The 230686-nt window shown below is 27.7% G+C and carries 231 protein-coding genes, 1 tRNA gene, 3 pseudogenes, 3 riboswitches and 4 other annotated features (2 of these 242 cut by a window edge); of the genes and pseudogenes, 189 read left to right on the top strand and 46 right to left on the bottom strand.

The window, feature by feature from the left end; all coding sequences use genetic code 11:
• The 8 genes from preA to JW646_RS01955 all read left to right on the top strand — a co-directional run.
• A protein-coding gene (preA, locus tag JW646_RS01990; RefSeq protein ID WP_187359262.1) for an NAD-dependent dihydropyrimidine dehydrogenase subunit PreA crosses the window boundary here: on the top strand, window positions 1-784 show its 3' portion. It extends 449 nt beyond the left edge of the window; the window shows 784 of its 1233 coding nt (coding positions 450-1233); its start codon lies off the left edge, out of view; it ends in the stop codon at window positions 782-784.
• A 437-nt stretch (window positions 785-1221) separates the two neighbouring features.
• A complete protein-coding gene (gene acrC, locus JW646_RS01985) occupies window positions 1222-2364 on the top strand; it encodes an acryloyl-CoA reductase (RefSeq protein ID WP_228416389.1) in 1143 nt (380 codons plus the stop codon).
• Between the two features lie 22 nt (window positions 2365-2386).
• Entirely contained in the window at window positions 2387-3190 is an 804-nt protein-coding gene (acrB, locus tag JW646_RS01980) for an acryloyl-CoA reductase electron transfer subunit gamma (protein WP_228416388.1), read from the top strand.
• 22 nt (window positions 3191-3212) lie between these two features.
• Window positions 3213-4319 carry an acryloyl-CoA reductase electron transfer subunit beta gene (gene acrA / locus JW646_RS01975; protein ID WP_228416387.1) on the top strand — a complete coding sequence of 369 codons (1107 nt, stop codon included), beginning with the start codon at window positions 3213-3215 and terminating at the stop codon, window positions 4317-4319.
• A 116-nt stretch (window positions 4320-4435) separates the two neighbouring features.
• A complete protein-coding gene (gene brnQ / locus JW646_RS01970) occupies window positions 4436-5791 on the top strand; it encodes a branched-chain amino acid transport system II carrier protein (protein WP_228416386.1) in 1356 nt (451 codons plus the stop codon).
• 23 nt (window positions 5792-5814) lie between these two features.
• Window positions 5815-6291 (top strand): beta-alanyl-CoA:ammonia lyase, encoded by a 477-nt coding sequence (locus JW646_RS01965; protein ID WP_074917958.1) that lies wholly within the window; start codon window positions 5815-5817, stop codon window positions 6289-6291.
• 45 nt (window positions 6292-6336) lie between these two features.
• On the top strand, window positions 6337-6714 hold the full coding sequence (locus JW646_RS01960) for an acyl-CoA hydrolase (RefSeq protein ID WP_228416385.1): 378 nt from the start codon (window positions 6337-6339) through the stop codon (window positions 6712-6714).
• 27 nt (window positions 6715-6741) lie between these two features.
• Window positions 6742-7923, top strand: coding sequence for a CaiB/BaiF CoA transferase family protein (locus JW646_RS01955; RefSeq protein ID WP_148557426.1), 1182 nt, complete (start codon window positions 6742-6744; stop codon window positions 7921-7923).
• A gap of 126 nt (window positions 7924-8049) precedes the next feature.
• Here the strand turns inward: JW646_RS01955 and JW646_RS01950 are convergent, their stop codons facing one another.
• The 3 genes from JW646_RS01950 to JW646_RS01940 all read right to left on the bottom strand — a co-directional run bounded on the left by JW646_RS01950 (window position 8050) and on the right by JW646_RS01940 (window position 11284).
• A complete protein-coding gene (locus tag JW646_RS01950) occupies window positions 8050-8910 on the bottom strand; it encodes a MerR family transcriptional regulator (RefSeq protein WP_228416384.1) in 861 nt (286 codons plus the stop codon).
• A gap of 313 nt (window positions 8911-9223) precedes the next feature.
• Complete coding sequence (locus JW646_RS01945; RefSeq protein WP_228416383.1) at window positions 9224-10051, bottom strand: sensor histidine kinase; 828 nt, start codon at window positions 10049-10051, stop codon at window positions 9224-9226.
• Between the two features lie 495 nt (window positions 10052-10546).
• Entirely contained in the window at window positions 10547-11284 is a 738-nt protein-coding gene (locus tag JW646_RS01940; RefSeq protein WP_228416382.1) for a LytR/AlgR family response regulator transcription factor, read from the bottom strand.
• Between the two features lie 541 nt (window positions 11285-11825).
• Between JW646_RS01940 and JW646_RS01935 the strand changes: the two genes are divergently transcribed.
• The 4 genes from JW646_RS01935 (at window position 11826) to JW646_RS01920 (ending at window position 15538) form a co-directional block, all read left to right on the top strand.
• Window positions 11826-12284 carry a hypothetical protein gene (locus JW646_RS01935; RefSeq protein WP_228416381.1) on the top strand — a complete coding sequence of 153 codons (459 nt, stop codon included), beginning with the start codon at window positions 11826-11828 and terminating at the stop codon, window positions 12282-12284.
• Between the two features lie 95 nt (window positions 12285-12379).
• Window positions 12380-12838: a hypothetical protein gene (locus JW646_RS01930; RefSeq protein ID WP_148557431.1), complete on the top strand. Its 459-nt coding sequence runs from the start codon at window positions 12380-12382 to the stop codon at window positions 12836-12838.
• A gap of 228 nt (window positions 12839-13066) precedes the next feature.
• A complete protein-coding gene (brnQ, locus tag JW646_RS01925; RefSeq protein ID WP_228416380.1) occupies window positions 13067-14380 on the top strand; it encodes a branched-chain amino acid transport system II carrier protein in 1314 nt (437 codons plus the stop codon).
• A gap of 303 nt (window positions 14381-14683) precedes the next feature.
• Window positions 14684-15538 carry a lysozyme inhibitor LprI family protein gene (locus JW646_RS01920; RefSeq protein ID WP_228416379.1) on the top strand — a complete coding sequence of 285 codons (855 nt, stop codon included), beginning with the start codon at window positions 14684-14686 and terminating at the stop codon, window positions 15536-15538.
• 150 nt (window positions 15539-15688) lie between these two features.
• Here JW646_RS01920 and JW646_RS01915 read toward each other — a convergent pair whose 3' ends face one another.
• Entirely contained in the window at window positions 15689-16933 is a 1245-nt protein-coding gene (locus JW646_RS01915) for a voltage-gated chloride channel family protein (RefSeq protein ID WP_148557434.1), read from the bottom strand.
• 155 nt (window positions 16934-17088) lie between these two features.
• Window positions 17089-17265: riboswitch (Lysine riboswitch) on the top strand.
• Window positions 17266-17540: 275 nt separating this feature from the next.
• Between JW646_RS01915 and JW646_RS01910 the strand changes: the two genes are divergently transcribed.
• The 4 genes from JW646_RS01910 (at window position 17541) to JW646_RS01895 (ending at window position 25782) form a co-directional block, all read left to right on the top strand.
• The gene (locus JW646_RS01910) at window positions 17541-18992 is read left to right on the top strand and encodes an amino acid permease (RefSeq protein ID WP_228416378.1); all 1452 of its coding nucleotides are present in this window, start codon (window positions 17541-17543) and stop codon (window positions 18990-18992) included.
• A gap of 196 nt (window positions 18993-19188) precedes the next feature.
• Window positions 19189-21030, top strand: a complete 1842-nt coding sequence (locus JW646_RS01905; RefSeq protein WP_228416377.1) for a GGDEF domain-containing protein — start codon at window positions 19189-19191, stop codon at window positions 21028-21030.
• Window positions 21031-21375: 345 nt separating this feature from the next.
• On the top strand, window positions 21376-22821 hold the full coding sequence (locus JW646_RS01900; protein WP_228416376.1) for a DUF5050 domain-containing protein: 1446 nt from the start codon (window positions 21376-21378) through the stop codon (window positions 22819-22821).
• A 735-nt stretch (window positions 22822-23556) separates the two neighbouring features.
• The gene (locus JW646_RS01895; protein ID WP_228416375.1) at window positions 23557-25782 is read left to right on the top strand and encodes an immunoglobulin-like domain-containing protein; all 2226 of its coding nucleotides are present in this window, start codon (window positions 23557-23559) and stop codon (window positions 25780-25782) included.
• Between the two features lie 524 nt (window positions 25783-26306).
• On the opposite strand, the gene JW646_RS01890 is transcribed toward JW646_RS01895, so the two are convergent.
• Both JW646_RS01890 and JW646_RS01885 read right to left on the bottom strand, forming a co-directional pair.
• Window positions 26307-27224 (bottom strand): hypothetical protein, encoded by a 918-nt coding sequence (locus JW646_RS01890; protein ID WP_228416374.1) that lies wholly within the window; start codon window positions 27222-27224, stop codon window positions 26307-26309.
• 368 nt (window positions 27225-27592) lie between these two features.
• Window positions 27593-28609 (bottom strand): ABC-three component system protein, encoded by a 1017-nt coding sequence (locus JW646_RS01885; RefSeq protein ID WP_228416373.1) that lies wholly within the window; start codon window positions 28607-28609, stop codon window positions 27593-27595.
• A 259-nt stretch (window positions 28610-28868) separates the two neighbouring features.
• Here JW646_RS01885 and JW646_RS01880 point away from each other — a divergent pair, with 259 nt between their 5' ends.
• From JW646_RS01880 to JW646_RS01775, 23 genes and pseudogenes are all read left to right on the top strand, one after another.
• Complete coding sequence (locus JW646_RS01880) at window positions 28869-29411, top strand: DUF2815 family protein (protein ID WP_228416372.1); 543 nt, start codon at window positions 28869-28871, stop codon at window positions 29409-29411.
• Between the two features lie 145 nt (window positions 29412-29556).
• Window positions 29557-31494, top strand: a complete 1938-nt coding sequence (locus tag JW646_RS01875; protein WP_228416371.1) for a DNA polymerase — start codon at window positions 29557-29559, stop codon at window positions 31492-31494.
• A gap of 315 nt (window positions 31495-31809) precedes the next feature.
• Window positions 31810-34194, top strand: coding sequence for a virulence-associated E family protein (locus JW646_RS01870; RefSeq protein WP_228416370.1), 2385 nt, complete (start codon window positions 31810-31812; stop codon window positions 34192-34194).
• A 313-nt stretch (window positions 34195-34507) separates the two neighbouring features.
• Window positions 34508-34771, top strand: coding sequence for a Mor transcription activator family protein (locus JW646_RS01865; protein WP_228416369.1), 264 nt, complete (start codon window positions 34508-34510; stop codon window positions 34769-34771).
• A 259-nt stretch (window positions 34772-35030) separates the two neighbouring features.
• Window positions 35031-35306: a hypothetical protein gene (locus JW646_RS01860; RefSeq protein WP_228416368.1), complete on the top strand. Its 276-nt coding sequence runs from the start codon at window positions 35031-35033 to the stop codon at window positions 35304-35306.
• A 91-nt stretch (window positions 35307-35397) separates the two neighbouring features.
• Window positions 35398-35484: pseudogene (locus JW646_RS20320) on the top strand (hypothetical protein); the annotation flags it as partial.
• Window positions 35485-36172: 688 nt separating this feature from the next.
• Window positions 36173-37024 (top strand): hypothetical protein, encoded by an 852-nt coding sequence (locus JW646_RS01855; protein WP_228416367.1) that lies wholly within the window; start codon window positions 36173-36175, stop codon window positions 37022-37024.
• A 23-nt stretch (window positions 37025-37047) separates the two neighbouring features.
• Window positions 37048-37650 carry a hypothetical protein gene (locus JW646_RS01850; RefSeq protein ID WP_228416366.1) on the top strand — a complete coding sequence of 201 codons (603 nt, stop codon included), beginning with the start codon at window positions 37048-37050 and terminating at the stop codon, window positions 37648-37650.
• Window positions 37651-38426: 776 nt separating this feature from the next.
• Window positions 38427-38975: a hypothetical protein gene (locus tag JW646_RS01845; protein ID WP_228416365.1), complete on the top strand. Its 549-nt coding sequence runs from the start codon at window positions 38427-38429 to the stop codon at window positions 38973-38975.
• Window positions 38976-39609: 634 nt separating this feature from the next.
• Complete coding sequence (locus JW646_RS01840) at window positions 39610-40455, top strand: hypothetical protein (protein WP_228417410.1); 846 nt, start codon at window positions 39610-39612, stop codon at window positions 40453-40455.
• 16 nt (window positions 40456-40471) lie between these two features.
• Window positions 40472-41794 carry a hypothetical protein gene (locus JW646_RS01835; protein ID WP_228416364.1) on the top strand — a complete coding sequence of 441 codons (1323 nt, stop codon included), beginning with the start codon at window positions 40472-40474 and terminating at the stop codon, window positions 41792-41794.
• 329 nt (window positions 41795-42123) lie between these two features.
• Window positions 42124-42288, top strand: a complete 165-nt coding sequence (locus JW646_RS01830) for a hypothetical protein (protein ID WP_228416363.1) — start codon at window positions 42124-42126, stop codon at window positions 42286-42288.
• Between the two features lie 206 nt (window positions 42289-42494).
• Window positions 42495-42914, top strand: coding sequence for a DUF6884 domain-containing protein (locus tag JW646_RS01825; protein WP_228416362.1), 420 nt, complete (start codon window positions 42495-42497; stop codon window positions 42912-42914).
• Entirely contained in the window at window positions 42907-43488 is a 582-nt protein-coding gene (locus JW646_RS01820; protein WP_228416361.1) for a hypothetical protein, read from the top strand. Before JW646_RS01825 ends, JW646_RS01820 begins: the two co-directional genes overlap by 8 nt.
• Before the next feature lie 153 nt (window positions 43489-43641).
• Window positions 43642-44148 (top strand): hypothetical protein, encoded by a 507-nt coding sequence (locus tag JW646_RS01815; RefSeq protein WP_228416360.1) that lies wholly within the window; start codon window positions 43642-43644, stop codon window positions 44146-44148.
• Window positions 44127-44477 (top strand): hypothetical protein, encoded by a 351-nt coding sequence (locus JW646_RS01810; RefSeq protein ID WP_228416359.1) that lies wholly within the window; start codon window positions 44127-44129, stop codon window positions 44475-44477. Before JW646_RS01815 ends, JW646_RS01810 begins: the two co-directional genes overlap by 22 nt.
• A 220-nt stretch (window positions 44478-44697) precedes the next feature.
• On the top strand, window positions 44698-45288 hold the full coding sequence (locus JW646_RS01805; protein ID WP_228416358.1) for a GGDEF domain-containing protein: 591 nt from the start codon (window positions 44698-44700) through the stop codon (window positions 45286-45288).
• 48 nt (window positions 45289-45336) lie between these two features.
• Window positions 45337-46326 (top strand): helix-turn-helix transcriptional regulator, encoded by a 990-nt coding sequence (locus tag JW646_RS01800; protein ID WP_228416357.1) that lies wholly within the window; start codon window positions 45337-45339, stop codon window positions 46324-46326.
• Window positions 46327-46407: 81 nt separating this feature from the next.
• Window positions 46408-46590: a hypothetical protein gene (locus JW646_RS01795; RefSeq protein ID WP_228416356.1), complete on the top strand. Its 183-nt coding sequence runs from the start codon at window positions 46408-46410 to the stop codon at window positions 46588-46590.
• A gap of 42 nt (window positions 46591-46632) precedes the next feature.
• Window positions 46633-47823: a hypothetical protein gene (locus JW646_RS01790; protein ID WP_228416355.1), complete on the top strand. Its 1191-nt coding sequence runs from the start codon at window positions 46633-46635 to the stop codon at window positions 47821-47823.
• Between the two features lie 9 nt (window positions 47824-47832).
• On the top strand, window positions 47833-48249 hold the full coding sequence (locus tag JW646_RS01785) for a hypothetical protein (RefSeq protein ID WP_228416354.1): 417 nt from the start codon (window positions 47833-47835) through the stop codon (window positions 48247-48249).
• Window positions 48250-48369: 120 nt separating this feature from the next.
• Window positions 48370-48771, top strand: a complete 402-nt coding sequence (locus JW646_RS01780; RefSeq protein ID WP_228416353.1) for a hypothetical protein — start codon at window positions 48370-48372, stop codon at window positions 48769-48771.
• A 484-nt stretch (window positions 48772-49255) separates the two neighbouring features.
• Window positions 49256-49795, top strand: coding sequence for a hypothetical protein (locus tag JW646_RS01775; protein WP_228416352.1), 540 nt, complete (start codon window positions 49256-49258; stop codon window positions 49793-49795).
• Between the two features lie 247 nt (window positions 49796-50042).
• Here JW646_RS01775 and JW646_RS01770 read toward each other — a convergent pair.
• Window positions 50043-51235 (bottom strand): annotated as a pseudogene (locus JW646_RS01770) (IS256 family transposase).
• Between the two features lie 807 nt (window positions 51236-52042).
• On the opposite strand from JW646_RS01770, the gene JW646_RS01765 reads away from it, so the two are divergent.
• On the top strand, window positions 52043-52456 hold the full coding sequence (locus tag JW646_RS01765; protein ID WP_228416351.1) for a hypothetical protein: 414 nt from the start codon (window positions 52043-52045) through the stop codon (window positions 52454-52456).
• Window positions 52457-52484: 28 nt separating this feature from the next.
• Here JW646_RS01765 and JW646_RS01760 read toward each other — a convergent pair whose 3' ends face one another.
• Window positions 52485-53279, bottom strand: a complete 795-nt coding sequence (locus tag JW646_RS01760) for a hypothetical protein (RefSeq protein WP_228416350.1) — start codon at window positions 53277-53279, stop codon at window positions 52485-52487.
• A gap of 432 nt (window positions 53280-53711) precedes the next feature.
• On the opposite strand from JW646_RS01760, the gene JW646_RS01755 reads away from it, so the two are divergent.
• The 4 genes from JW646_RS01755 (at window position 53712) to JW646_RS01740 (ending at window position 57606) form a co-directional block, all read left to right on the top strand.
• Window positions 53712-54320, top strand: coding sequence for a hypothetical protein (locus JW646_RS01755; protein ID WP_331478052.1), 609 nt, complete (start codon window positions 53712-53714; stop codon window positions 54318-54320).
• Window positions 54321-54349: 29 nt separating this feature from the next.
• Window positions 54350-54583 carry a restriction endonuclease subunit S domain-containing protein gene (locus JW646_RS01750; RefSeq protein WP_228416349.1) on the top strand — a complete coding sequence of 78 codons (234 nt, stop codon included), beginning with the start codon at window positions 54350-54352 and terminating at the stop codon, window positions 54581-54583.
• A 281-nt stretch (window positions 54584-54864) separates the two neighbouring features.
• Window positions 54865-56712: a hypothetical protein gene (locus JW646_RS01745; RefSeq protein WP_228416348.1), complete on the top strand. Its 1848-nt coding sequence runs from the start codon at window positions 54865-54867 to the stop codon at window positions 56710-56712.
• Between the two features lie 117 nt (window positions 56713-56829).
• Window positions 56830-57606, top strand: a complete 777-nt coding sequence (locus JW646_RS01740) for a sporulation protein (protein WP_228416347.1) — start codon at window positions 56830-56832, stop codon at window positions 57604-57606.
• 135 nt (window positions 57607-57741) lie between these two features.
• Here the strand turns inward: JW646_RS01740 and JW646_RS01735 are convergent, their stop codons facing one another.
• Window positions 57742-58158 (bottom strand): CBS domain-containing protein, encoded by a 417-nt coding sequence (locus JW646_RS01735; protein ID WP_148557456.1) that lies wholly within the window; start codon window positions 58156-58158, stop codon window positions 57742-57744.
• 60 nt (window positions 58159-58218) lie between these two features.
• Window positions 58219-58788, bottom strand: coding sequence for a DUF2238 domain-containing protein (locus tag JW646_RS01730; RefSeq protein ID WP_228416346.1), 570 nt, complete (start codon window positions 58786-58788; stop codon window positions 58219-58221).
• A gap of 289 nt (window positions 58789-59077) precedes the next feature.
• On the opposite strand from JW646_RS01730, the gene JW646_RS01725 reads away from it, so the two are divergent.
• The 20 genes from JW646_RS01725 (at window position 59078) to JW646_RS01635 (ending at window position 72804) form a co-directional block, all read left to right on the top strand.
• Complete coding sequence (locus tag JW646_RS01725; protein ID WP_228416345.1) at window positions 59078-59362, top strand: hypothetical protein; 285 nt, start codon at window positions 59078-59080, stop codon at window positions 59360-59362.
• 147 nt (window positions 59363-59509) lie between these two features.
• Window positions 59510-60061 carry a hypothetical protein gene (locus JW646_RS01720; protein WP_228416344.1) on the top strand — a complete coding sequence of 184 codons (552 nt, stop codon included), beginning with the start codon at window positions 59510-59512 and terminating at the stop codon, window positions 60059-60061.
• A gap of 421 nt (window positions 60062-60482) precedes the next feature.
• Complete coding sequence (locus JW646_RS20110) at window positions 60483-60617, top strand: hypothetical protein (RefSeq protein ID WP_255701525.1); 135 nt, start codon at window positions 60483-60485, stop codon at window positions 60615-60617.
• Between the two features lie 16 nt (window positions 60618-60633).
• Window positions 60634-60864 carry a hypothetical protein gene (locus tag JW646_RS01715; RefSeq protein WP_228416343.1) on the top strand — a complete coding sequence of 77 codons (231 nt, stop codon included), beginning with the start codon at window positions 60634-60636 and terminating at the stop codon, window positions 60862-60864.
• 72 nt (window positions 60865-60936) lie between these two features.
• Window positions 60937-61323, top strand: a complete 387-nt coding sequence (locus tag JW646_RS01710) for a hypothetical protein (protein ID WP_228416342.1) — start codon at window positions 60937-60939, stop codon at window positions 61321-61323.
• A 113-nt stretch (window positions 61324-61436) separates the two neighbouring features.
• Window positions 61437-61820, top strand: a complete 384-nt coding sequence (locus JW646_RS01705; RefSeq protein WP_228416341.1) for a hypothetical protein — start codon at window positions 61437-61439, stop codon at window positions 61818-61820.
• Window positions 61821-61850: 30 nt separating this feature from the next.
• A complete protein-coding gene (locus JW646_RS01700; RefSeq protein ID WP_228416340.1) occupies window positions 61851-63200 on the top strand; it encodes a B12-binding domain-containing radical SAM protein in 1350 nt (449 codons plus the stop codon).
• 156 nt (window positions 63201-63356) lie between these two features.
• Window positions 63357-66188 carry a leucine-rich repeat protein gene (locus tag JW646_RS01695; protein WP_228416339.1) on the top strand — a complete coding sequence of 944 codons (2832 nt, stop codon included), beginning with the start codon at window positions 63357-63359 and terminating at the stop codon, window positions 66186-66188.
• A 70-nt stretch (window positions 66189-66258) separates the two neighbouring features.
• Window positions 66259-66591: a hypothetical protein gene (locus JW646_RS01690; protein ID WP_228416338.1), complete on the top strand. Its 333-nt coding sequence runs from the start codon at window positions 66259-66261 to the stop codon at window positions 66589-66591.
• A 113-nt stretch (window positions 66592-66704) separates the two neighbouring features.
• Window positions 66705-67088, top strand: coding sequence for a hypothetical protein (locus JW646_RS01685; RefSeq protein ID WP_228416337.1), 384 nt, complete (start codon window positions 66705-66707; stop codon window positions 67086-67088).
• A 747-nt stretch (window positions 67089-67835) separates the two neighbouring features.
• The gene (locus tag JW646_RS01680; protein WP_148557469.1) at window positions 67836-68036 is read left to right on the top strand and encodes a helix-turn-helix transcriptional regulator; all 201 of its coding nucleotides are present in this window, start codon (window positions 67836-67838) and stop codon (window positions 68034-68036) included.
• Between the two features lie 4 nt (window positions 68037-68040).
• Window positions 68041-68367 (top strand): hypothetical protein, encoded by a 327-nt coding sequence (locus JW646_RS01675; RefSeq protein WP_228416336.1) that lies wholly within the window; start codon window positions 68041-68043, stop codon window positions 68365-68367.
• Window positions 68368-68440: 73 nt separating this feature from the next.
• The gene (locus JW646_RS01670) at window positions 68441-68998 is read left to right on the top strand and encodes a GNAT family N-acetyltransferase (protein WP_228416335.1); all 558 of its coding nucleotides are present in this window, start codon (window positions 68441-68443) and stop codon (window positions 68996-68998) included.
• A 180-nt stretch (window positions 68999-69178) separates the two neighbouring features.
• The gene (locus tag JW646_RS01665) at window positions 69179-69382 is read left to right on the top strand and encodes a helix-turn-helix transcriptional regulator (protein WP_074917870.1); all 204 of its coding nucleotides are present in this window, start codon (window positions 69179-69181) and stop codon (window positions 69380-69382) included.
• 111 nt (window positions 69383-69493) lie between these two features.
• Window positions 69494-70111, top strand: a complete 618-nt coding sequence (locus JW646_RS01660; RefSeq protein WP_228416334.1) for a lactate utilization protein — start codon at window positions 69494-69496, stop codon at window positions 70109-70111.
• A gap of 178 nt (window positions 70112-70289) precedes the next feature.
• Window positions 70290-70751, top strand: coding sequence for a hypothetical protein (locus tag JW646_RS01655; RefSeq protein WP_228416333.1), 462 nt, complete (start codon window positions 70290-70292; stop codon window positions 70749-70751).
• 138 nt (window positions 70752-70889) lie between these two features.
• Window positions 70890-70965: transfer RNA gene (locus JW646_RS01650), tRNA-Met, on the top strand.
• A 96-nt stretch (window positions 70966-71061) separates the two neighbouring features.
• Complete coding sequence (locus JW646_RS01645) at window positions 71062-71253, top strand: YwbE family protein (protein WP_074917862.1); 192 nt, start codon at window positions 71062-71064, stop codon at window positions 71251-71253.
• A 20-nt stretch (window positions 71254-71273) separates the two neighbouring features.
• Window positions 71274-71528, top strand: coding sequence for a hypothetical protein (locus JW646_RS01640; RefSeq protein WP_074917859.1), 255 nt, complete (start codon window positions 71274-71276; stop codon window positions 71526-71528).
• Window positions 71529-71847: 319 nt separating this feature from the next.
• A complete protein-coding gene (locus tag JW646_RS01635; protein ID WP_228416332.1) occupies window positions 71848-72804 on the top strand; it encodes a YbgA family protein in 957 nt (318 codons plus the stop codon).
• 345 nt (window positions 72805-73149) lie between these two features.
• Here the strand turns inward: JW646_RS01635 and JW646_RS01630 are convergent, their stop codons facing one another.
• Window positions 73150-73839, bottom strand: a complete 690-nt coding sequence (locus JW646_RS01630; protein ID WP_228416331.1) for a YjjG family noncanonical pyrimidine nucleotidase — start codon at window positions 73837-73839, stop codon at window positions 73150-73152.
• A 94-nt stretch (window positions 73840-73933) separates the two neighbouring features.
• Here JW646_RS01630 and JW646_RS01625 point away from each other — a divergent pair, with 94 nt between their 5' ends.
• From JW646_RS01625 to tsaA, 3 genes are all read left to right on the top strand, one after another.
• On the top strand, window positions 73934-74623 hold the full coding sequence (locus JW646_RS01625) for a Crp/Fnr family transcriptional regulator (RefSeq protein ID WP_228416330.1): 690 nt from the start codon (window positions 73934-73936) through the stop codon (window positions 74621-74623).
• Between the two features lie 149 nt (window positions 74624-74772).
• A complete protein-coding gene (locus JW646_RS01620) occupies window positions 74773-75591 on the top strand; it encodes a MerR family transcriptional regulator (protein ID WP_228416329.1) in 819 nt (272 codons plus the stop codon).
• 70 nt (window positions 75592-75661) lie between these two features.
• Window positions 75662-76126 carry a tRNA (N6-threonylcarbamoyladenosine(37)-N6)-methyltransferase TrmO gene (tsaA, locus tag JW646_RS01615; protein WP_148557477.1) on the top strand — a complete coding sequence of 155 codons (465 nt, stop codon included), beginning with the start codon at window positions 75662-75664 and terminating at the stop codon, window positions 76124-76126.
• 61 nt (window positions 76127-76187) lie between these two features.
• Here tsaA and JW646_RS20315 read toward each other — a convergent pair whose 3' ends face one another.
• On the bottom strand, window positions 76188-76451 hold the full coding sequence (locus JW646_RS20315; RefSeq protein ID WP_408647769.1) for a hypothetical protein: 264 nt from the start codon (window positions 76449-76451) through the stop codon (window positions 76188-76190).
• On the opposite strand from JW646_RS20315, the gene JW646_RS01610 reads away from it, so the two are divergent.
• Window positions 76414-76692: a hypothetical protein gene (locus tag JW646_RS01610; protein ID WP_187359268.1), complete on the top strand. Its 279-nt coding sequence runs from the start codon at window positions 76414-76416 to the stop codon at window positions 76690-76692. The genes JW646_RS20315 and JW646_RS01610 overlap by 38 nt on opposite strands.
• Window positions 76693-76746: 54 nt before the next feature.
• Window positions 76747-77367, top strand: coding sequence for a hypothetical protein (locus tag JW646_RS01605; protein ID WP_148557479.1), 621 nt, complete (start codon window positions 76747-76749; stop codon window positions 77365-77367).
• 171 nt (window positions 77368-77538) lie between these two features.
• On the opposite strand, the gene JW646_RS01600 is transcribed toward JW646_RS01605, so the two are convergent.
• Complete coding sequence (locus tag JW646_RS01600) at window positions 77539-77700, bottom strand: DUF1540 domain-containing protein (protein WP_148557480.1); 162 nt, start codon at window positions 77698-77700, stop codon at window positions 77539-77541.
• A gap of 621 nt (window positions 77701-78321) precedes the next feature.
• On the opposite strand from JW646_RS01600, the gene JW646_RS01595 reads away from it, so the two are divergent.
• Window positions 78322-78855 (top strand): flavin reductase family protein, encoded by a 534-nt coding sequence (locus tag JW646_RS01595; protein ID WP_228416328.1) that lies wholly within the window; start codon window positions 78322-78324, stop codon window positions 78853-78855.
• A gap of 229 nt (window positions 78856-79084) precedes the next feature.
• On the opposite strand, the gene JW646_RS01590 is transcribed toward JW646_RS01595, so the two are convergent.
• Complete coding sequence (locus JW646_RS01590; protein WP_148557482.1) at window positions 79085-79624, bottom strand: nitroreductase family protein; 540 nt, start codon at window positions 79622-79624, stop codon at window positions 79085-79087.
• Window positions 79625-79762: 138 nt separating this feature from the next.
• On the opposite strand from JW646_RS01590, the gene JW646_RS01585 reads away from it, so the two are divergent.
• Window positions 79763-80119, top strand: coding sequence for a winged helix-turn-helix transcriptional regulator (locus JW646_RS01585; RefSeq protein ID WP_228416327.1), 357 nt, complete (start codon window positions 79763-79765; stop codon window positions 80117-80119).
• Between the two features lie 103 nt (window positions 80120-80222).
• The gene (locus tag JW646_RS01580) at window positions 80223-82547 is read left to right on the top strand and encodes a putative bifunctional diguanylate cyclase/phosphodiesterase (protein WP_228416326.1); all 2325 of its coding nucleotides are present in this window, start codon (window positions 80223-80225) and stop codon (window positions 82545-82547) included.
• A gap of 80 nt (window positions 82548-82627) precedes the next feature.
• Here the strand turns inward: JW646_RS01580 and JW646_RS01575 are convergent, their stop codons facing one another.
• On the bottom strand, window positions 82628-83047 hold the full coding sequence (locus tag JW646_RS01575) for a YjdF family protein (protein WP_228416325.1): 420 nt from the start codon (window positions 83045-83047) through the stop codon (window positions 82628-82630).
• Window positions 83048-83417: 370 nt separating this feature from the next.
• On the opposite strand from JW646_RS01575, the gene JW646_RS01570 reads away from it, so the two are divergent.
• The 13 genes from JW646_RS01570 (at window position 83418) to JW646_RS01510 (ending at window position 95439) form a co-directional block, all read left to right on the top strand.
• Window positions 83418-83678 (top strand): hypothetical protein, encoded by a 261-nt coding sequence (locus JW646_RS01570; RefSeq protein ID WP_228416324.1) that lies wholly within the window; start codon window positions 83418-83420, stop codon window positions 83676-83678.
• 25 nt (window positions 83679-83703) lie between these two features.
• Window positions 83704-83964 carry a hypothetical protein gene (locus JW646_RS01565; protein WP_228416323.1) on the top strand — a complete coding sequence of 87 codons (261 nt, stop codon included), beginning with the start codon at window positions 83704-83706 and terminating at the stop codon, window positions 83962-83964.
• A gap of 263 nt (window positions 83965-84227) precedes the next feature.
• Window positions 84228-85370, top strand: a complete 1143-nt coding sequence (locus tag JW646_RS01560) for a 5-bromo-4-chloroindolyl phosphate hydrolysis family protein (protein ID WP_074917815.1) — start codon at window positions 84228-84230, stop codon at window positions 85368-85370.
• Between the two features lie 90 nt (window positions 85371-85460).
• A complete protein-coding gene (locus JW646_RS01555; RefSeq protein WP_148557492.1) occupies window positions 85461-86606 on the top strand; it encodes a toxic anion resistance protein in 1146 nt (381 codons plus the stop codon).
• A gap of 265 nt (window positions 86607-86871) precedes the next feature.
• Complete coding sequence (locus tag JW646_RS01550; protein WP_074917810.1) at window positions 86872-87279, top strand: helix-turn-helix domain-containing protein; 408 nt, start codon at window positions 86872-86874, stop codon at window positions 87277-87279.
• Between the two features lie 9 nt (window positions 87280-87288).
• The gene (locus JW646_RS01545; RefSeq protein WP_148557493.1) at window positions 87289-87609 is read left to right on the top strand and encodes a hypothetical protein; all 321 of its coding nucleotides are present in this window, start codon (window positions 87289-87291) and stop codon (window positions 87607-87609) included.
• A 310-nt stretch (window positions 87610-87919) separates the two neighbouring features.
• On the top strand, window positions 87920-88576 hold the full coding sequence (locus JW646_RS01540) for a TetR/AcrR family transcriptional regulator (RefSeq protein WP_148557494.1): 657 nt from the start codon (window positions 87920-87922) through the stop codon (window positions 88574-88576).
• A gap of 104 nt (window positions 88577-88680) precedes the next feature.
• Complete coding sequence (locus tag JW646_RS01535; protein WP_148557495.1) at window positions 88681-89952, top strand: MFS transporter; 1272 nt, start codon at window positions 88681-88683, stop codon at window positions 89950-89952.
• Window positions 89942-90286, top strand: a complete 345-nt coding sequence (locus tag JW646_RS01530; protein WP_228416322.1) for a hypothetical protein — start codon at window positions 89942-89944, stop codon at window positions 90284-90286. Before JW646_RS01535 ends, JW646_RS01530 begins: the two co-directional genes overlap by 11 nt.
• A 174-nt stretch (window positions 90287-90460) precedes the next feature.
• A complete protein-coding gene (locus JW646_RS01525) occupies window positions 90461-91624 on the top strand; it encodes a MerR family transcriptional regulator (protein ID WP_228416321.1) in 1164 nt (387 codons plus the stop codon).
• 174 nt (window positions 91625-91798) lie between these two features.
• Complete coding sequence (locus JW646_RS01520) at window positions 91799-93028, top strand: tetratricopeptide repeat protein (protein ID WP_228416320.1); 1230 nt, start codon at window positions 91799-91801, stop codon at window positions 93026-93028.
• Between the two features lie 373 nt (window positions 93029-93401).
• Window positions 93402-94640, top strand: a complete 1239-nt coding sequence (locus tag JW646_RS01515; protein ID WP_228416319.1) for a competence/damage-inducible protein A — start codon at window positions 93402-93404, stop codon at window positions 94638-94640.
• A gap of 16 nt (window positions 94641-94656) precedes the next feature.
• Window positions 94657-95439, top strand: a complete 783-nt coding sequence (locus JW646_RS01510) for an HAD family hydrolase (protein WP_228416318.1) — start codon at window positions 94657-94659, stop codon at window positions 95437-95439.
• An 11-nt stretch (window positions 95440-95450) separates the two neighbouring features.
• On the opposite strand, the gene JW646_RS01505 is transcribed toward JW646_RS01510, so the two are convergent.
• Window positions 95451-96041, bottom strand: coding sequence for a zinc dependent phospholipase C family protein (locus JW646_RS01505; protein WP_228416317.1), 591 nt, complete (start codon window positions 96039-96041; stop codon window positions 95451-95453).
• Between the two features lie 164 nt (window positions 96042-96205).
• Here JW646_RS01505 and JW646_RS01500 point away from each other — a divergent pair, with 164 nt between their 5' ends.
• On the top strand, window positions 96206-96772 hold the full coding sequence (locus tag JW646_RS01500; protein WP_228416316.1) for a DJ-1 family glyoxalase III: 567 nt from the start codon (window positions 96206-96208) through the stop codon (window positions 96770-96772).
• 11 nt (window positions 96773-96783) lie between these two features.
• Window positions 96784-97623 carry a pentapeptide repeat-containing protein gene (locus JW646_RS01495; RefSeq protein ID WP_228416315.1) on the top strand — a complete coding sequence of 280 codons (840 nt, stop codon included), beginning with the start codon at window positions 96784-96786 and terminating at the stop codon, window positions 97621-97623.
• An 89-nt stretch (window positions 97624-97712) separates the two neighbouring features.
• On the opposite strand, the gene JW646_RS01490 is transcribed toward JW646_RS01495, so the two are convergent.
• Complete coding sequence (locus tag JW646_RS01490; RefSeq protein ID WP_228416314.1) at window positions 97713-99095, bottom strand: sigma-54 interaction domain-containing protein; 1383 nt, start codon at window positions 99093-99095, stop codon at window positions 97713-97715.
• Between the two features lie 307 nt (window positions 99096-99402).
• Between JW646_RS01490 and JW646_RS01485 the strand changes: the two genes are divergently transcribed.
• Complete coding sequence (locus tag JW646_RS01485; RefSeq protein WP_206924937.1) at window positions 99403-100332, top strand: DMT family transporter; 930 nt, start codon at window positions 99403-99405, stop codon at window positions 100330-100332.
• Window positions 100333-100418: 86 nt separating this feature from the next.
• Here JW646_RS01485 and JW646_RS01480 read toward each other — a convergent pair whose 3' ends face one another.
• The 4 genes from JW646_RS01480 to JW646_RS01465 all read right to left on the bottom strand — a co-directional run bounded on the left by JW646_RS01480 (window position 100419) and on the right by JW646_RS01465 (window position 103607).
• Window positions 100419-100814: a YxeA family protein gene (locus JW646_RS01480; protein WP_228416313.1), complete on the bottom strand. Its 396-nt coding sequence runs from the start codon at window positions 100812-100814 to the stop codon at window positions 100419-100421.
• Between the two features lie 30 nt (window positions 100815-100844).
• Window positions 100845-101594: a hypothetical protein gene (locus tag JW646_RS01475; protein ID WP_148557508.1), complete on the bottom strand. Its 750-nt coding sequence runs from the start codon at window positions 101592-101594 to the stop codon at window positions 100845-100847.
• Window positions 101588-102391, bottom strand: coding sequence for an ABC transporter ATP-binding protein (locus JW646_RS01470; protein WP_148557509.1), 804 nt, complete (start codon window positions 102389-102391; stop codon window positions 101588-101590). The genes JW646_RS01475 and JW646_RS01470 overlap by 7 nt, the downstream gene beginning before the upstream one ends.
• Window positions 102392-102659: 268 nt before the next feature.
• On the bottom strand, window positions 102660-103607 hold the full coding sequence (locus JW646_RS01465; RefSeq protein WP_074917768.1) for a TIGR01212 family radical SAM protein: 948 nt from the start codon (window positions 103605-103607) through the stop codon (window positions 102660-102662).
• A 166-nt stretch (window positions 103608-103773) separates the two neighbouring features.
• Here JW646_RS01465 and JW646_RS01460 point away from each other — a divergent pair, with 166 nt between their 5' ends.
• From JW646_RS01460 to JW646_RS01450, 3 genes are all read left to right on the top strand, one after another.
• Complete coding sequence (locus JW646_RS01460) at window positions 103774-105288, top strand: VanW family protein (protein WP_228416312.1); 1515 nt, start codon at window positions 103774-103776, stop codon at window positions 105286-105288.
• A gap of 63 nt (window positions 105289-105351) precedes the next feature.
• A complete protein-coding gene (fsa, locus tag JW646_RS01455) occupies window positions 105352-106002 on the top strand; it encodes a fructose-6-phosphate aldolase (RefSeq protein ID WP_074917761.1) in 651 nt (216 codons plus the stop codon).
• A 130-nt stretch (window positions 106003-106132) separates the two neighbouring features.
• Window positions 106133-107293 (top strand): DUF116 domain-containing protein, encoded by a 1161-nt coding sequence (locus tag JW646_RS01450; protein ID WP_228416311.1) that lies wholly within the window; start codon window positions 106133-106135, stop codon window positions 107291-107293.
• Between the two features lie 16 nt (window positions 107294-107309).
• Here JW646_RS01450 and JW646_RS01445 read toward each other — a convergent pair whose 3' ends face one another.
• Window positions 107310-107486 carry a hypothetical protein gene (locus JW646_RS01445; RefSeq protein ID WP_228416310.1) on the bottom strand — a complete coding sequence of 59 codons (177 nt, stop codon included), beginning with the start codon at window positions 107484-107486 and terminating at the stop codon, window positions 107310-107312.
• 362 nt (window positions 107487-107848) lie between these two features.
• Between JW646_RS01445 and JW646_RS01440 the strand changes: the two genes are divergently transcribed.
• Entirely contained in the window at window positions 107849-108649 is an 801-nt protein-coding gene (locus JW646_RS01440; protein ID WP_228416309.1) for a CPBP family intramembrane glutamic endopeptidase, read from the top strand.
• Between the two features lie 18 nt (window positions 108650-108667).
• Here the strand turns inward: JW646_RS01440 and JW646_RS01435 are convergent, their stop codons facing one another.
• Together JW646_RS01435 and JW646_RS01430 are read right to left on the bottom strand one after the other, a co-directional pair.
• A complete protein-coding gene (locus JW646_RS01435) occupies window positions 108668-109012 on the bottom strand; it encodes a hypothetical protein (RefSeq protein WP_074917754.1) in 345 nt (114 codons plus the stop codon).
• Complete coding sequence (locus JW646_RS01430) at window positions 109002-110927, bottom strand: OPT family oligopeptide transporter (protein ID WP_228416308.1); 1926 nt, start codon at window positions 110925-110927, stop codon at window positions 109002-109004. Before JW646_RS01430 ends, JW646_RS01435 begins: the two co-directional genes overlap by 11 nt.
• A 370-nt stretch (window positions 110928-111297) precedes the next feature.
• On the opposite strand from JW646_RS01430, the gene JW646_RS01425 reads away from it, so the two are divergent.
• From JW646_RS01425 to JW646_RS01385, 9 genes are all read left to right on the top strand, one after another.
• Entirely contained in the window at window positions 111298-112998 is a 1701-nt protein-coding gene (locus JW646_RS01425) for an ABC transporter ATP-binding protein (protein WP_228416307.1), read from the top strand.
• 148 nt (window positions 112999-113146) lie between these two features.
• Window positions 113147-113572, top strand: a complete 426-nt coding sequence (locus tag JW646_RS01420) for a flavodoxin (protein ID WP_228416306.1) — start codon at window positions 113147-113149, stop codon at window positions 113570-113572.
• 185 nt (window positions 113573-113757) lie between these two features.
• Window positions 113758-115143 carry a rhodanese-like domain-containing protein gene (locus JW646_RS01415; RefSeq protein ID WP_228416305.1) on the top strand — a complete coding sequence of 462 codons (1386 nt, stop codon included), beginning with the start codon at window positions 113758-113760 and terminating at the stop codon, window positions 115141-115143.
• Window position 115144: 1 nt separating this feature from the next.
• On the top strand, window positions 115145-115564 hold the full coding sequence (locus tag JW646_RS01410) for a hypothetical protein (RefSeq protein ID WP_074917740.1): 420 nt from the start codon (window positions 115145-115147) through the stop codon (window positions 115562-115564).
• A gap of 442 nt (window positions 115565-116006) precedes the next feature.
• Window positions 116007-117380, top strand: coding sequence for a peptide MFS transporter (locus tag JW646_RS01405; protein WP_228416304.1), 1374 nt, complete (start codon window positions 116007-116009; stop codon window positions 117378-117380).
• 151 nt (window positions 117381-117531) lie between these two features.
• Window positions 117532-118494 carry a S8 family peptidase gene (locus tag JW646_RS01400; RefSeq protein WP_228416303.1) on the top strand — a complete coding sequence of 321 codons (963 nt, stop codon included), beginning with the start codon at window positions 117532-117534 and terminating at the stop codon, window positions 118492-118494.
• 161 nt (window positions 118495-118655) lie between these two features.
• Complete coding sequence (locus JW646_RS01395; RefSeq protein WP_074917735.1) at window positions 118656-119444, top strand: ABC transporter ATP-binding protein; 789 nt, start codon at window positions 118656-118658, stop codon at window positions 119442-119444.
• Complete coding sequence (locus JW646_RS01390) at window positions 119434-121470, top strand: ABC transporter permease subunit/CPBP intramembrane protease (protein WP_228416302.1); 2037 nt, start codon at window positions 119434-119436, stop codon at window positions 121468-121470. The genes JW646_RS01395 and JW646_RS01390 overlap by 11 nt, the downstream gene beginning before the upstream one ends.
• 118 nt (window positions 121471-121588) lie before the next feature.
• A complete protein-coding gene (locus tag JW646_RS01385; RefSeq protein WP_228416301.1) occupies window positions 121589-122080 on the top strand; it encodes a hypothetical protein in 492 nt (163 codons plus the stop codon).
• Window positions 122081-122264: 184 nt separating this feature from the next.
• On the opposite strand, the gene JW646_RS01380 is transcribed toward JW646_RS01385, so the two are convergent.
• Window positions 122265-124355, bottom strand: coding sequence for a glutamine synthetase III family protein (locus JW646_RS01380; protein WP_074917727.1), 2091 nt, complete (start codon window positions 124353-124355; stop codon window positions 122265-122267).
• Window positions 124356-124820: 465 nt separating this feature from the next.
• On the opposite strand from JW646_RS01380, the gene JW646_RS01375 reads away from it, so the two are divergent.
• Window positions 124821-125390 carry an ANTAR domain-containing response regulator gene (locus tag JW646_RS01375; protein WP_074917724.1) on the top strand — a complete coding sequence of 190 codons (570 nt, stop codon included), beginning with the start codon at window positions 124821-124823 and terminating at the stop codon, window positions 125388-125390.
• Between the two features lie 156 nt (window positions 125391-125546).
• On the top strand, window positions 125547-125738 hold the full coding sequence (locus JW646_RS01370; RefSeq protein ID WP_074917722.1) for a ferredoxin: 192 nt from the start codon (window positions 125547-125549) through the stop codon (window positions 125736-125738).
• 59 nt (window positions 125739-125797) lie between these two features.
• Here JW646_RS01370 and JW646_RS01365 read toward each other — a convergent pair whose 3' ends face one another.
• Complete coding sequence (locus JW646_RS01365) at window positions 125798-127162, bottom strand: MATE family efflux transporter (protein WP_228416300.1); 1365 nt, start codon at window positions 127160-127162, stop codon at window positions 125798-125800.
• Between the two features lie 140 nt (window positions 127163-127302).
• On the opposite strand from JW646_RS01365, the gene JW646_RS01360 reads away from it, so the two are divergent.
• Window positions 127303-128112: a MerR family transcriptional regulator gene (locus JW646_RS01360; protein ID WP_148557524.1), complete on the top strand. Its 810-nt coding sequence runs from the start codon at window positions 127303-127305 to the stop codon at window positions 128110-128112.
• 35 nt (window positions 128113-128147) lie between these two features.
• Here JW646_RS01360 and JW646_RS01355 read toward each other — a convergent pair whose 3' ends face one another.
• Complete coding sequence (locus JW646_RS01355) at window positions 128148-129533, bottom strand: CehA/McbA family metallohydrolase domain-containing protein (protein ID WP_228416299.1); 1386 nt, start codon at window positions 129531-129533, stop codon at window positions 128148-128150.
• A gap of 191 nt (window positions 129534-129724) precedes the next feature.
• Here JW646_RS01355 and JW646_RS01350 point away from each other — a divergent pair, with 191 nt between their 5' ends.
• Window positions 129725-130228: a hypothetical protein gene (locus JW646_RS01350; RefSeq protein WP_228416298.1), complete on the top strand. Its 504-nt coding sequence runs from the start codon at window positions 129725-129727 to the stop codon at window positions 130226-130228.
• 39 nt (window positions 130229-130267) lie between these two features.
• On the opposite strand, the gene pdaA is transcribed toward JW646_RS01350, so the two are convergent.
• Window positions 130268-131092: a delta-lactam-biosynthetic de-N-acetylase gene (gene pdaA, locus JW646_RS01345; RefSeq protein WP_083399314.1), complete on the bottom strand. Its 825-nt coding sequence runs from the start codon at window positions 131090-131092 to the stop codon at window positions 130268-130270.
• A 152-nt stretch (window positions 131093-131244) separates the two neighbouring features.
• Between pdaA and JW646_RS01340 the strand changes: the two genes are divergently transcribed.
• Window positions 131245-134310 (top strand): helicase C-terminal domain-containing protein, encoded by a 3066-nt coding sequence (locus JW646_RS01340; RefSeq protein WP_228416297.1) that lies wholly within the window; start codon window positions 131245-131247, stop codon window positions 134308-134310.
• 54 nt (window positions 134311-134364) lie between these two features.
• On the opposite strand, the gene JW646_RS01335 is transcribed toward JW646_RS01340, so the two are convergent.
• A complete protein-coding gene (locus JW646_RS01335; RefSeq protein ID WP_228416296.1) occupies window positions 134365-135066 on the bottom strand; it encodes a hypothetical protein in 702 nt (233 codons plus the stop codon).
• Between the two features lie 115 nt (window positions 135067-135181).
• Here JW646_RS01335 and JW646_RS01330 point away from each other — a divergent pair, with 115 nt between their 5' ends.
• Together JW646_RS01330 and JW646_RS01325 are read left to right on the top strand one after the other, a co-directional pair.
• Entirely contained in the window at window positions 135182-136132 is a 951-nt protein-coding gene (locus tag JW646_RS01330; RefSeq protein WP_228416295.1) for a calcium/sodium antiporter, read from the top strand.
• Between the two features lie 25 nt (window positions 136133-136157).
• Window positions 136158-137078, top strand: coding sequence for an AEC family transporter (locus tag JW646_RS01325; RefSeq protein WP_148557531.1), 921 nt, complete (start codon window positions 136158-136160; stop codon window positions 137076-137078).
• A gap of 45 nt (window positions 137079-137123) precedes the next feature.
• On the opposite strand, the gene JW646_RS01320 is transcribed toward JW646_RS01325, so the two are convergent.
• Complete coding sequence (locus JW646_RS01320; protein WP_228416294.1) at window positions 137124-138422, bottom strand: glycosyl hydrolase family 18 protein; 1299 nt, start codon at window positions 138420-138422, stop codon at window positions 137124-137126.
• 26 nt (window positions 138423-138448) lie between these two features.
• Complete coding sequence (locus JW646_RS01315; protein WP_228416293.1) at window positions 138449-139930, bottom strand: recombinase family protein; 1482 nt, start codon at window positions 139928-139930, stop codon at window positions 138449-138451.
• Between the two features lie 136 nt (window positions 139931-140066).
• Here JW646_RS01315 and JW646_RS01310 point away from each other — a divergent pair, with 136 nt between their 5' ends.
• Entirely contained in the window at window positions 140067-141539 is a 1473-nt protein-coding gene (locus JW646_RS01310; RefSeq protein WP_228416292.1) for a PIN-like domain-containing protein, read from the top strand.
• Between the two features lie 367 nt (window positions 141540-141906).
• Here JW646_RS01310 and JW646_RS01305 read toward each other — a convergent pair whose 3' ends face one another.
• The 3 genes from JW646_RS01305 to JW646_RS01295 all read right to left on the bottom strand — a co-directional run bounded on the left by JW646_RS01305 (window position 141907) and on the right by JW646_RS01295 (window position 144137).
• Window positions 141907-142059 (bottom strand): hypothetical protein, encoded by a 153-nt coding sequence (locus JW646_RS01305; protein ID WP_228108309.1) that lies wholly within the window; start codon window positions 142057-142059, stop codon window positions 141907-141909.
• Between the two features lie 653 nt (window positions 142060-142712).
• Entirely contained in the window at window positions 142713-143138 is a 426-nt protein-coding gene (locus JW646_RS01300; protein ID WP_228416291.1) for a hypothetical protein, read from the bottom strand.
• 21 nt (window positions 143139-143159) lie between these two features.
• Window positions 143160-144137, bottom strand: a complete 978-nt coding sequence (locus JW646_RS01295; protein WP_228416290.1) for a hypothetical protein — start codon at window positions 144135-144137, stop codon at window positions 143160-143162.
• Window positions 144138-144409: 272 nt separating this feature from the next.
• Here JW646_RS01295 and JW646_RS01290 point away from each other — a divergent pair, with 272 nt between their 5' ends.
• The gene (locus JW646_RS01290) at window positions 144410-144973 is read left to right on the top strand and encodes a hypothetical protein (RefSeq protein WP_228416289.1); all 564 of its coding nucleotides are present in this window, start codon (window positions 144410-144412) and stop codon (window positions 144971-144973) included.
• Window positions 144974-146658: 1685 nt separating this feature from the next.
• On the opposite strand, the gene JW646_RS01285 is transcribed toward JW646_RS01290, so the two are convergent.
• The 4 genes from JW646_RS01285 to JW646_RS01270 all read right to left on the bottom strand — a co-directional run bounded on the left by JW646_RS01285 (window position 146659) and on the right by JW646_RS01270 (window position 149617).
• Window positions 146659-147135 carry a hypothetical protein gene (locus tag JW646_RS01285; RefSeq protein WP_228416288.1) on the bottom strand — a complete coding sequence of 159 codons (477 nt, stop codon included), beginning with the start codon at window positions 147133-147135 and terminating at the stop codon, window positions 146659-146661.
• 311 nt (window positions 147136-147446) lie between these two features.
• Window positions 147447-148586: an Ig-like domain-containing protein gene (locus tag JW646_RS01280; RefSeq protein WP_228416287.1), complete on the bottom strand. Its 1140-nt coding sequence runs from the start codon at window positions 148584-148586 to the stop codon at window positions 147447-147449.
• A gap of 125 nt (window positions 148587-148711) precedes the next feature.
• Complete coding sequence (locus JW646_RS01275; RefSeq protein WP_228416286.1) at window positions 148712-149221, bottom strand: hypothetical protein; 510 nt, start codon at window positions 149219-149221, stop codon at window positions 148712-148714.
• Window positions 149222-149248: 27 nt separating this feature from the next.
• Window positions 149249-149617 (bottom strand): helix-turn-helix domain-containing protein, encoded by a 369-nt coding sequence (locus JW646_RS01270; RefSeq protein WP_228416285.1) that lies wholly within the window; start codon window positions 149615-149617, stop codon window positions 149249-149251.
• 173 nt (window positions 149618-149790) lie between these two features.
• Between JW646_RS01270 and JW646_RS01265 the strand changes: the two genes are divergently transcribed.
• The 28 genes and pseudogenes from JW646_RS01265 (at window position 149791) to JW646_RS01130 (ending at window position 164883) form a co-directional block, all read left to right on the top strand.
• Complete coding sequence (locus tag JW646_RS01265) at window positions 149791-149997, top strand: helix-turn-helix transcriptional regulator (RefSeq protein WP_228416284.1); 207 nt, start codon at window positions 149791-149793, stop codon at window positions 149995-149997.
• A 42-nt stretch (window positions 149998-150039) separates the two neighbouring features.
• Entirely contained in the window at window positions 150040-150831 is a 792-nt protein-coding gene (locus JW646_RS01260; protein ID WP_228416283.1) for an ORF6C domain-containing protein, read from the top strand.
• Between the two features lie 84 nt (window positions 150832-150915).
• Window positions 150916-151098 (top strand): hypothetical protein, encoded by a 183-nt coding sequence (locus tag JW646_RS01255; RefSeq protein ID WP_148557541.1) that lies wholly within the window; start codon window positions 150916-150918, stop codon window positions 151096-151098.
• Window positions 151099-151297: 199 nt separating this feature from the next.
• Entirely contained in the window at window positions 151298-151618 is a 321-nt protein-coding gene (locus JW646_RS01250) for a hypothetical protein (protein WP_148557542.1), read from the top strand.
• The gene (locus tag JW646_RS01245; protein ID WP_148557543.1) at window positions 151615-151920 is read left to right on the top strand and encodes a hypothetical protein; all 306 of its coding nucleotides are present in this window, start codon (window positions 151615-151617) and stop codon (window positions 151918-151920) included. Before JW646_RS01250 ends, JW646_RS01245 begins: the two co-directional genes overlap by 4 nt.
• Window positions 151921-151991: 71 nt before the next feature.
• Window positions 151992-152516, top strand: coding sequence for a siphovirus Gp157 family protein (locus JW646_RS01240; protein ID WP_228416282.1), 525 nt, complete (start codon window positions 151992-151994; stop codon window positions 152514-152516).
• A 13-nt stretch (window positions 152517-152529) separates the two neighbouring features.
• The gene (bet, locus tag JW646_RS01235) at window positions 152530-153402 is read left to right on the top strand and encodes a phage recombination protein Bet (protein ID WP_228416281.1); all 873 of its coding nucleotides are present in this window, start codon (window positions 152530-152532) and stop codon (window positions 153400-153402) included.
• Window positions 153403-153471: 69 nt separating this feature from the next.
• A complete protein-coding gene (locus JW646_RS01230) occupies window positions 153472-154323 on the top strand; it encodes a cyclic nucleotide-binding domain-containing protein (protein ID WP_148557546.1) in 852 nt (283 codons plus the stop codon).
• A 432-nt stretch (window positions 154324-154755) separates the two neighbouring features.
• Complete coding sequence (locus JW646_RS01225; RefSeq protein WP_228416280.1) at window positions 154756-155472, top strand: hypothetical protein; 717 nt, start codon at window positions 154756-154758, stop codon at window positions 155470-155472.
• 28 nt (window positions 155473-155500) lie between these two features.
• Complete coding sequence (locus JW646_RS01220; protein ID WP_148557548.1) at window positions 155501-155731, top strand: DUF1064 domain-containing protein; 231 nt, start codon at window positions 155501-155503, stop codon at window positions 155729-155731.
• A gap of 23 nt (window positions 155732-155754) precedes the next feature.
• Window positions 155755-156189, top strand: a complete 435-nt coding sequence (locus tag JW646_RS01215; RefSeq protein ID WP_228416279.1) for a single-stranded DNA-binding protein — start codon at window positions 155755-155757, stop codon at window positions 156187-156189.
• Window positions 156190-156260: 71 nt separating this feature from the next.
• Window positions 156261-156458, top strand: coding sequence for a hypothetical protein (locus JW646_RS01210; RefSeq protein ID WP_228416278.1), 198 nt, complete (start codon window positions 156261-156263; stop codon window positions 156456-156458).
• Window position 156459: 1 nt separating this feature from the next.
• Window positions 156460-156765 (top strand): nucleoside triphosphate pyrophosphohydrolase family protein, encoded by a 306-nt coding sequence (locus JW646_RS01205; RefSeq protein ID WP_228416277.1) that lies wholly within the window; start codon window positions 156460-156462, stop codon window positions 156763-156765.
• A gap of 43 nt (window positions 156766-156808) precedes the next feature.
• Window positions 156809-157021, top strand: a complete 213-nt coding sequence (locus tag JW646_RS01200) for a hypothetical protein (protein WP_228416276.1) — start codon at window positions 156809-156811, stop codon at window positions 157019-157021.
• Between the two features lie 26 nt (window positions 157022-157047).
• A complete protein-coding gene (locus tag JW646_RS01195) occupies window positions 157048-157440 on the top strand; it encodes a DUF1492 domain-containing protein (protein ID WP_148557553.1) in 393 nt (130 codons plus the stop codon).
• A gap of 224 nt (window positions 157441-157664) precedes the next feature.
• A complete protein-coding gene (locus JW646_RS01190; protein WP_148557554.1) occupies window positions 157665-158132 on the top strand; it encodes an SH3 domain-containing protein in 468 nt (155 codons plus the stop codon).
• A gap of 567 nt (window positions 158133-158699) precedes the next feature.
• Entirely contained in the window at window positions 158700-158924 is a 225-nt protein-coding gene (locus JW646_RS01185; protein WP_148557555.1) for a hypothetical protein, read from the top strand.
• Window positions 158925-159322: 398 nt separating this feature from the next.
• Complete coding sequence (locus JW646_RS01180) at window positions 159323-159811, top strand: hypothetical protein (protein WP_228416275.1); 489 nt, start codon at window positions 159323-159325, stop codon at window positions 159809-159811.
• An 83-nt stretch (window positions 159812-159894) separates the two neighbouring features.
• A pseudogene (locus JW646_RS01175) lies at window positions 159895-160391 on the top strand (terminase small subunit).
• On the top strand, window positions 160384-160992 hold the full coding sequence (locus JW646_RS01170; protein ID WP_228416274.1) for a phage terminase large subunit: 609 nt from the start codon (window positions 160384-160386) through the stop codon (window positions 160990-160992). Before JW646_RS01175 ends, JW646_RS01170 begins: the two are co-directional and overlap by 8 nt.
• Before the next feature lie 15 nt (window positions 160993-161007).
• Window positions 161008-161730 carry a terminase large subunit gene (locus JW646_RS01165; RefSeq protein WP_331478077.1) on the top strand — a complete coding sequence of 241 codons (723 nt, stop codon included), beginning with the start codon at window positions 161008-161010 and terminating at the stop codon, window positions 161728-161730.
• Window positions 161731-162198, top strand: coding sequence for a hypothetical protein (locus JW646_RS01160; protein WP_187359270.1), 468 nt, complete (start codon window positions 161731-161733; stop codon window positions 162196-162198).
• Window positions 162199-162411: 213 nt separating this feature from the next.
• Entirely contained in the window at window positions 162412-162579 is a 168-nt protein-coding gene (locus tag JW646_RS01155; protein WP_187359271.1) for a hypothetical protein, read from the top strand.
• A 131-nt stretch (window positions 162580-162710) separates the two neighbouring features.
• A complete protein-coding gene (locus JW646_RS01150; RefSeq protein WP_228416273.1) occupies window positions 162711-162857 on the top strand; it encodes a hypothetical protein in 147 nt (48 codons plus the stop codon).
• Between the two features lie 276 nt (window positions 162858-163133).
• A complete protein-coding gene (locus tag JW646_RS01145) occupies window positions 163134-163913 on the top strand; it encodes an SGNH/GDSL hydrolase family protein (protein WP_228416272.1) in 780 nt (259 codons plus the stop codon).
• Between the two features lie 116 nt (window positions 163914-164029).
• Complete coding sequence (locus tag JW646_RS01140) at window positions 164030-164251, top strand: hemolysin XhlA family protein (protein WP_228416271.1); 222 nt, start codon at window positions 164030-164032, stop codon at window positions 164249-164251.
• Between the two features lie 21 nt (window positions 164252-164272).
• Window positions 164273-164536 (top strand): phage holin family protein, encoded by a 264-nt coding sequence (locus tag JW646_RS01135; protein ID WP_228416270.1) that lies wholly within the window; start codon window positions 164273-164275, stop codon window positions 164534-164536.
• A gap of 2 nt (window positions 164537-164538) precedes the next feature.
• On the top strand, window positions 164539-164883 hold the full coding sequence (locus tag JW646_RS01130; protein ID WP_228416269.1) for a peptidoglycan recognition protein family protein: 345 nt from the start codon (window positions 164539-164541) through the stop codon (window positions 164881-164883).
• 521 nt (window positions 164884-165404) lie between these two features.
• Here JW646_RS01130 and JW646_RS01125 read toward each other — a convergent pair.
• Window positions 165405-165575, bottom strand: coding sequence for a hypothetical protein (locus JW646_RS01125; protein ID WP_228416268.1), 171 nt, complete (start codon window positions 165573-165575; stop codon window positions 165405-165407).
• Between the two features lie 515 nt (window positions 165576-166090).
• On the opposite strand from JW646_RS01125, the gene JW646_RS01120 reads away from it, so the two are divergent.
• Window positions 166091-166294: a hypothetical protein gene (locus JW646_RS01120; protein WP_228416267.1), complete on the top strand. Its 204-nt coding sequence runs from the start codon at window positions 166091-166093 to the stop codon at window positions 166292-166294.
• Window positions 166295-166560: 266 nt separating this feature from the next.
• On the top strand, window positions 166561-167424 hold the full coding sequence (locus JW646_RS01115; protein WP_228416266.1) for an AraC family transcriptional regulator: 864 nt from the start codon (window positions 166561-166563) through the stop codon (window positions 167422-167424).
• Between the two features lie 271 nt (window positions 167425-167695).
• Here JW646_RS01115 and JW646_RS01110 read toward each other — a convergent pair whose 3' ends face one another.
• Both JW646_RS01110 and JW646_RS01105 read right to left on the bottom strand, forming a co-directional pair.
• Window positions 167696-168181, bottom strand: a complete 486-nt coding sequence (locus JW646_RS01110) for a hypothetical protein (RefSeq protein ID WP_228416265.1) — start codon at window positions 168179-168181, stop codon at window positions 167696-167698.
• A gap of 308 nt (window positions 168182-168489) precedes the next feature.
• Entirely contained in the window at window positions 168490-169005 is a 516-nt protein-coding gene (locus JW646_RS01105) for a peroxiredoxin (protein WP_148557567.1), read from the bottom strand.
• 244 nt (window positions 169006-169249) lie between these two features.
• Here JW646_RS01105 and JW646_RS01100 point away from each other — a divergent pair, with 244 nt between their 5' ends.
• The 19 genes from JW646_RS01100 to JW646_RS01010 all read left to right on the top strand — a co-directional run bounded on the left by JW646_RS01100 (window position 169250) and on the right by JW646_RS01010 (window position 190098).
• On the top strand, window positions 169250-169597 hold the full coding sequence (locus JW646_RS01100; RefSeq protein ID WP_074917698.1) for a hypothetical protein: 348 nt from the start codon (window positions 169250-169252) through the stop codon (window positions 169595-169597).
• Window positions 169598-169701: 104 nt separating this feature from the next.
• Window positions 169702-170466 carry a protein phosphatase 2C domain-containing protein gene (locus JW646_RS01095; RefSeq protein WP_228416264.1) on the top strand — a complete coding sequence of 255 codons (765 nt, stop codon included), beginning with the start codon at window positions 169702-169704 and terminating at the stop codon, window positions 170464-170466.
• Window positions 170467-170611: 145 nt separating this feature from the next.
• Window positions 170612-172006 (top strand): hypothetical protein, encoded by a 1395-nt coding sequence (locus JW646_RS01090; protein ID WP_074917694.1) that lies wholly within the window; start codon window positions 170612-170614, stop codon window positions 172004-172006.
• A gap of 29 nt (window positions 172007-172035) precedes the next feature.
• Complete coding sequence (locus JW646_RS01085; protein ID WP_228416263.1) at window positions 172036-173568, top strand: VanW family protein; 1533 nt, start codon at window positions 172036-172038, stop codon at window positions 173566-173568.
• 115 nt (window positions 173569-173683) lie between these two features.
• Complete coding sequence (locus JW646_RS01080) at window positions 173684-175192, top strand: tetratricopeptide repeat protein (RefSeq protein ID WP_228416262.1); 1509 nt, start codon at window positions 173684-173686, stop codon at window positions 175190-175192.
• A 129-nt stretch (window positions 175193-175321) separates the two neighbouring features.
• Window positions 175322-176275, top strand: a complete 954-nt coding sequence (locus JW646_RS01075; RefSeq protein WP_228416261.1) for a WG repeat-containing protein — start codon at window positions 175322-175324, stop codon at window positions 176273-176275.
• A 163-nt stretch (window positions 176276-176438) separates the two neighbouring features.
• Window positions 176439-177305 carry a YitT family protein gene (locus JW646_RS01070; protein ID WP_074917689.1) on the top strand — a complete coding sequence of 289 codons (867 nt, stop codon included), beginning with the start codon at window positions 176439-176441 and terminating at the stop codon, window positions 177303-177305.
• Between the two features lie 197 nt (window positions 177306-177502).
• Complete coding sequence (locus tag JW646_RS01065) at window positions 177503-178306, top strand: MORN repeat-containing protein (protein ID WP_206923163.1); 804 nt, start codon at window positions 177503-177505, stop codon at window positions 178304-178306.
• A gap of 127 nt (window positions 178307-178433) precedes the next feature.
• Window positions 178434-179432 carry a CAP domain-containing protein gene (locus tag JW646_RS01060; protein WP_074917686.1) on the top strand — a complete coding sequence of 333 codons (999 nt, stop codon included), beginning with the start codon at window positions 178434-178436 and terminating at the stop codon, window positions 179430-179432.
• 24 nt (window positions 179433-179456) lie between these two features.
• On the top strand, window positions 179457-180152 hold the full coding sequence (locus tag JW646_RS01055) for a polysaccharide deacetylase family protein (RefSeq protein ID WP_228416260.1): 696 nt from the start codon (window positions 179457-179459) through the stop codon (window positions 180150-180152).
• A 55-nt stretch (window positions 180153-180207) separates the two neighbouring features.
• Window positions 180208-180531, top strand: coding sequence for a hypothetical protein (locus JW646_RS01050; RefSeq protein ID WP_148557571.1), 324 nt, complete (start codon window positions 180208-180210; stop codon window positions 180529-180531).
• A gap of 205 nt (window positions 180532-180736) precedes the next feature.
• Window positions 180737-181132 (top strand): hypothetical protein, encoded by a 396-nt coding sequence (locus tag JW646_RS01045; RefSeq protein ID WP_228416259.1) that lies wholly within the window; start codon window positions 180737-180739, stop codon window positions 181130-181132.
• 185 nt (window positions 181133-181317) lie between these two features.
• Window positions 181318-183024 (top strand): multicopper oxidase family protein, encoded by a 1707-nt coding sequence (locus JW646_RS01040; protein WP_228416258.1) that lies wholly within the window; start codon window positions 181318-181320, stop codon window positions 183022-183024.
• A gap of 31 nt (window positions 183025-183055) precedes the next feature.
• A complete protein-coding gene (locus JW646_RS01035; RefSeq protein WP_228416257.1) occupies window positions 183056-183661 on the top strand; it encodes a radical SAM protein in 606 nt (201 codons plus the stop codon).
• 400 nt (window positions 183662-184061) lie between these two features.
• Window positions 184062-185879, top strand: a complete 1818-nt coding sequence (dnaG, locus tag JW646_RS01030; protein WP_228416256.1) for a DNA primase — start codon at window positions 184062-184064, stop codon at window positions 185877-185879.
• 21 nt (window positions 185880-185900) lie between these two features.
• Window positions 185901-187061, top strand: a complete 1161-nt coding sequence (gene rpoD / locus JW646_RS01025; RefSeq protein WP_228416255.1) for an RNA polymerase sigma factor RpoD — start codon at window positions 185901-185903, stop codon at window positions 187059-187061.
• Window positions 187062-187298: 237 nt separating this feature from the next.
• On the top strand, window positions 187299-187985 hold the full coding sequence (locus tag JW646_RS01020) for a tRNA (adenine(22)-N(1))-methyltransferase (RefSeq protein WP_228416254.1): 687 nt from the start codon (window positions 187299-187301) through the stop codon (window positions 187983-187985).
• 15 nt (window positions 187986-188000) lie between these two features.
• Window positions 188001-189098 (top strand): Nif3-like dinuclear metal center hexameric protein, encoded by a 1098-nt coding sequence (locus JW646_RS01015; protein ID WP_228416253.1) that lies wholly within the window; start codon window positions 188001-188003, stop codon window positions 189096-189098.
• Window positions 189099-189166: 68 nt separating this feature from the next.
• Window positions 189167-189411 (top strand) — a binding site (T-box leader).
• A 135-nt stretch (window positions 189412-189546) separates the two neighbouring features.
• Window positions 189547-190098, top strand: coding sequence for a tryptophan transporter (locus JW646_RS01010; protein ID WP_074917662.1), 552 nt, complete (start codon window positions 189547-189549; stop codon window positions 190096-190098).
• A 79-nt stretch (window positions 190099-190177) separates the two neighbouring features.
• Here the strand turns inward: JW646_RS01010 and JW646_RS01005 are convergent, their stop codons facing one another.
• Window positions 190178-191251, bottom strand: a complete 1074-nt coding sequence (locus tag JW646_RS01005) for a 4Fe-4S dicluster domain-containing protein (RefSeq protein ID WP_228416252.1) — start codon at window positions 191249-191251, stop codon at window positions 190178-190180.
• Between the two features lie 187 nt (window positions 191252-191438).
• Here JW646_RS01005 and JW646_RS01000 point away from each other — a divergent pair, with 187 nt between their 5' ends.
• The 3 genes from JW646_RS01000 (at window position 191439) to vanT (ending at window position 194604) form a co-directional block, all read left to right on the top strand.
• The gene (locus JW646_RS01000) at window positions 191439-192431 is read left to right on the top strand and encodes a hypothetical protein (RefSeq protein ID WP_074917656.1); all 993 of its coding nucleotides are present in this window, start codon (window positions 191439-191441) and stop codon (window positions 192429-192431) included.
• A gap of 451 nt (window positions 192432-192882) precedes the next feature.
• Window positions 192883-193221: a hypothetical protein gene (locus tag JW646_RS00995; protein WP_074917653.1), complete on the top strand. Its 339-nt coding sequence runs from the start codon at window positions 192883-192885 to the stop codon at window positions 193219-193221.
• A 210-nt stretch (window positions 193222-193431) separates the two neighbouring features.
• A complete protein-coding gene (gene vanT, locus JW646_RS00990; protein WP_228416251.1) occupies window positions 193432-194604 on the top strand; it encodes a serine racemase VanT catalytic subunit in 1173 nt (390 codons plus the stop codon).
• Between the two features lie 60 nt (window positions 194605-194664).
• On the opposite strand, the gene JW646_RS00985 is transcribed toward vanT, so the two are convergent.
• Complete coding sequence (locus JW646_RS00985; RefSeq protein WP_074917647.1) at window positions 194665-195255, bottom strand: manganese efflux pump MntP; 591 nt, start codon at window positions 195253-195255, stop codon at window positions 194665-194667.
• Between the two features lie 195 nt (window positions 195256-195450).
• Here JW646_RS00985 and JW646_RS00980 point away from each other — a divergent pair, with 195 nt between their 5' ends.
• The 9 genes from JW646_RS00980 (at window position 195451) to JW646_RS00940 (ending at window position 205899) form a co-directional block, all read left to right on the top strand.
• Window positions 195451-196005, top strand: coding sequence for a ferritin family protein (locus JW646_RS00980; RefSeq protein WP_074917644.1), 555 nt, complete (start codon window positions 195451-195453; stop codon window positions 196003-196005).
• Window positions 196006-196150: 145 nt separating this feature from the next.
• Window positions 196151-196397: a binding site (T-box leader), on the top strand.
• A 74-nt stretch (window positions 196398-196471) separates the two neighbouring features.
• Window positions 196472-197809, top strand: coding sequence for an aspartate--tRNA(Asn) ligase (gene aspS, locus JW646_RS00975; RefSeq protein WP_331478048.1), 1338 nt, complete (start codon window positions 196472-196474; stop codon window positions 197807-197809).
• 25 nt (window positions 197810-197834) lie between these two features.
• On the top strand, window positions 197835-198110 hold the full coding sequence (gatC, locus tag JW646_RS00970; protein ID WP_074917641.1) for an Asp-tRNA(Asn)/Glu-tRNA(Gln) amidotransferase subunit GatC: 276 nt from the start codon (window positions 197835-197837) through the stop codon (window positions 198108-198110).
• 12 nt (window positions 198111-198122) lie between these two features.
• Entirely contained in the window at window positions 198123-199580 is a 1458-nt protein-coding gene (gene gatA / locus JW646_RS00965; RefSeq protein ID WP_228416250.1) for an Asp-tRNA(Asn)/Glu-tRNA(Gln) amidotransferase subunit GatA, read from the top strand.
• Between the two features lie 3 nt (window positions 199581-199583).
• A complete protein-coding gene (gene gatB, locus JW646_RS00960) occupies window positions 199584-201023 on the top strand; it encodes an Asp-tRNA(Asn)/Glu-tRNA(Gln) amidotransferase subunit GatB (RefSeq protein ID WP_228416249.1) in 1440 nt (479 codons plus the stop codon).
• 178 nt (window positions 201024-201201) lie between these two features.
• Window positions 201202-202737 carry a cardiolipin synthase gene (gene cls, locus JW646_RS00955; RefSeq protein ID WP_228416248.1) on the top strand — a complete coding sequence of 512 codons (1536 nt, stop codon included), beginning with the start codon at window positions 201202-201204 and terminating at the stop codon, window positions 202735-202737.
• 164 nt (window positions 202738-202901) lie between these two features.
• Window positions 202902-204137 carry a diaminopimelate decarboxylase family protein gene (locus JW646_RS00950; protein WP_074917631.1) on the top strand — a complete coding sequence of 412 codons (1236 nt, stop codon included), beginning with the start codon at window positions 202902-202904 and terminating at the stop codon, window positions 204135-204137.
• Window positions 204138-204249: 112 nt separating this feature from the next.
• Window positions 204250-205107, top strand: a complete 858-nt coding sequence (locus tag JW646_RS00945) for a mechanosensitive ion channel family protein (RefSeq protein ID WP_139216759.1) — start codon at window positions 204250-204252, stop codon at window positions 205105-205107.
• Window positions 205108-205308: 201 nt separating this feature from the next.
• Window positions 205309-205899, top strand: a complete 591-nt coding sequence (locus JW646_RS00940; RefSeq protein WP_074917628.1) for a TVP38/TMEM64 family protein — start codon at window positions 205309-205311, stop codon at window positions 205897-205899.
• A 41-nt stretch (window positions 205900-205940) separates the two neighbouring features.
• Here JW646_RS00940 and JW646_RS00935 read toward each other — a convergent pair whose 3' ends face one another.
• Entirely contained in the window at window positions 205941-206927 is a 987-nt protein-coding gene (locus JW646_RS00935) for a lipoate--protein ligase (protein WP_228416247.1), read from the bottom strand.
• Window positions 206928-207115: 188 nt separating this feature from the next.
• On the opposite strand from JW646_RS00935, the gene JW646_RS00930 reads away from it, so the two are divergent.
• From JW646_RS00930 to JW646_RS00920, 3 genes are all read left to right on the top strand, one after another.
• Window positions 207116-207712, top strand: a complete 597-nt coding sequence (locus JW646_RS00930; RefSeq protein ID WP_074917624.1) for a DUF4362 domain-containing protein — start codon at window positions 207116-207118, stop codon at window positions 207710-207712.
• Window positions 207713-207806: 94 nt separating this feature from the next.
• Window positions 207807-207978: riboswitch (Lysine riboswitch) on the top strand.
• A gap of 222 nt (window positions 207979-208200) precedes the next feature.
• A complete protein-coding gene (locus JW646_RS00925) occupies window positions 208201-209946 on the top strand; it encodes a Na+/H+ antiporter NhaC family protein (protein WP_228416246.1) in 1746 nt (581 codons plus the stop codon).
• A gap of 132 nt (window positions 209947-210078) precedes the next feature.
• Window positions 210079-210789 (top strand): tRNA threonylcarbamoyladenosine dehydratase, encoded by a 711-nt coding sequence (locus JW646_RS00920; RefSeq protein ID WP_228416245.1) that lies wholly within the window; start codon window positions 210079-210081, stop codon window positions 210787-210789.
• A gap of 190 nt (window positions 210790-210979) precedes the next feature.
• Here JW646_RS00920 and JW646_RS00915 read toward each other — a convergent pair whose 3' ends face one another.
• Complete coding sequence (locus JW646_RS00915) at window positions 210980-212317, bottom strand: Na+/H+ antiporter NhaC family protein (protein ID WP_228416244.1); 1338 nt, start codon at window positions 212315-212317, stop codon at window positions 210980-210982.
• Between the two features lie 167 nt (window positions 212318-212484).
• A riboswitch (Lysine riboswitch) is annotated at window positions 212485-212660 on the top strand.
• A gap of 109 nt (window positions 212661-212769) precedes the next feature.
• Between JW646_RS00915 and JW646_RS00910 the strand changes: the two genes are divergently transcribed.
• From JW646_RS00910 to JW646_RS00875, 8 genes are all read left to right on the top strand, one after another.
• Window positions 212770-214518: a Na+/H+ antiporter NhaC family protein gene (locus JW646_RS00910; protein WP_228416243.1), complete on the top strand. Its 1749-nt coding sequence runs from the start codon at window positions 212770-212772 to the stop codon at window positions 214516-214518.
• Between the two features lie 87 nt (window positions 214519-214605).
• The gene (locus JW646_RS00905; RefSeq protein WP_228416242.1) at window positions 214606-215796 is read left to right on the top strand and encodes a pentapeptide repeat-containing protein; all 1191 of its coding nucleotides are present in this window, start codon (window positions 214606-214608) and stop codon (window positions 215794-215796) included.
• Window positions 215797-215964: 168 nt separating this feature from the next.
• Window positions 215965-217056, top strand: coding sequence for a KamA family radical SAM protein (locus JW646_RS00900; protein WP_074917608.1), 1092 nt, complete (start codon window positions 215965-215967; stop codon window positions 217054-217056).
• Between the two features lie 233 nt (window positions 217057-217289).
• Window positions 217290-217643, top strand: a complete 354-nt coding sequence (locus tag JW646_RS00895; RefSeq protein ID WP_228416241.1) for a helix-turn-helix transcriptional regulator — start codon at window positions 217290-217292, stop codon at window positions 217641-217643.
• Between the two features lie 76 nt (window positions 217644-217719).
• Complete coding sequence (locus JW646_RS00890) at window positions 217720-218868, top strand: iron-containing alcohol dehydrogenase (RefSeq protein WP_228416240.1); 1149 nt, start codon at window positions 217720-217722, stop codon at window positions 218866-218868.
• A 320-nt stretch (window positions 218869-219188) separates the two neighbouring features.
• A complete protein-coding gene (locus tag JW646_RS00885) occupies window positions 219189-220130 on the top strand; it encodes a helix-turn-helix transcriptional regulator (protein ID WP_228416239.1) in 942 nt (313 codons plus the stop codon).
• A 29-nt stretch (window positions 220131-220159) separates the two neighbouring features.
• Complete coding sequence (locus JW646_RS00880; protein WP_228416238.1) at window positions 220160-220783, top strand: GyrI-like domain-containing protein; 624 nt, start codon at window positions 220160-220162, stop codon at window positions 220781-220783.
• Between the two features lie 13 nt (window positions 220784-220796).
• Window positions 220797-221552, top strand: a complete 756-nt coding sequence (locus JW646_RS00875; RefSeq protein ID WP_228416237.1) for an N-acetyltransferase — start codon at window positions 220797-220799, stop codon at window positions 221550-221552.
• Between the two features lie 124 nt (window positions 221553-221676).
• On the opposite strand, the gene JW646_RS00870 is transcribed toward JW646_RS00875, so the two are convergent.
• On the bottom strand, window positions 221677-222786 hold the full coding sequence (locus JW646_RS00870) for a DUF362 domain-containing protein (RefSeq protein ID WP_228416236.1): 1110 nt from the start codon (window positions 222784-222786) through the stop codon (window positions 221677-221679).
• Between the two features lie 229 nt (window positions 222787-223015).
• Here JW646_RS00870 and JW646_RS00865 point away from each other — a divergent pair, with 229 nt between their 5' ends.
• The 7 genes from JW646_RS00865 to JW646_RS00835 form a co-directional block, all read left to right on the top strand.
• A complete protein-coding gene (locus JW646_RS00865) occupies window positions 223016-223198 on the top strand; it encodes a (2Fe-2S)-binding protein (protein WP_074917587.1) in 183 nt (60 codons plus the stop codon).
• A 648-nt stretch (window positions 223199-223846) separates the two neighbouring features.
• A complete protein-coding gene (locus JW646_RS00860; RefSeq protein ID WP_074917584.1) occupies window positions 223847-224803 on the top strand; it encodes an alpha/beta hydrolase in 957 nt (318 codons plus the stop codon).
• Window positions 224804-224826: 23 nt separating this feature from the next.
• Entirely contained in the window at window positions 224827-224991 is a 165-nt protein-coding gene (locus tag JW646_RS00855) for a hypothetical protein (protein WP_018592530.1), read from the top strand.
• Window positions 224992-225194: 203 nt separating this feature from the next.
• Complete coding sequence (locus tag JW646_RS00850) at window positions 225195-226004, top strand: 3D domain-containing protein (RefSeq protein ID WP_228416235.1); 810 nt, start codon at window positions 225195-225197, stop codon at window positions 226002-226004.
• Between the two features lie 175 nt (window positions 226005-226179).
• Window positions 226180-227877, top strand: coding sequence for a phospho-sugar mutase (locus JW646_RS00845; RefSeq protein ID WP_228416234.1), 1698 nt, complete (start codon window positions 226180-226182; stop codon window positions 227875-227877).
• 682 nt (window positions 227878-228559) lie between these two features.
• The gene (locus tag JW646_RS00840; RefSeq protein ID WP_228416233.1) at window positions 228560-229405 is read left to right on the top strand and encodes a YihY/virulence factor BrkB family protein; all 846 of its coding nucleotides are present in this window, start codon (window positions 228560-228562) and stop codon (window positions 229403-229405) included.
• A gap of 107 nt (window positions 229406-229512) precedes the next feature.
• Window positions 229513-229734: a binding site (T-box leader), on the top strand.
• Between the two features lie 45 nt (window positions 229735-229779).
• Window positions 229780-230007: a binding site (T-box leader), on the top strand.
• A 64-nt stretch (window positions 230008-230071) separates the two neighbouring features.
• Window positions 230072-230686, top strand: partial view of a homoserine dehydrogenase gene (locus JW646_RS00835; protein WP_228416232.1) — the 5' portion only. Its footprint extends 591 nt past the window's final position; 615 of the gene's 1206 nt are visible here — the first part of the coding sequence; the start codon lies at window positions 230072-230074; its stop codon lies off the right edge, out of view.

Here is a 230686-nt window from a genome sequence, read left to right as displayed (position 1 = left end):
TCAAAACCCAGAATTAGTTAAAACATACTGTGAAGCAGTAGCTAGAGGATCTAAATTACCAATACTTGCAAAAATGACACCAAATATAGGTGATATGAACATACCAGCAATAGCATCTATGGAAGGTGGAGCAGCAGGTATATCTACTATAAATACTATAAAATCAGTAACTGGTATAGATTTTGATAAAATGATAGGATTACCAATAGTTAATGGTAAATCTTCTATATCTGGTTATTCAGGAAAAGCTGTTAAACCTATAGCATTAAGATTTATACAACAAATGAGAACAAATGAAAAATTAAAAAATGTTCCAATAAGTGGTATAGGTGGAATAGAAACTTGGAAAGATGCACTAGAGTTCATAGTATTAGGAGCAAGCAACTTACAAGTTACAACTGCTGTAATGCAATATGGATACAGAATAGTTGAAGATATGATAAGTGGATTATCATACTTTATGGAAGAAAGAGGAATAGATAAATTAGAAGATTTAGTAGGAATAGCAAATTGCAACATAATACCTGCTGAAGATATAGATCGTACATTTGTTATTTATCCAGAAATAGATAAAGATAAATGTTTAGGATGTGGAAGATGTTACGTATCTTGTTTTGATGGAGGACATCAAGCATATACATACAACGAAGAAACTAGAGAAATATCTTTAAACAAAGATAAGTGTGTTGGATGTCACTTATGTAGTCTAGTATGTCCAGTTGGAGCAATAGGCAAAGGCGAAATAATGTTTAGAGATGGAAAAGAAAAAGAAATAGTTATGTAATATTCAAATAAATTAAAGAGTCACATCAAGTAGTTTAACTGCTTGGTATGACTCTTTTTTTATTGTTGAAATATAGTGGTGTTTCTAAAGGGTTTAATCCAATTTTTAAGAAAAAATTGTGTGATTAATTTTCCCTTAAAGGTGGTGTTTTTTAAAAAAAACTCTACCAAAGAATCATGTTTTTTTTTGGTACAAAATATGAAATTGCCTTATTTTTATAAGTGAAATATGTAAAATTTACATCTATATAAGAGGTACAGCAGGGGGAGAGTTTTTTATAAATAGTACAAACATGTTGAAATTAGGTGCTTTTACTTCGTTGACAGTACAGTTGCTATATAAGATATAACTTAATTAAGATAGTAATTTGAGGCAAGGCAAAGCAAAGCTAAGAATGTATATATAGAAAATAGATAAAAGAAAGGATGAAATAACATATGGATTTTTCATTAACTAGAGAACAGGAAATGATAAAAAGGCTAGCTGGACAGTTTGCACAAGAAGTGTTAGAGCCAGTTGCAGCTGATGTTGATATTGATCATACTTTTCCAGTTGATAATTTCAAGAAAATGGCTGATATAGGATTTACAGGTATAGGTGTTCCAAAAGAGTATGGTGGATCAGGTGGCGGTGCCTTGGAAGAGGTATTAGCAGTTTCTGAATTTGCTAAGAAATGTATGTCTTCTGCAGCAATACTATCTATCCATTTAATTGCACCTCATGCCATTTATAAATTTGGAAATGAAGAGCAAAAACAAAAATTCTTACCAAGACTTACTAAGGGTGGATCTTTGGGAGCCTTTGCTCTGACAGAACCAAATGCAGGTTCAGATGCAGGTGCTGCAAAGACTACAGCAATACTTGATCCAAAGACAAATGAGTATGTTTTAAACGGTACCAAGTGTTTTATCTCTGGAGGTAGCCGTGCAGATATATTACTAATATTTGCTCTTACTCAGCCAGAAAAGGGACTTAAGGGAATGTCAGCAATAATAGTTGAAAAAGGTACTCCAGGATTTAGTATTGGAAAAGTAGAGTCAAAAATGGGGCTAAGTGGTTCTGAAACTGCTGAGTTAATATTTGAAGATTGTAGAGTTCCAGTATCTAACCTTCTAGGAAAAGAAGGTCAAGGATTTAAAATAGCAATGCAAGCTCTTGATGGTGCTCGTATAGGAACAGGGGCACAAGGAGTAGGTGTGGCTGAGGGAGCTTTAGAATTATCAGTTAAATATACAAAAGAACGTGTGCAATTTGGAAAACCTATAGGAGCTTTACAAGGAATTCAGTGGTATATAGCTGACATGGCTACTAAAACAGAAGCAGCCAAGGCACTTGTTTACTATGCAGCATATCTAAAAGATGCAGATAAACCTCACACAACAGAGGCGGCTATGTGTAAATTAAATGCTGCAGAAAATGCACGTTTTGTAACGAATTTGGCACTCCAAATTCATGGTGGATATGGTTATATGAAAGACTATCCACTTGAAAGAATGTATCGTGATGCTAAGATTACTGAAATTTATGAAGGTACTTCTGAAATTCACAAAGTAGTTATAGCAAGAGCAGTTATGAAATAAGGAAGAAGGAGTGTATAAAACAATGAGAATTTATGTTTGTGTTAAACAAGTACCAGATACATCTGGAAAAGTAGCAGTTAATCCAGATGGAACGCTTAACCGTGGTTCCATGTCTACTATTATAAATCCAGATGACATGATAGCTATAGAGCAAGCCTTAAAATTAAAAGATGAATTTGGATGTGAAGTTACAGCAATAACTATGGGACCTCCTCAAGCAGAAAAAATGCTTAGAGAAATACTTGCCATGGGTGCAGATGACGGAGTACTTATATCTTCTCGTGAATTTGGTGGTTCTGATACTTTTGCCACATCACAAATTATTGCAGCAGCAATTACTCACTTAGGTATAAGTGATGAAGATATAATCTTTTGTGGACGTCAAGCAATAGACGGAGATACGGCACAAGTAGGCCCACAAATTGCAGAAAAACTAAATATTCCACAAGTTACTTATGCAGCAACAATAAAAAAAGAAGAAAAAAAATTAGCTATAAAACGTATGCTTGAAGATGGATATATGATGGTAGAAGTTAAGACTCCTTGTCTTATAACATGTGTTAAAGAAGACAATATATTGCCTCGTTATATGACTATAAACGGAATTATGGAATGTTACAAAAAACCACTTACTGTTTTAGATTTTGAAGCATTAAAAGAGGAACCATTAATTGATATTGATACTATAGGTCTAAAAGGTTCACCTACTAATATATTTAAGTCATTTACACCACCACAAAAGGGAGTGGGAATAATGCTTGAAGGTGATGGCAAAGAAGCAGTAGCCCAGTTAACTAGTAAATTAGAAAAACTACATGTTATTTAATTGTGAAAGGAGACAATCAAATATGAAGTTCAATAGTTCTTGTATAGAAGAATTTAAAGATATTTGGGTATTTTGTGAACAACGTCATGGACAGATGATGAACACGAATTTTGAGTTAATAAGTGAAGGACGTAAACTAGCTGATGAAAGAGGTTCAAAACTTATAGGAGTAATCCTTGGACATAATATAGGTCATCTTGGAAAAGAACTTGGGGGTTATGGAGCAGACAAGGTAATTATTTGTGATGATGAAAATCTTAAAGAATATACTACAGATGCATATGCAAAGGTATTTTGTGATGTGGTAATGGACAAAAAACCAGAGGTTGTATTAATAGGTGCATCTAATATAGGAAGAGATTTGGCACCAAGATGTGCAGCTAGATTACACACAGGGCTTACAGCAGACTGTACACACTTAGATATAGATATGAATAATTATGTTGATTTTATAGAAACATCTTCCACACTTGATTTGTCAAAGACAAAATTCAAAATGGAAGATACAAATTTGAAAATGACAAGACCTGCCTTTGGTGGTCACTTAATGGCTACAATAATATGCCCTAGGTTTAGACCTTGTATGTCAACAGTTAGACCAGGTGTTATGAAAAAAGGTGAGTTTAGTGAAGAAAAGGCAAAAGCTTGTGAAGTGGAAACATATCCAGTTAGCCTTTGTGAAGATGACTTACAAACAAAGGTTTTGGAAGTTGTAAAAGAAGCTAAACAAATAGTTGACCTTATAGGAGCAGAGGTTATTGTTTCTGTAGGACGTGGAATTAGCAAGGATATTGAAAAAGGGATAGAACTTGCTAAGGAACTTGCAGATGCTTTTGGTGGAGGAGTTGTAGGAGGTAGCCGTGCTGTTATAGATTCTGGCTGGTTATCAGCAGATCACCAAGTAGGGCAAACAGGAAAAACAGTTCACCCAAAAGTATATGTGGCTTTAGGTATATCAGGTGCTATTCAACACAAAGCAGGTATGCAAGACTCAGAATTGATTATCGCAATAAACAAAGATGAAAAAGCACCAATATTTGACTGTGCTGACTTTGGTATAAGTGGAGATTTATTTAAAATTGTTCCAATGATGATAGAAAACATAAAAGAAGTTAAAAACAATAAATAAATAAGTAAGCAATAGATGTATGAGGGTAGATATGTGACACTAGTTATCTAATTGCAAATCCATATTTAATACCTTTGTAGCTTTAATATTTAAATATTAGATTTATGGAGGATATAATGAATAATTTAAACAAAAATGGAGATTTGAAACTACCAGCTTTATTTATGATGGGTGGAGCATTGTTTTCTATGCACTTTGGAGCATCCAGTATGGTTTGGCCAATGAACTGGGGAAAAGAAAGTGGTTCTTCTGTATTAATAGCATTTGCTGGAGCATTTATTACATCATTGTTACTTACACTACTTGCTTATATTGCATTATCACGAGGAAATGGTAGTTATAGTAAAATTGCAAATCGTGTTTTAGGTAAAAAGTTAGGAAAATTTTATACTATACTAACAATTGTTATACTAGGTCCACTATATGCTATACCTCGTATGAGTGCAGCAGCATGGGACTCAGTAGTTCAAGCTTTTGGACTAAATCCACAAGCTAAGTTACCTCTTATTATATTTACAATACTATTTTATTTAGTAACTTATGTGTTTTTAATTAGTCCAGGAAAAACAATGGATCGTATTTCTCAAATTTTATTTCCACTACTTCTTATTATAGTAATAATTGTTGTAGGAAAAGGACTTATAGATCCAATATCAACACCAGTAGCAAAATCTTATGAAGGTTCAGCCTTCTCCTATGGTTTTACTAATGGATATGCAACAGCTGAAATACTTTGTGCCCTAATATTTGGTGTGGTTATTTTAAACTCACTAAAAGAAAAGGGCGTATCAGAAAAGCGTATGAGCAAAAACATTATTAGAGTAGGCATAATAGGTATTGCACTTTTAACTATTACACATCTATGTCATATGCTAATAGGTGCTTCAACAGGAGGCCAGATAGATTTAACTTATACAGCTCTTTATACTGAAGTTTCCACACAGTTACTAGGAAAAGCTGGTGGAATATTATTCTCAGTAGCACTATTCTTTGCAGCTCTTACTACTGCAATAGGAATGACTTCTGGATGTGCAGAATTTTTCTTAGACATAACACAGGGAAAAGTTGATTACAAGAAGGCATCTATTTCAATATTAATCCTTAGTACAATATTTGGTTGTATGGGACTTTCATCAATCCTTGCATTTTTAGGACCAATACTTGATGGAATATACCCAGCAGCAATAGTACTTGTAATATATTATGCTCTTGTACCAAACAATCAAGATGAAAGAAAATTAAAAATATGTTCTTATGCAATGATAACAGCATTAATATTTGGTGCTATTGATACAATTTACGCTTATGGAATTAAATTAAATATAAATTTAGGTTTTTTAAATAAGTTCTATGAGGCACTTCCTCTATCTTCAGAAAAGCTTGCATGGTTTCCATGGACAATGGCAGTTGTTATTATTGGAAGTTTAATAATCATATGCAAGAAAGAAAAGATAGAAGATGTTGCTAGCTAAAAAAATTATTTGGAGGAGTTATTATGAGAAAAGTATCTTATTTAAGTTATAACATGACAACTGCAGATGCAGCTAATCCAGATGGGTTAATATCAATTGGACGTCAGTTTGATTTTATAGGTGACGTTGAAACAGAGGAAATGATTTTATGTGATGGTGATGAGTCACTTTGCTTAGGATATCACGATGTAAAATGTTACAAAGATGTTTATGTGGGAGATATGGTAGATTACAAAGCCACATTAGTTAAAGTTGGGAATTCTTCTCGTGACTGTAAAATAGAAGTTTACAAACTTGCTACACCAGCATTTCGTGAAGGAAAAACAGATTGTAAAAAAGGTGATATGATCTGGTTTGATGAGCCAGTACTTTGTACAGAAGGATATGTACGTTTAGTAGTTAAAAAACACTTACAACGTGGAGAACAGCCAGAAGGATTAGTTACAGATCCATGGTTCCCACTTGATGATTTTCCAGAGGAAGCAGAAGCTGAAATATAAGTTTTAAATTTAAATAAAAAATAATATGAAAAGGGGAGTTAGATTATGAATGAACAACAGACAGCAACATTTCGTTATAGAATGTCAAATAGAGATGTTTTTTATCTAGGTGGATTAATAAATGGAGCAAGAAATATTACTCTTATGAACGATGCAGCAGTAAGACTAATGGCTAAGGTATTTGGAAATACAGGTCATTGTGTAGAAGTTAAAAAAATACGTTTATATACACCATCTCAAGCAGGAGACTATATGGAGTATATAGCAAGAACTAAACAAATAGATGGAAACAAAGCACTAATTGAAGTAAGAGCTTTTAAAGTTATAGAAGTACCTAAAGACCCACCATTCCCAAGTTCTATAGATGTACTTCCAGAGCCAGTACTATCTACAGTAGGACAATTTGTTTATGAAACTTTTTAAAATATGAGGTAAAGGAGGGCGATAATCATGAAAAAAGCACTGGAAGGATTAAAAGTTGTAGATCTTACTTCCGCATTAAATGGACCATTTTGTACAATGATGTTAGCTGACTATGGAGCAGATGTTATAAAAATAGAACCTGTTAATGGGGACCAATGTCGTGAATGGGGCCCAATAGATGACAAAAGTGGAGAAAGTGGTTTTTACTGCTATGTAAATCGTAACAAAAAAGGTGTTACTCTTAACCTTAAATCAGAAAAAGGTAAAAAAATGTTTTATGACTTAGTTAAAGATGCAGACGTAGTTGTAGAAAACTACAAAGGAGGAGTTACAAAAAGACTTGGAATAGATTATGAGTCTGTAAAAAAAGTAAATCCTTCTATAATATATGCATCAGGTTCAGGATTTGGGCAAAACAGTCCTATATCTCATAGAGCTTGTTATGACATAGTGGCACAAGCCATGGGTGGAATGATAAACCTTACTGGTTACAAAGAAACTAATCCAGTAAAAGTTGGACCTTCTATTGCAGACCACGTTGCTGGAATTTATTTAACAGTTGGTTTATTAATGGCACTTTATAATAAAGAAAAAACTGGTCAGGGACAGCTTGTGGACGTAGCAATGATAGATACAATATTTAGTTTACTTGAAAATGCCCTTGTTAACTATACAGTGGGAGGAATTATACCAGAGCGTAATGGAAATATAGATCCTTCAATAGCACCATTTGATGTATTTGAATGTAAGGATGGATTTGTTGCTGTAGGAGTTGGTAACGACAGACTTTTCGAAAAATTCTGTAAAACAATAAATCATGAAGAGTTATTAGAAGATGAAAGATTTACAACAAATGATTTACGTTGTAAAAATTACGTTCCAGATTTACAAAATTTAATTGGTCAGTGGTGTAAGGATTATACTAAAAAAGAAATGGAAGACATTATGGACAAAGCAGGAATACCATGTGGACCTATTTTAAATGTTAAGGAAGCTATTGAACATCCACATATTCAAGCACGTGAGATGATGGTACACTGTGAACATCCAACTGCAGGAGATCAATATTTCCAAGGATGCGTTATGAAACTTTCCGAAACTCCAGGTAGTGTAGACACACCAGCACCTCTTCTTGGTCAACACAACGCAGAAGTATTTGGCCTAAGTGAAGAAGAAGTAAAAGCATTAAAAGAAGAAGGCGTAATATAGATTTCCCTTATACTATTTATAATAGATTAAATAAAAGAGAAGTATTCATTTAACAAAATGATATACTTCTCTTTTTGAGCAAGGTCGTTGCCTGAAGCGCCCACCCAGTGGCTAAAGGGTCCCGATTTATACCTTTTCTATAGGAATTATTATCTTTGTTACATGTTCATTTGGATTATTTACATCAAAAGGAGATATAATAAACTCTTCGGAAATATTACCCTTAATATTGTATCCATTTTTATTAAGATACTGAATCATTTTTATATGTGTATTTATTATATTTGAATAATCTCCCACATGAACAGTAGTTGCTGCTGTAAATCCACCAAACTTCTTACAATTACAAGATTCAATAGGAGCGTCCAAATACATACCAAATTCAATTTCAATATCTTTGTATAAAAACTGTTCTAAAGGATTTGAATAATAAGTAACAAGGATAGAGCCTTTATTTTCTATATTTATTTTGTTAGACAAGTTTATAAGCTCAACCCATCTTTCTAAGGAAACATCCTTGTTTGAATAATTTTTCATAACTTTTTTTGTGTAAAATAAGTAAGACGGAGGAATTTCCTCAATAGTTATACCTTTTGATTCAACCTCGTCTTTTGAGTACAAACATAATAAATCAACGCCCTTTTTTAATCTTTGAGAAAAAGTACAGCCCTCTGTATATTTTTGTTGTAGTTTTTTTATTTCCCCGGAAATTTCGACTAATTTCGAATCAACACTTTCTTCTAAAATATGTGCTTTATTATCATTTATAATATTATGAATTTCCTTTAACCCAAATCCCAGCATTCTAAGTTTGCGAACGATGCAAATTGTTACCATTTGTTCCTTACTATAATATCTATAATTACTTTCTGAATCCCTAAAAGAAGGTATTACTAATTTTATGGAATCATAGTATCGTAAAGTTTTTATGGGAATATTGCAAATTTTCTCAACTTCACCTATGGAATATCTTTCTTGTAACTTCATATATAGATCCCCCCATGAGTATTGTGAAATGTATTTAATATATTTTGGAAATATTTATTGTTAATAATTAGATTAGTATATATTAAATTATAGCACAATTGTATGGGTGAATAAAAAATAACTATTCGAAATTATGAAAGAAATGAATGATAATTAAAAAATAAATCAAAAAATCCTATAAATGTACATAATACACCAATAGGATTTTTTATATTTTTGAGCAAGGTCGTTGCCTGAAGCGGTAGCGAAGGCATCTCGTTGGCGATATGAAGTGTAGCGCCCACGCAGTGGCTTAAGCGAAGCGAATTTGTACCTAGCAATTATTTATAAATAAAATAGTAGAAAACCAGCCATTTTCATAGGTACAAGATAAGCTGGAATTATACTTTTTCGTAAAGGCGTTTACAGAGCGCATACCTACACCATGACCCAGGGAAGATGTAACAGGAAGATTATCTTTGCCAAAGGTCACTTTCCCATCAAACCTGTTTTTTATTCTAAATGCTAAAGTTTTATTGGAGTATTTTGAACTTATTTCAATAATCTTATCTTCCTTAGAGTTTTGCTTTAAACTTGCATGAAGAGCATTTTCCATAAGGTTCAAAATAACAACGGCCAAGTCTGTAGTATCAATATTTAATTCACAAGGAATATCTATTTTTGTAATTACCTTAATGTCTTTTTCAATTGCTTTTTCAATATAAGCAGACAAAGAAGCATCAATAATAGGGTTTTTGCAAAAGGAAATTATTTTAGTTTCCTTTAGATTGTTATCAATATTATCAATAATATTATTAATTTCATGATAATTACCTTCATCTAACATGGTTTTTATTAAGTATAGTCTGTGTCTCATGTCGTGTCTAAGTATGCTTAAACTTTCCTTATTTCTATCAATATCTTGTAAGCGATTATTTAAGTCAGAAACCTGAAGCTTAAGTAGTTGATTATTGTGAATAATGTCAGCTTTGCTTTTCTTTTCTGTAAAATAAATAGTGGTGCATCTAAATATGGCCAAACAAGCAATAATTGATAGTAAACGAGATACTATATGGTTAATATCTATTACCCACTTATTATTAACTGTTAGTATTATATCGCTAAAAAAAAGACAAAAGGGTATAATCCATAATATATTCAAATAATGTGACATATCATCTTTCATATAAATCTTAAAAGTGTTTTTAAGTAATTTAATAATAGGACAAATAGTAATTGTAAATAAAAGTAAATACAGTATGGATTGTAAGAAAAATTCGTAGTAAACTGTTTTACTTGGCAAAAAGTATGATTGTATAAAGGTTATTATAGTATATAAAGATAATGTATAAATTAATTGCACACATGTAATAAACATATGATAAAAAAATTTTGAATTAATTATTACACAATTAATTAATATAAACATAAAAGGTAGCCAAGTAACAACCCTTTTAAAAGTGAAAATACTTACATTATATTTATTAATCAATAGATAAAGTATAATAACTTCTAAAACAAAAAATGCTAAATATGTAGCAAATAGTAAATACCTTCTATTTATATTAAGGTCTTTGTGAAAAGGCAAATATCTTATGATAATACCTGGAATTTGTCCTAAAAAAAATGATATAGAAACAATAATAGTATCCATATGCTAGACGCCTCTTTTCTTTAAAAAATATTCAAAATAAATATCTTTAATAGTAGATTTTCTACGTTTACTAATAGGAAGGATTTCTCCATTTGTTAACACAAAATCATCATTTTCTATCCTATCTATATAATCCATGTTTACAACTATACCCCTAAAACATTCAATAAATCTTTTATCACTAAGCAAGATCTCTGAGTAATTATTTAAACTTTTGTGAGAAACAAGAGTAGTGTTTATCATATGAAACTTACTAATTCTGCGCTCACAATCTACAAACATAATATTAGAAAAAAGTAAATTTACTGTTTTTTTATTAATGATTATGTCTAAAGAAGATGTGTCCAATTTTAAATTTTCCAAACAATAATCAAGAGCAGTAAATAGTTTATCCTTGTTAAGTGTAATAGGTTTTATAATGTAGAACACTGCTTTAACTTCGAAACTATCAAGTACATGATCACTACTTGTAGTCAAAAAAATTATATTACAAGATTTATCAACGTTGAAAATCCTTCTGGCAGTTTCCATTCCTGTAATGTTTTTCATATAAATGTCTAAAATTATAATGTCATAATAATTTGGTTTAAAAACTGATAAGAAATCTTCCCCACTTTCAAACTCATGAATTTTCAAATCTATATTATCTAGTTTTGTAAACCTGGCTGAAAAGAACTCCTTTACTATGTTTTTCACATCAGTTCTATCTTTTGTTAAATCGTCTATAATAGCTATTCTCATATTACCCCCATAATAATTAGAAAACTTCATATAAATTTTACCATAAAATGGTATCTGGGTGCAAAATATTGTTTCTGGGTACAAAAATATGGAAATACTACAAAAAATTGATTATTATTTTTGTATAGTTACTAATAAGTTATCTAAAAAATATATTAATAATGTACATATTAGTTATGGGGGTTTCTAATATTTGTGCAATAATATATTTAAAGTACTAGGAGTAACTAATTATGGGGATTATAACAGGCTATTGATGAATTATTAATGATCTATGGGGATTAGAAGTCAGATTCATTTTTAGCTAAAACTTTTGAAATTTAGGGGTCAAGTTGAACCAAGGGGAAGTACATGAACGGCAAGTGAAAGGAGTTATTGCAAATGGGGATTGGCAATAGCTCCTTTTAGTTTGCTCATTTTAAATTTTAAAACATTGTATAAAATATTTTGGGAGAATAATTGTTTATAAATCTAGCAAAATAAATAAATACAGCAAAATTAAAGAGAAAATCATAAGTTTTGATTAGAGGAGGATAATAAAATGAGCAAAGAAATAATAATTGGTATTATAATTGTAGTTGCTTTGTTTGGTATATTCTCTTTTGGCACAAAGTATGTAGAAAATCCCCAATCACAAAACATGAAAGACAGAGTTGAAGACAATGTAAATTCAACTAATAAAAATAAATCTTTTGGATTTGAGTTAGTGCCAGAAACACACAATGAAAAAGAACTAGAGTTTTTAAATATTTATAGACGCACTATTATAGAGTACCTTACTAACAATGGTATAGACCTACAGGACTTATGGATTTCCGTTCATTATGGTGGCCTAAATAGAGGAAAATCTTATATGCTAATTAACATAAGAACATATAACAACGAGGGAAAAAAGAACCTTATAAAAGAGTTATTTGTAAAAGAAAACTTAGATATGCTGTTTAGTGGATCAAACTATGATGTATGGCTAGATAGTATAGACAACTACAATATAAAATAAATTTATATTAAGCTATGATTTATACAAAAATTTGCAGCATTTTTCAGAAGTGATATAATTAAATTGGCACTATAAATTATAAGGAGATTAAAAATATGTTAAAAGAGATAAGAATAGGGGAAAAATTTTCTTACCTAGAAAAGGATTACAGACTATGTTGTATGGGTGAGGGAAATTTTGATACTGCTGAAAAAACTCTGCAATATTTTTTAGGAAATTTAGAAGATGAAGAAAAAACCATGATAGGCTTTGATGAAAAGGACATAAAAAGTGTTTTCAAAGCTTGTGGTAAAAAAATTATTTACTTCTATGAAGATATGGAATTATATAGTGAAGAAAGAATTGAATTTATAAAGGAAATGAGAGCAAAGTTTCCAGATTGTGTTGTACATATTGTAATGAGTAGTAAAAAAGAATGTAGTTTACATGATGTTCATGAAAGATGTAAAGAAATGATAGAACTTAATGAAAAACTAGGTGGAGAAATGTACTTACACGACGTTGTAAACAAAAACTTGGATGAAATTTCTACAAAAATAGTGGTCGGTATGTAGAAATAAGTAATATGAATGCTTTGAAGGGGCGCTTTAATAAAAATGCACCCTTCATTGGTAGGAACTGTTATTATGTATTTTATAATAATGGTTAAATTAATGTTAAAAATCACTCCTAATGATAAGAATATGTTAAAAAATTCAGAAATTATAGACGTTTCAAACAAATAACAGTATAATTTTTTTTAATTAAATAAACACAAATGAATTTTTTAAGGGGGCTTTAACATGAAAAGGCAGAACAAAGACATCATCGTAGTTGGATTTGCACTATTTGCAATGTTTTTTGGAGCAGGTAATTTAATCTTTCCACCATACCTTGGAGTAGTAAGTGGTAGTGGATGGATGACTGGATTTACAGGTTTTATTATTGCAGACGTTGGATTAGCATTACTTGCAATATTGGCAGCAGCTAAGTGCCAAGGAGATATAAACGCAGTACTGGGAAGAGCTGGGAAAACGCTATCACTTATTCTGGCAACAGCAATAATGATTTGCTTAGGACCACTTTTAGCAATACCTAGAACAGGTGCAACAACATTTGAAATGGGAATACAACCAATTTTTAGTGGATTCAACCCAATTGTATTCTCCGTAATATTCTTTGGATTAACACTTGTACTTACAATCAAACCATCTAAAGTTGTAGACATCATAGGACAATATTTAACGCCAGCTTTGTTAATAGCATTAATATTTTTAATAGTAATGGGTGTAGTATCACCACTGGGTGATTTAAACGAAGCACCAGTAATAAGCAATATATTTGCAGAAGGAATATCTCAGGGATATCAAACAATGGACCCACTGGGAGCAATAGCATTATCTGCAGTTGTAATTATATCTCTTGGTCAAAAGGGATATACTGAAGAATCACAAAAGATAAAATTAACACTGCAAGCTGGATTTGTAGCAGCAGTAGCTTTAGTTATAGTATATGGAGGTCTAACATATTTAGGTTCAACTGTTGCCCATCAATTTGCAGGAGTTAACCCAGCAGACATAAACCAGACTTCTCTAATAGTTAGTATAACAGAGCAACTATTAGGCAAACCAGGAAAAGTAGTTCTAGCAGTGATCGTTGGACTAGCATGTTTAACAACATCTATAGGACTTGTATCAGCAACAGCCCAATACTTTACTAAAATAACTAAAGGTGCGCTAAAATATGAAACTGTAGTTATTGTTGTATGTATATTTAGTGCAGTAGTATCTAACTTTGGTGTAAGTACTATAATACAATTCTCAGCACCAATATTATCAGTTATTTACCCTGCAACAATAGTTTTAGTAATAATGACTTTATTTGGGCATAAAATTAATAATGACAATGCATTTAAAGGAGCAACATATGTGGCACTACTTGTAAGTATTCTTACAGTAGCAAATAGCATGGGCTTTGAAATTGCATTTATAGATAAATTACCACTTAGTAGTTTAGGATTTAACTGGATTATTCCTGCATTTATAGGAGGTATTATAGGAAGCTTAATACCACATAGAAAAGGTCAGGAATATGACAGGATGGATGACGCCTTATAAACATTTTAAATACTATACAATAAAGAAGTCTGAGAGATTTAATTTTCTCTTAGACTTTTTTACATGTTAGGAATTATATCTGAATTTACGCTGCTAATAAACTATGGAATGAACATGGAGTACAAGTTAGTAATAGCAATGGTTACAAAGGGGTACACAAAAATGTTACCCCCTTTGAATTTTAGTATTTGATTATTGTAAACAATATATTAATTCCAAAAAATGTATAGATATTCAACAAAATATTTAATATAATTAATATGTATAATAGAAATATTTGTAAAGCAAGAAGGGATTGAGTAGATGAAAAAAATAATAATAATGGTATTAACTATATTATGTTTATTTGTTGTAGGATGCAGCAAAAAAGAGGATACTTCATCCTATGATAAACATTTAGGTGATGGAATAATAGCAGCGGCTAATGAAGAGTATGATAAAGCGAAAGAATTGTTTAGTTTAGCAAAGGATGAAAAAAGTAATGAAGCAGAAGCATATGCACTTTATAATCAAACAAATAATTTAATAGAAGCAATTGATTCTAAACAAAAAAAGCACTATGATATTGCAATACAGCTTTGCGCATCTATAGAACAAATAGATAGTAAAAGTGACATAATAAAAAGTGCAGCAAAAGATTTAAAGAAAAAGTGTGAAGACTTTAAGCAAAACCCTAGCAAAGCAGAAAAAGAAGAAAAGAAAGAAAAAAAAGAGAAGAAAGAAAAAATAGAAAAAAAAGAAAAAAAGGAAGCAGCAAAAGATCAGCCTAAAGAAGAAAGCAAAACAGTTAAAAATATTAAAAGTGATTATAAAAATAAAGCTGATAAGGCAAAAGATTTGGCAGCTAAAGAAAATGGTATTTATAAATACCAAGGAGAGTTAATAAAGATTCTAAGATCTTATAATATGAAGGATGTTGAAAGTGCAAAAGCAGTTTATGAGCTAAGCGATGAAATGTTAAATAATTTATATAAAGATTTAAAAACTAATTTGGATAAAAATTCATTTAAAAAGTTGAAAAAAGACCAAAATAGGTGGGTAGAGGAAAAAAGGGCAAAAGAAAAAGGTTTAAGTAAGGATAAACTTTTTATGTACCAAAGTCTTGCCACAGTTACTATAAATAGATGTGAAAAGTTCAACGAAAGGTATTATAGATAAGAATACATAATAATTATTTAAATATAGCAACTTCAATAGCTTGAAGTTGAAGGATTATAAAAAGGCAATAACTGGTGTATCATACACTGGTTATTGCCTTTCTTATTTCAATATAACAATGTCTTATGACTATTTTTTACTGTATAGAATTTAATCTTCTATTAGTTCGTTTCTCTGAGCTGTGTATATGGTGCTTCTTCCAGAAAATACATAACTAATAGCACATGCTACAAATAAATATCTAATATCTATTCCTCCAAATAACTCAACACCCATTATAAATGATGCTATAGGCGTTCTTGTAGCTCCTGCAAATACTCCTATCATACCAACACCTGCCATAAAAGAAATTGGCAAATTCACAATAGAGCTAAGAGCATTTCCTAAGGTTGCTCCTATTACAAATAATGGTGTAACTTCTCCACCTTGGAAACCAGATCCAAGAGTAATAGCTGTAAGCACAAGCTTTATAATAAATGCACCATAAAAAACTGGTGATTGAAAAGCATTATTAAGTAAATCTAAACTAAGACCTAAATACTGTCTATTTCCTATTATAATAATTGCTACTATAATAACTAATCCTCCAACAAAACTTTTCAGTGAAGTATTTGGAAATTTATTTGCAAACACTCTTTTTAGATAATGTGTAAGTTCTGCAAATAATTTGCTTGTAAGTCCAAATAATATGGAACATATTATAATTTTTATAAAAACAATATTATCAAAACCTACATTTGCCATATGGTAATTTGTATGGTGTATATTAAAAAGTTCAGATATATATGTACCTATGTAACTAGAAATTAAACAAGGGATAATAGCCTCATATCTCATTTTTCCTACGGAGTGAACTTCTAAACCAAATACTGTACCAGCTATTGGAGTTCCAAATACTACACCAAAACCACTACTTACACCACTTATTATAAGGATATTGTAGTCTATATCTTTTAATTTTAGTATTCTTCCCAGGGTTGCAGAGATACTAGCACCAATTTGAACTCCTGTTCCTTCCCGCCCTGCTGATCCACCAAATAAGTGTGTTATAAATGTTCCAAACAATACAAGTGGTGCCATTCTACTTGGAATGTAACCCTCACAGTTGTTTATTTGTTCTATTATAAGGTTGTTACCCTTTGCAGAATCTTTTCCGTATTTAAAATATAGAAAACTTACTAAGGCTCCTCCTAGGGGTAATAAATATAATAACCAGGGATGATTTTCTCTAGTTGTTGTTGCATATTCTAAGCTTTTTAAAAAAAATGATATTACAACTCCAACAGATATTCCTGAGATTATTGATAGAACAAACCATTTTACAAAATTGTTAAATGTAATTTTGCTTTCTTTTGCATGTCTTATTAAATTTTTAATGTTGTCCACCTCTTTCATACTGTATACAAATTTATTATATCAAAAAATTGTCTTGTTTATATATGTGACTTGTAAAAGCAAGGCTATTTGTTAAAAATAATTAAATAACTAAAAATCTATTTACAAATTTACTTTAAAAATGTATAATCATAACATAAATTTAAATGAAGTATAAAAAAGATAGAGGTGCGGTAATTAATAGTACTAGTAATGAGTAAAAGCAGGAGGATTTACTAAGAAAGGAAGTATCGCCGAAGTTGTATAATTGAAGCTGAAAGGTTGTACGGCTGGGGATGCAGAGAATATCTGTATCACTGTCACAAATTATTTTGTGGTGAGCTATCATTTAAGGGATAATATATACCTAAATATACTATATTCATATTAGTGTATTTTTGTATTTACGTAGCCTTGAGTGTAAAGCTCAAGGCTTTTTTACATGTGTGGAAGTTGAGTGCTATGAGTTTATAAATAATATGTAATAACCAACTTGCAAACTATGACAAGGTTGTTGACAGAGAATAGAAAATACATCTCCTTGGCCATATGAAGTGTTTCACTAATACGTCATTCAAGCCAAGCAAATTTTTTATATGGGAAATATTTAATGTAGAGGAGAGACATCATGGGAGAAAATAAAAAAATTAAACTATGGGCATTAGTAATGCTTATATTTGTTCCTACTTTTAATTTTACTAATATAGCAAGTAATGCAGTATATTTAGGGGCAACTGCTATACCTTCATGGGTGATAGTATCTGTACTATATTTTTTACCACTTTGTGGAGTTATAGCTGAAATGGCTTCTTTTAACAAAGACAAAGATGGGGGAATTTATACTTGGGTAGAACAAGCAATAGGTGAAAAATGGGCCTTCATAAGTACATGGTCTTATTTTATAGGGATACTTTTCTATCTACAAATGGTATTTTCTAGAATACCTGTAGCAGCATCTTGGGCTTTACTTGGAAGAAATGTATTTACTGATTCCAATGCTTACTTGTTACCAATACTATCAATATTTATATGTATAGCCATGACATATATAGCAACAATAGGAGTTAGCAAATTCTCTAAGTTGGCTGATTTTGGAGGGAAATTTACTCTAGCAGCAACAGTAATATTTGTAGTAATGGCTGTAGTTGGGTATTTTAACGGGACACCTTCTGCAACTGAGTTTAGTGTGGAGAGTGTTGTTCCAAAATTTAATGTAAGTTATTTCTCAACTTTTTCTTGGTTACTATTTGCAGTATCAGGTTCAGAAGTTGCAGGAACATATATAAAACAAACAGAAAATCCTAAAAAGACATTTCCAAAAGCAATGGTTATAGCAACTATACTTATAGCATTATCATATATACTTGGTTCTGTGGCTATACAGTTAATAGCATCGCCAGATGTTTTGGAAAGTGCAGGCATAAAAGACGCAGGTTATGTGGTTTACAGTATAGTAGCAAACAACTTTGGAATAAACGGAAAAATAGTAGCTCAAATATATGCAGCAATATTCTTAGTAACATCAATAGCAGCTTATATAATATGGATGGAATCTCCAATAAGAGCAATGTTTGGAGAAGTTCCAAAAGGAACATTCCCAGAATTCTTAGTTAAGAAAAGAGAAGATGGAACATTAGTAAACGCCCTATGGGTTCAATGTGCAATATTAATAGTACTAATAGCCATACCACTGTTTGGCCTAAAGTCTATAGATGCATTCTTCAAATTGTTAACAGACTTATCAGCTTTAACAGTTGTTATACCATATATAATCCTGATGTTTGCATATATGTCATTTAGAAAAAATAACAAAAACATTGATTTTAAATTCTTTAAATCAGATGTACTTGCATACACTATGTCAGGAATAGCTTTAGTATTATCTTGTACAGGATTCTTGGGGGCAGGACTTGACTATGTAGTTGGATCTAGTGGAACGGAAGCAATTTTACTAATAGTGAAAACTTATGGTGGACCATTAATCCTTATAGCTATGGGACTTGTTATTAGATTTATGTCACAAAAGTCTTATAATAAATCTAACAAAAGTAGATTGGAAGATAAGAAAAAGGCTGTGTAGGATCTTTGATGAAAAATAAATAGTGATAATTGAAAGTAATTAAAAGACTTGGACTTTGTAATGGAAAGTCCAAGTCTTTTTTACTTTTAAGGAAATTACATAGACAAATGTGAAGTTTATTATAATTGACATAAAGTCGAAAAATGTATAAAATTGGAAACATACATATTGAAACTTAGTACATATAGGAGGCACAATGGGGGAAAAAGGTAAAAAATACTTGACATTATTATTAAGGATATTTTCAGTTGGAATTTTAATGGTAGTGACTTTAGCATTTGTAATTATTTCTACTATTTGTATAAGTATTTGGCAAAGTGATACTAAGGTAAACATAAAAAAAGGAGTGTTGGATTTATCAAAAACTGATTTTAAGAATATAGATACTTTGAAATTAAATGGAAAATGGGGTGTATATCCTGGAATATATATAGATGAAAAGAATGTGTCATCTTTAGATAAAAAGGAGGAAGTTTTTGAGGAATTTACATCAAATGAAATTTTTACTACTAAAGATAAGGCCACATATAGACTTATTATAAAAACAGATAAAATGATGGACAACCTTGTTTTATTTATTCCTAATTATCCTTTTGCAGCCAATGTATTATTAGACAAAAAACCTTTAAAAAAAATAAGTGAAGAATATAGTGGTTTAAGCAAGTTGTATAGGGATAATTTTATTTATAAATTAGATAATAGTTTAATAAAACCAGGTAATCATGAACTTTTGTTATCTATAAATAATGAAAATGGTGAAAACAAGTTTTTTAACAAAGAGATTATTGTGACAACACAAGCCAATGCTAAGCTAATTACTAAAATGACAACAAGTTACATCATGTTTACCTTAGGTCTAATGTTAGTTTTAATAGTAAGTGGATGTATGTTTATGTTTTTGGTGCCAAATCATAAGCTTATTTCTCTTATTACACTGTTTGATTTTACAATAATGCTTCGTTTACTATTTGATATGAAAGAGTTTTTTATTTTTCTAAGATTTATTTATCCAGATTTTTATATTACAGAAAGTACTATAATGTGTTTGAAGATTTGTGTATTGATGATAGGTGGAATTGTGGGATGTTTTCTATCTCATGAAATATTTGACAAAGAAGACAAAGTGCCAAAAAAATTCACTAGACCCCTACCTTATATGTATGGAGCCCTTGCTATTTTATTTTGTTTAAATATTAGATTGTTTAGCAACTTAGGGAAGTTTATTATCTTGCCAGTTTATGCGTATACTTCTTTTATTGTTATTTGGCAGTTTTATGTTTGTCTAAAAAGTAATCAAATAAAAAAAGGATATAAAATTTTTCAAATAGTGAAAACACTATATGTGATGATATTAATATGCCTAGATATATTTACTTTTGAATTAAATGAAAATATCTATTTATTAATAATATTATATATGGCATTTTTTATTGGTCATTTATTTACTAAAATTTTAGATAACCAAAGATATTATAATGATGTTTTACAGTTTAACAAAACCTTAGAAAATATTGTAGAAGAAAGAACTTGTGAACTTAAAGAGGCAAATAAAATTTTATTTGACCTTTCCATAAAAGATACATTGACACAAGTTTATAATCGCTTACATTTTGAAAAATGTTTTGATTATGCTATGGCATATGCTAAGTCGGTGCATTTGTGTATATTTGACTTGGATCATTTCAAATTGATTAATGATACCTATGGACATGATGCAGGTGACAAACAATTAAAATTAGCTGTAGAAATTGTAAATGATAATTTGAATAATAATGGAACACTTTTTCGTATTGGTGGAGAAGAGTTTGCCATACTCTTTATCAACTCTAATATGGGTGTGATAAGAAGACAACTGGAGACTATACGTATTAAATTAGAAGAAAAGGCTAAGGAAAACCCAATGTACACTACGGCTAGTATTGGTGTTGTAAAGTATAACCCTAAATATACAAAGGAAGAATATATGAAACTGGTGGATATTTGTTTGTATAGGGCAAAAGAACAAGGAAGAAATTGTATTGTAGAAGGGGCAGAGTAGCTGCAAAAAATTATAAAAAATATGTATAGAAACTAAAAAGTATGTCCATAATTTAAATATCATAATTAAAATTTTTTTATTCATTTATTTATTATTATTATTTTTTTGCATATATGTGAGAAATAGCCTGGACATCGGACATCCAGGCTATTTTTGTGCTTTACTTTAAATTTTGTAAAAATAGAAATATATATAAATAAATGAATAGGTAGAATGTTACTTGTTGAGATTGTTATAATACTAGTTGTAGAATTTATTAGAAGCTATTGATGAGACTTACATGTATTTTAATAATTCTTACGTGACAAATCAAATAATGTAATCAGAATAAGAGGGGAAATAATAATGAAGAATAAGAGATGGTTGTTATCATTAATAATGGTTGCTATTATTGCAACTGGATGCACCGGATGTAGTGTAAAAAATCAAGAAAAGAGATTAAGTACCTTAGGAAGTACTACTGATAATAAAAAAGTAAATACACTTGGAAATACCAATGGAAATCTTGCTAATGAAGGAAAAGTAGTTTCACAAGGAAATTGGATATATTTTGGTGCAAAGGATGGTTTATATAAAAGTAAGGCAGATGGATCTGAGAAACAAAAATTATGTGAAGGGTATAAAGGAAGTTCTGTATACTGGATAAACGTTGTAGATGATTGGGTTTATTTTGCAAGTATAGGGTTGTATAAAGTTAAAACAGATGGTTCCAATTACCAACAAATTGATTCACAAGATTTAAGAGGAGTACATGTTATTGGAGATTGGATTTATTATGGTAGTGAGTATAAAATGAAAACAGATGGTTCTGGTAAAGAAAAATTAGATACAAGGAATGCAGCTGCAGGTTATACCATAAATATAGTAGATGATTGGATTTATTTTTTTGATAAAGATAAGGAAAATAATAATGGTATTTTCAAAATGAAAACTGATGGTTCTAACAAACAAAAAATTCTTTCTGGTCGAGCTGACTACATGATTGTAGATGGAAACTGGATTTATTATGTAAAATATAAAGACAACTCTTTGTATAAAATGAGTCTTGATGGAACAGACAATGAGCTACTTTTAAAGGGTAATATTAGCAATCTCAATATTGTTGATGATTGGATTTATTATAACGGAGATTACAATGATAAGCCTAGTTTGTGTAAGATAAAAACTAATGGTTCTGATAATCAATTAATATGCCACGATAATGCAGCAAATATAAACATTATTGATGGTTGGATTTATTATGAAATAAATGATGATAATTTTAATAAAATATACAAAATTAAAATAGATGGTTCTGATAAGCAAGTATTCTTTAAAGGTACAAATATTACTGAAGACAAAAATGTGAAAAAAGAACAAGATATGTCCGAGGAAGAAATTATGAAACAATTAGATGAATCAGTAAAGAAAAGTGAAGAAAAGGCATTATTAGAAGAATCTGGACAAGACGGAACAAAAGAATACAATGCCCTATCTCTTAGCAAAAACAATATTGATTCTTCATCTAAACCTAAAGAAGCATGGGTATATAAATTAAAAATAGAGAATAACAACTTAATTGTATGGGGTTCCCTTGATTGTAATTCACAAGGAAGTTCACAAATCAAACATCTAAAAGACCAAAAGAGAATTTTCAAACTTTCTGACAATGTAGATCTAGGACTTGATTGGGTTGGTAATCGAGATAAACAAATAGAGTATTTTAATGACAATGGACAAAACATGAACTCAGAAGCATTTTTCTTTCGTACTATAAAGGGCAAAGTAACTTATTTAACATTTGCTGGATAATTTTTATAATATTGAAAATTAATAAACAAAATGAGAAAACAACTGATATTAATGTCAGTTGTTTTTTCATTTTACGCTTACAATAATAAATCATATTGAGTCAAAAATATTGTGATATAAGTTAGTATATAAAAATTGTAAAATATACCAGGAAATCCATAATGGCGGGTATATAATGAATAAGATAGAATTGCAATTATTTATCTCAAAATATACTAAAATAAAAATATTATGGTATAATTTGGAAGGGAGTCCATGTTATTAAAATATTGATTTTATTCCGAATTATAGAAATTATTGGGGGTAGGGGGAGTAGTAATGAGAAACATCATAAAAAGGTAACAGCAATAATTTTATTATTTATACTGTGTTATAAATACGATCGCTAGGCGCGATAGATACAAGTGCACCAGAGATAGATGAAAGCACGTTGAAGTAAATAAATAGATCATATATATGCAATTGATGCAAACCAATGTGGAAAATCTAATTATAATACTGATATAAAAAAATGTGCAAATTATGATGCATGTGACTCTTTTACGCTTACGTTTAATTGCAGGTATGTTAACTATTAAAATATCTGTAGTGTTTAATGCATCAGATAAAAAAATATATATATGTCAAGTTTAGATAAATTTAGACATTATAGTGATGCTAATATAATATAGTAATTATGGATTTAAGAGGATTTACATGAATAATTTTAAAACGAACAATAGAGGGGGAAAAAAAATGATTAAATTTAAAAGGTGGTTAGTTAGCATATTAGTATTAGTTTTAGCTAGCACAAATATAATCAATATCTGTGCACTAGAAAATAATGAGATGCAAAATCAACTTGTAAAAACAATGAGTACAGAGGCAATAACAATTTATGGAATAAGTGATGTAAGTTTTACTAGACTCTCAGATAGTAACGTAGGTATGAGAATTTATACAAATGGAGCACAAGGAAATGAATCTTTCACAATATCAGTCATGGGACCAGGGTATAGAGGAAGTATAAGCACAAATTCTCCTTATCATAATTTGGAATTAAGCAATTATGGAACATATTATATTACTGTATCAGCCACAGATTCTATAGGGAATACTGCTCAAATAAACAAACAATTCTATTTTTCACCACCACTTAGAGTTACGTGTAATCAATCGAGCAATTTAGTAGGATTAAATGAGGAGGTTACCTTAGTTGCTACAGCTTATGGTGGCAGTGGAGGGTCATATGAATACAAATTTACAAAAATTTATAATGAAAATGAGGAATTAGTACAAGATTTTTCTGATATAAATAATATAAATGTTAGTTTTTCTAATGAAGGTCAATATAAAATACGCGTGGATGCTAAGGATAAAAATGGAACTATTTCAAGTGTTGAAAAATTTATAACTGCAATAGACAGAGAAAAGGACAAACCTATAATAACTACCGACGAAGATAGGGTTATAAAAATTGGAAATATATTTGACCCAATGGAAGATGTAGTAGCAATAGATAAGTTGGATGGAAATCTAACATCAAAGATAAAAGTAATAGAAAATACAGTAGATACAACAAAAATAGGAATATACAAAGTAGTATATGAAGTAACAGATAGTGATGGAAATACGGTTACAAAAGAAATAAAGGTAACAGTAAGAAGTGACGAAAAACCAGTAATGCTGGCAAGTGATCTAGAGCTAAAAATCGGAGATAAATTTGATCCACTAAAAAATGTAGCAGCAAGTGACAAAGAAGATGGAGATATAACATCAAAGATAAAAGTAATAGAAAATACAGTAGATACAACAAAAGTAGGAATATACAAGGTAGTATATGAAGTAACAGATGGTGATGGAAATACGGTAGGAAAAGAAATAAAGGTAACACTAAGAAGCAACGACAAATCAATAATAAGTGCGAGTGATGCAAAATTAAAAGTAGGAGATAAATTTGATCCACTAAAAGATGTAGCAGCAAGTGACAAAGAAGATGGAGATATAACATCAAAGATAAAAGTAATAGAAAATACAGTAGATACAACAAAAGTAGGAATATACAAAGTAGTATATGAAGTAACAGATAGTGATGGAAATAAAGTAAGAAAAGAAATAAAGGTAATAGTAAAATTAGAAGTAGTATCAAATGTAAAAGCTAAATCCAATAGCTATAATTCAAACATTATAACTTGGTCAATGGTTAATAATGTTGATGGATATGAGATATATAGAGCAACAAGCAAAACTGGAACATATTCATTAAATAAAACAGTAACAAGTGGAAGTATGTTAAGTTATAGTAATACAGGGCTGACAACAGGAAAAACATATTACTATAAAGTTAGAGCTTATAAAGTAGTAGATGGCAAAAAACAATACGGCGATTTTTCACAAGTAGTATCATCATCACCAAAGTTATCATCAACAACTGCAAAATCTGCATCAGCAGCATATAATAGTAATAAAGTTACATGGAGCAAAGTGTCAGGAGCAAGTGGATATGAAGTATATAGAGCAACAAGCAAAACTGGAACATATTCATTAAATAAAACAGTAACAAGTGGAAGTACATTAAGTTATAGTAATACAGGCTTAACAACTGGAAAAACATACTATTATAAAGTAAGATCATACAAATTAGTAGATGGGAAAAAAGTATATAGCAATTACTCAGATATAGTATCAGCATCGCCAAAGCTTTTTACGCCTAGCGTAACTTTAAGTAAAGGTTCTAAAAAAGCTACTGTAAAATGGAAGAAGATATCAGGAGCAAGTGGATATGAGATATACAGATCAAATAGTAAATCTGGAACTTACTCAAAAGTAAAATCTATAAGTCGTGGTTCTACAACTTCTTATACAAATAGTGGTTTAACTAGTAAAAAAGGATATTATTATAAAATAAGGGCTTATAAAACAGTAAATGGCAAGAAAGTTTATAGCTCATATAGTAGTATTAAATCTATAAAAGTTAAGTAAATGAAGACCATAATTTATTTATTTGTTAAAAGGCATATCAAAAATGATATGCCTTTTTTAGAGCTGAGATTATTTTAAAAACATAATTAGAAATATGAAATGATAGTTTAAATAAAGATTTTACTATAATGATAGTAAGTAGGTAAATAGAAATAAAAGGAGATGATGCAAATAAGTGTAGTAAATAATTGTTTAAAAGTGTCCAAAGTAAAGACAAAATAAAAGCTTATGAGTTAGCTCAGAATCTATGTGTAACTGTAAAATATAAAAAGTATTAGAAGAAGCTGGAGTAATGATTGACTGTCAGCAGGGAATATATGGGGGATACACTTTACTGTAGAGTAATTTATTAGGAGTCAAACTAGACAAAAAAGAAATTGCCATTTCAGATATGATAAAAGAGCAGCTTGTATATAACAATGATATGAATAAGGATGAATTTACTGATATAGTGGGAGTATAGATATATTTGTGTAAAAACAAATATATCTATACTTCCTTGTGTTTTCATTTTACCCTTACATTTATTTTGATTTATTTATTAGATTATATGCTTTTTCATAAGTAGTTTTATCATTTGTATAATAATCAATAAAAACCCCAGGATCTCCTGATAGAGAGCTTATTGATAAATAAGGATAATTCTTAAGACTACCTATAAAATAGTTTATATCTGAAATATACTCTTTGTCATATTGTATAGTATTGGTTACAACAATACTTTCATTATTATCATTACTAAATTCATAGGAATACATATTTAAATCATCTTCAGGTTCATCCTCAACTAAATCAGATTCAAGACTATAACCTTTCAGTAGCTTTTTAACATCCTTAATTTTCATATCTTCACTGTTAGATAGGGAGTTCATAATCTTATAATAAGCATCTTCTAGGGAATATTGGTTCTCCTTTTTTTCTATAGAAAGACCTAGTTCATTTACTTCCTTAAGTATTTTTTTAGGAGTGGTTGCGTCAAGTTGAGAATGAGTAATGCTATAGACCCATTGATTTTCTTCTTTGGATGACATTAAAATTAACTTGTCATTATCTAAATGATACTCAAGGGAATCAATGGTTTCTTTGCTCTCTGAAACAAGAAAATCTATATAAAGATATTTTTTATCCTCCCTAAATCTGTATCCATAGGATTTCTCACCATCTACATCATGAATTTCTGAATTGTCTACAATATTAAGCTTGTAGTCTTTTAATAGATTTTTAACATCATCAATTTTCATATCATCCTTTTTATCAATAATATAAAAATAAGCATCATCTAATGATTTTACTTTTTCTTCTGCTGGGGTACTACACCCAGATACAAAAATACAAGTTAATGCAGAAATTAGTATAATTATTTTTAATTTAATATTAAAACCTCCATTCAAACTTAGTTTTAGACGTTTATGTATGGTGTTGATAATATTTATAAGTATCATTGTGAAATACAATTTTAACCATGGAAACGTAGTATCCAATTAAATTGTAACACTAATAACAATATATTCTAACAAAGGTTTGGGATTCTTAACTTCCTATTATAATAAACTAAATAATAAAGGGATGCTGTTTAGTACAAATTTTAATAAAAAATAATAAAAAAATATGTATAGAAACTAAAAAGTATGTCCATAATTTAAATATCCTAATTAGAATTTCTTTGTTCATTGATTCATTATTATTTTTTTTTCATATATCGAAGAAATAGCCTGGACATCGGACATCCAGGCTATTTTTGTGTTTTATTTTAAATCTTGCCAAAATCCATAGGCCTGTATTTCATGCTACAGGTGTATTTTGTCTCTAGTCATAAATTTTTCCCCGACCATGTTATTTCCTTGTCGTTTACTAACATATGACAAATACCTTTCTTTTGAAAAATATTAAGACAACCAGGGATTTTAGTAAGTATTGACTCATGAAGTTCAATTTTTGAAACATGTTTCAGCACTTCATTTAAGCGTATAAATCCATTTTCGTAATCATCTTCATAGGTTTCTATAATTGCATCAAGGGTTTCTGATTTTAGAATTTTAAATTCGTCAGCACAAAATACATATTCTGTTAATTGTCTAATAGACTCGGCGGCATAGTAGTATGTACGTTGTCTTTGAAAGTTTTTATAATATTTTGGGTATTTTTTTAAATCCTCTTTTGAAATTTCCAAAACTCCTTCTTTATCTGCATAAGCAGCAAGTAGTTCTAGAGCATATGTCATTTCGTGGTCTTCTAGCCTGGCGGGTGGTTCTAGTTTTTCTGGTGATGGAAATTTATTATATATTTCATTTAGCTTGTTCAAATTATCTTCTATAAAAGAATAGGTGATTGACTTTGTCTCATCATCTTCTTGTAAAAGTTTATTTTTTTTGTGTGATGTTTTATTATTTTTTTGCAAAGCATAAAGAAAAGTGTGTGATAGAAATTTTCCAAGTTCATTGTCTTTATATAAGTTTATCAAGTTGTTTTTTATATGATTAGACATGGTTGTATCGTTTTTTATTAGTTTTAGTAAAGTAGAGTAAGTGTCCAGTTCCATTTGAGGACTAAGGGTATTTATAACTATGTTGTCAAAATAATCCTCAGATTTGGAAATGATTTTAGGACAGGAGGCAGCTTTTTTTATAGTGGCTGGTATATCAGTATGTTGATTGATCCATTTGTTAACATAGTAGTTGTTTATGTGGTATTGATCTCCTTCTTTGTTCAAAACTGTTTCCTCATTTACAATGAAGTCTAGTAGAAGCTTTGTTACTTCAATGTTTGTCGCATTACACATTCCTTTTTTTATTGTTTTTGCATAAGTAGCAAAATTCAAAGTACACATAGGTCCCCTCCTATAATCATTTAAATTTTATCCCGATTTTATCCCAATTTTGTCCCGATTACATCTTTAGCAATTGGTTTTATTATTTAAGTATAAAAGTTATAAAAAAAATGTTTGAAAAATAACTTCTATATTATGGATTATAGCAATAATTTAGTTATTTGGACAGAATATTTGTTCGTTTTGTAGAATTTTCGTTTGATATAACTTTTATAAAGTAAAAAAATCTGTAAAAAAACATACTTAAGGAGGAGTAAATATGAGTAAAAACACAAATTTAAGAAAGGTGATTGTACCATGTAGATTTTCTTATCTATATTGTTTTCAGCCTAATGTTGCAAGTGAGTATGGAGAAAAGTATTCTGTATCAGCAATAATACCAAAGAGTGATATTAAAACAATTGAATGCATTATGAAGGCAGTTGACCAAACAAAAAAGGACTATGCATCCAAATGGAATGGGAAAATTCCTAGTAATTTGAAAATACCCCTTAGAGATGGTGACTTGGAGCGCCCAAATGACGAAGCCTATAGAGGATGTTATTTTTTTAATGCAAACAGTAAAAGAAAACCTGAAGTTGTGGACAAAAAGGTGGAGCCTATTTTAGACGAAAAGGAAGTTTACTCTGGTTGTTATGGTCGTATTAGTGTTACTTTTTATGGTTATAACACAGATGGAAACATGGGAATCGGAGCAAATCTTGGCAATATCCAAAAGATAAAAGACGGTGAGATCTTAGGTGAGAGAGTAAGTGCCAGAGATGAGTTTGGTGAAATCAGCGAAGAAGAGTTCTTATGTTAAGGGAATTATAAATTATCTGGTTTGTGGAAAATTTATAATTCCAACTTACCTAATTTTGAGCAACGGATGTATCCGAAGTGATAACGAGGATATATCGTTGGCGACATGAAGCGTAGCGAATTTTCTATGCTAAGGGGAGGGAAAAGTGGATATTTTATCAATTGATATAGAAACATTTTCTAAGGTGAATTTAGCAAAGTGTGGTGTTTATGCTTATAGTGACTGTGACAGTTTTGAGATTTTGCTATTTGCTTATGTTTTTAACAATGACCAGGTGGAAATTGTGGACTTGGCAAAAGGAGAAAAGTTGCCAGGAAAAGTTATTAAAGCATTACAAGATGAAAAAATTATAAAAACTGCTTTTAACGCTGTATTTGAGAGAACTTGTCTTTCCAAATATTTGGGGATAGACCTTTCACCGCAGTCTTGGCTTTGTACACAAGTTCAATCAGCCATGTTAGCTTTGCCAGCGTCCTTGGAAAGTGTGGGAGATATATTAAATATAAAAAGTAAAAAAATGAAGGAAGGTAAAGATTTAATAAAATTTTTTTCCATGCCATGCAAACCTACTAAAAATAACAATTATAAAGAAAGAAATCTGCCAACAGATGCACCAGATAAGTGGGAAATATTTAAAGAATATTGTATAAGAGATGTGATTTGTGAGAGACAAATTAGAGAAAGACTAAGTAAATTTCCCATAAGTTATAGTGAAATTGAAATTTATAAAATAGATCAGGAGATAAATGACAGAGGCATACTTGTTGATATGGATTTTGTAAACAAAGCCCTAGAATGTGATTTGAAACACAAAGAAAAAATAACATCCAAACTTTATGAATTAACAAAAATAGAAAATCCCAACTCCATATTACAAATGAAAAACTGGCTAAAAGACCAGGGAGTTATGACTGATAGTTTGGACAAAAAATCCGTGGAAAAATTAATAAAAATAAGTGAAGGAAAGGTAAAAGAAGTTTTAAAACTTAGACAGTTAATGAGCAAAACCTCTGTAAAAAAATATGAAGCCATAAAAAGATGTGTTACCAAGGACAAGAGAGTTCATGGATTGTTTCAGTTTTATGGAGCCAACCGCACAGGTAGATGGGCAGGAAGACTTGTTCAGGTGCAAAACCTTCCACAAAATCATATAAAAGACTTAGGTTTAGCAAGAGACATGGTGAAAAGTGGAGAGTATGAAAAGCTGGAACTTTTGGAAGAAACCACACCTAACATACTGTCCCAACTTATAAGAACGGCATTTGTACCAAGGAAGGGCTATGAGTTTGTGGTGGCAGATTTTAGTTCCATTGAGGCAAGGGTTTTGGCTTGGATTAGCAATGAACAGTGGAGAATAAAGATCTTTAAAAGTCATGGGAAAATATATGAAGCATCAGCAGCAGAAATTTTTAATGTACCCATAAATGAAGTTACAAAAGGAAGCAGCCTAAGACAAAAAGGTAAAATCGCCGAGTTAGCACTGGGATATGGTGGATCTGTGGGAGCATTAACAATTATGGGGGCTTTGGAAAAGAATTTAAAAGAAGAAGAATTATTACCCTTGGTGAAAAAATGGAGAAGAGTAAACTCTAATATTACTAAGTTTTGGTGGGATGTGGGAAATGCAGCCATAAAAGCAGTAAAGGAAAAAATGCCAGTTACTGTGGGGAAAATCACTTTTTCCTATAAAAGTGGAATGCTTTTTATAAAACTTCCCAGTGGTAGAAAACTGGCCTATGCAAAACCGAGAATGGGAAAAAACAAGTTTGGCACATATTCATTAACTTATGAAGGCATAGGTGAGCAGAAAAAATGGACAAGAATTGAAACCTATGGACCAAAACTGGTGGAAAACATAGTACAGGGAATAAGCAGAGATATTTTAGCTTATGCCATGTTGAACATAAGAGATGAAGGAGGGGATATTGTTATGCATGTTCACGATGAGGTAGTTGTGGAAGTGAAAAAGAATGAAAAAACAGTGGATGAGATATGTGACATAATGACAATAGTCCCACCATGGGCTAAGAACCTACCCCTAAGAGCAGAAGGCTACAAATGCGACTTTTATAAGAAAGAATAACAAGCTGATAAAAGACAGGAAAATCATAAGAGATAATACAATCAGGTGAAAAAACAGCAAGCTCATAAATAATAAGCTGATAAAAAACAGCAAGCTCATAAGAAATGTCAGTGTAATAAAAATAACTGGATAAAAAAACAACAAGTTAATAAATAATACAAACCTAGGAATATAACATGAGAACAATTGCGCTTATTATATTCCTAGTAGGAAATAATATTACAATCTCTTTGAATTATTAAAAACAATAATATTGAAATGCCCTTAAATTATACAAATTGGAAAATAATGCACCCATAAAGAAAGGAATAAAAAATGAAGATAGATATAAGTATAGGGAAATCTCGAAAAGATAAAGTATGGAAGTTTCAGGAGATGAATTTGGAAGAGTTTATAAAACTCATATCATCTACAACTAGAACAAGGGAAACTATGGAAGAGTACAGAAATCTGCCAAAGGAAAAGCAAGATGATATCAAAGACGTGGGAGGATTTGTACTTGGTAAATTAAAAGATAACAGACGAAAAAAAGATTGTGTCATAAGTAGAAGTGCCCTAACTCTAGATATGGACTATGCCACAGTCGGTATTATAGACGAAATAAAAATGTTTTTCCCTTTCACTTCTTATTTTTACTCCACACACAAACACAAAAAAGAAAAGCCAAGACTTCGCTTAATAATCCCCCTAAGTAGAAACATAAGCCCTGAAGAATACTGTGCAGTTTCCAGAATGATTGCAAAAGAAATAGGAATTAATCTATTTGACGATACAACTTACGAATCAAGCAGACTAATGTATTGGCCTTCCACTAGTATAGATGGAGAATTTATTTTTGAGGAAATAAAAGGAGATTTATTAAATCCAGATGATGTTTTGAACAAATACAAAGACTGGACAGACTCTAGACAGTGGCCCGTATCTAGCAGACAAAACATTATCACAAAACACGATGTAAAAAAACAAGCAGACCCTCTTGAAAAAGAGGGTTTAGTAGGTGCATTTTGCAGAGCTTATAGTATAGAAGATGTTGTAGAAAAATTTCTTTCTAATATATATGAAAAAAGTGAAATGGAGGGCAGATACGATTACATCCCAGCCAATTCCTGTGCAGGAGTAGTTGTTTATGATGACAAATTTGCTTATTCTCATCACGCTACAGATCCAGCTTGTGACAAATTGGTCAACGCTTTTGATATGGTGCGAATCCATAAGTTTGGTCATTTGGATGAAAATGTGGATGGGAATAAGGAGTGTGTAAGTCTGCCTTCGTATAAGGCTATGGAGGAGTTTACTGTAAATGATGAGAAGGTTAAATTACAACTAGCAAAAGAGAGGATAGAGCTGGCATCTTTGGAGTTTGATGTGGTGGAGGATTTGTCAGAGGAAGAAGAAAATAAAAATTGGCAGGAGCTTTTAGAGCTAGACAAACATGGAAAAGTGAAGGGGACTTTATTAAATATAACTAATATCCTTCGATATGATACTAATCTTAAAAACATTGTATATAACGAGCTAAAATTTTCCATAGATGTTATTGGAAAGCTCCCTTGGAAACAAGCTAAATTAGGATGGTCAGATGCAGATTTCGCCTGTGCAAAAATATATTTTGAAAATATTTATGGAATTTGGTCACCATCTAAATTTAAGGATGGCCTTCTAGGTTTAGTATGGTCAGAAAGAACTTATCACCCAATAAAAGAGTATTTTAGCAAATTGACTTGGGACGGGAAAAAGCGAATAGACACTCTTTTGATTGATTACTTGGGAGCTAAGGATAGTGAGTTTGTAAGAGCAGTAACAAGAAAAACTCTTTGTGCAGCAGTGGCCAGAATATATGAACCAGGAATAAAATTTGATAATATATTAGTTATTAACGGACCTCAAGGAATAGGAAAATCAACATTATTCTCAATCCTGGGAAAAGAGTGGTACTCAGACTCCCTGTCTATAACAGACATGAAAGACAAAACAGCAGCAGAAAAACTCCAAGGCTACTGGATATTGGAGCTGGGAGAACTTGCAGGAATGAAAAAAGTAGAGATGGAAACAATTAAATCATTTGTAACACGAACAGACGATAAATTCCGCCAAGCCTATGGAATAACTGTGGAAAATCACCCAAGAAGTAATATTATAGTAGGAACAACTAATGCAGAAAGTGGATTTCTAAGAGATATAACAGGAAATAGAAGATTCTGGCCAGTAAATGTAAGTGGCATTAGTATGTACAAGCCTTGGGATCTAAAGGAAGTAGACCAAATTTGGGCAGAAGCAATTGATGCTTATAAAGATGGGGAAGAACTGTTTTTAAAAGGAGAAGTAGCAGCTATGGCTTATGATGCTCAGAAGCAAGCTTTGGAGTGTGATGATAGGGAAGGGATAATTTCAGACTATCTAGAAAAGCTACTACCTGAAAGCTGGGATGAAATGGATTTATATGAAAGACGTAGTTTTTTAAGTGGCAGTGATCTAAGCTCTAAAAAAGGTACGGTAAAAAGAGATAAAGTTTGTATAATGGAAATTTGGTGTGAATGTTTTTATAAAGAGCGCCAAGATTTAAAACGCTCAGATTCTTATGTTATAGAATCAATTATAAATCGTATAGGTGGATGGGAAAGGCTATCATCAAACAGAACGGGTAAAACAAGATATCCTCTATACGGACCTCAAATAACATTTATAAGAAATAATAAGTAAAAGACTTCGTGCTTATATGTTAAAAAAATTAGGAGATAAGTACAGTAAGCACAAAATAGTAGCAAAAATACTGTACTTATCTGTATAAGCACAAGCATAAGTTCAAATTTAAGCACAGGCTAAGAATTAGTAAGGGACAGTATTTTAACTAGCTCTGTGCTTAGTGTTTCTATATAGATATACATTTAATTAATTATTATAAAAAATATATGAAAAATAGGCGCCTATGTGTATATGCGCGCGTATAGGAAATTTTGCATTAAAGCACAACACATAAGCACAAAATATAACAATAAAAAATGGAGGGAAAATTATGAATGTGGTAATGGAGGATATACCTTACAATTTGCATACAATGGCAGACATAGTGGGAATGGAAAACTTCTTGCAGATTTGCAAAATGTATGGAGGTAGCTGTGTATACATTCCTGTGTACAGCAAAATGATTATGGGAGATAGGAATAGAAGGATTATTAAAGAGTATAATGGAAAGAATTTGGACAGGCTGAGGGTGAGATACGATCTTAGTAAGGAGCAGGTGAAGTATGTGCTTAGGAAGGAGGGGGTGATAGGTTAGGGGTGAGAAGACTTAGATCTTGGGATATATGGTTCTAGGTCTTTTTGATGTGTGGTGGAAAGTGTACAATAAATAAATGTAGTTTTTACTAAATTTGTATAAAGAAATTTCTGATGATGTTTTCAGAAATTTTTTAGAAAGCAATGAGGAATGAAGATATGTTTCCAGTTGGAATTAAATATAATTTAAAGAGTATTAGAATAAATATGAAAAATATAATACAGTTTGTACAATAAGAAAAGCTAACGCTTCAAAACAAATGATGAAAGCTACCAAAGAACATTCAGTATTACCTAATTTACTTAATAGACAGTTTAAAGAAGAAATACCTAAAAAGGTGTTGTTAACAGATATAACATGTAGCAATGGTAGAAGAGCCTATCTTTTAACAATTAAAGATTTATTGATAAATGATAAATTACCATACAAAGCTTCATTTAGCCTTAAGATAGTTATAGTGCTTGATACAAATGATAATCTTGTTGAAAATATAGGAGATAGGCGATACAAGTCCAAAGTTTCAAAAAAAAGTTAAGTCAATAGGATTGGGTAAACAAATGTCTAGAAGAAGGAATTGCTGGGATAACGATCCTCAAGAGTGATTTTTTGAACATTTTAAAAATTGTAATACGTTAGATGATCTAGAAAATGAGATAAATGAATATATGGATTATTATAATAATTATAGTTATAAATTGAATTTAAAAGGATGACCTCTATTCAGTATAGGGATCATCTAGTAGCATAGTCTTTTTATTAATTGTCCTGACTAAAGGTACATTTCAATAGGAAATGGACTTTATTTTTCTTATAAAGAAAATATGAAAATTTAGAATAAATAAAGGATTTTATAAATAAAAATAGAAATTATTTTGTAAAAAGATAGCTATATTAAAAAAATAAAGGCAGAATATGAGATATTATGAAAACTAAATGAGTAGTAGTATCAATATTTTTTATCATTGACTTTAGTAATTTGAAGTTTATAAAGTTAGATATACTGTTTGTACAAATAAATTATAATATAAATTCTCTAAATCACAGTAGCTATGAATATAGCTTATCAAAATAGCAGAAAGGATGTTACAATCTATGAGATTATATCATTTTTTCACTTACATTTCTTCAAGAAATTGGTATTTAAAAAGTCTATATTTGCTGATTGTATAAAAGTATAAAAACCTAAAAAATTTGCATATTATTATGTATTGACAGGTAAAGGATATGCATTTTTTCAATTATAAATTAATATAAGATAGAGATTAATCTCTATCTTATATTAATTTATAAAACTTCAAAATCTCAATTATATATGATGATAGTGTAAATATAAAAATTCAAAAGGTAAGCGATATTTATATCGTGTAGGTTTACTATGCACCTACCAGGGGAGAAAGAAAAATGAAAATAAATAAAATAGGATTAATTTCAGGATTAATAGTAAGTGTAAGTGTGTTTACTTGTGGATGTACATCTGATACAACTAAAGAAAGCAATAGTACATCAAAGCAAGAACAATTATCATATGATGAAAAAATGGATTTAATATATCCTTTTGAACTGACTAATGATTATGGTATGACAATGGGTGACTTAATAAATGTAATGACTAATGGTGATGAAAGCAAAATGACAACAAAATCAGAAGGAGATAATATGATTATAAACATTACTGATACAGATGGTACAAAATATAAGTTCGTATTTGATTTGTCTAATAATAGTGTAGGCCTACAGAATGTATATCAAAATTCGCATGAACTTGTGAGTGATGAATTAGATGTATTTCTATTATGTATTGAGGATAGGTGTAATCCTACTGAAGCAGACGATTGGGTAGCAGACGATTCAGAAACTGATAGTAGCGAATCAGATGATAATAGCAGTGTTGATGTAGATATAAATACTGTATGTTCTATGGTTCAAGATGAAATGAATAAACAAACTAACGACATGACATTTACAATTAAATATAATGAATCATCTAATACAATAATTATTGATGGATTTTTATCTGATGTGACAAGACAGGATATTGAATATACAAAAGATGCTATAGGTACTGAGAATTATAGAACGCAACTTAAAAATTCACTTGGTAATGATGGATCACAAATGCTTAAAGGAATACAAGATGATATAAGTAATACATTTGGTTTTTCACCAGATATTCAAATACATTTACATGCAAAAGATTGTATGTCATTAGATTTAGCATTTTGTACTATAAGTAATGGATGGATAGTTTATTAATATATTAAAAGGAGATTATTAAAATGAAAGTAAGAATAGCATTATTATCAGGAGTAGTTATAGGAGTTAGTATATTTATTTGTGGATGTTCATCATCCACAACTGAAACAAATAAAGAAAGCGAGCAACAAGAAGTAATAGATGATTCAGAGCTTGATGCTACAGAACAGAAAGAAGATTCAACAGATGATTCAGGTGTTACAATACATAAAACTGAAGAATCTGAAAAAACAGAAACAGAACCAGAAGAGCCTTATGAATATAATCCAGATGATGAATCAAATAGAGAATATTGGAGTAGCTTCGTGTTGGATTCAGATGCTTGGAAAAACTTAGATACTTATGAATATTTAACATACAGACAATTATTCTTAGAATCAGGATATTATACTGATATAGATTGTGGAATACAAGAAAATAATTTAATTATATTTACTTGTACTTTACAAGATGGTAGAGTTGATACATATAAATTCTTAAAACCACAAGATAGAGATATAATAACTCTATTAGGAATAAACACAACTGATAAAAAAGGATATACAAGAGATATAGATGCAAATGAGACAGAACAAAGACTATTCCTGACTGATATAGCAAATATATATTACGAAAACAACAATTAATTAAAAATTATAAGAAAAATGATGATAGAATCAATAGAACAATTCAAAGAAGGAAAAGAAAAATTAGTATAATTATAAATTGTATAAATAATGTTAGAAAATAAATATGAATTACTTAACGATAGATAAGTCTTAGATAGAAATGAAAAAGGATTAATAAAAAAATCTAAACCTTATAATGCATAGTTGGTAATAAAAACGTAGACCAGTTAGAATTTATGGAATTTTAATAATAAATAGGAACAGATAGAATTTATAAATAGTAAAAAAGGAGTTTTTACAAAGTACAGAAATATTAACTAGAGTTTGTCTAAATAGTCGTTGGAATACCTTTACGACGATGTCTAGTGTTGCATTCGTTGACGTTTTGTGTCAAGAACATGCTATTTGTACAATGAGACTTAAAATGAAAAAGGAAATTATATAATGACTGAGTAAAATGTACCCTATAGAGTAGACAATTAATAAAAATGTCTGATCTATAGGATATTTTTGTATATAATTAATAGAATTGGAGCAGTTTTAATGTAAGCGTCAATTTTTTGATGCTTACAAATATTTAAGTATATTTTCTCTATATTCTATGGTAACATGTGTACGATTCATTGTGATTAACTTCTTATTATTATGTTCGTGAGAGAACTACATTTTATAATACGTTAATCATAATGATTTTTTTATCTATTTAGGTGTTGCAATTAATTATACAATCTAAGTTATAATGTAGAACAAATAAGTAAAGATATAAAGTTATGGGCTTCTGGAGGGAAAGATTTATGAACATAAATAAATACGGATTAGTAAATGTTTTAAAGGTGAATTATGAATTATCTAAAGAGGATGATAACTTTAAAGTTGGTCTTGATAAACTTTTAAAGGAGCTACTTTGGTATATTGGAGAAAGATTAGATAATGATGGAGAATTTAAAAAAGGTATAAATAGGCATGTTAGACAAAAATACTGGTCTAAAGAAGCGATAGAACTTTTCAATAGTAGAGATAAAGATAGAGTGAAAGGTTTAATATTTGAACATGTTGTTCCTTTAAATATAATTAAACAACATATAATAGAAATGTTTGAAAAAGATGCTGCAGTTAATGATGTGGTAGAGTTTCTTGATAATCATTTACTGGTATGTGTAGTTACTCAAGAAGAAGATAAAATGTTAAGTAAATGTGGCTATAAAACTAAGCTAGGAATAGAGTTAAATAAAGGTAATGTTTGGAATAGATATAAGGGATCCTTCATAAGGGTGTGTAATGTAGAAGTAGAAAAGATGGGTAGAAAAGATTTTATAAAAGCTAAAAATTATGTTGTACTATAGTAGCTTAATATAGATAAATTATAATACCAGTAGGAGATTTACTATGGCAAAAAAGATTTTTGATAATGTAGTAGAGGTAATAAGTTTAGATGAATTAATAGATTTTTATGAATAATAGTTTAGCTCCATAGAATAATGTACGGACAACAGCGTCACAAGTAAGTGAGTTTGTTAAAAATATAATTAGAATAAAGGTAATAATTGAATTTTAAAAACAAACAAGTAAAGATTTAGAAAAAAGCTTAGGATACTAAGTTTATTTTTATACGTAATGCAACATTGTTATTTAAGATTAAGAGAATAATGTTATGAGATGAAGGATTTAAAACACAATATGAAGATATTGAAACTTTGAATAATAGTTAATTAAGGGTATTTCATTACTGATACTACAAAATTACTAAAAACATTTTTTAGGGGAATAAAAGATGTTGAAATAGAAAATATAGATAAGGAATTCATTGAAAATTAAAAAACTACTTATTAAAACAAATTAAATAAGAAGATTATTTTAAGTACTAGTAAAACTGGTACTTATTTTTATGGTAAAATATGTATAATAATATATCGGGATAGTAAAATATTTACAAATATATTATAAAACAGAACAAGAATTTTATAAGGGAGAAGCTATATGTTTAATTCAGGGTATAAAAAGGAAGCATTAGCAGATTTAGAAAAAGCTAATAAAAAATATGAGAAAGAATACAATTTAACAGTAAAAGATATAGAAATTTTACATAAGGAAAAAGTAGATTCTCTTAGATTAATTAAATCTATAGAAAATTATTTTAACAGTTTATCAAATAAACCAAAGGAACTAATAGATACTGTTAATCAAATAAAACTAAATTATACAAATTTCGAAAAAGAAATTAGAAGTTTAGAATTAGAAAGTAAAAAGGCTGAAAAGGTAAGTGGAAGTGTAGCTGGAGCCGGTGTTGCAGCAGGTGTTGGAGTAGCAGCCTTTGGACCTTCTACAGCCATGGCAGTTGCTATGACTTTTGGAACAGCATCTACTGGGACTGCAATATCTGCACTTAGTGGAGCAGCTGCAACAAATGCAGCGCTAGCTTGGTTAGGAGGAGGAGCGCTAGTAGCAGGCGGCGGAGGAATGGGTGCTGGAGGTACATTCTTAGCCCTTGCAGGACCAGTAGGTTGGGCAATAGGTGGAGCAGGAGTAATTGGAGGTGGAGCTTTAGCTAATAAAAAGAATAAAGAAATTGCTAGAAAAGCTGAAAATGCTACTTGTGAAGTAAAGAAAGAAACTACAAAAATATCAAAAGTACATATAAAAGTTAATAGTATAAAGAAAGAAATAAATGATATTTGTATAAATTTAAAACAACTATATGAGAGAATGTCTGCTCTTAATATTACAAATTGTAGACAGTTTAATTCTGAACAACTTGCAAATATGAAAATATTAATAAATACTACGGAGTCATTGTCAAGAAAGATTAATGAAAAAGTAAGTTAAATAGTAGGGGGAATGTATGAAATACAGTGAAGAATGGATATCTGCAAAATGTGATAAATACGACTACTTAATAGCTGCTTTTTCTGGAGTTGGTGCAGGATTAATCGATATATTTTTTGTTGGAGCGCCAGGAAACAGTGCATTGTGTAACTTTACAGATGCTCAGGCAGATAAACTTGTAATGAAGTTTTCAAAATCATTAGGTTGGTCACCTAGAGTGGGTCAAGAAGAAAGTGTAGCAAGTGCTATTGGATTTTTAGAAAATAAATTTACTGTCAATTATGACCAGGCTCATAAAGTAGCTGCTGGTGGGGCTTTAGATATGGCAGCTAAGAATCACCATTTTAAATCTTTGTCCCATTCGCCAGATTTAGTTGGGTTATTTTTCTCAATATTAGACCAATTTCAAGGGAAATCTACATTTTTAAGTGACGGGCAATTAATTAGAATAGATGCCACTAGTTCAAAATTAAGACTAGAAGGAAGTAATCTTCATTCTAAGATATTTTGTGGATTTTGTAACTGGTTAGGACATATAATGTCAGACTTAGCAGGTAGCTCAGGAGGAAGAGGTGCAATGACTGGAAGAGGTTCAGGAGTTGCTATACCTTTTATGCCTCTTTTTCAAATGTGCGATTTTGGTCAGTTACAAGTTGGTAAAAACAGAAATACTTTAGCAATAGTAATGACAAAAGTTTTTCAAGAAGGATATGATTTAAGGTTTGGTGCTGCAATGGCTATTCCAGTAATACTTAATGAATTAATGATTAGAGTATTATGGGTAATAAAAAATAGATTCTATAAAAAGAAAGAATGGAAAGAATGTATACCTTCTCAAAAACATGCAGACTTAAGAATGATGTTAATTGTAGGCCATGGAACTTTATGCATAATAGATGGTGCAGACGCAGCTATAAAATCTGGTGGAAATGCTGTGGCATTTGTTTTAAGACTAAACATTATAGGGTGGGCTAGATTATTGGTTTTAGTATTCAAAGAATTGAGAATAAGATACGGAAATCAAATAATGGAAACATTTAAATCTTTCTTTAGCGAAATGTGGGATATACTAAATACTTCAGAGAGACAACTTTTATATCAATACCATGCAAGAATGGAAGCAGTTGATAGAGATTTAAATATTATGTTAAATGAATTTATAGATATGGTAAATGAAGAGTATTTACTAATGTATGGTGAGCTAGAAGCTAGTTTTAATGAAGAACTTTCTTCAGACCAAAGATTATATCATAGTACAAAACTTGCAGAAATTTGTGGTGTTGAAGATGAAAAGATTATAAGAAGTGATGAAAATTTATTTGATTTCTTTGAAAATTAAATGTTAAAAATAAGGTATAGAAAATGAAAAAATAGATACTTTATTAAGGTTAAATAGCGTTGGTTTATCAATAGAGAGGATTGCTAAGGGTGTAGAATTATCTAATGAAAAAGCTAAAGATATATTAGATAAAAAGTTAATGAAATCTTAAATGATAGATCTATAGTACTAAAGTATATGGCCCTTTTTTACATGTTAGGCAATTATAGTTCGATTTACGCTGTTAATAAGCTCTGTAATTAAGTTATATCAATGCATTACAAAAACATAGCAAGTCTAGTAATTGTAATACATTGACTAAGATGCCCAAAAGTGTAGTTCTTGACGTTTTGTGTCAAAAACATACTAAACATAGATTTAAAAATTATTGTAAAAAATTCCCTCCATACATAGATTTCTCAGGAGAAGGGGATTTTACATTTATAAATGTTTATTGGGATAGTGGAAAAAATATAGATAGATTAAAAGTAAAATATAATCTTAGTAAAAGCTAAGTGTTTGTTGAGAAAATAAGTGGTAATAAATGAAAAGGCTTAGACCTTGAAATTTAAGGTTTAAGTCTTTTCATTTATCGTGGTGAACTGTGTCGTAAGTAAGGGATACGGCTTTTAACTAATTACAAATGAAAGTATAGATTAAATATGCTAAAATAAAGTTAGTAAAGTTTATAAACGATAAAAGTTGGGGGAGTGAATATATTTTGAGTAAGATAGTTCTTATATCATGTGTAAGTAAAAAAAGGAATGAATCATGTAGAGCTAGAGATTTATATATTAGTGATTTATTCAAAAAAGCATTATATTACTCTGAAAATGTAATAAAAGCAGATAAAATATTTGTACTTTCTGCAAAATATGGATTAGTTTCATTAGATGAAATAATAGAACCATATGACAAAACTTTAAATAAAATGAAAAAAGGGGAAGTTTTACAATGGTCAGATATGGTACTGGAGGATTTAAAAAATAATATTGATATTGATAATGATAAAGTTATATTCATGGCAGGGCTAAAGTATAGAAAATATATCGAGTCTTCAATAAAGAATGTAGAAGTTCCAATGAGAGGTATGAAAATAGGGCAACAATTACAGTTTTTAAAGAGGTGTAGATATGAGTAAAGAATGTGAAAAAATTCATGAATACACGAGAGGGCTAGAGAGATATACTTTTCCATTTAATAAAGATAAGATATGTAAAAATGGTGTATATATTTTATTTGAAAAAAATGAATTTGGGCATAATGGAGAACGGATAGTAAGGATAGGGTCTCATACAGGAAATGATAATCTTATAAAAAGGTTAGAAGAACACTTTTACAAAGAGAATAAAGATAGAAGTATTTTCAGAAAAAATATTGGAAGAGCCTTACTAAACAAGAAAAATGACAGATATTTAGATGTATGGGATATTGATTTTACTAAGTCTGAGGTAAAAAAGAAATATGGGCAATTAGTAGATAAATCATATCAAGAAAATATTGAACAAGAGGTAAGTAAATACATAAGAGACAATTTTACATTTTCAGTAATTGAAATACTAGACAAGAAAGAACGATTAAATACCGAAAAAAATATAATTAATATAATATCTTCATGTAATGAATGCTCCCCTTCAGATAACTGGCTAGGCAGGTTTTCAACAATTGAAAAAATAAAAAGAAGCGGAATGTGGCAAACTCAACACATAAGATAAATAGAAGTACAAGTCAACAAAAGGTACATTTGCTAGTTTCTATCATAACAATGAATAAGGAAAGGGAGATAGATGGCATAGAAATACAAATAATGATGTGATAACATACTTGAACAAGGATGGGTTGCTAAATAAATAAGGTAACCTATCCTTTTGTATTTATTTAACATTAATTGTATAAATTTTAAAATAGATATATTTCATGAATGTGATAATTTAACTATATATGGATATGAAGGCTCCTGTGCAGAAGATTTTGCTAGAAATGATGAAATATCATTTAAGTCAATTGATAATGAGTTAAATAATAAAAATGAGTTTCCTGGATTAAATAGAAAGAAAATTGATATAGAGAGTAAAGATAATGAAAATAAAAATACTAAAACTTCATATAATGAATTGAAATATATAAATTCAGACAAAAGTTTAGAAAACTTGGGTTACAATTTGTTTGATAATATAAATAATGCTCGAAAACAAATGAAAAGTAATATAAAAAATGATGTAGATAAATTTATGTATTCTAAAATTATAAACTATACAAGTAAGTATACTTTTTTCCTAGAGTTATATAATTTAAACAATATCTGTGCTAATGATAATAGTAGAAGTATTGTAGTTTTTTTTTTAGAATTATTATGGAAGAATATAGAGATATAAATAAAGCAGTTTTAAAGGAAATAGATTTTAAGTTACATGGATATGCAATGAGGAATATACGTTTTGTAACTCTTGTCAATTATACATATTCAATTCAAGAGGAAATGAATATGAGTGATGATTTTTATAATGCAGTTTTAGATTACATATTATCGATTATAACAAGTAATTCTAAAGATAAATCAATGTTAGGTGAGATTATGGATATAATAGGATATGATGAAAATAGTAGAATTGAAATAATAGCAAGTCATTGGAACGTCTTGACTACGATACCCGAGAGGGAAGTTCTTGATGTTTTGTATCAAGAACATACTAAAACAATATAGCTAAAAATAATCAATAATTAAAAATAAGTATAAATTGAATAGATATTAATATTGGACACTAACCAAAGAAGTTCATTTTCTTTGTTAGTGGCTTTTTATTTTGAAAAATTTTGAATTATTATTTTCACTGACAGTCTGTGTCATTGAGCAAAAGTATAATTAAGATAAAGTTAAATGATATAAATATTAAGGATGGGGAGAGAAAGTGAATTATTATAATATGAATAGAAAAAAACTTGTTGAGATTTTGATACAGAAAGATGAGATGCTACAGAAATTAAGGTTAGAAAATAAAAAGTTAAATTACTTAGTTAGTACAGATTCAATGACAGGAGTATTAAATAGAAAATCAGGTTTAGGGTTACTAGAAAGAGAATTAAAACTAGCAAAAGATATTGATAAAAATCTGATTATTTCCTTTATCGATGTGGATGGACTAAAGATAATAAATGATACTTTTGGCCATGAACAAGGGGACAAACTATTAATAAGTGTAGCTGAAATTTTGAAAAAAAGTATTAGGAAAACTGACTTTGCAATTAGAATGGGAGGTGATGAATTTTTAGTAGTATTTCCTAAAACAACAATGAAAGAAGTCAATACAGTATGGGGGAGAATAATAAAATTAGTAGAAGAAAGTAATAAAAATAATGAAAAATATAACTTGAGTCTTAGCTATGGAATTTATGAATACAGTAAAGAAACAGAAAAAAAGTTAACTAGTAAGGAGTTAATAAAAATGGCAGATACAGAAATGTATAGGATTAAAAGGGGAAAAAAGAGGAATTATGCGATAAATGTAGAAAAATAATAAAAGAATAAATTAAGATATACTATTTAAAGGAGCAAAATTTTTTATATGGAAAGATTTAAAGGGGAAGTGTTGTTATATATTTATAATAGATTACTTGAAGGAAAAGTAGTTAGAAAGCATGAGGTAATAGACAAATTTAATATTAATGAAAGAACCTTTTATAGGTATATGCAAGATGTTAAAAAGTTTGTCGAAAATCCTGAGGGTGAGTTAATAGGTGAGGAAGTTGTAACAGATAAAGAAAAAGGAGGATATATTCTTAGAGGTAAACATGAAAAAAATCTCAATGAAAATGAAGTTTTAGCTATCTCTAAGGTTCTTCTAGAAAGTAGAGGTTTTATAAAGACTGAGTTAAAAGATATGTTAGACAAGCTCCTTGAAAACTGTATAAGCGAAGATAAAGATAATATTGACATAATTATTAGAAATGAGTTACATCACTATGATTCACCAAAACACGGCAAGAAACTTTTAGATAAGTTATGGCAAATAAGCAATGCCATAAAAGAACAAAAAATATTGAGCATTGGGTATTTTAAAATAGGTACTGATGGAAAATTACAAGAAGAGGTTTCGAAAAGAAATGTTTGTCCACAAGGATTGTTATTTTCAGAGTATTATTTTTACCTGATAGCTTTTATTGAAGGAAAAAGCTATGAATACCCTGCTATTTATAGAGTAGACAGAATCAAAGATTTAGTCATTACTGATGAAAAATATAAAGTAGATTATAGCAAAAGATTTCAAGATGGAAAGTTTAGAAAGTCAATTCAATTTATGCAAACAGGAAAACTGGAAAGGGTAAAGTTTAGATTCACAGGTAGATCCATCGAGGCAGTTGAAGATAGATTGCCTGATGCGACAATAGTAGATGGAAAAGGAGAATACACAGTAGAGGCAGAGTTATTTGGAAAAGGTATAAAAATGTGGCTTTTGAGCCAGGGGGAATCTGTAGAGGTTATTGGTTCTGATAAGTTTAGAGAAGAAATGATTCAAACTATTGAAAAGATGAGAAAGGTGTATACATATGAATAAAATCAAAAGGTACTTATAGATAATCTTGACAAATATTTTATTGACAGGTTTGTGAGATATAAACCAAATATTATTGTGAATTTGTGTACAAGAGGTTTGCATGAGAAAGACTTGTTAGCACCACCAAGAACTAAAATAATAATAAATAAAAACACAACATTGCAGGAATTAACTCAGCTAGCGATTCATGAGTGTATAAAAAATAAATCAACTATATGTATTGGAGGGAAGCATCCATCTTCATGGCACTGTAAAAAAAAATAGATATATGGAAAGTTTAAGGAATACGAGGTAAGGGAGCAAATTATGGATATAGAAGAGTTACGTAGAAGAAGAAAAGAAGTAAGTAGTAGTTCACAAAAAACATTAAGAAATATGGAGACTATAGCTAATGAATCATTTAGGGTGGCTGAAGTAGCTCATAATTCAAGAAAAATTCTCGACAATTTAGATTTAGAGTTTGAAAGGCAAACAGGTTTAGATTCGACGGATGTTAAATTTTTATTATTTGCTACTGCGTTACAGGTTGGAAGATGGGTTCTTATTTCTAAAATCAATTCATTGGCAGATAAAAAAATAAGTGATTCAAGAGTTAAAGATAATGATTCTCGTATAAAAAAAATGGAGAGAGAAAAAAGAGATAAGTATAAAGAAAATCATAGTGAAAAGTGGGATCATAATAAAAGTGAAAAATATAGGACTTGGTTAGAAATTGTATATGATGGTGTTCCATATGACGTTTCGGTTGGATCACCTAAATTTGGTATAAATATGGAAGCCGGTTACCATAGAATGCATACACTTGGTCATGATCCAATTGCAGGATGGCTGTTTGGTACTATTAATATCATTTCAGATACAATAACACTTGAAGATTTTAGAACATATAAAATTTCAAATGAACCAAGGCCAAAGCACTGGGATTATGAAACGAGTATAGGCCAAGCTTTTATGATGGCCATTGAAAGTATAAAAGAGGATGATAAACGCTTACCAGCTGCGATTTTTGCACAAGCATTACATTTAAAGTCTGATGTGTATACTAAGTTTGGGTTACCAATACCATTATTAGAAATATTTTCACCGGATTTGGCTGGAAAACTTTATAAAGAAGGGTACGATAGTTTATGTTTATTAAAGGATATAGCAGTTGTAGGCACACAGGCAGCGGTTGCTATATTAATAAACATGCTCATTACATTAATCCATGGGTTATATTATAATTCTCAAAAATATCCAAGCCGTGATTTGTATGAGGTAAAAACAAGAAAAATCCTTTCATATTCAAACATAATATCTTCATGTAGTAATATTATCTGGGTTGGAGGCAATGCAATAGCAGGAAATGAATCAGCTATAAAAGATTTAGATGTAGGTGGATTGATGGTTACAATGTATCGCTTGGTCACTGATACAGCATACATCCAAAAAGTGAAAGAGGATTTTGTATTTGGTGGTTTTAATAAATTAATTCAAGGTGAAGAATATAAATTTTAGGAGAATAAAATGGGAGTTAAAAGATTTTTAAAGAAAAGCTTAATACCAGGATATGGATTGAAGAGTATTGTTGAAAATGTTGCAACCTTTGGAGTAGTTGAGGGATTAAAAGAAGAGTTTAAAGAAACTTATTTAGAAGATATGCCAGGAGTTAGTCATGTTTATAATGCAGGTAAACATGAGGGGAAAAAAGAAGGATATGTACAAGCTTCTTATGAGTATGAAAAAAAATTACTGAAGCAAGCAGAAAGATTTTTAAATCAGCAGAATACTTTCAATCAACAGAGAGATGAATATGAACAACTTATAAATGAATATGAAAATTATATTGAAGAAATGAGCGCTAAACAATCTTTAACAAGTGAAGAAGAAACATATTTAAATAAAATTATGATTATGGAGAGAAAGCTTATTAAGGCAAGATAATGATAAAATGTAGTTATCATAAAAAATTAATGGGCTTTTAAAAAATATTATAATCCTGTTGATAAATATAGTAAACTTAGCTAATCAGGAGAATTATAATTATTTTGATGGAGGAATTTGATGGGAATACTAGATTTTTTAAAAAATAGAGGAGATGTAGTCTATACAGATGAAAGAGATAGAAAAGTTACATTAGGAGATTTAGCTGGTACAGGTTATAAATACACTATATTGAGTGATAAGTTTACACAGCATGCATTTAATCAAGGAAAACATGTAGGTAAAAAAGAGGGATATCAACAAGCCTCATATGAATATGAAAAAAAGTTACTTAAACAAGCAGAAGAATTTTTAAAACAAACAAAGATATTTGAAAGCGATAAAGCTAGATATGACAAATTAATTGATGATTATGAAAGATATATTAATGAAATGATGAAAAAAATTAGTATGTCTAACGAAGAAAAAGATTATATGAATCAAATTATGATTATGGAAAAAAAACTAAAAAAGTTGAAATAGAAATGTTTTAATGAGAATGGATAATAGTTTGAGTTTATGGTGAAATAAATAGCAACTGAGTCACTGCGTGTCTCAAAATTTTCCGAAATGGTGCAGTTAGTCTTGCCTTTTTTTCATACAATTTGAAAAGAGTAATTAATATTCTAGGAGTTAAAACACTCCTAGAGTTTTTATTTAGTAATTTAGATAAAATAATAGGTGAATTAGATGTCTATTTTTACAATCTAATTCACCTATCATATATAAATGTGTAGTTTATGCACAGCATGCCGGGGGTGCAGAACTTGAAGCCTTTTGTCAAGTTCTTGCTATTAAAGAAGGTAATAAAGATGTTTTATTAGAATTAAGCAGATTTGGAATCAAGAGGATACAAAAACTTAAAATGTTAATTGATAATTTATAATTATAAAATTATGTTGTTATAATTAGTAAAATAATGATATTATATTTTCATACAAAGGAAAATATAGGGAGGATTTTAGTTATGAGTAATAATGATAGCTTATTTGATAAGCCTATAACGGCTACAGGTAGGGTTAATTTTGGTCAAGGTTATTTTAAAGGAGTTTTCGAGAATGGAATTATGAAGAAAGGAATCATAAAACTTGATGATTACTTTTGGTTTGAGGGAGAAAGAGTAACGTTGAATATAGAAAATCCAGATTCTGTTTATGGAACAGATGACTATGAGCCTGATATAATATCTCAATGTTTTCTTAAAGGAACTATATATATTTGTGAAAATGAATACTATGAAGGGCATTTTTATGAGGACAGCTTTTTTAGACATATAATTAGAAGTTGGGGGGAGGCTTGTTATATTCGAAATTATCACTATGAAGGTCGCAAAGAAGAGTGGAAAGAAGTTGATACAAGTTTAGTAAAATCATCTAGTTCTAAGAATGAATATAGTAGCGGAGATAGTAACAAATACAGTAACGATAATCCAAATAATGAATATGAAAAATTTGGGTATAAAGATGTATATGATGCTCACATGGATAAATATTCAAATATGCAATAAGATATGTTTTAAATTTATAAATAGGAAAAAGGCTAATAATAGCCCTTTTCCTATTTAATTGTTAATAATAATGTTATTAATAGAGTCTGGAAACATAATTGTGTATTCTTCAAAAAAATATAAATTAAATAGTAATAATTTAGTTCTATTAAGGGGTCATGATTTTCGTAATCATGGCCTTTTGTAATTAAATTTTCCATTTTTGCAAAAATAATACACATATAAAGTAATTATTCTTACAAAAAATTTAAAGTAATGTTGCTGATATCCTATCTTCAAAATAAATACTAAGATGAGCTAGTATTTGTGACCAACCCCTAATTTTTTGAGTCCATTTTTCAGATATGTCCATCGTAGCCAAGTATAAAGATTTATGTAGAAAGTCATCAGATGGAAATATTGATTTAGATTTTGTTACTTTTCTCAATAGTCTATTGTAACTATCCATAGAATTAGTTGTATATATTAACGTTCTAATTTCTTGAGGATATTTAAAATATACTGAAAGTTCATTCCAGTTATTTCTCCAACTTCTAAATACTATCGCATAATTATTTCTACATTTTTCTTCCATGAGCTTTAGCTCATTAAATGCATTTTCTTCAGTAGAGGAAGCATATACAAGCTTTAGATGCCTAGCAAATTCTTTCCTATGCTTATATGATACGTAATTTAAAGTGTTCCTAATTTGATGAACGACACATCTTTGAACTTCAGTATTAGGAAAAATAGCTTTAATGGCATCTGAAAATCCATTTAAACCATCTACAGATGTAATTAAAATATCTTTAACACCTCTGTTTTTGATGTCTGTAAGTACTTTTCACCAATCCAAATACCTAAAACTTCTTTTACTCCTTCGAGATTTATACCTATCGCAATGTACGCAGCTTTATTTATTATTCTGCCTTCACTTCTTACTTTATAATGTATTGCATCCATAAAAACAATTGGATAAATAATATCGAGAGCTCTATTTTGCCATTCTTGCGCTAAAGGAAGAACTCTATCTGTGATTTTAGATATTAAAGTATGAGAAATATCTATACCATAGATACTTTTAAGATGGCTTGATATATCTCTAGTAGACATACCTTTTGAGTACATTCCAATTACTTGCTTTTCTATTCCAGATATATCATTTCAATAGTTTTGGATAATTTTAGGCTCAAAATCACCATTCCTGTCCCTTGGTATACTAAGTGTAACCTCACCAAAATCAGATTTAACTTTTTTATTTCTATATCCATTTCTAGAGTTTGTAGTTTCTTTATGCTTATTATCGTATCTTTCATATCCTAAGTGTTCATCAAGCTCCGCTTCTAACATCTCATGAATTGTGCTAGAAAAAAGATCTTTTAACATATTTTGAACGTCTTTTGTTGTTTTTACATCATATTCATTTAATAGTGATTCTAATATTTCGCTTTTATTAAACATAAAAAGTGTGCACCTTCCTTTTGTAATGATTTTTAATATCTAAATTATCACCACTTTATTTTAAAAACCCCCAAACTGTGGTAGTAAATTTAAATACAAAAAAACTGACGACCGTTAGGTGTCAGTTAAAGTGACCTATTCATAGGTCATTTTTAAAATTTTTAGTAAACTTTATCATTTAATACTAAATTTCAAATGTATACTTTAGATTTTTGTATATTTTCTATACTTTATTATAAAAATAATCAAATATTATTGTATTATTTTTGACACTATATATTTTGTTTTTTGAAAAAGTGACGAGATTAGTTACTTGATATATTTATACAATAAATTTATTTATTATTATGTCGCAATTTTATTATTCTTATTTTTTAATATTGTTTAAAAATTATATCATTAAATATTTCATAAAAAAACATCATGAACTTCACTAGTTGCAGGTTGGGTATTATAATACTATGTATCTTCAATAATATTTGTATTTTTTAATATATACGTTTAACCATATGTGCATCTCTCGAACTAGAACATACAGCTAAAATCCTTATTTCAAAGTTTTTTTTTATCTTTTATTCAGTTTAATTCCACTACCCAGACATACATGTAAAAATAGTTTTCAACAGAATAATAGAGCTCTAAGCATATAGAGAAATTAGATATGCGAATTAGATTTTTGAAATATTTGCTCAATACTATTCTATAAAACAATTAAATAATTTAGTGTATTTGTACCACATTATGTTAGAATAAAAAGTATAATTTACACTTAGGAAGAATTGTTAGTAAAATAGGGGGATTATGAGAATGAAAAAAATTGGTTTAATAATAATGATACTGATATGTATCTCACTATTATTAATTAATGTATTATTATATACATTAATTAATAATAGTGAAAGTTATGATTTGAATGTAGAAGATAGATATTATTCAGCTGACTACAACTATAATGGAGATAATAAGGTAACTATTGAAGTTGTAAAACAAGAAAAAATAGATTCTAAAGTTTTAAAAACATTTAAAGTTACAAATAATACAGATGTTCCATTGGTAGGTATAGGAATTCACTATGAAGAGCCTGGAAGTCTTTATAATGTTGAAGGGCATTCATGTGAAATTTCGATTAGACCTGGTAAATCTAAACTTGTAAGCTTTAAGGGTTTAAATTATATGTCAAATTTGAAAATCACATATTATGAATGTGACTTTCTATATTAAAAATAAATCATAAGTAATGATATATCTATTAATCTTTATCGCTAATAGATATATCATTACTTATATCATTCCAGTAGGAAAATGTTTCATTAACTAATCTATTAAATAAATTTGAGTTTTTAGATACTAAATTAGTTAATAAATTAGTTAAGTTTTCATTTTTATTATTAAATATAAAACAATCTATAATTTCTTGTTCAGTTAAATTAACAGATGTTGGACTAATATCCATAGAAGTATCTAATACTTCAGAACAATCCAATGGCATATGATAACTAATTTCTGCTTTTCCATAAGAAACACCATTACTTTCTATAATACTATTATTATCTATATTTATATGAAGCAATAATAAAGGTTTATCAGACTCTGTATTCATATCTACTGGAAATTTTTCACTACTAGATGGATTTATATAAAACCTAGTTGTCCCTTTGCTCTCAAGTGAAACTGCTCCGTTTAATTTATTTTTTAGATTATTTTTAATATATATATTACCTTTCATGTTATAAAGCGTTCCATACTCTGCTCCATGTTCAACAATTGTATCATCATAACGTTTAGAATAAAATGTATCTCCATCTTTTGTTTGAAAATAATCCTCAGATACCATTTTTATATCTGACTTTATATCTATTTTAGAAATCATATCATCTTCTAAATCATACATAGATTCTTTAATAGGTTTAGATTTATAAACAATTAAAGTATTTAATCTTTTTGATACTTCTTTTAAATAATTATTCATTAAATCTATTGACATGAATAAAGTAATAGCCGTTGTTATAACTAGAATTATTTTGCTTAATTTTTTTTTGTCCATTAGGTATCCTCCAATAAATAATAATTTTTCTCTATATTATACCATATATTTCTAATTTAAATAAAATGTATTGGATATCTACAAAACTATTTAGCGGTTAATTTAAAAATGTTTCTTACTGAATATAATTATTAATCCACTGGCTCGTGGAGAGCATGAAACCTATCTTTATCACCTAACTATTAAATTAGTTAGTTGCACAGACAAGTTTCATAGTGTTTTGTAACAATGCTTTCATTTAGTTAAAAACAATAAAATACTAGCAAAAACAGCTTGATTAATTTAAAAATCCAAACTTGGAAAGTTTGTTTATAAGGGGGAGCGTTAGCACTAAGATACTAACACAAAACTAAATAACTTTTAAGTTACTATTTTACAAAAAAAGATCCACATAAAAGAGTATAAATATCATATTTTGGGGAGTAAGTTTGAATGATAAAAGGAGGTATGCTAATGTTAGAAAAAGCAATACTTATAGCCACTAAAGCCCATTATGGGCAACTAGACAAGGGTGGACAACCATATATATTACATCCGTTAAGAATTATGCAAGGTTGTAATACAGATTTAGAAAAGATATGTGCTGTCTTACATGATATTATTGAATATACGAATATATCATTAAACGAGTTAAGACAAGAAGGCTTTTCAGAGGAAGTTTTAGTAATCTTAGATTTATTGACTAAAAAAGACCATAAAGAATACAGTACATTTATTGATAGAATAAGTAAAAATGAAACAGCATGCCGAGTTAAAATTGCTGATTTGCAAGATAATATGAATCTTTCATCTATTGAAAACCCAAGCATAGAAGATAAAAAACGAGTAGAAAAATACGTGGATGCATTAGAAAGATTATATGGAGTTCTATATCCTGAAAAAGACAATGTTGAAAAGGAATACGAAATTGAAATTAATGGTTGTGTTACACTTCCTAAAATTGTATCTGAAGATCAATTCTATGAAAAATTCATTGACTTTATTGAAATAAATCACTGGTATTTTGGTGGTGGAATGAAGATAGTTGAGGAGGATGAATAAATGGGTGCATTTATAGCATAAACTAGTTCTTGCTAAATCAAAAGATATTAGGAGATATAGGGGTTATTATTCCATCTATAGAGATTCAAGAAAAATTTACGCAAATAGTTCACAATATAGAAACTATGAAGAAAAAACAAATAAATTCTGATGTAGAGTTAAATCATTTATTTAATTCACTTATGGAAAAAGCATTTAATGGAGAATTAAAAGAGAGTAGGAAATCCTACTCTCTTTTAAAATACAAAAAACACTATATATAGTATCTGCTTGATAAAAAAATACAATATATGGTATTATATTACATATAAATTAATTAAATAAATAACAATAAAAGATATAGATATAATTAAAGGGTGTATTCGATTAGAAGAATTCTGCACTCGCAGCTCTTTCTAAAAGAAACACCCAGTCTTTTGCAATAATAGTATATTCAAGAAATATATATAATATTCCTTAAAATTAAGATTTTATACATATTTTATAACATACTATTAATAATGTCAATAAAAATATAGATAGTAATAGGGAATAGGAGAATTAAATGAGTAAAAAAAATAAATACAATTCATATAAATATTTTATGTATAGCATGTTAGAATACTTTAAAAATAAGGAATTTAGATTAGAAGAAATAAACTTTGGAAGTATAAGACAACTACTAAATGACTACATAGAAGTATACAACCAAATTAAGTCTAATACAGGAGATTCTAGTAAATTAAAAAGAAGTTTAGATGCACTTCAAGAAAATATACTATTTTACTTTAAAAATACAAACTTATCAAAACATAAATTTATAAATAAAGATATAGTAAAAATAAAAAACATACTCAATAAAACAGATAGTTCAATGACAACTGAAGCATATTTTTCCCTTACAGCTTTTATAAAAAAGATGAATAATATAAATATACTAGATTTATGGATAGACATATTACAAGCTGATTTTACGAGTAGCTTTGATGATGTAGACAAACTAATGGATTGTTACATAAGTGAGTTATTATTTGAAGGATATTCGTTAAAATATTTAGAGGAGTTTTGGTTAAGTAACTTTAAAGATTTAAAAGATTGTAAAGATGAAGAAGAGATTCTTATACAAGTTGAGAAGTTTCGAGAATTATCTTATACAAAAGATAATAGGTATGATCTATTATTAAACCTAAATATACCAATAAACTTAAAAGAAGAATTAGAAAATAGTGAAATTTTAAATATTGATAAATTAATTTATAAAATGTTTACTATATGCAAGGAGAATGATGGGTTAATAAATGAAATAAAATCAAAATCTTTCTTTAAATCTAATAAATCTATAACATTAAGAACTGTAGTAAAAGCTCCAGATAAATATAGAGCTATGTATATAGCAGTTAATACTATATCAAATTATTTAGAAGTATATAAAGTAATAGATAATTCAATAAATAATAATATTAAGGTTGCATTATTAGAGAAGAGTAACACTAAAAAATATATAGAGTATAATGCGAATGATTTTACTAAATATTCTAGAGTGATTAGCAGTAGAGAAAAAGAAGATATAGTTGACTTTATAGAGTTAAGGGAATATTTTAGAAAAAACAATATAAAATCAACGTCTATCAATGACATAGAAAATATAATTAATATATTGCAAAAACTACATGAATTAACAATAGACAATAGGCTTCTTAACTGTTGGAGCTCAGTGGAAGGCATTACTAGATTCTATAAAGAATCTGGGTCTAATATAAATACAGTTAACAACATAATTCCCAAAGTTATAAGTATGTATATTATAAAGCAGAAAATGAATTGCTTATGGGATAGGATATATCCTCTTATAAAAAAAGGAATACTTAAAGATGATAAACTAAATGCATGTATTTCTAAAAAGAATGATAAAAAGTACAATAAAGTAAAATTTGCTACATACTTATTAAAAGATGAAACTGCAAAGTGGTTATATGAAAATACTGCAACTAATATTATTATATGTAGAAAAGTTGCAGAGATAAATAATTACCTAAAGAATCCTAATGCACTAGAAAAATATGTTGAGTTAAAGATGAAATGTATAGAAAATAATATAAATTCTATATATAGGTTAAGGAATAATTTAGTACATAGTGGTGGAAGTACAAATATTAATATGGAAAATTATACACAGAGGTTACAGTATTATTTAAATTGTATATTAGGAACATTAATATATCACATGAAGAGAAATCCTGATTTAACAATATCTGAGGTATTATATTCTATTATAACTAGTCACGCTGAATATATGAACAATATAAAAGAATTAAAAGATAAAATTAAAGATATAGATCATAATAAAAAAGAAGAAATGATAATTACATATGGAGTTGAAAATATAGCGTTTATAAAGTATTTGTATATATAAAAATACTTAGTAGCAAGTCAAGAAAGAAATAAAATAATACAATATATCTTCTAAGGTTTGAGAAAACATTAAATTTAGTATAAAATATAGGTACTAAAAATATATTGGAGGTAAATAATGGGGGTACTTGATAAAATGATGGCTACAACACTTGGTATAGGTGGCACAAAAATAGACACAATAGTTCACACAAAAAACATCATGCCAGGAAAAAGAATAGAAGGAATATGCAAAATAAAAGGTGGTAAAGTTGAGCAATATATAAAAGACATAACGATAGGTGTATACACTAACTACAAGCAAGAAGTTGATGATAAAACAGTAAATAAAACACAACGTATTCAAGAGAATGAAATAAAAATAGATAAAACTATACAACCAGAGGAATTATATGAAATTCCATTTAGTTTTATTTTATATAAAAGAGTACCTATTACAAAGCACAAATCAAAAGTATGGCTATCAACATATATGGATATACAAGGGGCAATAGATACATCAGATAGAGATTACATAAATGTAGAACCTAATGAATATATGACAAACGTTTTAAATGCTATATCAGAGTTAGGATTCCATCTTAGAGAAGTTGAAAATGAGCATTGTCCAGCAAGACTGATTAAATATAACTTTGTACAAGAATTTGAATTTATGCCACTTGGAGGTTATTTTAGAAATAGATTAGATGAACTAGAATTAGTGTTTGTACCAACAAATACTCATGTAGACTTAGTTTTAGAAGTGGATAGAAAAGTTAGAGGAATGAAGAGCTTTATGAGTGAGTATATGGGAATGGATGAAACAAAGCTAAGAATAAGACTAGAGAATTCTAAAAAATATACAATTGATGAAATAAAATATGAAATAGAAAGATTACTAAGAATGTATTCTTAGAATTTGTTATATAGAATTAACTAAGCAACTGGAAGGAAACTTTTAAATCCAGTTGCTATTGAATTGAATATCACCCCTTAAAATAGACACAGATAAAAGTACCTGTAAAATCTAATTTAAGGGGTGAGTTTTTATTTAATTACCTGGTTTTGAAATGGAACTTAAAGCTTGGCCAGCTTCATCAACATGTATATTTACATTAGCTAAATCACCTAAAGAAAGCATGCCAGCAATCTTATTATTTTCAACTACTGGTAATCTTCTAATTTGATTTTGGGCCATTAAGCTAGCTGCTTCATGAGCATCTGCATCAGGACTCACACTTACCATATTTCCGCTCATTACACTTTCTACATTTTGATTAGTATTATTTCCAGCAACACTTCTCAAAACGATATCTCTATCTGTTATTACTCCAACAGGAGTTTGATTATTATCACAAACGGGAACTATTCCAACATCTAAAGATTTCATAATATCTGCTGCATTTTTTATATTAGAACCTGTTGTTACATATGATACATCCTTTGTCATTAGATCTTTTACTTTCATAGTTAAACCCTCCTTTTTATCAAATCAATACTATCTTTTCCTTTTGAAGAGAACATATGCTTATAATTGTTTATTTATATTTTTAATTTTTCTAAGGTAATACCCACTCATAATAAGGCCACCAACCAAAGCGTCAATCATATCTTGCATAGTATCTTTTAGCCCACCTGATTGAGTATCCTTACCAAATACTACATCTAATAGATACTCAATTATTTCCAAAAGACCAGATATACCTAGACCAAAGAAAAGAATAAGTACAAGAATTATTATTTTACTAGATGAATTTTGTATATTTAAAAAATTTAATATATTCCAGCCTATTTTAACAGTTATAAATCCTGACCAAAAATGCAAAAAGTCATCGTAAATTTTTATTTTGTCATAAAAGTTATAACAAGATCCTAATAAGAATGAAAATAAGATAAATAAGTTACCAACTATAAATAAACTTTTATCTATTATAGGATAATTTTTAGAATATAATTTATTTAATACAAAGAGTATAACTAAACAAAATGCACTCAATCCACTTTTTCCATATTCACCTTTAAATATAAAGAATATTATTGAAAAAATATATATAATATAAAGTATTAAATTAAAGATACTAATTTTTTTATCTTTCATATATGTACCTACCATTTAGAATATTTATATTTATTATGTGCAAATAGCATATAAATCATTTAGAAATTTAAAATATCTATATTATTATCTAGCTAACATTAATTTATCTAAAGGGTTATGAGTATCTTGAAGTAACAGAATATATACTCTATAGAAAGAAGTAATCCAGGAAAACTCCCGAATTTTTAAAAAGATGTTGAATGGGAAGGGTTAATTGATAAATAATGCGAGATGAAAATTTTTTTGGTACCATATAGATAAATAGGAATTTGTAGGGGGTAAAAATATTATGGAATATACTATGTTTTTGATTGTAACTATACTAGGTATATTATTATATGTTGAAAATCAAAATTTGAAGAAAAGAATTAAAAATCAAGAAGAACGTATAAACAGACTGTGTCAGCTTACAGGAAATGATAATTTGTCTTCTAAGTGGGTTTCGTCAGAAGTAAAGAAAAGCCTTGTTGATTTAAAGAAAGATGGCAAAACTGTTGAAGCTGTCAAACTACTTCGAGATAAAACAAAAATGTCCTTGTTAGAGGCAAAACAGTATATTGATGAACTTGATTAGTATAATGACTATATCTATGGGATTTTGCTTACCAATATTTATTAAAAGTCATTACTTTTTTAAATCATATAGATAAATAGGAATTTATAAATTAAATTTTAGTTATAATAAAAAATTAAAATTATTATGCAGGGGGGAAAATTTCAGATGAAAAAAATAAGCATAATATCATTAATAATAGTATTAATACTTTTAATAAGTGGATGTAATAAAGAAAATGACTTATGGTATGGGGAAGTAGAAGGTAATAAATATATAAATAAAAAGTTTTCATTTGAAATGGATATTCCTAATGAATGGAAAGTTAACGAAGATATAGAAAACATGAATGAAGAAGTTAATAATTTAGAAGAAGTAACTATTTGTATTATGTCTTCTAAGTTTAGTAATGAAGGGATAAAAGTGGATAAACATTTAGTAATAGGGGAAGGAATGAGTATACGAGTTATTAATAAAGACGAAAAAATTAATGATTATATAGATAAAGTTTACAATATCGACTTTGGAGATGATTCTGTTAATATTCAAAATATAGAAACTAAAGATGTGAATGGTAAGGAGTTTACAATTATTGAATTTAAAAACAATATAATATATTTAATTAAAATAGAAAATAAGATTTTCGATTTTAATACAGTGTATTTAAATGATTCACAGAAAGAAATAATGAGAGCTATGAATTCTATAAAATTTAAATAAACTAAAAATATAATTTTCATTATAAATATAAAAAATAAATTTCAATTTATCCAGCAGATTAAGTGAACAATCTCAATACATTGTGAAATCCAGAAACATCATTTGTTTATGTAAGAGTTACTACAAAAGCTGGTTCAACATTTACTTTATATGCATGGGATTAAAAAAGGAGATTAAAAAATGAATAATTTTAATATATTTGGATTTATGGCAATGATATTACCAGTAATATTGATAATAATTTTAATAAAGTTGCTAATAAATGTTATTTCTAAAAAATCAAAATAAGTTTTTGGTAGATAATTTTATTAAAATATTAACCATAATCTTACAAATTGTTAAGGGTGATGTATATTACTTTTTAAATATGTGATCATATGGTAAAATTTACGCAAACATACTTTTAAGGGAGTAATAAGTTATGGATATAATGGACAAAATGCATCCTTTAGTAGGGATTGTGCTAGTACTACTCATATCTATTTTAGCTCTAGCAATGATATTTAAGTCAATTAAAGATTTAATAGTGTTTTTAAATAAAAATAAGTTGAAATAAAAAAGATTAAATAACTATGGAGTATATTTCTTCATGGTTATTTTTAAATAAAAAAATCCATCTACAAATTTTATTACATACGTTAAGAGTTATGCAAAGCTGCAATACTGATTTAGAAAAGATATGCGCTACCTTACATGAAGAGTACCCTATATTTATTGAAATAAATTACGGGTATTTTAGTGGTGGAATAAAGATAGTTGAAGAGTATAAATTGGTGGCAAGTCAAGTTACTGCAATTTCTTAAATATTAATGTAGATTATTGTGAATTATGTGAAAACTTGATAAAAATAGAAGGACGTACTAAGGAGAATTTGTATGAAAGAGTTAATAGAAAATTTATTTTGGATAATAGTAATTGCATTTGGAAGTATGTATTTACTATTTGTAGAAATCAGAAACTATAAACGTAAAAGGAGTTTAAAATTAAAAACAAAATATATTGAAGAAGATATTGTAAGCATGGAAATAACGAACAAAATATTTTGTAAAGGGACCATAATGTTAATTGGCGGAGATAGAGTTCCATCAAAATTACCAAGTACATATGTTGTTGAGTTAGAATATGAAGGCAATAATTATGAAATAAATGATAAAGATATATTTGAGTCTTATGAAATAGGTCAGTTTATAAAGTTAAAGCTAGTTAAAAGCTTAGATCAAAATAGAAATATTATTGAGTATGAATTATTTAAGTTAAAATAAAAGTTTAATTTTGATATATTACAGTATAGTTAATGTATTTAAGGCAATTTGTATTTACACAAAAAGAAAGCCATAATTATAGGGGAATTATTTAAAATGGGGGATAATTTGATATGAACATGTTTGTTGAAATGTTGTGGGTTATATTTGTAGTAATTGGAATAACCTGTTCAATTATAATAGGATTAAAATCTGTATATAACTATATTGTGAAAAAATTAAAAACAAAATCAACACGAAAAAGCACAGTAAAAGTAGTTGTTAAAGCTAAGTATTTTTCTCCAGGTTCAGGATTTAAAGCGCCCCAAGTAGGAGCAATCATAGAATCTGCTTCATATAGAGTGGAGGTTATTTATAATGAACAACTATATGTACTACATAATAAGAAAGTTTTTGACTCTGTAAATACAGGAGATACATTAGAAATGAATTTAGTAGAAGAGTTTGATAAGGATGAAAATATAATAGGTTCATATTTAGAAGTTATCTCAAATTAATATAAACCTTGAATGGGAGATTGGACATTTATGAAAATAAAATTTATTTTACCTGCTTTAGAAGAAGCAAAGAGTCCCTTTTGGAGACCAATAAAATATTCTCTTTTCCCTCCATTAGGTCTAGCTGTTCTTGCATCACTATGTAGTGAATCTGATGATATACAGATTGTGGACGAGCATGTTGAAGAAGTAGATTTAGAAGATAATCCTGATCTGGTATGCATAGAAACATACATAACCAACGCATATAGGGCATATGAAATAGCTGATAGTTATAGGAATAGAGGGATAAAAGTGGCCATAGGGGGGTTACATGCTACTTCTATGCCAGAAGAAGCTAAAAAACATGCAGATGTTTTACTTCTAGGTCTTGGAGAAAAGAGTTTCCCTAAGTTTTTGGAGGACTTTAGAAAGGGAGAGGAATTATCAATTTATGAGCAGGGTGATGTGTCCTTAGATTTTTTACCTTTGCCAAGAAGAGATTTACTTAAAAATGAGAAGTATCTTGTTCCAAATTCCATGGTATTTTCAAGAGGATGTCCTAACAAATGTTCTTTTTGTTATGTAAGTTCATTTTATAAAGGAGGAAAATCTTTTTTTGCATATAAAGTTGATAGGATATTAGAAGAGATTGACAGTATGCAAGGAAAACATTTATATTTTCTTGATGACAATATCTTTGCAGACAAAAAACTAGCAAGACAGATTTTTAAAGAAATGAAAGGAATGAATAAAGTTTTTCAAGGTGCAATAACTGTGGATTCAATCCTCCAAGATGATACCATAGAACTTGCATATGAAGCAGGATTTAGAAGTGCTTTTATAGGTTTTGAAAGTATTAATAAGCAAAGTTTAATTCAAGCAAATAAAAGGTCTAATATAGGACAGGATTATTCTAAAGTAATAAAAACATTAGACGAACTTGGAATAATGATAAATGGAAGTTTTATTTTTGGATTAGATAATGATACTGTGGATGTTTTTCATAGAACTACTGAGTGGGCAGTAAAAAATGGCATAGCTACAGCAACTAATCATATTCTCACACCTTACCCAGGAACTTTCCTATATGACAAAATGGATAAAGACAATAGAATCACAAGTAAAAACTGGAAAATGTACGATACCAGACACTTAGTATTTAATCATCCTAATATTACAAAAGAAGAAATGGAAAATGGATATAAGCAAGCATACAAAAACTTTTATAAGTGGAGTAATATATATAAATCTTCAAGGGAACATGAGGAAATTAGGATGAGATTAAAACATTTTACCTATGCAGGCTCATGGAAAAAATTTGAACCTGTATGGAACTTTATAATTAAAAATGAACTTCTTGGAAAGACTAGAGGCGCCTTGGTAAAAACGTTGAAATAGTATAGCAAAGAAGTTTGATTTTATGTTAAAATATTTTTACATAATAGTATAAAAATAGAGTATAAACATACTTATACTCTATTTATTTTTGATTCCTTATGCTTAAACAATTAAGTATAAGTAGTATTATGATAAATAAATACGGGGGAAAAAGATTTGACAAAAACAATGAGAAAAATTATAACTATTTTGATGACAATGGTTATAGTAATAAGCAATTTTCAGTTTATAAGTTATTCTTATGGACTAGAGACAAAAAGTGAAGATGGATATACATATGTTATCAATAATTCACAAGTAACAATCACTTCTTACGATGGTGAGGATGAAGAAGTGGAAATACCATCAGAGATAAATGGGTACAAAGTTACAACTATAGGTGAGTCTGCTTTTAAGGGAAATGAAAATATTAAAAAAATAACATTACCATCAACAATAAAAACATTACAAGCATATAGTTTTGCTTCATGTTTTAATTTGGAAGAAATTATACTAAATGAAGGTTTAGAAAAAATAGATAGGTCTGCCTTTAGTTATTGTGAAAAAATGACAAGTATACAGTTACCAGAAAGTTTAGAATACATAGGATACTATGCATTTGCAGACTGTAAAGGATTAGAAGAAATTACAATACCATCAAAAGTAAAAGCCATACTGTTAAAAACATTTATAGATTGTGAAAATTTAAAAGTAGCTAATTTGCCTGAAGGATTAAATAAAATAGAAGAATATGCTTTTTCTGATTGCATAAGCCTAAATAAAATAAACTTACCAGAAGGTTTAAGTGAAATTGGTAAAAATACTTTTCAGTATACAGATAGCTTAGAAAGAATAATTATACCAGGAAGTGTAAAAAAAATACCTTCAAGATTATTTTATAGAAGTAAGGGTATTAAAGAAGTTATTATAAATGAAGGTGTTGAAGAGATTGATGCAATAGGATTTGATGAAGCATATAATTTAGAAACAGTATCTCTACCTACTACTATGGTAAGTATAGGGACTTCCGCTTTTAATTCGAACAAAAAACTAAAAAATATAAATTTGCCAGAGAACCTAAAAACTCTAGGTGCATATGCATTTTATGATTGTGAATCCTTATCTAGTATAAATATTCCTAACAATTTAAGAATAATTGAAAGGTCTACTTTTGAAGAATGTGAAAATTTAAGTAAAGTAGATATGGGAAATAATATAGAATCTATAAAAGATGATGCTTTTAGAAATTGCATTAAATTAACTAATGTGGAATTTCCAGAAACATTGAAAGAAATAGGCAAAATGAGTTTCTTTAGATGTGGAAGCTTAACAAGTGTTATTTTACCAGATAGTTTAACTAACTTATCTGAAGGTGCATTTACGTCTTGTTGGAACTTAGAAGATTTAAAACTATCATCAAATCTTAAAGTAATAAGCAGACGAGTATTTGCTAGTTGTGAAAAACTAAAAGAGATAAATATTCCAACAGGAGTTGAAAAAATTGAACCTGACGCTTTTGCACAAGATAAAGGTGTTACTAAATTAACTCTTCCAGAAACATTAGTATCAATAGGTTCATATGCTTTTTCTCAACTAGGTAATGTGGGAGATATAATCATACCAAGATCTGTACAAGAAGTATCTTCAGATACATTTTCAGCGGCTTACATAAGTGGATATGTTTATATGGATAAAAAATCTCCAATATATGAAAAAATAGCACACCAATTTGGAATAAGTAGAATAAAATTCTTTGAAAGTGATGATGAAATAAATGAATTAAGTTTAAACTATATACAAAAGAACTTAAACATTAACGAAGAATTACAATTAGAAGCAATTTATTCACCAGACGATAGAGAAGTTAATTTAAGATGGAGTTCAAGTGACTCTACAGTAGCAGTAGTAGATGAAAATGGTTTAGTTATTACAAAAGGAATAGGCAGTACAATAATAAGTGTAATAGATGAAATTTCTGGTCTTACAACAACTTGTGAAATAAATGTTTTACCTATTAATATAAATGAAGTTAGTATATCTAATATACCCACTAGAACTTATACAGGACAAGAAATAAAGCCAAGTTTAATAATAAGTGATAATAAAGGTATGGAGTTAGTAGAAGACACAGATTACACACTTACATATGACAATAATATAAATACAGGAACAGCAAGTGTTACTATAAAGGGTATGGGAAAATATAATGGAGAAAAAAAGGTTAATTTTACAATAAGTAAAAAATCAATAAGTAGCTCAAGTATAAGCATATCTTATATATCGACGCAAACATATAATTCAAAATCAAAATATCCAAAAGTAGAAATTAAAATTGGAGATAAGACTTTAATAAGAGATGTGGATTATAAATTAACTTATAAAGATAATATAAAAATAGGCAAAGCATCTATTGTAATTACTGGTATGGGAAATTATAAGAATGAAAAGACTGTGTACTTCACCATAAAACCAAAAACAATATCAAACTTAAAAAGTAAATTAACTACTTCATCTGTACAGCTAAGTTGGAGTAAAGATAGTAGTGTAAGTGGATATGAAGTATATAAAAATGACAAAAAAATAGCTACAATAAATAAAAATTCAACTTATACATATACAGATAAAAAAGTAAGTTCATCAACAACTTATTCATATAAGGTAAGAAGTTATAAGGTTGTAAATGGTAAAACTTATTATGGTAGTTATTCTACTATAAAGGCAACTACTAAACCTCTTACACCAAAAACAAACTTAACTAAGTTAAAAAATAATAGTATAAAAACTACTTGGAATAAAATAAATAGAGCAAGTGGATATGAAGTTTACATGGCAACAAGTAAAGGTGGCACATATAAACTTATAAAAGATGAGAAAAAAGGTAATTTATATTATACAAAGACTAATCTAACAAAGGGAAAAACTTATTATTTTAAAGTTAGAGCTTATAAGATTGTGGACAATGAAAAAATATATGGATCATATAGTAGTTATAAATATATGAAATTATAAATGAATATACAAACAAAAACTCATATCATTAAATGATATGAGTTTTACGTAACGATGCATTAGGGAGAATATGTATTTACTATTTGTAGAAATCAGAAACTATAAACGTAAAAGAAGTTTAAAATCAAAAATAAAATATACTGAAGAAGATATTGTAAGCATGGAAATAACGAACAAAATATTTTGTAAAGGGACCATAATGTTAATTGGCGGAGATAGAGTTCCATCAAAATTACCAAGTACATATGTTGTTGAGTTAGAATATGAAGGCAATAATTATGAAATAAATGATAAAGATATATTTGAGTCTTATGAAATAGGTCAGTTTATAAAGTTAAAGCTAGTTAAAAGCTTAGATCAAAATAGAAATATTATTGAGTATGAATTATTTAAGTTAAAATAAAAGTTTGATTTTGATATATTACAGTATAGTTAATGTATTTAAGGCAATTTGTATTTACACAAAAAGAAAGCCATAATTATAGGGGAATTATTTAAAATGGGGGATAATTTGATATGAACATGTTTGTTGAAATGTTGTGGGTTATATTTGTAGTAATTGGAATAACCTGTTCAATTATAATAGGATTAAAATCTGTATATAACTATATTGTGAAAAAATTAAAAACAAAATCAACACGAAAAAGCACAGTAAAAGTAGTTGTTAAAGCTAAGTATTTTTCTCCAGGTTCAGGATTTAAAGCGCCCCAAGTAGGAGCAATCATAGAATCTGCTTCATATAGAGTGGAGGTTATTTATAATGAACAACTATATGTACTACATAATAAGAAAGTTTTTGACTCTGTAAATACAGGAGATACATTAGAAATGAATTTAGTAGAAGAGTTTGATAGGGATGAAAATATAATAGGTTCATATTTAGAAGTTATTTCAAATTAATATAACCCTATAATGGGAGATTACACATTTATGAAAATATAATTTTCGCTACCATAATTGGGGTATATGCTCAAGATATTGATTACTATATAGTGGGTGATCATTTCAATAGTATTTCAGAATTATATTTATACTTACTAACAATTTTAACAGTGTTAAGTATGGCATTGTTCATTACAACACCAATATTAATATATAGGTTTACTAAAAAAACATCAGTTGAAAAACAAATATTTACCATATATCAAATAGCTAATATTTTAATAGGCCTTCAAACTTCTATGTCTTCACTCTTCGTATTAGGTATGAGTTGTGGATAGAAATATTGATATAATGTGAACTATAAAAGTAGATAAATTTCAATTTATCCAGCAGATTAAGTGAACAATATTAATACATTGTGAAAATCCAGAAACATCATTTGTTTATGTAAGAGTTACTACAAAAGCGGGTTCAACATTTACTTCTACTTTTTTTCAATAAACATATTTGCTAATCCAATTGTAAATATAAGAACACCAATTAACATAAATGAATGTATAAATCCATTTAATAACATTAATTTAATTATAGCAGAACGTGCAATTTCTAAGTGTCCACAAAAACATCTGTTTTGGTGGACATTTTGTTATCTATAAGTTTTATCTATATTACGATAAAAAGTATATTGTAATTGACAAAATGTAAACAAGTGATTACAATTATGAATGTAAACAACAAGTTACATTTTGTCAGGGAGGTAATACTTTGATACAGAATCGAATTAAAGTTTTGAGAGCTGAGCGTGATTGGACACAAGCTGACTTGGCTGAAAAGGTGGGTATTTCTCGTCAAGCTGTAATATCGATTGAGAAATATAAATATACACCATCTTTAGAATTAGCTTTTAAAATTGCATGTGCTTTTGATGTTTCAATTAACGATGTTTTTGAATACAAGGGGGATTAATCTAATGAATGAACAAATTATTTTTTTATGTTTCTTAATTCCAGGAGCTGGAATTACAATATTTCTTCCATCTTGGAAGAGAAAAAAAGAAGTTACTTATAAAAACGATGAACGTTGGCAATTAATTCAAAACAAAGCTAATAGTACAGTAAATATGTTAACCTCTACAGTATTCCTGTTAGCTTTAGTTATTGGACAAATGATAACACTTAATTCTAATATTAATATAACTTTTACGCTGAATCGTCTTTGTACCTATGGTGTATGTTACCTTGGAATACGATATGCCATAGAACTAGCTGCATTAAAATATTTTGATAATAGAATTTAACTTAGAGAATAAAATATAAAGAGAGCAAGTTAATGTGCTTCTTTTTAATGTTCAATAAAACAGGGGGTATTTTATGAATCATAAGGGTACGAAAAAAATAGAGACTGAAAATTTAATCTTAAGAAAGTTTGAATTATCAGATGCAGAGGCTATGTATAAAAATTGGGGAAGTGATCCAGAGGTTACAAAGTTTCTAACTTGGGGACCTATGAAGGACGTTGACATTTCTAAAACAGTTGTAAAGAGCTGGGTTGAAGAATATGAAAAAGAAAATTTTTATCAATGGGCTATCGTATTAAAAAAAAATGGAGAAGAGCCAATAGGAACTATTGGTACTGTACGCCAAGATGAAGAAATAGGAATGGTTCATATTGGTTATTGTATAGGACGAAAATGGTGGAATAGAGGGATTACTTCAGAAGCATTAGATGCTATAATTAAGTATTTTATAAATGAGGTCAAAGTGAATCGTATCGAATCAAGACATGACCCTCTTAACCCAGGTTCAGGCAAGGTAATGATTAAATGCGGGATGAAGTATGAAGGCACAATGAGAAAAGCAGATATAAACAATCAAGGTATTTGTGATTGTGCTTATTATTCTTTATTATCTGAAGATTACAAGAAGTAAATTTACTATTGTTATGTAATGGGAATTCATAATTCAAATCTTTAGGAATAATACTAAGGTTATTTACAACAGATTTATTAACACTGTATAGAATGCAAGTCTTAATAATAGCAGTTACTTTTGCAATATCAATGAATTTATGGGCATTTTTGACTTACAAATTTGATACGGGTAACTAAAATGACCACTTTTATTAGTAATTTGAAAAAATATCGTCAGTTTAATGAATTAACTCAAGAGGAGTTAGCTAAGAAGGTAAATGTTAGAAGAGAAACTATAGCCCGTTTAGAAAATGGAAAATACAATCCTTCACTTGAATTAGCTGTTAGAATTTCAAAGGAATTAAATACTCCTATTGAAAAATTATTTATATTTGAATTTTAGGTTTAGCCTAATAAAATATTAGGTTCTCAAATTAATTTATTGAGAAGTAAATTTAATTTTGATATGACTTAGGTAAATAGAAATTTGTAGAGGAAGTAGAGGTATCTAACAATGGAAGAAATAGTTAATGTTACAATAAAGAATCTTAATCAAAATAATATAGCTGGATATTATGTTAAGGATGCCGAACAACTAATAGAAACTGTTCAATCTCTGCTAAATGAGGGTGAAATAATCGGTTGTGGAGATTCTGTAACACTGGAAGAAACTAAGGTTTTTGAATTTATAAGAAATGGTAATTACCGTTTTTTAGATAAACATGACCCGGAACTAACATCAATAGATAAAAGAGAAATGTATTTGCAAAATTTCAGAGCACACACCTTTATATCTGGTGTCAATGCTATAACACAGGACGGTAGTTTATATTTTATTGATGGAAATGGAAGTAGGGTTGCTCCAATTATTTATGGACCAGAACAAGTCATACTGGTAGTAGGGACAAACAAGATTGTTTCCGATTCAGAAGAAGCCATACAGAGAGTTCGACAGATAGCAGCACCATTAGATGCAAAAAGGTTGGGTAAGAATACACCATGTGTAAAGCTTGGTAAATGCATAAATTGTAAGAGTAAGGAGCGAATATGCAATGCTTTTGTATGTATTACAAGACAATTTGTAAAGGATAGAATAAAGGTTATATTTTTAGAAGGTGAGTTTGGTTATTAGTTCAATAAACTCCAATTTGTAAGGCAGATTAAATGAACAATTGTTATATATTGCGATTCAAATAGGATGTCCAAATGGACATCCTATTATGTTATACTAATTTCAACACTATTTTAAAACAAAGCCATATAATTATTAACATAAAAATCAAAATGGAAGTCAATAAAAGGGGGATCTTATGAATAAAAGGAATTATACTTTTAACTTTAATTGTTCTAAATATATCCTAATTACTAAGCTAGATAAATTAAAAGTTGTAAATGCAGATAATTCTACTAATACAAACTTATTGTGCAGGAGAATTAATAACAAGATAAAATTTATGTTATATACAAATTATACACCAGGTACCTATTCTATCATGGGTAAAGGAGTTGTGGATATACATAGTTTTGAAGGAGAAATATTTGAAAAGGATTCTAAATCCTATATTTCAGGTCACTTTAAAAGTAGTTTATATGTGAGATTCTTTACTGTTTTGGTATTTGCTTTTTGCCTTATGTTGATTTTTAATATATATCTAATGATTGAGATTTTGTTTTTTTACCTAGGAATTATGATTTTCTTTAAAAAACATACTGAATATAGATTATTGAATAAGATTAAAGAGTTTGAAAAAAATATTAATTTACATATTTAAAGAAAAGATTTAGATTCACAATATTAATGTATTACGCAATAAATTCTAATTAATAAGGCAGTTTTGATGAACAAATTTAATAATGGGTTGTTATATTATATTATATATGTTATAGTTAATACATAAATCAAATAACAGCGCGGAGTGGAGCAGTTGGCAGCTCGTTGGGCTCATAACCCAAAGGTCACAGGTTCGAGTCCTGTCTCCGCAACCAATTAATACTATGAATATAAAACTCTTATATCACTTGATATAAGAGTTTTTTTAAAATATAACGAAGCGAATTTTTAGATAAAAAGAGGAAATTAATATGAATGGACAAAATAGAGATAATATAAAAATAGGAAGTAAAGTATTAGTAGTTCAAAAGCAAGATCAAAGAACTGGAAAATTAACAGAGGGTGTAGTATCTAGAATACTTACAAATTCTAAAACTCATCCCCATGGAATCAAGGTTATGCTTGAAAGCGGCATAGTTGGTAGAGTTCAAGAAATTTTATAAATATATTTTAAGGAGATTTTATGATAAAAAGAGAATTTGAAATAAATGATATAGCCTATCTTGCAAAAAATAGAAGGATAAAGGCACATATAGATGGAAGTGAAACTAACACAAAGAATATTTCTTTAAAAGCAGGAGATGCAGTTAAAATACTAGATTATTATGAAATAGAAAAGTATGGATATTCATATGAAGCAGAGTTAAAAAAAGATGGAACAACATATGTAATAAGAAAGCATCTAAGTCAATCAGACTTAAGACCTAAAAACGTTTAAATTTGAGTAAATTTATAAATTTAATATATTATTAAGAAAGAGAGTTTTAGCCTAAGACTCTCTTTTTTAGTTTGAAAAAACAATGTATATAATCAAAATTTGAAATTTAAATATTACTAGTTATAGTGCTAATGGGGAACTCTAGGCTTTTTTACTTACGGTGTGGTTAATCGTATCACAAGTAAGGGAGTACAGTTTTAGATACAAAATAAACCAGGGTATATATTAATATGATAAAATAAAGTTATAAAGGGAGGTAAGCTACTAGATAAACGTATAAATCTCATACAAAAATTTAATTAATTAGTAGTTAATAAATATGATAGAAAAAAACAAGCCAACTATATTAATAAGCAAATGTATAGAGCATGAAGCATGTAGGTATGATGGAAAAATGATGAGAAATCAATTTATTAGTAAATTAAAAAATTATGTGGATTTTATACCTATATGTCCTGAAATGGAAATAGGATTATCTTGTCCTAGAGAAGTGTTAAGGATAGTAGAAGATAATAATAGAAAATACTTAGTAAATTCTAAAACAGGGGAAGATTACACGCAAAAAGTAATAAGTTTTTCTGATGAATTCATAAAAAGTATAAAGGGGAAAAATATTAATGGAATTATACTTAAAAGTAAATCACCATCATGTGGAATAAAAGATTCTAAGGTATATAAAGATTTTGGAAAAGTTCCACCCCTACCTAAAAAATCAAGTGGCATATTTGCTCAAAAAATATTAGATGAATTTAATAATATACCTATAGAAAGTGAAGGGAGATTATTAAATTCAGATATTAAAGAACACTTTTTAACTAGAGTATTTACGAGTTTTGATTTCGAAAATATGGCAAAGGAAAAAAGTATTAAATCTATTATAGATTTTCAGTCAAATTACAAATATTTACTTATGCAATACAGCCCCTCTAAGCAAAAAGAATTAGGAAGAATTGTTGCTAATATAAAAAAAGACACTATAGAAGCAGATTTAGAAATATATAATAATATTTTATCAAAAGCATTAGCAAACAAGTCTAATATTGGGAAAAATATTAATATGCTCTTACATTTATTTGGGTACTTCTCAGATGATTTGTCTCAAGAGGAAAAAGCATTTTTCTTAGATACAATAAAAATGTATCAAGAATGCAAGGTACCCTTTTGTGTACCTTTAAATATAATTAAGTCCTGGGTGATAAGGTTTAATAATAAATATTTACTAGGTCAAAAAATATTCGATGTATTTCCAATAGATTTGATTGAAATAAACGATTAGATAAAGATCTTACTATTACCATGTTTATGTCATCCCATTGTATAAATGAAATAAGGGCTGTGCCAAGTAAATATGGGGTGAATGAGGTAGATAAAAAGAATGTATTAATGGAGCAGATAAAATTTTTAATTGTTATCCGTGGAATATTTTAGTTAACCAAAGTGCTAAAGCTTGTTCTAATAAAGAAGAAATAAGAAATTATGTAAAAAAGTGTTATAGAAAGATAGATAAAAATACATATATTGATATTATGATGGAATTGACAAGCTGTTTATCAAATATTTAAAAAGATATAGAATTAGATTTAACTCTATATCTTTTTACTATTATTTATAAATGTTTTTATTAATTAAGTAGCAAAGACTTAAGCTCACCAAAATTAGAAACCTCATAGGTAGGTTTTATTGAAGTTTCATTTATAATCTTGTTAGGATTATACCAACAGGTATCTATACCGAAGTTTATACCGCCTTGTATATCAGAACTTAAACTATCCCCTACTATCAAAACTTTGCTTTTATCAAAGAAATTTATATGGTTTAAGGTATGTTCAAAAATCTTAGGATTTGGTTTTGATATTAATATTTCTTCAGATATTACTATAGTCTCAAAAAATTTTGATATAACTGATTTTCTTATTCTTTTATCTTGAACTAATGTAAGACCATTAGTTACTATAGCAAGTCTGTAAGATTTGTTTAGAGTTTCTATAAGCTCCATACTATCATCATATAAAAATGATGCATCAGCTAAATACTCCATATATAATTTTGCAAAGTTAGTTTCATCAAAACTTACCTTTAATCTATCTGATAATCTTTTAAATCTTTCTACCTTTAATTTTTCTTGTGTAATAAGTCCTTGTTCAAATTCTTTCCACAAAACAGTATTTATTTCTTGATAAATTTTTAAATGATAAGCTTCATCATATTTTATGTTAAACTTAATCATTGTGTTTTTAAATGCTTCTCTTTCAGATTTTTTAAAATCGTATAATGTTTCATCTGCATCAAATAATATAACTTCATATTTCATAATATATCCTCCAGTCTCTCTTTACAAACTTCTATAAATAAAATAATATATTTATAAAAGTCAGAACATGACATGGGTCATGTTAGGAGGAGTTATGAAAAGAATTTGTGATAATAAGCTTTTAAATAATTATATTAAAAAGCACAATATAGAAAGTATATTTGATAATGAAATATTAGAATATGCACAACTACATTTCTATGAAGGTGAAGAGTACATATTAGAGTCAGGGGAAATTCTGGAGTATTATTATTTACTTGTTGATGGAAAAATTAAAATCTATTATCCTTTTGAGAATGGGAAGTCAATGACTTTAAAGTTTTATAATGATTTTAATACAATAGGAGATTTAGAACTTTTAAAAGATACACCTATACTTTGTAATGTTGATGCAGTAAAAGATACTTTTCTCATAGCAATACCTGCGACTGTACTTAGAGGAAAGTATTATAATAACTTAAAACTTTTACATCATTTGGTGGATTCTTTGAGTGAAAAACTTTATGGAACTATTAATAATAGCTCATATAATTTTGTATATCCCCTTATAAATAGAGTGTCTACTTATTTAGTTGAACATCTTACAGACAAAGATTATATAATTTTGAATTCATCATATTTAGAGATTGCCCAATTTTTAGGCACAACATATAGACATTTGAACAGAACTCTTAAAGAAATGGAATCAAAATCAATTATTAAATGTGCTGATAAAAAAATATATATACTAGATATAAATAAACTTAGAGAATTATCTAAGAATATTTATGTAAAACCCCTTTAGTACTATTTTCTGTTTGTTCAACATCTATATATAAGGTTATACATTTTAGTTTAGTAAGTAGTTATAATATAATGGATATATATGTAATAGAAATGAACTTTATATAAGATAAAAAATTAATAACTTATTTAATGTATTAAGGGGGATATATGTTTAGAATTGGAGAGTTTTCAAAATTAACTCAGGTTTCTATTAGAATGTTACGATATTATGATGAAATCGGCTTGTTAAAACCAGCAAAAGTTGATTTGTTTACAGGATATAGAATTTACTGCGCAAATCAGATACCAGAGCTTCAAAAAATAATTTTATTAAAAAATTTAAAATTTTCAACAGCAGAAATAAAGCATATTATATTAGGCGGTAAAGAAGTAAATATTGTGAAGGAATTACAGGATAAGAAGGTTGAAATTAATAAAGAAATAGTACTTGAAAAACAAAGGATAGAAAAAATAAATAGTGCTATAAATGAAATAGAAAAAAAGAATTTTAAGATACATTGCAATATAAATTTTAAAAAAGTAGATAAAATACTCATATTATCTACTAGAGAAATAATTCCGACTAATTTTCATGAGGGAATTTTATGGAATAGATTATATGATTTTATTAAAAAAGAAAATATTTCAATAAAACAGGATGTGTACAATAATATTGCTATGTATCATGATACTGAACATAAGGATGAAAATGTAGACGTTGAAGTTGGATTTGTTGTAGGTAAATTAGGGGAAAATAAAGAAGGATTTGCATATAGAGAAGTAGATGCAGTAGAAAAAATGGCATATGCAATGGTACATGGTCCCTATGAAAATTTAGCGAAAGGATATGAAATGCTTGCATATTACCTTGAAAGTAATAAAGAACAAATGGCAGAAAAACCTTCTAGGCAGATATGTCATATAGGAGTAGATGACACTAAAAATCCAGAAGAATATCTCACTGAAATACAGATTCCATTAAAATAAAATTAGTTGACTCTCACATCATGTGAGGGTCTATTATTTTTTTAAGACAAATAATTAGGAGGTAAATAATATGCAATTAAAAGAAGTGGGTAAAATTAATGTAGCAGGAGAGGAAATGTTTATTCAAATCAATAAGGAGTATGTAAAAGCACTTCAAGGATTAGAGGATTTTTCTCATATTGATGTAATTTGGTGGTTTGATAAATGCGATAATAATGGAAGTAGAAACATTGTTGAAGTAAATAAACCTTATAAAAATGCTCCCCAAAAGATGGGAATATTCGCAACTAGATCACCTGAAAGACCAAATCCAATAGCACTATCTATAACTGAAATAACATATATTGATTATGAAAATGGTAGAATATATATTACTTATATTGATGCAATGAACAATAGCAGTGTATTAGATATAAAGCCATATACTCCAAGTATAGATAGAGTAGAAAAACCGAATGTTCCTAAATGGTGCGCTCATTGGCCATTATCTTATGAAGAATCTGGTGACTTTGACTGGGAAAATGAGTTTTTATAAATAATATCAAATAATCCAAAGATATATTAACTATCTTTGGATTATTTATTATACTATAAATTTATGACTTGGCTTTGATTGTAATTAAATTACTTTTTTGAATAACTGCACCACTACATCTAATATGCTCAGTAGAATTATATGGTATAGTAGTAAAAGAAACTATATTATTTTTCTCAAATTCATCAACCTTTAAATTATCTGAGAATGTTGAAAAATATATAATCCCCTTTTGCTCAATGTTATAGTAAAAATTAATGATTCTAACATATAGAAGGAAATTAAAATTGATAATAAAATATACTGAAGAAGATATTGTAAGCATGGAAATAATGAACAAAATATTTTGTAAAGGGACTATAATGACAATTGGAGGAGATAGAATTCCTTTAAAATTACCAGGTACATATATTCTTGAGTTAGGATATGAAGGCAATAAGTATGAAATAAATGATAAAGAAATATTTGATTCTTATGAAGTAGGTCAGTTTATTAAGTTAAAGCTAGTTGAAAGCTTAGATCAAAATAGAAATATTATAAAGTATGACTTACTTAAGTTAAAATAAAAGTTTCATTTTAATATATTGGAAACTAAAAATAAGTAGAAAGGGATTAAAAAAATGGTAAATGAGGAAGTTAATAAGTCTTGGGCCATTAGAACATCTACAGATGAACTGCTAAATTTTATTATATTTACTGGATGTATGTATAATTTAATTGATGATAAGAATTTTGATGATTCAAATACACCTTGGCCTACTAATCTATTAAATACAGATTGTAAAAAATTACAAAGTGATAAATTAAAATCACAATGGAAACTATGGTTTAATAATGCTATAGAAGAAAAATGTAATAATATCAATCCTAATAAAATGTGTGTATTAGTTAATGAAAAGTATAATGTAAATGATTTTTCGCAACTACAATACATAGAGCTTAGAGAATGTTGTAAAAAAGCATATCCACTTTTTATTGAGTGGTGGGAGATGCAAGCAGGTGGTAAAAGTGCTATTTCTTTCTATGAAATAATAGTGGGCAATAAATTTTGTGATTATATAGAGGAATTAGAATGCCAATTGAATAAAAAATCTAAACCATTTAATTTTTACATAGATATGGTATATACAGGTGTACCTGATGTATTAGACATAAATGATGAGTATGTTATAGTAACTCCTAATGGATACCTTAGCTTAGATAGAGAATGGTGGATAAAAAAATTTATTAAATTAATGTAATTCTTAAATAGAACATGAGTAAATTAGGATGAGATTAAAACATTTTACTTATGCAGGTTCATGGAAAAAATTTGAACACCTCAATACTTATAATGTACCTATTTGAGCATTACAAAAAATTGAATTGCCTATATAAAGAATACTGCCTACAATAAGTAGGCAATATTAAAATTAATTTTTTTTCGCAAAACTTCCACAATCAGTTTGTTCAACTGTAGTCGCTGAACCACTGTGTTTTATAACTCGAATTTTGTCTAAAGCACAGTAGTTTTCTTGATCACTGTGGTATTTACATTCTGTAACCTCGCAAGCTATACTTTCATTTTTTTTCATTATTACATCTCCTTTGTTATCTTATTTTTTATGTTACGATATTATTATGTAATATTAACACTAATTATATTCGATTAATTTGTAATAACATGTTTTAAGTATTAAATTATATTTAAGTCACTTTAGAACTGAACACTTTAATTCATAATCTTAATATAATGCGAAGAAAAAGAGTATTAGCCTAATACCATTTTTTTATGTTTAAAAAATTACACACATAAATTATTTATAAACTTCTTAGGACTATGATAATTGTTACAAAAGTTTTAGATTGTGAGATAAAAATATCTTTGACATCATATACATAAATAGTAATTTAGAGGGGTATAAATTTTAGATTTAATAAGTTGATACCTGGATTAACTGTATTTAATATAGAAGAAACACGAGATTTTTATTTTAATTAGCAGCGTTCTCTTTAAAATCTTTATTACCCCAATGATAAAAAACTTGTAAAACAGGCATTAGACACTCACCTTTTAGTTAGTAAGTAACCAAAAAGTGCCTACTTTATTTAAAAATAAACAAACTATATAATAAATCTAGAGATACTAAAATCCTTAAGAGGATAGAAATTTTATATTATCTAAAATGATAAAAGATTTAAAGGAGAATAATATTATGAAAAAAGAAATAAACCCATTAGATTATGCTAGCGAAATCATGAAAGCTGTTGAAAAAGGTGTTTTGATAACAACAAAAGTAGGAAATAAAGTCAACTCTATGACTGCTTCCTGGGGAACGCTTGGAATAGAGTGGGGAAAACCTATTTTCACAATTTTTATAAGAGAGAACCGTTTTACAAAACAGCAACTTGAAGAAAATCCTGAATTCACTGTAAATATACCACTTGGTGAGTTTAACAGAAAAATATTGGGTATATGTGGAACGAAATCAGGGAGTACTACTGATAAAGTTAGTGAACTTAACTTATCACTTGAAGAACCTGAAAGTATTTCAGTTCCAGGAATAAAAGAACTTCCACTAACACTTGAATGTAGAGTTATATATAAACAAAAACAAGATAAGAATGCTATTTCACAAGAAAACTTAACATTCTACCCACAAGATGTAGATAGCTCATTCCATGGAGGGAACAGAGATTTTCACACAGCTTACTATGGTGAAATTATTAGCTCTTATATTATCCAATAGTATTTTAAAACTTAAATTAATTATTTAACCTAGAGAATAATAGTTATATCAACTTATTTAGAAAGTGTAAAAAATGTATTTTTAAGCAAGGTCGTTTCCTGAAATTTCATAGGGTCCACCCAGTGGCTTAAGAGAAGCGAATTTCTTACAAATATTGAAAAGGCATAGAATTTAATTAGATTCTATGCCTTTTATGACAATGATATTATTTGTAAAGTGTTTTGTAAATTTACCAGTTTTCATAATGTACTATGTCTTCAAAACTTTTTCGTGGACGAGGCTTAGGGGATTCATCTGAATAACCAACAGTAATAACACTAACTACATATTTATCAGAAGGTATATTAAGAATAGGTCTAATTTCTTCTTGAGTAAACCAAGCAACCCAGCAAGTACTAAGTCCTAGTTTTTGGGCACATAAAACTAAATGTTCTACAGCTATGGATGTATCTCTTATTATTTGTTTAAGTTCTTGCTGGGGACTATTTTCATTTAATGATAAATCTATATCTTCTTTAATTCTTGAGCGTATATCTGCAACACATACTATAAAAACAGGAGCAGACATCATCCACTTTTGCTTATGAGATACCTCAGCTAACTTTTGTCTAGTTACATCAGATTTAACTACAATAAAATGCCAAGGTTGAGTATTGGAACCAGATGGAGCAAGCCTTCCACTCTCAATAAGGCTAATAATTTTTTCATCTTCAACTTTTTTATTAAGATATTTCCTTATACTTCTTCTATCAATAATTTCATCCAGCATATTAATTATAATCTCCTTTATTTATACTATTTTGTATTATGATATAATTTTAAAATAATGATATAATAAGCACAAGTACGCACTTATTAGTATTATAGTATCTAAAAGGATACTGTAAAAAGTAAAAAGGAGATAAATATGAGTTTAGAACCATGTGTATTAAATTTCAAAAACAAAGAGTATGCATGCACTTTTGAGATTGCAATGGATTTAATAGGTGGAAAGTGGAAACCTATTATTATCTGGCATCTTGGAAGCAAAGGAACAAAGAGATTTAGCGAATTAAAAAGGCTTATTCCTAAAATAACACAAAAAATGTTAACACAACAATTGAGCGAGTTGGAAAGTGATAAATTGATTATAAGAAAAGTGTACCCACAAGTTCCTCCAAAGGTAGAATATTCACTAGGAGAATTAGGAGAGAGTTTGATGCCCATTCTTACAATGATGTGTAATTGGGGAGAAGTGTATTATGAAAAAATAGATAAAAGATAAAATTATATTATTAGTTTTTTATTTAAAATTTTTTATTCTATATTAATAAATATAAAAAAAAACCGTATAATTAAGTGTGAAAAACTAAAAAAGTGGGGATGAAATGGAAAATAAAATAGACAAAATAAAATTTTATAAGATTTATATAGGGGTTATAGTATTTTTAGTAATATTATTTAGTTATCCTTCTACAAATATATACTATGAAATGATAACTAATGCTATTGGCATACTAGGATGTATTACTTCTATTGTGCTTGTATATATTACATTTAAAAATACAGAAAAAAATAAATTAAAATATTATTGGTTATTGAATTTTTTGGCTATAACAAGCTTTGGAATTGGCGAAATTATTTGGGGAATAAAAGAAATTTTTCTAAATGAAAAACTTATAATGCCAAGTTTAACGATTTCATTTTACTTACCTAGTAACATATTCATATTTTTAAGTAGTTTAGTTTTAATTAAAAAAAATATAAGAACATATAAAAGGCAAAAAACTAAACTATCTTTGGATATTGTTATAATTTTTATTATGTATATATCCATTTTGATTGCATCTATTATGCCCATATTAAATCATAACAAAATGTTATTTAATACTAATATTTATCTGATTTTATATAATATTTTAGATTTTATGACTTTGATAAATTTAAGTATTATATATATATACAATAATGAGAATATTATAAAAGGCAATTTTTTTGTAATAAATTTTTTAGGAGTGTTACTCTTTTCTTTATCAGATATGGTATATATGTACCAAATATTAGAAAATACTTATGTGTCAAATACAGTACTAGATTCACTTTGGATAATAAGTTTTTTATTAATAGGATTATCGGCCATTGAATACTTATTTACAGTGAATAGCAAATATAATTTTAAAAATATTGATGAATGTGAAAATAAAGATTTTATGTCTTATTTAGCTATAGTACCTATACCAATTTTATTTGTATTAGATATAAAAAACCAACATCAAGCTATAATAGGCATTTTTATATCTATTATAGTAATAAGACAAATAAAGGTGTTAAATGAAAATAAAATACTAGTTGAAAAATATAAAATGATAAATGAAGGACTTGAAAGTGCTGTTTTAGCAAGAACTAAGGAACTTCATGAAAAAAATATAGAGTTAAATTATTTATCTAATAAAGATACACTAACAGATCTTTATAATAGAAGGTACCTTCTAAATAAGCTAGATGAGCTAATAGTAAAATCATCCAAAGATAATAGTAAGTTTGGAATACTATTTTTAGATTTAGACAAATTTAAAAATATAAATGATTTATATGGTCATGAAGTGGGAGATTTACTTTTAAATGAAATAGGCAATAAGTTACAAAAACACTCTAGTAAAAATAGTATTATTATTAGACAAGGTGGAGATGAGTTTGTAATAATTTATACAGATATAGATAGTGAAGAAGATTTAAAATCCTTTGCTAATCAAATAATAAGTGAATTTGATAAAGGCATATGTATAGAAAAAATTGACTTTAAGGTTAATTTTAGTATAGGTGGAGTAATTTATCCAACTGATGGAGAGGACAAATTGACTCTTATGAAAAAGGCAGATATGGCTATGTACGCTTCAAAGAAAAATTCATCTAGCATGTTTTCGTTGTATAAAGAAAACAATATGTATAACAAATTAAAAATGGAAAAACTTATGGAAAAAGCAATAAAAAATAAAGAATTTATTCTATACTACCAGCCACAATTTAATATAGACAACAATAAAATAGTAGGTATTGAAGCCCTAATTAGATGGGAAAATGATGAATTAGGATTTGTATATCCTTCAGAGTTTATACCACTTGCAGAAGAAACTGGTTTAATTATTGATATAGGAAATTGGATTATAGAGTCCACATTCTTACAAATAAAGAAATGGCAAGAATTATACAATATAGACATAGAAGTTGGAATAAATGTATCACCTATCCAGCTTTCAGACAAAAGATTTTTAGATACAATAGTTTCTAATCTTAAAAATACAAATATAAATCCTTCACTTATAAATTTAGAAATAACTGAAAGAATAGCTATTGATGATAGTGAAATAGTAATAGAAAAACTAAAAATAATACGAGATCTAGGAATAAAAGTATCCATAGATGACTTTGGAAGTGGCTACTCTTCTTTTAAGTATGCAAAAAGTTTTGCTGTAGATACCCTAAAAATCGATATATCCCTTATTAGAGGGATAGACAGGTCTAAGGAAGATTATGAAATAGTAAAAGCTGTAATAAATATGGCAAAAGGATTAGGTTTGAGTATAGTAGCAGAAGGTGTAGACAGTGACACTCAACTCTCAGTACTAAGAAATCTTGGATGCGATACTATTCAAGGATTTTATTACGAAAAACCTATGCATATAGAACATTTAGAAAAAAAATACTTTATGTAACGAATAATAAAGCTCCCTATTTTTGTAGGGAGCTTTAATTTGTTAAACAAATAATAGCAATTAAAACATTACATTTTTCATTAATGACCTTTATGTTTTTCTTTTTTCTTCATTTGTTTTAATTCATACATTTTGTCGCTCTTAGATTCTTTTATTTCTTTTCTTTTTCTTCTTCTTTCAACTTTAGCTGATTCATGTTGAAGTTTAATAGCGTTTTGAGCTTTTGTACCCACACCTATTTCTTTTTGTTGTTTCTTTACTTCTCTTTGTAATCTCTTGTAATTAGTTTTCTTTTGATTAGAGAATGTTTCAGATTGAATTTTTTTAAATGGAATCTTATTATAGTTTTTTAGTATAAATTCATATAATTGAGCTTCTGTAGGTTCTGACCCTAAGACTACTCTTGCCACACTATATTCATTTTCACACTCACCTTCAAAAATACCAACCCAAAATTGATTTTGAAATAATACTGTTAATTTGCAACTACTTTGTATCATAAATAACTCCTCCTGTAATTTTATTACAAAAGAATGGACAACCCAGGAGGGCAGGTTACTGCTATTTTACAAATAGGTTCGGACTACCAACCGAAACTGTGTTTTTATCTCTCAAATATATTATATCAAAAGTTTAGATTATTAGGGTATCTATATAATGAGGATATTTTTTGTTTTATAAAGTTAAGATAAACTCCTGAAAATATGATTATTTTATACCATATATGACACATTATATATGACAAAAATATAAATAATGTTATAATTTATAATACATAATATAACAATAATTTACATTTGTTACAAATAATGTAAATTTAATTCAGGTAGGAACAAGAGTATAATGTGAAAAATTAAGGAGAATTTTATAATGAGTAAAATAAAAAAAGGTTTAGAAGATTTTAAAGAAGACCCACTAGAATGGAGAAAAGGCACTTGGGATGCTCTTGATGGTAAAAAGATAAAACCCTATAATTTTATATTAAAAGGTATGTATTTAGTTTCAGGAGTAATGGCTTTAATGTTATCATTGGTATATTTTATATTTTTACCAATAGGAATAATTCTTTTAATTATATCTTATAAACTTGATGCTAGAAAAATGAAAGAGAAGTATGGAAGTAAAGAATAGTAATTAAAAATAGGAGAATTTTATAATGGGTAAAATAAAAAAAGGCTTTGAAGATTTTAAAGAAGATCCACTAGAATGGAGAAAAGGCACTTGGGATGCTCTTGATGAAAAAAAGATAAAACCCTATAATTTTCTAGTGAAATTATTACTTTTAATTTTAGGAGTAATGTTATTAATGTTGTCATTGGTATATTTAATATGTTTACCATTAGGAATAATTGTATTAATTTTATCTTATAAATTTGATGCTAGAAAAATGAAAAAGAAGTTAGGAAGTAAAGAATAGTAATTAAAAATTAGATTAAAAAATCCTATAAGTGTACTTAAGTGCACTAGTAGGATTTTTTTACATTTAAAAAAAAGGAGGTTATATATTGGCAAAGAGTATAAATTTAAATAAAATCAAAAAATCACTTAAAAGTAAATTTTAGGTTATCAGTTACAATTAGTTAACTTATAATATATAATAAACTTAAAATATTATCACAAGGATATAGTATATATCTAGATTTATGTTAATAATAAGAAAAATAATCTGGAGGCAATATAATGAATAAAAAAGACTTTTCTAATTTAGAAGATCAAATTATGTCTACAGTTAACAGTGCACTAAAAGCAATAGATGTTGCTAATTTAAAAAGGGATATTAACTATAAAACTGAGGACACACTAAATCAATTTAAATCAAAGTTCAATGAATATGGTGCAAAATACATGGGTTTAAATAAAAAATCAAAAAATGATATATCAAAATACATTAGTAAAAGACCAGCTGGAAGTATATCAGGAATACTTTATATAGTGTTTGGAGCTGGCGGAAGTGTAATTTATGGTTCTTCAGTGGGGCTATATCTAATAGCTAATTCACTATTTAGTGGTATTATTGTAGGCAGTCAAGTTGTTATGGGAGTTTTAGTTTTATTTTTTGTAGGAAGTGTAGGTTTATTATTAAAAGGAATAAATGTAAGAAAAAGAGTAAAGCGTTTTAAGACTTATGTAAGATTTATTGACGACAATAGTTATTTCTTAATTGATGACTTGGCAAGATTTGTAAAAGAGAAAAAAAGTTTTGTACTTAAAGACTTACGTAAAATGATTGATTTAGGCATGTTTTTAGAAGGACATATAGATGAAGAAAAAACTTATTTTATGTTAAATGATGAAGTCTATAATGACTATTTAAATCTAAAAAAGGAACAAATGGCTAAAGAAATTAACAAGGAAAAATTGAAAGAAGAAATAGATAATTCAGGAAAAGAAGAAATAGAATCTACTATTAAAATAGGTAGAGATTATATTGAACAAATAAAGGCTGTAAAAGATGAGCTTTGTAGAGAAGAAATAGCTATAAAGTTATATAAATTAGGAAACATTGGAGATCAAATCCTTAATCAAGTTGAAAAAAATCCTAATAAAACACAAGAAGTTAATAAATTTATAAATCATTATCTTCCTATTACTATAAAATTAATCAACTCATACAAAGAGTTAAATGATCAAGTAGTTCAAGGTGATAATATAAAAAATGCTAAAATTGAAATTGAAAAGAGTATTGATCTTATTAATAATGCTTTTGAAAATTTATTAGATGATTTATTTGAAGATGTTGTATTAGACATTTCTACAGATATTTCTGTTCTTAAAACATTATTCAAACAAGAAGGATTAGGAGAAGAAGACTTTAAGAAGTAAATTTTAAGCAACGGATTTATCCGAAGTGATAACGAGGATATATCGTTGGCGACATGAGGGTCGCGAATTTTAAAAAGGGAGGCACTAACAATGAGTGATGAATTCAAAGAAAAGGCTATTGATATAAAACCAGAATTAAGTTTTCAATCATTTGAGGAGGAAGCTCCTCCTATAAAAATAAAAGAAGAAAAAGTAGAAGAACAAATAATTGATGAGATACAACTGACAGAAGAAGAGAAAAAAATGGTAGATCAATTTGTAGATAAAATAGAAATAAGTAATTCAAATTCTATTTTACAATATGGTGTAGGTGCTCAAAAGAAAATTTCTGATTTTTCACAAGCTGCATTAAATGATGTGAGAACTAAAGATTTAGGAGAAATTGGAGAAATGCTATCTAGTGTAGTTCTTGAGCTAAAGAACTTTGAAGAAGGTGAAGAGAAAAAAGGGATTTTCGGTTTATTTAAAAAAGGCAAAGACAAGATTTCTAAAATGAAAGTAAATTATGAAAATGTAGAAAATAATATTACTAAAATGTGTAACGTTCTTGAAAAGCATCAAATACAGCTTTTAAAAGATATTGCCATGCTTGATAGAATGTATGAAATAAATAAAGTATATTTTAAAGAACTTTATATGTATATTTTAGCTGGGAAAAAGAAACTTCAAAAATTAGAAAAGGAAGAACTTCCTAAACTGCAAGAAAAAGCAAAAAAAAGCGGTAATCCTCAGGATGCCCAAGAATTAAATGATTTTATTGCTCTTTGTAATAGATTTGAAAAGAAAATTCACGATTTAGAATTAACTAAAATGATTTCTTTGCAAATGGCTCCTCAAATTCGTTTAATTCAAAATAATGACACTCTAATGTCTGAAAAAATACAATCTACAATTATAAATACTATTCCACTTTGGAAAAGTCAAATTGTGTTAGCCCTTGGAGTTGCTCATGCTACTGATGCTGCCAGAGTACAAAGAGAAGTAACAGATATGACAAATGAACTTTTACGTAAAAATGCAGAAATATTAAAAACTTCTACTATAGAAACTGCAAAAGAATCTGAAAGAGGAATTGTTGATATTGAAACACTTAGAGCTACCAACGAATCATTGATTTCAACTCTTGATGAAATACTTAATATACAAACAGAGGGACGCGAAAAACGTAGGGAAGCAGAAGTGGAATTAAGAAATATAGAAAATCAATTAAAAAATAAGCTTATAAATTTTAAATAATATACAGTAATTAAATTAATAAGTAAATAAATAGTCTTAGCCATTAATAGTAGATGGCTAAGACTTATTTTATTTATTAAATGTATATGTAAATATATAGTTAACAAATAAAAAGTAGTATACAATTAAACGTAAGAAAAATACAAAAAAGTGTGTAAATAAGCCATGTAAAACAATTTTGACACAGAAAAAATGTAATGTAAAAGATACTTGATAGACTAATACCATTAAAATATGAGAAGGTATTAATGAAAGGAGATATATTATGGAGGTTGGAAGTAAACTGAAAAATGCACGAATAAATTCTGGGCTAACTCAAGAAAAAGTAGCAGAGAAAATACAAGTTTCTAGACAGACTATATCAAATTGGGAGAATGGAAAATCTTATCCAGATGTTATAAGTGTAATCCAGTTGAGTGATCTCTATAGTATTAGTCTGGACGAACTATTAAAAGGAGATTCGAACATGATGAAATACTTGGATGAAAGCACGAATGTTGTAAATAGCAACAAAAAGCTATTGATGGCTATTGGATTAAATTGTTTTTTGCTTATTTTATTTATCTTTTTCAATGGTATGATAGCAAATAATACTTATCTTATGATAGGAAGTGCTTCAGTAGGTGTGATAAGCACAACAATATTATTCTATCAAATAGTTAATAAATTTTAGGGGGATTATATGAGTTGGTATTTAATTATAGTTGTTTTTGTTGTAATATTAGGAGCATCAAATTTAGCATATCAAGTTTATAAGATGACAGAACTTGATGCTACAAGTAGAGGATTTAAACATCCGAAGTTTTGGGGATTTTTTTCATTAAGTGGAGATGGAGCTGGTGGATTAGTATTATATTTAATTGGAAGGAGAAAATATCCATCATCTATGAGTGAAATGGATAAGATGGTAATAGAGTCACGAAAAAAGAAAGCAGGCGTTTCTTTGGTTTTTCTAGCGTTATCAACGATAGCTTTATTTGTAATTTGTATTTTGACATTTTAAATATATACAATATATTTTAATATAGGGATAATATATGGCTGAATATTCAGATTATAGTGTAGATCTATAATTAGAGGGACTTTCATGCACCTTGTAGTGTTTATGTTAGTTTCTTTTATATGGTGCTTACTTAAGTATAGAGAATGTACTGGGACCTAAAAGTTAGACTTAACACTGGAATGAAAATTATCATTCCAGTGTTATTTTTTTAGCTGATGACTTTTTATAAATATTAATTTTTAGTTGACATATACAAAAATAATTGCTAAGCTTTTTACATACCGAACGAAAGTATGTAAAGGAGGATATAATGGCGAGAAATAAAAATCCTGAGATTACTATAAACCGTATTCTAGATGCAGCTATGGATTTATTTTTAGAAAAAGGCTATGATAACACTACTATTCAGGATATAGTAGATGCTTTAGGAGATTTAAGTAAAGGAGCGATTTATCATCACTTTAAGTCTAAAGAAGAAATAATAGAATCTGTTATACCTAGGCTTTATGATTCATCTGATAGTCAAATTCAATCATTAAAAGAATCTACTTCTTTTACAGGGTTAGAAAAACTTAATAGGACTTTACTTATTTCATTAAAAAACCCTGGGCAAGAAAAATTAGCTACTGCAGCACCTAATTTAATGAAAAATCCTAGATTTTTAACTCAGCAACTTTATAATACCATAGAAAGTATTGTACCTAATCTTATAGAGCCAATTATTAGAGAAGGCATAGAAGATGGGTCAATAGTAACTGATAATCCAAAAGAGGTTGCAGAGACATTTATGATTTTAATGAATATATGGTTAAATCCAGCTATATTTCATTCTACAGAAGAAGAATTTAAGAGTAAATTTAACTTCTTTAGGAAGTTAGTTGACGATTTAGGTATACCTGTATTAGACGATAATGTTCTTCATGTGTTAGAAAAATATAGAGCTATTATTGAAAAAGAAAGAAAATAAAAATACTGCCCCATGTGGCAGTTTAATTTTTAAGATATACATACCAAACGAATGTATGTTTAAAAATTAAAAGAAAAATAATATTAATATATGGAGGTTTATTAATGAATAACAAGGCAAAACTTTTTAACAAAGATTTTAGCTTATTAGTAGTAGGTCAAATAATTTCTCTCTTTGGCAATTCAATACTCAGGTTTGCATTACCACTTTATCTTTTGGACACAACAAACTCTGCGGCTTTATTTGGAGCTGTGTCTGCTTTTTCCTTAATACCTATGATTACAATAACTCCTTTTGGAGGAATTATTGCAGATAGAGCTAATAAAAGAAATATTATGGTGTTCTTAGATTTTCTAACTGCATTATTGATTACTGTATTTGCACTTTCTATAGGGAGGTTTGACTTAGTAATAACTCTTATAGTCACATTAATGGCTTTATATGGAATACAAGGTGCTTACCAACCAACTGTTCAAGCAAGTATACCAATTTTAGTAGATAAAGATAATTTATTGCCTGGCAATGCTGTTATAAATCAAGTTAGCTCACTTGCTGGATTACTAGGTCCTGTAATTGGAGGTATTTTATATGGTTTTTATGGGCTAATGCCTATTTTAGTAGCAAGTATAATTTGCTTCTTTGTATCAGCCATTATGGAGATATTTATAAAAATACCTTATAAAAAGCAAGAAACTACATTAAGGGCTTTTTCCATTGTAAAAGAAGATCTTTTAACCAGTTTAAATTTTATATTTAAAGAAAATCCAGTGATTTTAAAAACTATTGTTATAATATCTTGCTTTAATTTATTCTTAAGTTCTTTGATAATGATTGGTATACCAGTTATTATTACTCAAACATTGAATATGTCTAGTCAGTCCTATGGGGTAACTCAAGGTATGTTAGCCCTTGGTGGATTATGTGGTGGAATTATGACAGGGGTTTTAGCAAATAAAATTAAGATTTACCACAGTCATATAATTTTATTAATTGCTATATTAGCTTTGACTCCAATAGGTGTTGTGCTTATGCTTAATGTAACTCCTATGATTTCATATATTGTCGTTACAGTTTGTTGCTTTTTAATAATGGCAGTATCTACTTTATTTAGTATTCAAATTTTAACTTTTATTCAATGTGAAACACCTAACCACCTTACTGGTAAAGTTATTTCATTTTGTTTGGCTATGACAATGTGTTCTACGCCTATTGGTCAAATAATATACGGATATTTATTTGAATCTCTTAATAATCAAACACATATAATTATATTCGTTGCGGCGCTATTTTCTGGTTTAATAGGATTTATGTCTAAGAAAATTTTTAGTAGTTTGAAAAAAACTGATATTTATAGAGAGGTATGTAATGATAGATAAAAAACTGATATATACAAGTATTAATTTTATAATTGGTGTACTAAATATAATTGTAATAATGCCTTTAGTATTGGCTTTTGGCCTTGTAATTTTAGCATTATGTTTAGTAAATATAGCACTATTTGTAGCCTTTGCTTTAGGTGTTTTAAAGATATTTATTCCTAGTTTACCAGTAAACTTTGGAGTAAGTAATATTATATTGAAACTTCTAGTTATCTGTATTGTAGCCATTGCAGGTTATTATTTATATAAATTACTAAGTGTATTTATTCCACAGTATCTAAGCTTTGTAGTTATTTATATGAAAAAAAGTTTTACATTTAATATAGTATAAATAAAATATGTTACAATTAAACACAAAGAATATAAAAATTAAATTGAAAAAAGTATTGACCCTAACATTGTGTCATAGTGTACTCTAAAATTACAGGTCCAGTACACAAGTAAAATTCATGCCGGCAGAGTGTATGTGTTATTGAGATTTAAAACCAAGGTAGGAGATAAAATTATGAGAACAGTAAAACAAGTTTCAGATTTAACAAAAATAAGTGTGAGAATGCTACATCACTACGACAAAATCGGATTATTAAAACCAACTAAATTAACCCAAGCAGGTTATAGACTTTATGATGATGAAGCCCTTGAAACTTTGCAACAGATTCTATTTTTTAAAGAACTTGATTTTCAATTAAACGAAATTAAAGATATCATAACTAATCCTAACTTTGATAAGATGAAAGCTCTAGAAAACCATAAAAAGTTAATTATTTTAAAAAGAGATAGACTAAATGGTTTGATAGAACTAATAAATAATACATTAGAAGGAGTAAACACTATGAGCTTTAATGAATTTGATATGACTGAGTATTATAATGTTTTAGAAGAATTTAAAAAAGAAAATACTGAGAAAGTTATTAAAATGTGGGGAAGTATAGATAAGTATGATGAAATAATTTCAAAGGTGAAATCTGAGGAAGAAAAGTTTGCCACTATGGCTATAAAACAATATGGCAGCATAGAAAAATATGCTAAAGCACTTAAGGAAAATTTGAATAATAGTTTAATGTTAACTAAAGCAGAAGAGATGGATAGGTTTAAGGAAGATTGTATTTGTGATAATAATCCTAAATTGAAAGAACTATATAAAGAACTTACAGCTGATTTAAGCAAGGATATTTCATCAAAGGAGATTCAGCAAATTGCTACTGACATAACTAATATGGCTAAAGATAATTATGAAATTTTTAGAGGAGATATGGGAGACAGTTATTGGCACTCAATGGTACAACTTTATCTGGTATTACCAGATTGGATAGAAAAAGTTGACAATATATATGGATCTGGTTCATCTAAATTTATAGGGAAAGCCCTAAAATATAATCTGGATGATTATGAGCCTAAACTAGAAACTCTATATAAAAAACTTACGTCTGATTTAAGCAAGTCTCCATCATGTGAAGAAATTCAAGAAATAATCGCAGAAATAGTAGACGAAACACAAAAACAACATGACTGTTTAAAAATAGAAATTGGAGAAAACTATTGGACATATCAATCAGAACAATATTGTTTGGATTCTAATATAATAAAATTAATGGATAATAAATATAGAAGTGGTTCATCTAAATTTATTGGAGAAGCACTAAAGTTTTATATTAAAAGTAATGACTAGTTGCAACTTATCTTATAAATGGCAAGAGAGTTTATAGTAGTATTAGTTATATAATAAATAAGAGAAGGCATACACAAAAATGTGTAGGCCTTCTTAACTTTGTGTTATAATTACCTAAGTATGAATAATACTAAAAACAAATTTAGTAAGGAAAATAATATATAGGGGGAATGTATGAGTAACTTTGAAGAAGATCTACTGGAGTACAATGAACTAGATGCGTACAAGAAATTAAAAGATGCAAATGATTCTCTTTTTGGATTAAATGGAGAACAAAATTTTGAGGAATTTTTCCTTTTGAGCAAAATGTCAGCACTTCAAGGCAATGATTATAGCCAATACATAATTGGGATTTTTTATGAATATGGAATGGACGGTTTGGAACGTTTTTTTGAAATAGATATAGAAGCCGATGAAAAATACTATAAAATGAAAAATTATAAAAAAGCCTTACAGTTTTATAAAAAAGCAGCTGATCAAGGATACAAAGATGCCCAGTACGCCCTTGGTAATATGTATTATAAAGGGAATGGCACTGAAGTTGATTATGAAAAGGCCATTTATTGGTTCAAAAGTTCTAAGACAGAGTTTGCTTGTTTTAATGTAGGTTGCTTCTATGAAAATGGTATAGGTGTAGAGCAAAATTATAAAGCTGCTATTAAGTGGTATGAAAAAGCTGCACAACTGGGAAATTCCAACGCTGCCTACAATTTAGGTGTTATGTATAAAATGGGGCAAGGGTGTAATATAGATTATAAAAAAGCCGTAAAGTGGTATAAAAAAGCATGTGAGCTAAACAATATAAGCGCCCTTTATAATTTGGGACTTATGTATTTGAGTGGTGATGGTGTAGAAGTAGATTATAAAAAAGCTATTGAACTTTTTGAAGAAGCTGCCGAGTATGCAAGTGAATTAGCCATGTATCAACTTGGCTATATGTATAACGAAGGCATAGGCGTAGATAAGGACTTGGAGCAAGCCAGAATATGGTATGAACAATCTGCAGATTTAGGATATGCTGATGCCCAGTGTAACTTAGGATATTTTTATCAAGAGGGACAAGGAGTAGAGCAAGATTACGAAAAGGCTAAAATATGGTATGAAAAAGCCATAGAACAAGGTGAATATCTTGCAAAAAGTAACTTGGCAGAGATGTATATTTTTGGACATGGAGTAGAAGTAGATTTAGAAAAAGCCTTATCACTTTATGAAGATGCATTAATTGATGCCAAAGAAATGGGCGATAAAGAAGAAATATCAATAGTTTTATTTAATATGGCGGAAGTACATGAAATAGGCTATGGTACAGAAAATGATCTTAAAAAAGCCAAGGAATTATATGAAGAGTCAGCAGCTTATGGTTTAGAAGAAGCAAATGAAAGACTTGAAAATTTAAAAATATAATAATAATATACTCTAGTATATTTAAATTAAAAGGATGTCTCTTTAATGATTGAAAAAATCATTTTGAGACATCCTATTGTTTTATCTTAAAACATCTTCTATAACTAAAGTATGTTTTCTGTAAATTTATTTGTTAAATATTATAAATACTTTATAAGTTTACTTGAATTTTTACTATATTTAATATAAATTGGAAATATATGCAGTATTATATTTAAAAAAATATAATGAATACCACATATAAATAAAGAGCTAGTTTCTATTTTGATAGTAAAATTCCCCATGTGTATGAAAATTATGGTGATGAAACATGTGTCTTAGTTTGTGCTATGACACCACCATCATTCTAAAATAAATTAAGAAGGTGATATTAATGAAAGCAGAAATTATTACTGTAGGTACTGAAATACTTTTAGGAGATATACTAAACACAAATACTCATTATTTATCAAATGAATTAGCAAATATGGGAGTTGATGTATATTATCAAATAACTGTAGGGGATAATGAAAATAGGCTGTTAAATCAGTTGGAAGAAAGTTTTAGAAGAAGTGACTTGGTAGTATTAACTGGTGGGCTAGGGCCAACGCAGGACGATCTTACAAAAGAAGTCTGTGCCAAATATTTTAACTTAGATATGGAATTTCACCAGACTTCATGGGACAAAATTATAGAAATACATAATAAAATGAAAAGAACACCTACTGAAAACAATAAAAAGCAGGCTTATTTTCCAGTAGATTCTATCATACTACCAAATGAATATGGTACAGCACCAGGATGCATTATGGAAAAAGATAATAAAACTATAATAGTAATGCCAGGACCTCCAAGAGAAATGAAGCCTATGTTTGATAACTTTGTAAAGCCATTTTTACAAAAAAATAGTGAAGACATACTTAAGTCAAAAGTTATTAGAATAATTGGTGTGGGAGAGTCTAAGGTAGAAAATGATCTACTAGATTTGATCCAAAAACAAGTAAATCCTACTATAGCCACTTATGCAAAAGATGGAGAATGTACTGTAAGAATAACAGCAAAAGGAAAAACTGTTGAAGAAGTAGAAAAGTTGATTTTACCAGTTGTAAAAGAAATTAAAAATAGATTTAAAGAAACTGTATATGGTGAAGATGAAACTACAATAGAAGATGAAGTTGCAAAAATTCTAGTAAAAAACAACTTAACTATATCAGTGGCAGAATCTTGTACAGGTGGAATGGTATCTTCATCTCTAATAAATTATCCTGGCATATCTTCTGTGTTTATGGAAGGTTGCGTAACTTACTCGAATGAAGCAAAAATGAAGAGTTTAAATGTGAAAGAAGAAACTCTAAACTCAGTAGGTGCAGTTAGTGAGCAGTGTGCAAAAGAAATGGCAGAAGGCGTTGCCGCAAGACATAACACAAATATTGGGTTGTCTACAACAGGTATAGCAGGTCCAGAGGGTGGAAGTGAAGAAAAACCTGTAGGACTTGTATATATGGGAATTAAAATAAATGACAAAACTATTGTGAAAAAATACATATTCAATGGAGATAGACAACAAATTAGATACAGAGCATGTAAAACTTTGTTAAACGACTTAAGACTAGAATTATTAAATATAATATAGATTTTTAGGAGGCAAAATGATAAGACATATATTTTGTGACTTAGATGGAACACTTTATAACAATGGAATTAGTGATGAAGACATAAAAGCCATAGAGGAAATAGAAAAAGAAGGTGTAATATTCCATGTGGCAACAGGAAGGGTCTTTAAACAGGCATATAAGATGTTAAGTGATAAAACTCAGTTAAATGGATATTTTATTTGCGAAAATGGTTCTTTTATTTTTGACAAAGACAAAAATTTAATATTTAAAGAACCTATAGATGATTATTTAGTGAGAAAAATTATAAATAGATTTGAATCAGACTTGGCTCATCTTTATCTAAAATATAATGGTGATATTATTTTGAGTGGAGGAGAAGACGCTTTTAGTAATTATACTAAGGATTACATTTTAGATAAAGAAATGTTTGAAAAAGAGAATTTTGATAACCTAGTTGGTAATGTAGGTATAGTATCAAATAATATGGATGAGCTTAAAAGATTGGAGTATTATTACAAAAGTGAATTTAGTGATGTTTGTGATATTTACTTATCTGGGCCTTATACCCTAAATATAGTTCCTAACCATGTATCTAAACGCCATGGAATAGAACATATTTGTAAAAAATATAATATAAACTTGGATGAAGTTGCAACTATGGGAGATTCACCAAATGATATATGCATGTTAAAAGATATAAAACATAGTTTTGCAATGGATAAATCAAACAAAGATGTTAAAGAAAGTGCATCTTATGTAGTTAGCAGTGTTAGAGATGCAATAGAAAAAATCAAAAAAATAAATAGGACTAAATAGTCCTATTTGTTTTATACACAATTTTCTAATGTGTAAGAATTTGCTGTGTTAGCTAAAATTGAGTCAAGAACATGATTTACAACCATGCCACACACATAAGCTGAAAACTTTAAATCATTTTCATAGCTAGTTTGACAAGATTTATATTTTTTGTATAAGCTATGGAAAAATTCTTCCACATTATAATCGATTTGGCAATTTAGATCACAATTTGAAAAATCCATGTCTTTAGCATAAGAAGCTAGCTCCTTTTCATAAGTAACATGCTTATTCATGCTATGAGAAAATTCCCAACGTTCGCTGTGAGGAGTAGTGAAAAAGTCACATAAAAAATGACAAATAACACCTAACTCTTGACTTAGCTTACTTATGGAAAAATATTTTTTTAAAGAATCTAAAGTTAAGTGACATAGATATTTTATTTTTTCAAGAACCATAGACAAAGACTCATCTAAATAATGCTTATTCAGCACATATTTGGAAGAAATATCTGGCTTAATGTTACCGTAAATAAAATTCTTTTCACTTAAAAAGAAAGATTTATTTGATTCTAATTTATCTAATACAGATTTAGATATAATAAAATGTGTGTTAATTAACATTGATTCACCTCATAAGTTTTGTGTATAGCTAAAGTATATATTTGAATTTTCTTAATTTTTGCTTATAATAACTATCTATTAAATAATAGCAAGAATGAAAAAAAAATTCAAGATGATAATGATTCCAATTTTAAATTATAACTGGAAAATAAGGAGAGTAAGAAATGAAAAAAGTATTAGTATTATTAGCAGACGGATTTGAAGAGATAGAGGCACTTTCAGTAGTTGATGTGCTTAGAAGAGGTAATATTGATTGTAAAATGTGCTCTATAGAAGGTGAGTACGTGAGAGGAACTCACAATATAGTAGTGCAATCTGACTGTAGTATTAAAGATATTAATTCTGGTGATTATGATGCTGTGGTACTTCCTGGGGGGTTACCAGGAGCAGAAAACCTAAAAGCCAACTGTGTAAAAGAATTAATTACTAAAATGAATGAAAGTAAAAAAATAATTGCTGCAATTTGTGCTGCACCAGAAACATTAGAGTATTTTAATATACTTGAAGGTAAAAAATGTACGTCTTATCCTGGTTTTATCCAAGAAAAAGAAAAGGTTAGTTATATAGAAGATGAGGCTGTAGTAATAGATGATAACATAATAACTAGTAGAGGACCAGCAACTGCCCTGTCTTTTGCTCTAACAATATTAGAAGAGCTAGGATGTATGAATGAAATGGAAGATATAAAGGAAGGAATGCTAGTGAATTTTTATAATAAATTTGCTAAATAATAGGAGTTAAAATGAAGTATAGAAATTATAATGAAACAAGTTCTTATAAGAATTTAAAAATAGACTGTAGTAAATGCTTTGGTTTTTGTTGTGTGGCCTTGTATTTTTCTACAATAGATAATTTTCCCCAAGATAAGATTGCAGGACAACCTTGCAAAAACCTTAAAGATGATTTTACTTGTAAAATACATAAAGATCTAAGTAAAAAGAATCTAAAGGGATGTATTAACTATGACTGTTTTGGAGCAGGTCAAAAGGTGGCCCAAAACATATATAAAAATGTAAGTTGGAAAAATTCACAAGAAAAATCACAAGAAATGTATGATGTTTTTGTAGTAGTAAAAAACTTGCAAGAAATGATTTGGTATTTGTGTGATAGTTTTACTTTTGCAGAAAGTGAAGATTTGAGAAAAAATATAAATGATATGATAATAGAAACAGAAGATCTTACAAATCTTTGTGCAAGTAATATATTAAAAATTGATGTGGAAGAGCATAGAACAAAAGTAAATTACTTACTAAAAGAAGTTAGAGCAAATGTAATAAAAAAAATAAATCCTAAAATAAAAAAAGATGAACCTTTAGGTTTTGATTTTATAGGAAAGGACCTTAGAAATAAAGACTTAATAGGAGCAAACTTAGCAGGAGCTTTATTAATAGGATCAAATCTACAACATAGGGATTTAAGTGGTGCAATTGTTATTGGAGCAGATATGAGGGATGCAGATATTAGAGGTTGTAATGCGGAAAATACAATGTACCTTACTCAGTCCCAAATAAATAGTGCAAGAGGAAACTCTAAAACAAAATTACCACTATTTATAAATAGACCTTCTCACTGGGAGGAATAAATAAAAAATGCCAGCTTAGACTGGCATTTTTTATATGTTAGGGAATTATAGTTCTACTTACGCTGTCGATAAACTCTGTAATTAAATTATTATAGATTGTACTTTCTAATAAGTCTGCTAGCTTTGGATTGAGATATATTTAGGCATTTGGCTACCTTATAGGAACTTTTATAATGCTTATAGGTTTTAGAAATAATCTCTTTTTCGTAGGATTCCATTAAAGTATCAAAATCATGTTCATTAAAAAAGTCTTCCTTATCCTCAATATTATAATCAAAGTTATAGTTGAAAATATCTTTTGGAAGGTTTTTTTCAGTAATCACATGATTAGTAGATGTTAAAACAAGCTTTTGTATAATATTTTGAAGTTCTCTAATGTTACCAGGAAAATCGTAGCAAGAAATTAATTTTATGGCATCCTTTGTAATTATTTTATTAATATTAAATTCAAAGCAATACTTATTAAAGTAATGTTTTATTAATTCAATAAGGTTATCCTTTCTGTCTCTTAGAGGAGGTATTTTTAATTGAATAACATTTAATCTATAGTAAAGGTCTTCTCTAAAGTTTTTTTCCTCTACCTTTTTTAATAAATCACAGTTTGTAGCAGATATAATTCGAATATCTACCTTTTTTTCTTTCATGCCACCTACTGGAGTAAAGGTTTTTTCTTGAATTAACTGAAGAAACTTTGCTTGAAGGCTTGGAGGAATCTCTCCAATTTCATCTAAAAATAAAGTCCCCTCATGAGCAAGCTCCACAAGACCAGCCTTTCCTTTAGTTGAAGCTCCTGTAAAAGCACCTGGCACATATCCAAATAATTCCGATTCAAGAAGTTCTGGTGATATGGTTGCACAGTTAATAGTTATAAATGGTTTATCTGATCTTCTACTGTTTTTATGTATATATCTGGCTAATGAACTTTTTCCAGTACCTGATTCCCCAAGGAGTAAAACTATAACATTTGTTTTTGAAATTTGATTTACTGTATTGATTATGGGTTTCATAACGCTTCCTGTAAGAATAATATCAGTTTCTATTTTCAGAGTAGTTCTATATATATTTTCAATTTCGTTTTTATATTTATTAACTTCATTTTGTGTATCTGTTAATTTGTTTTTTATTTGATTAAGTTCTGTAATATCTCTAGTGTTTTCAACTATAAATTCAATCTCACCCTTATCATCAAATAGGGGAGTGGCTGTTAAGACAAGTTTTTTTCCTGTATTAGTAAACTGTTCCATAGAGCTAGTTTTCTTTGTTATCAAAACCTGAGGTATGGCACCTACTGTAGAATAGCCTTTTTCAGACAATATCTTAACATTTTTACCAAGCATCTCTTCTTTTTTTATTCCGTAGTTTTTTTCAAATGCTTTATTACAATAAATTAGATTACCTTTATTGTCAGCAACACAAATCTCATCATGGGATGCATCCATAATTTTTTTATAAAAATCATCTTTAAACTTCAAAATTATCCCCCTTTTTTTAAAAATAAGTCATTTTAGACTTAATATATTAACTAAATTTCCATATAGTGCAAATGAGTCATAAATAACTTAATTATATTAGAATAATAAGTCAAAATCAACTCATTTTGTTAAATTACTTATTTTAAATATAAAAAATAATAAGCTTTTACAAATATAATAAAAAAAATGGCTTAATTTCAACAACTTTGTTTTAAAAAATTAGAATGTAAAAGTTGGCATGCTATTTGCTATAACAAATATTAGAATAATAAGACAGATTATAATGTTTCAAATGGAGGACATAAGAATGGGTTATTTATACATATTACTAGCAGGTCTTTTTTGGTCTAGTATAGGATTATTCACAACAAACCTAAGTAATATAGGATTATCAACAGAAGAAATAAGCTTTTTAAGGCTTTCAATGGGGTGTATTATATTAGTTTTTTATGCAATTATAAAAAATCCAAGTTTATTAAAAATATCAAAAAAAGGACTTATTTATTCAGTAATTATAGGATTACTTTGCCAAGGATTATTTAACTACTGCTATGTAAATTCCATAAAAAGTGCAGGAAGTGCAGTAGCAGCAGTATTACTTTATACTTCACCAGTATTTATTACAATTTTTTCTAAAATTATATACAAAGAGAAAATTAATAAAATGAAGTTATTATCCTTAGCTATATGTGTAGTTGCAGCAATACTTGCAGTTACAGGAGGAAGTTTAGATTTACAAAGTATAAGTACATTTGGAATTATAAGTGGAATTATGGCAGCCATTCTTTATTCATTAATGCCAATAATAAGTAAAAATATATTAGATGAAGTAAATAATTTAACTATGATGATTTATTCATTTTTAACAGGAGCATTGATTCTTGTAGGTAGAGTGAATTTTGTTAAAGTTGGAGCTAGTATAGGACATATGCCTGTAGTTTTAAATATAATAGGATTTGGATTATTCTCAGGAGCTCTTGCTTATATTTGTTATACAAGTGGTGTGAAAAGTGGAATAGAACTTTCTGTTGCTGGTGTAATAGCATCAATAGAATTAGTATTTGCACAAGTTATTGGATGGACTATCATGGGAGAACCATTCAACACTGTAAAAATAATTGGAGTTTGCTTAATGATGGTTTCTGCTATAGTTGCTCTAAAAAGTGTTACTAAAGTACCATCTGAAAGTGAAGAAAGTCTTGATTTAGACCTTAGAAAGGTTGCAGGTCAAGCATAACATTGCCCTTTAAAATTTATAATTATAAATTATAAAAAAGTCCTTCGTAAAAAATTTTACGAAGGACTTTTTTAATTTACACTATTTTATTTTCTAGTTCCTTCTTTTTCTATCTTTTCTAAAGCTTTCTTTGGTACGTCATCTTTTTTAACTGGAACTTGACTAAGATCCAATGTTTTACTTGATTTTACCTTAACGTAAGTTCCAGGAGCGTAATAATCTTTTGAAGTACCTCTTTGAACAAAACGCACGTCTTTTTTCTTTCCCTCTTTATCATAACCAATTAAATCATATGTTTTTCCTTTATCTTGTTTTTTACCATCACTATCTACTAACCAAGAGTCTTTAATCACCTCATCTGATGGTACTTGAGTATAATAAGTTTCTGATGCTACATACCTATTATTATAATATCCTTTTGCCCAAACTGCTCCACCTACAATTATAGATAAAACTATTAAAATTCCTAATGTTTTTTTCATATTCTGCCTCCTAAAATTTAAGTTATTTTTTTAAAATTCAAGTTCTTTTTTTCTAAATATAATCATTGAAACTATCACTGGAATTACCATGTATAGTACAATCTCTATTATAGAATTTATATTAAAACTTCCTGTTGTTATATAGTTTAGCTTTTCTATAGCTAGCAATGTTGTAAACAAATGCTCAGTTAAATTTCCTATTATGTCTACTACAAACTTTTGAGAAAATATAAGACTTAATATAATTCGTATTGTTCCTGAACATAAAAGTACAAATGATATTGTTCCATACATTGCATTTTGATAATGATAAACTAATATTGTAGATATATTTACATATACAATAATCTTAAGCATTCCTATTACTGAGCTAAAAGCTAGTCCTAAAAACTGCTCATGGCTAAGTGTAAGTCCTATAATTTTTGGCATAACTATTGCCAGTACACCTAACAACACACCTGAAATTACTGATAATACTACTGTTTCTATTGCTTTTGTTAATATAATTTTATTTCTATCAATACCATATCCTATAGCTATTTGCATTGCTTTACTTTTAAAATCATCTGAATATATTGATAAAAATATTGGTATTCCTACTACTAAAGGATAGAATTCTAAAAACATATCTGTTTTTGAAGCATATCCTCCTGCATCTAAATTTGGATTGTATATCATATATACCATAATAAAAAATAATCCTACATAAGCTGCTAATGTGTATACCAAAGACTTCTTACGACTCATTCTATTTAAATCAGCTATTAAATAATTTAGCATTTCTTCGCCCCCTCTACTAATTCAAAATAATAATCTTCTAAAGTCTTTTTAGATGATTTTTCTTGTAAAATTTCTATTTGATTTTCCTTTAAAATTTTCTTTGTTTTCTCAATATCACTTACTTTAATCTCTATAGTATCTGATTCACTTTCCAGATTATTTTTGTCTATTTCTTTAAGTATTTTTCCTTCGTGAACAATACCAAATCTATTTGCAGTATGTTCTAATTCTCCAAGAATATGAGATGATACTATTATTGTCATTTTATATTCTTCATTTAATTTCTTTATCAATTTTCTTATATCGGCTATACCTTGTGGATCTAATCCATTTGTAGGTTCGTCTAATATTAGTATTTCTGGGTTACCAAGTATGGCGTTAGCTATTCCTAATCTTTGCTTCATTCCCATAGAAAAGTTTTTATACTTTGCTTTTGTTTCATGCAAGTTTACTATTTTTAATACTCTATCAATTTCTCCCTTATCCTTGATTCCTTTTAATTGTCTATAATAGTTTAGGTTTTCTCTAGCATCTAAATAATCAAAGAAGTTTTTTCCTATAAAAAACCCTATTTCTTTTCTATTTGTAAGTAATTGATTTTTATCTTTACTACCTTTTATTGATAATTCTCCACTACTAAATTCTGATAAGCCTAGTATAATTTTAAATATGGTTGTTTTTCCCGCACCATTTTTTCCTACAAGCCCATATATTTCACCACTATTAACATTCAAACTCAAGTTTTTAGTTACATGGAATTTGCCATAATATTTATTAATATTTTTTAACTTTATCATACGCTCTCCTTTTCTTGAACTGTGCTTTATTTAACTCTATTTTATATATTCAATCTTAAATAAAAATAAACTGAACCTTAAATAAACCTTATTTTTTATATTTGTATCATATTTCTATAATTTATTTTTAAACACAAAAAAACTGACACCTATGGGGTGTCAGTTAAGATAACCTATAAAAATGTATTTTTGAGCAAGGTCGTTGCCTAAAATTTCATAGCGGCAACACGTTGCTCAAGCGAAGCAAATTTTTTTATGTGAAAATTTATTATTTTGAAGATAAATACTTTATACCTTGATAAGAATCTCTTGATTTTAGAGTATCATCAATAGCATTTAGTACTTCCCACTTTTTCAAAGACCAAAGAGGGCCTACCAAATCTTCTTTTTTACCATCACCTGTTAGTCTATGGATTACCATTTCAGGTGGAAGAATTTCTAACTGATCACAAACTAGATTTACATAATCTTCTTGTGTCATTAAAGTCATCATATTCTTTTCTAACATTTTTGCCATTGGAGTGCCTTTTATAACATGAAGTAAATGAATTTTTACTCCATGAACATTTAAATCAGCCACAGCCTTAGCTGTCTCCATCATCATATTATAATCTTCTCCAGGAAGTCCATTAATAATATGAACCACAATTTTTATATTTTTTGCTTTTAACTTTTCTACGCCTTCTACAAAGGCCTTATAATCATGACCTCTATTTATAATTTTTGAAGTTGAGTCATGAATAGTTTGAAGGCCTAACTCTACCCATAGATTAGTTCTTTTGTTTAACTCACCTAAATATTCAACTACATCATCTTCCAAACAGTCTGGACGAGTAGAAATAGAAAGTCCTACTACATCATCTTGTTCTAAGATAGTTTCATATTTTTCCTTTAGAACCTCTAAAGGAGCATAGGTATTTGTGTATGCTTGGAAATAGCCAATATATTTTGCGCTTGGCCATTTTTTTAGCATCATCTCTTTAATTTCTTTAAACTGTTTTATTAAATCATCTTTTGGATTACCAGCAAAATCTCCAGAACCTTCTTTGGAGCAGTAGGTACATCCCCCATAAGATACTTTTCCATCTATATTTGGACAAGTAAATCCTGCATTTATAGAAACTTTAAATATTTTTTCACCAAATGTATTTCTAAGATAGTAATTCCAAGTATGATATCTTTTATTGTCATCAAATGCATATTTGAACTTTGTCATTTTATCACCTTTTTCTTATGATTTATACCTAGTTATATTAACATAAATTTTTATTATATACAAATTCCTATAAATAAAATGATTACGAAAATGAAATTTTTTAAAACGAATAAAGTTTAAGTTTATTAATACAATTTACTAGTGGTGAAATCAAAGGAGGGGTAGTGTGGAGAGAAAGGATGACAATAATGATATTATAAGAAAAGCTCGACAAAAGGCAAAGCAAGAAAAAGAAGAAAAGGAAAGTTTAACAAAAGAAAATCCAGATGAAAATAAGTTAGAAAATAATATTAATATAGAAAATACTGATGAAGAAAATAATGAACAACTAGAAAATAAAGTTGAAGAAAATAATAATGAAGAAGATGAAGATTTTAATAATAAAGAATATGTAAATAGTGAAGACTTACAAATCATAAAAGAAGAAATAATCAAGGACGATGAACATACAAAAAAAGACGTTAAAAAGAAAAAGAAAACTTATATTAAAATTGGGTGTTTTCTTTTATTAATTACAGTAATGTATTTTGGTGCCAAAAGATATGACTCTCTAGTTTACCCAAATATAACCTTATATGAAGAAGATGTTTCAAAACTAAATGAACAACAATTAAACGAAAAGGTAAGTGATTTGGCAAATAATATTAATAATAATAAAATAATTATAAAATTAGATGATAAAGATTATGAAATTTTACTATCTAATATAATTGATAAATTAGATGTAGTAAAAGTTGAAAATGAAATAATGAGTTATGGTAAAGACAAAACATTTTTAGAACAATTTGGTTTAATATATTTAGGCGTGAAAAGGAATTATAACTTTAATATTAACCTTAATAATGAAGCCTTAGAAAAAGAAGTTAATAAAATTTATGATGATACTCATCTATCTCCTATTGAACCAACACTTGAGATGAATGGGGATAAATTAAATATAATAGAAGGTAAAAATGGTAAAAGTATTAATGATAAAAATTTAGAAAATAAAATAATAGAAAAAATAAATAGTAATGAAGTGGGAAAAAGTAATATAATTATTAAAGAAGAATATGAACAAATCAAACCTAAAATAGATAATAAAGATCTTGAAGGTGTAGACTACAAAATTTCTTCTGCAACAACATACTATGGTGGAACAGGTTACAATAGGGGACTGAATATATCTAATGCAGCAAGGAAAATTGATAAAACATTATTAATGCCTGGGCAGGAGTTTTCATACGAAGACAAAGTTAGTCCAGTAGACCTTAGTAATGGTTATTATATGGCGCCAGTTATAATAAATGGAACTCATAAGAATGCCCCAGGAGGTGGAGTTTGTCAGGTTTCTACAACATTGTATAATACACAATTAAAAGCAGGAATTCTACCAACAGAAAGATATAATCACTCAAAATCTGTAGCCTATGTACAACGAGGATTAGATGCCACATTAGCAACAGGAAGTAAAAACTTAAGATTCAAAAATCCTTATGATTATCCAATTTATATTCATGCTTATGCAGTTGGAGGACAAATTACAGTGGAGTTTTGGTCAAATAAAAGTGTTTTGGATGGAAAAAAATATACTCCTGTAAGTTTTGTGAAAGGAAATGTGGCAAATACTTATCTTTATGGGTATAATAATAAGGGAGAATTAATATATAAAAAATACATCGACACAAGTATTTATAAATAAAATATATTAATTTTCAAAGATAACCTACATACAAAAGAAAAGCGAGCAAAGGAGATTATAAAAATGAAGTTATTTTTAGACACAGCAAATGTGGAAGATATTAAAAAAGTTAATGATATGGGTGTAATATGTGGTGTAACTACAAATCCATCTCTAATAGCAAAAGAAGGAAGAGATTTTACAGAAGTAGTTAGAGAAATTGCTTCAATAGTTGACGGACCAATAAGTGGAGAAGTAAATAGTGACGATGCTGAAGGTATGATAGCAGAAGCAATGGAAATAGTAAAAATCCACAAAAACATGGTTGTTAAAATACCAATGACTGCACAAGGGTTAAAAGCTGTAAAAGTATTAGCTGCAAAGGGAATAAAAACTAATGTTACTTTAATATTCTCAGCAAACCAAGCGCTACTTGCTGCAAGAGCTGGAGCAACTTATGTATCACCTTTCTTAGGAAGACTTGATGATATATCAACTAATGGAATGGATTTAGTTAGAACTGTGGCAGAAATGTTTGATATACATGGAATAGAAACAGAAATAATAGCTGCAAGTGTTAGACATCCAGTTCATGTTACTGATGCAGCATTAGCAGGAGCTCATATAGCAACAGTACCAGCTAAGTTAGTATACCAAATGTTAAATCATCCTTTAACAGATCAAGGAATTGAAAAGTTTAAAAAAGACTGGGAAGATGCTTTCGGAAATAAATAAATAAAAAACTCATGGAATTAGTAATGTAATTTCATGAGTTTTTTTTAATTAAAGTCTTGCATAAAAGAATAAGAACATTACTATGATTATACTAAAGAATAATATTTTTAAAAGGAAGGTAAAACCACATATGAAGGAAACAACATATTCTTTGTGTAAAGAAAATTATAATTCAAATTTGTTTTATAAAAAATTATCAAGTTTTACATTGGATGTTGAAAAATTAATATTTTGTACTTGTGGAAAGTATGTAAAAGATTTTATTAACTTTTTAGAAAAAAATCATATTGAAAATATAAGAACAACTTCAGAGTATTCTTTGGAAATATTAATGATAGGGGTTTTGTGGAAAAATTATATAAACAGAGCAGTAAACCTTCAACAAATACCTAAGAAGATTTTAATAATTTTATCTTATTTAAGAAAATATGAGATTATAAAAAATAGTGTTGATAAAAAAAGAGGAATGATAGAAACAAATTTTTTCAGTATAGAGGATGAGAAAATAATTGATTCTAATATAAATAATTTTGGCAAGTTAATTGGGTATTTAGATGCGACTGGTGATTTTAGGGAAGAAGTTAAAAGATTAAAATCATGGGAAAAATATTTTATAACAAGTGGAGAAGAGGAAGCTAAGAAAATAATTTTGTCTTCTTTAGAAATAGAAGACATATTTGAGACTAAAGCCAAAATAGAATTAGGTCCTTATACACAAAATGTAGATGAATTTTTGATTTTAGCAAAAGAAAAATATAAATACAGAGAAGACTATATTACATGTACAAAAAAAGAAGTAGAATACCATCTAAACATGGTAGGAGCACAAATAATGAATAAGTCCTATAGGGAGCTTTTTATTAAGTCAAAGGAAAAGAGATTATTGCTTCCGTCATGTATGAAGGCACAAAATGAAAACTATTGTAAGTCAATAAAAACTAAAGAAGGATATATATGTGCAAATTGTACAAAATCATGTCATATAAATAAATATGATAAGTTAGGTAAAGATTATAATTTTAAAGTTTATATAATTCCTCATGAATCAAATATTACTGTTAAAAGAAAGTTTCAATATGGAGATATAGGAATAATCGGTGTTGCCTGTGTTCTTAATTTAATATCAGGTGGACTTAAGGCAAAAAATTTAGGTTTTGTTCCTCAATGTGTATTTTTAGATTATTGTGGATGTAAAAGTCACTGGCATGAAAGTGGAATAATAACGGACATTAATGAAGATAAATTACTAAGTACATTAGGAATAGAAAGTGCAAATATTCAAGGAGATTGAAAGAGAACCTCCTTATTTAGAGCAAACCATACCAAGGTTTACTCCAGTTACAGTAGTGATACTCATCTTTCCATTGTAAATCAGTAGTAATGTAAAAATCACCATAACTTCTTGTTGATTTATAAAAAATATTTACTACAGAAAACTTAGAAGATAAATCCTTATCTATAATTACATGATATTTGTTGTCCACAACATATATATTATCCTTTGAAGTAGGCTCATCCTGAGCTACATTAAAAACAGGTCCATGTCATGCAATTTCTTTCAAATAAATACGAATATACTTTTCATTATCTAATTCATCCATTTCGTAGTTTTTAAACATGTCATCAAGAGCGGCTTTTGCCAAATCAGTTATGTTTATTATCATTATAGGCTCCTCTTATTATTTATATTGTTATTGATAAAACTATTTTATCCAATTACTATTAATATATCAAACTAATTTTAATTTCAGGTATTATAAAAAATAAGATATTGAATGAAAAAACTTATTTTATAATATACAAATTATTAAGTTATAATAAAAATAAAAAATAAGAGGGAGATTTTATGAGTAAGAAAAAAGCTGGTATTTTAGCATTAATAGGATATTTAGGAACTATGGGCATTGGGATTTTAATAGGAAATGTAGTATCTAATATATTGGGTGAAAATGTGCTAGGAACAATGAATATGAATGGAAATAATATTATTTATAAACTCATAATTCAAATACCACCAACAGTATTTATTATGTATTTTATAAAAAAATATTATCCTTGGGAAGATTTAAGTTTTCCATCAAAAGATTTAAAAAAATTTATATGGTTTGTTCCATATTTAATAGTTTTAGTATTTATGGTAGGAAAATTTATAACTGAGTTAAGTGAGCATGTATCAACTTATGATAGTTCAATTTATTTGCTTATAATAATTGTTTTTATAGGAACAGCCATGGCAGGTTTTTGTGAGGAAGTTATTTTTAGAGGTATAATATTAAATTCATTTAAAAGTGAAAAATCCTATCTATTAGCTATGATAATAAGTAGTTTAGGTTTTTCCATAGTACATATAACAACTATAGTAATGGGAAATTCTTTACTTGAGGCACTTGCCACAGTATTTTACTCATCCTTATTAGGTTTTGCCTTTGTTGGTCTTGCAATGAAGATGAAAAATATATGGCCTTTAATTATTTTCCATTCTATTTGGAATTTCATATTAATGGCATCCCAAAGTTTACAGCTGGAAGTATCTATGGCAGCTGGTATATGCAATGTTATGAATATTTTTATGGCTATAATACTATGGATTGTTGTTATTGTTGATCAAAAAAGAAAATATAGAGAAAAAACTATACTGGCAAATTAGCCAGTATAGTTTTTTATTTTAATTAATTATTTCAACATATTTACAATCTGTATATATATGGTTTATAAAAAGTAATAATCTTTCATATAAAGGGTGAACCTTTTGGCCATATTTCAATTCTAAATTTTCGCCTATTTCTTCTACAGTATTTTTACCATTTAGCAAGATAAATACTGAACTACAATATTCATCAAGTTCAATTTTTTTGTACATTGGTATTTTAAATTTAAGTTTTCTTAAAATATTTTGTACTTTATGGTCTTGTTTTTCAAACAAAGTAACTATTCCATTATCGTCTATAAAATAATCCACATTTTCGCAAATTTTAAATCTTAAATTTAGAACTTCTTCATTAGTCTTCATTATGTTTAACCTTTGCAAATGCAATCGGAATAGTTGTTGCTACAACAAGGATAACTAGTAGAAGCAATGCCATTGAATTTGATGCGGCAAATCCAGCAGGTACCATAGGTGTAATTATACCAGATACTTGTAGTATTATACCTATTAAGCCTATTATAGATCCACCAGCAACTAATCCTGATGATAAACTGATACCATTTGAAACCTTAGCTTCTCTTTCCAAATCATTTTTAGCAGTCTTCTCTACAAATAAACGAACTAGTGCTCCTACTAATATGATTGAAGTAGTAGAGATTGGTAAATAAAATCCTATAGCAACAGTCATTATTGGTAAATTTAACATAAATAGTACTAAAGCTATAACTACACCAGCAATAACCATAACCCAAGGTAAGTTACCAGACATTATACCTGATGTTAATGTAGACATTAAGTTAGCTTGAGGTAGTGCAAAAGGAGCGTCAGCACCTGTAATTGCCAACTGGCTAGAAAGCACAACTATTGTTCCACAAACTACAGCCACACCTACTATAGAAGCTAGTGCAAAGCTATTTTGCATCTCTTTTTTACTACCACCAATTATATAAGTTACCTTTTGAGATTGATTATATCCACCAGCAACAGATATGGCAGTAACCATAAAGCCTGCAAATAAAAGCAATGATTTGTTATCTGCAAGTCCTGTCCAGCCAGACACGACGAATACAAGAGTTAATATTACTAAAGATGCAATAGTCATACCTGATACAGGAAGGTTTGATGTTCCTATAGTACCTGTTAAACGTCCAGAAACTATAACAAATAAAAATGATAATATGAATGAAACTATAATAGCAACAGCTGCCATTGTAATACTTTGAGATATTAGATAAGCGGTAATTAAACCAACAACTACACCACCTATTAATATTAACATTTCAGAAGAACCACCTTTATCATCTTCATTATTACCTTTTTTAGCGTTTAAAGTTTCTCTTATAGAAACTACTATAGTTGGTATAAGTCTTATAGCACCGATTATACCACCACAAAGCATCATACCAGCACCAATATATTTTACATAACTGCCTGATATAGCATTTACATCCATAGTATTTATGGCAACAGCAGGGTCATTCCATATGAACATTCCCTCACGAGCCATATCAGAGAAGTAACCTATAAGTGGAGCTACTGCAAAGTTTGATAGTATAGAACCAGCAAACATTGTTAATGAAACCTCTAATCCAACTATGAACCCTATACCTAGTAAAAGTGGGTTTACTTCTAAAGAAAATTTCCACTTATAAAATGGAGTACCTAAATAAGTCATAACATTGTTGATTACATTTAAAAATGAACCAGTTAGAACGTTTATGATACCACTTATTCCAAATCCGATACCCATGTATTTTATGGCGTCTCCGCCACCTTGTGAAGCTACTAATGTTTCAGAAATAGCCATAGATTCAGGATACATAAGTTTTCCATGTTCCTCTATTATTAAGTAATTGTAAACTAGAGCAGAACAACCTATACCAAATAAACTTCCTGCCACACCTGTTGTCAAACCTTCTAAAAAAGTAAGGTCGCTTCCTATTAAAATAATTGCTGGCAGTACAAAAATTAATCCACTAGCTATAGATTCACCACCACTAGACATACCTTGTATAATATTTTTGCCAAGTATTCCTTTATCTTTTGCAAAAACTCCTACAAACATGGAACCAATTATTGCTCCCGGAATTCCTGCTGCTACTGTTAAACCTGATTTCATACCAGAATATGCAGTTGATGCTGCAAATACAGTAGAAAGTATTATCCCTATTATCAGTACGGGAATATTTGCGCCTTTATTGGATTTATCAGTTATATAAGGTACATAATCCTTACCTGACACACCTCCATAGGCCTCTTTAGGTAATTTGTTACTCATTATGTCATCTTCCTTTCTATTTTATTAATAAAATCATTTGTTCTTATATAGTGTTTAACATTTTCGTAAAAAAATTTATATTATTTTTGAAAAATTGGAAATAAATTTTAAAATAAAAAATATAGGCCCTAAAAATTAATTTTTAAAGGAACAAAAAGAGGTAAATAATGTAATTTGTAGAATATAATATGTGGAAGTTTATAGAAAAAAGGAGCATAAAAATGAGAAAGGAATAAGCTAAAAAGTTTAGTATAAACATATATTTTAGAAGAATCATTCCTTTTGGAGTGATTTTTTTGATTGAATACTGTATGCAAAGTGTATAAATATATAGTAAACTTTATATTACTATCAAATTTAGGAGGAATACATGATAAAAGAATTTATAAATTATTATAAACCATATAAGAAACTTTTCTTTATGGACTTATTAGCAGCATTATTATTTGCTATATGTAACTTAGTATATCCCATGATTACAAGGGATATAATGAATGAGGTTGTACCAAATAAGGATTTAAGCATGCTTGTTATTTTTGGGTTTACCTTATTATTTATATTTATAATAAAGGCATTCTTAAATCACTTTATGCAATATTGGGGCCATGTGGTAGGTGTTAGAATGCAAGCTGATATGAGAAGTGAAGTGTTTACTCATCTTCAAAAACTGCCTAACTCATACTTTGACAATCATAAGACTGGAGTAACCATGTCTAGAATAATAAACGATTTAATGGATATTTCTGAGCTTGCTCACCATGGGCCAGAGGATTTATTTGTGTCAATAGTTATGTTTATAGGTTCATTCATTATTTTATTAAACATAAACATACCACTTACCATAATAATTTTTGCCATACTACCTTTTGTAATAATATTTGCGGCAAAACAAAGAAAAAGAATGCAAAATGCTTTTATGGAAACGAGAGTAACTACAGGTGAAGTAAATGCTACATTAGAAAATTCTATTGCTGGAATGAAGGTAACAAAATCTTTTTGTAACGAAGAAGAAGAATTAAATAAATTTAATCATAGAAATAATATTTTTAAATCAGCTAGACAAAAAGCTTATAGAGTTATGGCTGACTATTTTTCAGGAATGAATTTATTTATGGATCTATTAGAATTAGTAGCACTAGTTGCTGGAGGATATTTTACTTATTTAGGTGAAATCAATTTAGGTGATTTTGCAGCCTATATATTATATGTAAAAATGTTTATAGAGCCAATTAAAAAGTTAATAAACTTTACAGAACAATATCAAAATGGTATGACTGGTTTTGAAAGGTTTATGGAAATAATTGAAGAAGATGTGGAAAAAGAAGTGAAAAATCCTGTGGAGCTAAAAGATATTAAAGGAAATATTGAAATAAATAATGTTTCATTTACTTATGAAGACAAAAAACAAGTATTAAAAAACTTAGATTTATCAATTGAAGCTGGTAAAACAGTAGCTTTAGTTGGACCATCTGGAGGAGGTAAGACTACCCTTTGCAACCTTATACCTAGATTTTATGATTTTGAAGAAGGTGATATAAGAATAGATGGTAAAAGTGTAAAAAATGTAAGTTTAAAATCATTAAGAAAAAATATTGGTGTTGTTCAACAAGATGTATTTTTATTTACAGGAACTATAAAAGAAAATATATTATGTGCTAAACCAGATGCTAGTGACAAAGATGTAATAGCTGCGGCTAAAAAAGCAAGAATACATGATTTTATAGAAAGTTTACCACAAGGTTATGATACTTATATAGGAGAGCGTGGAGTTAAGCTTTCTGGAGGACAAAAACAAAGAATATCTATATGTAGAGTATTTCTGAAAAACCCTCCAATAATAATTCTTGATGAAGCTACATCAGCTCTTGATAATGTAACAGAAAGAGAAATTCAAAAATCTTTAGAAGAGCTAAGCAAAGACAGAACTAATTTAGTTGTAGCCCACAGATTATCTACAATAAAAAATGCTGATGAAATTGTAGTATTATCAGATAGTGGTATAGTTGAAAAAGGAACTCACAGTGAACTTATTAATAATGGTGGGGTTTATAGTAAATTACATGTAAGTTAACATATAAAAAGTCTGAATCTAAAATTACTTTAGTTCAGACTTTTTTAATTTAGTAATAAAAATAACATAATAATGATAATTATTCTCATTTACAAAACAATATAATGATGATATTATTATATTAAATAAATCTCAAGGAGGAATAATTATGAATAATAAAATAAATATAATATTTTGGAGTGGAACAGGAAATACAGAATCTATGGCACAAGCCATATATGAAGGTAGCAAAAAAGGTGGAAATTCAAAATTATTAACTGTTGATAAAGACACACTAGATGATGTAGTAGAAGCAGATATATTATTTTTAGGTTGTCCGTCTATGGGAGTGGAGGAATTAGAAGAAAGTGAGATGGAACCATTTATGGAAAGTATCTCAAATGATATAGATGGCAAAAAGATTATTCTATTTGGATCTTATGGATGGGGCGATGGAGAGTGGATGCAAGACTGGGAGCAAAGAATTAAAAATTGTGGAGGAACAATAGTTGAAGACAGCATAATATGCAATGAATCTCCGCAAGAAGATGTTTTAAAAGTATTAACATCACTTGGGCAAAAATATTCTAATTAAACTAATGATTTTGGGAAACCATATGCTAATAAATAAGCATGTGGTTTTTGTTTATTTACAATATTTACTATTTATAGAATTTTTCTATACTAATACCTGTTTTATAGAAAAAATTAATTTGACCATATATTATTGGGAAAGATATAATACAAGTGCTACATATCAGAATAATGGAGGAAGAAAACATGCAAAAAAAATTATTAAGTCTAGTTTGTTGTGCTGCCCTATCAGCAATGTTTGTTGTAGGTTGTGCAAGCAATGACAAAAGTAAAACTAGTGAAGAAAATAAGACAAAAGTAGTAGCAACAGATGATGTGAAAAAATCATTAAAAGATGAAAAAACAATAATTGTAGATGCAAGGGGAAATGACGTATATAGCGGTTGGGCTATTGAAGGTGCAACTAGAGGTGGTCATATACCAGGAGCTACAGATTTTTCTGCAGATTGGTTAGAATCTAAGGCAGAAAATAAAGACGACTATTTATCAGATGCTATAGAAAATAAAAAATTAAAGTCTTATGAAAACGTAATTGTATATGATACAAATGGAGAAGATGCAAGTAAAGTTGCAAGTTATTTATCTTCTAATGGAATAAAAAATGTATCAACTTACGATGCTAATGAATGGATTAAAGATAAATCTTTAGAACTAGAATCATATAAAAATTATGATATGTATGTTCCAGCAGATATGGTAAAGGAAATAGTAGATGGAAAAACTCCAGAAAACTTTACAGATAGTAAAAATATAAAAATTGTAGATGTTAGATGGGGAAATGATAAAGAATCAGGATATTTAGATGGACATATACCATCTGCAGTTCATGTAAATACAGATGACTTTGAGACTCCAAAAGTATATGTTAATAATATAGAAGAGTGGAGATTAAATGGGGACAAAGCTCTAGTAAACCTAGCTTTAAAAAGTGGAATAACTTCTAAGGATTGTGTAATAGTTACAAGTCCAGAACCACTTGCAGCTTGCAGATATGCTGTTATACTTAAATATTTAGGTGTAAAAGATGTTCGTGTAATGAGTGGTGGATTTGATGTATGGAATGAAAAAGGATATGCATTAGAAAAAGAAGGTGTAAAAGCAAAAGCTGAAAAAGATTTTGGAGTAGATGCACCAGCAAATCCAGATATGATAGACACAATAAAAGAAACAAAAGAATTCTTGAAAAAAGATGATTATACACTTGTAGATAACCGTACTTGGAATGAATATATAGGAAAAGAAAGTGGATATAGCTACCATAAAATAAAAGGCCGTATAGAAGGTGCTGTTTATGGATATGCAGGAAAAACTGATTCAAGTTCAATGGATTATTATAGAAATGCAGATAAAACAATGAGAAATGGATATGAAATACTATCTATGTGGAAAGATGATTGTAAAATAGATTTAAATAATCATTTAGCATTTATGTGTGGAAGTGGTTGGAGAGCTGCTGAAACTTACTGGGATGCTATGGTAATGGGACTTGATAATACATCGCTATATTCAGATGGATGGATTGCATGGAGTAATGAAGGAAATAAGTATGTAACAGGAGATCCTACAAAATAATATGAGTAAAACCGTTAAAAAAATATTTTATTGTATATTTACTTTTGTTCAAATAGCAATGATCGTTGGACTAAAAGTGGTTCATGACTTGTCTAGTAAAAAAGCAGGAGTAAATCATCATCTGAGATTTTATAAATCAAAATATAACAATGAAATTTTTACAACATCTAATATTCCTATTTTTAAATTGATTATTGGAATAGTAATGATTTTATTACTTATAGCATTGGTTTATTATATCTTTAAAAAGAAAAAAACTCATATTTTATTTGACTTTATAATAAGCATTTTATGTTGCATTTTAATAATTTGGATGTTGACTAGTACAACACTTGTGTCTATACTGGTTTATCCATTTATGGTTTTGGTTACAGTTTTAGTACTAGTAATTGAAATAATAAAAATATTTATAATAATATAATTAAAAGCTATGGTAAAAAATGGTTGACATTTTTCACCATAGCTTTCTTTATTAAGGGAATTATTAACATAATATGATAAAATTTCAAATAGTCGGAATGTTTTAAATGATATTTATATTAAAAAAATAATTATGACAAAAAAATACTTTTTTTAAGTTGACTATGATAACGATTTTTGGTACATTTTGTATGGGGAGTAAAATTAGTTTTTGCATTCCTAGAATATGTTTAAACCATATTTGACATCAAGGACTATCATTAGATTTATGTATGGTAAATAAGCATTACGTATTTAGAATTTTCCGAATGCACCAGTCAAAAAAATGGAATCATGCAAATAAGTAAATAAATAAGATACATTATTTTAGGCACATGACTAATGGTGACGAAGCAAAGGGAAATCTCTAATAAAAAAAACATAAACTATATTGGAGGTAGTACATGGAAAACACAGTAAAAACTAAAAAGAAATACCCTTTTGGATTTTATGTATGTGCTTTATCTTTCACTCTTGAAAGAATGGCATTTTATTCATCAAAATGGTTAATCGCGGTATTTATAGTTGCTACAGCAGCAAAAGGTGGTCTTGGACTAGATGCTACAGAAGGGGCAAAAATGACTGCAAACTTAGTTGCATTCACATATTTGACACCAATACTTGGTGGATGGATAGCAGATAGATGGGTAAGCCCTAGATTATGTGTTGTGTTAGGTGCAATATTGATGGGACTTGGATATGCTTGTGGATGGCAATCGGCTGTTCAATCATCTCCTGGATTATTATGGGGAATGATAGCACTTGTATCTGTAGGAACAGGTTTCTTTAAAGGAAATATTTCAGGAATAAACGGTAAATTATTTGATGATCCAGATCAACTTGACTCTGCATTCTCAGTTCAGTATTCATTTGTTAACATAGGTTCTTTCATAGGAACAACTTTTGTTGCATTTATAGCTTTAGCATATGGATATGGAATTACTTTCTTAGTATGTGCTGGATTATTATTCTTAGATGCTTTATGGTTACTATTTGCTGGTAATGCTGCTTGGGGAGATGTAGGTAAGAAACCTTTCAAAGCTGACGAAGTTAAAGAAAGTTCAAAGAAAGCAGAAGATAATGTACCTCTTACTGTACTAGAAAAGAAAAGAATTGGAGCTATAGTTCTTGTAACTATATTCTCAATAGTATTCTGGATAGTTTGGTACTTAACTTATATGCCAGTATTATATCACTGGGGACCAGATGTTGAAACAGCTAATAAAGCTAACTGGGTAATTGGAAACTTTACTGTTCCATCTGCTTGGTTTGATTCATTAAATGCACTTTGCTGTATAGCTCTTGGACCAGTTCTTGCAGCTTATTGGACTAAACGTGCTAATTCACCAAAAGGTGACTTAAGTATGTTCAAGAAAACTGCATTAGGTATGATATTATTAGGATTAGCATTCGTTGTTATGGCTGTTGCTGAAATAGTTAGAGGAGAAAATCAAGCTAGCTTAATATGGATAGTAATGGTAGGTGTATTAATGTCAATTGGTGAAATGGTATTCTCACCACTTGGAAACTCATTTATATCTAAATTCTCTCCAGCGAAAGTTTTAGGACTTATGATGGGAGTTTGGCCATTTGCAATATTCATAGCTGGTAAATCTTATGGATACTTATATGAATTCTTAGGAAAATTCTCATTTGCTCCAGCTTATGGTGCAGTTGCTGCAATAGTTATAGTTTGTGGTATAGTTCTTTGGTCAATGGATAAGAAGTTAAATACTCTTGTTGAAGACGAAAAAGAAGAAGAAGCTTTAAACGCATAATAAGTAAATATATACTTTTATATAAAGTAGCCTCAACATATGTTGAGGCTATTTTTTACATGCAAAGAACATTTCCACATGAATATGAATATTATTTAATGTAGAAAAATGTCTGTTTTCTATATTAAATAATATTGGGGTGGTGAAAATATTGGAAAACTTAGAAAATATAATCGTAAAACAAATTCCAGTTATTAATTATAAAGATGTAGTTCAAAGAGCAAATATCTCCATAACTTCTGACAAAGATTATATTACAGATGGTGTAGTAATGATAAATGCACCTTTTATGTGGAGTAAAGGAATCACAGGTAAAAATGTGAAAATTGCTGTAATCGATTCTGGGTGTGATACAACTCACAAAGACCTACAAAATAGAATAATAGGTGGTAGAAACTTTACTACTGAAGACAATGGCAATATAAATAAATATGAAGATTACAATGGTCATGGAACACATGTATGTGGAACTATAGCAGCATCTAATAATAATCAGGGTGTAACAGGTGTGGCTCCAGATGCAAAATTGTTAATTTTAAAAGCCTTGGACAAAAACGGTTCAGGAAGTATGAAGAGTATTATAGATGCTATAAATTTTGCAATAAGTGAAAAAGTAGATATAATATCCATGTCTTTGGGCACATCTAAAGACATTCCTCAGTTACATCAAGTTATAAAAAAAGCAGTTGATAGCAACATATTAGTTGTATGCGCAGCAGGTAATGAAGGGGATGGTAGTGGAAATACAGATGAATTTTCTTATCCAGCAGGATACAACGAAGTAATTAGCGTAGGGGCTGTTGATTTTTCTAAATCTGCTGCAAGATTTAGTGACTCTAATAAAGAAGTAGATTTGGTAGCACCAGGTGTAAATATAGTATCAACTTTCTTAAATGGAAAATATGAAACTTTGTCAGGAACAAGCATGGCAACGCCTCATGTAACAGGATCTCTAGCTCTTTTAATAGAATGGTCACAAAAAGAATTTGGAAGAAAATTAAGTGAAGCTGAGTTATATGGTCAGTTAATAAAAAATACTAATACTCTACCAATACTCAGAACACTTCAAGGTAATGGATTAGTATTTATGGATCCTAACAACATTTTAAAATAAAACTGTATATATAAAAAATAATAAGCAAAGGTTGCCCTAAAATTCATTTTGGAGGTGGCCTTTATTTTTTAATAAAGAAACAATATAGATTTACAGCAAATGGAAATGATATAATTATATAAAAAGTATTTATTAAGGGGAAGAAGAAAAGGGGTTTATTAATGATTGAGGTAGAAAATTTGTGCAAATCCTTTACTAGACAAGTAAAAGATAAAAGTAATAAGAAAAAGTTTAAAACAAAAAAAGAAGAGTTTCTAGCAGTAAATAATTTATCTTTTAAAATAGGAAAAGGAGAGATTATTGGAATATTAGGACCAAATGGAGCAGGAAAAACTACACTACTTAGAATGCTTGGAGGAATTTTAACTCCAACTTCTGGACAAATTAAAATAGGAAACTACAACTATGAAGAAGATAAAAATGCAGCTAAAAAAGAAATAGGATATCTCTCAGGTAATACAAAACTATATAATAGACTCTCTCCTAGGGAACTTTTAACTACATTTGGAAGTCTATATGATATGTCAAAAGAAGAAATAGAAAAATCTATAAATAGTATAATTGAAATTATGGATATGGAAAGCTTTATTGATAATAGAATAGAAAACTTATCTACAGGACAAACACAAAGAACCTCTATTGCAAGATGCCTTATACATAATCCAAACATATACATATTTGATGAGCCCACATTAGGCTTAGATGTAATAAGTAGCAAATCTATTATAGATTTTATGAAAAGAGAAAAAAATAGAGGGAAGACTGTATTATATTCAACTCACTACATGGAGGAAGCAGAAATCCTATGTGACAAGATTTATATGATACATAAGGGTGAATTTATTGCTGAAGGCAGTTGTGAAGAACTTAAGTCTAAGTATAATACAAGTAGCCTTAGGGACATATTTATAAACTTGGCAAGTGAAAGGGGGGGCTTAAATGAGGAGTAAAATGGTAAAAGCCATTTTTAAGAAAGAAATGATAGACATTCTTAGAGATAAGAAAACTCTATTTATGGGAATTATACTTCCTTTAATTTTATATCCTGTTCTCATGTTAATAATGACTCAAGTTATGACCATGTCTATGAATAGTATAAAAAATGAAGATATTAATATAGCTTTTGAAAAACAACCTAACAAAGAGCTTATATCTACAATAGAAAACTTTAAGGATGAAAGTAGTGGACATATTAATATAGTTAATACTAATAATTATAAAAAAGATTTGGAAAAAGGATCTATTGATGCATACATAAGTGTAAAAGGTGAAAACAAAATAGAAAACTATAAGATATATATAAATTCATCAAAAGACAATTCATCAAATATAAATAGTAAATTAGAAGGTGTTTTTTCATCATACAAAGATAGTAAAGTTAAAAACAAAATAGAGCAGTCCAACTTAGATGTGAAAGAAACCCTTGAACCAGTAGCATATGAAACTGTTGATGTGGCTAAAAATGAAGAGTTGGCAGGATTTGTTCTTGGTCAAATACTTCCACTGATTTTGATTATGGGAGTGCTTCTTGGAGCTATTTATCCGGCTATTGATTCTATGGCAGGAGAAAAAGAAAGAGGCACACTAGAAACTTTATTTACCTTACCTATTACTAACCTAGAACTTGTTATGGGTAAGTATATGGCAGTATCTATTTGTGCAATTGTAACGGCAATTATAAATGTTGTATCTATTTTAATGACATTAATGTATATTTTAGCAACTGGAAATATGACAGGACAGATGTTTTCTCATAGTTTGAGCATTTCAGCCTTGGCAGCGCCATTACTTATAACAATAATATGTATTTGTTTATTTGCCATGGTAGTGTCAGCCGTAAGTATGTGTGTTTGTTCATTGGCAAAAAGCTTCAAAGATGCACAAAACTATATTACACCAATTATGTTGTTGGTCCTTATACCTTCTTATGCATCTATGGTGCCAAACATGAACTTAGATAGAACTACTGCTGTAATACCTGTTGTAAACATATCTTTATTAATAAAGAGTGTACTTACTTTTAAGTCTAGTTTAGGATTAATAGCATTGGTATTTATATCAAACTTTGCCTTTGTAATTTTGGCAGTTATTTTGCTTTCAAAAATGTTTAATTCTGAAGAAATATTGTTTGGAAACGGAAAGAGTTTTTCCTTCTTAGAAAAAAGAAGTAATATACAAAAGCATACTATGCCAGGTGTAAGTGATGGAGTTGTTTTATATGCTGTTGGATTGGTACTTTTAATTTATGTAGGAAGTTATGTTCAGTTGAAATTTAAAATGACTGGTATTGCTTTGACCCAAATTATGATCTTAGCATTGCCTCTTTTATTTGCTTACTATATAAAAAGTGATTTTAAAAAGGTATTTTCTTTAAAACTACCTAAGTTTAAACATTTAGTTGGAGCATTTAGTCTTTGGATTGGAACCTATTTAATTGTATTTGTAATAACTAATATAATTTTATACTATTTTCCACAAAACCAAGAGATTATAGAAGGATTAAATAATGCCTTGTTTATGAAAGATAACTTGTTTTTAAATCTATGCTTGGTGGCCGTAATGCCAGCAATTTGTGAAGAGTTATTTTTTAGAGGTTTCATACTAACATCTTTTAAATACAACAAAAAATCCTATAGAGGAGCTGTTATTGCCTCTGGAATATTATTTGGCATTATGCATATGGATTTTATCAGAATTATACCTACATCAATTCTAGGCATATCTTTTGCATATGCAGTATGCAAAACTAATTCTATTGGCGTAAGTATGTTTATGCATTTTATAAATAACGGATTCGCAGTTGTTGTAAGTTATGTTTCTTCAAATGTTCTTAAAAATGTTGAAATGAATACTGTTAATTACTTGCCATTTAATCAATTACTTGTTTTTATATCATTAGGAATTTTGTTTATAGGTATTGCTGTTTTATTATTTAAAGAAAATAAAACTTTAGAGAAAAATAATATAATTGAATAGAAAAATATATAATAAGATTGTTCCTGGAGCAATCTTATTTTTACATTAGGTCCATCCAGTGGCTGAGTGGCGGCGAATTTTTTATGAATTGAGGTAAGGTAATGATATAATATAGAAAATGATAAAAGGAGATAGTAAATTGTTGAGTATTGAAGAAGTAGAATTTGATTTGAATAGATGTGAAGAAGTATTAAAAAATAATGATTATATGGAAGTAGTAATAGCTATAGAAGAGCTACAAGATAAATATAGAAATAAGATTAATAATATAAGTGAAAATGAGAATAATGTTGTTTGGAATTATAGCAAAAAGGATTTAGAAAAAATCAAAACATGTTTATTTGATTATAAAAAAGAAATGATTAAAGAAGAAAAATTAAAAAATATTGAAGAAAGGTTGAAAGATTTTAAACTGTTTATTAAAGACAATAATGTGAAATATAAAAATGATTTAGATGAAATAATTAATTTAATTGAAGATATAAACAATAAAGATATAAGTTTAGATGAAAAGTATGAAAAGTTAAAAATTTGTTTTAATTTATTGAAAAAAACTGATAGAAAAACTAGTATGTATATATTAGAATTAATAACTTTATCAATAAAATAAGTTATAACTAATTTAAACTTAGGTTTTGAAATTATGATCAGTATTATAATTATTGACTATGATTTATGAATATTAAGTTATTTACAAGTATAAAAAATTCTTGAGTTAAAGTATAAAAAAGAAATCCTTCTATAAAAATTTATAGTAAGGCTTTCTTTTTTAATGTCAGGAAATTATAGTTTAACTATATGCTAAACAATAAGTCTGCATAAGTAGGGAATGGCCAAAATTCCTTGCCAACTATTGTTTCTAACTCATCTGCAATAGCGCGAAGTTCTTGCATTTGTACTTTAATATTATCTCTATAAAATTCAGCATTTTCTTTAGGATTAGTGAAATCTTTACTCTCTAATAATGAGTTGTTTAGCTTTTCGATCTTCATGTCTAAACAAGAATTTAAAGAAGAAAGTTTTTTCACTAAAGAAATTTCTAAGTTACAATCAATATCACAGCTTAATGATTTCTTGTTTAACGCAGTATCAGTTAAAGATTTTGAATAAGCACATACTGATGGTATTATATCTTTTTTTGCCATATCTATCATTGTTAAAGCTTCAATATTTAAAGTTTTAGAATATTCTTCTAGTAAGATATCGCATCTTGATTGAAGTTCTTCTTTCGTATAAACATTAAATTTTTCAAATAGATTAACATTTTTCTCGTCCACATAATGAGGAAGAGCATCAACAGCAGTCTTGAAATTAGAAAGGCCTCTTCTTTCAGCTTCAATAACCCACTCATTTGCATAGTTATTTCCATTAAATATTATTCTTGAATGTTTTTTCATTGTATCTTTAATTATGTCAAAAATAGTATCCTCTGTATTTGTACTTTTTTCTAATATATCTGCATACTCACATAAACTATTTGCTACAATTGTATTTAAAATAGTGTTAGGACATGCAATATTACAAGTAGAACCAAGCATTCTAAATTCAAATTTATTTCCCGTAAAAGCTAAAGGGGAAGTACGGTTTCTATCTGTAGTATCCTTCATAAAAGATGGAAGAACATCAACATCTATATCCATTGTGTTTAGGAAATTTTCGCTATAAGGCAAATCATTTTCAATACACTTTAGTATTTTCTTTAAGTCTGAACCTATAAACATGGAAATTATAGCAGGGGGAGCTTCGTTACCACCTAATCTATGATCATTTCCTGCACTTGCTACTGATAATCGAAGCAGGTCTTGATATTCATCCACTGCTTTAATAATTGCAGAGAATAATAATAAGAATGTTCTATTTTCATAAGGTTTTTTACCTGGTTCCAATAGATTTTTTCCTTTGCTAGTAGAAAGTGACCAGTTGTTATGTTTTCCACTACCATTTACACCTGCAAAAGGCTTTTCGTGCAATAAACAAACAAGACCATGTTTATCAGCAATTCTTTTCATTAAGTCCATTGCAATTTGGTTGTGATCTGTTGCTATATTAGTAACTGTGAAAATAGGAGCCAACTCATGTTGAGATGGAGCAACTTCATTATGCTTAGTTTTTGACAAAACACCAAGTTTCCAAAGTTCCATATCTAATTCTTTCATAAATTCTGCCACTCTTGGTTTGATTGAACCAAAGTAATGATCTTCCATTTCTTGACCTTTTGGTGGTTTTGCTCCAAATAAAGTTCTTTGGCAGAATTTTAAATCCATTCTTTTTTCAAATAGTTTTTTATCTATTAAAAAATATTCTTGTTCTGCACCAACAGTAGTTACTACTCTAGTTACCTCATTGTAACCTAAAATGTTTAATAATCTTACTGCAGCTTTATCAATAGCTTCCATAGATTTTAATAAAGGTGTCTTTTTATCTAAAGATTGACCAGAATAAGAACAAAAAGCAGTTGGTATACATAAGGTTGTATCTCTTATAAAAGCATAAGATGTTGGATCCCACACAGTATATCCTCTTGCCTCAAAAGTACTTCTAAGCCCTCCAGATGGAAATGATGATCCATCAGGTTCTCCTTTTATTAATTCCTTGCCAGAAAACTCCATTGCAATATTGCCGTCACCAGTAGGTGAGATAAAGCTATCATGTTTTTCCGCAGTGATCCCGGTCATTGGTTGGAACCAATGAGTATAATGAGTTGCACCTTTTTCTATTGCCCAATCTTTCATAGTGTTTGCAACTACATTTGCAATTTTAATATCAAGTGGTTTACCTTGATGTATAGTATTTTTTAAAACTAAATATATATCCCTTGGCAATCTTTCTTTCATTACATTGTCATTGAATACCAAACTCCCAAAAGTTTTAGATAATCTTTCCATAATATACCCTCCTTTAATATTGTCAGAATATTGAATTGAAACATAGGATTGTTTCAAAATAAAAAAAGGCGCAGTAGGTAAAAGTACCTACAGCGCCTTTGCTGTTAAATAATTATAGAATATATTGTATGCATATTCAAAAAAAATGTCAACTAAAAATCTAAAAAAAGAAAATTTTTATGAGAAGACGAAATATTGGAAAAAATATTTGACATATATTCTAAGAAGATGTAGAATTTTACTAAATATAATGAAAATTTATAAAATAGTACAAAAAATAACTTTGAATTTTATGTGAAAGTAAGAGTATTTATAAAGGGATGTGAAGCAGGAGTAATTTCATTCTTTTGTGAGGGGCTCTTTTTTTAATATGAAAAATGAAATAAAAGGTATTGAACTTGCATTTTGCCACAGTGTATCAAATAAAATTTTAATAGGTTATTTTTAATTTAAAGGGTGATTCTTATGGAAAATATTCTAATTGTATCTAGTTCTAATAAAAGTAAAGAACTATTAGTTAATATTGCAAAGGAAAGTGGCAATTATAACGTTTTAGCTGTGGAAAATAGTTTTCGTGGTAGAGAAATAATAAAAAAAATGAACTTTGACTTAATAATAATTAATTCACCTTTAAGTGATGATATTGAAGAAAACTTATCAGTATTTGTAAATGAAAATACTAATAGCTCTATAATACTAATAGTAAAAAATAATTCACCTAAAGAGAATAGAAATAATATTGAGAGTAAAGGAATTTATATAATGGAAAAACCATTGAATAAACTTATACTTATTAATATGATTAATTCTTATATTATTCATAGAAGGCGATTTAATTCTATTATTAAGGAAAATGAAAAGTTAAAGAAAAAAGTAAATGATATAAAATTAATAGAAAGAGCTAAATTAACTTTGATTCAGTATTTAAAAATGAGTGAAGAGCAATCACATAAATATATTGAAAAGCAAGCAATGGATTTAAGAATTACAAAGGTTGAAGTTGCTAAAAATATTTTGAAAACTTATGAATACTAAAGTTACTGTGAATCTAAAAGTAGACTTAGTAGAGCAAATCCAATAATCATAGGATTTATTAAGGCCAGTGTTAAGAAATAATTGTAAAAAATGTAATATATTAAACATAATTGGGAATTATAAAAGCATATTATAGAAAAATATGGAGGTATAGCTATGAAAGCTTATGTTGATGATGATTTATGTATAGGATGTGGAACATGCCCAGAAGTATGCCCTGAGGTTTTTCATATGACTGATGATGGAATAGCTCATGCAATAAATACTGATATACCAGAAGATGTACTTGGAAATGCAAAAGAGGCTTGTGATAGTTGTCCAGTTGATGCGATTGATATTGATGACTAAATAAAAAAGGCATGTTATTATATTTAATAACATGCCTTTATCTATATTGGAGTATAGATTTATAAAATTATGGAATCTTTCATAATTTTAGACGATGGTTCATTTTCAGAATTTAACTTTTTCTTTCTAAAAAAGTTGAATAATAAAGATAGTGCAATAACTAAACATACAAATTCAGACACTCCAGTTGTAATCCATATGGCATTACTACCAAATATTGTAGTTAATAAGAATAAACTTATTGTTACTAACACTAAACTTCTTCCAAGAGAAATTATAGAAGAATACAAAGGTTGTTCTATGGCTACAAAGAATCCAGAAATAATTAAGTTAAATCCTACAAATAAGAAAGAAATTGAATATAACTTAAACACAGAAACTGTTGAATTAAATAACTGAGTTTCCTCAGGATTAATAAACAAACTTGTAATATTACCTGCAAATAAAATAGATGAGGCGAATACGGCAACAGAAGTTATCAAAACTGTTTTAAGGCCCATTTTAAATAAATGATTTACTTTGTCTATTTCACCTGCACCAAAGTAGTAACTTATTAAAGGCTGAGCACCTTGAGTTATTCCAATCATAGTCATTAATATAAGAGTATTAACATAGCAAATTACACTATAAGATATTAATGCATCTTGACCTATTAATCTTAGTAAGGTTTGGTTAAATAATATTGTAACTATTCCCACACTTAATTCTGAAGTACAATCAGGGAAACCTAAGCAAACTATTCTTTTAATAGTATGGCAACTAAATTTGAATTTAGTAAATCTTAAATTGGATTTTTTTCTTATAAAATGACTTAAGAAAAATACAGTTGAAAGTACTTGAGCTATGCCTGTGGCAAAGGCAGCACCTTTTACACCATATCCAAGTTCTATAACAAAAATATAATCTAAAACTATATTAGTTATAGCTGAAATTACCACCCCAATAGTTGCTAAGAATGGAAATCCGTCAGCTTTTACGATAACTTCTAAAGAATAAGAAACAATAAAGAATATGTTAAATAAAGATATTACAAATAAGTAATCCTTAACATAACCTATAGTATCTGGAGTTGCACCTAAAATTTTAGCTAAATAATCAAGACCCAAAATAGATGTAACTGTTATTATAATTGCAAGAACTGTAATAGTAACTAAATTAAGTGAAAAAGCTTTATTAGCATTTTCTAAATCTTTTTTTCCAAGATACATTGCTATAACTGTAGAAGCACCCGTAGAAAATAACACAGATATGGCAAATACTAAATTAATAAAAGGCATAGAAATATTTACTGAAGCTAGGGCCAACTCTCCAACCCCTTTACTAACAAATATTCCATCAACTATTGTGTATAGTGAGAAAACCCACATGGCAACAACAGAAGGACCCAAGTACCTTAGAAATTGTTTAAATAAATTTTTTGTCATTGTATCACTCCTTATGCTTATATCATAATCCTTGGTATAATACCAAGGTCAATAAAAATCAGTAAATATTTTTAAATTTATTGAAAAATATTTTTCTTTGTGAAATAATATATTTCAGTATATATTAAAAAGGAGCAAAAATGAAAGATTATTATAAAATTGGAGAAATATCTGAAATGTACGACATGAGTAGAGATTCACTTATGTATTATGAAAAGATTGGAATAATAAAACCTACTAGGGACGACAATGGATATAGGCTTTACAGTGTTTCTGATATATGGAGACTTAATTTAATAAAAGAATTAAAAAATTTAGGTTTCTCTTTCAAAATGATTAAAGAGTATTTAGAAAATAGAGATTTGAATTCTACTAATAAATTACTTCAAAACGGTATAACATTACTAGATGATCAAATTCTAAAATTATTAAAACAAAAAGAAAATATGAGAAAGAGAATGGAATCTATAGAAAATACTGCAAATAATTCTAGCTTAAATAGTGTGGAATTATCTTACTTAAAAAGACGAAAAGGTCTCATATTAAATGGTCAAATTAAAAGAGATGCAGATTTTGACTTATTAATACAAAAGCTTCAAAAAGATCATAATAATAAATTTGGTATTTTAGGAAATAACAATGTAGGATCAGTGTTTAAGGTAGACTCACTTAGAAATGGGATAACTACAGATTTTGAATCTGTATTTTGTTTACTAAAAGATAATGCCAAAGACTACAATATAGTATTTGAAGAAGGCTACTATGTAACATTGACTTATAGCGGAGACTATGTAAACAACAAAGTACACATAAAGAATATGTTTGACTTTATTGAAGAAAATAAATTAATAATTACAGGTAATCCAATGGAGATATACAAAATAGACATACATGAAACAGAAAATAAAGATGAGTTTATCACTGAAATTCAAATACCTATCAAATGTTAAAGATGATGTTACAAGAAAAACATCATCTTTTTGTGTTATGGTTCAACCCAAACTGGAGAGGTTATAGATTTTTTATTGCTTTCCTCAGTTATTAATGCAAAATAATAAGTATTTTCCTTTGGTAATTTTAAAGTAAAATCAACTTTTGCATAATTTGAATTAAATTCTTTTGTATAGACTATTTCGTTGTTATTGCTAAACACTTCTATTTTTTTTATTTTATCATAGTCGTCATTATTAATTGCACTTACAATAAGCCTAATGTAAGAAGGAGATTTTACTATACTCCCCATAGGCATTTTATTCAATGAAAAAAATATATCTAAATTATTATCTTCACTTACATATATTCTTCTGTTTTTTATTGCATCTAAGATCTTACTTTTACTTAAATCTTCACACAGTATAGTAGTTCTAAGATCTTTTGAAATATTCCAATTGGGGTAGTCGTTATACTGGCATGTTATAGGGCTTACGTGCCAGCCGTTATTTAAGGCTTCCTTATATGCATCTATGTTTAATACATCCCTGTTTTTTTTAGGATCTGTTTTTTTATTTAGTTCAAGTAAGGTTATAACCTGGTCACCATAAGGTGAATATTTAAAGTAATCTATATTGCTTAAATTGTTATTTGCTTTAAATTGACAGATTAAATCACCTTCATAGTAAAATAATTTTTTATAAAGCAACGGAAGACTTATATTGTCTTTAAATAAAAAGGGATATTCACAGTTAAATATATTAATTTCAGTTTTATTTTTTTCGTCTTTTAGTTTGGTGCTTAATTCGAAGCCGGGTATGGAAATAAAATTATTATTATTAGTAAATTTATTGCATGAATCAATTAATTTTTTGTACTTTTTACTATCTACATGAATATCAGATTTATTATTTTCTTTGTTATTTATTTTTTCAGTAATAAAAACATAATCTAAATGATTTGTGTTTTTGCATAGATTATTCAAATCATCATATGAAGTAAGCATATTTAGTTCCTTAGTATTGTTAAAAAAAATCCCCTTATAATTATTATAAAAAGGCGTTCCAACGGTGAAATACCATTCTATCTCTTCTACTTTATTATCCTTAGTGGGAATTTCAATTTTTACAACCTGTACACCTCTTTTTAGCTTTGTGTCGCATTTATAGTAAATATATTTAGATGTAAGTATGGTTTTATTAGTTACTTCTTTATAGTTTATATAGAGTTTATAATTATCTAAAACAAATTTACTATTGTAGTTAATTATAATTTCTGGATTAGAGATTATATTTTGCTCTCCTCTTTTAGGAACCAGACTATCAATAGTTATGGATCTATTATCATTAGCATTACTTTCAATATAAATATTTCCATCTGTTTCTATATAGAATGAAAAAAAAATAAAAAATATTAAAGTAATAGTAGTTATTTTTTTCATATTTTCCTCCCAAATATATTTATATGACGAATTTAGTTTTAACAAAGAACTAATTTTTATGCAATAAAGGAAAATTAAGTATATTGGCATTTATTTAATTTGTACAAACATAAGAGGACAAGATTAATTAATATAATATAGAAGGATTCTTAATTTTTATTAAATCATCTTCTTATTAAAGGAGGATAAATATGTTAGCAGATTCTATTGAGATAAAAGTAAGAAAGAAAGATGCAATGAAACATATATTTAGAAAGACGCCCCTAATAAGCAAAATTGACCAATTTAATAGAAAAGTAGACAATATACATTTAGAATATGTGGAATATAAAATATTAAAATATGAAATTATTAGTAGAAGAAAAAATAAGAATAACTTTAGAAATGAGGATATAAACGATAACATAACTATGATGGTAAATACCTACAATGGGCATTCCAAGTCAGTTGAGAGTGTGCCACAAACGGTTAAAAGGTATATTGCTAGAAGTTGTATAAAAAAATCTAATATTAAAGAAGATTATATAGTCGAAAAAGTAAAAAATGAAATTTTAAATTATTTTGATAGTAAGATTAAAAAAAATTCAATAGATAAACATATAATAAAAAATATTAGGCTTTTAGAAGTTAGAAGTATATATAAACCCTACTGGATAGGGGATTATAATGGTAAAGAAGTTTTTGTGGATGCATAGAAAAAGCTGTAAGTAAAAATCTTACAGCTTTTTAAACATTTACCTTTTGTTATTTAAGTAATCTAAAGATTTCAAAGTATATCCCTCTTCTTCCCAGTGTGTGATTACTTCATCTAAGATCTCACTATTTGTTTTTGAATTTGAGTGAAGTAAAACTATGGCACCAGGATGAGTTCTAGAATATATTTTATTTTTGGCAAATTCATGGGTAGGTTGTTGGTTGTTATACCAATCAACATAAGCAAAACTCCAAAAGATTGAGGCGTAACCTAAATCACTAGTCATTTTTAATGATTCTTCGCTAAATTTTCCCATTGGTGGTCTAAAATACTTAGGCATTTCTTTTCCTGTTACGTCTTTATATGTTTTGGCCACATCTAAAATTTCTTTTTTGAACTTTTCTTCGTCATGAATTGATGCCATGGAAACATGACTTACTGAGTGGTTACATACTAAATGACCTTCTTTTTCCATTCTTTTTATTATGTCTGGATTGTTTTTGATATAACTTTCCACTACAAAGAAATTACCTGGAGCGTTGTGTTTTTTCAATACATCTAACATATGGTTAGTAAATCCATTTTCATAACCAGAGTCAAAAGTTAAATATATTACTTTTTCCTCTGGTTTTCCAACATAATAAGTATTGTAGTTTCTAAAAAAATCGGCTTCTTTTATTGGTAAAGGTTGTTTACCATCTTCTCGTGGGTTGAAATACCAGTTATATTCCTGGGTACTAATATCTTTGGAATAAATTTGAGTTTTTATTTTGGTGAATATTACATTGTTATTAGCAATGACAAATGCAAAAACTAATAAAAATGCACCGATAATTATTAATTTATTTATGCTGTTTTTTTTCAAATCTAAACCTCCATTTCTGTCTTATTGAAATTTAGCTATACATATTATTGCCAAAAGGAATATAATAAATTTATGATTAAACTAAATTACTTTCGTGGTAATATAATAAGGTTAAGTAAAAAATTCTTTAATAAACTATGAAAGGATGAGTCATGAATATAAATAAAATTAAAAGTATAGTACAAGATGTGGTTTTTCTTGATTTAGAAACTAGTGGACTAAATCCTTTTAAGGCTGAAATATTAGAAATTGGAGCTATTAAAATAGAAAATAATAAAGCAACTTCTTTTCATACTTTAATTAAAAATAAAAAAGAAGTTCCTATTGAAATTTTTTCTCTTTGCACTAACTTAAAAAAAGAGGAATTAAGTAAAGCGCCAAATTTATATGATATAAAAAATAAGTTAAAGGAATTTTTAGGTAATAAAAAAATAATTTGCCATAATGGTGAATTTGAAAAAAAATTTTTAGAACATTATATTCCTGAAATAAAAAATGAGATTTTAGACTCTATGGAACTGGCTGCAATATTAGAGCCTTATCATAAAGAGTACAGCTTAGAGTATTTGAAAAATACTTTAACAAAAGATTTATCTTGTGAGAAACATAGAGCTTTAGATGATGTTATAGATACAATAAAAGTAGTAAATGCCTTGCTTTTAAGACTGAAAAATGAAGAAAGTAAAAGTGGGACTTTGGAAAATTTAACTTTTAAAATAAATTCTACTTTAAATAGATTTGGATTAGACAAATGGGTTTGGAGTCCTATTATTGATGAAGGAAATCACAATTTAGAAGCCTTAGATGTGATTTATGAAGATGATGAAATTATTGTTGAAAATAAAAAGGATATGAAAAATACTCTTATAGATAATAGATTTTGCTATGAGTATTTATTAAAGAAAAGTGAAATTTGGCAAAGTAAAAAAGGCTTTAATTATGAATTTAGGCCAGGTCAATTTGAACTAAGCAAAATCATACGAGAAACTATGAACACTAGAGGAGAGAATATTGCTTGTATTGAAGCTCCAACAGGTATAGGAAAAAGCGTGGGGTATTTACTACCAAGTATAATGGAGAGTTACCTAAATCATAAAAGGATAATTATTTCCACAGATACAAAGGAACTTCAAACACAACTTATAAAAAAAGATATTCCAAATGTAATACAATCTCTTGGCTTGGAGGGGAAAATATCCTTTGGATATATTAAGGGAAAAAGTAATTATATTTGTGTTGAAAAATTAGAAAAATATATTAATGAATACGATAACAATAAATGTAGTGCTAATGAAATATTATCTTTAATCATATTAGAAAGACTTGTGAAAGAAGGAATTTATGGAGATATTGAAGAGATAAATTATTGGATTGTAAATCATTTTCCAGATATAATTACTCATTTAAGACAAGTTTCTTGTGACCCTAATCTTTGTAAACCAAAGAAATGTTACAAAGAATGTCTTTACAAAAAAAGAGTAGAAGAACTAAAAGAAGAAGATATAACTGTAGTTAATCACTCTCTTCTTGCTAGATGGCCTTACAAAGATGAAAAGCCTATAGAAAATTTAATTGTAGATGAGGCACATAACTTAGTGGAAAAAGGTTATGAATTTTTTGCTTCAGAAGTAGAATACAGAAGTTTGAAGTATTTTTTACAAGAAATTTATCCTTTTGAATTAGTACATAACAGTCCTTTTGCTTATATTAGTAGAAAAAAAAGGTCCCTTAAACCTTTTGATAGATTTTATAATTATATAAAAATGGAAGCAAACAATAAGTCCAAAATAAGCAGAGAAATCAATCTTATAATTGAAGAAGCTGAGTATATTTTAGATTACGGGAAAATGAATAACTACTCAAGTTTTTCAAACTATAATTTAAGTTGGGAGATAAATCTTCAAAGTGAAGAAAAAGCTGGATCTTTATACAAAGACAAAAGACTAGTAGATGTTACATATAGCAAATACGGAGATTGTATAAAAACATCTCTAGACAGAATTCTCTCCAATTTAAAATCTATTTTATATATTTTGGATAGACAGATGGATGATGATAATTTGGACAAAGAAAATGATACGTACAAACAAGGTGAAAGTAAGGTAAAAGACTTGGAAGCTTTAAAAAATACAATAGAAGTGTTCCTAGAGTATAATGAAGCTGATTTGTATGCAAGAATTGTTACCCTACACAAGGACTTCGACAACTTTTTATTTCAAGTTGTTCCTTTAAATATAGCTGATTTATTTGAAGAAAAAATATTGTCTTCTTTAAACTGTGGCATATTTTTATCAGCAACCTTAACAGTAAATAACAATATGAAGCACTTTGTCAATACTTTAGGAATAGATAGATTTATTCATAAAGAGAAAGTAATTGAACCCTTATTTGATTATAAAAGAAGAATAAAAATTATTACTTTAGATGATATATCTTCTTACAAAAACAAAGAATTTATAGAAGATATGAGTAGGGTAATAAGCAACTTATCACCCTACACCAATGGTCACATGTTATCTTTGTTTAATTCGAAGGATAGGCAAGAAAAAACTTATGAGATTTTGAAAGAATTTCTCCATGAAAAAGATATAGAAATATACATGAACAAAAAGCATATAAAATTACTAAAAGATTTTAATAAAAAATGTGTTATTTTAGGATCAAAAGGTTGTTTTGAAGGGGTGGATGTACCAGGGGATGGACTAACTTGTGTGACCTTAGACAAAATTCCCAACTTAAATCCTAAAGATCCTCTTTATTCAACAATAATGAATAAATTTAATAAAACTTATTATGATGTAAACCAACCCCAAATGATAATTAAATTGAAACAAGCTATGGGAAGAATACTTAGAAGCAAATATGACTATGGATGCTTTATAATATTTGATATGGGAAGAAAAGAAAATTTATATAGACTAAAAAAGGATTTACATCATTGTGATATAATAAATACCAACTATTTTAATTTACCGATTATTGTAAATCATCATTTAACTCTATGCAGAAAAGAAGTAATAAGAGATTTAATCGGGGATATTAGTAATAGTGAATTAATTAAAGATATGGATAGTAAAATGAAAATTGAAGAATATTTTAATGAAGAAATAAATAACAGATCAATAAATGCAAAGATTAAAATAAAAGATGAAAAAAACTACTTGCTAAAGTATTTTGATTTAAAGTATTTAATCAATAAAGATAATATTGATAAATAATGGAACCTATAAAAAGTACATGAATTACTCATGTACTTTTTTGCTACTTAAATTTTATTTTATATAATCAATAATAGTTTCACATATATTAGATGAATGGATAATGCTAATCTCATCTATTACGTTATTATGACAGATTATAAATAATGAATGTTTATTTAAATGTCCATTGCTTTTAATATTATAAAAATAAAGTATCTTATTTTCATTTAACAAATTAACTGCTATTTGTGGACAGGTTAAGTTATATGTTGTATTAAACTCTTTAATATTATTGCCAATATAATTTCTGTATTTTTCAGTAATAAAATTTTCATTTAAAGTTGAATAATTCTTGTTATAATCTATTTTTAGATCCATATTGTTTATATTTGCCTCAAAATAATCTTCATTAACTGTGTCTGAATCATTAAATGAAGATTTTATAACTTTATTATCTTTGTACCAAAGTATCACATAAGAGTCATCATTATTAATATCATAATAAGCTTTTATAATGGCATAATGATTAAAATCTCTAAGACTAATATAGTTATGATGAAGAAAAGATAAGTCTTTTATATTTAGATAATAAGTAGATTTTTCTGGTGAACCATAGATTTTTTCCACATCATCATATGTAACACCAACCAATTGTTTTATATCTGAAGTAGTTAATTTTGTTTGATTTTTACTATTATTCAAGTTGTTCATTTCACAACCAAAACATAGTAAAACAATAAATAATAAAAATATAATTATAAATTTTTTCTTCATTTCACATCTCCTAAGTATTTATACAAATATTATCTATTTTTGTTTGAAAAATATACTCTGCATAACATAAAAGTATTAATACAAACTAATAAAAAAGACTTTTAGGAGGACAAAAATGACATACATAATTTTATTAATTGGATTTTTATTATTAATTAAAGGAGCAGATTTTTTTGTAGAGGGATCATCTTCCATTGCAAAAAAATTTAATATACCAAGCCTTATAATAGGTCTTACAATAGTGGCATTTGGAACTAGTGCACCAGAGGCTGCTGTAAGTATAACAGCTGCCATGAGAGGACAAAATGAAATGGCTATAGCAAATGTTGTTGGCTCTAACATTTTTAATATATTGTTTGTTGTTGGGGTAACGGCAATGATAAAACCAATATATGTACAAAAATCAACGAATCTTAAAGAGTTTCCATTTTTACTATTGTCATCTATAGTTCTGGCAATCTTAGCTTATGATGTATGGTTTCAAGGATATAACGAAAATATTTTAACCAGAGCAGATGGGTTAATATTTATAGCCTTATTTATTATATTCATTTACTATTTAATTGATATGGCTATAAATAGCAATGATGAAACAAGTGAAGAAAATTATAAAGTAATGCCACTTTCAAAAAGTATTTTGTTGAGTATAGGTGGTCTTTTAGGTATTATAATAGGAGGTAATTTTGTAGTAAATAGTGCATCAGATATAGCTATGTCTTTGGGGATGAGTGAAAACCTAGTAGGACTTACTATAGTTGCCATTGGAACTTCTCTACCTGAGCTAGCAACAAGTATAGTTGCAGCGAAAAAGGGTGAAAGCGATATTGCTATTGGAAATGCTGTAGGATCCAATATATTTAATATATTGTTTGTTCTTGGAGTATCCTCTTGTATTAGTAATGTTCCTGTGCAAGCTGAAGCCTTTACAGATATGTTTGTAATGATAGTATCTACAATAATAGTATATGTTCTTGCTATCTCAAATAGAAAGATAAATAAAGTAGAGGGTATGATTATTAGTTTACTATATATTGCTTATTTTGTTTTTATAATTTATAGACAATAAATTTTTATTATATTGGGGGAAGGTAATGGATATTGGAGTAATTGTTAATCAAATGCTAGTCTTATTTATAGTGATGATAATAGGTTATATTACTAATAAAAAGAATATTTTAGATGTAAATGTGAATAAAAAAATATCCTCACTGCTTTTAAATATTACTGCACCAGCACTGATTTTATCATCAGTAGTAAATAGGGATAAAGCAGGGGATCCAAAGTTAGTCTTAGATATTGCTGTGCTAGCTATAATTTTATATGCAATATTGCCTTTTTTAGGCATAGTTTTGGCAAAAATTTTAAAAGTACCAAAAGAAGATGAAAATTTATATCAATTTATGACCATATTTTCAAATGTTGGTTTTGTAGGATTTCCAGTGATTGAATCAATATTTGGTAGTGAAGCTGTGTTTTTTGCAGCAATCATCAACCTAGTGTTCAATGTTTTTTGTTATAGTTATGGCATTTATTTAATATCTGAAAGTAACAAATTATCTTTTGATATTAAAACTTTAATTAATCCAGGGATTATAGTATCAATAATTGCTATTATAATATATATAACAAATATAGAAGTACCTTTAGTAATAAAAGAGACAACATCCATGATAGGGGGAATTACTACGCCTCTTGCAATGATGTTAATAGGGTCATCTTTAGGAGAAATACCAATTAAAGAAGTGTTTTTAGAAAAAAGATTATATCCCTATACTTTCATAAAACAAATAATAATGCCTATAATTTTTTTCTTAATATTAAAACCTTTTGTTACAAATGAATTAATACTTGGAATAATAATAATTGTTTCAGCAATGCCTGTAGCAACTATAACTATTATGTTTTGTAATGAGTATGAAGGGAATATAAGCCTTGCATCTAAAACTATTTTTATCACTACTTTATGTAGTGTAGTAACAATACCTGCCTTGGTTTACATATTATTAATTTAAAAAGCTATGAACTAGAATAATCTAGTTCATAGCTTTTGCTAGTTTTTATAAAGATGGTACTTGACCAAAAGTATCCAACAGTTCTTTTTCAAATACAGTAGGATTATTTATTGATTCATACATAGATCTTGCAAGTATGTTAGCTTGATCGAATGTTGACTGCCAAGCAAATATTCCACCTAAACAATTTTGACGTGCATATTGTGCTTTTATAAAAATTGATACTTCGTTATCAAAGGACATGGCAAATTGGTCATCTTTTACTAAATAAGGAACCTTTGCATCCTTATCAAATTTGTACATATATCCATTTCTATTTATATAAGATTTTCTAAGTTCATCAAAAGATCTAGTTATTGTAGCGCCAAATCTTCCGTAAAATGGTAGGCCAAGTAGAATTTTTTCAGATGGCATACCTGCATCAATTAAGTTGTTTACCATATTATCTACACTATATCCAGGTATTGATAAGTCAGAAGGAAATAAGTTGGCTTGATGTTTTTTTGCATTCTCACCAGTTTCTCCTGCAGTAAAATCATAACTCATTAGATTGAAATGAGTAATTAATGGTGCTATTTTATCTATTTCTGCACTTCTTGTTATATATCCACGATCCCCTGTTCCAGCAACACTTAACCAAGTTTCAGGCCCTAGAACATCCCTTAAAGCAGTTAATAAAAGTGTAAAGTTTTCTTTATCTTCAGGTCTTGATTTAATTCCAGAAGCACTACTTCCAGGATACTCCCAATCAATATCTATTCCATCTAATTTATAATCATTAATAAGTTTTTTTGCATTTCTTGCAAAAGCATATCTAGATGCTGGTGTTAAAGCGGCATCAGAAAAGCCTTCTGCTGCCCATCCCCCAATGGCAGCTATTACTTGAAGATCTGGATTTGTATCTCTTAGTTTTACTAAAGATTTTAAATAAGTTGGAGCTGGGACAACTAGTTCGCCGCTAGGGCTAATTTCAACAAATGCATAAATTATAAAATCTAAAAAAGTAGGATCTATATTTTTAGGGTTTCCAAGAACATATTCTCCAACTATAGGTGCTAAATCAGGACACTTAGGATTTAATGTGTCGGGTTTTAATTGCACATCTATTGGAGGTCTCATGAATGTTGAATTTTTTTCGATTGCTTTTTTTGAAGATTTTATTCTTTTTTTACATCTATTGCACTCATCTTCAATAAAACAAATATACCAATCTAAGCATTTATATTTTTCGTTACAGCTATTAACTCTTTCTAGCAACTCATCAAAAGTTTTAGGCGTTGGAAGTAAAACTGGAGTTCCTGGTAGCCAGTTAGGTGTACTACTGTAGCTAAAAATTACTTCCAAGCAAGTCTATAACTTATGTTTAAGTGCTATTTTGGTAATTTTGGATGCACCTCTAAAATGAATTCATCCTTGCTTGCATCTTTGGCTTTTTCATATAAAACCTTATCCAAAACAGATTTCAAAAGTAAATTCTGTTCTTTGGCATCATTAGAACGAGAGTAGTTATATAAAACCTTTTCTAGAGATGGGATTATTTGTTTTTTAGCCTGTAAATTATCTTTGTAAGAAATTATAGATAAATTACATTCTGATATTTGATTTTTCAAATCATCTATTCTGGAGCCTAAAACAGTAGATCTTTCTAAGAAAGTTTTATCATCATAAATTCCACGTTCTAGAAAATCATATAATTTACCTTTTTGTTTTTCTGCTTCTTTTAATTCTCTTTGTAATTTTTTTAATTCAAATTTTATTTGATCTATTTCTTCTGTATCATCTTTTAAATCTATTTTTATTTTGTAATTTTCTAACCAGCCTTGCAAGGAGTCTATAATTGCATCTTCTACATAATCTAGAGAGCTAGATTTATTATCACAATGTCTACACCAAAGATATGTTTTACCTCTAGAAATTTTTTGTATTATGTTATGACCACATTTTTTACAAATTACTATACCAGCTAAAGGATTAGAAACTTTATTTTTACTTGGACTAATATACTTACCTTTTCTTATTTCTTGAACTTTATTAAATGTAAATTCATCAATAATAGGCTCATGATGTCCTTTTGCTATAATTTGTTCACCATCTGGACGAAGTCTACTATGATTCTTTCTATCTATAGTTTTCCATTTGACATAGCCACAGTAAGTTATATTGCTTAATATGTCTCTTACAGCCTTTGCTTTAAATTCAATATGATTATTTGTTTCATAACCTAGAGCATTTAATTTGTTTGCAATTTTAGTAGCACCTTTATTTTCTAAGTACATACTAAATACTAATCTAACTGCTGCAGCTTGTTCTTCATTTATAGCAAGATATTTTTTACCTCTTTCATCATACTTAAACTCATATCCATAAGGAGCATCAGGACTAATATATTTGCCTTCCTCGATGCTTTTAGCTCTACCACGTTGCAAACGTCTATTAATAAGCTTTAATTCCTTCCTAGCCATAAATGCTTCGAACTCCGAATATTCTTCATCAAACTCATCATCTAGATTATAAATTTTACGAGGAGTGATAATTTTAGTTTTAGAGTGTTTAAATGTATCTAAAATTAATCCCTGGTCTTGCATGTTACCACGACCAAGTCTATCAAGATCCATAACAAGAACAGCATCATATTTTTTGTTTTTTACTTCCTCCAAAAGTTCCATCATACGAGGTCTATGTTCAACGTACTCCCCAGAAACAAGTTCCTCTTTTATATCAACTATATTTAATTTCCTCTCTTTAGCAACTTTTAAAAGAGTAGTCTTATGTCTATGAAGAGTTTCGTATTCCCCTTCTTTTTCTGCTTCAATATCAGCACGAGATTTTCTTAAATATATACACGTTTTCATTATAAAACCACCTTTCAAGATAATTATATCATGTTATCTTATATTCAAATATCATATTGAAGTAGAAAAATAGTAAAAAAATGGATATAATTAATAAAAGTAAATAGAAGTAATTAATTTATTTGGGGAGATAATTATGACATATAAAAATGAAAATGATATTAATAACGAAGAAATATTGATAGTTTTTGATACAAATGCTTTGTTAGAGCTCTATAGCTATCCAGAAATGGCTTTGGAACATATAATTAATAAATTTAATAAATATAATAGATTATTCTGGATACCTAAACAAGTTTATACTGAATTTCTAAGACATAATGAAGAGAATAGGAAGTCACAATTACAATTAGTTAATGAATTAAAAGGAAAGATTAATATGGATATAAGCCATTTAAAGGATCAGGTTACAAAATTTTTAAACGTTAATGGGAAGTATAAAACTGATAAATTTAAAGATTTTAAAATAAATTTTGAAAAAGACTTAGACTATGTAAAAAATAATGCAAAAGAACAATTAAGAAAAATTGATGAAGTACATATTAAAAATAATAGTTGTATAAGGGAAGATAATGATATAATAGATCAGTTTGTTAAAAATATAAAAAGTGATATAGGTTTTACGCAATTAGAACTAATAGACATTTATGAAGAAGGAGAAAAAAGATATAAATATAATATTGCTCCAGGATTTACTGATAAAGATAAAAATAATGGATTGGGTGTAGAAAAATATAATGATTTAGTAATTTGGAAAGAAATATTAAAGAAGGTAGAAGGTACTAACTGCAAATTAGTATTTATTCAAAATGAAAAAAAAGGTGACTGGTGGATTGGAAGATCTAAAAACAAACCACAAGATGTATTAGTTGAAGAGTTTAAAAGTGTAACAAACAAATATGCTGAATTCCGAATGATGCATTTCAAAGATTTTTTAAACTCTTTTGCTAGGAGTTTAGGTATAAATGGAACATCAATAAAAGACATAAATTCTATAATAAATCTTAAGCAATGGGCTACTAAGAATATACGAAAAAATTTAGCTGGATTAGTAGAATGTTATATAAAACAGAATCATGAAGAAGAACTATTAAGATCAATAGAGGAAAGCTTGTTAGGTGAATTTACTTTGTGTGGGTCTATAGATGAAATAAAAAATATACAAATAGAAATATTAAATGTAACTGATATAAGCTTGGGTGAGGATAGTGATGAAGAAAAAATTAGTTATATTTTAAATGGAAACATAGATGTAATAACATCAGGAGATGCTACAGAATATATTTCTAGGGAATATTCTGAACAAATTGCATTTAATGCAAAAAATGAATTAAATATTCAACTATTTTTTTATATAGACATAAATAAAGCATTAGCTTTAAAGCCAGAAATGTTAGAAGATATTTTAGAAGTTGGCGATATATATATATATATAAATGATATTATTGATTTAGATGGGCAAATGATTGATTCACAAGATGAAGAAATGGATTATACGAAAGAAAATCATATTTATGAGTATAATACATGTCCGGATTGTGGTAAAAAATTTAGTTTATATAGAGATGGTGGTGGCGGATATTGTGAAGATTGTGCATGGAAGCATTAATATTATAATAAGAAGTAAAAAAATAGTTATTTTATAAATCACAACTTGCTGCATATTTTACTAAATAGTTTTTAGAAATAAAACTTAAAATTATTACAGTGATTTTACTATGTGTAAAATATAGTTATAATAAATAGCGAAAAATAAAAAGCTAATAAGATGCAATAATTAATAATATTAATCAAAATAAAAAAATTAAATAAAATTACAATATGGATTTTCAAAAAATGGCTTAAATACAAGATTTAAGGTAAATAAAAAAAGCACTTTTTACAAAGTACTCACAAAATCTATTTTATTAATTTTACACATCTATATCATCCCTATTAATAAATAATATGGGAATTGGATGTGCTTCTTAGTTAGTCTATTTAAATAGCATAGAAATTCTGCCATTAAAAATATCTACTAATAATAATTTTAAATCGTATTGACTTAAATATCCCAATAATAATGTAAATACAATTATTATCAATATAGTATTTTGAAGCACATGATTATTATTGTAATCATGTTTCATTTTATAGACCTCCAAATTAAATTCTATATGCACATAATAACACAAAATGAAAAGATTTTTGCTGGAAAATAATTACTGAAACTGATATAAAGTGCTGTTAGTCAGGTATGAAAAGTAGAGTAGAGGAGTATAAGTTGAAAAATATGGTTACAAAGTATATTAATAATTAAAGTAATATATTTTAAATATTTAGATGAAAAAAGAATTGAATGGGATTATACTTTAAATTAGGAATTATAAATCTATAGAGTGGTGGTTCTCATATTATTTACCTTCATGAAAGGAGGTGGTAATATGGAGGCTTTTTTATTGAATGTACTTGCTGGAATAGTTGCAACGGCTATCTGCGCAGTGATTGATACATACACAAAAAAGTAAAAAACCACTACTCGAATTTGGGTCGATAGTGGTCTTAACAATTAAGTTATTAGCTTATTTTCGGGAACCATTACTCTACTTCCACATAGATTTATAGTTCCTTTTTATATTATTATACATCTTTTTTGATAAATATTCATTATTTATAAGTATATATGCACAATTTAGTAATAATTTATTCATAAAAAAAGTTATTACTAAAATTTATAAATTTCTCCAAGTTAAATGGTACATATGTATTACTACAAAGCACAATATACAAAGTATATGAATTGTTAAAAATAAAATAAACCTATGACATTGAATCCAGTGGATAAAACCTTATAAGCTATAGATAACATGATTAATAAAAATTCAATAACCACATTATAATAAGATCTAATTTGTATTAATTGGAAATAGCTAATTTTGTCATTACTAAAATTAACTCTTCTTGTCATAGTTTCTTTTGCAGCTGTAATATTGCTATTTGAAGTAGAAAATAATAGCGTAACAGAGCAGATGCTAAAAGCTATTAAAAATGATGTTATGGTAAGAATAGAGTCATTGAATGAAGATAAAAATATATTATCAAAGTTTTTTCCTAAAAAGAAAAATGTTAATATAACGATACAAATAGGTAATAGCACAGACTCTATTAACTCACCTAATTTAATTGATCTATAAAAATCTACAACAATATAAAATGATTTTTTTATCATAACACTATCACCTCACTATAATTATTCTTGCTCTAAAGCAATTTCTTTCAAAGTAACATTAAAAAATTTTTCTAATTCTTCCTCTTTTGACAGTAATAAGGAGTTAAATTTGTTAAATATATCATTAGTATCAATTGTATTATTTAAGTCTAGGTCTATATTTATAGATTCACTTAATTTCATTCCATCTGTATCTAGGCGAACTGGATTATTATTATCGTTCATCCCAGCTATTACTATTCTAATTATTCTTTTATCTTTAATTACTCCATCATTGATAAATTTATTACAATATGTAATTACTTGGTTCTTTTGCATTAAAAGCTTATTTTCTGCTTTAATTGTTAAATCTACCTCATCTCTAGAGCATTTTCCAGAGAATCTTAGATCATCATCTACACTTTCCTTAGTTACTGTAGTTTTTAATAATTTTATCCCATTTAAATTACTTATACATTCAATAAAATCACTACTAATTATCGGATCTATGTTAAATCTTAAATCTCTATTTTTTATTTTATTATTATATTTTTCCGATTTTATAAATATATCTTTTAAGTAATTATTTAATGTTTTTTTTATAAAACTTATAGAAACAGAGTCTAATATTTTTTCAAAAACTATCAAAGCATAATTAGATTTTGGGAAAAACTTTACAATAAAGTGTTGCTTTTCTTCATCGCCCTCATCTAAACTTTTTCCGCCTATGACGGTTCTATCTTTAACTTTTATAACCTTAAGCTTTTTATTAAACTTACTATAAGTTAATTTTACTTCAAGAGTATCGTAATCGCCAATAGAATTTTTATTAGCTAAAGCTACCCAACATTTTTTATTGCTATTAACTATGTAACCAGTCTTCATAGTATTTATGGAGTAGTCAGTAAAAAAATCTTCAAAAAAATCTTGAAGGATAGTATAATCAGTATACGGTTCATTATATTTATTCAATATCTCAACTCTGTATAATTCAACTTTTCTTTTTATAGTATTGCTCATTGTGATTTTTGTTCCCCCTAAAATATTTAATATTCCCTTTATTAAATTATAAAGTTATTTAAAATTACTATCAACCAAATAAGATAAGTAAGATAAAAAAGTACTATAATATGGGATTATCTTTGTAGACTATGCTGGAACATTTATTAGATTTACACATAATATGTGCGCTATTAAATTATTTATTTTCATATAAAAAGTTTAATAGTATTTAACTAGTTATTATTAAATGATAATATACTAGTTGCATAAAGAGGAGAGGGGATAATTATATGACAAAAAAATATGCGTTACTTATGCTACTAGTTTTAGCATTTACTTTTGCTTTTGTTGGATGTAGTAATAACTCTGAATCTACAGATGACATAGAACAAAAGGAAGAAGAAACTATTTCTAACGAAAAATTTGAAGTAAAACTAGATGTATTAGCAGATGTAAATAACGGGAAACCTATTATAAGTGGGGAGACAAATTTACCTGATGGAGCAGAACTTATGATAACGATAAATACAATAGCAACAAAAGAAGAACTAGCTGAATTGGGATTATCAGAGGAAGAAATGAAGGAAACTAGATATACTACTCATGGACAAGATCATGTTATAGTTAAAGATGGAAAGTTTACATCATCAACATTTACTAAACAAGGGGAAAAGTATGAACCAAATGAATATATGGTTTCAGTATCTATGTCCATAGCACAATTACAAGATGAATCTGTACAAAAAATCATTGGAGCTAATGGAGAAAATATGACAGGTGATAATGTAGTAGAAAGCAGTATTGATATAGGAGGTAATAACATAGATAAAGAAATAACCATGGTTATAAAATAGATGAAATAAAAAAATAACTATCTCATTAGATAGTTATTTTTTATAGGTCTTTATACAGATAAATATTAGGTAGGTTAGTAAGTATAACCTTAATAACCACCTAACTGAAGTAAATTTAGAAGTAAAAATAATTTTTCAAGATAATTATATCATTTGCAAATCAGAGTTAGAATAAATAGTGAAAAATAAAAGGCTGATAAGATGCAATAATTAATAAAATTTATGAAAATAAAAAATTTAAATGAATTTATAATTTATATTTTCAAAGAATGACTTAAATATGGGGTTTGTAGACAACAAAAAGAGTACTTTTTAATGAGCACTCTTTTTCTTTTTATTTTATTAATTTTATTATCTTATAGGAGTTGCATATTAATATCTAAGATACTAATACGCTTTTCTCTTAATACTCCTATTTAAAATAAATTATTATACTTTCTTTTGAGATATATATGGCAGATACATCATTAAATAAGAATACTAAGAGAACAATTAATGTTAATAGAATAATTAGGCCTACTTTAAAATACATAATTGTCCTCCTATAAATATTATATTTTATAAGCATTATATGATGTAAAAGAATTTTATATACTAGATATTATTTGAAAAATGAAAAGAGCAAAGATCGTATAAACGTTAATTTATATAGGTATTTATAATAAATTTATTAATTTTATACATTTAAAATAAAATCATATAAAAGAGGAATAAATATTTTTCATTTTTAATAGCCATAATTCTATCATTACATAGAATTATGGCTATTTTATTGTAATATCAATAGAATATTGATTAGTTATGATTCTTTATTAGTTAGTTATCTATAGTAAAAATACAAAAAGTTAGATTTATTTGTACTTAAAGTATTATATTTTAATAAATTACTTAAATACAAGTTTTTTAAATATAAAAAAAGTACTTCTGATAAAGTACCTTTTTTATATTTATTTTATTACTTTTATACATTAAGGGAGCCCCACAATGTGGGCTTACTTCTTAATTAGATATATTATGTATACTATAATTATTAACTTATTCAGGATAATTAATATAATATCACTGTAATTGATAATCAAGTATAATAGTATAATAAGAAGAAGTAAAATGAAAACAAAAACAAGTTCTTCCATCTTAAACTCCCTTTTTCTCTTTTTTATATTATATTAAATTATTATAAAAATATAACTGGAAATTATTACTGTTATTATGTCATGAGTAAAATACAGTTATAGAAGATAAGCAGAAAATAAAAAAGGCAAGTATATAGTAAGTTACAAATTGAATTAATATATTTTAAGTATTTAGATGAAAAAAGAATTGAATGGGATTATACTTTAAATTAGGAATTATAAATCTATAGAGTGGTGGTTCTCATATTATTTACCTTCATGAAAGGAGGTGGTAATATGGAGGCTTTTTTATTGAATGTACTTGCTGGAATAGTTGCAACGGCTATCTGCGCAGTTATTGCTACATATACAAAAAAGTAAAAAACCACTACTCGAATATGGGTCGATAGTGGTCTTAACAATTAAGTTATTAGCTTATTTTCGGGAACCATTACTCTACTTCCACATAGATTTATAGTTCCTTTTTATATTATTATACATCTTTTTAGATATATATTCACTAGATTTTATTAATTTTATACATTAACTTAACAAATTTTAAATTAATATTTTTTAATTATTTTTTGATTTAATGATTTCTAATGAATTCTCTCCTGCTGAATAAGATGTAATTGCATCAATAAAATAATCTAATTTATTGGTATCATTAACATATACTAACATACTACTTAAACTTAACTCATATAGAGCTATTGTGTATAATAGAGTAGAATATGTTCGTCTAAGTTCAAAATCAGATTCTCTCGAATACAAAGCTGACAATTTATTTGACTGTTCTGATAATATAGATTCAGCAAAAGCTATATCTTTTCTTAATTCTTCAGTTTCAAGAGGTTTATCTCCAACTATTTCTTTTATCATGATTTTTGTTGAGTTATTGACCATTTCAATGTCTTTTATAGCATTTGTGATGTTATTCGTATTGGCAGAAGATATGTTTGTAGAAACTGTGATGTTATTTGCATTGGCAAAAGAGATATTTGTAGAAACTAATATAAAACAGAGCATAAGTGTGAAAAGTTTTTTCATAGCATTAATTCCTCCCAAAAGAATAGTATTATTATAGTTAGTATTTGTTTAATACATATCATTATTTATCATAAAATATAAGAAATATTGCAAATATTAACATGGTAAAAAATATTGATTTTTACACAAAAAAGAGCAGATTTAACTGCTCTAAATTACATTATTAAATTAACGGTTTTTATAAAAATTTATACAAATAAATATTAGATATATAAGTAAAATAAAAAAGTACTATAATATGGGATTACATTTGTTTAGTAATCTTGAATATTAAATTATTAAAACTATATTGTTTTCTATATAATTAAAAATTACCAGCAACTTTTACAAGCTCTATATCCTCTAGATTTAGCTTGTTTTTCGGTCATTTTAACAGCGCCCTTCATACCATGTGCCCTTGAAGTTTTATGATAAATTTTTGATCTAGAAGAGCCACCATTCCAATAAACATATTTGCTGCTTGAACTAGTGGATGAAGATTTTACAGTTACAGATTTTGCTTTTGTTGTATAACCAGATTTGCTTATTTTAACAGTAACCTTTTTACCTTTTTTCTGTTTTGGTATTCTAATAGAATATGTATTATTGCTTTTAACTGTAGATTTACCTATTTGTTTTTTGCCAATATAAGCTCTAACAGTAGCACCTTTTAAACCTTTTCCAGTAATTTTAGTGGATGAAGATTTTATAGAGTTAACAGTAAATGTATTAAACTGAGCGCTGCTAACCTTTTTAGTTATACTTTCTGTATAATAATCTGTCTTTCTTAACTTTACAGTTACTTTAGCTCCTGATTTCTGCTTTTTTATGTTAATAGCATAGTTACCATTAGAAGGTACAGTAGTTTTACCAATTTGTTTACCGTTTGCATAAGCAGTTGCTGTAGAACCTTTTAAACCTTTTCCAGTAATTTTAGTGGATGAACTATTTATTGAATTAACTGTAAAAGTTTTAAATGCTTTAGATAGTTTTAAAGAATATTTACCTTTTGCAGATAAAATTACTATTTGATAAGTGCCAGGTTTGAAAGTGAAATAAGTTGAATGTTCAAGCTCATATCCATCGGCATAGATTATATCATCATCACCATAATTTGTATTAATTTCATTGCCGTATTCATCACAAATGCGTATAGTTGATTTTGGAGAATTAACAGTATAGTTTATTCTTACAGTTGTAGTTTCTTTGAAAGTAATATTATATATTCCTCCAGTAGCGATGTTTTTTGTTTGTTTATTTACAGTTTCGCCTAACTCTATATCTTTATGATCAAAGCCGGAATGTGTAGATACGAAATCGTAATAATAATAAAGTAAATCATAATCGTTAAAATTCTTATACTCATCGCAAAATTCCCCTGATGGTTCATCCCAGTTACATGCAAAAATAGAAGAAACTGGTGTAAGTGTTAGCATTAAAGCTAAAAGTGAACTTAATAATTTTTTTTTCATAAAATACCCCCCTAAATTTGATATATTTATACATAACAAGTCTTTTTAAACTTGGAAATGTTTTAGCCATATAGATATACATAGTTAATAAGAACTAGAATAAATAATATTAACTATTCTAGTTCTTATAAGTCTTTATATAAGTAAATATTAGGTAGATTAGTAAGTATTACTTTATAACTACCTAATTGAATATAGCCTGTACTACTTTTTCTAGCTAAGTATCGAAATTTATCTCTTACTACTAATTCATTAACATTTAGAAATTCTGATATTTCATAGTATGAATTACATCCATATTCTAAAGCTTTAATTAGTTCATTATTTGTTATTATATAATTAGTGCTCCAATCGGTAGCTTTTTTTTCGCATTTAAGTATATCTAATTGATCTCTATATGTAGCAGCATTACAAATGCTGTCCCCTACACTTGTAAAATGGTGACCTAACTCTTCACCCAGTATCTCAACATGTCTAGATTTATTCTGCTTAAGACTGTTCAAAAGGAAAATAGCAGGACCTACATCTTTTATATTTACATATAATCCTTCTAATTGATAAGGCAGAGAATTATCATAATGTAATATAATATTTTCATCAGATACAACTTGCAAAAGTTTTTCTAATTTATCCATATTCCCCCCCCTAATAATCCAAGATATTTACTTTTTATCTTTTAAATATTTTAATCTCATTAAATCAATATAGTTATTTATTTCATCAATTGCATCATCTGGAAGCTGTTCAATATCCCCAATTCTATGAGCAGCTATAGTTGTCGCATTATTAATTTCTTTTTTGTGATTTCTTTCATCATTTCTACCTAATAGATAATCGATAGATACATCGAAAAAATCTGCCCAATTTTCTAAAATATTTACTTCAGGCTTTCTTTTATTATTTTCATATTGAGAAATAGTGGACTTATTAAATCTCGTATTGTATTTTTTATTGAAGTTTTCTACAAGTTCATCTTGTGTTAATTTTTTTTCGTTTCTTAATTGTTTAAATCGTATTCCGAAAGTTGCCATAAACAACACCTCCTTTATTAATATATTATTACAAATTAACGTAAACGTAAACTTTTCATAACTAATTTAAAAATAAGTTAACAAAATAATAAACTTTTTATTGACAAGTTTTGTTAATGTGAATATAATTTAAATATAAAGGTTAACACAAACGAAACAAAGAAAAGGAGAAAGTGACATTGAGAAAAAATATGATCAAAGCAGGAAGAGCTGAAAAAGGCTATACGCAAGGTCAAATTGCTTCAAAATTAGGTGTATCAGAGCCTACATATAATTTGAAAGAAAATGGAAAGAGGCAATTTACTGAAAATGAAATGATAACTTTAAGTATTGTATTAGAAAAATCATTAGATGAACTTTTTTTATACAATTTAAGTTAACACAAACGAAACAAATATGTTTAGTTAAAGGAGAATTAAGAAATGAACAGCAGTTTATATCAAAGTTTTAAAGTAATGGAAAGTAATCAAGAAGCAACAATGACAAGTTTAGAAGTAGTTGACCTGATAAATAAGTTCAGAGTAGAAGAGGGCAATGAAATAGTAAAAGAACACAAAGATTTTATGAAAAGTATTAGAAATGAAATTGCATCTCTTGAAAAAGCTGGAATTATTAACGGGGGAAATTTTTCGCTGGTTAATTATACAGATGCTAAAGGTGAAGAAAGACCATGTTACCAGATGAATAAAGCTGGAATAATGCAGATGCTTAATAAAGAGAGTGCATTAGTAAGATATAAAACACAACAGTACATAGAAGCACTCGAAAATAAATTAAAGCAACAAGTTAAACCTTTAGGAACTATGGATTTATTGAGATTACAATTTAAGGCTATTGAGGAACAAGATAATAAGATAGAAGAAGTGAAAAATGAGTTTGAAGATTTTAAAGGAGACATACCTTTGTTCCAGGCTGAATGTAAAGAGTTACAGAAAGTAGTAAGACAAATAGGCACTAAAGTACTTGGAGGATATAAGTCACCTGCTTACAATGATAAATCTTTGAGAGCTAAGGTCTATAGTGATATTCAAAGTCAGATTAAAAGAGAGTTTGAAGTAAATAGATATGAGTCTATTAAAAGACGAGAATTGGAAAGTGCTTTAAAAATAGTTACTAATTATAAAGTACCTTACAAACTAGAACAGGACATAACACTTATAAATATGCAGTTACATTTAGTTAAAGATAATGTTAGAGAAATAAGCTTTAAATAGTAATTACAATAGATGAATTAGTTAAATAAGAATTAGAATAGGACAAATTTTTATAAACATAAGTATTTATATGGGGGTGTTTATATGAAATATGATGCAGAGTATAGAATCGGAAAGACAAGAGTATTTATAGTATCTCCTGAAAATGAAGCAAGGCTAGGAAGAAAAATGACTGAAGAAGAAAAGCAAATAATACTAGATGATATATCTGAAAAAGCTAGTAGGATGGCCTATTCAATAGCAACAAAGAAACAAGCTAGTATTTAACGATATATATTCAAAAGATAAAAGGCTGTAGCCTTGAATGGATAAAAACAGGACAAGCAGGGGGTACTTTAAAATGGATTTAAAAATAGTTGATATAAAAAGTATAACACTAGAGCAGTGTATATATTTTGCTTCATTAGGAATGTATTTCATTATACATGATGGAGTTTTAAAAGGTTTCAGTAGATAGGAGCAGATAATGATTTGGACAAAAGATAAATTGTGGGAGTTAAAGGAAATGTATGAAAATCCTTTTAATAATACTAAGGAAATTGCTGAACACTTTGATATGAGTGTTAGAGAACTTTATAATCTAGCTCACAGAAAAGGATTTGTTAGAGGTGCATATCAAGAATTTGGATATCAAAAGTGCAGTACTTGTAAGCAAATATTAGAAGCTAATTCAGATAACTTTTATGCTAATAAAAATTATAAAAATGGTTTTGGTTATGAATGTAAACCATGTGCCAGAAAAAGAAGAATGAAAAAATATTATATGAATAAGGATGTGGAAAAATGAGTAACTGGATTTTGGAGCATGTAATAGACAGTATAAAATCTAAGATTGCAGCTAAAGAAGAATTTATAAAAGTTTGTGATTTAGAAAGAAAAAATTATTCAGACTGGCTTAATACAGCAGATACATATGAAGCTAAAAACAATGAATATTGGAGAACTGCAAAGGCAATGGCAGAAATTCAATTAAAAGAGTATAGAGAAGAACTAAAAGAAATAAATGATATGTTGCAAGAAGATAGTAAGCAATATGACATCTTATACAATGCAGTAAACGATAATATACCCTGTGTTGGCATTATATAAAAAAAGAGCCTAAAAAGGCCCAAAAATAAAAAATTGATAATTAATTATAACATACATTAGGAGGAGATAAAATGGCAAGTTTATACCAATTAACTTCTAACTTTTTAGAAGTAGATAATTTAATAGAAGAATATTTACAAGCTGGAGAGGAAGATCTAGCAGATAACTTAGTAAAAGCTAATCAAATTATAGCTAAAGAAATAGAAAATAAATCAGTTGGCTTTATATATATATTTAGAAATATGGATAGTCAAGTTGATGCAATAGATGCGGAGATTAAAAGATTACAGGAACTAAAGAAACAGGTTAAGGCCAAAGATGATAGGCTTAAAACCATGTTAAAAAATAGCATGGAAGCATTAGGTGCAACAAAGATTGAAACTGATTTAGGAAAAATATCAATAAGAAATAATCCAGGAAGTTTAAAAATAGATGATATGGACCTTATACCCAATATATACAAAGAAGAAGTAGTTACAACAACTGTAAAAGTAGATAGTAATCTTATTAAAAAGCAAATTAAGGCTGGAATAGACATAGAAGGTTGCCATATTGAAGCTGGGACAAGCCTGATTGTTCCAAAAGCTAAAAAATAGGAGGTAAAAACAAATGAATAAAAATAACAATGCGTTAGCTCTAGCAGAATACACACTAGAAGGTGGACAAGTTCTTACAGCTGATACAGTTAAGAATTACCTTACAAGTGGTAATGGGGCAGTTACAGAGCAGGAAACGTTGATGTTTATAGAGTTATGTAAAGCGCAAAAACTTAATCCATTTATAAGAGAAGCTTACTTAATAAAGTTCGGTAATAGTCCAGCCAATATAGTGGTTGGTAAAGATGTATTTGTAAAAAGAGCATACAGAAATCCAAATTTTGAAGGTATGAAAGCTGGGATAGTTGTGGTAGGCAAAGATGGATTAATCGAAGAGAGAGAAGGTTCATTAAAGCTAAAAGGTGAGGAATTAGTTGGCGGTTGGTGTGAAGTATACACAAATGATAAAAAATTCCCTATAAAATCAGTAGTTAGCTTAGAAGAGTATTCTAAAAGCCAATCTACATGGAAGACAATGCCTTGTGTAATGATTAGAAAATGTGCCATGGTTACAGCATTAAGAGAAGCATTTCCAGAAGATTTACAAGGGTTATATGATGCAAGTGAAGTGGGAATAGATGCCAAGTTACCAGAAAAAGAAATAATACCAGGAACAGCAAGTCCAAAACAGAAAAATATGATATTAGCACTAGCAGCTCAAAAGGATCTATTCAGTTTTGATACTAAAAAAGACACAAGTAAATTAGAAGAATTCTGCGATAGTAATGGATACAATTTGAAAGAATTAACTTTTGAAGAAGCAGAAGAAGTTTTAGATATAATAGCAAAATATGAACCTAAAAAACACGAAGAAGTGCAAGATGTTGAATTTACAGAAGTTACGGAAAGTGAAGATAATATTGATGGTCAAATATCAATATCATAGTTAAAAGTAAGGGAGAGTTAAATCTCTTCCTTATGAAATAAATATATACAACAAAGGGAGTTGAGTTAAGTGGCTAAATACAGATATATATACCTTGATTTTTGGAAAGATCCAAAGATTACAGAAGAAATGAGTGCAGAGGATAGGTACACCATGTTATATCTTTTAAGTAATCCATATACTACTCAAATAGGTATTTATGCAGTAACCAAAAGACAGATGGCTTTCGATTTAGGATACAGTACAGAATCAGTTTCAGCCATATTAGAAAGATTTGAAAAATTACATAATTTAATTAAGTACAATACTGACACAAGAGAAATAGCAATAAAAAACTGGGGCAAATATAACTTAATTAAAGGTGGTAAGCCTATTTTAGATTGTATAAATGGTGAATTACCAAAAGTTAAAGATAAAAATCTTATAAAATATGTAGCTGATGGTATACCAAATAAAACTATAAAAGATACTTTCTTACGATACGTTGACGACACGTTGAACGATACGTCAGCGATAGGTGGACAAAAAGAAAACAAAAACAAAAAACAAAATAAAAACAAAAATGAAAATAACAACACTATAGAAAATGATTTTGTGGTTGTTAATAAAATAAAATCCTATTTCGATTTATCAGGAGAAGAACTTTTAAAAATATATGATGCTTTTAAAGAAGTTAATAAAGATACGAGCTATTTAGAAGAAAAGCTAAGAATTACTAAAAATACAGATTGCAAGAGTGTTGTAGGTTTTCTTATAAAAGCAATTAAAGAGGATTATAAACCACATAAAAACAATGTAACAAAGTTTAGACCTAAAGTAACGAATTTTCATTATAATGCTGGAAATGAGTCTTTTAGTCAATATGAGCCAGATGAATTAGAAAGACTTTTAAAGGAAAGTCAGAAAGGTAAATTTGATTAGGAGAATAATATTAAACTATGGGAACAGGAATTCTTAGAAAAACCAAATAACCTTATCAGTAATGATAAGGTTATTTATTGCAGATCCGAATGCGGTAAGAAAGTTTGAGTCATTAATAATATTATATGTAGTTTAAAATAAATTATTCAGGAGATTTTTCTCTTTGAGCATAGAGAGAACAAAGTAGTAAATAACAAAGTAAAATCGCAAAAGGTAGTGTAATAGAATTTGGTTCAGATATTGAAAATTATAGATTTGTTATGAATAGTTAGTGAATTTTTAAAAACTAAATAACCCTATCGTTTCCGATAAGGTTAAATACGAGTTGGTTCATATGTGACATGCATCGATAAGTTATTAATAGTATGTGTAGATTAATTATAAATATTCCAGGGGATTTATTCCCTTGGAACATAAAAGGGGGAGATTATTATGAGTGGTAAAAGTAGACAAGCAGTCAGAATGTCAAATCTTTTAGAGAAATCAAAGCACGTCAATATAGAAGCAATAGAAGATCTAACGCTTATAAATTATCTTAGATTAGCAGAAGCAATTTTTACAGGAAGAATTAAAGTGGTAGACTTGCAAGACAAAGAGGAAGAAAGAAAAAGAATGAAAGAGATTGATGATATGAGAGCAAGGGGAGAAAAAACACCTTATGAATCAACAGAAAAGAGACCTAAAAGAATCACGAATACAAAAGGACCTAAAAAAATAATGGTAGAGGTTATAGATTTAGAAACTAACGAAAAAAACATATATAAATCAATGAAGAATTTTTGTGAAGTGAATGATATATCTTACTCATATATTAAATCTCGATTTAAAAAGGCTAAGAGTAATAGAATCTTATACAATAGGTTAATTATTAATAAGTTAGAAACAGACACAGGGGAAGTGGAAGTACAGCCTCAAAGAGTGTACTTAAATCCTAATATAGATATAAATAAACATAAAACACCTTGGATAGATGAAGAAAAAGCATTTGTAGCTCAAAATAGACCAGATAAGACTTGGAAATATATTGGAGCATGTCTTGGAAGAAGTGCAGAAAGTTGCAGTAATGTTTTAAGGCATATGAAAAATAAAGGTCAACTTGAATATTATTTAAATTTAGATATAGCAGATAAATTGGAGATTGGAGCATAACTAATGAGTAAATACAACTCATAGAGCTATAACTTATACAGTAGATTTTGCAATATATCATAACAATGGTGATGTTGAATACGTTGACGTTAAAGGAATGGAAACGCAGCAAGGTATTATGAGAAAAAAGATGTTTGACTACCTATTTGATGAAAAGCTCACATGGGTACAGAGGAGTATTAAATATGGTGATGAAAATGGATGGATTAATTATGATGATTTGAAGAAAAAGAGAAAACTAGCTAAAAAAACAGCTTAATAAACAATAGGAGAAATAGAAATATGAATAAATTAATAATATCTGGAAGACTTACAAAAGATGCAGAGCTATCTTTTTTACCAAACACAGGCACACCTAAAATGATATATACACTTGCAGTAGAAAGAAGCTATCAAAAGGATAAGAAAAATAAAAAAGTTGATTTTATAAATTGTGAAGCTATAGGTAAACATTGCGAGAACTTATGCCAATATGTTAATAAAGGCAAGTTAGTTCTAGTTGAAGGCGAACTAAATATAGATACTTACGACAAAGATGGGGAAACAAGAAAGTATACAAAAGTTAAAGTTGATAAACTTGAATTTTTAGCTGGAACTAAGAATGATGAAGCTGGACCAGGAGAAAATAATCAAACATTTCAACCAAGTTATGAACCACCAAGGGGGTTAGATCCAAATGGTTTTCAAGCAATAGATGATGATGAGATACCATTTTAGGGAGGAAAAAATGGAGTTTATAACACTATTATTAGTAATAATATTCATAATAATTATGTTGAGGAAGTTAAATGAATAAATTAAAAGCAAGAGCAGTAAAAAATAGATTTAATAAATACAATGTGATTGTAAATTGCGAAGGCAGAGATATGCCAATGGGACAAACTTTTGATGCAGAGACATATAGAATTTTAGAATGGGCCACGGAAGATGAGGCCATAGAGTATATATTGAGCCGTAATGATAGGCTTGAATTGGTGAGGAATTAATATGAAACATATATCACAACACTTGGATCATAGGGAGCAAAGAATAAAAAAGATAGCAATACATTATGGTTATGATAGGCAAAGTATTAAATTAATAGAAGAAATGGCAGAACTACAACAGGCAATATGTAAACATAGAGAAAGTACAGATAAGGTTAAGACACTTGAAAATATAAAAAGTGAAATAGCAGATGTATATGTAGTTTTTGAACAAGTAAAATACTTATTAAATATAAAAGATGAAGATATAGAAGAAATAAAAGATTACAAAATAAACAGACAACTCTTAAGAATGAAGTCTGAATAGCATTTAATATTTAAAAGACAACAAAAATAAGTAGGGGGAAATAATGATAAAAAGAAAATTTGGAAATGTTATATATTTAAAAAATAAAAAAGGAAACTCAATGGAACTTAGATGTAGCAATTGTAATGTAGTAAAAAATGAAGGTGAAATAACAGTGGAAGTTGACAAGGAAACTGGATTTAAAAAGTATAAATGTGAGAATTGTGGGAGTTCAACATTTACACCACAAATAGATTTAGAAGAATACTATATATAATCATATAATCACCAAGGGGGAACAACATGACAAAAGAGGAATTAAAAGAATATACAGTGCTAAAGGACGAAGTTGTGCAACTTGAGGAACAAATAGTATTTTGGGAAGAAAGAAAAACAAGTATAAAAAGTCAAATAATTTCAGATATGCCTAGAGCAGAAGGAGAAAGTAAAGAGTTGATTGATATACTTGTTAGAATAGAAGATACTATTAAGAATTTAAATAAAAAGACAAACAAGCTTATAAAGAAAATATCGGAAATAGAAGATACAATAGAAAGTTTAGGAGCAACAGAAAGAGTATTAATGAGATATAGATATATAGATAATTTGAAGATGTTCCAAATAGCTCAAAAAATGAATTATAGTGAAAGACAAGCAAATAACATACATAGCAAAGCATTAAAGAAAATAGCTTAAATAAAAAAAGAAGTAGATTTATTATAATCTATTTCTTTTTTGTTGTATAAATTTGTTGGTATCTATATGTGTAAATTTGAAGAAATTACGATTAAAAAAGAGAAATAAGAGGAAATACGCTGTAACAAATAGAATTAAAGATAATAGAAAAATTATATTACAAATATAAATGAGCGATTAGATTTAATTAGTAATATATTCAGTTTAATTAAGGGGGAAATTTAATGAAACAAATGAGAAAAGTAAAAATGCTATTATTAAGTATACTTATGTCATGCACATTTATAATCACACCAATAGCAGCAACTCAAGTAAGTAATACAAATTATGTGGCAGTATGTGAAGCTGCTAGTATTTCAGGAACACTTAAAGGAACAATAAAAAGTAAGACATACATGAAAAAAACAAAAAGTACATCAGCGAAATCACTGCGTAAACTTACAGGAGGGAAGAAGGTTAAGGTATTATCAGTAACTAAAAAATGGGCTAAAGTTAAATACGATAACAAAACTGGTTATGTATTATGGAGTAAAATAAAAATGCCAAAAGGAACTATATACTGGAATGGCGGAAAATCTAAGTCTAAAATATATCATAGAACAGTTACAGCTCATGGTATGAAAGATGCTGTACCAATGACAAAATCTCAAGCTAAATCACATGGTTTTAGAGCTTGTAAAACTTGTTGGTAAAATAGCTGTAAATATTGCTCATTTATAAAGAATAAAAAATAAAGAGTCTCTTAACAGAGATTCTTTTTTTATCCAAACAACATTGCAGATTATTGCAGAGTAAACCATAGTATTATTGTATTGTAAAGAGATATGTTAGTGGCAGGAGTTGCTCTTTACGCCTCCTTATATAAATTAATTATATGTATGTTTTGAAACTAACAATTGAAGGATAGAAGTATAGCTGGACTTCTATCCATTATGAGAGTGTAGGAGCAGTTATCCCCAAACTTTTCAGTTCGATTCTGAAAACTCTCTCCCCTATAGTTATAATAAACCTTTCACTGGATGTACTAATGTGCATCCTTTTTTTATTTTTAAATATTAAGGATGTGACTATATGAAACGATGGTATGATGCAAATTTAATAGCAGAACAAGAAGCAAAAGTAAAAAGGGATAATGGATGTATGAAGATCTAATGAAACAAAAACCTAACTTTGATAAGAGCAAGGAAAATAAAACAGGTATAACAAGAAATAAATAGAATTGTATAAATATGTAATAATGTATAGAAAGGGGATATATTATGAAATTAAAAAAAACACAAATGCAAGTTTTAACAGTATTAGTAGAAAATAAATCTAAATTTTTAAGTAAGAGAGAGATACATAATCTATCAAAGGTAAATAACAATCATATAGATAGTGCTGTAAATTTCTTTTTAGAAAATGATTTAATTTATCAGCCTAATATAGATGGAAAAATAAAGGTAACGCTCGATGGAATAGAAGCATTTGAAGAAAATTTATAATAAGATTATAAGTTATAAATGAAAAACAATAAAATATAATCTAAAGAACTCTAGTTATAGGGTTCTTTTTTATTGTATAAACTTACAAAATAAACAATTAAGAATGAGGTGCTGATATGGAAGATGTAAAAGAAAATATAAAAATAATAAAGAATAATCTCAAAAAGTCGTATTATATACTTTGGAGGATGAGACATAATGAATTTGGATGATTATATTAAAATAATTGGACTAATAGTTCCCATAATGGCTTATATAGGTACTATTTTTAATTCAGAAAAAATAAGACAGACAAATTAAAAGAAAATTATTTCGAAAAATTATTAGCTGTATATGTAAATGAGTACAAAAGTCATAGAAATTTAAATGCTGTAAAATTTATAAATAAAAGATGTACAATGAATGATTATTATATACCTAGTTATATATTTTACTTAGAAGATAAAAATGAAAAGGAATTATTACATAAAGTATTGATTGTAGATTATAGAAATAATTTTCCAAGAAAAAGAAATAGTATCAGTAATGCCATAAATAGTATAGATGGCATATTAAGAATAGCACTATTTTATATATATGAATTTATGCGAGCTTTATATATCATTGCAATTCCATTTACTATTATATTTTTAATTTCAACAATTATATTTAATATTAATGGTGGCAGTGGAAGCATAGATATTGGACCTATAACTATTCCAGATATAGTTTTTTATATTTTTATGCTTATTATTATAATTATTATTTTAAAAGTTTCAAAATGCACACAAGGAAAAATAACAAATAAAATATATGATGATTACACTATGAAAGAGGTAGAAATTCAGCAAATATTAAAAAAAAGAGAAAAAGAATATAAAAACTCGAAAGGTTATTATATATTTTAATAAAATCAGAAATAAAAAAAGAATTCTTAAGTGGATTCTTTTTTTATTTTCCAAAACGACAAATAAGTAAGGTGGTGGTATTAATGGCTAGATTAACGAACAAGCAAAAAAGATTTATAGAAGGATATTTAATAGACCTTAATGCCACTCAAGCATCAATTAGAGCGGGTTATAGTCCACAAATAGCAAAAGAAATAGGTTGTGAAAACTTAACAAACCTAACATAAAAAATGAGGTAGATAAAGCTATGGCTGAAAAAAGCCGAAGGACAGGAATAAATCAAGATAGAGTGCTAAGGGAAATAGCTAAGATAGCTTTTGTAAATCCAAGTGATGTAATTAATTTTAATCAAGCTACAGTAAAAGAAAATGCTAGTGATGATGATTTAGCGGTAATATCTGGAGTAAAAATCAAATCTATTCCTACAGATTATGGAGACATACAAGAAAGAGAAGTTAAATTGTATGATAAGCTTAAAGCTTTAGATATGTTAGGAAAGCATTTGGGTATGTTTACTGACAAAATAGAGTTAAAGGGTGATATGGGCGTAAAAAATATAGACGATATACCAGATGAGTAACTTAAAAGAAATAATAGCTCCTAGTTTTTACAATGCTCATACTGATATTAAGAAAGAAGCTCATACTCACTATTGGTTTAAAGGTGGTCGTGGTAGTACTAAATCATCGTTTATATCTGTGGAAATTGTATTGAATATAATGAAGGATGCATCAAATGATGAATATACGAATGCTGTTGTATTTAGAAGAGTTAAAGATGTTTTAAGAGGTTCTGTATTTGAGCAAATATTATGGGCTATAGATGTACTAGGAGTTAATAATAAATGGAAAGCTAGTTATTCACCTCTTAAATTAACCTATATACCGACAGGTCAACAAATTATATTTAAAGGTGCGGACAACCCTAAGAAGGTAAAATCTATAAAAGTATCTAAAGGATATTTAAAATATATTTGGTATGAAGAAGTAGATGAATTTGAAAATTACGACAAGATAAGAAATATAAAGCAATCTCTTATGAGAGGCGGAATTAAATTCTTTGTTTTTTATTCGTTTAACCCTCCAGAAAGTCAAAGAAATTGGACGAACATGGAAGTATTAGAGGAGAGAAAAGATAAATACATACATCATAGTGAGTATAGAAGTGTACCTAAAAAATGACTAGAAGAGAAGTTTATAATTGAAGCTGAACATCTTAAAAAAGTAAATATTACTAAATACGAGCATGATTATTTAGGCGCTGTAACAGGAACCGGTGGAGAAGTATTTTTAAATATTACTGTAAGAGAGATTACAGACAAAGAATTAGAAACATTTGATAGAATTAAAAGAGGTTTAGACTGGGGGTATGTAGCAGACCCTCTTGCTTATGCAGTTACGAATTATGATAAAACTATAAAAAGATTATATGTATTTAGAGAAATATACAAGACTGGATTATCTAATAGCAAGGCCGCTAAATTAATAAAACAAATAGATCCTAATCCTAAGCTCATTATAGCTGATAGCGCTGAACCTAAATCCATAGATGATTTAAAAGATGCAGTGTTAAAGATTAAAGGAGCTAAAAAAGGAGAAGGGAGTGTCGAGCATAGTATTAAGTTCCTTAGTGAAGAATTAGAAGAAATTATCGTTGACCCAGTAAGATGCCCTAATGCCAAAATGGAGTTTTTGGGTTATGAAATAGAAAAAGATAAAGATGGTAAATTTAAATTTGCACCTGATGCATATATATCAAATGATGGAAATATAGTACTTTCTAACTTTAATACAAATCAAGAGTTAATGCATGAATTTGGATATAAGCCAGTAGTTGAAATATACCCAGAGACTACTTTGGATTTAGAAATGCTAAAAATATATGAAGAAAAAGAGGGTAAAATAGTAGTTACTTATTAAGTGAATAATACTGAAAGATATTTGAATTCTATGAGAGAAGCAAAAATTTATAAATCTAAAGATGATTTAGCTAATTATTTAGCAGAGCATCCACTTAAATCTTGTATAAAGGGTGGGATAGAAAAGAAATATACAGTTACTCAAGAAAAACAAAATCAATTAACAAGTGTTATTACTTCTTATTTAAATTCAGCATTTCCATATATGATGGTAAATGAGCCCATACCGGAAAGTATTAAAATATATTGGAACAGCATGGGGTGTGTTTGTGAAGAGTGGACATATGAGGAAATAACTCTCTTAAAAAAAGAGATTGATGAATATGTTAGGCCTTTTGTATCTATGCAGCAACACCTTGAAGTAGTTATTTGTGGCTTACCTACTCAAAAGGAAATAAAGGAGCTAAGTGTGGAATTTAATGAAGTAAATATTAATTTATGGATGAAACATTTAAACGGTCAGAAATAAAAATAGAAGGATTTGAAAAACAATTAAAAGATAAATATAAAGTTAAACCGGAGAATAATTAGAAGAAGAAGAGTTATTAGAGTTTGCTAAAGAAAATGGACTTAAATATAAAATCACTTCTCAAGGACTCAAAATATGTAATTAGTATTATGTTTTGGAAATTATTAGATATAATGTAATTAAATACAAGCTAATAATTAGGGAGGAATATTTATGATTAAGCAAGAAATAGTAAAAGCTTTTACTGGCAATGGTTGTATTAAAAAATCAAAACCTATTATAGAGAAGTTTAGCAAAGAGGGTTACGAATTAACTGATACAGAAATAACAAGAAGTCCAATGTATATTATTCATATATTGACTTTTAATAAAGAAGATTAAAAATAAAAATTATAAACCTTTTAAAGACTAGATTGATTTCTAGCCTTTTTTATTATCAATAGATAAATAATGCTAAATGAAAATGTTTTTGATATCATGTAGATAAATAGAAATTTGAAGGAGCAGATAATATGAAAAATGAAGGTATAAGTTATCTAGGACTAGGGTTATGCTTTGGCGTTACTTTCGGTTTAGTATTTAAAAATTTAGCTATTGGTTTGTCTATTGGTTTACTTATTGGAGTAGTACTAGATAGCAATAAACACAATAATAAATAAAATTTATATAGTAGATTATATCTAAAAATAGGAATTTACTAAGAGCAATATTAATATATTACGAACTAAGTTTATATCACCCCAATAGTGTTAATAATCACTACCGAGGTGATTACATGAATATTTTATTGTACGGTGCTTTAATTTTGTGTCTGATAGGTGTATCAGTTGGTGTTTTATCTTTTGTAGGTATAGTTATACTTTATACGTCAATTTAGGAGGAATATTCTCCTAATATGTAGAATTAGTTGGAAAAAGGGTATTAGGAGGATGTGAATGAAGTTAGACAAAAAAGGAAATAAAAAAATAGTAAAATATATTTTAATGTTTTTAGTAGTTATTGTATCAATACCATTATTTTTAGTAGCTATAATACCCAAAGAAAATGCGATACCTAATTTATATAATTCAATAAGTGGTAAAAATGTTTTGTGTATAGGTGACAGCATAACTTCGCTTGACGGTAAAACGACAAGTGGATATGATAACGGAAATACTGTTATTGTCGGTTATCAAGAACAGTTTAGAAAAGAAGGTGCTACTGTAACTACAAAAGGAAATAGCGGTGCTACGATCAGGAAATATGTTAGTACAGATGATATGAAACATGGAAGTCTTGTTGATGATATAAAAAATAGTAATTATAATGTTGCTGGGTACGATATTATAACTATATTTGCTGGAACAAATGACGTTAGTCGTGGTTTAAGACTTGGAACTTTAGGCAATGAAAGTGATGCTAATTTTGATGAAACAACAACAATTGGAGCATTAAGGTCTATGTTAGAGTATATAAGAACAAATAATTCAACATGTGAAATTTATTTAATTACTCCGTTAAGAAGTGGACTGGATAGTAGGCCGTATGAAAAAATGGAACAGGTTGCAGAAGGTATTATTAGTACAGGCAATATGTACGGAATTAAAGTTATTAACTTGCTTTATGAAAGTGGTATAGGGAAAGGTAACATAGATACATTTTTATACGATAAACTACATCCAAATAATGAAGGATTTGAAAGGATAGGCTTAAAAATAGTAAAAGAAATCAATTAATTGCGAAATTAGTAATAGGGATAATTTTTAGTATTTTAACAATAGTTGAACTAATAGAAATGTTAAGGATCTAATTAATTTAGGTCCTTTTTTAATGCAAAGAAAGTGAGGTATTTATGTCAGATGATGCATTACAAGAGGTAAGAGAAAGGCTTATTAAAATAGAAGTACTTTTAGAAAATATGTCACAACATAATGATTTAAAACTAGAGACAGTTGAAGAAAAAATAAAAGTGGCAAACAATAGAATATCAGATTTGGAAAATTCAAATACATGGTTATGGAGAGCAATAGCTGGAGCTTTAATAAGTTCGGTTATTGCTTTTTTAATAAAATAAATAAAAATTGGAGGTATGGTTATGGATTTAACTTTTTTAAATGATTATGTGGTATTAGTGATAGTTGGGATATGTTTATGTGTTGGGTATGTATTAAAGAATAGTTTTCCTTCATTAGATAATAAGTATATACCACTTATAATGGCAGTGCTTGGTGTTGTTCTTAATGTATGGATAGTTAAAATAATTAGTCCAGATGTAATATTAGGTGGTATGTTTAGTGGTCTTGCAAGTACTGGACTACATCAATTATTTGTTACATTGATTAATAAGGAGGTAAAATAGCTATGAGCTATATTAATAATGGAGTAATAAAGAATGTATCTTCAGAGCAAATATATAAATCATTAAAGAATGGAAACAGTGATACAAGTAGAAAACAAGCATCTTTTCAGATTTGCGTATCTGCAACAAAAATAATGCAGTGTGTAAATTTATATAGAACTTGTTGGCATGCTGGAAACAGAACAGGAAGTTCAACTAGTATAGGTATAGAAATATGCCAATATGATGATAAAGCATTACAAGAAAAAGCTTATAAGAATGCAGCTGAATTAGTAAAAATTATATTAACAGAAATTAAAACAGTTAAAAAAGTTCTACAACATAATTATTGGAGTAGAAAGAACTGACCAAGTAAACTAAGAGCTAAATGGAAAGGTTATACTTGGGATTGGTTTACTAATTTAGTATATAGTAAAAAGAAATATACTAAGCTTAAGAATGGAGACTACAACAAAACAGCAACAGTATTAACTCCTACACTTAATGTAAGAAAATCAAGACCAGACAAGAATGGAAAACTTGGTGAATATGATTTTAAGTTAAAACAAGGAGATATTGTAGAGGTAGGATATGTTTTTAATGGATGGGCTTCTATTTGGGTAGAAGGTGATATGGGTTACATAAATACTAGTAGTAAGTATATAAAATTATTATAAATAACAAAAAAATAATGAGGTCCTTTGTTTGCTAGCTTTTAATCTATCATTCATTAAAACCGTCAGCGATTCATTATTGAAAATGCTTTATTTGTCTAGCAAAATATTATTAAAAAATGGACTATGAGATATAGATAGTTGGAATAGCATCTATAACCAATTATCTATATTCTATTATCAAATAATATAGATTTGAAAAAATGTACATCTTGTTAAAGATGAAGAAGGTACAAAGGAGATGGACAACAAATCATCTCCTTCGTTATTATGTTAAATTCAAGAGTTATTAAAGCGAATACTTTGATATCACAAGAATAAACGCTATCATGATAAACACTTTTATTATAGCTTCCTTCATCTTTTTTTCTTTGTAAGTTTTCCATATAATATTACCGCAAATTGCAAGGTATGGTAATAATATTGAATATGGTAATGAACCTAAATTCGGAAATAATTTACTATATTCTAATATATATCCAATTATTAATAATATTACTAAGATTATAAACCATAGTGCATATTCTTTAGCTTTATGTTTGATAAGTGCCACCTCCTTATTTATATTTGTGAAGTATTGTTTATTATAATAAAATTATGCCCTTAGATATACAAAACTGCAATATATTAAATATTAGTAGTAATATATAAAGTAAATAAAAAATAAGGTGGCTTTTCGTAGCCACCTTAAAGTAATGAAACAATAAAAATATTTATAAAGTATAGGTACTATAATAATATGTATAGGACATTTAAAGTATGTCCATAATTTTAATAATCCATGTTATAGTATAATTTTTAAAAGTGCTAGAGAGGACTTATTACCTGCTAGCCCTTTTTTTATTTGTCAAAACTTTATGTATATAAGCAAGATGGTTTAAACATAAGCGCATATATAAAAATGTTAGAAGAAGATATGAGAAAAAAGATAGATAGAAGTATGATTAGAATTAAAAAGGAGCCAAGGAGCTGGAACTCACAAGGCTCAAACCTCAGCGAATTATCAAAATATAATTCTATTTTGATTTATTCGATAAATTTATGTAAAACCCTTCTTGTACATTCTGTATGCAAATATATGATAATAGAAAACTGCTCATTTTAATTACTATTTTTTTCAATTATTATTGAGCTACCATCACCATTATTTCATTTATGATAAACAATTAAATATAAAATAAAGTAGCTTTTTTTACCATTCTTTATTAATCATTGTTTTTATATATAATCTATTAAATGGTAAATAAGTTTTTACTATATATCTTTTGATAATTAGATAATTAATTTTATAATCGATAATTTTTGTATAGATAATATCGATAAATAGATAATAATTAAAAGTATAATGATGTTAACAAGGGGTGATTGTGTATGGATATGATTAATAATTTTAATAAAGCTATGAAATATATAGATGAAAATTTGGAAAATGAAATAGATTTTAAAAAAGTTTCCCAAATTGCCGGAGTATCGGAGTTTCATTTTAGAAAGATATTCTCTTACCTTTCTGGAACAACACTTAGTAGCTATATTAGAAAAAGAAAACTTTCAGAAGCAAGTCTAGATTTGATTAATAATAAAATGAAAATTATAGATGTTGCAATAAAGTATGGATATGATTCTGCCGATGGCTTTACAAGAGCATTTAAAGAGTGGTTTGGAGTTAATCCATCAGAATTAAAGAATTATAGAGATTTTAAAATTTATCCTAGCATGACATTTCAATTAACTATTAGAGGAGGAAGTAATATGAATTACCGCATAGAAAAGAAAAATCCATTTAAATTAGTAGGAGTTAAAAAGAGGATTCCTATTGTGTTTGAAGGTCAAAATCCAGAAATAATGAAAATAGCGCAAGGCATAACACAAGAGCAAAGAGAAAGATTACAGTCTTATAGAGATACAGAGGTAAAAACTGTAATTAATGCATCTTATAATTTTGATGATGGCGTATATGAAGAAAATGGAAAATTGGATCATTTAATTGGATCTATAACTACGTTTGATATAGACTTTGGCGAATTTGATGTGGTTGAAGTACCTAGTCATACATGGGCAATATTTTCATGTGAAGGTCAATTTCCAATTTTAATGCAGGATACACATGCTAAAATAGTGTCTGAGTGGTTACCTTCTTCAGGTTATGAGCTAGTAGATGCACCACTAATATCTTTTAATGGAGATATGTCTGATTTATCAAATGTTTATAGTGAGATATGGGTTGCTATAAAATAAAATTAATACATTTTAAGCTCTTTTACTTTATTTTAATAGTAATAGTTAAAACTAATTATCAATAGTAAATTCTGAGGATGGTTTTAAAATAAAAAATAAGGCGGCCTTCCGTTAGCCACCTTTGAATAAAACAATAAAAATATTTTAAAAGTATTTAGGTACTATTATAGTATGTATAGGACACTTAATGTATGTCCATAATTTTAATAATCCATGTTATAGTGTAATTTTAAAAGGCTGGTAGGGAAATAAAGTTCCTTACCAGTATTTTTTATTTTTCTTTTATTTCATATTCACAAGTTTTATAAGTTACCATATCTTTAGACGTATCGTCATTTTCATATTGAACGACTTCTACTTTATAAGTTCCTGTTTTAAGAAAATCTCCTTGAAGATCTAATGTACTTTGACAGTCCTCGGATAATTGGTCCTTAGTATTTAACACACCATTGATATAAATATAAGATAATTTACTACTATCAAAATTAGAAGCTTTATAACCTATTTGAGAAATAGCGGTATCTGGTGCAATATATTCAATCGGAACATTTCCATCTTCAGTAGTTCCGCCAGCACACGTAATTATGAAATTACCCTTACCTTTTTCTTTATAATCGCCTTCCTTTAAATCCCTAGTAACCGTGTTAGTTTCTTCTTTATTACTGTTAGCATCATCATTATTAGTTGAAGAATTAGTGCATGCAACAAGACCAATAGAAATTAATGATGCTAAAAGTAAACTTATTATTCTTTTCATTGTAAAAACCTCCTTGATTTGATTTAATTAAATAATAACATAAGATACTGGTGATATTAACTATAATCTTACAGATTGTTAAGGGCGATGTATATTATACTTTTTAATGTGTGATATTATGGTAAAGCTTACTTTTACAAAAAAGAGTTACACATAAGTGCAGCAATTTAAAGTTAAAATTAAACCATATGTTAAGTTGTTTAAATATATTATGGCTTGTACTAAAATATAACTGATATTAATATTTAGTTAAAATTACTTATCTACTAACTAGTTTATATAAATTACAGCTACACTAGAACTGGTAATCAGTTAGCAGGAGTATTAACTTTACATTTATCAGAAGTTTGTAAAGCATCTACAATTCTAAGTATTTCAGGTATATTTCTACCAGTAGTTAATGGATAATATAGTATTGTTCTTAGAATTTGCTTATCATCTATTATGAATACTGTTCTTACAGTTGATGTAGAACTCATCTCTTCGGAAATCATTCCGTATTGTTTTGATATTTTCATATCTCTATCTTCTATTATTGGGAAAGGTATAGTTATTCCTGTAATTTGTAGAATATTATATACCCAAGCTAAATGAGAAGTATTGCTATCAACACTAAGTCCTAATAATTTAGTATTTCTTTTTTCAAACTCTGGAGCTAAGTTTGTAAATGCTATAAATTCAGTAGTACATACAGGAGTAAAATCTCCTGGATGAGAAAATAGTACTAGCCAACTTCCAGCATAATCAGAAAGTTCTATGGGACCAAAGGTAGTGTTAGCTTTAAAATTAGGGGCTTTTTCTCCTAAGTTTGGAAGACATGCCATAAAATCACCTCGTTTAAAAAAATTATATATCTATTTATTTTATTAATTATTGAGATTTAATGTTACTGAATTTAAGTTATTTACTACTAAAAGCTTATGTTTAAATAATCGGTTTTCATAAGGTTATAAAATAACTTTTTTTTCAACAATATAATTTATAAACATTGCCAATATTGTATAAGTTTGTTATTATTATAGATATAATGTTATTTTTATAAATATATACAAAGTTGAGGTGAGGGGCATGAAGAAAATATTTAAGAGGTTAATAGGAAAAGGCATAAATATGTTTAACCACATAAGAAAAATAGGAGAGAGAATATTAAAGGTTACAGTACAGTCAGCGGCAATTTGTTGTCCTGTAGTATTCGTACTAGTTATAATTAACGCAATACTAGGTGTAAATATAAGGTTTAGTTATTATTTAATATTGGCTGGATTAGCTATAGTATGTTCATCTATAATATTATGTGCGTTTAAATGGGAACAAATTATTGCAAAACCTATTAAGGTATCAAAAAGAACTGTTCCTGCTAAAACTGATAGAAAAACACAAAGAGCTATACATAGAAAGAGAAAAAGAATATCATAGTCAATGTACTTTGAATAAACCGCAAATTTATTTTTAATAAATTTGCGGTTTTTTTATATTTAAAACATATTATTTTATAAGAGTAAATTGACTAGGAGGTTAATATGAAATTTTCAGTTTTTAGTAAAAGTGTAGTAGGATATAAAAATATAATTAAAAATAAATCATCACAGGATTATTTAAAATTTGATTATGTAAATGATGGCTTAATATGTGCTGTAGCAGATGGTCATAGTGGTGACTTTTTTACTTATAGTCACTTAGGATCTAAATTTGCGTGTGAAGTGGCCATTGAAACTTTAAAAAAATATGAAGGTGAAGATATTGGAAAAATCAAGACTTTATTAGATAATAAAATATTACAAAGAGAAATTTGTAATAGATGGAGAATATTAGTTGAACTAGATATTCAAAATAGGCTCCCAAGGGCATTTAGATACAACTACTTTATATATGGGACTACATTGCTAGTAGTTATGATTACTAAAAATTATATTATTTATTTGAAGCTTGGTGATGGTGATATTATAATTAAGCAAGATAATGAATTTAAAAAAGTATTACCTTCGTATAATAAAAATATAGTTGACTGTTTAGCAGAGGATAAGGCTTATGATAAAATAATTTATAAAGCTGTAATTAACGAAATGAATATAAACAGCATAATAATCTATTCTGATGGATTTGAAAATAGCTTTGTTTCATATAAAAGCATGTTAAAGAATATAGACAATACTTTAATGAAGTATAATAAAAATATATTTTCAAAAATGAAGTTAGAAAAAAATTATGATAAGGAATTAAGTGATTTAAGTAAAAGTGGAAGTTTAGATGATATAAGTATAGTATTTGTTAATGCATTATTGTAAATATGTAAGTTTAGAGTATTGTTGTGATATGTTTTCTTCTTAAGTAATAGGGTAATAAGAATGAAAAAATGAAAAATATGTACATTTATGTTATAATTAATAAAAGTTTGTTTATGGAAAAATTAATTTAGGAAAGGAAGAAATAATGAATTTTAAGGCATTTTATGATAAAGTTGTTAATTTAATATATGATAATAGACGAAACATAGTTAGAATTTCGTTCTCAGCATTGGCATTATTACTTTTACTCATAGTTCTTTATTTTAGTAGTGATAATTTTAACATAAATAATGAGGTTAATACTTTAATTACATATATAGAAGACAGACAATATACTATGGCAGAAAATTACTATGATGATGTAGAAAAAGAATTTTCTGATTCTAAGATGGGTAGATTTAATAAAAAAGTATCTAAAAAGTTGTCTGCATTACTTATTAACAATGCGGATATGTATATCAATAATCAGGTAACAAAAGAACAATATATGGGACTTGTAAATATAGTTAATGTATTAAATCCTATAAGTATTGATCCTGAAAATTTAATGGATTTGGGAAAAAGAGTAGATGAAATGTACAAAGAGGAAAATATCACCTATGAATCAGCATCTTCGTTTTTGCAAATAACTTCATCTTTAACTGGTGTTAATGAAGGTCTAGAAGAGTATAAACAAAATATAGAATCTATTTATGAATCAAGGCAAATATATAAAGAAGGAACTAAAAATCAGTCTATAAAAAAATATCATGAAGCAATAGAGCTTTACGATAAAGTACTTAAAGAAGATGAAAAATATTATTCTTTAGCAGAAAATGCAAAAAAAGAATGTATAAAGGTTATGCATGATTATTATATTAGTCAAGCCAAAAGTCTAGCAAGTGAAGGAAAGTATGAGGAAGCATTAAAATATTTAAGCTACCTAAGTCCATACTATGATGAAGAGGAAATAAATAACCTAATGGAGCAGTATAATAAATACGTTTCTAATTACACTATGACAAGTAGTGATATTATAAATTTAATATCAAGAAGAAGTAATGAAAATAAAGACGATTTATCCGTAGTATCTTATTTACAAACAGTAAATGGAAAAAGATATTACTATGGAGAGGTAATGAAAAACGATAAAGTCATTAATGAAGTGTTGATTGATACTGATACTAAAAAACTTTACTCATATAAATCAGACAAAAAAGATTATAATTGTAATTATTGTGACGCATACTTTAAAATAGATGAAGATAGTGGCCAAATAATTTTTTCTATAAGTAAAGACGAGGCTAAATCAATATTAGAGGACAAACTAAAAGAAAATGCAAAAGACTATAATAGCATAGAATTGCTAGATGAAGACAAACAAGAAAAATATAGTAATGATGAAGTGAAAAATATGATAAAAGAAAATGGCAATATATACTATTATTTTACGATTAAAACAGGTTGGTTTAATTGGTTTAAACCTAAAGAAATATATATGATTAATATTTATGACAAAACTGTTTATAATCTGGAAAATGACAAAGTACAACATGTTTAAACATAAGTAACACAACAAGGAGACACATAATGAAGAATTTAAAAGGAATAAATTTAGCTATTATTATACTAAGTAGTATCTTAATTTTGACTTTCGGATTTTGTTATATGCAAATAAATAATGACAAAATAGCTAAAAATACTTATATTAAAGATGTTAATGTGGGAAATTTAAGTAAGGAAGATGCAAAAGAGAAAATATTAAATGAATACAAAATGAATACAATAACATTTAAATATAATGATAAAACATGGCATATTAATCCTAATGATATAGATACAAATTACGATATAGAACAAACAATAGATAATGCTTATAAAGTTAATAGAAGTAAAAATATTTTTTCAAATATTGTAGATACGTTAAAATCTACTTTCGGCATTAAAAATCATATAAGTCTAATTGTTGATTGTGATGAAGCTAAAGTAACTTCACAACTCGAAAAAATATCACAAGAAGTTAGTGTAAGTATGAAAGATGCGAAGTTAGATGTATCAGGTAATAATATTGAAATTAGCCAAGATAAAGCTGGTTTACAAGTTGATATTAGCGCTACAATTTCTAATTTAAAAAAATCTTTGCAAAAAGGAATATTTGAAGAAAGTTTAGTAATTATAAAAGTTGAACCTAAAATTAAAAAAGAAGATTTAAAAGATATAAATACTTTACTTGGAAGTTATCAAACAGTTTTAGTTGATGTAAGTCCTGGCAGAATCGAAAACATTAAAATAGCAACACAGAGAACAAGTGGTGTATTGTTAATGCCTGGAGAAGAGTTCTCTTATAATAAGCATACAGGATTAAGAACAGTAAAAAATGGATATAAAAATGCAACGGTAATTGTTAGTGGAGAAGCTGTACAAGGTGTAGGTGGTGGAGTATGCCAAGTTTCAACAACTTTATATAATGCAGTTTTATATGCAGGTCTTGATATAGTAAATGTATCTAATCATTCTATACCATCAAATTATGTAGATAAGGGTAGGGATGCTGTTGTATCTGATAGTGGGTTAGATTTTGTTTTCAAAAATGACTATGATAAACCAGTATATATTAAGAATTACTACAATAATGGAACAATTACTTGTCAGGTTTATGGAAACAACAAAGAAAAACAAAATATAAAAATTAGCACAAGTATAGATAAAGTAACTAAAGCTCCAACTAAACAAGAAAAAGATCCAACACTAGAAAAAGGAAAAGAAAAAGTATTAGAGTTTGGACGAGATTCTTATTCTGTATCAACTTATAGAATTTATTATGATGAGAATGGAAAAGAAGTGAAAAAGGAAAAAGTAGCATCTTCTTTCTATCCATCAAAACAAAAAGTTGTGGCAATAGGAACGAAAAAAGAAGAAAAACCAGCAAAAAAAGAAGCGAATTCATCTGAAAAAGAAAAAAATAATTCTACTACTACGGATAACTCTAATAAGGATTCAAATAAAAATGAAGATAAGAATGAAGAAAAGGATAATAAAGAAAACAACAGTGAAAAAGAAAGTAACAGTAATAACAATGATAATGATTTAAAGGAAGAAGATATATCTGTAGAAAAAGAGTAAATTATAGACCTAGTTTAATCTGGGTCTTTTTGTTTTTCGAATGTATAATATATTTAAAAATATAATTATACAAAATACATGTAGATATATTATTTTTTGACTTAATATAACAAATATGATATCTTATAGTATATGCAATGTAAGGGAGGAGATTAAAATTTTAGGAGAAGAAATTAGAATAGACATAGATAATATGCCTAGAAAAATTCTAAATATAGATTTAATTGAAGAAAAAAATAGTGACTTTACTTTCTTTGAGATAGATGAAGATGAAAATAATGAAACTTTAAAGGCGCTAAAACAGTCTTATGTTACATCAAACTATAAAGATGAAACAATACTTAATTTACAACAAGAGTTAAAATCACATACAAATGTATTGCCAAAGGAAATAAAGCTAGAGTCTTATAATAAATATAATAATGCACTAGAATTGGCACAAAAAAGTTATATAACAACAGCTATTAAATTGGTAGATGAGGCATTACAAATTAATCCTAAAGACGAAGATATCTTAAATTTAAGAGGACTTTTAAAATTATTAAAATGTGACTTTGCAAAAGCCTTTGAAAGTTTTTACACAGCTCAATGTTATGGAAATAATGAATTATCAAGGAAGTATGTAGATAAACTATCTTCAAGAAAATTTAAAGTGTTCTTAGAAAGATATAATCACTCTATCAGATTCATTAACGAAGAGATGAATGAAGAATCTATGGAGATATTTGATTCTTTAATATTAGAAGATCCTGAACTTATTGAACCATATGTAATATTAATATTATTATATGAGAAGATGGGTAAAGCTAAAGAAAAGGAAGAGTTATTAGACAGACTTAGATTTGTAGATGCGGATAATCATTTATTTGATAAAGATCATGATCCTATAAATGAAGAAGAATTTTCTGTGGCAGTTGCTAAAAAAGAAAATAAACAAATAGAAAAACTTAAAGAACATAAAGATGTACTTAGTAAAAAGAAAAATATGGCTTATATTATAGTTGGATTATTAATAGTAGTTATAGGAGCCACAGCTATATACAGTAAGAATAGATTAGACAAGATGCACGATGAAATAAGTCAAAAGCAGGAAGCTATTTCTGAAAAGGAAAATGAGTTAAGTGCTAAAGATAAAGAACTGGAAAAGAAAAAAAATGAAATATCTAAAAAAGAAGAAGATTTAGATAAAACAAATAGTGAATTAGATGATGCAAAACAAAAGGCTGAAGATGCCAAATTAATTAAACAAGGTGAAGAAGCTTTGTTTATGAAAGGTATTTCCTATGAAAAAGTTGGAGATTACAAAACTGCCTTGAAATATTTTAAGCTAGCAATTGAAAATGGTAAAAATCCTACTTTCAAATCATCATCTATTTATCAGTCAGGTTTATGCTACGAAAAATTAAACAAATATGATGAAGCTATTTCTTATTATCAAAGATATGTTAATACATTCCCAAAATCTTATGAATATTTCGATGATTCTTATTATAGAATGGGAATCTTATACTATGAAAATAATCAATTGCAAAAAGCAAAAGATTCTTTCTATTCCCTAAGATATGAAGATCCAGATAGTAGTTATCTTACGACTGAAAAAGTAAAAGATATTTTAAAAAAATAATAATATATAAAAAGATATAGATTGAAATTTCAATCTATATCTTTTTTATGTAGGAGAAATTTAATTTTAGTATATGTAAGTTAAAAAAATAATAAGATATAGAAAGATTATTATTTTAGGAGAGATTATATGAGTAGGGAGTTGATTTTGCCAATATTAATAGATGGTAAATATGGGTTTATTGATAATGAGTATAAAATGGCTATTAAACCCAAGTATAACTATGTTTCTAGTAGGTTTAAAGAAGGCTACTGCATTGTCACTTATATAAAAAAAATAAGAAAAAATACAAAGTGGGTTTTTGGATATATAGACCATAAAGGAGTCACACATTTCTTTTTGCAACTTGAAAGTGCAAATCAATTTTGTGAAGGCTTATCAAAAGTCAGAATAGACGGTAAGTATGGCTTTTTTAATGTGAATTTAGAACAAGAGATAAAACCTTTATATAGAGCAGCTTTAAACTTTAATGAAGAGCTTTGTGGTGTTAGATTAAATAAAAAGTGGGGGTTTATAAATAACAAAGGAGAAATGGTTATAGACCCTATTTTTTCTTATGTAAATAACTTTTATGATGAAAGGGCTCTAATAGAGATTAAAAATAGATATGGCTATATAGATAAAAGTGGAAAGATAATAATAGATGGTGACTTTATTATGGGTTCTGACTTTTCTCAAAATTTAGCAAGCGTTAGAAAAGAGAATAAGTGGGGCTATATTGATAAGAATGGAAAACTAGTTATTGACTATTCATACGACAAAGCGAAAAGCTTTAAAGAAGATTTGGCACCAGTATGTATTGATAATAAGTGGGGCTATATAGACAAAAGTGGAAAATTAGTTATTGATACTAAATTTGATTATGCATGTAGTTTCAATGAAGGGTTGGCAAGGGTTAATATAAAAAAAGGGCACTTTTCACAAGGACACTGGGGTTTTATAAATAAAGAAGGTGAAATGGTAATTCAACCAGTGTTTAAATCAGTATCTGATTTTTTAGAAGGATATGCGCAAATTAATGAAAGTAAAAATAATTATATTGATAAAAGTGGAAAAATTATTATAAATGGAGCTACAAAATAAGTGAAAAAGAGGTTTTGGAACAAAATGGATTGAAAGTGAAATTTCCCTTTGAAAAAAAAATGAAATAAATCATGCATAGTTATAAGAAGTATGATAATATAGTAATGTAAAAAACAACAAAGACGTAAGTTACAATTCGTTTTATTTATTTGGAGGGTGTTTTATGAGTAAGGTTAATACAATGGAGCATGAAAATATTTATGTAAGGTACTCAATAATAATAGTGGGTATTACAATCATGTCCATTGGTGTAAATGGTTTCTTAAGACAGGCACATTTGTTAAGTGGAGGAGTAGCTGGTGTATCAACAGCAATTAATTACTTATCCAATATAAATGTTGGATTTATTACGTTTCTTATTAATGTGCCTATTTTTATTTTAGGATTTATATTTTTAGAAAAAGATTTTTTAATTACAAGTCTAATAAATATGATACTATTTTCTGTAATTATTGGTATAACACAAGATATAGGAAATATTATTCCAATTGATGATATACTTCTACAAAGTGTGTATGGTGGAATATTATGTGGAATAGGTAATGGGTTAGTATTTAGAACAAAATCATCTCTTGGAGGTACAGATATACTAGGAGCAATCCTAAAGAACAAATTAAATATTGCAATGAAAACTACTAGTTTCGGAACAAATTTAGCCATTGTATCTGTAAGTTCTTTATTATTTGGAGCAAATTTAGCTTTATATACTTTGATTTCAATGTTTATAAATGCTCAAGTTATGAACTATATAAAGGATGCTTTAAATGATGAAAAAGCAGTGATGGTGTTTTCTAACAACTCAGAACCTATAGCAAATGAGATTATGGATAATTTAGTTAGAGGAGTAACATTTTTAGATGCAGAGGGTGGATATACCCATGAAAAGAAAAAAATTATTTATTGTGTAGTTTTATCTAGAGAAATTCCAAAAATAAAAGAGATAGCATTAAAATACGATGATAGGGCTTTTATTTCAGTTAATGATATAAATGAAGTTAAGGGTAAAGGATTTAAAGAAAAATTTTTATAAACTAAAGCCAGACTATGTTCTGGCTTTTATTAATTTAAAATACAAATGAGTATTTTCATATGTAGTTTATATTGTAATCTTCAAAAGATTAATAAAATGAATATATACAATTATAAAATTAAGTAAGTATGGAAAAAAAATTTCTATTACTTTATAATAATATATAAGAAATACCATATAGAAAATGGGGGATGATGATGAGTATATCAAAAGATTTTGTTAATATATATAAGGATTATTTAAGAGAAGTTAATATTTATAAAAAAACCATTAGATCAGTTGAAAACATGAAAAGGAAAGCTGAAAAAAAACAGGCTATAGCAACTGAGGAAGAAATGTCTTTAGTAGAAAAAGAGGAATTGAATGAAGAAGACGAATTTTCAAGTAGCAAGGATAAGATTTACTGTTTTTCAAATGGAGATAAGTACATAGGGAAAATACAAAAAAATGAACTACATGGTAGGGGTTATTATGTAATGTACGATGATGGTAAAGTTATCATGGAATACTTGGGTGAATTTGAGAATAATTTAAGAGAAGGTATTGGTGAATGTAAATTTGAAAATGGAAATCTTTATTTAGGCAAGTTCAATGAGGACTTAATGAATGGAATAGGCCAGATGATTTATTCAAATGGAGATGAATACATAGGTGAATGGAAAGACGGAAAAAAACATGGAACAGGAATATTCACCTGGAATGATAGTGCAAAATACAATGGAGAGTTTAAAGAAGGAAAGATGGATGGAGAAGGTCAATGTTTTGATTGTGATGGAAATCTTATTTATGAAGGTCAGTGGAAAAATAATCTAATACATGGATTTGGTACTTATATTTGGAGTGAAGATAAAAGGTATGAGGGAGAATTCATGCATGGAAAAAAACATGGACAAGGTACTTTTTATTTAAATGGAGAGTTAATTTATGAAGGAACATGGAAATTTGATAAGCCATCTGTTTTTGGAAGAAGTTTAGACGAATTATTTTGTGTAAAATTATAGCTTTATCTTAGGATAAAGCTTTTTTAATACTAGTGAATTTTGAACAAGGTGGTTGCCTGAAGTGGTAGTTGCCACCAAGTAGCTTAAGCAAAATTTTTATTTCGCTTCCATTTGAAAGGGTGATATTTTGAAAAAAATAATATCTATATTTCTGGTAATATTTTTGGTGTTTTTTTATAATACAGGTTATTTTATAGAAATTAAAGATGAAATACAAGAAAAATTTTTAAAAAACGATTTAGACACAAGGGTTGAAACAATTGATAATAAAGAAACTAACATTAAAGAAGTTTATAATTTTAAGCAAATTAAAATAGGTGACTCAAAGGATTCTGTAATAAAAAAAATAAACAAACCAAATAGAATAGATAAAAGTGAGTATAACTTTAATTGGTATGTGTACAATGCATATAAAGAAAATTTTGTTATGGTGGGAATAAAGAATAACAAAGTAGTAGCTTTATTTACAAATAATATAGATTCTTGTGAAAATGAAGATATTTATATTAACAAAGATATAAAATATATAAAAGAAAATTACGAATCCTTAAAGTATAAAAACAAAGGAAATATAAAATATGAGATATCTTCTAATAATGAATACAGCGTCATATACAAAAATAAAAAATATATTACAGTATTTTATGACAAGTTTAATAAAAATAAAATTTGTGCTTATCAAATAATTGAAAAATCTTGTGAAGATGAAATAAAAGATATATATGCACCACAAGATAAAGATATAGAAAAAAGTTTTATGTATCAAATAATAGATTTAGTAAATAGTACACGATATAAATATAATTTAAATGGATTATATTATAATGAAAAGGCAACTATATGTGCGACAAAACATAGTGAAGATATGAAAAATAATGATTTTTTTGATCATGTAAATTTAAAAAACAAAACTCCATTTGATAGGATGGAAAAAGAAGGTATTGATTATTTAAGTGCAGGAGAAAACATTGCTGCTGGGCAAACAAGTGCAATATTTGTTCATAATGGATTGATGAATTCACAGGGTCATAGAAAAAATATTTTGGGGAATTATAAATATATCGGTGTAGGAGTTGTATTTGGAGGAAAATATAAAACTTACTATACAGAAAACTTTTTTGGTTAATACAAGGAAGGAAGTAAGACTATAATGACACCTAAAGTTAAAAACATTTTATTATTTATGATAATCTTGTTTATTATAATTCCTAATTATCATGAGGTATTTTCATTAGTACAAAACAACGATATATTTTTCAAAAATGGTTCGAGAGAAGAAAAAATAATAGCCCTAACCTTTGATGATGGGCCACATCCAAAAGAAACCCATGAGGTTTTAGATGTACTAAATAAGTATAATGTTAAAGGAACTTTCTTTGTGGTAGGAAAGCATGCTAATTGGTATAGCAAACCATTAATAAGAGCAGCTAAAGAAGGACATGAAATAGGTAATCATACCTTTACTCATCCTGATATTAGCAACTTAAGTAGTGAAGATATAAAACGAGAAATAAAAGAATGTGAAGATACATTAGTCAAATTAACAGGAAAGAAACCTACTTTATTTAGGCCTCCATATGGAAGTTATAGTGAAACGAAGTTAGGAGAAATTGCAAAGGAATGTGGATACAAAATAATACTTTGGACTACTATAGATGCTAAAGATTGGAAAAATCCACCTTCATCACAAATTTCAGATATTATAATTAACAAAGCTAAAAATGGAGATATAATTTTACTTCACGATTATGCAACAGAAAACACTGTAAAAGCGTTAGATACAATAATACCTGAAATGATGAAAAAAGGATACAAATTTGTTACTGTATCAGAATTAATTAATTAATTAATAAATAAAATTTAATGAGGTATAATTACCATAACTAAAAGGATTTGGTTAAATGTATAATAAAGTGTATGAAAAAAGAGAGTTTATCATTTTCCAAGTGAAAAATGGTTATATAGCTTATAACACTAAAAAAACATTTGCAGATGGCCATACCCACCTTAGGTGTTTTGGCAGTGCAAAAACAGCCATTGATTTAGTTATAAGAAAAAAAGTACCAAGAAGTACTGATTCATACTACCTTAAGAGTCTTATTAGATTAAGTGAAGATACGGTATATGTTTCAAAAATAAAAGAGTTAATAAAATATGAAAAAGATAAATTTAATATATCTAATTATAATAAAAACACTGTTAAAATATTTAAAAGGAGCAATTAGCTCCTTTTTTAATTACCAATAACTTAAACTGACTAATGTTGTTGCTTTGATTTTGTGGTGATTTAAGGCGGTGCAGATTAAGCGAATTTCAACTTTATAATTCAAAATAATTATTTATTTTACATAGTGTAACAAATTTTTTAAAAATAACATATAGTATACCAAGGATAAATCAAAAAACAATCCTTAATGAGAGGTGAATTATATGGGTCAAGAAAAGCATAAATGTTACTGTGAAGATAAAAATTGTAAAAAACATTGCCACTGTGAAAAGAAATGTCATCATGAAGAAAATCATCATGGACATTGCAATGAACAATCATGTATGCGTAAACATTGTTGTAAATGTGGAGGCCATTGCAAGGTAGTTTATTTCAAAAAATATAATGAATGTTGTAAATTTATTTATAAATGTCAGTGTGGACGTTGCTTTGAATGTATATGTGATAATAAGCATAATTGTTGTTATGAGAGAGAGTGCTGTTGCTTAGACAAGGAAAACACAATTAAAGTCAAAATTTGTTTTGAAGAAAATACTTGTCATAAAAAAAATACTTGTAAGAATCATTGCAAAAAAAATAAATGCTGCAAATGTAGATAATATATTATGATTTAAGCATTAAAAAATTTAAAAAACTTAATTTTTATAGTAACTAATAGGTACTCTCATGATGGTAAATAAATACTTTCATGAGAGTTTTTCTTATGTATTACCAGGAATTAAAAAAATTAAAAAACATATATTTAATTAGAATAACTCTTTTTATATAAAACATTATAAGGTAGGTGAAAAATAGTATATTTATGAAAAAATTAAATCCATCCTTTATTCCTAAATTCAAAAATAAATTAGATAAACTACCTGTTTTTGTACCCTCTTTCTATAAAAGAGAAGATAAAATAAATCACCACTATAGCGTAGATGCATGTGAGTTCTACCAACAAATATTACCAGAAGGATTTAATAAAACGAAGGTATGGGGTTTTGGAGGACTTTGTAAAGATGAAAACAGTAAGGGGATGAAATACGTAAAGCACTCGCCAGGGCCTACGTTTGAAGTGGATAGAGATGTAAATACAAATATACAATGGAATAATAAAATATTAGGAGAATACATGTTTAAAATTGATAAAACCCTTTCTTGGCCTAATCCTAATAACATAACATTTAGTGATACACAAAATTATTCTAAAGAGGGGCAGTGGCCTCCTACGTTAGTAATGCATGTTCATGGAATGTGTGTACCTCCTATTTACGATGGCCATCCTAAAGCTTGGTATACTGCAACAGGAATTAAGGGCCCAACTTATTCCACTAATTATTATAAATACACAAATGACCAAAGTGGCGCTATGCTTTGGTACTATGAACAAAGTCCGGGAGTATCAAGATATTCAGTTTACTCCGGATTGTGTGGATTATATTTTATAAAAGACGAAAAATATAATTTACCAAAGGATGAGTATCACATTCCATTAATTATTCAGGATAAGTCTTTTTATGAAGATGGTTCTCTTTATTATGAAGATGAAAAAACTAATTTAAATCATCCTTATTGGAAATCAGAGTTTTATGGTGAAACAATTTTAGTTAATGGTAAAGTATGGCCTGATTTAGATGTGAAAAATCAGCTGTACAGATTTCATATATTGAATAGTTCTAACACTAGACCCTATAAGATAGCCTTGTCTGATAACAGTAAAATGATTCAAATAGGTAGTGATGGTGGATATCTTGATAAAGCTCAAGAATTATTAAATTTTGTATTGTACCCAGGAGAAAGGATCGACTTGCTTATAGATTTTTCCAAATATAAAAAAAATGATAGGATTATAATGAAAAACTTATTATCCTTAGATGAGTGCCAAGATATTATGAGATTTACTGTTGCGAAAACTAGTAAAAAAATAGAGTATAATTTCCCTAAAAATTTTATCAAATATCCTCCTATGAAAATTAACTCTAATAAAATTTCAACTTTTTTTTATGAACGAAAAAAAGAAAAAAGTAAAGATGGATATTTTATAAATAATGATATATATACAAATCCTCCAGATTTTGTTGTAAGAGTTGGTTCAACTTTTTTATGGGAGTTTATAAACTTATGTGATGACGATGTATGTTTGCATATACATCTAGCTAATTTTCAAATTGTAGAAAGACAAAAAATTAACAAAGACAAATGTAAAGAAATATATGAAAAAAATAAAATATTAAAACCTGCTGATATAGATGATGTATGTGAAGGATCAACTATATTTCCACAAAAATATGAAAGAGGGTTTAAAGATACACTATATTGTCCTCCATCATATATCACTAGAATAATTATTCGATATGCACCAACTTATATAATGAATGAAGTTAATGTAGGTGAAAATTACTTTTCGTTTAATACAAGTGACGGACCAGAGTATATTATAAGTTCTCAAATTTTAGAGCAAAAAGACAACTACTTAGTTAGGCCACAAATTGTACTATTAGAAGAATAAAATAGACATGTGATTAAAACTAGGAGGTTATATGTATTTATATTTAAATGATAATTTAAATGACAAAGATACTTTAACTGCTCATATTAAGTTGAATAATATTTGTAGCGGAGGATGTACAAACTGTGGAAAATATTTTAAATCTTTATGTTTATGCACTCCTTATAATAATATAAAAAAAGAACTAATTTGTAGTAGTTGGCTAAGAATAATAGATTCGTTATTTAATCTTGGCATAAAAAAAGTATTTTTTACAGGTGGAGATCCATTTTTTTACGAAGATTTAGACAAGATAGTAAATTTTGCATTACAAAAGGGAGTAGAGGTTAATATAGTAACCACAGGATTAATGGACATACCAAAAACTTTATCTTATGATGGGAATATTATACTTACAGCATTTGAATATAGAAATTATAAGCATATATTAAAAAAATTTGAAAAGTTTAAAAATGTATATATTTATTATATTGATGATGATTTATATAAGGATTTTAAAAAATATTTAAAGAAAAATATGAATGTAATAAAGTGTACTGTGAATAAAGAAATGGTTTTCAATTCCACACATATATTTATTAATGAAGAAGGAAAAATACTAAATAATTTTGAGGAATTTGAAAATTATACATTTTAAAAGTGAATATTAAAAATAAAAGCATTTGATTACGAATCAAATGCTTTTATTTTTAATAAAATCACATAATTTTTAGATTTATTTTAATACTATAAATATCGAATAATAAAATAATTAAAATTGTCAAGGACAAAGAATACAAAATTATTGTAAATAAATTAAACATTATAAGACATTAATTGAAATATTTGAAAAAAACATATATTACAGTGTGATTCGACAAATGAAAGAAATTAAGGTGTAAAAATAAAAATATATATTCTTGAAAAAAGTTAAAAAAAGTAATAAAAAAAAGAAGGGTATTAACAAAAAAAGTCGAATTATGTATAATAGTATTTGACAAATGAAAATTTTAATGTAAAATAGAAATGTTACGAATAATACACCAGAGGGTGAAAATATGAATAATATGAGAGATTTAATAGATGAAGTTAAAAACAGATGCGATATTGTAAATGTAATATCCCAGTACATAAACTTAAAAAATTCAGGAAGTAATTATAGTGGTCTATGTCCATTTCATAATGAAAAAACAGGATCTTTTCATGTAAATCAGAAAAAACAAATTTATAAATGTTTTGGATGTGGTGAAGGTGGAGATGTTATAAATTTTGTTATGAAAATAGAAAATTTAGATTTTATAGAAGCTGTAAAATTATTAGCAGAAAAAAATGGAATAGAATTTAAGACAAATTTAAGTGAAGCAGATAAGGCAAAAATGGAAAGTATTAAATTAATGCAAGATATTCATTTAAAAGCTGCTAGATACTATTTTGCAAATTTGATTAACTCAAAAAACAAAGGGTATGATTATCTTAGAAGAAGAGGACTTAGTGATAAAATAATCAAAAAGTTTGGCCTAGGATACTCTCTAGAATCATGGAATAGTCTTATGGATTATTTATTATCAATAGGTTATGAAAAAAAAGATTTAGTTGAAAGTGGACTAGTTACGCATAAGGAAAATGGTAATAAATATTACGATAGATTTAGAAATAGAGTAATGTTCCCAATTTTTGATTATAGAGGGAATGTTATAGGTTTTGGAGGAAGAGTTCTTGACAACTCATTGCCCAAATATCTTAATTCACCTGACTCTTTACTATTTAATAAGAGATTTAACCTATATGGGCTAAACTATGCAAAAAAAAGTATAAGCAATGACATCTTAATATTAGTAGAAGGTTACATGGACTTAATATCATTATATGAATATGGAATAGAAAACGTAGTAGCAACACTTGGTACAGCCTTAACAAATGAACAAGGCAAATTAATCAAAAGATATGCATCTACTGCCATAATATCCTATGATTCAGATGATGCAGGAGTCAAAGCAACTCTTAGAGCTATAGATATATTAAGAAATCAAAATATAAATGTTAAAATCTTGAATTTAAAAGACTGTAAAGACCCAGATGACTTTATCAGAAAATACAAGAAAGAAGGATTTTTAAAAGCTATAGAAAATTCAGTTTCTCATATTGTATTTCAAATTAACATCTTAAAAAGAAAATTTGATTTTAATAAGGATGAACATTTGATAAAATTTGCAAAAGAAGCAGCGTTAATAATTAAGACTTTATCATCTCCCGTTGAAAAAGATTATTACATTAAGTATGTAAGTAAAGAATTTAATATTAGTTTAGATGCAATGAAAGAAGAAGTTTTTGGGAAAAACTTTGATAAAAGTAAAAAAAATTATAAAAATTTTAAAAAAACTGAACAAAAACCAATAGAAAAGATTAAAAATATCGAAAACGGTGAAAAATTTGTAGAAGAAACCTTTATTAAACTGTTAATGGAAAATAAAGAACTTCGTCTTATTGCATTGTTAAAAATTAGTGAGAATGATTTCTTAATTAATGACAGTAAGGAAATTTTTAATCTAATAATTAAAAATAAAGAATTGGACAAAATAACTATTGACAAAATCAAAAGTTTAAACATATCTGAAGAATATTTGAAGGATTTGGATAATATATCATTAAATAGCATAAGCACTTATAATTCTAAAAATGTTGATGAAATAATTAAAAATGTGAAAAGAAATAAGCGTCACAAAGAAATTGATGAATTACTTCAAAAACAAAAAAATTTAGAATTAAGCTTAAGTGACAATAGAATAGATAAAGACACCATGAAAGAGGTAGAATTAAAAATTATGAATATAACTTTAAAAATATTAGATATACAAAAGAGCTTAAAAAGCTTATAATTCGCGAAAGGAGGTTTGAGTGTGGCAAATAATAGAGAAGCTAATAAGTTAGCAGCAAAAAGTCTTATTGAAAAAGGTAAAAAACAAGGATCTCTTACATTAGATGAAATAATGGGAGCCTTTTCAGATACAGAACTAGATAAAGATAAAGTTGAAAATCTTTATGAAACTTTAGGTAATTTAGGAATTGAAATATTAGAAAATAAAACTGAAAAAGTTGCAATTGATTTTTCTGCAGATGATGACGATTTAACTTTAGATATGGAAAACATAGATGGCGATGTTGATGAAAAAATCAAAAAAGAAGATGACGTGGAAATGGATAAACTAGACTTATCTCTTCCAAAAGGTATAAGTATAGATGATCCAGTAAGAATGTATTTAAAGGAAATAGGTAAAATTCCTTTGCTTAAACCTCATGAAGAAGTTGAACTAGCAAAAAGAATGCTAGAAGGAGACGAAATAGCTAAACAAAGATTAGTTGAAGCCAATTTAAGATTAGTTGTAAGTATAGCAAAAAGATATGTTGGTAGAGGTATGTTATTCTTAGATTTAATACAAGAAGGAAATCTAGGTTTAATAAAAGCTGTTGAAAAGTTTGATTATGTAAGAGGATTTAAATTTTCAACTTATGCAACATGGTGGATTAGACAAGCAATTACTCGTGCCATAGCAGACCAAGCAAGAACTATAAGAATACCAGTGCACATGGTAGAAACAATAAACAAATTAATAAGAGTTTCAAGACAATTATTACAAGAATTAGGAAGAGACCCTAAACCAGAAGAAATAGCTAAAGAAATGGAAATGTCTGAGGAAAAAGTAAGAGAAATAATGAAAATAGCCCAAGATCCAGTATCTTTAGAAACTCCGATTGGTGAAGAAGAAGACTCTCACTTAGGAGATTTTATACCAGATGAAGATGCTTTAGCGCCAGCAGAAGCAGCAGCATATTCTTTACTAAAAGATCAAATAGAAGAAGTTTTAGGTTCTTTAAATGAAAGAGAACAAAAAGTATTAAAATTAAGATTTGGTCTTGAAGATGGTAGAGCAAGAACTCTTGAAGAGGTTGGTAAAGAGTTTGATGTTACACGTGAAAGAATAAGACAGATAGAAGCAAAGGCTTTAAGAAAATTAAGACATCCAAGTAGATCAAAAAAACTTAGAGACTATTTAGATTAATATAGATAAAATAAAAATTCGCCAACTTTGGCGAATTTTTAATTTCAAGGATTTTACACATTAAATTTTAATAAAAAATCATTAAAATTAACAATCAACCTGTTGGTCACATGAAGTATTTCGCCTACACGTAGCTTAAGCAAAGTGGATTTTTAATTATGGGGAAATAAAATCTGAAGAAATTGTTAATATATATATAAGATAATGTAAAAAGTGAATATGAAAGGAAGAAATAAAGTGAAATTAACGAATAGATTATTAAAAATAGCATCTTTAGTGAGTGAAAATAAAAGATTAGCAGATATAGGTACGGATCATGGGTATATACCTGTATATCTTTTAAATAAAAATAAAATAGACTTTGCTATCTTAGCAGATATTAATAAAGGGCCTTTAGAAAATGCAAGAAATGAAGTAAGAAGAAACAAACTAGAAGACAAGGTAGATTTAAGACTTGGATCTGGAATAGAAGTATTAAAAAAAGGTGAAGTAGAAGAAGTAATAATTGCAGGAATGGGCGGCATATTAATAGGTGAGCTACTTGAAGCTAATAAAGAAGTAGCTCATAGTGTAGAAATGCTGATTTTACAACCTATGCAAGCTCAAGAAGAATTAAGACAGTATTTATTAAACAATGGATATGAAATCATAGATGAATGTTTAGAAAAGGAAGATTTTAGACTTTATGAAATAATCATAGCAAAATACACTGGTGAAAATACATTAGTAGAAGATAATATATATTACGAGGTAGGAAAAAAATTAATAGAAAATAAAGACAAATTATTAACTGAATTTATTCATAATAAAATAAAAAAATATAATAATATTATAAATAAATTAGGGGATAAAGATACTGAAGCTGTTATACTTAAAAGAGATTTAGCTAAGGATAAAATAGAAAAATTAAAAAAATTAATTTAACAAGGGGTTGAAAAAATGAAGTTAAATGATTTAATAAAAAAAATTGAAAATAAATATCCTCTTAATTTAGCTTATGATTGGGATAACGTAGGATTATTAGTGGGAGATTTCCATAGTGAAGTAAAAACTGTCTTAGTTTCACTTGAGGCAAATGAAAAAGTTATTGAAGAAGCTATAGAAAAAAATGTGGATTTAATAGTTACACATCATCCTTTTATTTTTAGGAAAATGAACAAAATTAATACAAAGGATTTAAAAGGAAGACTTATACATAAATTAATTAAAAATGATATAGCACTATATTCTATGCATACAAATTTTGATATAGCTTTTGATGGCCTTAATGATTATTTTATGGAAATTATGGGGTTTGAAAATAGTAAAATACTTGATGTGACTTCAAGTGAAATTTTATACAAACTTGCAGTTTATGCACCGATGACTCATGAAATAATAGTCAGAGAGGCTTTAGGAGAAAGTGGAGCAGGATATATAGGTAATTATAGCAACTGTACATTTAACAGCCCTGGAATAGGAACATTTAGACCAGAAGACAATTCAAATCCTTTTATAGGTGAAAAAGGTAAGACAGAAGAAGTTAAAGAAGTTAAAATTGAAACTATTGTTCCAAGTAGCATATTACAAAAGACAATTTCAAAAATGATTAATGCTCATCCTTATGAAGAAGTGGCATACGATGTTTACAAATTAGAAAATAAAGGCAAATCCGTAGGCCTTGGAAGATATGCTACCCTGAGTAGTGAAATAGACTTAAAAGGTTTATGTGAAAAAATTAAATCAAAATTAAATATGGATCATATAAGAGTTGTTGGAGAATTAAATACAAAAATAAAAAAAGTTGCAGTTGTAACTGGAGCAGGTTCTGACATGGTAGGACTAGCGAAATCTAAGAATTGTGATGTTATAATCACAGGAGATGTGAAATATCATGAGGCTCAAGATGCTTTAGATATGAATATGTGTATAGTTGATTGTGGTCATTTTGATACAGAAGATATATTTAAAGATGTGATGAAGAGATTTCTACAGACTATTGAAAGTGTTGAAATTATAAGTAGTACAGTAAATTTAAACCCATTTAAAATAATTTAATAAATAAAATATTTATAAAATTAGTTGACAAAATTAAATAAATTACATACTATGTTATTAATAATAAATTAAATCCTTTGATAAGGGATAGTAGTCAAATTTAGGTTCAAAATAGAGAGTTGAGGATGGTGGAATCTCGACAAGAAGAAATTTGGTGAATGGGCCTTTGAGGAGTAAATCGAAATCTTTGTGAAAGTAGACTTTACCGTGGTTTGCACGTTATAGCAAATGAGGTATGATTGTACCAATATTAAGAGGTGTATTTATAATACACAAATTAGGTGGCAACGCGGAGTATAACTTCGTCCTATTTGTATAGGACGGAGTTTTTTTATTGCAAAAAAAGAAAGGTAGGTGAAAATCTTGGTATGAACTAAAACTCTTAAGAGGTTAAAAGAGGAATTAATTTATTTAGATGAAATTAAAAAATATTTTGGAGGATGTTATTATGAAAATGAATACAAGAAAATTAGTTTTAAATGCTGTACTTTTAGGAATTGGTTTAGTTTTACACCAGATAGAGCCTGCTATATTTGGTGTAAAGCCTGATATGACTTTAATAATGTTATTTACAATAATGATTATAAATAAAGACGATTATAAAGCTTGTTTAATATGCGGTATAATTGCTGGTATATTTTCTGGAATGACAACGTCATTTCCTGGAGGTCAAGTACCTAATGTTATAGATAAATTTATTACTACAAATATAAGTTTTTTAGTTATGGTGGCTATGTATAAGATTCCTTTTATGAAAAAATTAGCTGATAAAAATCAAGACTTTATCGTTTCTAATGTATTAATGTCTTTAGGAACTGCTATAAGTGGATTTATATTTTTAACATCAGCTCAAATTTTAGTAGGTCTTCCTGGAGATATGAACTTAAGTATGTTATTTGCAGCAGTTGTACTTCCAGCGATAGGTATTAACTTACTAGTTGGTGTAATTGTGTTTAAGGTAATTCATGTTACAATGAAAAGAGTAAGTTTTCAAAGTTAGAAAAGTAAATTAAAACTATCCCCTCCAGTTATATGGAGGGGATAGAAAGTTTAAAATAATACAAATGAAATAAAATTTTTTATCTTAGCCAAGAAGGATTTCCTGGAACAAATACTCTAGTTCCAAACTTTCTTTTATATTCATCCAAGACATCTTGTATAGCAACTCCATTTTTTTTAAATGAACTATATTTTTTTATACTTTCAAGATTTTGGCTAAAAGGACATACTGATATGCACATACCGCAGTCAGTTCCTAAATATCTCCACTTTTCATAACAAGTTTCAACATCTACTGTCCAATTATATTTATTATCTTTATTAATTTTGCTTTCTCTAGATAAAGACTGAGTTGGACATGTAAGGGCACATTTTTTACATACTTTACAAAAATCTTCTAATCCAAAGTCTATTTTTTCATCAATATCAAGAGGCAAATTTGTAGTCACAACTCCTAATTTAAATCTTGAACCGTAGTCTTTATTTGTAAGAATGGCATTTCTACCTATCTGACCAAGTCCTGCATCTTCTGCTATAAGGGCAGGCATAACAAGATAGTTTGCATCAACATGATTTCTTGCTTCATAACCTAAACTTCTAATATAATATGAAATAATCATGCCTATAACTGCTACATCTACATAACTCTTTGATGTGGCAATGACTTCTGAAATCATAGGCGCTCTGTTAACCATGTCTATATCCATTTCACAAGCAAATGCAATGGCAAATTTGTGGTCAAGATTAACTTCCTGCCCATAATCTTCTTCTGATCTACCTTTATGTGTATAAATATGCTTTTTTTCTAACTTAGTTATCCCAACCATACAAGCACCGTATAAAGAAGCAATTCCTTTTATCTTTTTCGTAAATGTTTTACTATTACCATCAATTTTTATAGGAGATACTTCTCCTTCACATAAATCTTTAATATCTCTTAAAAAAGCAAAGGCACTTCCTGCAATTGGTGAATTAAGAGCATTGTATGTAGTTGTACCTTCTTCTAATAATTCTGGTCTAGTTCTGAAACTATCATCAATATCTTTTTTTTCTGGATTTTTTGCATAATAGTCTTTATATACAGTACTGTCTTTTTTATAATGAGCTCTTGCGAACATAGTATCCCTTTCATCAATTCTTTCCAATGAAACCATCCCCTTTTGATTTTATCTTATGTTACAGTAATTATTGTAGATTATTGAAATATAAAAGTCATTATAAAAATAAATGGAAATATAAATTTTAAATTTTTATATAAATTAAAAACATTTTTAGTGTATTTTAGAAAAAAATGTAAAAGATATAAATAAGGTCTTATTTATTTTTAGAAAGGAGATTAAAATGAAAAATCTAAAATATTTACTATTATGTTTAATAATGATTATGACGACAACACTGACAATAGATGCAACAGAGAAGGAAAATAAATATATATTAGGTGGAAAATTAGTTGATGAATCTGTTGTAGGTGAAGAGTTGGAGGTTGTTGATAGTAAAGAAGAAAATTACGATTTAGAAAAATTTTTTAGACCATCTGATATGGCCATATTAAATGATGATAATCTTAATATTTTAAAGGAATTCTATAATAAGAATCCATATAAAATGGACTTACCATCAAAGCCATTTAGATCAGGAAAGGATACTGTGGTAAACTACTTTAATATACTTAGGGAAGCTGCTAATCCAACAGAAGATAATGAAACAGGATGTGGCTCATTAGGAGAAGCTAAAGGACCATATCCAGTAGCATATAATTTTTTATCAAAATCTTATCAAAAAGAGCTGCCATACAATGATTTCTTAGATTCCTTTAAAAATATACTTCACATTAATCTGATAAAAGTTAATAACGTTGCAGCAGATGAAGAAAATCCAAATTTATTAAAATACTTTGTAGAGCTAGAAGTTATTGAAGGATCCAAAGAGGACAAAGGCGTATTTGCATATTATTATGGCTATATATATTTAGATAAGGAAAATGATGGTTATAAAATAGTTAAAATGAATTATAGTAGTGAAAATTATTTATGTGCACCATATCATGGATGGGCATATGATGCTAAAACTTTTGTAGAAATAGAATATGGAAACTGGTGTTCATTGATTGATGGAGATGTAATTGTAAATGAAGATGGATATGAAAAAAGAGCATACTATAAAGATAAAGACGACAATGAATATTATGTACTTTTTTATGAATTAACTAATGGAGTAGATAAAAAAATAGCTGATTACAAGAAAAATAAGAATAATCAATGGGAAGTTATTTATATTAATCCAGAAAAATGTATACAAAATAAAGATTCAGGAGTAAATCAAAAACAACAATAAAATTATAGTAATTAATAATATATGATAAAAACAAATAAAATATAACTATGAAAAAGAAAATAAAATATTATTATTTATCAAGAATTATGAACAAAATTGTATATACATAAATACAATTATATTAAGGAAGTGGCAGTGGTAATATCTCAAACTAACACGTGAAACTCTTCAAAGGAGCTTTCAATGTATGTTAAAACTTAAGCCCATTCAAGAGTATAAAATAAATAATTTTGGGTAGATAACAGTAAAACCACTTCCTTAACTAATTTTAATAAATATAAGCTAAACTAATTACTAGTTTAGCTTTTTTTATGGAATTATTTTATATAATGTTAAATTCTTGAAATTTACATATTAATTACAAATATTAATATTAAAATTTATAACTTTTTTATGTAAAAATACAAATACTATTTATATATAATAACCTTTTAAGGAAGGAGAATTTAATATGAAAAGTATTGAATATTTTGAACACTATAGGAACATGAACAAAAAAGTAAAAAAAGCCGTAATATTTGGTGCAGTAACTGCAGGAGTAGGTGCAGCAGCATATATTGGTACAAGAAAGTTGCTAGGAATAATTGAAGATAAAAGATTGGCAAGATATTATGAAGATGAAATAGAAGAAATTTTTCAAGAGAAAGAAAAAATGCAGTTTTATGAAGATGAGTTTATAAGACAAGAAGAGGAAGAAAAAGAAGCGTTGGAAAAAGTGGTTGATGAGTTTAATTCTAAAAGATTGAAAAGAGAAGAGTGTCCTCATTGTTCAGAGAACAAAGACCAATAAAGGGTAAAAAAAGAGAAAAAACTACATCATATACAACTACAAATGAATATGATGGATAATAAAAAAATAAGCCATTTTTATGGCTTATTTTTAAAGATAAATTTGATGGAATATTATTAATAATCAGAAAATATGCTATAATTAAGATAGAATTAATATATAAAATAATATAAATTTTTTTACTAAAGGGTATGTTAGGGGGAAAATACAATGATAAAAAAGATTTATAAGAGTAGAAACGAAATAGATACTTCTAAATTAAGAGCTTTTGCAGAAATTAATTTAACTAATTTCAAACATAATATAGATGTGATTTCAAATATGTTAGACAAAAACTGTGAAATTGTAGGAGTAGTAAAGGCAAACGCTTATGGACATGGGGCATTAGAAGTAGCAAGTTATTTTGAAAGTATAGGAATAAAATATCTAGCAGTTGCATGTATTAGTGAAGCTATAGAATTAAGAAAAGGAAATATTAAAAGTGAAATAATAGTTTTGGGTTATACACCTGTTTGTCAAAAAGAAGAGTTAATAAAATACAATTTAACTCAGACTTTAATAAATAGTAAATATGCTAAAAGTTTAAGTGAGTTACCAGGAATTGTTAAATGTCATGTGGCACTTAACACTGGTATGAACAGAATAGGTGAAAATAGAGATAATATAGATGATATTAAGTCAATATTCAATTTGAAAAATATTGATATTACAGGCATATTCTCTCATTTATGCAGAGCTGATAGTGAGGCAGAACAAGACATATTATTTACAAGAAAGCAAATTGAAAATTTTGATTATATAATTGATAAATTAAAAGATGAAAATTTCAATTTAGGAAAAGTACATTTACAAAATTCTTATGGCATAACATCATATAGAGAAATACATAGAGACCTAGTTAGACCAGGTATTATATTATACGGAGTACCATGTGACCCTTGTGACACTATATTAAGTAAATTACCAGATAATGAACAATTAAAGCCTACAATGTCACTAAGATGTAGAGTAGCTATGGTAAAAGAAGTAGAAGCTGGTGAGAACATAGGTTATGGTAATAACTTTACTACATCAACTCCAATGAAAATAGCTACTATTACTATTGGATACGCAGATGGATTTTCTAGAGCAGTATCTAAAAAAGATTTTAAAGTCTTAATAAATGGTCAATATGGAAAAATAGTAGGTAATGTTTGTATGGATCAAACAATGGTAGATGTAACTAATATTGATAATGTTAAAGAAGGGGATATTGTAACATTGTTTGGTCAAGATGGAGACTTTTATTTACCAGTAAATCAATTGAGCAGACTAAGTGAAACAATAACAAATGAAACATTAAGTTGTATAGGTAGTAGAGTGGAGAGAGTATATCATTATTAAATTTAAATATTTAATTAAAAAACTGTAGATTTTAGTGTCTACAGTTTTTTATTATGTAAATTAATTTAACATTTTATAAATAAAATTAGTGTGTTCATTTAAAATATTAATACCTATAAGAATTAATATTATACCTCCTATAATCTGAGAGTAATTTTTAAATACTGGGCCTAAAAATTTTCCAATCATAACCCCTAAAAAACATAAGACAAAAGTAATTAGGCCTATGCTTAAACAAAGAGGTATAATATGTACATTTAAAAATGCAAAGCTAATTCCAACAGCAAGAGCATCTATACTGGTAGCAATGGATAAAATTATTAACTCCCTATTATCCAATTCATCATCACATGTTACTGTTATTTCAGGATTGTTGCTATCTTCATAGGCTTCAAATATCATTTTAAGACCAATAAAAGATAATAGAAATAATGCAATCCAATGATCTACAGCCTGTATATATATTTGAAACCTAATGCCTACAAACCATCCAATAAAGGGCATTAATCCTTGAAATAAACCAAAGAAAAAAGCAATTTTAAAAGATATAAAAGATGTAATTTTTCTAAGGGTCATACCCTTTGTTACTGAAACAGCAAAGGCATCCATGGCTAAAGCAAATCCAGTTAATAATATTGTTAAAAATCCCATAAATATGTCCTCCTTGGCAATAATCAAACCATTATTAATAATTCTTATTACTTACAATATATTTAATATACACACTTATTATTCTTAAATAAAACTTGAAAATTATAATTAAATATATGAAGAATAAAATAATATAAAGATATTCATAATATAAGTATGAAATAATATAAAGGAAAAATTAGGAAGGAAATGTGAATGAATAAGTGGATTTGTCCAATATGTGGATATATTATTGAAAATGAAAAACCAAGAACTTGCCCTATTTGCAATTGTCCTTATGAAGAATTCGAAGAAATTGACATAAAAAAAGAACAAAAAATATTTGATATTTGTGAAAATATAGGAATAGCAAAAGATGCAGATGACAAAATGATTTGTGACTTAAGGACTATTTTTTCTAAAGAATGCTTGGAAGTAGGAATGTACCTGGCTATGAGTAAAATTGCCATGAAAGAAGGATACCAAAAAGTAGGAGAAGTATATAAAAAAATAGCTTATGAAGAAGCTAATCATGCATCTATTTTGGCAGAACTTTTGGGAGAAGTTGTAAAACCATGGACCAAGGAAAATTTAAAAGTAATTATAGAAGATGAATATGAGGCAATGCAAAGTAAATTGAAATTAGCTAAAAAAGCTAAAGAGCTTGGTTTAGAAACAATTTATAGTGCACTAAATGAAATGTGTAAGGATGAAGCGAAACATGAAAAAGAGTTTTTTAGTTTGTTAAATGAATATTTTATAGAAACCTAAAAATGCATGAACATATTTATATATTTTGAATATAATACTTTTGAACAGTAAATAATAACGATCATTATATAAGTAAAATAATGAGAAAATAATAAAAAATGTTGATTTTACTTGTAAGTTAATTTACAATGTTAAAAATATATAGAAAAATACTATGAAAAAGAGAGTAGACTACATATTGATTTATAGCGAGCAAGGGACGGTGGAAGCTTTGTATGATAATTTAGTTGAAGAACACTTTGGAGTTGTTAGCCGAAATTTATTTTAAAGAGTAGACCTAAACGGAATCCTACCGTTATAAAGGAAGCGTATCGAATATTATTCTGTACGTAATTAAGGTGGACTAAAAATAGTCAACTAGGGTGGTACCGCGTAAATATCACGTCCCTATACTTTTGTATAGGGGCGTTTTTTAATTGCAAAGATTTTAAATGTATAAAAATAATAAAAGAAAGGATTGGCGAAAATGGCACACTTAGAAAGAGTATCTAAGAACAAGGTGGAAGATAAAGAATTAGAAAGAATGTTTATAAATGAATTAAATGATTGTATAAATCAAATAGTATTGCTCAGGGGTTGGGTATACAAAATAACTGATTTAAGCCATGTAGTATTTGTGAAATTAAGAGATAAATCAGGTGTTATTCAATTAGTATGTAAAAAGGAACAAGTTAAAAATTTAAGGCTAGAAAATGCTGTAGAAGTAATTGGAACAGTATGTAGCAATGAAAATGCACCTGGTAAAATAGAAGTAATAGCTGAAGAAATTAAAGTTATAGGAAATACTTATTACGACAAACTTCCATTTGAAATTAACAGTCTTAAAAATAAAGCAGCTTTAGAAACGCAATTAGACCATAGAACAATATCTCTTAGAAGACCAGAAATAAGAGCAATATTTAAAGTTCAAAGTGAAATAGAAGCAGCTTTTAGAAATTACCTAAAAGAAAGAAATTTTGAACAAATTCATACAGCTAAAATTATTGATTCATCAACAGAAGGTGGATCTGAAATGTTTACTGTGAATTATTTTGATAAAAGATCATTTTTAGCTCAATCACCTCAATTTTATAAACAAATGATGGTAGGAGCTGGCTTTGAAAGAGTTTTTGAAATCGGCCATGCCTATAGAGCAGAGCTTCATAATACATGGAGACATTTAAATGAGTATGTTAGTTTGGATGTGGAAATGGGATTTATAAAGGATGAATATGAGTTAATGGATTTGGAAGAAGGTTTTATAAATTATTTATTGAATCACTTAAATAAAGTTTGTAAAAAAGAACTTGATATGTATAAAATAGACTTACCAAGTGAGGTAGATATTCCAAGAATAACTTTACAAGAAGCTCATGAAATATTGCTAAATAAATATAATAAAAAATCTCCAATTGGAAATATAGATGCACATGGTGAAGTATTAATTTCTAAATACGTTAAAGAAAAATACAACTGTGATTTTGTATTTTTGACAAAATACCCTGTAAGTAAAAGACCAATGTATACAATGCCAGATGATGAAAATAAAGAATTAACTAAGAGTTTTGACTTAATATACGATGGTCTGGAAGTAACTACAGGTGGACAAAGAATTAATGATTATGAAATGTTAAAAGAAAATATAATAAAATTTGGATTAAATCCAGAGGACTTTGCTTTTTATTTAGAAACATTTAAATATGGTATGCCTACTCATGGTGGATTTGCCATAGGCCTAGAAAGACTTACTATGAAAATATTAAAGCTTACAAATATTAGAGAAGCAAGTCTTATACCAAGAGATATGAAGAGATTAACTCCATAAAGAAATTACTGAAAGGGTGAAGAAAATGGCAATTACAAAGGAAGATGTTAGATATATTGCAAAATTAGCAAAACTTCAATTTAGTGAAGAAGAAGCAGAAGTTTTTGCAGTAGAGTTTGAAAATATACTAGAGCAATTTAAAACACTAGATAAACTGGACTTAGAAGATGTGGAAATAGAAAGACCAAAAGTCGCAGTAGTTAGAAAAGATATATGCAAAAAATGCGAAATAGATGATTTATATATAAATTCTAAAAAGATGAGAGAAACTTCCATAGAAGTTCCTAAAATCATTGAGTAGGAGGAGGTTTAAATGAAAAGATATAGTATAAAAGAGCTAGTAAATAAAATACAAAGTAAAGAAATTTCATGTGAAGAAGTAGTAAGTTATTATATTAAAAATATAAAAGAAAAAGAAAATTATATAGATGCATTTATATTACTTCAAGAAGAAAAAGCATTACAAAAGGCTAAAGAATTAGATGGAAAAATAAAAAAAGGTGAAAAGGTTGGAAAGCTAGCTGGTATACCTATTGCTATAAAAGATAATCTTTGCACAAAGGGTGTGACTACAACATGTGCATCTAAAATGTTAGAAGATTTTGTTCCTCCTTATGACGCAACAGTTATAAAAAAATTACAAGAAGAAGATGCCATATTAATAGGCAAAACTAATTTAGATGAATTTGCTATGGGTTCATCAACAGAAAACTCAGCCTTTAAGGTTACAAAAAATCCAATAGATATATCTAGAGTACCAGGAGGATCTTCTGGAGGTTCAGCAGCTGCAGTAGGATCTGAAATGATCCCACTTGCTTTGGGTTCAGACACAGGTGGATCCATTAGACAGCCAGCATCATTTTGCGGCGTAGTTGGTATGAAACCAACTTATGGTTTAGTATCAAGATTTGGCTTGATTGCCTTTGGTTCATCACTAGACCAAATAGGACCGTTTTCTATGACAGTTGAAGATAATGCTTATTTATTAAATATACTATCAGGAGAAGATGATTTAGATGGAACTACTATTAAAAATCTTCAGGTAAAAGATTATACTCTAGGAATAGACTCAGGAATAAAAGGAATGAAAATAGGCATACCTGTTGAGTTCATTGAAGAAGAAGGGCTAAATGAAGAAATAAAAGAAGCTATATTTGAAGATATAAAAGCTTTGAAAGAACTTGGAGCAGAGGTGGAAGAATTTTCACTACCATCTACAAAAGATGGATTAGCCCCTTACTATATAATATCTTCAGCAGAAGCCAGTTCTAACTTAGCAAGATTCGATTCCATAAGATATGGATATAGAGCAAAAGACTATAACTCTGTAGAAGACTTAGTTGAAAACAGTAGAAGTGAAGGATTTGGTAAAGAAGTAAAAAGAAGAATTATGCTTGGCACTTATGCTTTATCTTCAGGATATTATGATGCTTATTACAATAAAGCACAAAAATTTAGAGCAAAATTAAAAAAAGATTTTAAAGAAGCTTTTAAAAGATACGATATTATTATGGGACCTGTATCTCCTATACTTCCTTTTAAAATAGGAGAAAGATGCGAAGATCCAACAGCTATGTATTTGGCAGATATTTATACTATAAATATTAACTTAGCAACAGTACCAGCACTATCAATGCCAGGGGGCAAAAGTAAAGAAGGATTACCTATAGGGGTTCAATTAATAGGAGATGTATTTACAGAAGATAAAATATATAAAGTTGCTTATGCACTAGAGAAAAAACTAAATCTTAGCTTTGAGAGAGGGGTGTAATTTATGTTACTAGAAACTGTTATTGGTTTGGAAATACATGCAGAACTAAAAACAAATACAAAAATATTTTGCTCTTGCTCAACAGAATTTGGAGCTAAACCAAATGAAAATACATGTCCAATATGCCTTGGAATACCAGGAACTCTACCAGTATTAAATGAAGAAGTTGTTAATTTAGCCATAAAAGCTGGGAGAGCTATAGGATGTAGCATAAATAATTATAATAAAATGGATAGAAAAAACTACTTTTATCCAGACTTAACTAAAAACTATCAAACATCACAATACGATTTACCTATGTGTGTAAATGGTATGGTTGATTTTAATTACGAAGGAAAAAAAGTATCTGTTAAAATTAACAGAATACATATAGAAGAAGATGCAGGAAAACTTGTACATCTAGAAGATGAACCAGTGTCCCTAATAGATTACAATAGAGCAGGTGTACCTTTAGTAGAAATTGTTACTGAGCCAGATTTAAGATCTCCAGGAGAAGCAGCAGCATTTATGAGAGAATTAAAAGGGATACTTGAATATGCTGAAATATCAGATTGTCGTATGGACCAAGGTTCTATAAGATGTGATGCTAATATATCTATAAGACCTTATGGTAGAGAAGAATACGGAACAAAAGTAGAAATAAAAAATATAAACTCTTTTAGAGAAGTTCAAAAGGCTTTAGAAAAAGAAGAAAAAAGGCAAAAAGAATTATATCAATATGGCGAAGAATATAAAATAAAACAAGAAACAAGAAGATGGGATGCGGGAAAAGGTAAAACTTTACCAATGCGTTCAAAAGAAGAAGCTCATGATTATAGATATTTTCCTGACCCAGATTTAACACCTATTATAATAGAACAAGAAAAAGTTGATACTATAGAAAAATCACTACCTGAAATGCCAATAGAAAAAAGAGCAAGATTTGTGAAGGAGTATAACTTAAGTGAAAAAGATGCTTATATAATAATAGGAAGTAAAAAACTTGCTGCGTTTTACGAAGATGTTGTAAATGAAGGAGCAAATCCTAAAACAGCATCAAATTATATATTAGGAGACTTACTTCGTTTATTAAATGCAAATAATATGGAAGTAGAAGATATAAAAATTTCACCTAAAAACTTAGTAAGATTATTTAATATGATAGAAGAAGGTAAAATAAGTAATACGGCAGGAAAAGAAGTATTTAAAGAAATGTTTAAAAGCGACAGACCTGTTTTAGAAATTATTGAAGAAAAAGGATTATCTCAAATTAGTTGTTTTGATGAAATAGAAAAACTTGTTAATGAAGTTTTAAATAGTAATCCTAAATCAATAGAAGATTTTAAAGCTGGAAAAACTCAAGCTGTTGGATTTTTAATGGGGCAAGTTATGAAAGCTTCAAAGGGAAAAGCAAATCCTCCAGTAGCAAAACAAATGATAGAAGAAAAACTTAAAAATTTGTAAACTTATTATTTTATTAATAACTATAAACTAAAGAGACTTAGATATTTCTAAGTCTTTTTTTATTGTAAAATTTTTTGGTTAATGAAACTATTTATTGGAAAATTTTCACAACAAAACGCAAATTAATATATACTAGTTATATATGTGAAATTTATAAGGGGAGAAAATTAAAATATATATGAAAAAACCATATAAAAATTCTATTCAAAGATTAATATTTTTCTTTTTAACTTTGGCAGTACAGATATATATTATTATTTTAGTCATTTTACAGAGTAGAGAATATTTTTTATACTTTTATTTAATATCTCTAATACTTGGGTGTATTTTAGTAATATATATATTAAATGGAAAAAGTAATCCTAGTTACAAAATTGCATGGATAGTACCCATATTAATACTACCCATATTTGGGGGAACTTTTTATCTTATATACGGAGGTAATAAATTAAGTAAAAGAGAAAAGAAAAAAATGAAAAATCAAAATATAAAAATGAAGTCATCCTTAATTCAAGATTATGATGTTTTGAAAAGATTAGAAAAAGAAAGTGAGTATGCAAAGAATCAGTCATTATATATATTGGATTATGCAAATTGCCCAATATATGAAAATTGCTATAATGAATATTTGTCACCAGGAGAAGCTAAGTTTGAAAAATTAATTGCTGAACTAAAAAAGGCAAAATACTTCATATTTCTAGAGTATTTTATTATTGAAGAAGGCATAATGTGGAATACTATTTTAGATATTTTAAAGGAAAAAGTTAAAGAAGGAGTAGATGTTAGAGTTATTTATGATGATGTTGGATGTGTAATGAAATTACCATATAAATATGCAGATGAATTACAAAAACATGGTATTAAGTGTAGAGTATTCAATCCATTTGTACCTTTATTTACAAATAGATTAAATAATAGAGATCATAGAAAAATAGCAGTAATTGATGGATATGTAGGTTTTATGGGCGGAATTAATTTGGCTGATGAATATATTAATACTTATGAAAAATATGGTCACTGGAAAGATGCTGCTATACTAATTAAGGGTGATGCAGTATTTAATTTAACTGTTATGTTTTTAAGTATGTGGGACTTTATAAATAATACAAATGATGATTATTTAAAGTATAAACCTGAAAATTATACAAATGAAAAATATTTAAGTAATGGATATATACAGCCCTTTGATGATAGTCCATTAGTCAATGAACCTATTGGAGAGACCGTATATTTAAATTTAATAAATAAGGCGAAAAACTATATATATATTAATACTCCATATTTAATAATAGATAATGAAATGGCAACTGCATTGAAAATAGCATCAAAGTCAGGTGTAGATGTAAGAATTGTAACGCCACATATACCTGATAAATGGTTTGTTCATGCAGTTACAAAATCTTATTATCACTCATTTATAAAGGACGGTATAAAAATTTATGAATATACACCAGGATTTATGCATTCTAAAACTTTTGTAGTTGATGATGAATATGCAGTAGTAGGAAGTATTAACTTAGATTTTAGAAGTTTATATCTTCATTTTGAATGTGGAGCATGGTTGTATAAAACAGAGAGTGTATTAAAAGTAAAAGACGATTTTAATGAAACATTGGAACTTTGCCAAAAAATAAGTTTAAACGAGTGCGAAAATATAAAATGGCCAGTGAAATTTGGTAGGCTAATACTTCGATTATTCTCACCGTTAATGTAATAGAAAATCTTCCTTAATTCAATAGATAAGGAAGATTTTTTTGATTAACATCAATAAGAATATTCAATAAGTTTAATCCTATACAACAATAAAGGATAAGTACAGGAAATATAGAATTTTATAGGAATATAAAAAATATTAAAATAAATTTGGGGAGAATGATGATGTTAGATAATAATAATTTGAGACAATTAATGAGTGAGGTAAACAAATCATTTTATGTGTATGATGAAGAAGAAATTTTAAAATCTATTAATATTTTAAAAGACAAATTTAAAGAGTTTGAAATTTTATACTCAGTCAAAACTAATCCCAATAAACACATATTGGATTTAATGAGTAAAAATAATATAGGCTCAGATGCTGCATCTGCAAAGGAAGTACAAATATCAAATACAGCAAATATTAATAAAAATAATATAATTTATTCTGCACCGGGTAAAAGAAGAAAAGATATTGAAGAATCTATTGATAAATGCATAATAACAGCGGATAGTTATAACGAATTAAGTTTATTAAATGAAATAGGAAAAGAAAGAAATACTAACTTAGAAGTTGGGTTAAGGATTAATGCTAATTATAATATGTTTGGTGGAGAATCTATAAGCAGCAAATATGGCGTAGATGAAGAGACATTGATAGAAAATAAAAATTTTATAGATAACCTAAGTAATATTGAGGTTGTTGGAATTCATGTACATCTTCAGTCCCAAATTTTAGATTATGAAATAATTTACAATTATTATGAATATGTATTAAAGCTTGCATTATTTTGTAAAGAAAAGATGAAATTTAATCTTAAGTTTATTAATTTTGGTGGAGGACTAGGGATATCATATGGTAATTCTTATGGAAATTTAGATATTGATAAACTTAGTAAAATGTCAAATGAGTTAATTAAAAAATATAAACAAAAGTTAAATGCTAGATTTATTATAGAAAGTGGAAGATTTTTAGTTTGTAAAAGTGGAGCTTACGTTACACCTATAATTGATATTAAAGAATCAAGAGGTAGGAAATATCTAATCGTACAAAATGGATATAATGGTTTTTTTAAACCTACTATTAGTGAGCTTATTGTTTCTTATACTAACAAAAAAGATAATTTAAAAATGATGGAACCACTTTTTACTTCTTATGATTCTTATACTATAAGTTTAATAAAGAGGGAAGATAAAGAAGAAAATAATAAAGAGATAGTTACCATAGGAGGGAATTTATGTACAGCTGTTGATATTTTAGCAAGAGATATACTTCTTACTAAGGCTGAAATCAACGATTTGATCTTCATAAATAATGCTGGAAGCTATGCTTATTCTCTTACACCTCTTTCATTTAGTAGTCAAGAAAAACCTGTAGAAATATATTACACAAGCAAGGATTACCATGTAATAGACTAATTACATAAATTTACATGATATGATTTACTATAATTATTTACAACTATCCTAGACAATTTTTGCAAAAAAGTGTATTATTTTATTTATATGTAATAGACTTGGAGGGAAATTGATGCTTGAAGAAATACAAAATATGAATTTTAAAAATATGACCATGGAAACCATGGCTACCAAAATACTAGATTGGGCACTAAATAGTGGAACAAAATTAATAATAGGTACAATTTTAATAATAATAGGATTTAAAATAATAAATAGATTATCGAAAAAATTTGTAATCTTTGCAGAAAAAAGAAATGTAGATATGACATTAGTGAAATTCACAAGGTCATTTATAAGTATATCTTTAAAATGTTTATTAGTGCTTGTAATTGCAGGAGCATATTGGGAGCTAAAATTGTCAGGATTAGCAGCTATAGTTGCTTCAGCTGGGGTTGCCATAGGTCTTGCACTTCAAGGAAGTTTATCAAACTTTGCTGGAGGATTTATAATTTTACTTCTTAGACCATTTAAAGTAGGAGATTATATCCAAGCTGATCAATTTGAAGGAGCAGTTGAACAAATTGGAGTATTTTATACAACTTTAACAACGGTAGATAATAAAGTTGTATTAATACCAAATGGAACCTTATCAAACGGAAGTTTAATAAATTATTCTACAAAAGAAACTAGAAGAGTTGATTTAACATTTTCAGCAGGGTATGAATGTGATATTTTAAAAGTTAGAAGTGTATTAAAAGAAATAGTATCTAAAAATAAACTAATTCTTGATTATCCAGAGCCATTTGTTGGATTATTTGAACAAGGACCTAGTTCTTTAAAATTTGCTGTAAGAGTTTGGGTAAATACACCTGACTATTGGACAGTATATTATGATTTATTAGAACAAGTTAAAATTAGATTTGATGAAGAAAAGATTTCAATACCATATCCACAAATGGATTTACACGTAAGACAAGTTATAAAATAAAAAGATTGCTTTTTAGCAATCTTTTTTTATTGCATAAATTAAAAGAATTAATAACAAATTAATAACAAAATAGTAAGAAAATATTAAGAAAATGGGGTATATCAGGCCCAATTGTTAAGAAAAAATGAAAATTTATTCATATTAGATTTAAATAAAAATTATTATGATATAATAATTTAAAATCATAAAAAGGAGATACTTATGGAATATATTCAAAACATATATAATATAGTAAATGATTATTGGTTATTGTCTATTATTGTTGGATTGACAAGTGTATTTGTAGAAAGTTTTCTACCTATACTACCGCTAGTTGCAATTGTTACTGCTAACGCGGCTTTATTTGGTATGTATCAAGGGTTAATAATATCATGGATAGGATCTACAGCTGGGACTATATGTCTATTTTTAATAGTTAAAAAAATTAGCAATAAAAAATTTATTAAATTATTAAAAAACGAAAAAGTAGAAAAAGCAATTGATTGGGTAGAAGAAAAAGGGTTTATGTTATTGTTTTTTGCTTATGCTTGTCCATTTTTACCAGCTTGCGTGGTTACAATATCTCAAGGATTAGCCAAAAGACATACTACAGACTTTATATCTGCAGTAGTAGCAGGAAAGTTAGTTATGTTTTTTATAGTTAGTTATATAGGAAAAGATATTGTTGGTTTTATTACAAATCCTTTGAAAGTATTAACTTTAGTTTTAATCATATTTGTTGCTTGGAAAATAGGTAATAAATTAAATAAGGACTTGGATAATTTTGAAAAGAAAAGAATGAATGAAGAATAGGCAAAAGATCTATTCTTCATTTTAGTTTAATAACTTTAAGTTTATTTTACACCCATTATTCCATCAACTAATATATCTATATCACAATTTAAAAAATAGTCATTTATATCAATGTTATTTAAGATACTCCTGATACTAGCTTCATTGTGATTTGTATTTTTTAATAAATCTTCTATATATGAAACATCCTTTTTACCAAAGAAATCTCCGAAAAATTTTATTTCTTTAATTAGCCCTTTCTCAACATTTAAACTAAATTCTATATTGCCACCAGGATACTTAATTTCATTATTAAGAGCATATTTAGGTGAATGACCAAAATTCCACTGCCAAGTGTTATATTTATCTTCAACCAATTTGTTTATTTCATTTACATCTTCCTCACTTAATTGGTAAAGACAATTATTTTCGTATTTGCTATTTATAAAGTTCATCAAGTAATTTTTAAATTCTAAAACAGTCATATCCTTTTCTAAGTGATTAGCAATATTTGTAACACGAGATTTAACAGATTTTACACTTTTGCCTATAAACTTAGATGGTTTTACTTTTAGAGCACTAGACAAATCATTTATTTCAGATGAGAACAACAAAGTACCATGGTGCATTACCTTATTTTTATAATTATATTGTGCATTACCTGAAAATTTTTGATTATCAATAAGTAAATCATTTCTTCCTGAAAATTCAGCTTGTATATTTAAATTTTTCAAAGCGTCTATTATTGGCATAGTAAATCGCTTAAAATCACTAAAACTATTATCATTACACGAAATAAATGTAAAATTTATATTACCTAAATCATGAAAAACAGCTCCACCACCAGACTGTCTTCTTACGACTTTTATTTTATTTTGTTTTACATACTCATAATTAATTTCAGATAATGTATTCTGATTTTTACCTACGATTATAGCACTTTCATTTCTCCATAGTATAAAAATATCTTCATTAGTATTTTTTAAAAAATATTCTTCCATAGCCAAGTTAAAGTAAGCATTTGTACTAGTATTATTGATTAACAGCATAGTCTATTCCTCCATAAATTTTGTAATCAGACACTTTACTAATATTCAACAAAATGTGAGTATTTCCTTTAATAAATATGAATAATTAAAGAATTTGTCGCAATTTTCATAATCATAGTGAATGAAAATTGAAGGAATTATTTCAAAAAAAAAGAAGATAGTAATAATCAGTATGTAGGGGGGATAAGATGAAAAAGATAATTTATATTATTATTTGTATAACCTTTTGTAGCTTAGTAGGATGTAAAAACATTAATACTGAAAAGACTATAGATGCTTTTAATGATGAAAAACTTAAGATATATTCAGCAAAAGACTCGCAAAAAGTAAAAGAGCTATTAAAATCTTATGGAGGCTCTAAAAATCTAACAGTTGAAAAAGCTAAAAAAAATAATATTGTAGTTATTGAAGACGAACAAATAGTAGCAAATGAAAAGATATGGAATGATTTTTATAAAAATAGTAAAAAGAAAAAAGAAGATAGGGTATTAATAGTTCAATACACTGAACAAGACGACCCAATACTGACTTACTTATCATGCAAAGACAATAAATTCTTTATGATTGAAGATGACTCGAGAGATCAATATAGAGATGATAAAGAAGAAGATTATTTTGAATATAGCTTTAAATATTTAAAATTATTTGAAGAAAATAATAAAACTTATGTATACTTGTTAGATGATGAAAAAATAACCTTAGATGAGCTTAATTATTCTCTATTAAGTTCAAATATATCAGATTGGATACCTTATGGTTTTGTGTTTTATTATATTAATTCATAGATTATTAGACTAAAGTAAATATAATTTTGATAAATTAGAACAAAATATATTGTATTTGTAAAGCATATATTATATACTATTAAAAACAAGTGAATATATAGGTAGAGGCGCAATATTTATAAGTATTAATAATGAGGTAGCACGATGACTTATTAAAAAAGGAAATATTGCCGAAGTGTATAACTGAGGCTTTAAGGTTATATCGCTGGGTGTATATAAAATATATATACAACTGTCACTAATTTTAGTGTTGAGCTATCATTGAGAAGAACTAATAATATTTTTAGTGTGTAATTTTAACCTTGATGAAGCCATCAAGGTTTTTTTATTGCAAAAAATTATAATTTTTATTAAAAAATATTGATTTTTAACTACTTAATGGAATAATGAATTTGTTCTAAAAGACATTATTAACATGAGCAAAGACAATTTGTATTAAAATGACAAAACCCTGAAATATTCACAACTATCACATAGGGGGAAGAAAAATGAAAAAAAGAAATGTAAGATTATTATTAATGACAACAATATTGATTTTAATATCAAATGTAACAAGTTTTGCAGCAGAACAAGATATGGCTGTAATAAATGCACAAAAGTATGGAATATTAACATTATTGCCACCACTTGTAGCTATTATTCTAGCTTTTATAACTAAGAATGTTATAGTATCTTTGGTTATTGGAGTGATGTCAGGTGGTTTTTTATTAAACCTAAATGGTATTAATGTTTTTTCAGCACTATTTAATTCATTTTTAGATTTAATTGATAGAGCTGTTGGGGCATTAGCAGACCCATGGAATGCAGGAATTATACTTCAAGTTTTAGCAATAGGTGGAGTAATCAACTTAGTTGCTAAAATGGGTGGAGCAAAAGCAATAGCTGAGTCATTAGCTAAAAAGGCAAAAAGTGCAAAAAGTGCTCAACTTATAACATGGGCAGCCGGGCTTTTAGTATTCTTTGACGACTATGCAAATTCTTTAATAATAGGTCCTATGATGAGACCAGTTACAGATAAAATGAAAGTTTCAAGAGAAAGGCTTGCTTTTGTAATTGATGCTACAGCTGCACCAGTTGCAGGAATAGCAATAATTTCAACTTGGATAGGTTTAGAAGTAGGCCTAATTGGAGATGGATTTAAGGCTATAGGAGTAAATGCAAATGCATTTAGTATATTTTTAAGTACATTACCATATAGATTTTATAATATATTGATTCTTGGATTTATAGTTATAACAGCAGTACTATTAAAAGAATTCGGGCCAATGAGAGAAGCAGAGCTAAAAGCTAGAAGAGGAAATACAAATTTAGTTTCTAGTAAAGATATAGATGAAAAAATAAGTAATGAACATAGTGATTTAGAGCCCCTTCCGGGAGTTAAATTAAACATATGGAATGCTATAATACCAATAGGAATACTAATAGTTGGATCATTATTTGCATTTTACTACAGTGGTTATAGCACAATAATGAGTGGAAATGATGCAAGTTTAATTCAAATATTTAATAACTCACCACTATCATTTGTAGCAATTAGAGAAGCATTTTCTAATGCAGATGCATCAGTAGCTTTATTCCAATCTGCTTTATTTGCAGGAATAGTTGCTATAGCAATGGGTGTAGGTAAAAAAATATTTACTGTATCACAAGGATTAGATATATGGGTAGATGGAATGAAAACTTTAGTTATAACTTGTGTAATACTAATATGTGCATGGTCACTTTCATCAGTAATAAAAGAACTTGGAACAGCTAGATACTTGATACAATTATTATCAGGTTCTGTACCGGCTTTTTTATTACCAAGTATAATATTTGTACTAGGTGGAATAATTTCATTTGCTACAGGTACATCTTATGGAACAATGGGTATACTTATGCCACTAACTATACCGCTAGCTCATTCTATAAGTCCTGATATGTCTTATATAATAGTTTGTGTAAGTGCAGTTCTTACAGGTTCTATATTTGGAGACCACTGCTCACCAATATCAGATACAACAATACTTTCATCAATGGGTGCTGGATGCAATCATATAGACCATGTTAGAACACAAATGCCATATGCTTTATTTGTTGGAAGTATAGCAATACTATTTGGGTATATACCAGCAGGAATGGGACTTCCAATTTATTTAATAATGCCTTTAGCATTTGTAGCTATGTTTATAGGAATACAGATACTTGGAAAAAGTGTAGATATAGATGAAAAAGAAGAAAGTTTAATAGCTTAATTTATTATAAAAATCTCTTTAAATTGTTAGATAAAATAATTTGAAGAGATTTTTTTTATTTAATTAATACACTTGTGAATCTAGGTAAAACTAAATATAAGAGTTAGTTGTAATTATTAAAGGAGAATCTAGATGAACAGCAATTTTACAATGAGAACAAATTTACTTATAGGACAAGAAGGTATGGAAAAATTAAAAAATTCTAATGTTCTTGTCATAGGAGTAGGTGGAGTGGGAAGTTTTTGCGTAGAAGCCTTAATAAGAGCCGGTGTGGGAAACATAACTATAGTAGATTATGCAAAGGTTGAAGAAAGTGATTTTAATAGACAACTACCTGGATTAACTTCTAATTTAAACAAGAATAAGGTTCAAGTAGTAAAAGATAGATTACTAGATATAAATAAAGATTTAAATATAAATGCAGTAAGCTGTGTTTTTAATGAGGAAAGTAGTAACAAAATATTTAGTGAAAATTATGATTATGTTGTAGATGCTATAGATATGGTTTCATCAAAAATTCATTTAGTTGAGATATGTTTAAATAAAAATATACCAATAATAAGTTCCATGGGTATGGGAAATAAACTTGATCCAACAAAGATAGAAATCGATGATATTTCAAATACTCATACTTGTCCATTGGCTAAAGTTATGAGAAAAGAACTTAGATGTAGGGGAATAGAGCATTTAAAAGTAGTATTTTCTACAGAACAACCTATAGAAGTTAAGGAAAAAATATCAAATGGCCATAGAATCTTACCAGGAAGTATGCCTTTTATGTCTTCTTGTGGAGGATTGATAATGTCATCTCAGGTTATAAAAGACTTACTAGATATAAAGTGATTTTAAATTTAAAGCTAGAATAGTAATAATTTTGATAATAAACAATTAAAATTATTACTATTTTTATTTAATAAAATATAAAAAATTATTTCAATAATATCTTCTTTAAAATCATAATTCAATGATAATTAGGAACTTGTTGCTATCTTTTATAAAGAGATATAATGCTTAATTTATTTATGGAAAGCCTCTACCTTATAAAGAATTTTTGCAACTTATCTTTATAATAGTCCAAGTATAGGCAATAACATAAATGACAAATTGGAACTATATATAGAAAAATAGCATATGGGATAAATTTGTAATTACTTATGCCTAAGACTGAAGTAGGAACAAGTGCAGCTATACACCATGGAATTAAGGCAGATGTAATAATAGCGGAATTGGAAAATTCCATAGCTATATCCTCATTATTATAATTTTCATAGGTATCCTTAAGTATTTCTATAGTTAAAATAAAAGCTATAGTCTGGCTACATCCAATAGAGGCAATTATTAAGCCAAGTAATAAGGTTATAAAAAATAACTTGCTTCTATTTAGTTTTAATTTCTTTAAATACTTTTCCAAGCCGCCCAAAATATTTAATCCACTAAAAAATCCTGTTAAACAACATGAAATAATAATTATATAACAAGTTTTAAACATGGAAATAATACCGCCACCCTTAATAATATTTGATAAAGATGAAGACGTTTTATATCCAAATATAATATAATTACACAAATCTATCATAGTTATTTTTTGAATAAAAAGGCAAATTATTATTGATGTTATTATACTTATAGTTATTGATTTTGAAATTGAAACTTTTTTCAACGATAAAATAATAATTATAATAGCTGGTATTAATAAAATAAAACTTATATGAAAATCATTGTACAAAGTTAAACTTAGTGAATTATCAATAAAAGTCAAAGGATTTTTAAAGGAAAAAAATAAATAAAAAATAATACTAATTATAGTTGGAATAATACCAAAAACAAAAACCTTTCTAATATATTTAAATAAGTCGACTTTAGTTAAATTGCATAGAAGAAGTAAACTAGAAGATAAAGGTGAACATCTATCACCTAAATATGCACCAGACATAATGGCTCCTCCTACTAAATTTAAGTTAAGATTAGACGCCTGTGCAATAATAATAAGAGGTATACCTATGGAACTTACAGTACCAAAGGAAGTTCCAATTAAAATTGATGTTACAGCTGCTATTAAAAAACAAAACAATATAAATAGATTAGGGTTAATATATTTTAATGAATAATAAACTATTGATGGAATTGTTCCACAACTTAACCATACACTTATTAAAATTGAAATTAAGATTAAAATTTTTATAATTGGAAAACTTCTTTTAGACTCAAAAGTATATAATTTAAGAAGGTCTTTTATGGTTTTATTTCTTTTTAAACCAATTAAAGAAAATAAAATCAAAGAAATAGTTAAACCGTATCCTAAAAAAATATTATTAAAAACGCTAAATATTAGCATTGTTATTGTAATAATAATAATGAAAAAAATACTCATATAAATAATTCCTCCTATTATTTATCAATATAATAAAATTATAGAAGAAAAATATTAAAATATTAATTAAATATAAAAAATATTTATAAAACATATATAGTAAAAAATACGGTTTTACTTGTTGCTAAATAAAGTCAGGTAATATATACTCATATTAATAAGTGAATATTTAAGGTAGAGGTGCGATTTTTATCAGTAACAATAAGGAGTTAAGCAACGTTGATTTATTGTGAAAGGAAACATCGCCGAAGCGTATAACTGAAGCTTTAAGGTTATTTGGCTGGGGGTATATATAATATATATGCCACTGTCACTAAGAAATTAGTGTTGAGCTATCAAATGGATTTATAGTTTAGTATAATTATGACCTTGATGCTCTTACATCAAGGTTTTTTTAATGAAAAAAAATAGCCCTTATGATGTTCACTACAAAAATATTAGGGGGAAATAAAATGAGAAGAAGAAATTTAAGATTATTTTTAATGACAACCATGCTATTCATAATGACGACGGCACTATCTTTTGCAGAAGAAGTTGATGTTGCGGCACAAAATGCAGGTAAATTTGGTTTATGGACTTTAATACCACCGCTAGTTGCAATTTCACTTGCTTTTATAACTAAAAATGTTATAGTATCTTTGGTTATAGGAATTATGTCAGGTGGATTTATATTAAATATAACAGGGAACAATCCTTTTATGGCAATATTTTATTCATTTTTAGATTTAATTAAAAGAGCAGTGGAATCTCTAGCAGACCCATGGAATGCAGGTATAATTCTTCAAGTTTTAGCAATAGGAGGAGTTATAAATTTAGTTGGAAAAATGGGTGGAGCAAAAGCCATAGCTGAAGCATTATCAAATAAAGCAAAAACAGCAAAAAGTGCTCAAATAATGACTTGGTTTGCAGGACTACTTGTATTCTTTGATGACTATGCAAACTCTTTAATAATAGGACCTATGATGAGACCAGTTACAGACAAAATGAAAGTATCAAGAGAAAGATTAGCTTTTATAATAGATGCCACTGCAGCACCAGTTGCAGGTTTAGCAATTATTTCTACATGGATAGGTTTAGAAGTTGGGCTTATAGGTACAGCATTTGAAAGTATAGGAGTTGAAACAAATGCATTTGGAGTATTTTTAGATACAATTCCATTTAGATTTTATAATCTATTAATATTAGGATTTATAGTAATGACAGCTTTACTTTTAAAGGATTTTGGACCTATGAGAAAAGCTGAGTTAGAATGTAGAAGGGGAAGTCAAAATATTACTTCAAACGAAGAAGTAAATAAAAATTTAAGTAAACATGATGATATGGAACCATTAGAGGGTGTTAAACTAAGTGTGTGGAATGCAATAATACCAATAGGAGCGTTGATAGTTGGAGCGTTATTTGCATTTTATTACAGTGGATATACTGCAATAATGGGCGGAGAAGACAGTGCGGTAATTCAACTTATGCAAAACTCACCAGCATCATTTAATGCAATAAAAGAAGCTTTCTCAAATTCAGATGCATCTGTTGCTCTTTTCCAATCAGCTTTATTTGCTGGAATAGTTGCGATGGTTATGGGTGTATGTAAAAAAATGTTTACTGTATCAGAAGCTCTAGATATTTGGGTGGATGGAATGAAAACATTAGTAATAACAGGTGTAATATTAATATGTGCATGGTCACTATCATCTGTAATAAAAGAGCTAGGAACAGCAAAATATTTAATTACATTACTATCAGGTTCCCTACCTCCATTTATAGTACCAAGCTTAATATTTGTACTTGGGGCAATAATATCATTTGCAACTGGAACTTCTTATGGAACAATGGGAATACTTATGCCACTGGCTATACCTCTTGCATATTCAATAAACCCAGACATGTCTTATGTAATAGTTGCAACATCAGCAGTATTAACGGGAGCTATATTTGGCGATCACTGTTCACCAATATCAGATACAACAATACTTTCATCAATGGGAGCTGGATGTAATCATATAGATCATGTTAGAACACAAATGCCTTATTCAATATTTGTGGGAGTTATTACTATAGTGTTTGGATATATACCAGCAGGATTTGGATTACCTGTTTATTTAATCTTACCACTATCATTTGTGGCAATGTTTATAGGAATACAAATACTTGGTAAGAGTGTAGAGGTTGAAGATATACAAGGAAATGAATTATTAGAAAATTAATATTTAGAAAAGACTTAAATGATAATGCATTTAAGTCTTTTTTTATGCAGATAATAAGTTATAGATTTTGTAAAAGGAGAAATCACTATGGCTTATGTGAATTTTAAAGAAGAAAATTATAAATTAAAGATACAACTAGAAAAAAGAAAAAAGAATAATGAAAAAAATTACAGTTATATTATAAAGCATAAAAAGGAGATGACTGACTATAATCCTGATAATAGATATAGTTATGAAATTATAAAAAACGAATTCATTGGAAAAAAAGGATTGCTAGATGAAAAAGATTATTATAATATTTCTAATAAAGATATAATATGTGCAAACTTCAAAGATTGCACTTTTGCAAATACAAAATTTATAAATTGCAAAATAATAGGCTGTAAATTTTATGATTGTAAGTTTATATTAGGCGGTGTTATTTTTGAAAATTGTATATTTATTATGGAAGATAATATAAAATCTCCATCATTAAATAATACAACAAATTACTCTTGTGAATTCTATAGTTGCGAATTTTATAGTAAATTTAGAAATTGTGATTTATCATATTTAATATTTGAAAATTGTTTGATAAAAAATACTTCATTTGAAATATGCATGATGAAAAGCATGATAGCAAATAAATGTGAATTAAATAAAATAAAAATTTCTGATTGTGATTTAAGTGGATTTAAAACACATAAATGTTACATTGTAGACTTTGAATTTGATGATAAATATAAAACTAAATTAGATGAAAAAACATTTTTTGATAAATTAGTAGAAATAAAAAAAGATAGAGAAGAATATGAAGGTCTATATTTGACATATCAGATTATTGCAGATAAATTTAAAGAAAATACTTTAGATAATAACTTTGGAGAGTATTATTATTTATGCAAAAAAACTGAGTATAAAATTCTAGACCCGGTGCCTAAAATAGGCTCATTTTTGTATAAAATATTTTGTGGATATGGTGAAAGGCCTTTTAATGCGCTATTAACGGGAATATTTTTAATATTAGTTTTTGCATTTTTATACTTAATTGTTGGTTTGGACATTAATAAAAGTTATGTTATTTATAATCTAGAAACATTTAAAAATTTAGATTTTATGAAATTTGTTGCAGACTATAATCAATCTCTAGCACTAAGCTCAGGTATATTTTTGGGTGTAGGGGGATATAGTAGTGAGCCAGTGAAAATGTCACTGATGTTATCTAATATTGAGATGATTCTAGGGATAGTAACTGTGGGAGTAGGAATTGGAACTATAGTAAGAAAAATAATAAGATAAAATTTACAAAAAAAAAGGAAATTTACCGAATAATATAGTATTTACTAATATATATATTAATGTTTTGCAATATTCTTACTATTAAATAAACTATTTCACATATATTTATTATATGAAAGATACATGTTAAAGTGATTTTAAAATTTTATATACTTAAGGGGTGGTATCTTGAACAATACAGAGTTATTGAAGAAAAATATAACTAAAGCAGAAGATTTAAATTTATACATGAATTTAACAAAAGATGAAGAAATAAAAATGAATGAAATACTTGAAAAATATCCCATGTCTATTACACCTTATTATTTATCTTTAATTGATTTTAATGATCCAAATGATCCTATAAAAAAAATGTGTATACCTTCAATAGAAGAAATTGATTTAAGTGGAAGTTTTGATACGAGTGGTGAAGCAGATAATACTGTTATTACGGGAATGCAACACAAATACGAACAAACTGTAATTGTGCTATCTACAAATCACTGTGCAATGTATTGTAGACATTGCTTTAGAAAGCGTTTAGTAGGTTTATCAGATGAAGAAATAGCTACACATTTTGAAAAAATGTTAGAATATGTAAAAAATAATGAGAAAATAAGCAATGTACTTATTTCTGGTGGAGATTCATTTTTAAATAGTAACAGAAAAATTGAAAAGTTTTTAGAGGCATTATGTGATATTTCTCATATTGATTTAATTAGATTTGGAACAAGAATACCAGTAGTTTATCCTGAGAGAATAACTAGAGACAATGAACTTAAAGAGATACTTAGAAAATACGGTGAAAAAAAACAAATTTATGTAGTGACTCAGTTTAACCATCCTAGAGAAGTGACTAAGGAAGCTATTGATGCAATAAAATATTTAAGAGATGCTGGTGTTATAGTAAAAAATCAAACAGTTTTATTAAGAGGAGTAAATGATAGTATTGAGATCCTTGGAGAGTTGCTAAAAAAGGTTACTTCTATTGGAATAGTACCATATTATATATTTCAGTGTAGACCAGTTACAGGTGTAAAAAACCAATTTCAAGTGCCCCTTAAAGAAGGTATTGATATAGTAGAAGGAGCTAAAAGCTTGCAAAATGGCCAAGGGAAATGTTTTAAATACTGTTTGTCTACAACAAGGGGGAAAATTGAAATAATAGGAAAAACAGAAGATAATCATATGGTATTTAAATTTCATCAAGCAAAATACAAAGAGGATAGAGCAAGAATATTTATAGAAAAAGTTGATGATAATCAAACCTGGATATATTAAAATATTTAATTAGAACTGCCATCATTTAAAAAGTATATATTTCTTTTTAAATGATGTTTTATTTTTACATGAAATAAATATAATATAAAAAAATATAGCAATATATTACTATACATAAAAACTTAAGATGCTTTATAATGTAACTATAAGAAGTGTAATTATTAAATAAAAGAATTTAATATTATATTAAGCAACTTTCTTATATAAAATAGAAAGGAGCGTTAATATTTGTCATGCCAAGTAATAAAAATAAGAACGTTAATCCTTATATTATCAAATCAATAAAATATATTAATCAAAATTTAAAGAAAAAAATAACAATTAACGAAATTTGTCAGTATATTAACTTATCTAAATATTATTTTTCACGAATGTTCAAAAACGAGATAGGTGTAACTCCGTATAGGTATATAATGAATTGTAAAATAGAGGCTATAAAAGAAGATTTATCTGATGGAGTAGACATAAACACCATAGTAAGTAAATACGAGTTTTACGATTTAAGTCATCTTAACAAAAATTTCATAAAAGTATATGGAATAACACCGCTGGAATATCAAGAATCCTGTAAGTCAAAGAATAAATAATTTTTATTTAAAATGCCAAGTTATTATGTAGCTATCTACATATATAATAAAATTATTTTTAGGAGGTTTTAATAATATGGCTTTTACATTTTATATGCCAAGTGTTAGTTTAATGGGACCAGGATGTTCAGACAATTTACCAGAGGAAATAAAATCAAGAGGATTTAAAAAAGCTTTAATAGTTTGTGGAAAAAGATCTGCTAGTAGTTCGGAATTTGAAGGAATAACTGATAATTTAGGAGCTAAGGGTGTGGAATTTGTTGTATATCCTGGCTCTCAACCAAACCCTACTGTTACTAATGTAATGGATGGAGTTAAAGTACTTAAGGACAATGGATGTGATTTTGTTATATCTTATGGTGGAGGATCTCCCCATGACTGTGCAAAAGGTATAGCTTTAGTTGCAACTAATGGTGGAAACATAAAAGATTATGAAGGTGTTCACGTATCTAAAAATCCTCAGCTTCCACTTATAGCAATAAATACTACAGCTGGCACTGCTTCAGAAATGACTATATTCTCTATAATTACTGACGAAGAAAGACATGTTAAAATGGCAATAGTTGATAAACATGTTAACCCAGTTCTTGCAATAAATGACCCCAATTTAATGGTTAGTATGCCTGCTTCTTTAACTGCAGCTACAGGAATGGATGCTTTAACTCATGCTATTGAAGCTTATGTATCTACTGCTGCTACTCCAGTTACAGATGCTTGTGCACAAAAAGCTATTGAACTTATTAGTGATTATTTAAGAGATGCAGTTGCTGATGGAAATAATATGGAAGCAAGAGATAAAATGGCTTATGCTGAATTCTTAGCAGGTATGGCATTTAACAATGCTTCTCTTGGATATGTTCATGCAATAGCTCATCAATATGGTGGATTCTATAACCTACCACATGGTGTATGTAATGCTATATTACTTCCTGCTGTTCAAGAGTTTAATGCTAAAGTTGCTGCTAAGCAATTAAAAGATTGTGCTAAATTTATGGGTGTAGATGTATCAGGAATGAATGATGATGAAGGTGCTGCTGCTTGTATAGCTGCAATAAGAAAATTATCTGTTGATGTTAATATACCTAAAGGATTTGCAGAACTTGGAGCTAATGAAAAAGATTTTGATATATTAGCTACTAATGCACTAAAAGATGCTTGTGGAGCTACTAATCCCCTTCAAGCTACTCATGATGAAATAAAAGCTATATTAGCAAAGGTTATGTAATTAGCATCAGAGTTATTTGATTTTTATAGGCTTGCATATGTAAATTAACTTTATTATATAATAAGCTATAATTGATAGGTGAAATTTATCAGTTATAGCTATTTTATTGTGCATTAATAATAAAATATATGCTTAATAAATTACAACTAGATTATAATAAGATTTCTAATAATAATGAGCAAGCTTATAAAATGTGTATATCTTGTATAATAATATTTTAAATAAGACATAATGTTGTCATATTAATAGTGATATTATTAAATCAAAAGGAGATGACTTATATTGAAAAGTACAATGTATGATAATAGTGGAGAAATTACATGAAAATTAATAGATTAACTGAAATTATTTTAATACTTTTAAATAAGAAAAAAATAACAGCAAAAGAATTATCAGATAAATTTCAAGTATCAACTAGAACTATATACAGAGATATAGAAACCTTATCCTTGTCTGGAGTACCAGTTTACATGAGTAAAGGTAAGAATGGAGGAATTAGTTTATTAGAAGATTTTTCTATAAATAAAACTTTATTGTCTGATAATGATAAGGAAAGTATAACATTGGCACTCAAAGCTCTGTCTACTATTGAATATCCAGACATAAATTCTGTAATTGATAAAGTGGGATTTATAAATTCCAAACATCACCATGATAATTGGGTAGACATAGATTTATCAAGGTGGGGAAGTAAAACATATGAAGACGATAAATTTGATAAAATAAAATACGCAATTTTAAATGACAAATTAGTAGAATTTAGTTATGTAAATAGTTTGTCTAATATATCTAAGAGGATTATCGAACCAATTAAACTCATTTATAAAGGGCAAAGTTGGTATTTATATGGATATTGTAGATTAAAAAAAGACTTTAGATTATTTAGAATAAGTAGAATAAAAGATTTTAAGGTAAATAAAGAGAGTTTTACAAAATGGAATTTAAAAAAGCAAGAAATGAATTATTTAAAAGAACAAGTAAGGAATAAGGATGAAAATAAAGCTTTTAATACTGTTAAAGTAAAATTAGAAGTTAAAAAAGAGGCTTTATATAGAGTATTTGATGAATTTGACAAAGAATCAATTATTGAAAATGAAGATGGAAATTATCAAGTAACTATGGAATATCCAGAAAATGAGTGGTTATATGGATATATACTCTCATTTGGAGCATACGCTAAAGTTATTGAGCCATTACATATAAAAAATATAATTATAGAAAAAATGGAAAAAGCTTTAAAAATGTACAATAAAAATATTTAATATAAATTCAAGTATAAGGAAGGTTTGTTATGAAGTATGAATGGAGAAAAAAAGAAAAAGAATATTATTTGCCAAAAGCAAAACCTGAAGTTGTAAAAATGGAAAAATTTCAATTTATACAAATAAAAGGAAATGGAAATCCAAACGGTGATGAGTTTTCAGAGAAGGTAGGAGCCTTATATTCAATAGCTTATGCAATAAAAATGATGCCTAAAAAAGGTATAATTCCACAAGGGTACTTTGATTATACTGTATATCCATTAGAAGGAATATGGGGTTTGGATGAAGAAGGTAGGAAAAAAGATATACTTGATAAAAATAATTTAGTATATAACATAATGATTAGGCAACCTGATTTTGTAAATAAACAGGTTTTTGACTTGGCAGTTGATCTTACGAAGAAGAAAAAATTTAATAAGTACTTAGATGAAATAGAATTTGATTATATAGATGAAGGTATGTGCGTTCAAATGATGCATATAGGACCTTTTGATGAAGAATACAAAACATTTGAAATTATGAAAGAATTTTGTAGTGATAATAAACTATCAATAAAAGATAAAAACCATAGAGAAATTTATATATCTGACTTTAGAAAAACTTCACCAGAAAAACTAAAAACGGTTTTGAGATATATGGTAGAACATAATTAAGGAGGTATTTAGATTGGATTTTATAGATATAGAGTTGGAAAATATAGATAGAGAACATATATGCTGTGCCATCTCTGATAAAAAAGGAGAATGTCAGGTATCATCAAAAAAAGCTTGGCTAAAGGAAAGGTTAAAAGATAATATAGTATTTAAGAAAGGCGACGTTAGAGGGAAAGTTTTTATTGAATATATACCTTCTGAAAATGCTTGGTGTCCAATTATTGCAGATAATTATATGTTTATAAATTGTTTTTGGGTGTCTGGAAAATATAAAGGACAAGGTATAGGTAGTGAGTTATTAGAAGAATGTATAAAAGACAGTAGACTAAAGGGGAAAAAAGGTTTAATAGTACTATCATCAGATAAAAAGAAGCCATTTTTATCTGATAAAAAATATTTTGTAAATAAGGGATTTTTAGTAGCTGATACTGCAAAGCCTTATTTTGAATTATTATATTTACCTTTTGAAGAAAATGAATTGATACCCAGATTTAAAAATACAGTAAAAAAAGAGTGTATAAATGAAAAAGGATTTGTTTTATATTACTCACATCAATGCCCTTTTACTTCTAAATATGTGTCTATTATAAAGGATTATGCAAAGGAAAAAGGTATTGATTTGCATACGATTAGATATGAAAACAAAGCTCAAGCCCAAAATGCTCCAACTCCATTTACTACATATAGTTTATATTATAATGGGAAGTTTATAACTCATGAAATTCTAAGTAGTAAGAAGTTTGATAATATATTAAAAATTATAAAGTAAATAGAAATAAAGTATTAAGATTAGATTTAGTAGAAGAATTCTTAATATGCTTAATAAAAAAGAGTAGTAACTTTTATTGGATAAATCACAATATAAAGGTTACTACTCTTTATAAATATAAATTTTATACTTCAATTAATTCATATTCTTTATTTCCAATACCAAGTTTGACACTATGGTCAATACAAACTTCCCAATTTGTTTCAGGATGAGTATTAATAAAGTGATCGTGAAAGTGGTGATTTTGCTCGTCTAAATAACTGCCATGTATTACACTTTGTTTGTTGCAAGCATCTACACAAGCCATGTCTAAAGCAACAGGATCAAATGAAGCAAATATACCTACGTCAGGAATGATTGGTAAATCATTTTCTCTATGACAATCACAGTTTGGAGAAACGTCTATAACAAAGCTTATATGAAAATGAGGTCTACTTTGTAATACGGCTTTAGAGTACTCTGCTATTTTTTTATTTAATATATCATTGGATTCATCTGTAGGTGAATTTACAGCATCATAGTTACATGATCCAATGCATCTACCACATCCAACGCATTTATTATGGTCAATAGAGGCTTTTTTATTGTCTCCAAATGAAATAGCATCATGAGCACAATTTTTTGCACATGCTCTACATCCAACACATTTTTTCTCCTTTACAAAAGGCTTTCCACTACTGTGCATTTCCATTTTACCTGCACGAGATCCACATCCCATACCTATATTTTTCATTGCTCCGCCAAAACCTGTAGATTCATGACCTTTAAAATGATTCATTGATATGAAAATATCAGCATCCATTATAGCTTGACCTATTTTTGCTTCTTTAACATATTCGCCACCATTAACAGGGACAAGAACCTCATCTGTACCTTTGATACCATCGGCTATTATTATATGGCATCCCGTAGTAAATGGATTGTAACCATTAGTATAGGCAGAGTCTAAATGCTCAAGTCCATTTTTTCTACCACCAACGTAAAGAGTATTGCAATCTGTCAAAAACACTTTACCTTTTTTTGATTTTATCAAATCCACAATGACTTTAGAAAAATTAGGTCTTAAGTAGGCTAAATTTCCAGGTTCTCCAAAGTGAATTTTTATGGCTGTATACTTGTTTTCAAAATCAATGTTATTTATACCAGCTTTTGTAACTAGTATTTGTAATTTGTCTAATAAATTGTATTTAAAGTCTGTTCTTAGATTAGTATAATAAACTTTTGATTTACTCATAAGTTCCCCTTTCCATATGAAAATTAAGTTATATCAATATATTATAATTCTATAATTATAATATATCCATAAATTTAAAAATTTAATTCCAAAAAATGTAGATCTAAATGATGGTTTTAATGAATTATAGTATGAAAAAATATTTGTTTAACATGAAGCATATGTGGGAATCAATACAGTAAGAAATTATATAAGTATATAATTAGTCAAAATATATTGGAGGATGAATATGGAAAATTCAAATAAGAATGTATGTAATTGTAGAAAAGTATCTTTTGAAAAAATAGAAGATAGCATAAAAAATGGAGCTAAGAGTTTTGAAGAAGTTATAGATGAAACTAAGGCAACAAAAGGATGTGGAAGATGTAAATCTTATGTAGAAGATATAGTAAAAAGTAAATTAAATAGATAATATCATAAAAAATAAAGATGCGAATGCATCTTTATTTTTTATGATATTATAAGGCATTTTCCATATAATAAAATGTATTTAAAAATTATTATTAATAAAAATATACGTATATGCATTTTAGCAATTTATAGAGCATTAAGTGAAAATTCTACAAAAATAAAAAAAAAATTGGAAATGTGAAAAAAGTATTAGCTTTTATTAGGAAAATGTTTTATAATTATATTTGTAGTAGAAAAAAGGGATTTTTTATTACAAGTGAAAGTTTGGGTATATTAAATTTAAACTTTGAGTAATCGGTTGAAAAGGTTTTCTTAAGGGAAGGGAAAATCTTTTGGGGAATTTGTGATCGGATTTTGCAATAATTAAATTTATTCTTTTCAATAAGTCATTTTAAAATGGGGGTTTTAAAATGACTTATTTTTATTCCAAAAAAGAATTATTCTTTAAGATATATAATTGATTTATAAAAAGTATTATTATATTATTTAACTATAAAGTTTATTAAATAATATAATAAAAAAATAGCTTAAGTAATTTAACCCGCCCTAGCACGAATAAATATCGTGCTACTTTTTTTGTATGTAAAGACAAATATGTTAAATATTTGTTATACTTATATATAGAAGACTAATTGAAAGGGTGAAAATGATGAGATATAGCGATTTTTATTTTACTTCTAAAATAGATGAGAATGAGATATTTACATATAAGTTTGTATGTGATGAAAATGTAACTGTTAAAGGGGTAGTACAAATATCTCATGGTATGGCAGAGCATGGTAAAAGGTATGAAGATTTTGCAAAACTATTAACAGATAATGGATATAATGTATACGTTAATGACCATAGAGGTCATGGAAAAACAGCAAAAAATTTAAAAAGTGCAGGTTATCTAGCAGATGAAAATGGATTTGATTGTTTAGTAGATGATATACATACTTTAACAGAAATAATAAAAGAAGAAAATAAAGATGTACCTTTAATATTATTTGGTCATAGCATGGGATCATTTGCCTCGCAAAGTTATGCTATAAAATATGGAGACGAAATTGATGGATTAATACTTTCTGGTTCAAATGGTGATTTTGGTGGAAAACTAGATTTAGCTAATATAATAGTAAAATTTACTTGTAAAATTAAAGGAAGGAAATATGTTAGTGAATTTATTGATAATTTATTTTTTGGGTCAAATAATAAAAGTTTTAAACCATGCAGAACAGATTATGATTGGCTAAGCAGAGATGAAAAAGAAGTAGATAAATATATAAATGATTCAATGTGTGGATTTAAGTGTACTTGTGGTTTTTTTGAAGATTTTATTCAAGGGCTTAAATTTATAGAAGATAGAGAAAATATAATAAAAATTAGAAAAGATTTACCTATATTAATAATTTCAGGAGATAAAGACCCTGTTGGTAATAATGGAAGAGGTTTATTAAATCTAAAAATTAGGTATGAAAAATCTGGTATTGAGGATGTAAAATGTATATTATATAAAGATGGTAGACATGAAATACTAAATGAAATTAATAAAGAAGAAGTAAAAGAAGATGTAATGAAGTGGATAGTTGAAAAAATAGAAAACAAAAAACAAAGTTATTATTAAGAAAAATCTAGGAGGAAATAGAAATGGCAGAAACAAAAATAACAGGATCATCACAAAGAAATGCAAAGGATGTTGCCATAGAGTTAACAGAATTATATTATAGAGTTTCAAAGGAAGAAGCTAAATCAGCAGAAGAAGTTGGAGAAACTTACGTTAGAATTTACAACATAGTTAAAGATGCAAGATAATTAATTACAAAATATTAAAAAAATTTAGAACTAAAACGTAGATGGTTACTAAATGTTATCAAAAATGAATCTAAAAATTAAATATTAGTTACAAATTAGTTACATATTTTATTGCTTCTATAAATATAAATATATAAACAATTTAAAATTTGAAATTTAAATACTTAAGTTTTATATATTGAATATTTTTAGGGGGAGTAAAAATGAAAAATAATATAATTTTTAGAAGTTTACTAATAAGTCTATCTTTTTGTGTTCTTCTTGCATCATATTTCATATTGAAAAAAGAGCAAATAGTCGTACAGGTAAATGGGAAATCAACAACTGTAAATACTTATTGTAAGACTGTAAAAGAATTATTGAGTGAAAAAAACATATCTTATAACGAAGATGATATTATATATCCTAGTTTGGATAGCAAATTAGAAGATTATATGAATATAAAAATTACATATGTAGTGCAAATTTCTGTTAGTGAGCATTCAAGAATATCATACAAAACTGAAGTTAAAAAAGATAAATCTTTGCCAAAGGGAGTTACTAAAGTTGCTCAAGAAGGAAAAGAAGGAAGAAAAACAATTGTGTTTGAAGAAGTTTATCATGATGGAAAATTGGTATCTAGAGTTGCTAATAAGGAAATAATAAGACAAAAGCCTGTTAATAAGGTGGTTATAAAAGGTACAGGGACTAGTTATGTTGCGAGTTCTGTAAATTTATCCTCGAAAAAAGATTCTTCGAGTGCTAAGGGAGATAAAATAGTAGTTTCAGCCACTGCTTATAGTGGTGATAGTGTTACTTCTACTGGAACACGCCCTAAATGGGGAACTATTGCAGTGGACCCTAGAATAATACCTTATGGTACAAAAGTTTATATACCTAAATTTAATATGACCTTTGTAGCAGAAGACTGTGGTGGTGGAATAAAAGGAAATAGAATAGATATATTTATGAATAGCTCCTCAGCTTGCTATAATTGGGGTGTAAGAAGTATAGACATTTATATTGTTGGATAAATTAAAGTATTAGGTCAAGCTTTAACATGACCTAATACTTTTGTAGTTTTTGTAGAAAAAATTAATTTAGATATTAGTGGTTCATGTTTACTAAATAGAAAAATAAGGATAAAATATACATATGATTATTAAGATGTAATTGTAGATAAAAAGTAAAAGTAAAGGAGCAAATTAAATGGCATATAGGGGAAAATACAATAGTTGGATAGATAATAAATATTTTGATAAGAAAACTAGAGAAGAATTAATTAATTTAAAACATAATGAAAAAGAAATTGAAGATAGATTTTATAAAGATTTAGAGTTTGGTACAGCTGGACTTAGAGGGGTAATTGCGGCAGGCACAAACAGAATAAACAAATATACTGTTAGGAGAGCTACTTTTGGCCTAGCTAATTATATATTAAAAAATACTACCAAAGAAGAACAAGAAAGAGGAGTAGTTATAGCCCACGATAATAGATTTATGTCTAGGGAATTTTGTATAGAAGCTGCAAATACTCTAGCAGCATGTAATATAAAAGCCTATGTATTTAAAAGCTTAAGAACTACACCAGAACTTTCTTTTGCAGTTAGGAACTTAAATGCAATAGCAGGTATAGTTATAACTGCGAGCCACAACCCACCAGAATATAATGGATACAAGGTATACTGGGAAGATGGGGCACAAGTAATGCCGGAAATAGCAAATGCAATAACTGAGGAAATAAATTTAATTGAAGATTATTCAATAATACCCACATTAACTGAAGAAAATAAAGATTTAGTTATAATACTAGGCGAAAAACAAGATACTGACTTCATTGAAGCAGTTAAAACACAAGTAATAAGAAAAGAATTAGTTAGAAGATTAGGAAAAGAATTTAAAATAGTTTACACACCACTTTGTGGAACAGGAAATGTACCAGTAAAGAGAGCTTTAAAAGAAGTCGGATTTGAAAATGTACTTATTGTAAAAGAGGAAGAAATACCAGATCCAAACTTTGCAGGTATAGAGTATCCAAATCCTGAAGATCAAAGGGCGTTAACTAGGGGTATAGAGCTGGCTAAAAAAGAAGGTGCCAATTTGGTAATCGCAACAGATCCAGATTGTGATAGAGTTGGTGTGGCTGTAAAAACTACTTCTGGAGATTATGAACTTCTTACAGGAAATCAAATTGGTGGAATGTTAACTAATTATATAATAGAAGGTCAAAAGGAAGAACATAAACTAAGAGATAATTCAGTACTTATAAAAACAATTGTTACTTCAGAGTTTGGCGCAGATATAGCAAATGCAAATAATGTGGAGGTTATAAATGTGCTTACAGGATTCAAGTTTATAGGTGAAAAAATAAAATCTTTTGAAGAGAAAAGTAACAATACTTATTTATTTGGGTATGAAGAAAGTTATGGTTATTTAGTTGGAACTCATGCTAGAGATAAAGATGGTGTAGTTGCATCTTTATTAATCTCTGAAATGGCCGCATATTATTACTCAAAAGATATGAGTTTATATGAAGGATTACAAGAATTATATAAAAAATACGGATATTTTAAAGAAGAAACTATATCTTTAACATTAGCTGGAATAGAAGGATTAGAAAAAATAGGAGAGATAATATCTTACTTTAGAAATAATGATTTAGAAAGTATAAACAACAAAAAGGTTGTAGAAATTATAGATTTTGCTGATGGAATAGATGATTTACCAAAAGCTAATGTAATAAAATACTTCTTAGAAGATGAATCTTGGGTAGCTATTAGACCTTCTGGAACAGAACCAAAACTAAAGTTTTATTTAGCGGTAAAAGGTGATGATGAGGATGTTTGTAATAACAAGTTATCTGGAATTAAAAAGAGCATAAACGAAATTATAAATAAATTAATGTAAAAATAATAATATTAAAAGTAAGATATTTAATTTTTTCTGTATTTTATAACATTTTAAAATAAAAGTAATGATTTTTGGTATTAAAGAATCAAAAATCATTACTTTTTTTGTCTAAAAATATATGATAATATATATTTTGAGACAAAAACTATACATACAAATAATGAATTTGAATAAAAAATATGAAAGTATGTAATATTATGGATAATAAAGATAAAGATGGTATTATGCTTATTTATAATGAAAAAGGAGATACTATTTATGCTAATAAAAAGATTATTATTTAAATTTAGGATATAATGGAATGGAAAGTCTTATTCACTTTTTCATAAAATACTTGATGAATAATACAATAATAATAAAGCATTAAAATTTCACCATCAGATGTATTATAGGGATTAATTAACATAGTTTCGGTGAAATGATGATACTGTACAATTCAGTTAATAGATGGTATTGATGATAAAGTATTGGTGATTTTACCTATGTATATTTATAATGATGTAAAAAGGAATTATAATTGGAAAAGTTGAAAATATATTTAAATGATAAATGTAGTATTAACAATAGAATAATATATAATGACAAAACATAATTGGAATGCCAGATACATAGTAACCATTAAGTAAATTAATTGTTATATTAAAATAGTTAATAAATATTATAGGATAGGAGGGATAATATGAAAAATAAACTTAATAGTAAATTTCAAACATATAGCAAAAAAATGAAATTTCTTATGGAATATTCTAATTATAGAGAAATAAATTCAAAAGCAGCTGAAATGTCATTTTATTTACTGTTATCTTTCTTTCCTTTTTTAATATTTACAATAAGTTTGGTGGTATATACACCAATAATTAAAATTAGTAAATATATTTTTTTATTAAAAAAAATATTACCTTTAAGTGCTTTTAATATAGTATCATCATTAATGCAATCTGCCATAGAAAATAGAAGTTTTAGTTTTTTAATACTAAGTTTTATCTTAGCAATGTATACTATGTCTAGAGCGGTACTATCACTGATTAGAGGCATGAATAGATCATATAATATTAGGGAAACTAGGCCGTATTTTGAGGTGTTATTTATATCTTTAGTATTTGTAATAATGTTAGTTGTTTTGATTTTTACATCTATGATATTTTTAGTATTTGGTGAGAGGTTAGGTTCATTTTTATTTAATTTAATTGGTTTGGATCAATATTTTATGTATATTTGGAACCTTTGTAGATACGTGGTAGGAATTATAACTGTAATTATTATTTTGATGAACTTATATAGATTTACTCCAAATAAAAAGTTGCATTTTAAAGATGTATTGCCAGGAGCTATAGTCTCTACTTTATGTTGGTTAGTAGCATCTTTTTGTTATTCATTTTACTCAAACAATTTTGCAAGATACGATATTATTTATGGAAGTTTAGGAGGAATAATCGTACTTATGACATGGGTTTATTTAAGTAGTTGGACTATATTAATTGGTTGTGAAATAAATGCCAGGTTATATAAAAGAAAAATGAGATAAATTTGTATCATTTATTGTAAATTTTAATATATTATATAAATAAATAAAAATCATCTTGACATATAGTAATAAATCTTATAGTATTAATTTAATATAAATTTAAAGTTATAAAAGCGATGAATAGGAAGAGTAAATCTAATTCGATTATCAGAGAGAAAAGCTCATAGGCTGTAAGGCTTTTCAAATTAGAGGGATTGAAAACTACCTAGGAGCTGTGATCTGAAGTAATCTAATTGATTTTAGTAAGATTAACCGTAAGCTGCGTTAAAGCATTAAGTGGATTTCAAATCAATTTAGGTGGAACCGCGGGAATATATCTCGTCCTTATTTATAAGGGCGAGTTTTTTAATTTAAAGAAAAATACAAATTAATATTTAAAAGCGATGAATAGGAAGAGTAAATCTAATTCGATTACCAGAGAGAAAAGCTCGTAGGCTGTAAGGCTTTTCAAATTAGAGAGATTGAAAACTACCTAGGAGCTGTAATCTGAAGTAATCTAGTTGATTTTAGTAAGATTAACCGTAAGCTGCGTTAAAGTTTAAAGTGAGTTTTATTGTAAATAAAACTAAATTGGGTGGAACCGCGAGAGACTCGTCCCTTTATGAGGAATTAGTCTCTTTTTTTGATTAAAAAATAAAATTTGTAAAGTAAAAAGGAGGTTTTAATATGAAAATAGCTATACTTGGATATGGAACAGTGGGAAAAGGTCTTGTACAAATGATTGAGGGAAATAAGAATAAAAGAAATATAGAAATAACAAGCATATTAGTTAGAGATAAAAATAAATATAGCTCTTCTAAATATGCGAATATAATAACTGAAAATATTGAGGATGTTTTTAAAGCGGATATTGATATTTTAGTTGAACTAATGGGAGGTTTACATCCTTCGTATGAATATATAAAAAGAGCATTGGAAAGCAAAATTAATGTGGTTACAGCTAATAAGGATATGTTAGCAGAGTATGGGGATAAGCTTGTTAAGTTAGCAAAAGAAAATAATGTAAGTCTTAAATTTGAAGCATCTGTAGGTGGTGGAATACCTGTTCTTAAGCCTTTAACAGAGTCTTTAGAAGGTAATTCTATTGATAGTATGTATGCCATATTAAATGGAACTACAAACTTTATTTTAAGTAAAATGTACAATGAAGGTTTGTCTTATGATGAAGTATTGAAAGAAGCTCAAGAATTAGGTTTTGCAGAAGCTAATCCAGAAGCAGATGTGGAAGGATATGATGCAGCAAGAAAATTATCAATTCTATCAACTTTGGCTTACAATGGC

The sequence above is a fragment of the Terrisporobacter hibernicus genome, assembly GCF_020809405.1.
Lineage (GTDB): Bacteria > Bacillota > Clostridia > Peptostreptococcales > Peptostreptococcaceae > Terrisporobacter > Terrisporobacter petrolearius.
Note: the sequence above shows the minus strand (reverse complement) of the source record. Positions and strands in the feature narration are given on the sequence as shown.

What these genes read in the sequence shown, in the direction of transcription:
- acrC (WP_228416389.1), top strand. Translation starts at nt 1,222, where the DNA reads ATGGATTTTTCATTAACTAGAGAACAGGAAATGATAAAAAGGCTAGCT.
- acrB (WP_228416388.1), top strand. Translation starts at nt 2,387, where the DNA reads ATGAGAATTTATGTTTGTGTTAAACAAGTACCAGATACATCTGGAAAA.
- acrA (WP_228416387.1), top strand. Translation starts at nt 3,213, where the DNA reads ATGAAGTTCAATAGTTCTTGTATAGAAGAATTTAAAGATATTTGGGTA.
- brnQ (WP_228416386.1), top strand. Translation starts at nt 4,436, where the DNA reads ATGAATAATTTAAACAAAAATGGAGATTTGAAACTACCAGCTTTATTT.
- JW646_RS01965 (WP_074917958.1), top strand. Translation starts at nt 5,815, where the DNA reads ATGAGAAAAGTATCTTATTTAAGTTATAACATGACAACTGCAGATGCA.
- JW646_RS01960 (WP_228416385.1), top strand. Translation starts at nt 6,337, where the DNA reads ATGAATGAACAACAGACAGCAACATTTCGTTATAGAATGTCAAATAGA.
- JW646_RS01955 (WP_148557426.1), top strand. Translation starts at nt 6,742, where the DNA reads ATGAAAAAAGCACTGGAAGGATTAAAAGTTGTAGATCTTACTTCCGCA.
- JW646_RS01950 (WP_228416384.1), bottom strand. Translation starts at nt 8,910, where the DNA reads ATGAAGTTACAAGAAAGATATTCCATAGGTGAAGTTGAGAAAATTTGC.
- JW646_RS01940 (WP_228416382.1), bottom strand. Translation starts at nt 11,284, where the DNA reads ATGAGAATAGCTATTATAGACGATTTAACAAAAGATAGAACTGATGTG.
- JW646_RS01935 (WP_228416381.1), top strand. Translation starts at nt 11,826, where the DNA reads ATGAGCAAAGAAATAATAATTGGTATTATAATTGTAGTTGCTTTGTTT.
- JW646_RS01930 (WP_148557431.1), top strand. Translation starts at nt 12,380, where the DNA reads ATGTTAAAAGAGATAAGAATAGGGGAAAAATTTTCTTACCTAGAAAAG.
- brnQ (WP_228416380.1), top strand. Translation starts at nt 13,067, where the DNA reads ATGAAAAGGCAGAACAAAGACATCATCGTAGTTGGATTTGCACTATTT.
- JW646_RS01920 (WP_228416379.1), top strand. Translation starts at nt 14,684, where the DNA reads ATGAAAAAAATAATAATAATGGTATTAACTATATTATGTTTATTTGTT.
- JW646_RS01915 (WP_148557434.1), bottom strand. Translation starts at nt 16,933, where the DNA reads ATGAAAGAGGTGGACAACATTAAAAATTTAATAAGACATGCAAAAGAA.
- JW646_RS01910 (WP_228416378.1), top strand. Translation starts at nt 17,541, where the DNA reads ATGGGAGAAAATAAAAAAATTAAACTATGGGCATTAGTAATGCTTATA.
- JW646_RS01905 (WP_228416377.1), top strand. Translation starts at nt 19,189, where the DNA reads ATGGGGGAAAAAGGTAAAAAATACTTGACATTATTATTAAGGATATTT.
- JW646_RS01900 (WP_228416376.1), top strand. Translation starts at nt 21,376, where the DNA reads ATGAAGAATAAGAGATGGTTGTTATCATTAATAATGGTTGCTATTATT.
- JW646_RS01895 (WP_228416375.1), top strand. Translation starts at nt 23,557, where the DNA reads ATGATTAAATTTAAAAGGTGGTTAGTTAGCATATTAGTATTAGTTTTA.
- JW646_RS01890 (WP_228416374.1), bottom strand. Translation starts at nt 27,224, where the DNA reads ATGATACTTATAAATATTATCAACACCATACATAAACGTCTAAAACTA.
- JW646_RS01885 (WP_228416373.1), bottom strand. Translation starts at nt 28,609, where the DNA reads ATGTGTACTTTGAATTTTGCTACTTATGCAAAAACAATAAAAAAAGGA.
- JW646_RS01880 (WP_228416372.1), top strand. Translation starts at nt 28,869, where the DNA reads ATGAGTAAAAACACAAATTTAAGAAAGGTGATTGTACCATGTAGATTT.
- JW646_RS01870 (WP_228416370.1), top strand. Translation starts at nt 31,810, where the DNA reads ATGAAGATAGATATAAGTATAGGGAAATCTCGAAAAGATAAAGTATGG.
- JW646_RS01865 (WP_228416369.1), top strand. Translation starts at nt 34,508, where the DNA reads ATGAATGTGGTAATGGAGGATATACCTTACAATTTGCATACAATGGCA.
- JW646_RS01860 (WP_228416368.1), top strand. Translation starts at nt 35,031, where the DNA reads ATGATGAAAGCTACCAAAGAACATTCAGTATTACCTAATTTACTTAAT.
- JW646_RS01855 (WP_228416367.1), top strand. Translation starts at nt 36,173, where the DNA reads ATGAAAATAAATAAAATAGGATTAATTTCAGGATTAATAGTAAGTGTA.
- JW646_RS01850 (WP_228416366.1), top strand. Translation starts at nt 37,048, where the DNA reads ATGAAAGTAAGAATAGCATTATTATCAGGAGTAGTTATAGGAGTTAGT.
- JW646_RS01845 (WP_228416365.1), top strand. Translation starts at nt 38,427, where the DNA reads ATGAACATAAATAAATACGGATTAGTAAATGTTTTAAAGGTGAATTAT.
- JW646_RS01840 (WP_228417410.1), top strand. Translation starts at nt 39,610, where the DNA reads ATGTTTAATTCAGGGTATAAAAAGGAAGCATTAGCAGATTTAGAAAAA.
- JW646_RS01835 (WP_228416364.1), top strand. Translation starts at nt 40,472, where the DNA reads ATGAAATACAGTGAAGAATGGATATCTGCAAAATGTGATAAATACGAC.
- JW646_RS01820 (WP_228416361.1), top strand. Translation starts at nt 42,907, where the DNA reads ATGAGTAAAGAATGTGAAAAAATTCATGAATACACGAGAGGGCTAGAG.
- JW646_RS01810 (WP_228416359.1), top strand. Translation starts at nt 44,127, where the DNA reads ATGGAAGAATATAGAGATATAAATAAAGCAGTTTTAAAGGAAATAGAT.
- JW646_RS01805 (WP_228416358.1), top strand. Translation starts at nt 44,698, where the DNA reads ATGAATAGAAAAAAACTTGTTGAGATTTTGATACAGAAAGATGAGATG.
- JW646_RS01800 (WP_228416357.1), top strand. Translation starts at nt 45,337, where the DNA reads ATGGAAAGATTTAAAGGGGAAGTGTTGTTATATATTTATAATAGATTA.
- JW646_RS01790 (WP_228416355.1), top strand. Translation starts at nt 46,633, where the DNA reads ATGGATATAGAAGAGTTACGTAGAAGAAGAAAAGAAGTAAGTAGTAGT.
- JW646_RS01785 (WP_228416354.1), top strand. Translation starts at nt 47,833, where the DNA reads ATGGGAGTTAAAAGATTTTTAAAGAAAAGCTTAATACCAGGATATGGA.
- JW646_RS01780 (WP_228416353.1), top strand. Translation starts at nt 48,370, where the DNA reads ATGGGAATACTAGATTTTTTAAAAAATAGAGGAGATGTAGTCTATACA.
- JW646_RS01775 (WP_228416352.1), top strand. Translation starts at nt 49,256, where the DNA reads ATGAGTAATAATGATAGCTTATTTGATAAGCCTATAACGGCTACAGGT.
- JW646_RS01765 (WP_228416351.1), top strand. Translation starts at nt 52,043, where the DNA reads ATGAAAAAAATTGGTTTAATAATAATGATACTGATATGTATCTCACTA.
- JW646_RS01760 (WP_228416350.1), bottom strand. Translation starts at nt 53,279, where the DNA reads ATGGACAAAAAAAAATTAAGCAAAATAATTCTAGTTATAACAACGGCT.
- JW646_RS01755 (WP_331478052.1), top strand. Translation starts at nt 53,712, where the DNA reads ATGATAAAAGGAGGTATGCTAATGTTAGAAAAAGCAATACTTATAGCC.
- JW646_RS01745 (WP_228416348.1), top strand. Translation starts at nt 54,865, where the DNA reads ATGAGTAAAAAAAATAAATACAATTCATATAAATATTTTATGTATAGC.
- JW646_RS01740 (WP_228416347.1), top strand. Translation starts at nt 56,830, where the DNA reads ATGGGGGTACTTGATAAAATGATGGCTACAACACTTGGTATAGGTGGC.
- JW646_RS01735 (WP_148557456.1), bottom strand. Translation starts at nt 58,158, where the DNA reads ATGAAAGTAAAAGATCTAATGACAAAGGATGTATCATATGTAACAACA.
- JW646_RS01730 (WP_228416346.1), bottom strand. Translation starts at nt 58,788, where the DNA reads ATGAAAGATAAAAAAATTAGTATCTTTAATTTAATACTTTATATTATA.
- JW646_RS01725 (WP_228416345.1), top strand. Translation starts at nt 59,078, where the DNA reads ATGGAATATACTATGTTTTTGATTGTAACTATACTAGGTATATTATTA.
- JW646_RS01720 (WP_228416344.1), top strand. Translation starts at nt 59,510, where the DNA reads ATGAAAAAAATAAGCATAATATCATTAATAATAGTATTAATACTTTTA.
- JW646_RS20110 (WP_255701525.1), top strand. Translation starts at nt 60,483, where the DNA reads ATGGATATAATGGACAAAATGCATCCTTTAGTAGGGATTGTGCTAGTA.
- JW646_RS01715 (WP_228416343.1), top strand. Translation starts at nt 60,634, where the DNA reads ATGGAGTATATTTCTTCATGGTTATTTTTAAATAAAAAAATCCATCTA.
- JW646_RS01710 (WP_228416342.1), top strand. Translation starts at nt 60,937, where the DNA reads ATGAAAGAGTTAATAGAAAATTTATTTTGGATAATAGTAATTGCATTT.
- JW646_RS01705 (WP_228416341.1), top strand. Translation starts at nt 61,437, where the DNA reads ATGAACATGTTTGTTGAAATGTTGTGGGTTATATTTGTAGTAATTGGA.
- JW646_RS01700 (WP_228416340.1), top strand. Translation starts at nt 61,851, where the DNA reads ATGAAAATAAAATTTATTTTACCTGCTTTAGAAGAAGCAAAGAGTCCC.
- JW646_RS01690 (WP_228416338.1), top strand. Translation starts at nt 66,259, where the DNA reads ATGTATTTACTATTTGTAGAAATCAGAAACTATAAACGTAAAAGAAGT.
- JW646_RS01685 (WP_228416337.1), top strand. Translation starts at nt 66,705, where the DNA reads ATGAACATGTTTGTTGAAATGTTGTGGGTTATATTTGTAGTAATTGGA.
- JW646_RS01675 (WP_228416336.1), top strand. Translation starts at nt 68,041, where the DNA reads ATGAATGAACAAATTATTTTTTTATGTTTCTTAATTCCAGGAGCTGGA.
- JW646_RS01670 (WP_228416335.1), top strand. Translation starts at nt 68,441, where the DNA reads ATGAATCATAAGGGTACGAAAAAAATAGAGACTGAAAATTTAATCTTA.
- JW646_RS01665 (WP_074917870.1), top strand. Translation starts at nt 69,179, where the DNA reads ATGACCACTTTTATTAGTAATTTGAAAAAATATCGTCAGTTTAATGAA.
- JW646_RS01660 (WP_228416334.1), top strand. Translation starts at nt 69,494, where the DNA reads ATGGAAGAAATAGTTAATGTTACAATAAAGAATCTTAATCAAAATAAT.
- JW646_RS01655 (WP_228416333.1), top strand. Translation starts at nt 70,290, where the DNA reads ATGAATAAAAGGAATTATACTTTTAACTTTAATTGTTCTAAATATATC.
- JW646_RS01645 (WP_074917862.1), top strand. Translation starts at nt 71,062, where the DNA reads ATGAATGGACAAAATAGAGATAATATAAAAATAGGAAGTAAAGTATTA.
- JW646_RS01640 (WP_074917859.1), top strand. Translation starts at nt 71,274, where the DNA reads ATGATAAAAAGAGAATTTGAAATAAATGATATAGCCTATCTTGCAAAA.
- JW646_RS01635 (WP_228416332.1), top strand. Translation starts at nt 71,848, where the DNA reads ATGATAGAAAAAAACAAGCCAACTATATTAATAAGCAAATGTATAGAG.
- JW646_RS01630 (WP_228416331.1), bottom strand. Translation starts at nt 73,839, where the DNA reads ATGAAATATGAAGTTATATTATTTGATGCAGATGAAACATTATACGAT.
- JW646_RS01625 (WP_228416330.1), top strand. Translation starts at nt 73,934, where the DNA reads ATGAAAAGAATTTGTGATAATAAGCTTTTAAATAATTATATTAAAAAG.
- JW646_RS01620 (WP_228416329.1), top strand. Translation starts at nt 74,773, where the DNA reads ATGTTTAGAATTGGAGAGTTTTCAAAATTAACTCAGGTTTCTATTAGA.
- tsaA (WP_148557477.1), top strand. Translation starts at nt 75,662, where the DNA reads ATGCAATTAAAAGAAGTGGGTAAAATTAATGTAGCAGGAGAGGAAATG.
- JW646_RS20315 (WP_408647769.1), bottom strand. Translation starts at nt 76,451, where the DNA reads ATGCTTACAATATCTTCTTCAGTATATTTTATTATCAATTTTAATTTC.
- JW646_RS01605 (WP_148557479.1), top strand. Translation starts at nt 76,747, where the DNA reads ATGGTAAATGAGGAAGTTAATAAGTCTTGGGCCATTAGAACATCTACA.
- JW646_RS01600 (WP_148557480.1), bottom strand. Translation starts at nt 77,700, where the DNA reads ATGAAAAAAAATGAAAGTATAGCTTGCGAGGTTACAGAATGTAAATAC.
- JW646_RS01595 (WP_228416328.1), top strand. Translation starts at nt 78,322, where the DNA reads ATGAAAAAAGAAATAAACCCATTAGATTATGCTAGCGAAATCATGAAA.
- JW646_RS01590 (WP_148557482.1), bottom strand. Translation starts at nt 79,624, where the DNA reads ATGCTGGATGAAATTATTGATAGAAGAAGTATAAGGAAATATCTTAAT.
- JW646_RS01585 (WP_228416327.1), top strand. Translation starts at nt 79,763, where the DNA reads ATGAGTTTAGAACCATGTGTATTAAATTTCAAAAACAAAGAGTATGCA.
- JW646_RS01580 (WP_228416326.1), top strand. Translation starts at nt 80,223, where the DNA reads ATGGAAAATAAAATAGACAAAATAAAATTTTATAAGATTTATATAGGG.
- JW646_RS01575 (WP_228416325.1), bottom strand. Translation starts at nt 83,047, where the DNA reads ATGATACAAAGTAGTTGCAAATTAACAGTATTATTTCAAAATCAATTT.
- JW646_RS01570 (WP_228416324.1), top strand. Translation starts at nt 83,418, where the DNA reads ATGAGTAAAATAAAAAAAGGTTTAGAAGATTTTAAAGAAGACCCACTA.
- JW646_RS01565 (WP_228416323.1), top strand. Translation starts at nt 83,704, where the DNA reads ATGGGTAAAATAAAAAAAGGCTTTGAAGATTTTAAAGAAGATCCACTA.
- JW646_RS01560 (WP_074917815.1), top strand. Translation starts at nt 84,228, where the DNA reads ATGAATAAAAAAGACTTTTCTAATTTAGAAGATCAAATTATGTCTACA.
- JW646_RS01555 (WP_148557492.1), top strand. Translation starts at nt 85,461, where the DNA reads ATGAGTGATGAATTCAAAGAAAAGGCTATTGATATAAAACCAGAATTA.
- JW646_RS01550 (WP_074917810.1), top strand. Translation starts at nt 86,872, where the DNA reads ATGGAGGTTGGAAGTAAACTGAAAAATGCACGAATAAATTCTGGGCTA.
- JW646_RS01545 (WP_148557493.1), top strand. Translation starts at nt 87,289, where the DNA reads ATGAGTTGGTATTTAATTATAGTTGTTTTTGTTGTAATATTAGGAGCA.
- JW646_RS01540 (WP_148557494.1), top strand. Translation starts at nt 87,920, where the DNA reads ATGGCGAGAAATAAAAATCCTGAGATTACTATAAACCGTATTCTAGAT.
- JW646_RS01535 (WP_148557495.1), top strand. Translation starts at nt 88,681, where the DNA reads ATGAATAACAAGGCAAAACTTTTTAACAAAGATTTTAGCTTATTAGTA.
- JW646_RS01530 (WP_228416322.1), top strand. Translation starts at nt 89,942, where the DNA reads ATGATAGATAAAAAACTGATATATACAAGTATTAATTTTATAATTGGT.
- JW646_RS01525 (WP_228416321.1), top strand. Translation starts at nt 90,461, where the DNA reads ATGAGAACAGTAAAACAAGTTTCAGATTTAACAAAAATAAGTGTGAGA.
- JW646_RS01520 (WP_228416320.1), top strand. Translation starts at nt 91,799, where the DNA reads ATGAGTAACTTTGAAGAAGATCTACTGGAGTACAATGAACTAGATGCG.
- JW646_RS01515 (WP_228416319.1), top strand. Translation starts at nt 93,402, where the DNA reads ATGAAAGCAGAAATTATTACTGTAGGTACTGAAATACTTTTAGGAGAT.
- JW646_RS01510 (WP_228416318.1), top strand. Translation starts at nt 94,657, where the DNA reads ATGATAAGACATATATTTTGTGACTTAGATGGAACACTTTATAACAAT.
- JW646_RS01505 (WP_228416317.1), bottom strand. Translation starts at nt 96,041, where the DNA reads ATGTTAATTAACACACATTTTATTATATCTAAATCTGTATTAGATAAA.
- JW646_RS01500 (WP_228416316.1), top strand. Translation starts at nt 96,206, where the DNA reads ATGAAAAAAGTATTAGTATTATTAGCAGACGGATTTGAAGAGATAGAG.
- JW646_RS01495 (WP_228416315.1), top strand. Translation starts at nt 96,784, where the DNA reads ATGAAGTATAGAAATTATAATGAAACAAGTTCTTATAAGAATTTAAAA.
- JW646_RS01485 (WP_206924937.1), top strand. Translation starts at nt 99,403, where the DNA reads ATGGGTTATTTATACATATTACTAGCAGGTCTTTTTTGGTCTAGTATA.
- JW646_RS01480 (WP_228416313.1), bottom strand. Translation starts at nt 100,814, where the DNA reads ATGAAAAAAACATTAGGAATTTTAATAGTTTTATCTATAATTGTAGGT.
- JW646_RS01475 (WP_148557508.1), bottom strand. Translation starts at nt 101,594, where the DNA reads ATGCTAAATTATTTAATAGCTGATTTAAATAGAATGAGTCGTAAGAAG.
- JW646_RS01470 (WP_148557509.1), bottom strand. Translation starts at nt 102,391, where the DNA reads ATGATAAAGTTAAAAAATATTAATAAATATTATGGCAAATTCCATGTA.
- JW646_RS01465 (WP_074917768.1), bottom strand. Translation starts at nt 103,607, where the DNA reads ATGACAAAGTTCAAATATGCATTTGATGACAATAAAAGATATCATACT.
- fsa (WP_074917761.1), top strand. Translation starts at nt 105,352, where the DNA reads ATGAAGTTATTTTTAGACACAGCAAATGTGGAAGATATTAAAAAAGTT.
- JW646_RS01450 (WP_228416311.1), top strand. Translation starts at nt 106,133, where the DNA reads ATGAAGGAAACAACATATTCTTTGTGTAAAGAAAATTATAATTCAAAT.
- JW646_RS01440 (WP_228416309.1), top strand. Translation starts at nt 107,849, where the DNA reads ATGAGTAAGAAAAAAGCTGGTATTTTAGCATTAATAGGATATTTAGGA.
- JW646_RS01435 (WP_074917754.1), bottom strand. Translation starts at nt 109,012, where the DNA reads ATGAAGACTAATGAAGAAGTTCTAAATTTAAGATTTAAAATTTGCGAA.
- JW646_RS01430 (WP_228416308.1), bottom strand. Translation starts at nt 110,927, where the DNA reads ATGAGTAACAAATTACCTAAAGAGGCCTATGGAGGTGTGTCAGGTAAG.
- JW646_RS01425 (WP_228416307.1), top strand. Translation starts at nt 111,298, where the DNA reads ATGATAAAAGAATTTATAAATTATTATAAACCATATAAGAAACTTTTC.
- JW646_RS01420 (WP_228416306.1), top strand. Translation starts at nt 113,147, where the DNA reads ATGAATAATAAAATAAATATAATATTTTGGAGTGGAACAGGAAATACA.
- JW646_RS01415 (WP_228416305.1), top strand. Translation starts at nt 113,758, where the DNA reads ATGCAAAAAAAATTATTAAGTCTAGTTTGTTGTGCTGCCCTATCAGCA.
- JW646_RS01410 (WP_074917740.1), top strand. Translation starts at nt 115,145, where the DNA reads ATGAGTAAAACCGTTAAAAAAATATTTTATTGTATATTTACTTTTGTT.
- JW646_RS01405 (WP_228416304.1), top strand. Translation starts at nt 116,007, where the DNA reads ATGGAAAACACAGTAAAAACTAAAAAGAAATACCCTTTTGGATTTTAT.
- JW646_RS01395 (WP_074917735.1), top strand. Translation starts at nt 118,656, where the DNA reads ATGATTGAGGTAGAAAATTTGTGCAAATCCTTTACTAGACAAGTAAAA.
- JW646_RS01390 (WP_228416302.1), top strand. Translation starts at nt 119,434, where the DNA reads ATGAGGAGTAAAATGGTAAAAGCCATTTTTAAGAAAGAAATGATAGAC.
- JW646_RS01385 (WP_228416301.1), top strand. Translation starts at nt 121,589, where the DNA reads ATGATAAAAGGAGATAGTAAATTGTTGAGTATTGAAGAAGTAGAATTT.
- JW646_RS01380 (WP_074917727.1), bottom strand. Translation starts at nt 124,355, where the DNA reads ATGGAAAGATTATCTAAAACTTTTGGGAGTTTGGTATTCAATGACAAT.
- JW646_RS01375 (WP_074917724.1), top strand. Translation starts at nt 124,821, where the DNA reads ATGGAAAATATTCTAATTGTATCTAGTTCTAATAAAAGTAAAGAACTA.
- JW646_RS01370 (WP_074917722.1), top strand. Translation starts at nt 125,547, where the DNA reads ATGAAAGCTTATGTTGATGATGATTTATGTATAGGATGTGGAACATGC.
- JW646_RS01365 (WP_228416300.1), bottom strand. Translation starts at nt 127,162, where the DNA reads ATGACAAAAAATTTATTTAAACAATTTCTAAGGTACTTGGGTCCTTCT.
- JW646_RS01360 (WP_148557524.1), top strand. Translation starts at nt 127,303, where the DNA reads ATGAAAGATTATTATAAAATTGGAGAAATATCTGAAATGTACGACATG.
- JW646_RS01355 (WP_228416299.1), bottom strand. Translation starts at nt 129,533, where the DNA reads ATGAAAAAAATAACTACTATTACTTTAATATTTTTTATTTTTTTTTCA.
- JW646_RS01350 (WP_228416298.1), top strand. Translation starts at nt 129,725, where the DNA reads ATGTTAGCAGATTCTATTGAGATAAAAGTAAGAAAGAAAGATGCAATG.
- JW646_RS01340 (WP_228416297.1), top strand. Translation starts at nt 131,245, where the DNA reads ATGAATATAAATAAAATTAAAAGTATAGTACAAGATGTGGTTTTTCTT.
- JW646_RS01335 (WP_228416296.1), bottom strand. Translation starts at nt 135,066, where the DNA reads ATGAAGAAAAAATTTATAATTATATTTTTATTATTTATTGTTTTACTA.
- JW646_RS01330 (WP_228416295.1), top strand. Translation starts at nt 135,182, where the DNA reads ATGACATACATAATTTTATTAATTGGATTTTTATTATTAATTAAAGGA.
- JW646_RS01325 (WP_148557531.1), top strand. Translation starts at nt 136,158, where the DNA reads ATGGATATTGGAGTAATTGTTAATCAAATGCTAGTCTTATTTATAGTG.
- JW646_RS01315 (WP_228416293.1), bottom strand. Translation starts at nt 139,930, where the DNA reads ATGAAAACGTGTATATATTTAAGAAAATCTCGTGCTGATATTGAAGCA.
- JW646_RS01310 (WP_228416292.1), top strand. Translation starts at nt 140,067, where the DNA reads ATGACATATAAAAATGAAAATGATATTAATAACGAAGAAATATTGATA.
- JW646_RS01305 (WP_228108309.1), bottom strand. Translation starts at nt 142,059, where the DNA reads ATGAAACATGATTACAATAATAATCATGTGCTTCAAAATACTATATTG.
- JW646_RS01300 (WP_228416291.1), bottom strand. Translation starts at nt 143,138, where the DNA reads ATGATAAAAAAATCATTTTATATTGTTGTAGATTTTTATAGATCAATT.
- JW646_RS01295 (WP_228416290.1), bottom strand. Translation starts at nt 144,137, where the DNA reads ATGAGCAATACTATAAAAAGAAAAGTTGAATTATACAGAGTTGAGATA.
- JW646_RS01290 (WP_228416289.1), top strand. Translation starts at nt 144,410, where the DNA reads ATGACAAAAAAATATGCGTTACTTATGCTACTAGTTTTAGCATTTACT.
- JW646_RS01285 (WP_228416288.1), bottom strand. Translation starts at nt 147,135, where the DNA reads ATGAAAAAACTTTTCACACTTATGCTCTGTTTTATATTAGTTTCTACA.
- JW646_RS01280 (WP_228416287.1), bottom strand. Translation starts at nt 148,586, where the DNA reads ATGAAAAAAAAATTATTAAGTTCACTTTTAGCTTTAATGCTAACACTT.
- JW646_RS01275 (WP_228416286.1), bottom strand. Translation starts at nt 149,221, where the DNA reads ATGGATAAATTAGAAAAACTTTTGCAAGTTGTATCTGATGAAAATATT.
- JW646_RS01270 (WP_228416285.1), bottom strand. Translation starts at nt 149,617, where the DNA reads ATGGCAACTTTCGGAATACGATTTAAACAATTAAGAAACGAAAAAAAA.
- JW646_RS01260 (WP_228416283.1), top strand. Translation starts at nt 150,040, where the DNA reads ATGAACAGCAGTTTATATCAAAGTTTTAAAGTAATGGAAAGTAATCAA.
- JW646_RS01255 (WP_148557541.1), top strand. Translation starts at nt 150,916, where the DNA reads ATGAAATATGATGCAGAGTATAGAATCGGAAAGACAAGAGTATTTATA.
- JW646_RS01250 (WP_148557542.1), top strand. Translation starts at nt 151,298, where the DNA reads ATGATTTGGACAAAAGATAAATTGTGGGAGTTAAAGGAAATGTATGAA.
- JW646_RS01245 (WP_148557543.1), top strand. Translation starts at nt 151,615, where the DNA reads ATGAGTAACTGGATTTTGGAGCATGTAATAGACAGTATAAAATCTAAG.
- JW646_RS01240 (WP_228416282.1), top strand. Translation starts at nt 151,992, where the DNA reads ATGGCAAGTTTATACCAATTAACTTCTAACTTTTTAGAAGTAGATAAT.
- bet (WP_228416281.1), top strand. Translation starts at nt 152,530, where the DNA reads ATGAATAAAAATAACAATGCGTTAGCTCTAGCAGAATACACACTAGAA.
- JW646_RS01225 (WP_228416280.1), top strand. Translation starts at nt 154,756, where the DNA reads ATGAGTGGTAAAAGTAGACAAGCAGTCAGAATGTCAAATCTTTTAGAG.
- JW646_RS01215 (WP_228416279.1), top strand. Translation starts at nt 155,755, where the DNA reads ATGAATAAATTAATAATATCTGGAAGACTTACAAAAGATGCAGAGCTA.
- JW646_RS01210 (WP_228416278.1), top strand. Translation starts at nt 156,261, where the DNA reads ATGAATAAATTAAAAGCAAGAGCAGTAAAAAATAGATTTAATAAATAC.
- JW646_RS01205 (WP_228416277.1), top strand. Translation starts at nt 156,460, where the DNA reads ATGAAACATATATCACAACACTTGGATCATAGGGAGCAAAGAATAAAA.
- JW646_RS01200 (WP_228416276.1), top strand. Translation starts at nt 156,809, where the DNA reads ATGATAAAAAGAAAATTTGGAAATGTTATATATTTAAAAAATAAAAAA.
- JW646_RS01195 (WP_148557553.1), top strand. Translation starts at nt 157,048, where the DNA reads ATGACAAAAGAGGAATTAAAAGAATATACAGTGCTAAAGGACGAAGTT.
- JW646_RS01190 (WP_148557554.1), top strand. Translation starts at nt 157,665, where the DNA reads ATGAAACAAATGAGAAAAGTAAAAATGCTATTATTAAGTATACTTATG.
- JW646_RS01185 (WP_148557555.1), top strand. Translation starts at nt 158,700, where the DNA reads ATGAAATTAAAAAAAACACAAATGCAAGTTTTAACAGTATTAGTAGAA.
- JW646_RS01180 (WP_228416275.1), top strand. Translation starts at nt 159,323, where the DNA reads ATGAATGATTATTATATACCTAGTTATATATTTTACTTAGAAGATAAA.
- JW646_RS01170 (WP_228416274.1), top strand. Translation starts at nt 160,384, where the DNA reads ATGAGTAACTTAAAAGAAATAATAGCTCCTAGTTTTTACAATGCTCAT.
- JW646_RS01155 (WP_187359271.1), top strand. Translation starts at nt 162,412, where the DNA reads ATGATTAAGCAAGAAATAGTAAAAGCTTTTACTGGCAATGGTTGTATT.
- JW646_RS01150 (WP_228416273.1), top strand. Translation starts at nt 162,711, where the DNA reads ATGAAAAATGAAGGTATAAGTTATCTAGGACTAGGGTTATGCTTTGGC.
- JW646_RS01145 (WP_228416272.1), top strand. Translation starts at nt 163,134, where the DNA reads ATGAAGTTAGACAAAAAAGGAAATAAAAAAATAGTAAAATATATTTTA.
- JW646_RS01140 (WP_228416271.1), top strand. Translation starts at nt 164,030, where the DNA reads ATGTCAGATGATGCATTACAAGAGGTAAGAGAAAGGCTTATTAAAATA.
- JW646_RS01135 (WP_228416270.1), top strand. Translation starts at nt 164,273, where the DNA reads ATGGATTTAACTTTTTTAAATGATTATGTGGTATTAGTGATAGTTGGG.
- JW646_RS01130 (WP_228416269.1), top strand. Translation starts at nt 164,539, where the DNA reads ATGAGCTATATTAATAATGGAGTAATAAAGAATGTATCTTCAGAGCAA.
- JW646_RS01125 (WP_228416268.1), bottom strand. Translation starts at nt 165,575, where the DNA reads ATGGAAAACTTACAAAGAAAAAAAGATGAAGGAAGCTATAATAAAAGT.
- JW646_RS01120 (WP_228416267.1), top strand. Translation starts at nt 166,091, where the DNA reads ATGTTAGAAGAAGATATGAGAAAAAAGATAGATAGAAGTATGATTAGA.
- JW646_RS01115 (WP_228416266.1), top strand. Translation starts at nt 166,561, where the DNA reads ATGGATATGATTAATAATTTTAATAAAGCTATGAAATATATAGATGAA.
- JW646_RS01110 (WP_228416265.1), bottom strand. Translation starts at nt 168,181, where the DNA reads ATGAAAAGAATAATAAGTTTACTTTTAGCATCATTAATTTCTATTGGT.
- JW646_RS01105 (WP_148557567.1), bottom strand. Translation starts at nt 169,005, where the DNA reads ATGGCATGTCTTCCAAACTTAGGAGAAAAAGCCCCTAATTTTAAAGCT.
- JW646_RS01100 (WP_074917698.1), top strand. Translation starts at nt 169,250, where the DNA reads ATGAAGAAAATATTTAAGAGGTTAATAGGAAAAGGCATAAATATGTTT.
- JW646_RS01095 (WP_228416264.1), top strand. Translation starts at nt 169,702, where the DNA reads ATGAAATTTTCAGTTTTTAGTAAAAGTGTAGTAGGATATAAAAATATA.
- JW646_RS01090 (WP_074917694.1), top strand. Translation starts at nt 170,612, where the DNA reads ATGAATTTTAAGGCATTTTATGATAAAGTTGTTAATTTAATATATGAT.
- JW646_RS01085 (WP_228416263.1), top strand. Translation starts at nt 172,036, where the DNA reads ATGAAGAATTTAAAAGGAATAAATTTAGCTATTATTATACTAAGTAGT.
- JW646_RS01080 (WP_228416262.1), top strand. Translation starts at nt 173,684, where the DNA reads ATGATATCTTATAGTATATGCAATGTAAGGGAGGAGATTAAAATTTTA.
- JW646_RS01075 (WP_228416261.1), top strand. Translation starts at nt 175,322, where the DNA reads ATGAGTAGGGAGTTGATTTTGCCAATATTAATAGATGGTAAATATGGG.
- JW646_RS01070 (WP_074917689.1), top strand. Translation starts at nt 176,439, where the DNA reads ATGAGTAAGGTTAATACAATGGAGCATGAAAATATTTATGTAAGGTAC.
- JW646_RS01065 (WP_206923163.1), top strand. Translation starts at nt 177,503, where the DNA reads ATGAGTATATCAAAAGATTTTGTTAATATATATAAGGATTATTTAAGA.
- JW646_RS01055 (WP_228416260.1), top strand. Translation starts at nt 179,457, where the DNA reads ATGACACCTAAAGTTAAAAACATTTTATTATTTATGATAATCTTGTTT.
- JW646_RS01050 (WP_148557571.1), top strand. Translation starts at nt 180,208, where the DNA reads ATGTATAATAAAGTGTATGAAAAAAGAGAGTTTATCATTTTCCAAGTG.
- JW646_RS01045 (WP_228416259.1), top strand. Translation starts at nt 180,737, where the DNA reads ATGGGTCAAGAAAAGCATAAATGTTACTGTGAAGATAAAAATTGTAAA.
- JW646_RS01035 (WP_228416257.1), top strand. Translation starts at nt 183,056, where the DNA reads ATGTATTTATATTTAAATGATAATTTAAATGACAAAGATACTTTAACT.
- dnaG (WP_228416256.1), top strand. Translation starts at nt 184,062, where the DNA reads ATGAATAATATGAGAGATTTAATAGATGAAGTTAAAAACAGATGCGAT.
- JW646_RS01015 (WP_228416253.1), top strand. Translation starts at nt 188,001, where the DNA reads ATGAAGTTAAATGATTTAATAAAAAAAATTGAAAATAAATATCCTCTT.
- JW646_RS01010 (WP_074917662.1), top strand. Translation starts at nt 189,547, where the DNA reads ATGAAAATGAATACAAGAAAATTAGTTTTAAATGCTGTACTTTTAGGA.
- JW646_RS01005 (WP_228416252.1), bottom strand. Translation starts at nt 191,251, where the DNA reads ATGGTTTCATTGGAAAGAATTGATGAAAGGGATACTATGTTCGCAAGA.
- JW646_RS01000 (WP_074917656.1), top strand. Translation starts at nt 191,439, where the DNA reads ATGAAAAATCTAAAATATTTACTATTATGTTTAATAATGATTATGACG.
- JW646_RS00995 (WP_074917653.1), top strand. Translation starts at nt 192,883, where the DNA reads ATGAAAAGTATTGAATATTTTGAACACTATAGGAACATGAACAAAAAA.
- vanT (WP_228416251.1), top strand. Translation starts at nt 193,432, where the DNA reads ATGATAAAAAAGATTTATAAGAGTAGAAACGAAATAGATACTTCTAAA.
- JW646_RS00985 (WP_074917647.1), bottom strand. Translation starts at nt 195,255, where the DNA reads ATGGGATTTTTAACAATATTATTAACTGGATTTGCTTTAGCCATGGAT.
- JW646_RS00980 (WP_074917644.1), top strand. Translation starts at nt 195,451, where the DNA reads ATGAATAAGTGGATTTGTCCAATATGTGGATATATTATTGAAAATGAA.
- aspS (WP_331478048.1), top strand. Translation starts at nt 196,472, where the DNA reads ATGGCACACTTAGAAAGAGTATCTAAGAACAAGGTGGAAGATAAAGAA.
- gatC (WP_074917641.1), top strand. Translation starts at nt 197,835, where the DNA reads ATGGCAATTACAAAGGAAGATGTTAGATATATTGCAAAATTAGCAAAA.
- gatA (WP_228416250.1), top strand. Translation starts at nt 198,123, where the DNA reads ATGAAAAGATATAGTATAAAAGAGCTAGTAAATAAAATACAAAGTAAA.
- gatB (WP_228416249.1), top strand. Translation starts at nt 199,584, where the DNA reads ATGTTACTAGAAACTGTTATTGGTTTGGAAATACATGCAGAACTAAAA.
- cls (WP_228416248.1), top strand. Translation starts at nt 201,202, where the DNA reads ATGAAAAAACCATATAAAAATTCTATTCAAAGATTAATATTTTTCTTT.
- JW646_RS00950 (WP_074917631.1), top strand. Translation starts at nt 202,902, where the DNA reads ATGTTAGATAATAATAATTTGAGACAATTAATGAGTGAGGTAAACAAA.
- JW646_RS00945 (WP_139216759.1), top strand. Translation starts at nt 204,250, where the DNA reads ATGCTTGAAGAAATACAAAATATGAATTTTAAAAATATGACCATGGAA.
- JW646_RS00940 (WP_074917628.1), top strand. Translation starts at nt 205,309, where the DNA reads ATGGAATATATTCAAAACATATATAATATAGTAAATGATTATTGGTTA.
- JW646_RS00935 (WP_228416247.1), bottom strand. Translation starts at nt 206,927, where the DNA reads ATGCTGTTAATCAATAATACTAGTACAAATGCTTACTTTAACTTGGCT.
- JW646_RS00930 (WP_074917624.1), top strand. Translation starts at nt 207,116, where the DNA reads ATGAAAAAGATAATTTATATTATTATTTGTATAACCTTTTGTAGCTTA.
- JW646_RS00925 (WP_228416246.1), top strand. Translation starts at nt 208,201, where the DNA reads ATGAAAAAAAGAAATGTAAGATTATTATTAATGACAACAATATTGATT.
- JW646_RS00920 (WP_228416245.1), top strand. Translation starts at nt 210,079, where the DNA reads ATGAACAGCAATTTTACAATGAGAACAAATTTACTTATAGGACAAGAA.
- JW646_RS00915 (WP_228416244.1), bottom strand. Translation starts at nt 212,317, where the DNA reads ATGAGTATTTTTTTCATTATTATTATTACAATAACAATGCTAATATTT.
- JW646_RS00910 (WP_228416243.1), top strand. Translation starts at nt 212,770, where the DNA reads ATGAGAAGAAGAAATTTAAGATTATTTTTAATGACAACCATGCTATTC.
- JW646_RS00905 (WP_228416242.1), top strand. Translation starts at nt 214,606, where the DNA reads ATGGCTTATGTGAATTTTAAAGAAGAAAATTATAAATTAAAGATACAA.
- JW646_RS00895 (WP_228416241.1), top strand. Translation starts at nt 217,290, where the DNA reads ATGCCAAGTAATAAAAATAAGAACGTTAATCCTTATATTATCAAATCA.
- JW646_RS00890 (WP_228416240.1), top strand. Translation starts at nt 217,720, where the DNA reads ATGGCTTTTACATTTTATATGCCAAGTGTTAGTTTAATGGGACCAGGA.
- JW646_RS00885 (WP_228416239.1), top strand. Translation starts at nt 219,189, where the DNA reads ATGAAAATTAATAGATTAACTGAAATTATTTTAATACTTTTAAATAAG.
- JW646_RS00880 (WP_228416238.1), top strand. Translation starts at nt 220,160, where the DNA reads ATGAAGTATGAATGGAGAAAAAAAGAAAAAGAATATTATTTGCCAAAA.
- JW646_RS00870 (WP_228416236.1), bottom strand. Translation starts at nt 222,786, where the DNA reads ATGAGTAAATCAAAAGTTTATTATACTAATCTAAGAACAGACTTTAAA.
- JW646_RS00865 (WP_074917587.1), top strand. Translation starts at nt 223,016, where the DNA reads ATGGAAAATTCAAATAAGAATGTATGTAATTGTAGAAAAGTATCTTTT.
- JW646_RS00860 (WP_074917584.1), top strand. Translation starts at nt 223,847, where the DNA reads ATGAGATATAGCGATTTTTATTTTACTTCTAAAATAGATGAGAATGAG.
- JW646_RS00855 (WP_018592530.1), top strand. Translation starts at nt 224,827, where the DNA reads ATGGCAGAAACAAAAATAACAGGATCATCACAAAGAAATGCAAAGGAT.
- JW646_RS00850 (WP_228416235.1), top strand. Translation starts at nt 225,195, where the DNA reads ATGAAAAATAATATAATTTTTAGAAGTTTACTAATAAGTCTATCTTTT.
- JW646_RS00845 (WP_228416234.1), top strand. Translation starts at nt 226,180, where the DNA reads ATGGCATATAGGGGAAAATACAATAGTTGGATAGATAATAAATATTTT.
- JW646_RS00840 (WP_228416233.1), top strand. Translation starts at nt 228,560, where the DNA reads ATGAAAAATAAACTTAATAGTAAATTTCAAACATATAGCAAAAAAATG.